The sequence below is a fragment of the Pseudomonas sp. MF6755 genome (assembly GCF_016405635.1).
In the GTDB taxonomy this organism is placed as follows: Bacteria; Pseudomonadota; Gammaproteobacteria; order Pseudomonadales; family Pseudomonadaceae; genus Aquipseudomonas; species Aquipseudomonas haemolytica.
Window position 1 is genome coordinate 57,672 of record NZ_JAEKDA010000014.1, and the last position, 166,551, is coordinate 224,222.

The 166,551-nt window shown below is 58.3% G+C and carries 156 protein-coding genes, 9 tRNA genes, 1 pseudogene and 1 riboswitch (1 of these 167 cut by a window edge); of the genes and pseudogenes, 106 read left to right on the forward strand and 60 right to left on the reverse strand.

Translation table 11 applies throughout. The features are described from left to right. The 4 genes from JFT66_RS19150 to JFT66_RS19165 all read left to right on the forward strand — a co-directional run. Positions 1–15 carry the final stretch of a tetratricopeptide repeat protein gene (locus tag JFT66_RS19150; protein WP_153871020.1) on the forward strand. It extends 972 nt beyond the left edge of the window, so the window shows 15 of its 987 coding nt (coding positions 973–987); its start codon lies off the left edge, out of view; the stop codon is at positions 13–15. A 73-nt stretch (positions 16–88) separates the two neighbouring features. Continuing rightward, a complete protein-coding gene (locus tag JFT66_RS19155; protein ID WP_198859945.1) occupies positions 89–1,345 on the forward strand; it encodes an HlyD family secretion protein in 1,257 nt (418 codons plus the stop codon). Positions 1,346–1,357: 12 nt separating this feature from the next. Next, a complete protein-coding gene (locus JFT66_RS19160) occupies positions 1,358–3,532 on the forward strand; it encodes a peptidase domain-containing ABC transporter (protein WP_080752896.1) in 2,175 nt (724 codons plus the stop codon). Further along, on the forward strand, positions 3,529–4,944 hold the full coding sequence (locus tag JFT66_RS19165; protein WP_153838052.1) for a TolC family protein: 1,416 nt from the start codon (positions 3,529–3,531) through the stop codon (positions 4,942–4,944). Before JFT66_RS19160 ends, JFT66_RS19165 begins: the two co-directional genes overlap by 4 nt. Positions 4,945–5,175: 231 nt before the next feature. Here the strand turns inward: JFT66_RS19165 and JFT66_RS19170 are convergent, their stop codons facing one another. Both JFT66_RS19170 and JFT66_RS19175 read right to left on the reverse strand, forming a co-directional pair. Next, complete coding sequence (locus JFT66_RS19170; protein ID WP_198859882.1) at positions 5,176–5,781, reverse strand: hypothetical protein; 606 nt, start codon at positions 5,779–5,781, stop codon at positions 5,176–5,178. 416 nt (positions 5,782–6,197) lie between these two features. Further along, positions 6,198–6,470 carry a hypothetical protein gene (locus JFT66_RS19175; protein WP_198859883.1) on the reverse strand — a complete coding sequence of 91 codons (273 nt, stop codon included), beginning with the start codon at positions 6,468–6,470 and terminating at the stop codon, positions 6,198–6,200. 290 nt (positions 6,471–6,760) lie between these two features. Between JFT66_RS19175 and JFT66_RS19180 the strand changes: the two genes are divergently transcribed. Both JFT66_RS19180 and JFT66_RS19185 read left to right on the forward strand, forming a co-directional pair. Further along, positions 6,761–7,435 (forward strand): response regulator transcription factor, encoded by a 675-nt coding sequence (locus JFT66_RS19180; RefSeq protein ID WP_198859884.1) that lies wholly within the window; start codon positions 6,761–6,763, stop codon positions 7,433–7,435. Continuing rightward, positions 7,428–8,738, forward strand: a complete 1,311-nt coding sequence (locus JFT66_RS19185) for a sensor histidine kinase (protein ID WP_153838049.1) — start codon at positions 7,428–7,430, stop codon at positions 8,736–8,738. The genes JFT66_RS19180 and JFT66_RS19185 overlap by 8 nt, the downstream gene beginning before the upstream one ends. Before the next feature lie 25 nt (positions 8,739–8,763). On the opposite strand, the gene JFT66_RS19190 is transcribed toward JFT66_RS19185, so the two are convergent. Next, entirely contained in the window at positions 8,764–9,420 is a 657-nt protein-coding gene (locus JFT66_RS19190) for a TetR/AcrR family transcriptional regulator (RefSeq protein WP_198859885.1), read from the reverse strand. Between the two features lie 120 nt (positions 9,421–9,540). On the opposite strand from JFT66_RS19190, the gene JFT66_RS19195 reads away from it, so the two are divergent. The 3 genes from JFT66_RS19195 to JFT66_RS19205 all read left to right on the forward strand — a co-directional run bounded on the left by JFT66_RS19195 (position 9,541) and on the right by JFT66_RS19205 (position 12,610). Then, the gene (locus JFT66_RS19195; RefSeq protein ID WP_198859886.1) at positions 9,541–10,758 is read left to right on the forward strand and encodes an MFS transporter; all 1,218 of its coding nucleotides are present in this window, start codon (positions 9,541–9,543) and stop codon (positions 10,756–10,758) included. A 108-nt stretch (positions 10,759–10,866) separates the two neighbouring features. Continuing rightward, positions 10,867–12,078 (forward strand): YeeE/YedE family protein, encoded by a 1,212-nt coding sequence (locus JFT66_RS19200; protein WP_198859887.1) that lies wholly within the window; start codon positions 10,867–10,869, stop codon positions 12,076–12,078. Beyond that, a complete protein-coding gene (locus JFT66_RS19205; protein ID WP_198859888.1) occupies positions 12,068–12,610 on the forward strand; it encodes a GNAT family N-acetyltransferase in 543 nt (180 codons plus the stop codon). The genes JFT66_RS19200 and JFT66_RS19205 overlap by 11 nt, the downstream gene beginning before the upstream one ends. Before the next feature lie 17 nt (positions 12,611–12,627). Here the strand turns inward: JFT66_RS19205 and JFT66_RS19210 are convergent, their stop codons facing one another. From JFT66_RS19210 to JFT66_RS19235, 6 genes are read right to left on the reverse strand one after another with little or no spacing between them, the layout of a single operon-like run. Continuing rightward, the gene (locus tag JFT66_RS19210) at positions 12,628–12,795 is read right to left on the reverse strand and encodes a DUF2986 domain-containing protein (protein WP_153871010.1); all 168 of its coding nucleotides are present in this window, start codon (positions 12,793–12,795) and stop codon (positions 12,628–12,630) included. Positions 12,796–12,831: 36 nt separating this feature from the next. After that, on the reverse strand, positions 12,832–14,451 hold the full coding sequence (locus JFT66_RS19215; RefSeq protein WP_198859889.1) for a GMC family oxidoreductase: 1,620 nt from the start codon (positions 14,449–14,451) through the stop codon (positions 12,832–12,834). Positions 14,452–14,480: 29 nt separating this feature from the next. Next, a complete protein-coding gene (locus JFT66_RS19220) occupies positions 14,481–15,749 on the reverse strand; it encodes a carbohydrate porin (protein WP_198859890.1) in 1,269 nt (422 codons plus the stop codon). A 42-nt stretch (positions 15,750–15,791) separates the two neighbouring features. Continuing rightward, complete coding sequence (locus tag JFT66_RS19225) at positions 15,792–16,856, reverse strand: 2,3-butanediol dehydrogenase (protein ID WP_034116920.1); 1,065 nt, start codon at positions 16,854–16,856, stop codon at positions 15,792–15,794. Next, entirely contained in the window at positions 16,853–18,103 is a 1,251-nt protein-coding gene (locus JFT66_RS19230) for an MFS transporter (RefSeq protein WP_198859891.1), read from the reverse strand. The genes JFT66_RS19225 and JFT66_RS19230 overlap by 4 nt, the downstream gene beginning before the upstream one ends. Before the next feature lie 23 nt (positions 18,104–18,126). Further along, positions 18,127–18,660 carry a 2,4'-dihydroxyacetophenone dioxygenase family protein gene (locus JFT66_RS19235; RefSeq protein ID WP_198859892.1) on the reverse strand — a complete coding sequence of 178 codons (534 nt, stop codon included), beginning with the start codon at positions 18,658–18,660 and terminating at the stop codon, positions 18,127–18,129. Between the two features lie 245 nt (positions 18,661–18,905). Between JFT66_RS19235 and JFT66_RS19240 the strand changes: the two genes are divergently transcribed. Together JFT66_RS19240 and panB are read left to right on the forward strand one after the other, a co-directional pair. Further along, a complete protein-coding gene (locus tag JFT66_RS19240) occupies positions 18,906–19,877 on the forward strand; it encodes a helix-turn-helix domain-containing protein (RefSeq protein WP_034116917.1) in 972 nt (323 codons plus the stop codon). A 111-nt stretch (positions 19,878–19,988) separates the two neighbouring features. Next, positions 19,989–20,804 (forward strand): 3-methyl-2-oxobutanoate hydroxymethyltransferase, encoded by an 816-nt coding sequence (panB, locus tag JFT66_RS19245; RefSeq protein WP_198859893.1) that lies wholly within the window; start codon positions 19,989–19,991, stop codon positions 20,802–20,804. On the opposite strand, the gene JFT66_RS19250 is transcribed toward panB, so the two are convergent. After that, a complete protein-coding gene (locus JFT66_RS19250; RefSeq protein ID WP_198859894.1) occupies positions 20,792–22,186 on the reverse strand; it encodes an aminotransferase-like domain-containing protein in 1,395 nt (464 codons plus the stop codon). The two genes, panB and JFT66_RS19250, sit on opposite strands and share 13 nt — an antisense overlap. 24 nt (positions 22,187–22,210) lie before the next feature. After that, complete coding sequence (locus tag JFT66_RS19255) at positions 22,211–22,351, reverse strand: hypothetical protein (RefSeq protein ID WP_233097140.1); 141 nt, start codon at positions 22,349–22,351, stop codon at positions 22,211–22,213. A 317-nt stretch (positions 22,352–22,668) separates the two neighbouring features. On the opposite strand from JFT66_RS19255, the gene JFT66_RS19260 reads away from it, so the two are divergent. Next, entirely contained in the window at positions 22,669–24,033 is a 1,365-nt protein-coding gene (locus JFT66_RS19260) for a hypothetical protein (protein WP_152612294.1), read from the forward strand. A gap of 90 nt (positions 24,034–24,123) precedes the next feature. Here the strand turns inward: JFT66_RS19260 and JFT66_RS19265 are convergent, their stop codons facing one another. Further along, the gene (locus tag JFT66_RS19265) at positions 24,124–24,465 is read right to left on the reverse strand and encodes a DUF6124 family protein (protein ID WP_034116914.1); all 342 of its coding nucleotides are present in this window, start codon (positions 24,463–24,465) and stop codon (positions 24,124–24,126) included. Positions 24,466–24,970: 505 nt separating this feature from the next. On the opposite strand from JFT66_RS19265, the gene JFT66_RS19270 reads away from it, so the two are divergent. The 3 genes and pseudogenes from JFT66_RS19270 to JFT66_RS19280 all read left to right on the forward strand — a co-directional run. Continuing rightward, positions 24,971–25,315: an addiction module antidote protein gene (locus JFT66_RS19270; RefSeq protein WP_198859946.1), complete on the forward strand. Its 345-nt coding sequence runs from the start codon at positions 24,971–24,973 to the stop codon at positions 25,313–25,315. A 319-nt stretch (positions 25,316–25,634) separates the two neighbouring features. After that, positions 25,635–26,270, forward strand: coding sequence for a lytic polysaccharide monooxygenase auxiliary activity family 9 protein (locus tag JFT66_RS19275; RefSeq protein WP_034116912.1), 636 nt, complete (start codon positions 25,635–25,637; stop codon positions 26,268–26,270). Between the two features lie 40 nt (positions 26,271–26,310). Beyond that, positions 26,311–27,348, forward strand: a pseudogene (locus JFT66_RS19280) (chitinase); the annotation flags it as partial. A 177-nt stretch (positions 27,349–27,525) separates the two neighbouring features. On the opposite strand, the gene gudD reads toward JFT66_RS19280, so the two are convergent. Next, the gene (gudD, locus tag JFT66_RS19285) at positions 27,526–28,851 is read right to left on the reverse strand and encodes a glucarate dehydratase (RefSeq protein WP_153838035.1); all 1,326 of its coding nucleotides are present in this window, start codon (positions 28,849–28,851) and stop codon (positions 27,526–27,528) included. Between the two features lie 19 nt (positions 28,852–28,870). After that, a complete protein-coding gene (locus tag JFT66_RS19290) occupies positions 28,871–30,235 on the reverse strand; it encodes an MFS transporter (protein WP_233097141.1) in 1,365 nt (454 codons plus the stop codon). Positions 30,236–30,549: 314 nt separating this feature from the next. On the opposite strand from JFT66_RS19290, the gene JFT66_RS19295 reads away from it, so the two are divergent. The 3 genes from JFT66_RS19295 to JFT66_RS19305 all read left to right on the forward strand — a co-directional run bounded on the left by JFT66_RS19295 (position 30,550) and on the right by JFT66_RS19305 (position 32,817). Continuing rightward, entirely contained in the window at positions 30,550–31,263 is a 714-nt protein-coding gene (locus tag JFT66_RS19295) for a FadR/GntR family transcriptional regulator (RefSeq protein ID WP_034116909.1), read from the forward strand. Positions 31,264–31,273: 10 nt separating this feature from the next. Next, positions 31,274–31,969, forward strand: a complete 696-nt coding sequence (locus JFT66_RS19300) for a tRNA (adenine(22)-N(1))-methyltransferase (protein ID WP_198859895.1) — start codon at positions 31,274–31,276, stop codon at positions 31,967–31,969. 221 nt (positions 31,970–32,190) lie between these two features. Beyond that, the gene (locus JFT66_RS19305; RefSeq protein ID WP_034116907.1) at positions 32,191–32,817 is read left to right on the forward strand and encodes a glutathione S-transferase family protein; all 627 of its coding nucleotides are present in this window, start codon (positions 32,191–32,193) and stop codon (positions 32,815–32,817) included. Between the two features lie 236 nt (positions 32,818–33,053). Here the strand turns inward: JFT66_RS19305 and JFT66_RS19310 are convergent, their stop codons facing one another. The 8 genes from JFT66_RS19310 to JFT66_RS19345 all read right to left on the reverse strand — a co-directional run bounded on the left by JFT66_RS19310 (position 33,054) and on the right by JFT66_RS19345 (position 39,994). Next, positions 33,054–35,891: a TonB-dependent receptor gene (locus JFT66_RS19310; RefSeq protein WP_198859896.1), complete on the reverse strand. Its 2,838-nt coding sequence runs from the start codon at positions 35,889–35,891 to the stop codon at positions 33,054–33,056. Between the two features lie 98 nt (positions 35,892–35,989). Then, complete coding sequence (locus JFT66_RS19315; RefSeq protein ID WP_198859897.1) at positions 35,990–36,952, reverse strand: FecR domain-containing protein; 963 nt, start codon at positions 36,950–36,952, stop codon at positions 35,990–35,992. Beyond that, positions 36,949–37,455, reverse strand: coding sequence for a sigma-70 family RNA polymerase sigma factor (locus JFT66_RS19320; RefSeq protein WP_034116904.1), 507 nt, complete (start codon positions 37,453–37,455; stop codon positions 36,949–36,951). Before JFT66_RS19320 ends, JFT66_RS19315 begins: the two co-directional genes overlap by 4 nt. 141 nt (positions 37,456–37,596) lie before the next feature. Further along, positions 37,597–37,953, reverse strand: a complete 357-nt coding sequence (locus JFT66_RS19325; RefSeq protein ID WP_198859898.1) for a hypothetical protein — start codon at positions 37,951–37,953, stop codon at positions 37,597–37,599. 26 nt (positions 37,954–37,979) lie between these two features. Continuing rightward, complete coding sequence (locus JFT66_RS19330; RefSeq protein WP_198859899.1) at positions 37,980–38,606, reverse strand: LysE family translocator; 627 nt, start codon at positions 38,604–38,606, stop codon at positions 37,980–37,982. Positions 38,607–38,819: 213 nt separating this feature from the next. After that, a complete protein-coding gene (locus JFT66_RS19335; protein ID WP_034117887.1) occupies positions 38,820–39,119 on the reverse strand; it encodes a hypothetical protein in 300 nt (99 codons plus the stop codon). 46 nt (positions 39,120–39,165) lie between these two features. Further along, a complete protein-coding gene (locus tag JFT66_RS19340) occupies positions 39,166–39,420 on the reverse strand; it encodes a hypothetical protein (RefSeq protein WP_198859900.1) in 255 nt (84 codons plus the stop codon). 31 nt (positions 39,421–39,451) lie between these two features. Further along, positions 39,452–39,994: a GNAT family N-acetyltransferase gene (locus JFT66_RS19345; protein WP_034116900.1), complete on the reverse strand. Its 543-nt coding sequence runs from the start codon at positions 39,992–39,994 to the stop codon at positions 39,452–39,454. Between the two features lie 161 nt (positions 39,995–40,155). Here JFT66_RS19345 and JFT66_RS19350 point away from each other — a divergent pair, with 161 nt between their 5' ends. From JFT66_RS19350 to JFT66_RS19360, 3 genes are all read left to right on the forward strand, one after another. Continuing rightward, positions 40,156–40,389, forward strand: coding sequence for a hypothetical protein (locus tag JFT66_RS19350; protein ID WP_020302473.1), 234 nt, complete (start codon positions 40,156–40,158; stop codon positions 40,387–40,389). Between the two features lie 191 nt (positions 40,390–40,580). Beyond that, a complete protein-coding gene (locus JFT66_RS19355) occupies positions 40,581–41,048 on the forward strand; it encodes a hypothetical protein (RefSeq protein ID WP_198859901.1) in 468 nt (155 codons plus the stop codon). Next, complete coding sequence (locus JFT66_RS19360) at positions 41,045–41,440, forward strand: DUF6678 family protein (protein WP_198859902.1); 396 nt, start codon at positions 41,045–41,047, stop codon at positions 41,438–41,440. The genes JFT66_RS19355 and JFT66_RS19360 overlap by 4 nt, the downstream gene beginning before the upstream one ends. 42 nt (positions 41,441–41,482) lie before the next feature. Here JFT66_RS19360 and JFT66_RS19365 read toward each other — a convergent pair whose 3' ends face one another. The 4 genes from JFT66_RS19365 to JFT66_RS19380 all read right to left on the reverse strand — a co-directional run bounded on the left by JFT66_RS19365 (position 41,483) and on the right by JFT66_RS19380 (position 44,595). Continuing rightward, complete coding sequence (locus tag JFT66_RS19365) at positions 41,483–42,298, reverse strand: hypothetical protein (protein ID WP_198859903.1); 816 nt, start codon at positions 42,296–42,298, stop codon at positions 41,483–41,485. Between the two features lie 69 nt (positions 42,299–42,367). Then, positions 42,368–42,790, reverse strand: coding sequence for a hypothetical protein (locus JFT66_RS19370; RefSeq protein ID WP_198859904.1), 423 nt, complete (start codon positions 42,788–42,790; stop codon positions 42,368–42,370). Positions 42,791–43,260: 470 nt separating this feature from the next. Continuing rightward, complete coding sequence (locus tag JFT66_RS19375) at positions 43,261–43,743, reverse strand: GNAT family N-acetyltransferase (protein ID WP_198859905.1); 483 nt, start codon at positions 43,741–43,743, stop codon at positions 43,261–43,263. 150 nt (positions 43,744–43,893) lie between these two features. Next, on the reverse strand, positions 43,894–44,595 hold the full coding sequence (locus JFT66_RS19380; RefSeq protein ID WP_198859906.1) for a hypothetical protein: 702 nt from the start codon (positions 44,593–44,595) through the stop codon (positions 43,894–43,896). Positions 44,596–44,838: 243 nt separating this feature from the next. Here JFT66_RS19380 and JFT66_RS19385 point away from each other — a divergent pair, with 243 nt between their 5' ends. Continuing rightward, positions 44,839–45,138: a hypothetical protein gene (locus JFT66_RS19385; protein ID WP_034116894.1), complete on the forward strand. Its 300-nt coding sequence runs from the start codon at positions 44,839–44,841 to the stop codon at positions 45,136–45,138. On the opposite strand, the gene JFT66_RS19390 is transcribed toward JFT66_RS19385, so the two are convergent. Beyond that, complete coding sequence (locus JFT66_RS19390; RefSeq protein WP_198859907.1) at positions 45,131–45,532, reverse strand: GFA family protein; 402 nt, start codon at positions 45,530–45,532, stop codon at positions 45,131–45,133. The genes JFT66_RS19385 and JFT66_RS19390 overlap by 8 nt on opposite strands. Positions 45,533–45,733: 201 nt before the next feature. Further along, positions 45,734–45,967, reverse strand: coding sequence for a DUF6124 family protein (locus tag JFT66_RS19395; protein ID WP_034136022.1), 234 nt, complete (start codon positions 45,965–45,967; stop codon positions 45,734–45,736). Positions 45,968–46,586: 619 nt separating this feature from the next. On the opposite strand from JFT66_RS19395, the gene JFT66_RS19400 reads away from it, so the two are divergent. The 6 genes from JFT66_RS19400 (at position 46,587) to JFT66_RS19425 (ending at position 50,358) form a co-directional block, all read left to right on the forward strand. Next, a complete protein-coding gene (locus JFT66_RS19400; protein WP_332875121.1) occupies positions 46,587–47,060 on the forward strand; it encodes a hypothetical protein in 474 nt (157 codons plus the stop codon). A gap of 65 nt (positions 47,061–47,125) precedes the next feature. Further along, a complete protein-coding gene (locus JFT66_RS19405; protein WP_153870993.1) occupies positions 47,126–47,647 on the forward strand; it encodes a DUF2846 domain-containing protein in 522 nt (173 codons plus the stop codon). Between the two features lie 227 nt (positions 47,648–47,874). Then, entirely contained in the window at positions 47,875–48,450 is a 576-nt protein-coding gene (locus JFT66_RS19410; protein WP_034116890.1) for a nucleotidyltransferase family protein, read from the forward strand. Positions 48,451–48,507: 57 nt separating this feature from the next. Then, the gene (gene tspO / locus JFT66_RS19415) at positions 48,508–48,948 is read left to right on the forward strand and encodes a tryptophan-rich sensory protein TspO (protein WP_034116889.1); all 441 of its coding nucleotides are present in this window, start codon (positions 48,508–48,510) and stop codon (positions 48,946–48,948) included. Further along, the gene (locus tag JFT66_RS19420; protein ID WP_034116888.1) at positions 48,948–49,877 is read left to right on the forward strand and encodes an alpha/beta hydrolase; all 930 of its coding nucleotides are present in this window, start codon (positions 48,948–48,950) and stop codon (positions 49,875–49,877) included. Before tspO ends, JFT66_RS19420 begins: the two co-directional genes overlap by 1 nt. Next, the gene (locus JFT66_RS19425; protein ID WP_034116887.1) at positions 49,867–50,358 is read left to right on the forward strand and encodes a GNAT family N-acetyltransferase; all 492 of its coding nucleotides are present in this window, start codon (positions 49,867–49,869) and stop codon (positions 50,356–50,358) included. Before JFT66_RS19420 ends, JFT66_RS19425 begins: the two co-directional genes overlap by 11 nt. Before the next feature lie 10 nt (positions 50,359–50,368). Here the strand turns inward: JFT66_RS19425 and JFT66_RS19430 are convergent, their stop codons facing one another. The 4 genes from JFT66_RS19430 to JFT66_RS19445 form a co-directional block, all read right to left on the reverse strand. Beyond that, complete coding sequence (locus JFT66_RS19430) at positions 50,369–51,133, reverse strand: ABC transporter ATP-binding protein (protein ID WP_198859909.1); 765 nt, start codon at positions 51,131–51,133, stop codon at positions 50,369–50,371. Further along, positions 51,130–52,134, reverse strand: coding sequence for a FecCD family ABC transporter permease (locus JFT66_RS19435; RefSeq protein ID WP_198859910.1), 1,005 nt, complete (start codon positions 52,132–52,134; stop codon positions 51,130–51,132). Before JFT66_RS19435 ends, JFT66_RS19430 begins: the two co-directional genes overlap by 4 nt. Next, positions 52,131–53,141 (reverse strand): ABC transporter substrate-binding protein, encoded by a 1,011-nt coding sequence (locus tag JFT66_RS19440; RefSeq protein WP_198859911.1) that lies wholly within the window; start codon positions 53,139–53,141, stop codon positions 52,131–52,133. The genes JFT66_RS19435 and JFT66_RS19440 overlap by 4 nt, the downstream gene beginning before the upstream one ends. A gap of 114 nt (positions 53,142–53,255) precedes the next feature. Beyond that, positions 53,256–53,447, reverse strand: a riboswitch (cobalamin riboswitch). Between the two features lie 70 nt (positions 53,448–53,517). Beyond that, entirely contained in the window at positions 53,518–54,909 is a 1,392-nt protein-coding gene (locus JFT66_RS19445; RefSeq protein WP_198859912.1) for an aldehyde dehydrogenase family protein, read from the reverse strand. Positions 54,910–55,012: 103 nt separating this feature from the next. Here JFT66_RS19445 and ptrR point away from each other — a divergent pair, with 103 nt between their 5' ends. Then, on the forward strand, positions 55,013–55,891 hold the full coding sequence (gene ptrR / locus JFT66_RS19450; RefSeq protein ID WP_034116882.1) for a putrescine utilization regulator PtrR: 879 nt from the start codon (positions 55,013–55,015) through the stop codon (positions 55,889–55,891). Between the two features lie 40 nt (positions 55,892–55,931). Here the strand turns inward: ptrR and JFT66_RS19455 are convergent, their stop codons facing one another. Both JFT66_RS19455 and JFT66_RS19460 read right to left on the reverse strand, forming a co-directional pair. Further along, positions 55,932–56,141 carry a hypothetical protein gene (locus JFT66_RS19455; protein ID WP_017138724.1) on the reverse strand — a complete coding sequence of 70 codons (210 nt, stop codon included), beginning with the start codon at positions 56,139–56,141 and terminating at the stop codon, positions 55,932–55,934. Between the two features lie 101 nt (positions 56,142–56,242). Beyond that, positions 56,243–57,439, reverse strand: coding sequence for an amino acid aminotransferase (locus JFT66_RS19460; protein WP_034116881.1), 1,197 nt, complete (start codon positions 57,437–57,439; stop codon positions 56,243–56,245). A 343-nt stretch (positions 57,440–57,782) separates the two neighbouring features. On the opposite strand from JFT66_RS19460, the gene uvrB reads away from it, so the two are divergent. The 11 genes from uvrB to JFT66_RS29845 all read left to right on the forward strand — a co-directional run bounded on the left by uvrB (position 57,783) and on the right by JFT66_RS29845 (position 66,615). Beyond that, positions 57,783–59,798 (forward strand): excinuclease ABC subunit UvrB, encoded by a 2,016-nt coding sequence (gene uvrB / locus JFT66_RS19465; RefSeq protein WP_034116880.1) that lies wholly within the window; start codon positions 57,783–57,785, stop codon positions 59,796–59,798. A gap of 104 nt (positions 59,799–59,902) precedes the next feature. Beyond that, positions 59,903–61,384, forward strand: a complete 1,482-nt coding sequence (gene gltX / locus JFT66_RS19470) for a glutamate--tRNA ligase (protein ID WP_019820852.1) — start codon at positions 59,903–59,905, stop codon at positions 61,382–61,384. Between the two features lie 147 nt (positions 61,385–61,531). Beyond that, positions 61,532–61,607 (forward strand) — tRNA-Ala (locus JFT66_RS19475). Between the two features lie 78 nt (positions 61,608–61,685). Further along, positions 61,686–61,761 (forward strand) — tRNA-Glu (locus tag JFT66_RS19480). A 50-nt stretch (positions 61,762–61,811) separates the two neighbouring features. After that, positions 61,812–61,887, forward strand: a tRNA-Ala gene (locus JFT66_RS19485). Between the two features lie 77 nt (positions 61,888–61,964). Next, positions 61,965–62,040, forward strand: a tRNA-Glu gene (locus tag JFT66_RS19490). 182 nt (positions 62,041–62,222) lie between these two features. Beyond that, positions 62,223–62,762, forward strand: a complete 540-nt coding sequence (locus JFT66_RS19495; RefSeq protein ID WP_198859913.1) for a TetR/AcrR family transcriptional regulator — start codon at positions 62,223–62,225, stop codon at positions 62,760–62,762. A 15-nt stretch (positions 62,763–62,777) separates the two neighbouring features. Beyond that, positions 62,778–63,611 (forward strand): alpha/beta hydrolase, encoded by an 834-nt coding sequence (locus tag JFT66_RS19500; RefSeq protein ID WP_034117886.1) that lies wholly within the window; start codon positions 62,778–62,780, stop codon positions 63,609–63,611. A 38-nt stretch (positions 63,612–63,649) separates the two neighbouring features. Next, the gene (locus tag JFT66_RS19505) at positions 63,650–64,084 is read left to right on the forward strand and encodes an acyl-CoA thioesterase (RefSeq protein ID WP_034116878.1); all 435 of its coding nucleotides are present in this window, start codon (positions 63,650–63,652) and stop codon (positions 64,082–64,084) included. A 55-nt stretch (positions 64,085–64,139) separates the two neighbouring features. Next, positions 64,140–65,102 carry a tRNA dihydrouridine synthase gene (locus JFT66_RS19510; RefSeq protein ID WP_034116877.1) on the forward strand — a complete coding sequence of 321 codons (963 nt, stop codon included), beginning with the start codon at positions 64,140–64,142 and terminating at the stop codon, positions 65,100–65,102. Between the two features lie 574 nt (positions 65,103–65,676). After that, the gene (locus JFT66_RS29845) at positions 65,677–66,615 is read left to right on the forward strand and encodes a hypothetical protein (protein ID WP_233097142.1); all 939 of its coding nucleotides are present in this window, start codon (positions 65,677–65,679) and stop codon (positions 66,613–66,615) included. A gap of 3 nt (positions 66,616–66,618) precedes the next feature. On the opposite strand, the gene JFT66_RS19520 is transcribed toward JFT66_RS29845, so the two are convergent. Continuing rightward, entirely contained in the window at positions 66,619–69,897 is a 3,279-nt protein-coding gene (locus JFT66_RS19520; protein WP_198859914.1) for an EAL domain-containing protein, read from the reverse strand. 65 nt (positions 69,898–69,962) lie between these two features. Next, complete coding sequence (locus JFT66_RS19525; protein WP_198859915.1) at positions 69,963–70,853, reverse strand: LysR family transcriptional regulator; 891 nt, start codon at positions 70,851–70,853, stop codon at positions 69,963–69,965. A 140-nt stretch (positions 70,854–70,993) separates the two neighbouring features. On the opposite strand from JFT66_RS19525, the gene leuC reads away from it, so the two are divergent. From leuC to JFT66_RS19635, 22 genes are all read left to right on the forward strand, one after another. Next, positions 70,994–72,412: a 3-isopropylmalate dehydratase large subunit gene (gene leuC, locus JFT66_RS19530; protein ID WP_034116874.1), complete on the forward strand. Its 1,419-nt coding sequence runs from the start codon at positions 70,994–70,996 to the stop codon at positions 72,410–72,412. Positions 72,413–72,422: 10 nt separating this feature from the next. Next, positions 72,423–73,067 (forward strand): 3-isopropylmalate dehydratase small subunit, encoded by a 645-nt coding sequence (leuD, locus tag JFT66_RS19535; protein WP_034116873.1) that lies wholly within the window; start codon positions 72,423–72,425, stop codon positions 73,065–73,067. 150 nt (positions 73,068–73,217) lie between these two features. Further along, a complete protein-coding gene (locus JFT66_RS19540; protein ID WP_198859916.1) occupies positions 73,218–73,982 on the forward strand; it encodes a class I SAM-dependent methyltransferase in 765 nt (254 codons plus the stop codon). Positions 73,983–74,035: 53 nt separating this feature from the next. Continuing rightward, on the forward strand, positions 74,036–75,118 hold the full coding sequence (leuB, locus tag JFT66_RS19545; protein ID WP_034116871.1) for a 3-isopropylmalate dehydrogenase: 1,083 nt from the start codon (positions 74,036–74,038) through the stop codon (positions 75,116–75,118). Between the two features lie 64 nt (positions 75,119–75,182). Then, entirely contained in the window at positions 75,183–76,295 is a 1,113-nt protein-coding gene (gene asd / locus JFT66_RS19550) for an aspartate-semialdehyde dehydrogenase (protein ID WP_005789767.1), read from the forward strand. A gap of 251 nt (positions 76,296–76,546) precedes the next feature. After that, complete coding sequence (locus JFT66_RS19555; RefSeq protein WP_034116870.1) at positions 76,547–77,557, forward strand: aspartate-semialdehyde dehydrogenase; 1,011 nt, start codon at positions 76,547–76,549, stop codon at positions 77,555–77,557. A 161-nt stretch (positions 77,558–77,718) separates the two neighbouring features. Further along, positions 77,719–80,232, forward strand: a complete 2,514-nt coding sequence (locus tag JFT66_RS19560; protein WP_198859917.1) for a FimV family protein — start codon at positions 77,719–77,721, stop codon at positions 80,230–80,232. Positions 80,233–80,379: 147 nt separating this feature from the next. Continuing rightward, positions 80,380–81,204: a tRNA pseudouridine(38-40) synthase TruA gene (truA, locus tag JFT66_RS19565; RefSeq protein ID WP_153838231.1), complete on the forward strand. Its 825-nt coding sequence runs from the start codon at positions 80,380–80,382 to the stop codon at positions 81,202–81,204. A gap of 63 nt (positions 81,205–81,267) precedes the next feature. Then, complete coding sequence (locus JFT66_RS19570) at positions 81,268–81,900, forward strand: phosphoribosylanthranilate isomerase (RefSeq protein WP_198859918.1); 633 nt, start codon at positions 81,268–81,270, stop codon at positions 81,898–81,900. Between the two features lie 244 nt (positions 81,901–82,144). Next, the gene (gene accD, locus JFT66_RS19575) at positions 82,145–83,065 is read left to right on the forward strand and encodes an acetyl-CoA carboxylase, carboxyltransferase subunit beta (RefSeq protein WP_034116866.1); all 921 of its coding nucleotides are present in this window, start codon (positions 82,145–82,147) and stop codon (positions 83,063–83,065) included. Further along, positions 83,062–84,369: a bifunctional tetrahydrofolate synthase/dihydrofolate synthase gene (gene folC / locus JFT66_RS19580; protein WP_198859919.1), complete on the forward strand. Its 1,308-nt coding sequence runs from the start codon at positions 83,062–83,064 to the stop codon at positions 84,367–84,369. The genes accD and folC overlap by 4 nt, the downstream gene beginning before the upstream one ends. Continuing rightward, complete coding sequence (locus JFT66_RS19585) at positions 84,353–85,015, forward strand: SPOR domain-containing protein (RefSeq protein WP_034116864.1); 663 nt, start codon at positions 84,353–84,355, stop codon at positions 85,013–85,015. The genes folC and JFT66_RS19585 overlap by 17 nt, the downstream gene beginning before the upstream one ends. Positions 85,016–85,262: 247 nt before the next feature. Beyond that, positions 85,263–85,820, forward strand: coding sequence for a CvpA family protein (locus JFT66_RS19590; RefSeq protein WP_005789751.1), 558 nt, complete (start codon positions 85,263–85,265; stop codon positions 85,818–85,820). 41 nt (positions 85,821–85,861) lie between these two features. Further along, on the forward strand, positions 85,862–87,367 hold the full coding sequence (gene purF, locus JFT66_RS19595) for an amidophosphoribosyltransferase (RefSeq protein ID WP_015884965.1): 1,506 nt from the start codon (positions 85,862–85,864) through the stop codon (positions 87,365–87,367). Between the two features lie 65 nt (positions 87,368–87,432). After that, positions 87,433–88,644, forward strand: a complete 1,212-nt coding sequence (locus JFT66_RS19600) for an O-succinylhomoserine sulfhydrylase (protein WP_198859920.1) — start codon at positions 87,433–87,435, stop codon at positions 88,642–88,644. Between the two features lie 11 nt (positions 88,645–88,655). Continuing rightward, entirely contained in the window at positions 88,656–89,420 is a 765-nt protein-coding gene (locus tag JFT66_RS19605) for an SDR family oxidoreductase (protein ID WP_034116861.1), read from the forward strand. Between the two features lie 107 nt (positions 89,421–89,527). Next, positions 89,528–89,603, forward strand: a tRNA-Val gene (locus JFT66_RS19610). A 55-nt stretch (positions 89,604–89,658) separates the two neighbouring features. After that, a tRNA-Asp gene (locus tag JFT66_RS19615) sits at positions 89,659–89,735 on the forward strand. Between the two features lie 105 nt (positions 89,736–89,840). Further along, positions 89,841–89,917 (forward strand) — tRNA-Asp (locus JFT66_RS19620). A gap of 428 nt (positions 89,918–90,345) precedes the next feature. Next, the gene (locus JFT66_RS19625; protein WP_198859921.1) at positions 90,346–93,177 is read left to right on the forward strand and encodes a xanthine dehydrogenase family protein molybdopterin-binding subunit; all 2,832 of its coding nucleotides are present in this window, start codon (positions 90,346–90,348) and stop codon (positions 93,175–93,177) included. After that, a complete protein-coding gene (locus JFT66_RS19630; protein WP_038369461.1) occupies positions 93,170–93,709 on the forward strand; it encodes a (2Fe-2S)-binding protein in 540 nt (179 codons plus the stop codon). Before JFT66_RS19625 ends, JFT66_RS19630 begins: the two co-directional genes overlap by 8 nt. Before the next feature lie 2 nt (positions 93,710–93,711). Continuing rightward, a complete protein-coding gene (locus tag JFT66_RS19635; protein ID WP_198859922.1) occupies positions 93,712–94,947 on the forward strand; it encodes a c-type cytochrome in 1,236 nt (411 codons plus the stop codon). 70 nt (positions 94,948–95,017) lie between these two features. On the opposite strand, the gene JFT66_RS19640 is transcribed toward JFT66_RS19635, so the two are convergent. Then, on the reverse strand, positions 95,018–96,301 hold the full coding sequence (locus JFT66_RS19640; RefSeq protein ID WP_034117586.1) for an NAD(P)/FAD-dependent oxidoreductase: 1,284 nt from the start codon (positions 96,299–96,301) through the stop codon (positions 95,018–95,020). 184 nt (positions 96,302–96,485) lie between these two features. Between JFT66_RS19640 and JFT66_RS19645 the strand changes: the two genes are divergently transcribed. The 6 genes from JFT66_RS19645 to JFT66_RS19670 all read left to right on the forward strand — a co-directional run bounded on the left by JFT66_RS19645 (position 96,486) and on the right by JFT66_RS19670 (position 100,829). Further along, a tRNA-Val gene (locus tag JFT66_RS19645) sits at positions 96,486–96,562 on the forward strand. 637 nt (positions 96,563–97,199) lie between these two features. Next, the gene (locus tag JFT66_RS19650) at positions 97,200–97,916 is read left to right on the forward strand and encodes a DUF969 domain-containing protein (RefSeq protein ID WP_034117587.1); all 717 of its coding nucleotides are present in this window, start codon (positions 97,200–97,202) and stop codon (positions 97,914–97,916) included. Beyond that, positions 97,913–98,863 (forward strand): DUF979 domain-containing protein, encoded by a 951-nt coding sequence (locus JFT66_RS19655; protein WP_198859923.1) that lies wholly within the window; start codon positions 97,913–97,915, stop codon positions 98,861–98,863. Before JFT66_RS19650 ends, JFT66_RS19655 begins: the two co-directional genes overlap by 4 nt. A 7-nt stretch (positions 98,864–98,870) precedes the next feature. Further along, positions 98,871–99,485, forward strand: a complete 615-nt coding sequence (gene pcp / locus JFT66_RS19660; RefSeq protein ID WP_034117589.1) for a pyroglutamyl-peptidase I — start codon at positions 98,871–98,873, stop codon at positions 99,483–99,485. Between the two features lie 78 nt (positions 99,486–99,563). Continuing rightward, entirely contained in the window at positions 99,564–100,007 is a 444-nt protein-coding gene (locus tag JFT66_RS19665; RefSeq protein ID WP_198859924.1) for an anti-virulence regulator CigR family protein, read from the forward strand. 144 nt (positions 100,008–100,151) lie between these two features. Continuing rightward, entirely contained in the window at positions 100,152–100,829 is a 678-nt protein-coding gene (locus tag JFT66_RS19670; RefSeq protein WP_198859925.1) for an HAD-IA family hydrolase, read from the forward strand. A 20-nt stretch (positions 100,830–100,849) separates the two neighbouring features. Here the strand turns inward: JFT66_RS19670 and JFT66_RS19675 are convergent, their stop codons facing one another. The 3 genes from JFT66_RS19675 to csrA all read right to left on the reverse strand — a co-directional run bounded on the left by JFT66_RS19675 (position 100,850) and on the right by csrA (position 101,903). Continuing rightward, complete coding sequence (locus tag JFT66_RS19675) at positions 100,850–101,146, reverse strand: hypothetical protein (protein ID WP_198859926.1); 297 nt, start codon at positions 101,144–101,146, stop codon at positions 100,850–100,852. Positions 101,147–101,239: 93 nt separating this feature from the next. Beyond that, positions 101,240–101,500 (reverse strand): hypothetical protein, encoded by a 261-nt coding sequence (locus JFT66_RS19680; RefSeq protein ID WP_198859927.1) that lies wholly within the window; start codon positions 101,498–101,500, stop codon positions 101,240–101,242. A gap of 208 nt (positions 101,501–101,708) precedes the next feature. After that, positions 101,709–101,903: a carbon storage regulator CsrA gene (gene csrA / locus JFT66_RS19685; RefSeq protein ID WP_003192511.1), complete on the reverse strand. Its 195-nt coding sequence runs from the start codon at positions 101,901–101,903 to the stop codon at positions 101,709–101,711. A 261-nt stretch (positions 101,904–102,164) separates the two neighbouring features. Here csrA and JFT66_RS19690 point away from each other — a divergent pair, with 261 nt between their 5' ends. Continuing rightward, the gene (locus JFT66_RS19690) at positions 102,165–102,530 is read left to right on the forward strand and encodes an SPOR domain-containing protein (protein WP_153838226.1); all 366 of its coding nucleotides are present in this window, start codon (positions 102,165–102,167) and stop codon (positions 102,528–102,530) included. Positions 102,531–102,561: 31 nt separating this feature from the next. Here JFT66_RS19690 and JFT66_RS19695 read toward each other — a convergent pair whose 3' ends face one another. The 3 genes from JFT66_RS19695 to JFT66_RS19705 form a co-directional block, all read right to left on the reverse strand. After that, on the reverse strand, positions 102,562–103,251 hold the full coding sequence (locus tag JFT66_RS19695; protein ID WP_198859928.1) for an endonuclease: 690 nt from the start codon (positions 103,249–103,251) through the stop codon (positions 102,562–102,564). Positions 103,252–103,255: 4 nt separating this feature from the next. Beyond that, on the reverse strand, positions 103,256–103,507 hold the full coding sequence (locus JFT66_RS19700; RefSeq protein WP_034117596.1) for a DUF1654 domain-containing protein: 252 nt from the start codon (positions 103,505–103,507) through the stop codon (positions 103,256–103,258). Positions 103,508–103,680: 173 nt separating this feature from the next. Continuing rightward, positions 103,681–104,769, reverse strand: coding sequence for an asparaginase (locus JFT66_RS19705; RefSeq protein WP_034117597.1), 1,089 nt, complete (start codon positions 104,767–104,769; stop codon positions 103,681–103,683). Positions 104,770–105,332: 563 nt separating this feature from the next. Between JFT66_RS19705 and JFT66_RS19710 the strand changes: the two genes are divergently transcribed. Genes JFT66_RS19710 through JFT66_RS19740 form a run of 7 tightly spaced genes read left to right on the forward strand, consistent with a single transcriptional unit; the run spans position 105,333 to position 112,300 of the window. Next, positions 105,333–106,292 (forward strand): sugar ABC transporter substrate-binding protein, encoded by a 960-nt coding sequence (locus tag JFT66_RS19710; RefSeq protein WP_034117598.1) that lies wholly within the window; start codon positions 105,333–105,335, stop codon positions 106,290–106,292. A 57-nt stretch (positions 106,293–106,349) separates the two neighbouring features. Beyond that, the gene (locus tag JFT66_RS19715; protein ID WP_198859929.1) at positions 106,350–107,903 is read left to right on the forward strand and encodes a sugar ABC transporter ATP-binding protein; all 1,554 of its coding nucleotides are present in this window, start codon (positions 106,350–106,352) and stop codon (positions 107,901–107,903) included. Next, positions 107,900–108,877 (forward strand): ABC transporter permease, encoded by a 978-nt coding sequence (locus JFT66_RS19720; RefSeq protein ID WP_153837980.1) that lies wholly within the window; start codon positions 107,900–107,902, stop codon positions 108,875–108,877. The genes JFT66_RS19715 and JFT66_RS19720 overlap by 4 nt, the downstream gene beginning before the upstream one ends. 3 nt (positions 108,878–108,880) lie before the next feature. Beyond that, positions 108,881–109,903, forward strand: coding sequence for a LacI family DNA-binding transcriptional regulator (locus tag JFT66_RS19725; RefSeq protein WP_034117601.1), 1,023 nt, complete (start codon positions 108,881–108,883; stop codon positions 109,901–109,903). Positions 109,904–109,926: 23 nt separating this feature from the next. Then, the gene (rbsK, locus tag JFT66_RS19730) at positions 109,927–110,844 is read left to right on the forward strand and encodes a ribokinase (protein ID WP_034117602.1); all 918 of its coding nucleotides are present in this window, start codon (positions 109,927–109,929) and stop codon (positions 110,842–110,844) included. Beyond that, positions 110,841–111,245 carry a D-ribose pyranase gene (gene rbsD / locus JFT66_RS19735; protein ID WP_034117603.1) on the forward strand — a complete coding sequence of 135 codons (405 nt, stop codon included), beginning with the start codon at positions 110,841–110,843 and terminating at the stop codon, positions 111,243–111,245. The genes rbsK and rbsD overlap by 4 nt, the downstream gene beginning before the upstream one ends. A 26-nt stretch (positions 111,246–111,271) precedes the next feature. Further along, positions 111,272–112,300, forward strand: coding sequence for a nucleoside hydrolase (locus JFT66_RS19740; RefSeq protein ID WP_198859930.1), 1,029 nt, complete (start codon positions 111,272–111,274; stop codon positions 112,298–112,300). A 32-nt stretch (positions 112,301–112,332) separates the two neighbouring features. Here the strand turns inward: JFT66_RS19740 and JFT66_RS19745 are convergent, their stop codons facing one another. After that, on the reverse strand, positions 112,333–112,539 hold the full coding sequence (locus tag JFT66_RS19745) for a hypothetical protein (protein ID WP_034117605.1): 207 nt from the start codon (positions 112,537–112,539) through the stop codon (positions 112,333–112,335). A gap of 154 nt (positions 112,540–112,693) precedes the next feature. On the opposite strand from JFT66_RS19745, the gene JFT66_RS19750 reads away from it, so the two are divergent. Continuing rightward, a complete protein-coding gene (locus tag JFT66_RS19750) occupies positions 112,694–112,999 on the forward strand; it encodes a hypothetical protein (RefSeq protein ID WP_034117913.1) in 306 nt (101 codons plus the stop codon). Positions 113,000–113,144: 145 nt separating this feature from the next. Further along, positions 113,145–113,465: an I78 family peptidase inhibitor gene (locus JFT66_RS19755; protein WP_034117606.1), complete on the forward strand. Its 321-nt coding sequence runs from the start codon at positions 113,145–113,147 to the stop codon at positions 113,463–113,465. 73 nt (positions 113,466–113,538) lie between these two features. Here JFT66_RS19755 and JFT66_RS19760 read toward each other — a convergent pair whose 3' ends face one another. Further along, entirely contained in the window at positions 113,539–113,751 is a 213-nt protein-coding gene (locus tag JFT66_RS19760; protein WP_003234260.1) for a cold-shock protein, read from the reverse strand. 289 nt (positions 113,752–114,040) lie between these two features. Next, entirely contained in the window at positions 114,041–114,355 is a 315-nt protein-coding gene (locus tag JFT66_RS19765) for a hypothetical protein (RefSeq protein WP_019820908.1), read from the reverse strand. A gap of 364 nt (positions 114,356–114,719) precedes the next feature. Between JFT66_RS19765 and thrS the strand changes: the two genes are divergently transcribed. The 9 genes from thrS (at position 114,720) to JFT66_RS19810 (ending at position 122,176) form a co-directional block, all read left to right on the forward strand. Then, positions 114,720–116,642, forward strand: coding sequence for a threonine--tRNA ligase (gene thrS / locus JFT66_RS19770; RefSeq protein ID WP_025857830.1), 1,923 nt, complete (start codon positions 114,720–114,722; stop codon positions 116,640–116,642). After that, a complete protein-coding gene (gene infC, locus JFT66_RS19775) occupies positions 116,642–117,193 on the forward strand; it encodes a translation initiation factor IF-3 (RefSeq protein ID WP_170827566.1) in 552 nt (183 codons plus the stop codon). The genes thrS and infC overlap by 1 nt, the downstream gene beginning before the upstream one ends. Positions 117,194–117,253: 60 nt before the next feature. Beyond that, positions 117,254–117,448 (forward strand): 50S ribosomal protein L35, encoded by a 195-nt coding sequence (gene rpmI / locus JFT66_RS19780; RefSeq protein WP_002553160.1) that lies wholly within the window; start codon positions 117,254–117,256, stop codon positions 117,446–117,448. A gap of 30 nt (positions 117,449–117,478) precedes the next feature. Further along, on the forward strand, positions 117,479–117,835 hold the full coding sequence (rplT, locus tag JFT66_RS19785) for a 50S ribosomal protein L20 (protein WP_002553161.1): 357 nt from the start codon (positions 117,479–117,481) through the stop codon (positions 117,833–117,835). A 109-nt stretch (positions 117,836–117,944) separates the two neighbouring features. Then, positions 117,945–118,961 (forward strand): phenylalanine--tRNA ligase subunit alpha, encoded by a 1,017-nt coding sequence (pheS, locus tag JFT66_RS19790; RefSeq protein ID WP_034117607.1) that lies wholly within the window; start codon positions 117,945–117,947, stop codon positions 118,959–118,961. Between the two features lie 26 nt (positions 118,962–118,987). Next, complete coding sequence (gene pheT, locus JFT66_RS19795) at positions 118,988–121,366, forward strand: phenylalanine--tRNA ligase subunit beta (protein ID WP_198859931.1); 2,379 nt, start codon at positions 118,988–118,990, stop codon at positions 121,364–121,366. 3 nt (positions 121,367–121,369) lie between these two features. Next, a complete protein-coding gene (gene ihfA / locus JFT66_RS19800) occupies positions 121,370–121,672 on the forward strand; it encodes an integration host factor subunit alpha (RefSeq protein WP_002553164.1) in 303 nt (100 codons plus the stop codon). Next, positions 121,653–122,009 carry a MerR family transcriptional regulator gene (locus JFT66_RS19805; RefSeq protein WP_003174972.1) on the forward strand — a complete coding sequence of 119 codons (357 nt, stop codon included), beginning with the start codon at positions 121,653–121,655 and terminating at the stop codon, positions 122,007–122,009. Before ihfA ends, JFT66_RS19805 begins: the two co-directional genes overlap by 20 nt. A gap of 90 nt (positions 122,010–122,099) precedes the next feature. Continuing rightward, a tRNA-Pro gene (locus JFT66_RS19810) sits at positions 122,100–122,176 on the forward strand. A 664-nt stretch (positions 122,177–122,840) separates the two neighbouring features. On the opposite strand, the gene JFT66_RS19815 is transcribed toward JFT66_RS19810, so the two are convergent. The 4 genes from JFT66_RS19815 to JFT66_RS19830 form a co-directional block, all read right to left on the reverse strand. Then, complete coding sequence (locus tag JFT66_RS19815) at positions 122,841–123,170, reverse strand: hypothetical protein (protein WP_170037952.1); 330 nt, start codon at positions 123,168–123,170, stop codon at positions 122,841–122,843. Between the two features lie 201 nt (positions 123,171–123,371). After that, entirely contained in the window at positions 123,372–125,645 is a 2,274-nt protein-coding gene (locus JFT66_RS19820; protein WP_198859932.1) for a GmrSD restriction endonuclease domain-containing protein, read from the reverse strand. Further along, positions 125,642–127,444: a DUF262 domain-containing protein gene (locus JFT66_RS19825; RefSeq protein ID WP_233097143.1), complete on the reverse strand. Its 1,803-nt coding sequence runs from the start codon at positions 127,442–127,444 to the stop codon at positions 125,642–125,644. Before JFT66_RS19825 ends, JFT66_RS19820 begins: the two co-directional genes overlap by 4 nt. A gap of 241 nt (positions 127,445–127,685) precedes the next feature. Continuing rightward, the gene (locus JFT66_RS19830; RefSeq protein WP_032902043.1) at positions 127,686–128,759 is read right to left on the reverse strand and encodes a helix-turn-helix transcriptional regulator; all 1,074 of its coding nucleotides are present in this window, start codon (positions 128,757–128,759) and stop codon (positions 127,686–127,688) included. 100 nt (positions 128,760–128,859) lie between these two features. On the opposite strand from JFT66_RS19830, the gene JFT66_RS19835 reads away from it, so the two are divergent. The 3 genes from JFT66_RS19835 (at position 128,860) to JFT66_RS19845 (ending at position 131,236) form a co-directional block, all read left to right on the forward strand. Continuing rightward, positions 128,860–129,741 carry a hypothetical protein gene (locus JFT66_RS19835; protein WP_198859934.1) on the forward strand — a complete coding sequence of 294 codons (882 nt, stop codon included), beginning with the start codon at positions 128,860–128,862 and terminating at the stop codon, positions 129,739–129,741. A gap of 74 nt (positions 129,742–129,815) precedes the next feature. Further along, a complete protein-coding gene (locus tag JFT66_RS19840; protein WP_233097144.1) occupies positions 129,816–130,178 on the forward strand; it encodes a hypothetical protein in 363 nt (120 codons plus the stop codon). Positions 130,179–130,258: 80 nt separating this feature from the next. After that, complete coding sequence (locus tag JFT66_RS19845) at positions 130,259–131,236, forward strand: hypothetical protein (RefSeq protein ID WP_198859935.1); 978 nt, start codon at positions 130,259–130,261, stop codon at positions 131,234–131,236. Between the two features lie 338 nt (positions 131,237–131,574). Here JFT66_RS19845 and JFT66_RS19850 read toward each other — a convergent pair whose 3' ends face one another. The 5 genes from JFT66_RS19850 to JFT66_RS19870 form a co-directional block, all read right to left on the reverse strand. Beyond that, complete coding sequence (locus JFT66_RS19850; protein WP_198859936.1) at positions 131,575–131,880, reverse strand: hypothetical protein; 306 nt, start codon at positions 131,878–131,880, stop codon at positions 131,575–131,577. A gap of 85 nt (positions 131,881–131,965) precedes the next feature. Continuing rightward, positions 131,966–135,151, reverse strand: a complete 3,186-nt coding sequence (locus JFT66_RS19855; RefSeq protein ID WP_198859937.1) for a UvrD-helicase domain-containing protein — start codon at positions 135,149–135,151, stop codon at positions 131,966–131,968. Between the two features lie 2 nt (positions 135,152–135,153). Continuing rightward, positions 135,154–137,769, reverse strand: a complete 2,616-nt coding sequence (locus JFT66_RS19860) for a PD-(D/E)XK nuclease family protein (protein ID WP_233097152.1) — start codon at positions 137,767–137,769, stop codon at positions 135,154–135,156. 107 nt (positions 137,770–137,876) lie between these two features. Next, positions 137,877–138,965 (reverse strand): helix-turn-helix transcriptional regulator, encoded by a 1,089-nt coding sequence (locus JFT66_RS19865; RefSeq protein WP_169864273.1) that lies wholly within the window; start codon positions 138,963–138,965, stop codon positions 137,877–137,879. 30 nt (positions 138,966–138,995) lie between these two features. Then, complete coding sequence (locus JFT66_RS19870) at positions 138,996–139,646, reverse strand: HEPN domain-containing protein (RefSeq protein ID WP_169864274.1); 651 nt, start codon at positions 139,644–139,646, stop codon at positions 138,996–138,998. A 310-nt stretch (positions 139,647–139,956) separates the two neighbouring features. On the opposite strand from JFT66_RS19870, the gene JFT66_RS19875 reads away from it, so the two are divergent. The 6 genes from JFT66_RS19875 (at position 139,957) to JFT66_RS19895 (ending at position 146,624) form a co-directional block, all read left to right on the forward strand. Continuing rightward, positions 139,957–141,234 carry a DUF445 domain-containing protein gene (locus JFT66_RS19875; protein WP_198859939.1) on the forward strand — a complete coding sequence of 426 codons (1,278 nt, stop codon included), beginning with the start codon at positions 139,957–139,959 and terminating at the stop codon, positions 141,232–141,234. A 243-nt stretch (positions 141,235–141,477) separates the two neighbouring features. After that, complete coding sequence (locus JFT66_RS30035) at positions 141,478–141,606, forward strand: hypothetical protein (RefSeq protein WP_255141968.1); 129 nt, start codon at positions 141,478–141,480, stop codon at positions 141,604–141,606. Positions 141,607–141,811: 205 nt separating this feature from the next. Beyond that, positions 141,812–142,678 (forward strand): GTPase, encoded by an 867-nt coding sequence (locus tag JFT66_RS19880; RefSeq protein ID WP_169864276.1) that lies wholly within the window; start codon positions 141,812–141,814, stop codon positions 142,676–142,678. Between the two features lie 12 nt (positions 142,679–142,690). Then, positions 142,691–143,143 carry a hypothetical protein gene (locus JFT66_RS19885; RefSeq protein WP_198859940.1) on the forward strand — a complete coding sequence of 151 codons (453 nt, stop codon included), beginning with the start codon at positions 142,691–142,693 and terminating at the stop codon, positions 143,141–143,143. Between the two features lie 6 nt (positions 143,144–143,149). Next, positions 143,150–145,009: a hypothetical protein gene (locus tag JFT66_RS19890; protein ID WP_198859941.1), complete on the forward strand. Its 1,860-nt coding sequence runs from the start codon at positions 143,150–143,152 to the stop codon at positions 145,007–145,009. Next, positions 144,996–146,624, forward strand: a complete 1,629-nt coding sequence (locus JFT66_RS19895) for a GTPase (protein WP_198859942.1) — start codon at positions 144,996–144,998, stop codon at positions 146,622–146,624. Before JFT66_RS19890 ends, JFT66_RS19895 begins: the two co-directional genes overlap by 14 nt. 155 nt (positions 146,625–146,779) lie before the next feature. Here the strand turns inward: JFT66_RS19895 and JFT66_RS19900 are convergent, their stop codons facing one another. Further along, positions 146,780–147,652 carry a WYL domain-containing protein gene (locus JFT66_RS19900; RefSeq protein WP_170037966.1) on the reverse strand — a complete coding sequence of 291 codons (873 nt, stop codon included), beginning with the start codon at positions 147,650–147,652 and terminating at the stop codon, positions 146,780–146,782. A gap of 119 nt (positions 147,653–147,771) precedes the next feature. Between JFT66_RS19900 and JFT66_RS19905 the strand changes: the two genes are divergently transcribed. The 10 genes from JFT66_RS19905 to brxL all read left to right on the forward strand — a co-directional run bounded on the left by JFT66_RS19905 (position 147,772) and on the right by brxL (position 162,746). Then, positions 147,772–148,029, forward strand: a complete 258-nt coding sequence (locus JFT66_RS19905; protein WP_169885060.1) for a hypothetical protein — start codon at positions 147,772–147,774, stop codon at positions 148,027–148,029. An 11-nt stretch (positions 148,030–148,040) separates the two neighbouring features. Then, positions 148,041–149,090 carry an ADP-ribosylglycohydrolase family protein gene (locus JFT66_RS19910; protein WP_170037968.1) on the forward strand — a complete coding sequence of 350 codons (1,050 nt, stop codon included), beginning with the start codon at positions 148,041–148,043 and terminating at the stop codon, positions 149,088–149,090. A gap of 207 nt (positions 149,091–149,297) precedes the next feature. Beyond that, positions 149,298–149,501, forward strand: coding sequence for a helix-turn-helix domain-containing protein (locus tag JFT66_RS19915; protein ID WP_010463602.1), 204 nt, complete (start codon positions 149,298–149,300; stop codon positions 149,499–149,501). Further along, on the forward strand, positions 149,494–150,105 hold the full coding sequence (locus JFT66_RS19920) for a DUF1819 family protein (protein ID WP_169885065.1): 612 nt from the start codon (positions 149,494–149,496) through the stop codon (positions 150,103–150,105). The genes JFT66_RS19915 and JFT66_RS19920 overlap by 8 nt, the downstream gene beginning before the upstream one ends. Next, entirely contained in the window at positions 150,102–150,758 is a 657-nt protein-coding gene (locus JFT66_RS19925) for a DUF1788 domain-containing protein (protein ID WP_169885067.1), read from the forward strand. Before JFT66_RS19920 ends, JFT66_RS19925 begins: the two co-directional genes overlap by 4 nt. 11 nt (positions 150,759–150,769) lie before the next feature. Then, entirely contained in the window at positions 150,770–154,327 is a 3,558-nt protein-coding gene (gene brxC / locus JFT66_RS19930) for a BREX system P-loop protein BrxC (protein ID WP_170037970.1), read from the forward strand. A gap of 71 nt (positions 154,328–154,398) precedes the next feature. Then, complete coding sequence (gene pglX / locus JFT66_RS19935; RefSeq protein ID WP_170037972.1) at positions 154,399–157,926, forward strand: BREX-1 system adenine-specific DNA-methyltransferase PglX; 3,528 nt, start codon at positions 154,399–154,401, stop codon at positions 157,924–157,926. Between the two features lie 22 nt (positions 157,927–157,948). After that, positions 157,949–158,131, forward strand: coding sequence for an AAA family ATPase (locus JFT66_RS19940; RefSeq protein WP_198832883.1), 183 nt, complete (start codon positions 157,949–157,951; stop codon positions 158,129–158,131). Then, positions 158,124–160,631 (forward strand): BREX-1 system phosphatase PglZ type A, encoded by a 2,508-nt coding sequence (gene pglZ / locus JFT66_RS19945; RefSeq protein ID WP_170037974.1) that lies wholly within the window; start codon positions 158,124–158,126, stop codon positions 160,629–160,631. The genes JFT66_RS19940 and pglZ overlap by 8 nt, the downstream gene beginning before the upstream one ends. Before the next feature lie 12 nt (positions 160,632–160,643). After that, complete coding sequence (gene brxL, locus JFT66_RS19950) at positions 160,644–162,746, forward strand: BREX system Lon protease-like protein BrxL (RefSeq protein WP_170037976.1); 2,103 nt, start codon at positions 160,644–160,646, stop codon at positions 162,744–162,746. A gap of 231 nt (positions 162,747–162,977) precedes the next feature. Here the strand turns inward: brxL and radC are convergent, their stop codons facing one another. The 4 genes from radC to JFT66_RS19970 all read right to left on the reverse strand — a co-directional run. Next, entirely contained in the window at positions 162,978–163,475 is a 498-nt protein-coding gene (gene radC, locus JFT66_RS19955) for a RadC family protein (RefSeq protein WP_172312784.1), read from the reverse strand. Positions 163,476–163,526: 51 nt separating this feature from the next. Beyond that, positions 163,527–164,447, reverse strand: coding sequence for a recombination directionality factor (locus tag JFT66_RS19960; RefSeq protein WP_038443645.1), 921 nt, complete (start codon positions 164,445–164,447; stop codon positions 163,527–163,529). Between the two features lie 77 nt (positions 164,448–164,524). After that, entirely contained in the window at positions 164,525–165,529 is a 1,005-nt protein-coding gene (locus JFT66_RS19965) for a YqaJ viral recombinase family nuclease (RefSeq protein ID WP_032902034.1), read from the reverse strand. Positions 165,530–165,610: 81 nt separating this feature from the next. After that, the coding region (locus JFT66_RS19970; RefSeq protein ID WP_198859943.1) for a DUF932 domain-containing protein at positions 165,611–166,551 on the reverse strand (941 nt) is incomplete at its 5' end.

The window sequence follows — 166,551 nt, forward strand, 5'->3', positions numbered from 1 at the left end:
ATGATCAATAAGTGAAAACAACCGTGAACGGATGCTGCGCAAAGCATCCGGCGTGCAGGGGTGTCAGGAGTGATTTGTGGGCGACAGGATATTTCGCAGGGCCGCGTCTGAAGCGCAGCGCGTCAAATGGCTGGGGGAGATTGTGCTGATCCGGCCGACATCCTTCACTTTTCTCACCACGTTCGCCTTGGGAATGCTGGTCTTGGTAGGCAGCTTTTTTATCTGGGGCTCTTACACCAAGCGCAGCACGGTGAGTGGCCAACTGGTTCCAGCCAATGGCCAGATAAATGTCCGTACGCCGCAAACCGGAGTGGTGCTGCAAAAGTTTGTCGTCGAAGGACAGTCCGTTGTCATGGGCGAGCCTCTGCTGACTATTTCCAGTGAACGTTATGATGCCGGCGCCGACCCGGTGCAGGCACGCGTGAGTTATCAGCTCAAGCAACGCAAGGAGTCACTGGAGCAAGAACTCGATAAAACCCGGCAACTGCAACAGGCTGAGCGCGACAGTTTGACCAGTAAGGTGAGCACACTGCGTAATGAGCAAGCCAACCTGGCTGCGCAATTGGTCAGCCAGCGCGAGCGCGTGGCGCTGGCGGGGGATGCGTCGAATCGCTATCAGGGATTGATGCAAAAGGGCTACATCTCTATGGACCAGTTCCAGCAGCGGCAAGCCGAGCTTTTGGGGCAGCGTCAAGCCCTGCAGGGCCTGGATCGCGAGCGCAGTTCAATCATCCAACAACTCACCGAGCGCAACAACGAGTTGGCGGGGCTTGAAACACGCCAAGCCAATGCACTGGCGCCGATACATCGGCAACTGTCGGGTATCGAACAAGAGCTGGCAGAGAGTGAAGCCAAGCGTACTGTATTGATCACTGCTCCAGGAAACGGTGTGGCAACGGCAGTTCTGACGGAAGTCGGCCAGACAGTGGACCCGTCGCGTACGTTGTTGAGCATCCTGCCCCATGACGCCCAACTGCAGGCTGAGCTCTACGCCCCGAGCAAAGCCGTCGGGTTTATCAAACCGGGGGACGCTGTGCTGATCCGCTATCAGGCCTATCCCTATCAGAAGTTCGGCCAATATCACGCTCAAGTGGTGTCCATATCGCGCACTGCCGTGCCCTCTGCGGATCTTGCCATTATGACGGGTGAGGTGCCGGGGCTGTCGCGTAACGGCGAACAGCTCTACCGTCTGCGTGTACAGCTCGACGAGCAGACCGTTATGGCCTATGGCAAGCCTCAGTTGCTGCAAAGCGGAATGCTGTTGGATGCCGACATCCTGCAGGAAAGCCGCCGCCTTTATGAATGGGTGCTGGAGCCTCTCTACAGCCTCACCGGCAAATTCTAGGAACCCCCTCCCATGACTTTTCTTGACGCCATAGCCTTGCGTCCCGGGCGTCGTCTGCCCGTGGTATTGCAGACCGAAGCGACTGAATGCGGCCTGGCTTGCCTGGCGATGATTGCTGGATACCACGGGCATCGGGTCGATATGCTGGATTTGCGCCGCCGTTGCAGCGTCTCCCTCAAAGGAATTGCCCTCAAACAACTGATCAATAGTGCTCAGCAACTGCAACTGGGTGCTCGTGCTGTCACGTTGGATGTGGGCGGCCTCGGCCAGCTCAAGCTACCTTGTATCCTGCACTGGAACTTCAACCACTTTGTCGTACTCAAGGCGGTCGATCGGCAAGGCGTGGTTGTACATGATCCTGCGCGTGGGCTGCGCCGGATCAATCATGAAGGTTTATCTCAAAGCTTCACCGGTGTCGCACTGGAACTGTGGCCGAACAGCGGTTTCGAGCTGCAAGAAGACAAACCAAGAATCAAACTCCTGAACATGATGGGGCGCATTAGCGGGCTGTACCGCTCTTTGGTGCAAGTACTGCTGCTGGCACTGACGCTCGAGGTCTTTTCCCTGATCACCCCGTTCTTGCTTCAGTGGACGATCGACAACGTCATTATCAGCGCCGACCACGATCTGCTCAGTACATTGGTACTGGGCTTTACCTTGTTATTGTTGATGCAACAAGCGGTCAGCGGCGTGCGTGCCTGGGTCATGATGCATTTGAGTACGCTGCTTTCCGTGCAGTGGCGTGCGAATGTCTTCAGCCACTTGTTACGGTTGCCCAGCCAATACTTCGAGAAGCGCTACTTGGGAGATGTGGTGTCGCGTTTCGGCGCGGTAGACACTATTCAGCAAACGCTGACGGCGGCGTTCCTATCGGCGATTCTCGACGGTCTTATGTCCGTCGCGACCCTTGCAATGATGCTGCTCTACAGTCCAGCCCTGGCCGCTATCGCGATCGCCACTATGCTGCTGTATGCCGTTGGTCGCTGCCTTTGGTATCGACCGCTGCGCAATGCGACCGAAGAGCAAATCATCCATGCCGCACGCCAGCAAAGCCATTTTCTGGAAACAGTGCGTGGCATTCGCCCCTTGAAACTGTTTCAGCGCCAGGAAGAGCGTCGTTCAGCCTGGCTTGGCTTGTTGGTGGAGCAGATCAACGCTGGATTGCGCACGCAAAAGCTGCGGTTGCTCTATCAACAATTAAATGGGTTGCTGTTTGGTATTGAGAACCTGTTGGTGATCTGGTTTGGCGCAAGCATGGTGATAGATGGCCAGTTCAGTGTCGGGCTGTTGATCGCGTTTATCGCCTATAAAACGCAGTTTGATACCCGAGTAGGTAACTTGATCGACAAGTTTTTCGAGCTGCGTATGTTGCAACTGCAGGGCGAACGGCTGGCAGATATTGTTCTGCACCCACCGGAAACAACCGTTTCCAGTGTCGACCTGCAGACACTCATGGATTGTGATGCGAGCATTGAAATCCAGGGACTGCACTACCGCTATGCCGAGCAGGAGCCCTGGGTGCTGGACAACCTTGACCTGCACATTGCTGCGGGTGAGTCGGTGGCTATCGTTGGCCCGTCCGGTTGCGGCAAAAGCACGCTGATGAACGTCATGCTCGGTATCCTGCCGGCCACTCGGGGGCAGATTCGTATCGCCGGTATCGAAATGGCGCAACTGGGCCTGGATGGTCTGCGGCAACTGGTAGGTACTGTGACTCAGGACGATGTGCTGTTTGCGGGATCTTTGCGCGATAACATCAGTTTCTTCGACCTCAACGTGGATCAGTCCTGGTTGATCGAATGTGCCCGGATCGCGTCGATTCACAGTGACATCCTAGCCATGCCGATGGGTTACAACACGTTGGTGGGGGACATGGGCACGGTGCTCTCCGGGGGGCAAAAGCAGCGCGTGCTGCTGGCCAGGGCACTGTATAAGAAACCACGAATACTCTTCCTGGACGAGGCCACTAGTCACTTGGATGTCGCATGTGAACAGCGCGTGAATCAGGCCATTCAGGGGTTGCGAATTACGCGCATCATGGTTGCCCACCGCCCTGAAACCATTGCCTCTGCGGACCGTGTCATCCGGATTCTGGCCGGTAGGGTGGTGCATGACGATGCTGACGGACCAACGAATAGCGCACATACCGCGAACACTTCGCCAGCGATGAAACAGGGCCAGGCATGAAGCGATTATCCTCGGTCTTGATGATGGCCTTGCTGTGTTGTTCACGTTCTGCATGGGCCTTTGAGCCAGACGTTTTTGACACTGCACGCAACGTTTCCCGGCAAGCGGTGTATGACGATGCACGTGGCGAGCTGCCGTGTAGTTTTGGCCGGTTACCTGAACGTTTGCCGTTAGCGCAAGTGGTCGAACGGATTCTGTGCCACGACCCACAGACGCGTCTCAGTTGGGCCAACGCCAAGGCTCAGGCTGCCCAGGTTGGGCTCAGCCAGGCGGCGTATCTGCCGCGCCTGGATGGGCGCGTTAGCAGTAGTCGCGGCAATGGTCGGGTTGACTACGATGAGCCGGCCTTGCGTTCTGGTGAAGGGCACCGGCGGCGTGACAGCGCCAGTCTTGAGCTCAGTTGGGTGTTGGTGGACTTCGGTCGACGCGGGGCCGCCTTGCGCAATGCCCGTCAGTTGCTGGTGGCTGCCAACGCTACCCAGGACGCCATGTTGCAGCGTACTTTTGTTGAGGCGGCGCAGGCTTATTACGATGCCTTGTCAGCTCAGCGCAGCTTGGCCGCATCGGTGCAAATCACCGAATTGGCGGCTCGCAATCTGGAAGCGGCGGATGCCAAATACAAAGCCGGTGCGGCCGCACTTTCTGATCGCTTGCAGGCCCAAACAGCGTTTTCCCAGGCTAATTTGCGCCAGATCCGCGACCGTGGAGCATTGCATAACGCTTTGGGCGTGATTGCCTTGCGCATGGGGCTATCACCCCAAACGACTCTGCAGTTGGCGGGTGACCTCACGCCACTGCCGGACACTCAGTTCCTGCAGGCGGTCGATGAGTTGTTGACCCAGGCGCGTCAGGATCACCCGGCAGTACTCGCCGCACACGCTAGGCTCAGGGCCGCTCAGGCCGCCGTTGATGAGCGGCGCGCTGCCAACTTTCCGAGCCTGGCACTGACCGCCGACCTGACGTACGCGCGTAGCCAGCAATCGAAGATATTCAATGGCGATGAGCGTGAGCGGGACCGCAGTATTGGTTTGCAGTTGAGCATCCCGATCTTTGAGGGTTTTGGCCGGACCTACCAGATCCGCCAAGCACAAGCCCGTGTAGACGCGGGCCGAGCAGAACTGGCTGAGGTCGAGCAAGAGGTCGCGCTAGACCTGTGGGCCAGCTACCAGACGTTGAATGTTGAGACCCAGAGTCTGCAGCGCACCAGCGAATTGGTCGATCAATCGCGCCAGTCGCTGGAGGTTGTCCAGGGCCGTTATCACTCCGGGGTGGGTAGCATGATCGAGTTGCTCAATGCCTTGACCGCGTATTCCGGTGCTGAGCAAGAGCATATTCAAACTCTCAGCCGCTGGCAGACATCACGCCTCAGGCTGGCGGCCAGCCTTGGTCGACTGGGATTCTGGGCGTTGTAATGCTCGCTGCCTGGGTCGATTCGGCGTCAACGCCAACAATTCGGGGCTTGGTCATCCCCATATTTTTCTATTCGAGTCCAGGTCGTGGAGCCAGATAGAGAAAAGCCTGCAGAGATGCAGGCTTTTTTACTTGGGATTTGACCCGGTTATCCAAACGCGTAGCGCAATTCCCATGGAAAAAACCAGGCAGTCACCTTGAATTGAAAGCGGCTGCGCGCTTCAGGCCAAGACTTAGGGTGCGGCTGAGCGATTCTTTCCCTGCGTACACGGATTAAAAATCTGACTAATGCTCTCGCTGGTCCCTACATAGGCGTGGGTCCCTGGTACCGCCACAGCCGAGTAATTTTTGCGATCGGTGACCTGGATAAAATTTCCTTGCGCAGCTGTAAAGCTTTCAGTGTTTGGCGGCACTAGCACTTTCAGGAACTGGTTTTTTTTGTCGAGGGCCAAGGCACCTCCGACGGTAACTGGCGCCAGCATGGCGGCCCAACGGTCACTGAACAGGTAGAAGGGATCGGCTGCGGCCCTGCCACTTTGCAGGTGGGCACACTGCACATCGCTGGCGTTGATGACTTTTGCTTGTTGGTAGATGCCGCCTTTATAGACGGCCAGCACCAGCTTGGTCTTGGTTAGCACACCCAGGCCTTGCGTGGCTCGGCACACTTGCAAATCACCATAGGGAAATAAGCACCAGTTGGTTTCGGTGATGGTGACGATTTCGTCTGCGCTGAGCTTCAGATCGCGTTCAATATTGGCGCGCGCTTCCGGGGTTTCGTAGGGAATGGCGCATGCGCTTAATAGTGCTGCGAGGGTGAGGGCGAATAGCGGAGTTCTCATCAAGCGTCCTTTGCTGTTGGAAGGTACATGTAAATGAAGAATGATTTTTTTTCATATCTGATACTGACGGAATGTTCATTCTGTGTTGGTGGTCAGTCCTTTGAGGTGGAGGCGGGCAATCGCACCACTCAAAGGCAAGCACTGAGCAGAGAGGCAATTGCTTTTTTTAAGACCTTGCCTATTCGACCGTCAGTGCTAAAGAGGTCGTCCCAACAGCACGAACATTCCTGAGTTCTTTCGCAACAACAGCAGAGCTCAGTTAGCGCAATCGGTCGCCAAACGCTGCTAAATGGGGAGCCCCCGAAGCATTCATTAAATCACAAAAGTCGTTGTGAGCAATTTTGGAAAAGTCGCACTGAATCGATGCCAGGCAGTATGCATTCAAGCCATTGAGCACCACGCGAGCCTGGTAGAGCCTAAGGCTCGTCCGCGTCTGTCGCTTCATCTTCATCGGCTGTGTAGCAGCTGTCACCGCTGCGCCTGCCATCAGGGTAGACAATAAACCCCCCGCGGCCTTTGTGACATTCGTGCAGATACACCGGCGAGAGCTCTCGTTGCTTATCAACGTGCGCATTCAAACGAGCGATATAAATACCCACCGAAACCGACACGCAAACAATCAGCGCCATACAGGCTACCAACTGGTTGGTATAGCTGGCACCGACGTCATCAGGAGGTGCTGGCGACATAACACGACCCTGTCTGCTCAACGTTCTGGCCAACCAGAAACCAGCTGCTGCCTCCCAGGCGTGTCCGTTGAGCTTGCGGCGGCAGTATAGCGACCATCAGCGCGAGGAAAATCAAGGCTAACAGGGCGCCTTTGATCATCGAAGGCAGGTTCATGGCAGTGACGAGCTCTGGATAAGAAGAGCCTCAGCTTAAGCAGCAGCGGGTTAACGTCAGGTAAACATCCATAGAAATTGCTCAACCTCCGTTATGCTTCAACCCTCTGTGCAATACCTGTCCGAGGCATTTCCCCGTGCATATTCACCTGCTGCTGGTCGAGGACAACCTTGATCTGGCCACCACCGTCATCGAGTACCTGGAAATCAGCAGCATCGTCTGCGATCACGCCAGTAATGGCCAAACCGGGCTTAACCTGGCACTTGCCCAGCACTACGACGTGATTCTCCTGGACATCATGCTGCCCCGGCTGGACGGTCAGCAGCTATGCGAGCGTTTACGCCAGCAAGGCATCCAGACGCCCATCCTGATGCTGACCTCGTTGGACGCGTTGTCCGATAAGCTCGCCAGCTTTGCTGTTGGGGCCGAGGACTATCTGGTCAAGCCGTTCGAACTGGCCGAGTTGGTGGCCAGGATTCGCGCCCTGAGCCTGCGGCGCAGCGGCCAAACCAATCGTCTGCAAGTCGACGACCTGGTAATGGAGCTCACCACCCGCAAGGTCAGCCGCGCCGGGCAAGAGCTGCATTTGTCACCCATCTGCTGGAGCTTGTTGGAGCACCTGATGCGCGCCAGTCCTGAACCTGTGCCCCGAGAACGCCTGGAAGCAAAAGTCTGGGGCGATGAGCCACCCGACAGCAATACGCTCAAAGTACACATGCATCGGCTGCGCAAGGCGGTAGACAAGCCCTTCGGCCGGCCGTTGATCCATACCCTGCCGGGTGTCGGCATTCAGGTAAAACCCCATGCGTAATGGCCTGAGCTTGAAATGGGTGATCAGCGGCAGTTTCCTGTTTCTGATTGCGGTGGTGCTGGTGATCTACAGCAGGCTGCTGCCTGAATTTACCGTGCGTGGCCTGTTCTATACCGCCAGCGCGATGATGGAAGAGGAAGCCCAGTACTTCGTCAGGCACTACAAGCAGGACCCGACCACGCCGACTCCGCACAATTACTTCTATACCAGCGTCATCGGAAAGGAGGCGTTGCCGCAGAACATCCGCCAGATGCTTGATGTACCGCCGAGCCTGTCCTTCGGCGCGGTGCATATCTTCGGCGATCTGTACTCCGATGATGACGACGCGCCGGTCCAGATAATCCTCGAACAGCCCCTGGGTGATGGCAAAACCCTTTATATGTATGACATCGACCATGATCAGGAAGTAGGAGGTGAGGTCGAGACCCCGCTGTCCGACGCCTATTTTGATCAGGTCATACAGAGCGTCACATTCATCAGCCTGGCGGTATTCGTACCGGCGTTGATCATCATCGCCTTGCTGGTGTGGTGGTTGGTCCGCCCGCTGGGACGTTTGGTCCAATGGTCCGGGACGCTGAAAAACCCTGAAGCCCTGGCCAGCGAACGACCAGGTTTCAGCTTCAAGGAGTTCAATATGCTGGCCGACGCCCTGGCCAAAAGTGTCGAGCAGGTGCAGGCCGCCAGCCAGCGTGAAGGCCGCCTGTTGCGCTACACCAGCCATGAACTGCGAACGCCACTGGCAGTGCTCAAGGCCAATATCGAACTGTTGGCCCTGCAGTCCGGCGGTGTCCTGCCATCCTCCTTGCAGCGTATCGAGCGTTCCGTGCTGAATATGCAGCTTATCGCCGAGACATTGCTGTGGATGAGCCGCGAGCGTCCCGAACCGTTGCCCGAGGAAGACATTGACCTGAGCGAGTTGGTGGGCGAACTGATTGAGAAACACCGCTACCTGATCGGTAACCGGGACATCGAGCTGAGCATCGACATCCACAATGAACCTTGCCGATTACCCCCCACCGCGTGTCGCATCGTGATCGGCAACTTCCTGCGTAATGCGCTGCAATACGCGGAAGAGGGCAAAGTAGAAATCAGCTTCAAATACCCTCGGCTGCTTATTACCAACCACATTCAGGAGGCTAAGCCGCAAGAGGAATCCAGCGATTTTGGCTACGGTCTCGGGTTGCAGTTGATGCATCAGTTATGCGCAAAACTGGGCTGGCATATTGAGGTGATACGCGAGCAACAACGTTTCACCGTCGTTCTCGATGTCACCAGCTTGCGGGCCGTCGAGTCAGCCCGTTAACGGCTGACTGCGAGGGTGTTCGCCGCTATTGTTGGAACTGGGCTGGCGTGCCGTGACGAACGGGGGCTGCCGTAGAGGCGGCGATGTCCCAGGTCAGCAGCAGGTGGTTGATCGCCGCATTGATCTGATCATGGGGCGTGTTATCCCGTGCCTGGATCGACACGCCTTGCAGGAAGCAATCAAACACGGTCGCCATCGCCTCTGCATTCAGCGTGTCCGGTAACTGACCGGCACGAATCGCCCGCTGCACACACGCAACAATCCCCGCCCGGGTTCGCGCCCGTGACTGGGTCAGCGCATCCACCACCCGCGCATGTTCCGGGCTCGGCGCGCTCATCACCCCCAGCGTCACCATGCAGCCCTTGGGGTGGGCGTTGTCGCACTGCATGCGCGCTGACTGGCGCAATGCGGTTTCGACGGCCTGACGTGGCGGCAGGCTTTCATCCCACAGGCATTCGGTGACCTGGGCGTAGGTCGCCAGGTAGCGCTGTACGCATTCATCGAACAGCGCTTCCTTGGAGCCGAACGCCGCATAGAAACTCGGCGCGGAAATACCGCCGCCCAGGCCAGCCTTGAGCTGCGCGAGGGAAGTGGCGTCGTAGCCGTGTTGCCAGAACAGGTGCATGGCCTGTTCCACCGCGTGGTCGCGGTCGAAGTTACGGGGGCGGCCCATTTGTGCCATGGCGAAAGTCCTCTGGGGTAACGAGATAAATACTAGTCGATACATAAGTCGTTGACAACGCGGTGTTGTGCCGCGCAACATTTGTATCGATCAGTATTAAAGTCAGCCAAGGAGTTTCCCGTGACACCTTCACTCAGCTTATCCGCGTCGTCTGAACGCCTGCCCATCGGTGCCTTGCTCGCCTTGGCCATGACCGGCTTCATCTGCATCGTCACCGAAACCCTGCCCGCTGGGCTGTTGCCATTGATCAGCGCTGGCCTGGAGATTTCGCCGTCCATGGCCGGGCAGATGGTCACCGCTTATGCGCTGGGCTCGGTGCTGGCGGTGATCCCTATGACCATCGCCACCCGTGGCTGGCGCCGGCGCAATGTGCTGCTGCTGACCATCGTCGGGTTCCTGCTGTTCAACTCCATCACTGCGTGGTCGTCCCACTATGGCGTGACCCTGGTGGCGCGCTTCTTTGCGGGTGTTGCGGCGGGGCTGGCCTGGAGCCTGCTGGCGGGTTACGCGCGGCGTATGGTTGCGCCTCATCAACAGGGCAAGGCGCTGGCGTTGGCGATGGTCGGCACGCCGATTGCGCTGTCACTGGGCGTGCCGCTGGGCACCTGGCTCGGAGGCTTGGTGGGCTGGCGTAGCACGTTCGGCCTGATGTCGGCGCTGACCCTGGGGCTGATCGTGTGGGTGCTGGTGAAGGTCCCGGACTACCCACCGCAGCCCGCGCACCAGCGCCTGTCCTTGGGTAAAGTGCTGACCACACCCGGTGTGCGCCCGGTGCTGGCGGTGGTGATCAGCTGGATGCTGGCGCACAACATGCTGTACACCTACATTGCCCCGTTCGTTGCACCGGCGGGTTTGGCGGACCGGGTCGACCTGGTGCTGCTGGTGTTCGGCGTTGCCGCGTTGGCAGGCATCTGGCTGACGGCTCGTTTGGTCGAGCCGCTGTTGCGCAAGACTGTGTTGGTGAGCCTCGGGGCATTCGCGGCGATCTGCGTGGTGTTCGGTCTTCTCGGCAGGCAGCCAGAAGTGCTCTACCTCGGCGTGGCGGTATGGGGCTTGAGCTTTGGCGGTGCGGCCACCTTGCTGCAAACCGCCCTGGCCGATGCCGCAGGTGACGGTGCGGATGTGGCGTTGTCGCTGAACGTGGTGGCGTGGAACAGTGCGATTGCCGGCAGTGGTGTCGTCGGCGGGGTGCTGCTGGATCGTTGGGGCGTAGCCGCATTTCCGTGGGCGATGCTGATGTTGGCCATCGTCGCGCTGCTGATCGCCTGGTCGGCGCATGCCCATGGTTTCAAGCCGGGACGGCGGTCTGCCAATGGGCCTGGGGCGGTGGGGCACTGAAGGGCCCAGTGCGTAAGCGTGAGCGGTTTGCAAAAGGGCTGCACCGAACCGTTGGGGGTATACTTGCTGCCTCGCGATCGATCCAACCTAAACCCACTGAGATACCTCATGAGCGTCACTCTTCCCATGACCCCCGAACGCAAGCCTGTCGCGCCACTGATAGCTTTTATCATCTTGGTGGCGGGCGCCCTGTTCCTGCAAAACACGGTCGGGGCGCACCAGGTGCTGTTGCTGGTGGTCGGCGCCGCACTGGGTCTGACCCTGTACCACGCCGCCTTCGGTTTTACTTCGGCCTGGCGCGTGTTTATCAATGATCGGCGTGGCGCTGGCTTGCGTGCGCAGATGGTGATGCTGGCGGTGGCGGTGCTGCTGTTTTTCCCGGCATTGGGCGCGGGCACCTTGTTCGGCCAGCCGGTGGTCGGGCTGGTAGCGCCGGCCGGTGTGTCGGTGGTGTTCGGGGCGTTTATCTTCGGGATCGGCATGCAGCTGGGCGGCGGGTGTGCATCAGGCACCTTGTTCACCGTGGGCGGCGGTAATGCGCGCATGGTGGTGACGCTGCTGTTCTTTATCTGTGGCTCGTTGATCGCCACCCACCACGTTGACTGGTGGTTTGCACTGCCGTCGTTTCCGGCGGTTTCCATCGTTAAGAGTTTTGGTGTGCTGCCGGCGTTGGTCCTGAGCCTGGCGGTATTCGCGCTGATTGCAGTGGTCACAGTGCGTCTGGAAAAGCGTCGCCACGGCCAGCTTGAACAAGGCGTGCAAAGCGAGCACCAAGGGCTGCGCCGCTTCCTGCGTGGGCCTTGGCCGTTGGTGTGGGGCGCGGTTGGCCTGGCGCTGCTCAACTACGCCACCCTGGCTCTGGCCGGGCGGCCGTGGGGCATTACCTCCGCGTTCGCGCTGTGGGGCGCCAAGGTCGCAAGTGGGTTGGGTGTGGATGTGGCGAGCTGGGCCTTCTGGCAGATGCCGGGCAATGCCAAGGCCCTGGCCGCACCGGTGTGGGAAGACATCACCAGCGTCATGGATATCGGCATTGTCCTCGGCGCGCTGCTGGCCGCAGGCCTGGCCGGGCGTTTCGCGCCCAGCCTGAATATTCCGGCGCGCTCGTTGATCGCGGCGGTGATCGGCGGTCTGCTGCTTGGCTACGGTTCGCGCCTGGCCTACGGCTGCAACATCGGCGCTTATTTCAGCGGTATCGCTTCGGGCAGCCTGCATGGCTGGGTGTGGCTGGTGGCGGCATTTATCGGCAACACCGTGGGCGTGCGCTTGCGGCCCTTCTTCTTTGCGGGCGAACGACCCCAGGTGGCCTTGAGTGGTTGCTGAGCAGCTCGGCCGTATTCGCCTGGCGCGAGCGGAGGATGCCGTGTTATTGCCCGGCATTGAGCGCTCTGCTGCCCAGGCATTCCGGATGATCGGTCGGCTGGATTGGCTGGCGGATGCCGAGCCGATCAGCTTCGATCGTCATCGGCAGTGGATCGCGCTATCGACCTGTTGGGTTGTTGTCGACGCGCACGCCCAGCCTCAAGGTTTTCTCAGCGCAGAGCGTATGGGTGACGACCTTCATATCCATGAGGTATCGGTGGCTTTGCCGCTGCAAGGCCAGGGGTGGGGGCGAAAACTGATTGAGACGGCGATGGATCATGCGCGCGCCCATCACCTGCGTGCGGTGACGCTGACCACCTTTGAGCACGTGCCGTGGAATGCGCCGTTCTATCGGCGCCTAGGCTTTCAAACCCACCAGGATCAGCGCTTGGCCAACATCCTGGCGCAGGAGTATGCCCTAGGCTTTGAACCGGGGAGTCGATGCGCAATGGCCTGGCACCCGGGGCTATGTCCGCAGCCGTCCACTCGGTGAGCTCGCAGGCTAGCGCTTCAGCTGGGCGTTTCAGCACCGGTCGTTGACTCTGGATTGGCCTGCGCTTCCAGCTTCGCGCGGTCCGCTTTACTGATGTATTTCTCTTTGCTTTTCGGCGCCAATTTAGCGCTGGCCTTTTTGGCTTTGGCCTTGAATAGCTGTTGCAGTTTTTTCTGGCGGTTCATGTCTTTTTTGCCTGATGGATAAAGGCTTGGATGATATCAGTTTAAAAACCGCACCAAGTCGGCCGCTTTCTCGCCGATCATGATCGCGGCGGCATTGGTGTTGCCGGTAACCAGCGTCGGCATGATCGACGCATCGGCGACCCGCAAGCCTTGCAGGCCGTGAACCCGCAATTGATCGTCGACCACGGCCATGGGGTCATTGCCCATTTTGCAGGTACCCACCGGGTGAAACACGGTCCCCAGGTTTTCCCTGATCCACTGCTCGATCTGCGCTGTGCTGCTGACGTTCGGCCCAGGCACTAATTCACCCTGCAGGCGTTTGGTAAAGGCTGGGGTTGCCGCCAACCGACGTACCAGGCGAAAACCTTCGACCAAGGTGTGCAAATCATCCGGATGGCTGAGGAAGTTGCCCTCGATCAGCGGCCTGTCCTGTGGGTCGGCTGAGCGCAGGCGCACGCGACCACGGCTTTTGGGATGCATCACCGCGACATGCAAGCTGATGCCATGGCCTACGGGAATCAGGCGTTGGGGCTGGTTCTTCAAGGCCGGAGCCACGATCAAGCCCAACTGCGGGGCGGCGTCGGCGGGGTGGAGGCGTAAAAAAGCACCGGATTCGACGGTGTTCGACGTCAATGGCCCGCGACGCGCTGCCAGGTATTGAAACGGTGCGGCCGCCAGCGGCAACACCCCACGTAGCGACAGCCCGTATCCCAGATCACTGTCGCTGCGGTACATCAAGACAATGTCTTGATGATCCTGAAGGTTTTGCCCGACGCCCGGCAGTTCGTGGCGCTGGGTAATTGCGTGGCGTGCCAGTTCTTCGGCGGGTCCGATACCGGACAGCAACAACAGTTGCGGCGAGTTGATGCTGCCAGCGCAGAGGATTACTTCACGCCGGGCCTTGAGTGTGAACGTGCGGTCTCCCTGGCTGACTTCAACACCCTCGGCGCGAGAGCCATCGAGTAATACGCGATGGGTGAGGGTTTCGCTGAACACGGTCAGGTTGGTTCGCGGCAGCGCCGGGTAGAGAAATGCCCGAGCGGCACTGCAGCGTTCACCGTTGATCTGGGTGACGTGAAACGCGCCATAGCCTTCCTGTTCCGCACCATTGAAGTCGTCGTTGTAGTGCCAGCCCATCTGCGCGCCTGCCTCATGAAACACGGCGTTGACCGGCGCCAGGCTGCGTTGTCGGGCGACATTCAGTCCGCCTTTCTGCCCATGCCAGGGTGAAGGGCCGGGCTCGAAATGCTCGGAGCGCTGAAAGTACGGCAACAGCGCGTCGTAGCCCCAGCCGCGGTTTCCAGCGGCTTCCCATTGGTCGTAATCGCTGCGGTGCCCGCGCACATAGATCATGCCGTTGATTGCACTCGAACCGCCCCAGACTCGCCCGCGAGGGCAGGGGATCGGTTTGTCAGCGCTGCTCGGTTGGGGTTCGAACTGATGCATCCAGTTCCATCGCGGGTTGGCGATCAAGCGGATAATACCCGCCGGCGTGCGAATGTAAGCGCCCGGAAAAAGCTTGCGATCACTGGGCCCAGCCTCCACCAGGCACACAGAAACTCCAGGCTCGGTGGACAGTCGGTTAGCCAGCACACAGCCGGCTGAACCTGCGCCGACTACGATGTAGTCGAACGTGTGCGCAGGGGATTGGGTCATGACAATTACCTCGTTGACGATAAAAAACTTCACAGCCCCAGCAGGGAGCCGACATCCAGCATCACTTGCAGCCCCACCACAAAACCATTGCCGCTCAGTTCCCGCGCGCCGGGGTTGTAGAAATTGTCTGGATTGATCAGGTATTGCACGCTCGGCTCAATGGACAGGTTGCGGCTCAGCGCAACGTGCGCGTTGGCTTCCAGGGCGTAGACGTCCCGTTCGCCCAGGCGCGGGTTGCCGTTGTTGTCGGTCCGTAGCCGCTGTTGGAAAGCCAATTGGTGAGGGTTGACCCGCAGGTAGCTGGCCTTGACGTTGAGCTTGTCCTGGGGCCGGTCGAAGGGCGCGAGGTAGGTCAGCCCGGCTTCGGCAAAATGGCTGAAGGGCTGCTTGTCATCGGCGGCCGCCGACAGCGAACCGAACACCTGCAAACCTTGCAGGTTGGCGCGCCACAGCGTCTGGCGGAGTTTGAAGAAGGCCCCGGCAGTGCCGTGGTCGCTGGCTGCGGTCAACGGGTCGACCTGCCTGGCGGTATTGAAGTAAGCGTTGAGCTCGTATTGCGTGGTGTCATCCCCCGGCTTGCTGCCGAGCCCCAGCAGGACGCTGGTGCCGCTGGCGTCTTCGGTGCTGAAATCCAGGCCGTTGCGTTTTTTCAGGTAGTCCATCGGGTTGGATTCGAACACCCCCGCGTGCACGTACAGGCTGGGGTTTACCTGGTATTTCAGGTAGCCGCCCCAGGCGCCATACGGCGGTGGCAGCACGCCGGTGGACGCGTCGATGATCGGGTCGTTGCAGGTGACCACGGTGTCGCAGTTGTAGATATAGAAATAGCGCCGGGCGTTGGTGCGGCCCACGTGCAGGTCGAGTCGGCCGTCGAGCCATTGGTGTTCGACGGTCAGCAGGCTCAGTTGGTTGCTGGTGATGTCGTTGTGAATCGGCGCCCCGGCAAAGTAGCTGCCGGCAGCGCCTTGCCAGTTGCGTGACGTCGGTTGCCCGGTGCCCTGGTCGAGAATGAACAGGGTTTCTTCGATATGAATGGCGGAACTGTCCAGGCCGGCGAGGGGGCCGAGGTTGATGTCGGCGCCGATGAACAGGTCGCCACTGTTGCCGAAACTGTGGGGCCGCGGGCCGGTATCGAGGTTCTTCATCGACAGGCTCCAGAACTGCACATGGGGCTGGATGCCGTAGCCGGCCAGTTGTTCGCCAAGGTCAGCCAGCGGGCCTTCGGGGGTTTGCGCCCACGCCTGGGGAAGCAGGGATACGGCGAGCAAACAAATGCACAAACGCAGTGGAGTGTTCATGGTCAGGGACTCTTTTTATTGTTGTTGTGACGAGCGGGTGTTTCATTGATGGGCCAGGGACGGCGTGGGGTTGACCAGCACCTTGATCTGGCTCTTGTCGGCAGACAGGCCCTCGAAACCGTGTTCGACGGCATGCTCCAGTGCCACGCTGCGGGTGACGATGCGGGCCAGGTCCAGGCGCCCGCTGGCCAGCAACGCGATCAGTGCCGGGTAGGCATGGCGATAACCGACGCTGCCCAGCAGCCGCAACTCGTGGTTGACCAGATGGAAGGCGTCGATCTGCACCTCACCCATCAATCCCACCAGCACTGCTTCGCCGCCTTTGCGCAGGCAGTGCAGGGCATGGGTCAAGGTCTGTTGGCTGCCGGCGGCCTCGAACGCGGTGTTGATACCGCCGTCGCTCAGGTCGCGCAGGCGCTGCTGCAGGTCAGGGTCGCGGCCATCGAGCGCTTCTCTGGCCCCGAGTTCACGGGCCAGCTGCAAGCGCTGGGGGTTGATGTCCACCGCGTAAACCCGCGCTACACCGCGCAGCCGGGCAAGCATGATCAACAGCAGGCCGATGGGCCCCAGGCCGAACACCACGCAACTGTCGCCGGCTTGCAAACTGCTTTGATTCAGCGCATGGAAGGCCACGGCGGCGGGCTCCAACACGGCGGCTTGCTTGAAGCTCACCACGTCGGGCAATGGATGGAGCATGTAGACCGGCACCACCACCCGCTCGGCAAAACCGCCGTGACCCATCAGCCCGATGAAGCCCATGGACTGGCACAGGTTGTAGCTGCCCTCCAGGCAATACGCGCACGTGCCGCAGCGGTACTCTGGCTCGACCGCCACACGGCTGCCGAGGTGCACGTGGTGGACGCCGTCGCCAAGGGCAACCACCTGGCCGCAGAATTCGTGGCCCAGGGTCATCGGTGCACGGCAACCCGAAAGGGGATGGGGCGTGTGTTGGGGAATCGAGTGCGGGCCGTCCTGGTATTCGTGCAGGTCGCTGCCGCAAATCCCGCAGTAGGCCACTTGCACCAGCACTTCGCCAGGCCCGGGGGAGGGTTCGGGTAGGTCGGTCAGGCGCAAGTCTTTGGCGGCATGCCAACGCAATGCTTTCATGGTTGGTTTCCTTGCAGGATTGGGGTGGCGGGCAATCGACGGCGCAGTACCGCGGGGGCGGTTTCCTTGAGGAACAAGGCCAGCACGGCGGCCAGCAACGCACCGCCACAGGACATCCACATCACGATGGACAGGCCGAATCGATCGGCAGCAAAACCGGCCACGGTCGGCGCGACAAAGCCCCCCACCAGCTCACCAACGCCCATGATCATGCCCAAGGCGGTGGCCATCACTTCGCGGGGAACGGTCTCGGCGGGAATGGTCGCCATAAACAACGTGAAGCAGCCAAGCCCGGTGTAGGTCAGTACCATCAGTACGCCGAGCATCAACGGCGACGGCGCAAACAGCAGGGCCAGCGGGCAGCACGCGGCAACCAGTGAAAACAGCACCAGCGTCGGGCGGCGGCCGATGCGGTCGGAAATCGCCGGTACCCCAAACCCCCACAGCACCCAGGCGGCGCCCAGGCAACTCATGATCGCGCCCATGCTCGAGGGGCTATAGCCGCGAACGCTGACCAGAAACGTGGGGGTGAAGGAGATCAGGATGATGAACCAGGTCAGGAACACGCAGCTGATCAGGGTGCAGAGCACGATATTGCGGCTTCTCAGCAAGGCCAGGCGGTTGCCGGCTGGCTGGTCGCTGACCCTTGGCGCCTGGCGCGGTTCGTCGTTGCGCACATAGCGCCAGATCAGCCAGGCAATCAGCAGCCCTGGCACCAGCGACACAATGAATGCATGGCGCCAACCGTAGGCTTCAGCCAGGGCGATCAACACCGGTGGCCCGATCACAGCGCCCAAAAGCCCCGCCGCCGAACCCTGCAACAACCCCATGTTCAGGCCCCGTCGATGGGGCGACGAGGCTTCGACCATCAACGACTGAGACAGCGGCAGAATCGGCCCTTCGGCCAGGCCCATGATCCCGCGAAACAGCAGCAGGCTGAGAAACCCAGTGACCAGCCCCGACAGCGCTGAGCACAGGGAAAACAGAATGACCGCGATGATCAGCAGCGGCTTGCGCACACCACGGCGGTCTGACCAGGCCCCCACCAACGCGCCGGACAGCGCCCAGGCCAAGGCGAGTACTGAGGACAGCATGCCCAAGTGGCTATTGCTCAGTTGCAGTTCGTTGGCCATGAACGAAAACAGAAACGCGAGGGCCAAACGGTCGAAAAACACGAAGCCAAAAGTGAGGAACAGTACGCACAGCAAGGTGTTTTCGTAACCGGCTTTATTATTGTTGTCAGCCATGTTGGTTCTCCGAAACAACGGGTTTAGCGGAACAGGCGGTCCACCGCGTCAGCGCCCAGGCCTACCTTGTCGTAGTGTTTGCGGCACAGGTCGATGTAGGAGTGCACATCGAAATAGCCGTTGGGCTCACCGGCTTCGTCGAGCCAGATCAGCGGGCCCTTGACGATGAAAAACACGCGCATTGGCTCCGGGTGGTCATAGGCCACCAGCGTGTGGCCTTCGCCCGGGGTCTCGTAGACAAAATCGCCTGCGGTGGCGGTCCAGTCGTGCTCCAGATAGCCCCACTTGCCCGAAAGGGTGTAGGCGAACACTTCGTGGGGGTGGTAGTGCCGATTGACCAGGCCCGCGTGGCTGGACATTAAAATGTCGCACCAGCGGTTTTCGCTGGGGGAAATCCACAGTGGGCGTGAAGATACGGTTTCGGTGAACGGCACATACAGCCGCAAGTCGTCGCTGGCGGCGTTAGGCAGGTACACCTCGGGCTTGGCGTCGGGCTTGAAGCAGTTGGCGATTGGCTGCAGGTCTTTCCAAAATTCGGTACTGGCTGATTCGGGCATGTTCGGCCTCTGCTTGTGGGGGATGCAGGGCCACTTTAGGGCGCTAAGGCGTGGGCAGTTTGATCGCAACCGACCGGATGCTTGCCTGTATCGGACGCGGCTTCGGCCGGGTGTCCGGTGGTCGTTTACGCCGGGGCAATGAGTTGACACTCCGGGTTGTTCAGATATTAATGAGTTCTATGCAAACCCCGAATTTGGCCCTGCCTGGGCCAGGGCAACTTCCCGCTGCCATGAGAAGAATAAAAATGACTCCATGCGCCATGCTCGACACTCGGCGAGCCAGTACCGACAGCATCCCCCTCGACCAGCGCCTGGCCTTTTGGGAGCAATACAACGCGTCCACGCTGGTGGGCCTCAAATGTTCGTCGTACAGCGATGCCGGGTTTACCGCGACCCAGGACAACCTGAGCCTGGACAGCATGCGCCTGGCACATATCGTCGGGAATGAACACGTGGTAGAGCGCGATGGCTCGATGATTCGCGCAGTGCCCAAGGCTTCGATTTTCGTGTCGTTGGTGACGGGCAGCGGTTCGTTTTTCTTTCAGAACGGCCACTGCCAGTTACTGGAGCCCGGCGAGTTGATGGTCTATCGCACCGACAAGCCTTACTTGTTCGGATTTTCCGGGCCGATGCGCCAGTTCATTTTCGATGTGCCCCAGGACGTCTTTGCCAGTCGCTGTTTGAGCCGTTTTGACCATGCGTTGAAAATCAGCGCCCACACGGGCGTGCAGCGCTTGTTGCTGCGCACCCTCGGCGAACGCACCCGCAGCTTTTTCCAACACCCCTTGAGCCAGGATGCGGGGAGCTATCAGGACGACGCATTCGAGTTATTGGGAAACATCATCGCCGGGCAGGTGGGGCACCGCCGGATCAACGCCTTGAGCGCTTCCTACCTGCTGGCCGCCAAACAATGCATTCGGGATCAATTGGCCGACCCGACCTTGAGCTGTGAGCGGGTTGCGGTCCAGACCGGGATCTCTGCCCGGCACCTGGCACGGCTGTTTGCCTTGGAGGACACGCAGCCCCGACGTTTCATCCAGGAAAAACGCTTGCAACTGGCTCACGCATTGTTAAGCAGCCAACAGGTCAGGGGGCTGGATGTGGGCGAGGTTGCCTACCGCCACGGGTTTACTAGCCAGGCGCATTTCTCCCGGGCGTTCAAGGCGCGTTACGGGCAGACCCCCAGTGAAGTGCGTGCGGCCACCTTGGGTAGTTAGCGCGCGACCAAGCGGTGGGCTGGGTCGCTTTTTTGCGGCAATCTGTGCATTGAACGGTGTAGCGTTTTGCCAATAATCAGGCCGGGTACTCAGCACAAACGGAAGACCCCGATGAGCATCCACACCCGCACTAAACGCACCACCGTCCCGCAACTGGTCGCAATGAAAGGCCAGCAGAAAATCGTCTCCCTCACCGCGTACACCAGCGCTATCGCCAAGCTGATTGACCCGATTGTCGACTTCATTCTGGTCGGTGACTCCACGGCCATGGTCGGCTATGGCCGTGCCTCGACGTTGAGCATGCAGCTCGAAGAAATCATCGGCCACACCCGGGCGGTGGTCGACAGCACGCGCTTGGCCTGCGTGATCGCCGACATGCCGTTTGGCAGTTACCAGGAGTCCAACGAGCAGGCCTTTCGCAACTGCGCCCAGGTGCTGGCGCGCACGGGGTGCGATGCCGTCAAGTTGGAAGCCAACCAGGCGTTGGCGGGCACGGTTGAGTTTCTGGTGGCGCGCGGTATTCCAGTGATGGCCCATGTGGGGCTGATGCCGCAGTTCGTCAATGTGATGGGCGGGTTCAAGGCCCAGGGGCTCACCGCCGAAACCGGCGCAGTGATTGCCGCAGATGCCCGCGCCAACCTGGAGGCGGGTGCTTTCAGCCTGTTGTTGGAAGGCGTGGCTGAGGGCGTGGCGCGGCAGATCACCCTGGACTCAAGTAAACCCACGATCGGTATCGGGGCATCGCCGGCGTGCGACGGCCAGGTGTTGGTCACCGAGGATGTATTGGGTTTGGGCGGCGGGTCGATGCCGCGCTTCGTCAAACAGTACGCGGATGTTGGTACGGTGATCCGCGATGCCTGCGAGCGGTTTGCCGATGATGTGCGCCATGGCCGTTTCCCCGAAGACCGGCATTGCTATGGACTTTGACGCAGCGCCTGGGCCAGTTGCTTGACGGCCTGGGCAATGTCTTTGCTCCAGTCGAGGGTGTAGCTCAGGCGCAGGTGATGGGGCCAGGCGCCATGTTGGCTGAACAGTTCGCCGGGGGCGATGACGATGCGCTGGTTCAGCAAGTGCTCGAACACCTGGCGCATCTCGACCGGGCGCGTGGCCTCAAGCCAAAAGCTTGCGCCACCGTGGGGTTCAACCACTCGCCAAAGGTCATCGCCGTGGGTGTGCAGCAAGGCTTTGAGCTGCATCATGCGTTCCAGCAGCAAAGCCCGCAACGCCTTCAGATGAGTGTCGATGCGCTTGGACGTGAACAGCTTGGCAATGGCTTTCTGGCGGATCGGCGAGAGGCGAAAGCCGCGCTCCAGAAACAGCCGCTGCAACTGTGCCCCGGCGCCGCGACACAGCACATAGCCATAGGGCGCCTCCGAGCCGATGACTTTGTCGAAGGTCGAGAACACCAGCAGTTTCTGCGGGTCGGCATAATCGCGATAACGTGCTGGTTGTGGGCCAAAGTACAGCTCGCCGTAGGTGTCGTTTTCGAACAGCCAGATCCCGCGCTGGGTTAATTGCGTGCAGATCTGCTGTTTATCCTGCGCCGGCATTATTCCGCCCTGGGGGCTGTTCACGGTCGATGACAGCACCGCCAGCCGAATGGGCTCACGCTGCAGCAACGCGCTGAGCGCAGCCAGATCGAAACGCCCCTCCACATTGAGCGGCAGCTCGATCACGCGGATGTTCGCCGCCTGCAATTGCCGCAGGATCGCCCACGAACACGGTGACTCCACCAGCGCGAGCGTGCCCGCCAGGTCCAGGGCATTGAGCGCAACCTCGAGCACACTGTGCAGGTCCGAGCCGATATACACCTGGTCGGCCTGCCAGTAGTGCTCGGTGGAACGGCTGTAGCGTTCGGCCAAGGCGGCGCGCAATTCGGGCTCGCCCAATGGCAGATACAGCGGTGCCAGTGAGCGCGGGTATTGTCGGGCCAGTTCACGCTCCAGCATCAACAACGGCTGCTCCAGCGACAGCAGCATCGCCGGGGCATCGCTGCTCAGGGCCAGCGTGCCGGGCTGGCGTGCGTTGGCGAAGACCTGATCGAGCAAAGGTGATGAGGCTTGGGTGAGGGCGGGAGCCGCGCTCGGCGTGATGAAATACCCGAGCTTGGGTTTGGACTGGATCCGTCCTTCGTCTTCGAGCAACGCATACGCGTACTTGGTGGTCGACACCGACACGCCCAGGCGCTGGGCCAGTTGGCGCAGGGACGGCAATTTGCGTGCGCCATCGGCAGGGCTGGCCTCGATCAATTCGATGAGGTAGCGGTACACCGCTTGATAGGCGAAGGTGGTTTTTTTGCCGCTATTCATCGCCGTGGTCCTGGATTGATAGGCTCAGCGTGCCAGGAACTCGCTGATCAGCGTGATCGCCTGTTGCTGGATCACCGGCCGTGGCCGCTGGGACATAAAGCTGAAGTGGTTGGCGTCGCGGATCTCCACGTACTGCGTCGAGGCGTTTGGCAACGGGCGCAGCATGACTTGAAACGGGCGGTTAAGGTAGAGGGGAAGCGGGACTACGAAGTGGCTGACGGAGTCCTACTGCTCGGTATTACAGATGGGGACTTCGTGTTTTTAGGAAGCGGCCGGCTTACTTGAAGCTGTAAATCATGCAGTGTTGAGGCGTGAATCCTACTGATGTATCGACACTGACCTTTAATTTAAGGGTGAAAATCATGAGTGCGTCACTTGGTTCGAAGCCGATGTATGGTCTGTCTGTGCGTAGTTATTTAGTCTTTTTATTAATTGGAATGACTTTGTTTCCCTAGCGTTATTAATCGATCGCGGGTGCACTCATGGTAAATATAAATGTTGATAGGTCGTTAACGAGTAACCGCCTGGGAAGCACTGTTGCCCGTGACTCAACCCCAGCCTCGGTATCGTCTGTTCAAGACAATGGCGACGCGCCCACCGTTGTTAAAGTTGAAGCCGATTCCGTCAGCACCTTATCGATACTGGCGAGGCAATTAAGTGACGCTGCTAGCCGTGACGCCCGCCTCCGCCAAGTAGACCCAGGACACAACCTCTCCAATCCGCTCGACGCGATCAGCGACGAAAGATATTTCACTGACAAGACTCAGCATGATGCTGAAGTTCCCGATACTCACGTTCTGGCATTACTTGAGCGCGCTAAACGAGCCACCGCCTTCGCCAACGGTTTTGCCAGTAACCCTTTCAAAGGCCTTACGGTCGATCAATTGACTCTGATTGCTCGCGACGAAAGCGGTGTGTTCACCGTCAACGAACGGCGTGCAGCCTGGCAAGAGGTTCGCCTTAATGAACAACGGGTCAGCGCTGCTTCAGGTTCCGTCATCGGGCGCGAACTCATGATTTCTCGGCTCTTTCTGGGACATGAACCGGCGGTGGCTGAAGGCACCCTGACCCTTCGCAACATGGCCCAAAGCAATTACGACTTCCTTACTCGTGATGATCGCAGTCTGCTGTCAGAAATGTACGCTTATGCGCAGGAGCAAGGTGCCGACCTGGCGTATGTCGATATGCTGGCCTACGACCTCGGCAACTATCGTCATCACGATAACGGTCGCCAGCTTTTGAGCGGTAACAATGGCTACAATCAGGAGGGGCGCCGGGTGACGTTCAACTTCAAGGAGCATGACGTCGCTACGGCATCACGCATTCTGAACGGCTCGGCAATTGACTCTACCCGCCTCGAACAGGGTTTTTTGCGTCATGTCCTGAACCCGGACTTCGGCGCGCTGAGCAACATGGGTAGCATTGCCTTCCTCGAACAAATGGTACTGAAATTTTCCACTGGAGGTACCACGCAAGCTTCTCTGGGCAGGGAGTTCGCTACTTACACGCCGATAAGTGTCAATGACAATATGGTGGTCACAGTGGCCGAAGAGGTAACGCTCACATTCGATGAACCCGTGCTTATCAACACGGATGGCATCTGGACCATCACCAAAAAAGGCAAGGCAGCGGGTTACATGATGGACCCGGCGACCGGAAAGCCGCGTCGGGCCGTGGCGCCTTCAGTTGAAGACAGGCAGTCGCGCAGTGTCATCGTGGAGGCCGCAACCGACCCCTTGAAGACGCGCTCTCTGGTAGACACCCTGGCAGATAGCATTGATCGGCCCACCGCGCGATGGCGCTGGCCTGGGCATTTACTGAAACTGATGAAAAATCAAAAAACCTGATTAAGGGGGGGGATTTTCAAGGCCAAGGAAAATCGCCGAGTCGTCTTGAAGGAGTATGAAGGCTCGGCGATCTTTTGACGTAATGGACGTTTAGCTACCCGCTACAGCAACCTCCCGTTCCATCAACTTATCCACCAGCAACATCCCCAGCTCACTCAATTGATGAATCGCCAGCGCTACATCTCGCTGTTTTCCCGTCAGCTCATCCGACAGGTCAAGCAGCAACGCGGTGACCGAAGAAAAAGTTTCATAGCTATTGGCAATCAGCATTTCAGGGTTGGCATCGTCGGCAACGCAGAACAGCGTGGTCGAGGGTGGAGGAGGTTGGGGCGGTTCGGCGTCGGCGTTGAGGTAGTGATCAATCGCACGGTGTGCCGCCTGATTAAGTTTCAGGTCGGGATCGTTTGGAGGGTTAGGCGTAACTTTGAACATGTGTGTTGTACCTGTTTAGGGGCCAACACCTCATCGCTACTAAACGAAAGGGTGGCGGCTGTACGCAGGTTAGTAGACCGGGGAAACACACAAAGCCGGCGCGCCCGAAGGCGCCCTGCGCACAGCCACCATCAAGCACAGACAAGAACATCTGATCGATGAGGCTCATGCACTTTATGTTGTCACTCGGGCTACTAAACCCGATCACTGAGATGTCAGCGACCGAGCCACCTTAGAGACGCCCACTCAAGCGCACAAGCCGGCGGATTCTGACGCAACTGTAGGCAAGGGAGCAAGGCGCTATGGCTCCTTGTAGGAATTGTCCTCGCAGGTGTATGAGCGGGCGCTGGATAGGATTTTTTCGTGCAGCCCTCACCGGAGTTAAGAATTTGCTGGAAACTATAAAAAAGTAGCCAATAGGCTACAGGCGACGAAAATAATCGGCAGGAGCCCTGAGTCCTGCGAGGTACATAAAGTGAGTGAATCAACATTCAAACCCGAGGACATGCCGATCCTCGAGCTGGACACAGCCGGCACCAGCGCCTATGAGGCTTCACGCTTCCTCGATAGCCCAGAAACCATCAGTGCTTATCTTGCGCAAAGCATGGCATCTCACGACCCGCAGGTCCTTATGAAGGCGCTTGCCGAGGTAGCCAAGGCCCAGGGCGTAAACAAGGTTGCCGAGGCAGCGGGGGTTAATCGGGAGAGCTTGTATAAAACCCTGAAAGGCGGCTCAAAGACGCGTTATGAGACGATCCAGAAGCTGATGTTGGCATTAGGTGTGGAACTGACGGTGCAACCGATTGCCGCGACCACAATTAAAAAAAAGTCCGTCATCGGCAAACCCTGATGGACCAAAAAGGGGACGGTTCTATTGGATTGAAAATAGATACGTCCCCTTTGTCGTCCTTTTTTCCCTTACGAACGTGATAAGGCGATTCACGAGAGAAGCTGTGTTCATTTGCGCCTGGTCTTGTAGGAAGTCGACCACTGGTAGCGTAGGTTATTTCCATAATACTGGTTTTATATCCAGTGTTTTCAGGATTGTTTCCTCATGAAGCGAAAACGAGTGAGAAATGGGCCTGTGGCAAAAAAAAGCAACTCCGTTAGTTTGAGGTCCTCTCCTTCAAGAAAGGAGAGTTCTTAATCACTAGCAATGGAGTTACAAAATGAACAAACCACAAACCCAGACACCTCTTCGCCATGGTCGTGTCACATCCCCCTCCAGCCGTGGCGCGGTCGCCGTGGAACTCGGCCTGCTGGCTACCTGGCAGGTCAATGAAATGGAAGGCGGCAAGAACTTCCCGGCACTGGTGGCCGGTCCGTTCCCGGCGCCTTATCAAACCGACAGTGACAGCGTCACCCCACCCGCCGACGGCTTCATCCTCAGCGGCGGCAAGACCGATGCCCGTGACTGCATCAACTTCACCAACGAGGAAATGGCCAAGAAACTCAACCGCGCCTTCACCTGGCCATTGCTCAATGTCGAGCCGGGCCAGACCTTCAAGGTCACCTGGGAATACACCGCGCCGCACACCACCCGTGGCTATCGCTGGCTGATCACCAAGGATGGCTGGGATCCGAAACAGCGCATCACCCGCGCACAACTGGAAACCCAGCCATTCGCCGAAGACTTCTATACCCAGGTGCCGTACTTCAGCCATGCAGGCGAACTGAAGGCCAAGGTCAATCATGAAGTGAAACTGCCGGCCAACAAAAAGGGCCAGCATGTGATTGTATTGATGTGGATCGTCGCCAACACCGGCAACGCTTTCTATCAAGCCTTCGACGTGGACTTCAAATAAGCCCGCGCCGTTAAACCCACACGTTCTGAAGGATTAGAACATGTCAAATATTGACTTTACCTTACTGAAATCACCGCTGAACGATGCCGCTTCGCTGATGCCGAGCATTGCCGGCAAAAAAATCCTCATGGGCTTCTGGCACAACTGGCCTGCCGGCCCGAGCGACGGCTACCAGCGTGGCCAGTTCGCCAATATGAGCCTGGCGGACGTACCAAGGGATTACAACGTGGTGGCCGTGGCCTTCATGAAGGGCAACGGGATCCCGACCTTCAAGCCGTACAACCTGTCCGACGCCGAGTTCCGCCGCCAGGTCGGCGTGCTGAACAGCCAGGGCAGGGCGGTGCTGATTTCCCTTGGCGGCGCCGATGCGCACATCGAGCTGCATAAAGGCAACGAACAGCCACTGGCCAACGAGATTATCCGCCTGGTGGAAACCTATGGCTTTGATGGCCTGGACATAGATCTTGAACAGAGCGCGATTGATTTCGCCGACAACAAGACTGTCCTGCCCGCCGCGTTGAAACTGGTCAAGGACCACTACGCCGGTCAAGGCAAACACTTCATTATCAGCATGGCGCCGGAGTTTCCGTATCTGACCACCGCCGGCAAATACGTCGGTTACATCCAAGCGCTGGAAGGCTATTACGACTTCATCGCCCCGCAGTATTACAACCAGGGTGGCGACGGGATCTGGGTGCAGGAGGTCAACAACGGCAGCGGTGCCTGGATTGCCCAGAACAACGACGCGATGAAAGAGGACTTCCTGTTTTACCTGACCGAAAGTCTGGTGAGCGGAACGCGCGGGTTTACCAGAATCCCGGCAGACAAGTTCGTCATTGGCCTCCCCGCGAACGTCGACGCGGCCGCCACCGGTTATGTGATCAACCCCACAGCCGTGACCAATGCATTCAAGCGTTTGGACGACAAAGGATTGTCGATCAAGGGCCTGATGACCTGGTCGGTGAATTGGGACAACGGGATCAGCAAAGACCACGTGCCCTACAACTGGGAATTCAGCCGCCGTTATGGGCCGATGATCAATGGCACTGATCTCTCTGGCCTCGAGCAGGAAGCGGCGGATCTCGAAGTCGCCAATCGGCAGTAGCGCAAAGAGGCCTCTGGCAGACGTGCCGGATGTCAGACAGCCAGGCTTCTGACCTGACTGTTGGCTTTATGAAATAAAAATCCGATGCCTGTCTGGGCATCGGATTTTTTGCGTCACGCTCAAATCGCGGTGGGCATTCAAAAAGCCGATTTACCGCACCAAACAAGGCTGCTTGTTGTTAAAGGTCCAACCCGGAATCAAAAACTGCATCGCCACACTGTCATTCCGCGCCCCAAGGCCCATGCCTTTGTACAGCTCATGGGCCTTGGCCACGGCGTCCATGTCGATATCCACACCCAGGCCTGGCTTGGCCGGCACCTTCACGTAACCTCCTTCGATCTTCAGCGGTTCCCGGGTCAGGCGCTGGCCGTCCTGCCAGATCCAGTGGGTGTCGATGGCGGTGATCTCACCGGGCGCGGCAGCCGCCACTTGGGTGAACATCGCCAGGGAAATATCGAAGTGGTTGTTGGAGTGCGAGCCCCAGGTCAGGCCCCAGTCGTTGCACATCTGCGCGACGCGCACCGAGCCCTGCATCGTCCAGAAGTGCGGGTCGGCGAGGGGGATGTCCACCGATTGCAGCTGGATGGCGTGGCCCATTTCACGCCAGTCGGTGGCGATCATGTTGGTCGCGGTCTTCAGGCCCGTGGCGCGGCGGAATTCGGCCATGACTTCACGGCCCGAGTAACCGTTTTCCGCGCCACAAGGGTCTTCGGCGTAGGCCAGCACGTGATGTTGGTCACGACACAGGCGGATGGCTTCTTTCAATGACCACGCGCCATTTGGGTCGAGGGTGATGCGCGCATCGGGAAAGCGTTCAGCCAGCGCGGTGACCGCTTCGATTTCAGCATCGCCACTCAATACGCCGCCCTTGAGCTTGAAGTCGTTGAAACCGTATTTGGCTTTGGCGGCTTCGGCCAGGCGTACCACGGCGTCGGCGGTCAGGGCTGTTTCATGGCGCAGGCGGAACCACGCGTCGTCGCTGTCGGCCTCATTGCGGTAAGCCAGGTCGGTGGCGCTACGGTCGCCGACGTAGAACAGGTAGCCGAGCATTTTCACCGCATCACGCTGCTGCCCCTCGCCGAGCAGGGCGGCCACCGGCACTTCGAGGAACTGGCCCAGCAGGTCGAGCAGCGCGGCTTCCATGGCGGTGACGGCATGAATGGTGATGCGCAGGTCAAAGGTTTGCAGGCCGCGACCCGCGCAATCCCTCGACGCAAAGGTGCTGCGCATCTGGTTGAGTACGCGCTGGTACTGGCCAATCGGCTGGTCGATCACCAGGCTGCGCGCGTCTTCCAGGGTTTCGCGGATGCGCTCGCCACCGGGCACTTCACCCACGCCGGTGTTGCCCGAGCTGTCCTTGAGAACCACGATATTGCGCGTAAAGAACGGCCCATGGGCGCCGCTCAGGTTGAGCAGCATGCTGTCGTGGCCGGCCACGGGGATGACTTGGAAATGGGTGACGACGGGCGTATTCATGGCAAGTTCCTAAGGAGGCTCAAAGCGGTTTGCTGAGGGCGGCGCTCGTTGGCACCGCGTGTGGCGAAGTCAATGCGGCAGAGGGGGCGGTCTTGGCAAAGAACACCAGGACTGCGGCGAGCACCGAGGTGCCGGCCAAACCGTAGAGGCCGCCCTGGATCGAGCCGGTGGTCTGCTCCAGAAAGCCGAAGGTAGTCGGTGCGACGAAGCCGCCCAGGTTGCCGATGGAGTTGATCAGTGCGATCACGGCAGCGGCGATGCGCGCATCCAGGTAGCCCTGGGGGATCGGCCAGAACAGCGACGACGCGGATTTGAAACCGATCGCCGCAAAGCAGATCGCTACGAAGGCGAAAATCGGCCCGCCGGTGGTGGACATGAACATGCCCGCCGCTGCTATTAGCAACGCCGCGGCGACCCAGGCTTGCTGGAATTTGAATTTGCCGGACAGCGAGGCAAAGGCATACATGGCAATAATCGATATCAGCCAGGGGATCGAGTTGAAAAAGCCGACCTGCACATCACTCAGGTCACCCATCTTCTTGATGATGCTCGGCAGCCAGAAGGTGGCGGCATAGATCGTCAATTGAATGCAGAAGTACAGGGCGCAAAACAGCAGGATCTGGCGGTCCTTGAGCAGCTTGCCAATGGTTGGCTTGACCGTGGTCAGGGCTTCACGCTCGCGCTGTTCCTGGTCGATGGCCTCTACCAGCGCATCCTGCTCTTCTCGGGTCAGCCACTTGGCATCATGGGGCTGGGAATCCAGCCAGAACCACACAAAGAAACCCAGCGCCACTGAGGCCAGGCCCTCGATGGCAAACATCCATTGCCAGCCGTGCAAGCCAAACCCTTCGATCTGCAACAACGCGCCCGACAACGGCCCGGAGATCAACGACGCCACTGCCGAGCCACTGAGGAAGATGGCGATGGCCTTGCCGCGTTCCACACCCGGCAGCCAGCGGGTGAAGTAATAGATCACCCCGGGAAAGAAGCCGGCTTCCGCCACGCCCAGTAAGAAACGCAGGATGTAGAAGTGGGTTTCGTTCTGGATAAACGCCATCAGCGTGGCGACGATGCCCCAGGTGAACATGATGCGGGTCAGCCAGATACGCGCGCCGACTTTTTGCAGCAGCATATTGGACGGCACTTCGAACAGCGCGTAACCGATAAAGAACAACCCGGCCCCGAAGCCGTAGGCCGCTGCGCCGATGCCCAGGTCATGCTCCATGTGGGTGCGCACGAAGCCGATATTGACCCGGTCGATGTAGTTGAGGATGAACATGATCACGAACAGTGGGAGCACATGGCCCTTCACTTTGCTCACGGTGCGGGCGAGCACCGAGTCGCGTTCGGGCGCGGCAGATGCTGGACTTTGATGGCTCACCATTTAAAAACTTCCCCTGATTGTTTTTATGCGGGTTTAGATGTTTTGTTGCCAGACATCATACAAGTGGTTTTCTGAGGATCGCAATGCACTGGTCGGTAATTTTGTTTCATAAGCACAGCTTTCGATCCGTTATTTTGGTTATTTAGCTGTTTTAGAGGGTTGGGAAGATGCGGTTCTCGCTCAGGCGCTAAGCCGAGAGGTATGGAGGGTTTCGATATGTTGTCATACAAGCTTGGGGGTTTTTGAATCAAACGCTCACCGCTTCCGAACGGGGTGGTAAGCTCCCTTCTGCCTAACCCCGTGGACCTGTAGCGATGCCCATTGAAAGCCCAGCGCCTGTGCGCAAACGCTCCACCAACCTGGCCCAGGGTGTGGTCGAAGTGCTGACCCAGCGCATCCTGCTCGGGCAACTCAAGCCTGGCGAAAAACTGCCGTCCGAATCCACCATCGTGCTCGAGCACGGGGTGAGCCGCACCGTGGTGCGTGAGGCGCTGTCCAAGCTGCAGGCATCTGGGCTGGTCGAGACGCGTCACGGCATCGGCACCTTTGTGCTGGAGCAGCACACCCAGCCCGGTTTGCGCCTGCATGTGGACACGGTCGCCAGTGTGCGCAACATGCTCGAATTGCGCCTGGGCCTGGAAGTGCAGGCCGTGGCCCTGGCCGCGCTGCGCAGGAGCGACGCGCAACTGGCCCACATGCGCCAGGCGCTGGACGACTATCAAGCCTCGCTGGCCAACAACGACAGCTGTGTGGAGGAGGACAAGCGCTTTCACCAACTGATCGCCGAAGCCACCGGCAATACGTTCTTCACCGACATCATGCTGCACCTGGGCAGTGGGATGATCCCGCGTACCCAGGTCAAGGGCGCCGAGCGTGGCGGCGCGGATTTTGCCAAGCTGGGGCAATTGGCGAACCTGGAGCATGAGGCGATCTACAATGCGATCAAGCGCCAGGACCCGGACGCCGCACGGGCAGCCATGGTGCTGCACTTGACCAACAGCCGGGATCGTTTTTCCGGCCAATCATAAGGAACCACCGTTGAACGAACACACCTTGTCCATGCGCCTGGAGCGCGTGGCGACGCATGTGCCGGCTGGCGCACGCCTGGCCGATATCGGCTCGGACCACGCCTACCTGCCGGTGGCATTGATGCGCCGTGGCGTGATTGCGGCGGCCGTGGCGGGGGAGGTGGCTACCACACCGTTTCACGCCGCCCGCCGCACTGTGGACGATAACGGCCTGGCCCAGCACATCACAGTGCGCCTGGCCGATGGTTTGGCGGCCATCGAGGTGGCCGATGAAATCAGCGCCATCAGCCTGTGCGGCATGGGTGGCGAAACCATCCGCGGCATCCTCGACTGCGGCAAGGCGCACCTGAACGGCGGCGAACGGCTGATCCTGCAACCCAACGGCGGCGAGCAGCCGCTGCGCCAATGGCTGATGGAAAACGACTACCAGATCCTGCACGAGGAGCTGCTGCGAGAAAACCGCTTCTACTACGAAATCATCGTTGCCGAACGCGCCGAGGCCGTGACCTACAGCGCCGAACAGCTGTACTTCGGCCCATTGCAAATGCAGGCCCGCAGCCCGGATTTTCTGGCGAAGTGGCAACGTATGTTGCGTCAGAAACGCAAGACGTTGGCCAGCCTCGAACAAGCTCGGCAGGCGGTGCCTACGCAGAAAGTGCAGGAGATTGTGCAGCAGGTGACGTGGATCGAACAGTTGCTCGCGTGAGCGCCACCAATCCAGTGTGGGAGATGTCGAGCTTTAGCGAGGCTTCGAAGGCGGCGGCACTCGCGACATAAACGTTGCCTGATACGCCGCTATCGAAGCCTCGCTAAAGCTCGACATCTCCCACATTTGACCGTGCAGGCCGCAGCACTCATGAGCCACATTCGCGGCACTTCAGCGCTCCCCTGTAGTCTTCTCCTAAATCCCCCAAGGTGCTGCCCGCTATGATCACTGTCCACCACCTCAACAATTCCCGCTCACAACGCATCCTGTGGCTGCTTGAAGAGCTGGGCCTGCCCTATGAAATCAAGCGCTACCAGCGCGATCCGAAAACCAACCTTGCGCCACCTGAACTGAAGGCTGTTCACCCCCTGGGTAAATCCCCGGTGATCGAAGACGGCTCCCTGGTGCTGATCGAATCCGCCGCCATCATCGACTACCTGATCCGCCGCCACGGCAACGGCCAACTGCAGCCAGACCCGGCCACTGCCACCTATGACCGCTACGTGCAATGGCTGCACTTCGCCGAAGGCTCGGCCATGCTGCCGCTGATGCTCAACCTCTACGTCGGCCGCCTGGGTGAAGCGGGCGCACCGCTGCATCCACGGATTGAGTCGGAGCTGGCCAACTATCTCGGCTACCTGAACGATGTGCTGGGGCATGACCCGTATCTGGTGGGCGACGAACTCAGCGGTGCGGATATCCAGATGAGCTTTATCGGCGAAATTGCCCAGGCTCAGGGCAAATTGCAGGCGTACCCGAACCTGGCGGCGTGGGTGCAAAAATTCCAGGCACGGCCGGCTTACCGCAGGGCGGTGGAACGGGGCGGAGAGTATGCATTTGCCAAATAGCCAGGCTTGAAGAGGACGCTGTGGGAGAGGGCTTGCCCTAATGCCAGTCAGTTAAGTGAACGAAATCCTCAAAGCAGCGAAGATCAAATGTGGGGCTTGTTCGCGAAGGCGTCGGCCCAGCAAACCCGTGCCGGGGGCAATGCCTCCCACTGCGATCTGTTCGGGGCGTTGATACGCAGCGTGGCGCAGTAGGCACAGCCGTCAGTCAAGGACGAGGGCTGTGCCTGTGGCCTCCATCAGAACTTGGTTTGCATACTCACTCGCATCGTCCGGCCCGGTGCCGGCATGAAGCTCTGCGCCAGTGGGTCGAGGTAGTAGCGGTCGGTGAGGTTTTGCAGCGAGACGTTCAACTGAGTGTGGTCCTGCACTTTGTAATTGAGGAACAGGTCCACCAGCGCCACTTCGCGGTAGACCAATTGCGGCGTGGTGGCGCCGGTCTGCCAGGGTTTGTCGGCGGTGACGGTTGGCCCGGAGGTGTAGGTGATGCGCGTGCCGACGGTCAGCGCCTGGTCGAAAAAGCGCAGGCCGGTGGTCAGGTTGGTGGCGAAGCGCGGTGGGTTTTGAGTGTTGGTGTAGGAGCCCATGAAACTGCCGGGCGTGCAGTTCGGCGTCTGGCTGGTCTGCTGGTAACGGTTGCTGCTCGCCCGCAAGCGCGCGGCGAACACTGAATCGCAGGTTTCGGTCTTCAGGTAGTAGGTGGATGACAGGTCGGCGAACACGCGGCCGGCGTCGTAATGGGACTGCAATTCCAGGCCACTGGTCTTGAAACTGTCGGTGTTGCTGAACTGCATCAGGCCCATCAAGCCGGGGCTGGGGTCGTAGTAGCGGGTAATGTAGTTCTTGATAGTGTTGTTGAAGTACGCCAGCTTGATCGCCGCCTGGTCGTCATCCACCAGCAGGCCCTTGTGCATCGTGCTGGCGCCGATTTCCCAGTTGCTCGAGCGCTCGGGCTTCAAGCCTTTGCCCGGCAGGGTTTGCAACACGCCCTGGCTGGTTTCAAACAGCGACGGCATACGCAGGCCCTGGGTGTAGGAGGCGTAGACAAAGGTGTCGGGCGCCACTTCAACATTGATACCGAACGCTGGCGCAAAGGCGCCGCCGCTGTTGCGCTCTTTTCCAGAGTAGTCATAACCACTGACCACTTCGCCTACCTGGGGCGCATACACCGTGGTATCTGTAGCGCCGAATTCGTTGTAGCGCACGCCTTCAAATGGGAAGTTGGAATTATTGAAGACGATGCCGTTGTTCAAGCGCGGGTCGGTGGCGTCGGTGTAGTGCCCGCTCGCGTCCGGGAACCAGAGCATGTTGCCGTAGTTGTTGGCGTTCATCGCCGACACGTAGCGCAATGGGCGCTCCTCCCAGCGTGCCGTCGAGTGCGGTACGTGGTCCTGGGTGCGGTAGTAGGTGTAGCGGCCGCCGCCCCACAGGGTCAGTTGGTCGACCGGCTGGTACTCCAACTTGCCGTTGAGGTTGAATTCCTGCCGGGAGCCGTCGCGCAAACTGCGGTTGGCATTGATGTCGTGCTGGGTGGTGACCACACCTTTTTGCGGACGCAGATCTTCCACTTGGAAGCCGCCGCCCAGGTCCAGCTTGAAGTCACCGTAGTCGCTGACAAACCGCGAGGTGTTGGCCAGGTCGCCGCCGATGCGCCGGTTAGCCTGGCGGCTCCAGTTGCGGTCCGAACGATAGGCCTGGGAAGCCGGCGCCAGCACCGAGGTCAGTTGGCTGGTCTGGGCATCGGTCATCCACAGGTTGGCCGTAAGGTCCACCAGCGGGTGGTTGGCGGGCAGGTAGTGATAGCGTGCGGTGTAGGTGTCAATCTCGGTGTGGCCGAGCGGGTACTGATAGATACCACCGGTGCCGAAGCGGAAAATATCCGACGGCATGATCTCGCCGATGTGCCCGTTGTAACGGCGGTAACCGAGGTCGAAGGTGTGCTCGTCGGTGGGGCGGATGGTGGTCTTTAGCAGCCACGATTCGGTCTCGGCCGACGAGTTGAGCACCTCTTCGCCGGCGTTGTAGGTGCTGGCCACCGTGCTCTCTTCGCGGCCATAACGGTCGTAGGTGCGGTAGCGATCCTGGCCCTTTTTACCGGCGAAATAATTGCCCTGGTTTCGATGGGCATAGGCTGCCACTACATCGAAAAAGTCATGGGTATAGGCAAATGCGGCACTGCCCGACTCTGCCTTCGAACCGAACAGCCCGCCGCGGCTTTGATGAGGCTCGGCGTACAGGCTGCCAGTGGACGCGTGGCCGTCGCGATACGCCGGGGCAACGCCGTTATTCCATACGTCGCCTTTAAGGCGCAGGCCGATGGTTTGCCCGTCACGCAAAATATCCTCGACGCCCAGGGTGCGCATTTTCACCGTGCCACCGATGGCGCTGGAGGTAACGCTGGGGCCTTTGTCGATGGTCACGTCGCTGATCAGGTCGGGGTCGATATAGCTGCGCTGCTGGGTGCCGGCGTAGCCGCGATAGACATCCAGTGCCTGCTGCGAGCCATCCACCGTTACCGCCACGCGGCTCTGGCCCTGGATGCCGCGGATGTTCACATCCAGGCCGCCGCCATTGCGGCTGTCGCCCACCTGCACGCCGGGCTGGCCTTTGAGCAGGTCGCCGGCGGAGATCACACCATAGCGCTGCATCTCGTCACCGGAGATGTAGACCGACGAACGCGGTGCCGAATACACCTGTTGTTTCTGCGGGTCTTCGCCCGTGATTTTCTGCGTGGGGAGCGCCAGGGCCGTGCCGCCCTGGTACAGCTCATAGCTGCCATCTGCGCGGCGCTGGTAACTCAAGCGTGTACCGTCCAATAGCCGTGTCAGCGCGGCCTCGGTGGTGAAATCGCCGTTGAGCCCTTGGCTGTTTTTGCCGGCGGTCAGCGTGGCACTCCCCGCCATGCTGATGCCCGCCTGCACGCCGAAGCGTGAGAGCACCTGGTCCAGGGAACCGGCGTCGATGTTGAAGTGCTGGCGCTCCTCGGCGGCGAACACAGTCGCGCCGCACAGCGGTTGCAAGCCGAGAAACAGCAGGCCGACCAGGCGGCTGCGCAGAACAAGGGTGGGGGAGGTCATGCAGGGCTCCTGAGGGTGAAAGGCCCATCTGTTTCGATGGGTTGTTCCCATAGGCCAAGCGACTTCGAAAAAACTGCGCGGCTGCACGAAAAATAATTTCAGGCCGGTACCACGGTGACCCAATAACGCGTGCGCCGCTCAATGCGCACCGGCAGCGCCTGGGCGAGCAGGGCCAATGCGGCGTCGGTGTCGTCGAGCTGGAAACTGCCGGTGACGCGCAAGCCTGCAACGGTATCGCTACAGCGTAAAACCCCCGGGCGGTAGCGCGAAAGTTCGGCCAGCAGCGTATCCAGGCGCATACGTTCGGCCGGCAACAAGCCGCGCATCCAGGCCTGGGCGAGAAAGCCATCGACAGGGGCGAGTGCGGCGATGCCGTGGTTATTCACCTGGGTGCGCCAACCCGCGTCCAGCCGCACCGGCAATTGATGGCCTCGCGAATGCACTTGCACCCGCCCGCGTAGTACCGTGACTTCGGTGCCCTGGCGGTCATGGCGCACCAGCAGATGAGCGCCTTGGCTGCGCAGCATCGCGTCGGGCGTGAGCAGTTGCAGCGCCCGTGATTCGACGGGAGCATCCAGGGCTATCTCACCTTCGACCAACTGCACACTGCGCTGCGCGGCATTGAGGTCCAGGTTCACCGCGCTGGCGGTGTTCAGCCACAGCGTGCTGCCGTCTGCCAACCGCCACTGCTGCCGCTCACCGATGCCGGTCCGGTAGGTGGCCAGGGCCGAGCGCACCACGCGGGTCTGCGCACCTTGCCACGACAGCCCGCCCAACAGGCTGACGGCCAACAGGGCCTTGAGCACCTGGCGCCGTTGTTGTGGATCATTCCCCGCCGACTCCAGCGCCCGTCGCGTGGTGGCATCCGCCAACAACGTCGCCCCGGGCTGTAGCAACAACGGCAAGCTGCTGACGCGCTGCCAGGCATACTCATGCTCGGTATTGGCTTGGCGCCATCGTTGCAAGGCCAGGCAGTCGGCGGCACTCATCAGCCCGGATTGGCTCTTCACCAGCCAGTCGATAGCGCTGTCGCGTACTTGCGGATCAACCGGCAGGCTCATTCAAAACGGCTCGCGTAACACACGCTGAACGCCTTGCCCATGGCCCGCTGCACTTGCGCCACGCTGAGGTTCAACTGCGCGGCGATCTGCGGGTAGGTCAAACCATCGAGCTGGGACAAGAAGAAAATCCGCCGCACCGGCATCGACAGGCCCACCAGCAACGAGTCGAGTTGCAGCAGGGTCTCGATGGTCAGCAGACGGTCTTCCGGCGAGGGCTCCAGCGCTTCGGGCCGAGCGGCCAAGGCCTCCAGATACGCCCGTTCGATGGCCTGGCGCCGCCAGCGGTTGATCAACAGGTCATTGGCAATCTTGGCGAGAAACGCCATGGGCTGACGCAGCTCGCGCACATCCTGGCGGGAACACAACACGCGCACGAAGGTGTCGTGGGCCAGGTCCTCGGCATCGGCGCGGTGCCCCAGCCGCCGATGCAACCAACCCCGCAACCAACTGCGATGACGGGTATACAGCTGCTCGACCGACGAGGCTGTGCTGTCGTTGTGCATGTGAGATTCACTTGGTTTTAAATGATAACTGTTCTCATCTTATTGTTTTTGCTTGGGTGTTGTACAGCGCTATGCGGTAACGCTGCGGGTTTCAAATCCATTGATCATTCACCGTAGCACCCGCAGACCCCACCCGAAACGTCAGTGCCGGGCCAGCCGTACGTGCCAGTCGCCACCGTGCTGGCGTTGGCAGTCTTCTTCGCAGTCAAAATGCACATAGCGGTTGATAGGTAAGGGCGCAATGTCGGCTTCGTGCAGCGCAGCCGCGGTCAGCTCACGCATGCGTTGGTCGGCGCCTGTTGAGAGGGCAGCGTCCTTGCTCGCGCGGGTGTCGAACACCCAGGTTACGCGCAGGCTCTGGGGGAAGGCGGTGTAGTCGACGGTGTGGGTCAGCCAGGCGAAACCGTTGATTTCGCACTTGGCGGTCTCGCAGGCCTCAGTCAGGCGGGCGATCAGGCGGCGCTCAATGCGTGCGTGGTCGCGTTTGGATGAAGTCATCAGTGGCTCCAGTGGGGGGCGGATTTCTAGCGCTGCTGAAAGGCTATTTTCAACCCAAGGCCCATAAACAACGTGCCGATGATTTTCCCTTCCCAGCGCCGCAGCCTGGAAAGCCCCTTGATCCCTCGGCCCAAGGGGCGGATCGCGAGGGCCAGCAAGCTGGTGTAGACCGCGCTGAGCCCAGAGAAAATCAAGCCCAGTACCGCGAACTGCACCAGCGACGAGCCGGATTCCGGGTGGACGAATTGCGGCAGGAACGCCAGGAAAAAGATCGCGGTCTTCGGGTTCAGCACCTCGGCGCCCACCGCCTGGAAAAACGCCTGTCGCGGCGTGACCGCAGGCAATTCAAGCCGCCCGGATGTGCCTGCCTTGGCCATGAACGCGCGTACGCCCAGGTAGATCAGGTAAGCGGCACCGGCCCACTTCACGGCGTTGAACGCCGCTGCCGAAGTCATCAGGATCGCCGACAAACCTAGCGCTGCGCACAACGTATGCACCAGATCACCGCACGCCACACCCAGCCCGGTAGCGACGCCGGCTTTACGGCCACCTTGAATGGTGCGGGTGATCACCAGCAACACGGAAGGGCCAGGGATCAGAAATAGACCGATCACCACGGCGACGTAGGTGACGAGGGAGGCGAGTTCAAACATAAGGGCCGTCTCAGAGTAAGGCACGGCCCACAGTTAATCCTTAAGTGAGGGGCGAATGCAACGGCCCCTAGTCGCTCAGGGGTGGCATTGCTCTTCGGAGTCGAAACTGACGCAACGGGCCATGTGCGTGATCTGCACGTCAGCGTCATTCAATGTGGCGGCAGTCAGCTCGCGCATGCCCCGATGGCAGGTGGCATAAGGGCGCCGACGGGCTTATTGCGGGTTGCCCTCGCAAATGGCTTTCAGACCCAGGACGGTAGTAGGGGTCGGGCCCAGATGAGAAGTAGTGCTCACCAGCATATTGGCGCCGGTGTCACCTTCCAAGCGATAAGGCTTGCCGTTGCAGACCTTTGCGGCTTTCTGGTTGATATTTTCCAGCAAGCCTTCCCTGGAGTTGAAGATGCTGCCATGGCTGCTGATCATGTATTCACCCGGGGCAACTTCATTGGCGCCGGTGAATGTGCAGCCGGTCAAGGCCAAGGTGATGCATCCAAGCGAGAGTAATTTTTTCAAGTCCATGAATCCTGGGAGTGGGTTGGGGCGTCAGGCGATAGGCTGATCAGAGCGGGGGGTGTTGAAGCGAGGGGCGCAACCGTTGCCACTCATTCCAGCAATCCTCGGCAACGATATCCGGATAACCCCGCTCTTGTTCCATCGCTAGCGCGGTGTAGAAGGTTACCGCAATGCAAGTGGCTTGGTCGCGGATTTCGCAGACTTCGACTTCGTTGAGTGGGGTGCCTTTTTTGCACTCGGCGGCTGCCAGCACGGCGGCAAGGGCGGGGATGAAAACCAGGCAGAGGGGCTCGGTGGGCATTAACTGAATGCCTCAGTGGAGTGGACGGCGTTTATTGTTCCGGGTTGATCAACGATCTCAACGTATGGTCCTCCCAAGCGCCAGCAATTTTCAGATAGGCTCGCGCATGTCCTTCCTTTTCAAACCCCAGCGACTCCAGAAGACGTTCACTTCGCACATTGCGGGGTAAATGATTGGCCATGATTCGGTGAAGACCCATCTGCTCAAAACAGTGACGGTTAGTGACCTGAAGTGTTTTTTTCATCAAGCCGCGGCCTTGGGCAGATTCCGCTAACGAGAAGCCGAGGTGACAGGCCTGAAAAACGCCCTTCACGATGTTCGTGTAGTTGCATCGCCCTAGAACCTCTGCGCTCTCGGGTTCAAGCAAGAGGAAAAAAATAGCGTCTCCAGCTTGCATACTGTTTACCTGCTGCTCGACCCTGGCCTTGGCGCTGCCCGTGGTGAAATATTCCTCGTCCCTGAGCGGCTCCCAGGGTTGCAGATGCCTGCGGTTGACGCGCTCGTAACGGCTGATCCTCTCGAAATCGTCATGTGACAATGGCCGAAGGCAGTAGCCCTCAACGCAATACTCCATAAACCCCTCCAGATTTATCAATGCCCCAACACTGACTGCGTAACCGCGAAGAATAGCGCCGCTGCGCGTAAAGCGACCCCTTTCACGGCAAACAGGTCTACCATACCTGCCCCGGCAGTGGTTCCACTCGCTCCCGAACTCAATTTTTCAAGGTAGCGATAATGTCCATCGACCAGATCTCCCTCCCCAAAGGCGTTGGCCCTCACGCCGCCAAGCTTCTCGACGCCATTACTGGCGCCTCCACCCATGAAGAACTCAACCGTGCTGGCGGTAAAGCTGAGGGTTTCGTGTTGGGGCTGGAGGCCACCAAGGCGATCAAAAGCCAGATTGCAGAGTCGCTGTATGTGGCGTATGACGACGCGGCGAGCAATCGGGCCAGTGAGTTGAAGGGTTAGTACACGTCAGTGAAAATCGGGGCCAGACCACAATTTTACAACCGTGGTCTGCCCCCGATCTCTCTGCGAGATTGGCCCGACGCTTCTGGAAAATAACGGCTGCTCAAAACCAAATTATTGCTACCCATGAGCGCATTTAAAATAGGCACAATAGCTCGCTAGGCTTGCTCTATTAACAGACGGATTCGTTCATGCATCACCGCATCCATGCCGCTTACCATCAAGCGGCCTTCTCCCGCAGCACTTGCGCGTGGTTGACCATTGACGATGTGGCCATCGAGCAATGGTTGGCCTCCCACCTGAATGACGCCAGTGTCGCCCTGCTTGGGCTATCCTTAATGTGGTTAATGGATGAGGAAGAAGATGCCCTCGCCAGGCGTCGCTTCATTCCCGGCGAGGACGGCAGCTCCTCCCTTGTACCACTGCTGGTGTGCAGCGATGATATGGACTTCGACTGCACCGTGCTGATGGTCGAACAGGTTATCGACGGCGACACCGTGCATTGGCGGCGTTTCGGCTGGAGCGCTTCCGGCAAGCTGGAAGTGGGGATTTCTACTCGCTGGAACGCGGAAAACCAGCCGGTAAGCTTTTCCCTGGAGGAGTTCCGCGCAGCGCTGGAGACGTTCGACAAACTGCAGAAGGAACCGCCGAGTCAATGAGGGGCACGAATTTTAAGCAGCAACTTCCCGAGCCCGACGATGCTGCTAAAGTGAAGCTTCGCAAGCTGTTGGCTGCCGGCACAATTTTGTCAGTGATGAATAAGACCAAATGGGCCGAGCTGATCGAGGCAATGCTTCGCTCACCGCAAATGCAACCAGAATTCAGACTGCACAGTGTTTTAGCGCCGAGCGGCTATTGCACAGACTGGGATGGCGATTGGCATTACCACATCCATCCGGTAGCGGAAATCGAGTGGATTGAACTCAGAGCGGTTTCGCTCGATTGGTTGCTGTCCACACTAAGAAAACACAACCTTGCGTTTTCGATCGAAGGCGAAACGCCTCGTGTATGGGGCTATACCAGACTTGGCATGCAGCCTGTTTGGTGCTGAATTCAAGCGTTTTAAACGACGGCTTTCGGCCCAGGAGAGACCTCAGGCCGTCGAAAGAGCAATCGCTTTTTCTAAGACTGCCTGCAACATCTGCTCCGGTGATTGTGCCTTGTTGAAGACGCTCGGTGACAATTTATCAGAGTCGTTTTCAGTCGGTTGCCTGAGAAGGGCGAGCGGCCCCGATTGTTCTAACTGCTCTTGGTAAAGAATTTTTATACTGTCCCTAAAGCCATCAGGGTATGCCGCTTTCTCGACCGCTGGAAGATCATCGAAATAGTCCATGATGCCTTTGAAGACTTCACTGTTGTCACCGCCGTTCGTTATATTGGCGTACAACTTGGAAAAATAGGTTTCATCCTGCTTACTAAGCTCCCCATAAGCGGAATATCGTTCTGCATCCGTATAGGTTCCTGAAACATCATAAACAATATTGCTTAGCCCGTTTCGGGCCATACCTTCAAATGGGTTTGGAAGTTTTTCCGGGGGGAGTTTAGAAAGCCCAATTGCGTAATCCAGTGACTGCTGACCTAACGCCAAACGGGCAGGGTCATCTGTTCTGGGAAGTAGATCCGCATTATTAAGGTTCCCCCCAGCAATCCGCTGCCCGAAATTGTACATATCGCTCTGACCTTTTGCATATTGTCCTTTTAAATCCCTATTGGACATAGAGGCTTGTTTATCATCAGCGCTACTTAATGCGTACAGTGCCCGTGCAGAATCGGAGATTGTGACGGTCTCCGTCGTCTTGAGGGCAGCATCCCCTGAAGGTAAATTTACAGGGTTGGACGAAGCAGGCTTCTCTTGTGTAAAAACCTTTGCCTGTGTGCTTGCTTGATAAGATTTAATCGAAATATCCATGGTGATACTCCATACGCTGGCGATAGATCAAGAGCTAGCTCCAGCTAGAGGGCCTATACAAATGTCGGATTATTTGATTTCAAATTCGACAGTGTAGTTATAGGGAGGCGCCGATTGAATTGCTGTGATATTGGCGTTGCAAGTAGCCTTATCGGAACCAGTGCTAGTGCCCATTTTAGTCCAGCTAGGGGTTTTAGTCGTTGGATTGACTTGGTGGCTTGCTGCAAAACGACATTTCTTATTACCTGACGTATAGACGAACCGCATTCCTGAAACCGTATCCGCGACACTGGTCAGGGCAAATGTTGTCGTTGCAGACGGCAGAATCGTACTGGGGGAGGGGGCTACACTCCCTGAAAAGTACTCGAAAGTGTAGGCGGCTGGACCGGTCGTAGAGTTCTTCACCTTCACGGTGACGATTATGCCTGCCTGGGCAGATGCAATCATAGAGGCGAATAGAGTTGCTGCCCCGAACAGTTTAACGAATCTCATAAATATCCCTTTAATTTGATAATCACTATGACTCTTGTCCTTGCTCGTCGTCTTGTATAGAAAAGACAGCAAGACTCAACCTCTATAGCGGCAGGTAACCAGAATTCTTTAAGCCAAGGGTTGCTGTTTTTGACCCATCGGATGAATAACGATTTCACAACCTGAAGGAACTAACACATATCCAGCCTGCAACCCTTCAATTTCAATAGCTTGCGCAGTGGTCCTGGTTGCCGCTACCGGCTATCACCCTAGCGGCGAGGAACTGCGCAGCGAGAGTCCTTACCACTGCCGCTAACCCTGGCAGCAAACCTTCCGCTTCACCCCAAAGGCGGTCCAAGACTATGAACAGATTCTGTTGGACGGTGGCCGGTGCCTGGTCGCGTTGTAGCGCTTGAACCCGGCTGGCCAAGCTGAAAACGAGCCTGTTGAAAAGGCAGAGCTTTGCGTACGTCGAGGTGCATCATATCCAGCTAGCAGGCTGGGCCAATCGCCGGAACATTCTGACGAACATAATAATTGTCGAATTCACTGCTTTCGATGAACTGGAAGCCATGGCGGGTATAAAAGCGATTCGAAGCGCTTTCTTTGAGAGCACCCACTTTAAGAGGAAGCGCCGCCACATCCGCCTCTTTGAAAATCTGCGTGAGAACAGCAGACCCTACCCCTGACCCTTGCGCGCTCGGCCTTACATACAAGTGGTCGAGCAAGAGTTCATTGTGGTGATGTTTGACCACTACGAAACCCACCCTCTCTCCAGATGCCTCGATGTAGCGCGTGTTGCGAGCTTCAAAGCCGCTAAGAAACCGCTCGCGCGCACGGACCGGATCAAATCGCCCAACACGCTCCAGACTTTCGCGCATGGCCTCGATTCGAATGGCTACAAGATTATCCAAGTCGCTTTGTTGAGCTGGAACCAAAATGATGGGGGAATTTTGATTGGGTGTGACGGGCATATTTTGTGCTCCAACTACCATCCTGGGGGCCCAGTATAGAGAGCCCGATACTGATGAAGCGACCGGCATGGTATTTCCACGGGATAGACCCAAAGCGACCACTCGCGACGGAACAAACAGCGTACATCGGAGCCAGTAACACGCGGGAGGTTACTGACGATCCCCCATGCGTCTTTTCACGCCGTAACAGTCATTAATATCGAGAGCCTTTTGATAATATTCCGAGCGTTGTGCGCGGTTACTGTTCCCCTGTAGCCGGTAAATTTCCGCTTGGAAGTCACGGCTGCTGCCCCACTGCATGGCAAGGCCCTCAGGTTGTTCCCGCTTGCACTCAAGCCTCACAACAGGCTGTGGAAAGTATTTCTCATAGATTGGCATGCTGGTCTCTGTGGCCTGCAATGCTGTTTGGTACAGGGGTGTGCCGCTGTACGCCACACACCAGGATGAAATCTCAAGTGCCGGTGGAGCTAAGCCATGAGCAAGGCTTTTTTCAAACAAGGGGCAAGCTTTCTCTTTTATGACTTCGCTCGGATACAGCATCACGTAGATCAGTCCGAGACGGTATTGGGCTACGGGATGATCAAGGGCGGCTGCCTGCTCAAGCAGCGTGATCGCTGGCTTTAACAGTTCGCCAGCTTCATCGATCAGGGCCCAAGAGCGCTTCTTCTCCTCTGCGCTCGCCGTAGGGGTGTTAGCCGGGACTGCTTCGAGCTTGCTATTCGCCTGTTGTAGATACGGGACAGCCTGCTGATAAAAGCTCTCACCGCGAGGATCAATATGAAGCGTGCTGGCCATGCACAACTGAGATAGTAGGCACCCTGCCAGGGTGTAGCTCCAGCGATTAAGAAACATAGTTTGCCTCCTTGCGGCACATTATTTTAGAGCAGCGTAGCGTACTGATGATTTCCCCTAAAAACAGCGGAAAGGGGGCTTATGACGACGCGGCGAGCAATCGGGCGGGTGAGTTGAAAGGCTGATCATCTGGGCTGTCGGTTTGAGCTTCGGCGGTTGCCGCCAGCTCGTTTGCGTTTCTTGAGACAGCTTGTGCGCGGATCTTTAGACTGTGGGCTTTATCTTTCTCAGGATGAGGCTGTCATGTTTAAAGTTGTCATCGCGTCACTGTTGTTGAGCTGCACCTTCTGGGCTTCGGCGGCTACGAGTGTTGATGTCTCGAAGATTTACGGCAACATCCAGTTCGTCGATAGCTTCCCGGACTATAAGGTCAAGGTGGTGGACAGCTATCCTGACCTCAAGGTACAGCGGGTAGATCACTATCCAGACTCAGCCGGCAAATGGAAAACGGTCGATCACTACCCCGACTACAAGATTCAGATTGTCGATCACTACCCCGATTTCACCATTCAGTACGTGGATCACTACCCGGGGGCTAATTGAAGGCAGAGGGAAAAGGGGATGGCGTATACCAATGAACTGCGGATTCGACATAAACGTGTTTTTGCTTCTCAGGTATGAAGGGCGTGTCGAGCGTGCCCAGGGCTATCGAAACCCAGTCGGCAAACCCCCCTTGAGACCGTGACCAGAACAATGTCGAGCCACAGTGCGTGCAAAATTCGCGTAACACCGCCTCTGAGGATGCATAGGTTTTGATGCTGGTGGCGCCGGAAAGTATGCGTAGTGCGTTACGGGGAACACTGCCGTAAGAAGCGAATGCGGCCCCGTGAGCTTTGCGGCACTGGCTGCAATGGCAATGGCTCACTGCTTTCGGCGTGGCGGATAGCTCGTAAGTGACGGCTGCGCACAAGCAGCTTCCTTGGTACACCATTGTCATACGCTTTGCCCGTCGTGCGAAAAACGTCAGCGTAACCGTCCCGCTCTAGTCAGTCGACCTACAGCTGCTGGTCAGGAGCAGACGTGGCTGTCGTCATCCGACCCACCCAGCACACGCCCAGCACGCCGACTCGCCGAGTCGTTGAACGTGGCTTACGACGACGCGGCGAGTTATCGAGCTATTGAGTCGAAGGGTTAACCATCACCCAGGGCAGGGCGCTTCGCGGTCGAGGAGTCTGGCGGTGAGGAGCACGCCCAGTTCGCTCAACTGGTGGATGGCCAGGGCGATGTCGCGGTGTTTGCCGTTGAGGTCTTCGGACAGGTCGAGCAGCAGGGTGCTGACGCTGGTGAAGGTTTCGTAGCTGTTGGTGATGAGGGTTTCGTTGCTGGCGTTGGGGGCAACGTTGAAAAGGGCGCTTGAATCTGATTTGAGCATGTTTGAATTCCTGTTTAGGGCCACCATCCTTTAGCTACTAAACATAAGGGTGGCGGCTGTGCGCAGGTTAGTAGACCGGGGAATCCAAACAAAGCCGGCGCACCCGAAGGTGCCCTGCGCACAGCCACCATCAAACACAGACGCAATGTCTGATCGATGAAGCTTGTGCACATTGTTTGGATAAACCCTCAGGCTACTAAACCCGATCACTGAACAATTCAGCGACCGAGCCACCTTAGAGACGGCCTCACCAGCGCACAAGCCGGCGGATTCTGACGCACGCGTAGGCAATGGAGCAAGCCGCGACGAGGGAATCGGATTTTGCCTTCAGGCGCTGCGCAGTGATTGGTCAACAGTGGGTTGTTATCAAGGTGCGGGTAGCTGGACAATAGGTCCGGACGAGCCAACAACGAAGGACCCGGTGTGCGAACTCCCGGTTCGCACGGCTGGGCTCTACAAACTGCAAAATTACTGATCGGAAAAAAGACCAATGCTAGGGAAAGTCAGCAGTAAACATCTTGTCTGGGCCGCGGTCGCACTTTGCGCGACCCTTCTGTCCGGGTGCGCTACCTCACGCTACGACGGCAAGCACGCACCGGACCCGAGTAAGGCGATTATCGTGGGTTCGATTGGTGAGAGCTTTCCGATGATGCAGCCGCACGGGCTGGTGGTTGAGATCAAGCAACAGGGAGCACCCGGCACCGCATTACGGCTGACGACGTTGGGCAATGAAGATGATCAGCCATCACCCTCTGTGCTGGGTCATTACTTCATGTATGAAGTGCCGCCTGGTGAGTATGAGTACACGCAGTGGCATTACGTGCATTACGCGGGAAGGTCGATGCCGCGCCCTGTGCCTGCGGTTTTCTCGGTGAAGGCCGGGGAAACCCTCTATATCGGCGATCTGCGCGTCGATGCTCTGCGCTTTTGCCTGTCCAACGTGAACAATGCCGAGAGCACTGTGCAGGAGCTGAAGCGCAAGTACCCGATGCTCAAGGACCGGAACATCGTGAATCTGACGGCAAAGAGTGGTTTTGCGCCTTGGCCGAGTTCTGATGCCACTGACTTCGGTAAAGGGCTGTGCACGATCTGAATCCGGTAACGGTGACAGTCATCGAACCCGACGCCCATTGATCCACGTTCAAGGAATTTCATGCCATGAAGCGCTGTACGCTACTCTGGGCCGGCCTGTTCGCAGCCCTGGCCTCACTGACCGGCTGCATCAGCGGTCCGGACCTGACAGGCCAACCGTTCTTCACGTCACCGGCACAACCCCGTGCGGATGAGGCCACGGTGTACTTCTATCGCACGTCGGCTAGCATCGGTAACGGGGTCGCCCCGACTATTCAGGTCGATGGCCGCGCCATCGGCAGCTTGCCCTCCGGTAGCTTTTTCAAGGCCGGCATTCCCGCTGGTAAGCACAGCGTCGCATCCACCTCGCCACCCATCATCAGCGGTATGGTTAACCAGCGTTTCGATATCACTGTCGAGAATGGAAAGGTGTATTACATCGCCGACCAACTCAGCACCTCTGCCTACACGGATGGGCAGACCTTGGGTGAAGTCGACGGCCGTCGTTTCGGTGGAACAATGTTTTACTCGCGCTACGCGCTGGTGCCTGCCGAGGAAGCGTTGCGTTCTATCAAGTGGTGCCAGGAGCTGCCGGCAACCGCACGGTAGCCATGCGTCCCGCTTCATCAACAGCCAACTCGCCGAGTCGTCGTATGTGGCTTAGAACGACGCGGCGAGTGGCCGAGCTATTGAGTTAAGGGGTAATCATCAGCCAGGGCCGGGCGCTTCGTGGTCCAGGAGCCTGGCGTACCGTTTGCGTTTTCACGAGCAAACTCGCGCCTACAGAAGTGCCATGTTCGGGTGTTATGGTTGGCGCTGACCAGGGAGGATTGAACATGACATTGACCGTCGATACGTTGCTCGAGTTGGCCATGACTAACCCGATCAATGCTCAGATCACGGCGCGCCTGCCGGATCTGGGCGTGCAACAGTGCCTGCTCACGGCGGGTTGCCTGTTCCAGGCAGTGTGGAACCATCAGGCGAATCTGCCGGCCGCTCAGGGCGTGAAGGACTACGACGTTTTCTACTTCGACGAAGATGTGTCCTACGAAGCGGAGGACGCGGTGATTCGGGCGGCAAACTTGCTATTCCAGGACCTGGGCGTGAATGTGGAGGTCAAGAATCAGGCGCGGGTGCATCTTTGGTACGGTCAGCGGTTTGGCCGGCCCTATCCGCCGTTGCACTCGGCCAGGCAGGGGGTTGATCGTTACCTGGTGGCGGGTACTTGTATTGCGCTGGATATTGCCTCGGGCGAGGTCTATGCGCCTTATGGTTTGGACGATGTGGAGCAGGGTGTGTTGCGCATCAACCCGCTGCACGCAGAGCCGGAGCTGTTCATGCACAAGGCCAGAAGTTATCAGGCGCGCTGGCCCTGGCTCAGGATCGTGGAGCCCACACTTGATCGCAGGTGAACTTTTACCGGTATGTCATGCGTCCAAGGTTGTAACCATTCCAGCCAAGGACCGACGATGACCTTCTTTATCTTCCTGCTCGCCTGCGCCGCGGCCGCCAGCACCGGTGTGATCTTCAAACCCGGCGCCTGGTATGAGTCGCTGATCAAGCCCAGCTTCACCCCGCCCAATTGGCTGTTCCCGGTGGCGTGGACGATCATCTATCTGCTGCTGGCCTGGGCCGGTTACCGCCTCAGCCAGATCCCCGGCAGCGAAACGGTGTTGGCCCTGTGGGCGGCGCAGATTGCCTTGAACACGCTGTGGACGCCGGTGTTCTTCGGCGCCCATCGCATTCTCGCCGGTATGGTGGTTATCGTGCTGCTGTGGCTTACCGTTGCGGCGATGGTGGTATTGGCCGTACGCCTGGACCTGATTACCGGGTTGATCCTGTTCCCTTACCTGGCGTGGCTGTGCGTGGCGGCCGCCTTGAACTTCTCGATCCTGCGAAATAACCGCTGATGGCCTACACACCATGGCCCGCCAGCGAGACTGAATTGGCCCAGATGCGCCGCTTCAATCAGAAGCTTGCGTGGATGCCGCGCTTTAAAATCCGCAACCGCATCACGCCGCGCCTGATCCAGGCACTGTTGCGCGTCAGTCAAACCCTGAAGAAGGCGCCCGTGGCAGAGCGAAAAATGCTGGGCTCGGTGCCCGTGCGTATCCTGCGGCCGAGTGGCAAGCCTAAAGGCGTGGTGCTGGATATCCACGGCGGCGGTTGGGTGATCGGCAATGCGCAGATGGATGACGACCTCAACCTCGGCATGGTCAACGCGTGCGACGTGGCGGTGGTGTCGGTGGATTATCGGCTGGCGGTGGATACGCCGATTGAAGGGCTGCTGGAAGACTGCCTGGCCGCCGCCCGCTGGCTCTTGGGCGATTGCCCCGAGTTTGCCGACTTGCCGGTGATTGTCGTCGGTGAGTCGGCCGGTGGGCACTTGGCGGCAGCCACGTTGCTGGCGCTCAAGCAATGGCCCGAGTTGCTCGAGCGGGTAAGCGGCGCGGTGTTGTATTACGGCGTCTACGACTTGACCGGCACGCCGAGCGTGCGCACGGCGGGGCCGGATACCTTATTGCTGGACGGGCCGGGCATGGTCGAGGCGCTACGCATGCTGACGCCGGGCATAACGGATGAGGCGCGCCGGCAGCCACCGCTGTCACCTCTCTATGGGGACTTTGCAGGCATGCCACCCGCGCTGATGTTTGTGGGCGAGTTGGACCCGCTCAAGGACGACACGCTGCTGATCGCCGAGCGCTGGGGCGGGGTCGAGGCGCATCTGCTGCCGGAAGCGGCCCATGGGTTCATTCATTTTCCGGTGGCGATGGCCGCTAGCGTGCTGGCTTACAGCCGCAAGTGGATAGCGAGTCGAATCCTTGGCTATGAGCGCTAGCATCCAGGCCGTGACGGCCGCTGACATTCCCGAAGTGTTGCGCTTCGTTTTGCAGGCTCGTGATGAGATTTTTCCAAAACTCAAGGCGACCGGGTTACCGGATGACCTGGCGCAGTTCGAAGCCATCTACCTCAAGGGCGACGGTCAGTTTCTGATTGCTCGTGCCGAAGGCCGGATCGTTGCGGCGGTGGGTTACCTGCCGTATGACGGCCGCTTTGCACAGTTGAACTACCAGGGCTGCAAGACAGTGGAAGTGGTGCGCCTGTACGTACTTCCGGCCTTCCGGCGCTTTGGCCTGGCGGGTGAGCTATACCGTTCGCTGGAAGCGTTGGCGCGGGCGGATGGGGTGGAGATGGTTTACCTGCATACCCACCCATTTCTGCCCGGCGCGATTGATTTCTGGATCCGGCAGGGGTTCGAGGTGGTGGACGTGGAAGCTGACCCGGTATGGCAGACCACCCATATGCACCGACCTCTGTAGATCAAATGTGTCAGGTAGAGCGCAGGCGTAGGATTTGCGCGCCATCAAACGGGTCCGTCAGGTAATGCCCCTGCACCCCGAATGTCTCTTGCAGGCGCTCTGGCGTCAGCACCTCCAGTGGTGTGCCCAGTGCCACCAGCCGCCCGCGATCCAGAACGGCCAGGCGATCGCAGGTCAGCGCCTGGTTCAGGTCATGCAGGGCGATCAAGGTGGTTACCGGCAAGCCTTGCACACCTTTTAATATCGCCAGTTGATGCTGGATATCCAGGTGATTGGTCGGTTCATCCAGCAACAGAATCTGCGGCCGCTGTGCGAGGGCGCGGGCGATGTGCACGCGTTGGCGTTCGCCGCCCGAGAGGCTGCGCCAGGCGCGTTGGCTCAGGTGGGTGGCGTCCACGTCGTGCAACGCTTGGCGCACGATGGCGTCGTCTTCGCGAGACCACGGGCTCAGTGCCGACAGCCACGGCGTGCGGCCCAACGCCACGGCGTCGAACACGCGAATGGCGTCATCGGTATCGGCTTGCTGTTCCACCACCGCCAGCTGTTGCGCGATGGTGCGGCGCGATAACTCATCCAGGCGCTTGCTGCCCAAGCGTACTTCACCGCTGCCCGGTGCACGCAAGCCGGCGAGCAATTTGAGCAGGGTGGATTTGCCCGAACCGTTCGGCCCGACGATGCCAAGGGTTTCACCCAGCTCTACGTCCAGGTCAATACCGCGCAGCAACTGCGCCTCACGCACCTTGAAGCCCAGGCCGCTGCAGCTCAGTACACTCATCGCGCATTCCTCCGGCCAATCAGGATCAACGCAAATACCGGAGCACCCACCAAGGCAGTGACCACGCCCACGGGAATCACCTGGCCCTTGATCAAGGTGCGCGAGAGTACATCAGCCGCGATCAAGAACAGTGCGCCGCCAAGGGCGCTGGCTGGCAGCAACCGCGAATGTCCGGTGCCGAGCAACAGGCGCATGGCATGGGGAATCACCAGGCCCACAAAGCCGATGGAACCCACGATGGACACCATCACCGCCGTCACCAACGCGGCGCAGGCCACCAGCACAAATTGTACACGGCGCACCGGGATACCGAGGGAGGCCGCCGAGTCGCTGCCGAAGGTGAAGGCGTCCAGTGCGCGGCGGTGCCACAGGCAAACTGCCAGCCCGGCGACCGCCACCGGCACCGCCAGCCACACCGACGGCCAGCGCACGCCGCTGAGGTTGCCCAGCAGCCAGAACATAATGCCGCGGGCCTGTTCGGAGCTGGCGGACTTGGTGATCAGGAATGCGGTCAGGGCATTGAACAACTGCGAGCCGGCGATGCCCGCGAGGATGATCTGCCCGGTGCCACTGGACGAACCGCTCGCCCGTGCCAGCAGAATCACCAGCGCAAACGCCGCCATCGCTCCCGCAAACGCACCCGCCGACAGTGACACCAGGCCGCCACCCACACCGATCAAGGCAACGAGGACCGCGCCGGTCGACGCGCCGGCGCTGATACCCAACAGGTACGGATCCGCCAGCGGGTTACGCAGCAGCGATTGCAGGATTACCCCACAGGTCGCCAGCCCCGCGCCACAGGCAGCGGCGACCAAGGCGCGGGTGAGGCGGTAGTTCCACACCACGCCTTCATCGATGGGGTCCAGCACGAAGCCTGCGGCCCAGAGTTTATTGGCGAGCACCTGCAACACCACCTGCGGCTCGATGGCGGTTTCGCCGATAGCGACACCAGCGAGCAGTGCGATTAGGAGCAGTGCCAGGGCAAGTAGGGTGCGCATCATTTGCCCAGGTCGTAGCCGTCGATGGCCGCGGCCAGTTGTTCCAGGCCGTCGAAGGTGCGCAGGCTGGCCTGCAACGCCAGGGCGTCGAGGATGATGATGCGGTTGTTTTTCACCGCGTCCATGTTGCGGGTCACGGGGTCGTTGCGCAGGAAGGCGAGTTTCTTTTCGTGGTCGTCGGCGGGGTAGCGGCGACGGTCCATGCGTGCGATCACCAGGAACGTGGGGTTGGCCTTGGCGATGGTTTCCCAGCCGACGGCGGGCCATTCTTCGTCGGACTGCACCACGTTGCGCAGGCCAAGGGTTTGCAGCATGAACTCAGGGATGCCCTTGTGCCCGGCCACGTACGGGTCGCTGGCCATTTCGGCGCTGGAGAACCATACCAGCGCGCTTGCCTGCTTCAAGCCTTTGCCCTGCGCAGTCGCGATGGATTTGGCCAGGCGCGCCTTAAGCTCATCGTTCAACCTCTGGCCGCGTTCCTGTACGTCGAAAATCTGTGCCAGTTGGCTGATGCTTTTGTAAATCGTCTCGATGCGAAACGGCTCCAGCCGCGTGCCATCGGCACCGACCAGGTTGTCCTTGCCTTCGCAGTCGGAGGGCAGCAGGTAGGTGGGGATCTTCAGTTCATGGAATTGCTCGCGGGTGCCGACCACGCCTTGCGGGCCCACCACCCATTCCAGCTCGGCGGCTACCAGTTGCGGGCGCTTGGCGATCACCGCTTCGAAGCTCGGCTCATTGTTGGCCAGGCGCTCAATGCTGTCGTCCTGCGCCTTGTACTGCGCCAGTACGTTGTTGAACCACAACGAGGTACCGACCACTTTATTGCCCACGCCCAAGGCGTAGAGCATCTCGGTGGCGGCCTGGCCGATGGTTACGCTGCGCAGGGGGGCTTGCAGGAAGGTGAGGGTGCTGCCGCAGTTTTCCATGGTCAGCGGGTAGTGGGTGGGCGTGGCCTGGGCCAGGGCACAGGCACCCAAGCCTGCGATCAGGGCGGTAACGCGTGGCAGCATGGGGTGATCTCCGTGTGAACCGAGGTGCGGCAGGGGAGGTACGGCTCGGAAACACGCCCATGGAGGCTGCAGGAGTGCAGGGCCAGGATGTCCTTCCCGGACACCCCGCCGGTTAGTCATAGTGCTGGGCCGGCAGGTCTCCTGACTGATGCGTCATCGCCACGCCCCAGCCTTCCCGGACGTGGTCCAGTGGCATTCAGGGGCAGGCTCAGCACCTACAGTTGCGGGGGCAGTTTCGACTTACGCGTGGGGGCGTTTCGAATTCCCTATTAGTCCCATGTGGGAACCGGCGGCGGTATGGTAGTCGATCGCGAGGCTTAACGGGAGCTACGCTGGCGGCAGGCGTGAAGTTGCTTGCCACAGGTGATCAACTGGATTATTTGCGATCCAGCCACACTGTTTTGGCATTGCAGAACTCGCGTACGCCGAAATGCGACAACTCACGGCCAAACCCGCTTTTCTTCACGCCGCCAAACGCTACCCGAGGGTCTGACACGCTGAACGCGTTGACGAAGACCCCGCCGGTTTCCAGTTGGTTGGCGATGTCCCGGGCTTTCGCCGCGTCGGTAGTAAAGATACTGGCGGTGAGGCCAAACTCGCTGTCGTTGGCCAGGGCCACAGCATGCTCGGCATCGCGGGCGGTGATGATCGACGCCACGGGGCCAAACAATTCCTGCTTGAACGAGGTCATCTGATCGGTGACGTCGGCCAGCACGGTCGGTTCGTAGTAATTGCCCGCGCCTGGGACTTTGTTGCCGCCCAGCAGCAGGGTCGCGCCTTCTTCCAGGGTCGCCTGGACCTGGCCGTGCAGTTCGTCGCGCAGGTCGAAGCGGGCCATGGGGCCGATATAGGTAGTGGTCGATGTCGGGTCGCCCAACGCCAGGGCGCGGCTGGCTTCTAGGAATCTGGCGGTGAAGGCTTCAACCACACCGGCTTCGATGATCAGGCGCTTGGCTGCGGCGCAGACTTGGCCGCTGTTCTGGAATCGGCCGATCACGGCCGCTTGCACGGCGGCGTCGAGGTCGGCGTCGTTGAGCACGATGAACGGGTCGGAGCCGCCCAGTTCCAGCACGCATTTCTTCAGTGCTGCGCCGGCCTGGGAGCCAATGGCGATACCGGCGCGCACGCTGCCGGTGAGGGTCACGGCGGCGATGCGCGGGTCGGCGATGGCGCTGGACACGCCGTCCTGGGTCGCGTTGATCACTTCGAACAGGCCGTCGGCGAAACCCGCTTTATGGAACGCTTGTTGGATCAGGTAGGCGCTGCCCATCACGTTCGGCGCGTGTTTAAGCACATAGGTGTTGCCGGCGAGCAGGGTTGGCACGGCGCCGCGCAGCACCTGCCAAACCGGGAAGTTCCACGGCATCACGGCAAGGATCGGGCCCAGCGGGCGGTATTCGATCCGGGCGCTGCCGTTGTCCACCAGCGTTGGTTCAGGGGCGAGCATGGCCGGGCCGTGGGCGGCGTACCACTCGCTGAGTTGGGCGCACTTTTCGATCTCGGCGCGGGCCTGGGCGATGGGTTTGCCCATTTCCAGGGTGATCATTTGCGCCATGTCTTCGGCTTGCTCGCGCAGGGCGCAGGCCAAGGCCTGCAGCAATTCGGCGCGCTGGCTGACCGGCTGCCGGCGCCACGTGCGGAAGGTATTGGTTGAGCGGGTGAGGGCGGCGTCCAGCTGTGCCGGGGTTTCATAAGGGTAGCTGCCGACTGTCTCGCCGTTGGCGGGGTTGATCGACAAGGCGTGGGTCTGGTGGGAAATAGCGTTCATGGCACCGTCCGGCTGAATAAGTGGAATGGGGTCAGCGTACGGGGCTGTATCTTTTCTGGAAACTGAATAATATTAAGCGATACGTTCACGATTGGAGAATGGCTTGGATCTGGTGCAGCTGGAAATCTTCAAGGCCGTTGCCGAGCAAGGCAGCATCAGCGCCGCCGCGCAGTTGATTCATCGGGTGCCTTCAAACCTGACCACGCGCATCAAGCAACTGGAGCAGGATTTGGGCGTGGAGTTGTTTATCCGCGAGAAAAGCCGCCTGCGCCTATCGCCGGCCGGCTGGAATTTCCTCGGCTATACGCGGCGTATTCTCGACCTGGTACAAGAAGCTCGTGCCACGGTAGCGGGGGAGGAACCCCAAGGTGCCTTTGCCCTGGGCTCCCTGGAAAGCACGGCGGCAGTGCGTATCCCCGGCTTGCTCGCGGCGTATAACCAGAAATACACCAAGGTCGAGCTGGACCTGAGCACCGGCCCGTCGGGCACCATGATTGAGGGTGTGCTGTCAGGGCGGCTGACGGCGGCCTTTGTCGACGGGCCGGTGCTGCATTCCACTCTGGAAGGCGTGGCAGTGTTCGAAGAGGAGATGGTGGTGATCGCGCCGCTGCATCACGCGCCTGTCACTCGCGGGCGGGATGTGAATGGCGAGAATATCTATACGTTTCGCTCGAATTGCTCGTACCGGCATCACTTCGAGCGCTGGTTCTCACAGGATGGCGCGATGCCGGGCAAGATCTTCGAGATCGAGTCCTACCACGGCATGCTCGCCTGCGTCAGCGCCGGGGCGGGGTTGGCACTGATGCCGCGCAGCATGCTTGAGAGCATGCCGGGGTGTGCGGCGGTGAGTGTGTGGCCGTTGAGCGACACATTCCGCATCCTCAATACCTGGCTGATCTGGCGTAGAGGCACGGTGTCGCAGAGTTTGAACAGTTTCGTGAAACTGCTGGAGGAACGTGATCTGGTAGCAGCGCAGATCTAATGTGGGAGCGAGCAAGCCCGCTCCCACATTTTGACTGTCATCAGCCGCCAAATTGCAGGGTGCCCATGGCCAATTTCGCCATGATTGCCGTCGCACCCAGTTGCACCAGCCACAACGCCAAACCACCTAGGAATACTCCCAGCGCCACCTGCAGCACCAAGCTCTTCTGGCGCTTGGCTTGCGGTGCTCGTGGGGTGTAGTCATGCAGTTCGTCACGGTCGGCGCGCAGGTCCAGGTCGTCGTTTCTCATAGGGCTCTCACAGCAAAGGGGCAGTCGGGGTTCAGTCTAGTGTGTTCGCCAATAAAAAGGGGGAAGCCAATGGCTTCCCCCTTCGTATAACGCTTGCCGGCTTACAGCACCTGGACAATCGCTTTGGTCACAGCACCAATGTTCGATTGGTTCAGCGCCGCCACACAGATACGGCCGGTATCCAGTGCGTAGATGCCAAACTCGGTGCGCAGGCGGGTGACTTGCTCAACGGTCAGGCCGGAGTAGGAGAACATCCCGCGCTGGCGACCGACGAAGCTGAAGTCATGGCCTGGAGCAGCCTTGGCCAGCTCAGCCACCATCTGCTCGCGCATGCCACGGATGCGCAGGCGCATTTCGGCCAGTTCGGCTTCCCACTGGGCGCGCAGCTCGGGGTTGTTCAGCACCGCGGCAACGATGGCTGCACCGTGGGTCGGCGGGTTGGAGTAGTTGGTGCGGATCACGCGCTTGACCTGGGAGAGGATGCGCGCGCTTTCTTCCTTGGACTCGCTGACAATCGACAGCGCGCCTACACGTTCGCCGTACAGGGAGAACGACTTGGAGAACGAGCTGGACACAAAGAAGGTCAGGCCCGATTCAGCAAACAGGCGCACGGCGGCGGCGTCTTCGTGGATGCCATCGCCAAAGCCCTGGTAGGCCATGTCGAGGAACGGCACCAGGTTCTTGGCCTTGACCACGTCCAGCACGTTTTGCCAGTCGGCCGGGCTCAAGTCCACGCCGGTCGGGTTATGGCAGCAGGCGTGCAGCACCACGATGGATTGCGGCGGCAGGGCGTTGAGGTCTTCGAGCAGGCCGGCACGGTTGACGTCGTGGGTGGCGGCGTCGTAGTAGCGGTAGGTCTGCACCGGGAAACCGGCTTTTTCGAACAGCGCCTGGTGGTTTTCCCAGCTTGGGTCACTGATGGCGACCACGGCATTGGGCAGCAGTTGCTTGAGGAAGTCGGCACCGATTTTCAGCGCGCCGGTACCACCGACGGCTTGCGCGGTGATCACACGGCCAGCGCTCAGCAGCGGTGATTCAGCACCGAACAACAGCTTTTGCACGGCCTGGTCGTAGGCCACGATGCCGTCGATCGGCAAGTAGCCACGGGCCGCGTGTTGCGCCACGCGAATGGCTTCCGCTTCGGCAACGGCACGCAAGAGTGGAATTTTCCCCTCCTCGTTGCAGTAAACGCCCACGCCAAGGTTGACCTTGGTGGTTCGTGTATCGGCGTTAAATGCTTCGTTGAGGCCCAGGATTGGATCGCGTGGTGCCATTTCGACAGCGGAAAACAGGCTCATTTTTGCGGCAGCTCTATGGGGGAAGGGAGGGACGTGTCGCGCTCCAGCCGAAGGCACTAGAGCGGTGCACAAACGGGGAGCTAGTATAGAGGCCATCACGGCTGAGGGCGACAACCGAAACGGCTTTTCGGCCATGTTTTTCGGTTTATTTGTTGACCGTTAGTCTTATTGCAACATTGATCCCGGACGGCAGGTAGGACGGTTGCCTTGAAACCCGTCACATTCGCCACCACTTCTACAGCTATCATGGTTTTTTCCTGCAACCTGCGATGAATATTCGCGGGTTGCTGAGCTATTTCGTCCCTGGCGGTGTCGAGTCTGGGGTGACTTCACGAGGTACGTTATGTCGGATTTCCAGCTCGTTACCCGTTTTGAACCCGCCGGCGATCAACCGGAAGCCATCCGCCAGATGGTCGAAGGCATTGAAGCCGGCCTGGCGCACCAGACTCTGCTTGGGGTGACCGGTTCGGGCAAGACCTTCAGCATCGCCAACGTGATCGCCCAGACGAACCGCCCGACCTTGGTGCTGGCGCCGAACAAGACCCTGGCCGCGCAGCTCTACGGTGAGTTCAAGGCGTTCTTCCCGAACAACGCGGTGGAGTACTTCGTTTCCTACTACGATTACTACCAGCCTGAAGCTTACGTGCCATCCTCCGATACCTTTATCGAGAAAGATGCATCGATCAACGACCATATCGAGCAGATGCGTCTGTCGGCGACCAAGGCGTTGCTGGAGCGCAAGGATGCGATCATCGTCACCACGGTCTCGTGCATCTACGGTCTGGGCAGCCCGGAGACTTATCTGAAGATGGTGCTGCACGTCGACCGCGGCGACAAGCTCGACCAGCGTGAGCTGTTGCGTCGCCTGACGAGCTTGCAATACACCCGCAACGACATGGACTTCGCCCGTGCCACCTTCCGGGTGCGCGGCGATGTGATCGACATCTACCCGGCGGAATCCGACCTGGAGGCGATCCGCATCGAGCTGTTCGACGATGAAGTCGAAAGCCTGTCGGCCTTCGACCCATTGACCGGCGAGGTGATCCGCAAGCTGCCGCGCTTCACCTTCTACCCGAAAAGCCACTATGTGACCCCGCGCGAAACCCTGATGGGCGCCATCGAGGGCATCAAGGCCGAATTGGTGGAGCGCCTGGAATACCTGCGCTCCAACAACAAACTGGTGGAGGCGCAGCGCCTGGAGCAGCGCACCCGTTTCGACCTGGAAATGATCCTGGAGCTGGGCTACTGCAACGGCATCGAAAACTACTCGCGCTACCTTTCCGGCCGCGAATCCGGGCAGGCGCCGCCCACCCTGTTTGATTACTTGCCGGACGACGCCTTGCTGGTGATCGACGAGTCCCACGTCAGCGTGCCGCAGGTCGGCGCGATGTACAAAGGTGACCGCTCGCGTAAAGAAACGTTGGTGGAATACGGTTTCCGCTTGCCGTCGGCACTGGATAACCGGCCGATGCGCTTCGACGAGTTTGAAAGCATCAGCCCACAGACGATCTTCGTCTCGGCCACGCCGGGTAACTACGAAGCCGAACATGCGGGCCGCGTGATCGAGCAACTGGTGCGCCCGACCGGTCTTGTGGACCCGCAAATCGAAATCCGCCCGGCGCTGACCCAGGTCGATGACCTGCTTTCGGAGATCACCAAGCGCGTCGCACTGGAAGAGCGGGTGCTGGTCACCACGCTGACCAAGCGTATGTCCGAAGACCTGACCGACTACCTCGCCGACCACGGCGTGCGTGTGCGTTATTTGCACTCGGACATCGACACCGTGGAGCGCGTCGAGATTATCCGCGACCTGCGCTTGGGCACCTTTGATGTGCTGGTGGGGATCAACCTGCTGCGCGAAGGGTTGGATATGCCGGAAGTATCGCTGGTGGCGATCCTGGATGCCGACAAGGAAGGCTTTCTGCGTTCCGAGCGCTCGCTGATCCAGACCATCGGCCGCGCGGCGCGTAACCTCAATGGGCGGGCGATTCTGTACGCGGACCGTATCACCGGCTCCATGGAGCGGGCGATTGGCGAGACCGAGCGCCGCCGTGACAAGCAGATTGCCTACAACCTAGAGAATGGCATCACCCCCAAAGGCGTGTTCAAGGACGTCGCCGACATCATGGAAGGCGCCACCGTCCCCGGCTCGCGCAGCAAGAAGCGCAAGGGCATGGCCAAGGCCGCCGAGGAGAGCGCCAAGTACGAGAACGAACTGCGCTCGCCGAGTGAGATCACCAAGCGTATTCGTCAGTTGGAAGAGAAGATGTACCAGTTGGCGCGGGACCTGGAGTTTGAGGCGGCGGCGCAGACGCGCGATGAGATCGGCAAGTTGCGCGAGCGGTTGTTGGCTGTTTGATTGGCAGTGATGGCGGCACCGCGGTCTGCCAGAATCACCCAAGCTGGTGTTACCATTCGCCCCTTGTTTCAATTTTCAGTTTTATCGCCCATTCGAGACCTGCCATGACCACCGTCCGCACGCGCATCGCGCCATCGCCTACTGGGGATCCCCACGTCGGTACTGCCTACATCGCCTTGTTCAACTACTGCTTTGCCAAGCAGCATGGCGGTGAATTCATCCTGCGGATCGAAGATACCGATCAACTGCGTTCGACCCGTGAGTCGGAACAGCAGATTTTCGATGCCTTGCGCTGGTTGGGCATTACCTGGGCTGAAGGCCCGGACGTCGGCGGCCCCCACGGCCCGTATCGCCAGAGCGAGCGCAGCGATATCTACAAGCAGTACACCCAGCAACTGGTCGACATGGGCCACGCCTTCCCGTGCTTCTGCACCGCCGAAGAGCTGGACCAGATGCGCGCCGAGCAACAGGCTCGTGGCGAGACCCCGCGTTACGACGGCCGTGCGCTGTTGCTGTCCAAAGAAGAAGTGGCTGCGCGCCTCGCGGCTGGCGAACCTCACGTCATCCGTATGAAAGTGCCGAGTGAAGGCGTGTGCGTGGTGCCGGACATGCTGCGCGGTGACGTCGAGATCCCGTGGGACCGCATGGACATGCAGGTGCTGATGAAGACCGACGGCCTGCCGACGTACTTCCTGGCCAACGTGGTCGACGATCACCTGATGGGCATCACCCACGTGCTTCGCGGTGAAGAATGGCTGCCGTCGGCGCCCAAGCTGATCCTGCTGTACGAGTACTTTGGCTGGGAACAGCCGCAGTTGTGCTACATGCCGCTGCTGCGTAACCCGGACAAGAGCAAGCTGTCCAAGCGCAAGAACCCGACCTCGGTGACGTTCTACGAGCGCATGGGCTTTATGCCTGAGGCGATGCTCAACTACCTGGGCCGTATGGGCTGGTCGATGCCGGACGAGCGCGAGAAGTTTTCGCTGCAGGAAATGGTCGACAACTTCGACCTGTCCCGCGTCTCCCTGGGCGGGCCAATCTTCGATATCGAGAAGCTGTCGTGGCTCAACGGCCAGTGGCTGCGTGACCTGCCGGTGGAAGAGTTCGCCAGCCGTGTGCAGCAGTGGGCGTTGAACCCCGAGTACATGATGAAGATCGCGCCATTGGTGCAGGGCAGGGTGGAGACCTTCAGCCAGGTCGCGCCGTTGGCCAGCTTCTTCTTTGCCGGTGGCGTTAATCCGGACCCTAAGCTGTTCGAATCCAAGAAGCTTTCGGGTGACCAGGTCCGCCAGTTGATGCAGTTGATCCTGTGGAAGCTGGAAAGCCTGCGCCAGTGGGAGAAGGACGCGATCACCGCGACGATCCAGGCGGTGGTGGAGTCCCTGGAATTGAAATTGCGCGATGCGATGCCGCTGATGTTTGCCGCAATTACCGGGCAGGCGAGTTCGGTGTCGGTGCTCGATGCGATGGAAATCCTCGGTCCGGACCTGACCCGTTTCCGCCTGCGCCAAGCCCTTGATTTGCTTGGTGGTGTGTCGAAGAAAGAAAACAAGGAGTGGGAAAAGCTGCTGGGCGCGATTGCCTGAGCTAGCTGTTGCAACGGTCAAACCCCGGTTTTCCGGGGTTTGATCGGTAAGTGATTGTTATCCCGGCAAAAAACTTTGGAAAATGTTGAAAATAAATTTGACACGTTTCCAAACCGCCATTAAGATTCGCCCCGTCCTCACCGATGAGGGGCTATAGCTCAGCTGGGAGAGCGCTTGCATGGCATGCAAGAGGTCAACGGTTCGATCCCGTTTAGCTCCACCAATTTACAGGTTCAAGGTCTGGCCACACCGTCCTTGAATTGATCAGGTCTCAGCTCTGATCAGATGTACAGAAGGTTTTGTCCCCTTCGTCTAGTGGCCTAGGACACCGCCCTTTCACGGCGGTAACAGGGGTTCGAGTCCCCTAGGGGACGCCAGTTTCAACAAGCAGTTCGAAAGGCCTGCAGCGTCGCGAGACGAAAAATCCGGGGCTATAGCTCAGCTGGGAGAGCGCTTGCATGGCATGCAAGAGGTCAACGGTTCGATCCCGTTTAGCTCCACCAATTTACAGGTTCAAGGTCTGGCCACACCGTCCTTGAATCGACCGGACTCAGCCCGGTCTGTTGTATAGAAGGTTTGTGTCCCCTTCGTCTAGTGGCCTAGGACACCGCCCTTTCACGGCGGTAACAGGGGTTCGAGTCCCCTAGGGGACGCCACGTTTACCCGCTTTGCGGGATTTTAAAGGGTCATTCAATTATTGAATGGCCCTTTTGTTTGTCTGGCGTTTGGCCAATTCCCTCCTCAATTCCACTCTTTCGTTCTGACCGATGGTCATGTCTGTCGCTTGCCAAATATTATTATGGTAATAATATTCAACCCATGAGAAACGGAGGCAAGCATGAGCGATAAAAAAGCGCAAACCCGCGAACGTATTTTGCAGGCTGCCAGCGCGGCGTTGATCCAGCGTGGCCCGGCTGAGCCGAGTGTGGGCGAAGTCATGGGCGCGGCGGGGCTGACAGTGGGTGGTTTTTACGCGCACTTTGAAAGCAAGGACGCCTTGATGCTCGAGGCATTCACCCAATTGTTGGCCAAGCGTCGCGCGTCTATCGACGACATGGATTCACAACTGACCGGTGAAGAACGCAGAGGGCTGGTGGCGGCTTTTTACCTGTCGCGCAAGCACCGCGACTCCACGGCCCAGGCTTGCCCGATCCCGGCGACGGTGGGCGAGATGAGTCGCCTGCCCGACGAATTCCGCCAGGCGCTGAATGAGCACTGTGAACTGATGGCTGCGCAGTTGGCTGCCACTCCTGAGGACACTGACAAGGTCCTGGCGGACATGGCCCTGATGATTGGTGGCCTGGCCTTGGCCCGCGCCCTTGGCCCGGGTGAGTTGTCTGACCGTGTGCTGCGTGCTGCTAAATCGGCCGTGCGCTAGAAGAGGGCTTGCATGATGGGCACGTTAACCTGGATTCGTCGCGTCAACGGCACCCTGGGGCACCTGGCGCCGCAAACCGTAGCCAACAAGATGCGACGTGCTTTCATGACGCCGCGCGATCTGCCGCCCCGTGACTGGGAACTGCCACTGTTGGCGCAATCGGAGCGCATCACGTTGCGCTTTGGCTTGTCTGCCCTGCGTTGGGGCCAGGGCCCTGCGGTGTTGTTGATGCATGGCTGGGAAGGTCGTCCCACCCAGTTCGCCAGCCTGATCACTGCGTTGGTGGATAACGGTTATTCGGTGATTGCCCTGGACGGTCCCGCACATGGCCGCTCGCCGGGGCGCGAAGCCCATGTGTTGCTCTTTGCCCGCGCCATGCTCGAGGCTGCGGCCGAGTTGCCGCCGCTGCACGCGGTGATCGGCCATTCCATGGGTGGCGCCAGTGCGATGCTGGCGGTGCAGCTGGGGTTGCGTGCCGGGGCGTTGGTGAGTATTGCCGCGCCGTCGCGTTTTCTGGATGTGCTGCGCGGCTTCACCCAAATGGTCGGTTTGCCGGCGCGAGCACGCGCCGCGTTTATCCACGAGGTGGAACTGACGTTCGGTATGCCGCTCAAGCACTTGGATGTGGCCCACTACCACATGAATATCCCGGGCCTGATCGTGCATGCCGAAGACGATACTTTCGTCCCGGTCAAGGCGTCGCAAGCCATTCACGAGGCCTGGTTCGACAGCCGTCTGTTGCGCCTGGAAGCCGGCGGGCATCAGAAAGTGCTGGCCGACCCACGGGTGATCGAAGGTGTCCTGGCCCTGTTGGCCGGCTGCCGCCTACAGGCGCGGCAAACCGCCTGATACACTGCCCCGCCGACATCAATCGACTGGAGCAAGGCATGGGCTGGGATATGGCAACGCCGTTTATCATCGATCTGCAGGTCGCGCCTGACGACATCGACGGCCTGGGGCACGCCAATAACGCGGTGTACGTGTCTTGGCTGGAGCGTTGTGCCTGGCGCCATTCCCAGCGCCTGGGGCTGGACCTCGCCGAGTACCGGCGCCTGGATCGTGCCATGGCCGTGGTGCGCCATGAGATCGACTACTTGGCAGCAGGTTATGAGGGCGACGACTTGCAACTAGCCACCTGGATCGTCGACTGGGACCAGCGCTTGAAAATGACCCGTCGTTTCCAACTGATACGCCCCCGCGATGGCGCGACCCTGCTGCGCGCGCAGACCACCTTTGTGTGCATCGAGCTGTCCAGCGGCAAGCCCAAGCGTATGCCCGCTGAGTTTATTGAAGGTTACGGCCCCGCCCTGACAGGGGGTTAACGGTTGCCGTAGGAAACCCAGTAAACTGCGCCACGATTTTTGTTGAGTGTTTTCCATGCAAATTGCTTTGGCGCCCATGGAGGGGTTGGTCGACAACATCCTGCGGGACGTGTTGACGCGCGTGGGCGGTATCGATTGGTGCGTGACCGAGTTCATTCGCGTCAACGACCGCCTGCTCACTCCGGCCTATTTTCACAAGCTCGCTCCGGAACTGCTGCACGGTGCCCACACCGCGGCGGGCGTGCCGTTGCGTGTGCAACTGCTCGGCTCCGACCCGGTGTGCCTGGCGGAGAACGCCGCCCTGGCCTGCGAGCTGGGTTCTGAAGTCATCGACCTGAATTTCGGTTGCCCGGCCAAGACCGTGAACAAGTCCCGTGGTGGTGCGGTTCTGCTCAAGGAACCGGAGCTGCTCAACCGGATCGTCGAACATGTACGCCGTGCGGTGCCGGCGCATATCCCGGTAACTGCCAAGATGCGCCTGGGCTTCGACAGCCCGGACGGCGCTCTGGTGTGCGCCACGGCCCTGGCCGAAGGCGGCGCTGCGCATATCGTGGTGCATGCGCGCACCAAGGTCGATGGCTACAAGCCGCCGGCCCATTGGGAGTGGATCCCGCGGGTGCAGGACGTGGTCAAGGTGCCGGTGTTTGCCAATGGCGATATCTGGAGCGTCGAAGACTGGAAGCGTTGTCGCGAGATCAGCGGCGCCGAAGACATTATGCTCGGCCGTGGCCTGGTGGCGCGTCCGGACCTGGCGCGACAGATCATGGCAGCGAAGGCGGGCGAGGAGGTGGTCGAAATGACCTGGGCCCAGATGCAGCCCATGCTTCAGGAGTTCTGGCGCCAATCGGTGGCGCAGCTGACTGAAAAGCAGGCGCCCGGACGCTTGAAGCAATGGCTGGCGATGCTGACACGTAACTACCCGCAGGCGGTAGAGTTGTTCACGGCCCTGCGCCGTGAGACGGATTTGCAGCAGGTCAGTCGCCTGTTGGGTATGCGGCACCCAGTTCCGTTGGATTGAGTCGTTAAGTAAGTTTTTACATTTACCTGAGAGGGCTTCACTGGAGCCCTTTTTTTCGCGTGCGCGAAATAACATAAAAACTCAACTTGAAGGCGCATGAATATTATCTGTTATTTACAGGTCGTCGGTGTATTAGCGCATGTAAGCCTGGGTGGAAGTTCAATGCAGCTGAATGCAAGAGTTCAACGCGAATAAACAAGGATGGATGTCCACCAGTGCGTGTTGGTTTCCTTATATGAGCAACGGTTTCGGGAACTCGATAGGCGGATTCTCCACGAATATATGGACTGTGTGACTCTGTTGTTTCCAGTTCATAAAAATCATCGCCTGAATTCTCAATGGGCGGGTCGAGTCGAATAGGAGTATCGCTAATGTCTCTGTTAATTAATCTTCTGCAGTGTGTGAGGTTAACCTGTTTTTCCTGGGTCGAAACACCATTCAATACCCGCACTAGACAGTTCAGGGGCTGACCAGCGCCCGAGGCTGGGTGGTAGCGGGTTTGGTTAAAATTTCAAGAAAAACAGGCACGTTTGGCGAAGTAAGTATTCGCGGATGCCTGTGTGTGGAGATGTACATGTCTATTCATTCAATTAACAATATTGCGCGTATTGTAGATGTCAGTAGGTTTGGTGGTCTGGTAGAGGCGAGTAATGAATTAAGGCCTGAACTACGGCGTGCCCGTGAAGATGTTAAGCGCGGTATAAGTGTTCCTGTCAGCGACGTGTCGGAAAGCAAAATCGAAACAGACAAACTGCCGGAAGTTCTTACTTCCCTGCGTTCACTTTTTACTCAGTTACAGGTTTTGTTATCGGATGGCCGAGGTCAGGTGCTTCCTGATGCGCCTGCCCCTTCCGTCAAGGTTACTCCGAAAGTGGCGCCAGAACCTGTCGCTCCCAAGCCAGGCACGGCGCTGGAAATACCCGGGCTTTCCAGCAAGCGAAATGGCGCGAAGCCAGACAACATCTGGAGCGGGTTTCGCCAGGGCCCCGATGGCAACTGTGTGACGGTATCGGCCATCAAGGCGGCGATGTATCGATTTGGCCAAAGCCCCACGGATGTTTTCAAGGAAGTGACCAGAACCAATGACGGCTACCAAGTGGTGATGCGTGATGACTTCAAGCTCACCCTGACCGACCGTGAACTCGTCGAAGGGGCACGGGGTGCGCGGTTTGTCGGGGCGGATAAAGGGATGCTCAAGGATGCTCAATTCCTGTTCGCGGTCAGTGCCAAGCGTGCGCAGATGGAAAACAACGATCGTACGGCGGGTCGAAGCTTCCAGGCCGCGATCCGCAGCTTGAACAATGGAGAGGACGAGACCGGGCCGGGGGAGGGGTTCCTGCGGCTGGGATTGAAGAGCCACATGAAGAGGGTGAATGTACGCGACCTCGCCAACGGGCAACTGGGTATGTGCAACCGGACCGGGCATTCGGTGGCGGTCATTAACGGCCGCGAAGAGTTATGGGGGCGCCAGGGCAAGGCGCCCACTAAAGGCCACGCCGTAGCGCTGATGTGATCGTTATTCCAGCAACCGCCTGAACCCTTCGATCGGCAACGGCCGGCTGTGCAAATAACCCTGGAATAAATGGCAACCCAGCTTTTGCAGGAACGCCAGTTGTTCTGGGGTTTCCACGCCCTCGGCAATCACTTCCAGGTTCAGGCTGCGTGCCATGGCCACTATGGCGCGGATGATTTCCGCATCATTCGGGTCGTGGGTTGCATCACGCACGAACGATTGGTCGATTTTCAGTGCATCCACCGGCAGACGCTTGAGGTAGGTCAGGGATGAGTAGCCGGTGCCGAAATCGTCCATCGCGAAACTCACGCCGAGTTTTTTCAGGCGACGCATCTTCACCACGGTGTCGTCCAGGTTCTGGATCACAATCCCTTCAGTGATTTCCAGTTTGAGCAGGCTGAACGGCAGTTGGTGCTGCCTGAGGCTGTGTTCAACCCGCTCCACAAAATCGTTCTGGCGAAACTGCCGGGGGCTGATATTCACACACAGGCTGAAATTGAGCGGGTCCACCAGGCCGTCGGCAATCAACTGGGCAAAGGCGCTACAGGCTTCATCGAGAATCCAGGTGCCGACTTCCAGGATCAGGCCGCTGTCTTCCAGCACCTTGATGAATTCTGCCGGCGACTGCGCGCCCAGTTGTGGATGTTGCCAGCGCACCAAGGCCTCGGCACCGACAATCTTGTTGCCCCGCGCATCGACCTGAGGTTGGTAATGCACGCTGAATTCGCCGCGTGACAGCGCCAGGCGCAAATCGGTTTCCATGCGCAGGCGCTCGCTGGCGGTTTTTTGCATGCTGTTGTGGAACATCTGCGTGGTATTGCGCCCTGAATCCTTGGCGCGGTACAGGGCGATATCGGCGCGTTTGAGCAAGTCGGCGGGTGTAGTGCCATGGTCGGGAATCAGCGCCACGCCGATGCTGGGCGTGACCTGCAGCCGATGGCCGTCGAGGAACATCGGCTCCGAGAGCAGTTCACGCAGGGCATCGGCCAGTTTTTGCACCTGGCCGCTGACGTCCTGGCGCGTACCCTCCAGGCCGCTGAGCAGCACCACAAACTCATCGCCGCCCAGGCGTGCCACGGTATCCTCCATGCGTACGCTGGCTTCCAGGCGTGCGGTGACGATTTTCAGCACGGTGTCGCCCACCGGGTGGCCGAGGGAGTCGTTGATGTGCTTGAAGTGGTCGAGGTCGAGAAACAGCAGGGCGCCACGCAGGTTGTGGCGCTTGAGCAAAGCGATCTGCTGGCTCAGGCGGTCCATCAGCAGTGCACGGTTGGGCAGGTTGGTGAGCGGGTCGTGATAGGCCAGGTGACGGATCTGTGCCTGGGCGTTTTTCAACAGGCTGACGTCCCGGGCGGTCAGCAGCAGGCATGGGGTTTCATTCAAGGTGATCGGCTCGACCGAGACCTCCACCGCCAACACCTCGCCACGTTTGTTATGCCAGAGCATTTCCAGATGATGGATACGCCCCTTGATCTGCAGCTCGGCCAACAGCGCGGCACGCTGGTTTTCATCGGCCCAGATGCCGATCTGGTACAGGGTCAGGCCGATGGCCTCTTCGGTACGGTAGCCGGTCAGGCGGCAAAAACCGTCATTGACCTCCACATAACGGCCGGTGTCGCGCTCGGTGATGGAAATCGCGTCCGGGCTGGAGTGGAACGCCTTCGCGAACTTCTCTTCACTGGCCTTGAGTGCAGCCTCCGAGCGTTGCTGCTGGGTGATATCGCGTAGCGTGGTAACGATGCATGGCTGGTCACTGACCTTGATCAAGCGGCTGGAGATCACACAGGTAAGGCTTTGGCCGTCCTTGTGATGCACCACGATGGCCACGTTGTTCAGGGCCTGCTCGCGAATCACTTGCTCGATGCGTTGCAGGCGTTTGCTGGGCTCGTCCCACAGGCCGATCTGTTCGGCGCTTTTGTCTATCACCTCGGCGGCGGTAAAGCCAAAGGTCTGGGTAAACGCCGGGTTGATCTCCATAAAGGCGCCGCTATCCAGGCAAGTGACGCAGATCGGGTCGGGGCTGGCCTGGAACAGGCTGGCGAACTTTTCCTCGGAGGCGGTGAGCCGCTGCTCGCGTTCCACCTGGTCGGTGATATCCAGCAAGGTCCCGGCCATGCGCAAGGGCTTGCCTGATTCGTCGCGATACAGGCGTGCACGGCTTTCCAGGTAGCGTGGGCTGCCATCCTCCATCTGCACGCGATAGGTCAACTGGTAATTGCCGTCCGGGCCTTCGCGCAAGCTGCGGTAGGCGTTGCGCATGCCCTCGCGATCCTCATCGGACATACCGTCAAAAAACGCATCGAAGGATTCATGGAACGGCATGGGTTCCAGCCCGTGCAACTGGGCGGCACGCGCCGAGCCGTAGAGCATGCCGCTGGGAATGTGCCAATCCCAGGTGCCCAGTTGTGCCGAGTCCAGGGCCAGGTCCAGGCGTTCCTGGCTGTCCTTGAGCGCTTGCTCGGCGTTTTTGCGTTCGGTGGTGTCGAGGAACGTGCTGACCAGGTAAGCCTCGCCGTCCAGTTCAACCTTCTGGGCGCTGAGCGTGCCATCGTGGATCTGGCCGTTGCTGGCGCAGAACTGCACCTCCATGGTGATGGGTTCGCCCTTGCGCTGGGTGGCCTTGACCAGCAGTGCGCGTTGTTCCGGGTGGCGCCACAAACCTAGCTCCAGGGTGGTGCGGCCAATGGCGTCGGCCACCGGCCAGCCGAACAGCATTTCGAAGTACTGGTTGGCTTCGCTGATCAAACCGTCGGCTTGGCGCGTCAGCAGCACCATGTTCGGGCATAAATGGAACAAGGTGGCGAAGCGCTTTTCCGAGTGGCTCAGGGCGTGTTCGCGCTCGCGCTGGTGGGTGATCTCGCGGATCACCCCAATCATGCGACGACGCCCAGTCTTGTCTGGCGCCAGGCTGCCACTGATTTCCAGCCAGTGCAGGCTGCCATCGGGCCACTGGATGCGGTGGTGCATGGCGCGTTCGAATGGCTCGCCGGCAAGTACCGCGTGGAAACCGCGCACCACGCGCGCGCTGTCTTGGGGTGCCAGCAGGTCGAGGTAATCGAGGTCCTTGGGCAATGGTTGGCGCGGGTCAAAGCCAAATAATGCCTGGGTGCCCCGTGACCAACTGATTCTTCCAGTGTCGATTTCCCAGCACCAGGCGCCCAGCCGGGCGGCATTGAGTGCCGCCAGCAGTTGCGGGGCGCTGTCCCAACTTTGCTCCGCCGCTTGAGGGTCCAGGGCGTAAATGCGGGGCAGGGGAGGTACTGAGTCGACAGGATTGCGCATTATCAAAGGGCCTTGGCTCGATGGGAAAACAGCGCGGTTTACTTATAGCCCGAGGCCGCACGGCGTCATGCCGGTAACCCTGGCAGATCGACCTGTGCATCCAATAGGCTCATGAAAGCCCGCGCAGCGTTCGACAGCGTCCTTTCGGTGTGCACGATATAGCCTAGCTGGCGACTGAGCTGTATGCCCGGCAAAGCGATACTTGCCACTTGATCATCGAGCATGGTGCGCGGCAGCACGCTCCAGGCCAGGCCGATGGAGACCATCATCTTGATGGTTTCCAGGTAGTTAGTGCTCATCGCGATATTGGGCGTCAGGCCCTGGGCCTCGAACAGGCGGCTGACGATATGGTGGGTAAAGGTGTTGCCGCCTGGAAACACCGCCGGGTGCCTGGCGATATCGGCCAGACTGATGACGCCGTTGCTGGTCAGGCTGTGTTCCGGTGCGACCACAAAGTCCAGCAGGTCATCCCACACGGGTGTGGCGCGCATCAGGTGGTGGGGCTCGGGCGCCAGGGTGATCACCGCCACTTCGGCGCGGCCGTGGAGGATTTCTTCGTAGGCCACTTCCGAATCGAGAAACTGAATATCCAGCGCCACGTTCGGGTATTGCCGGGTGAAGGTGCGCAGGATCGGTGGCAGGCGGTGCAGGCCGATGTGGTGGCTAGTGGCCAGGGTGAGGCGCCCGCTGACTTCGCCGGTAAGGTTGGTCAGGGCGCGACGGGTGTCGTCCAGCACGTTGAGAATTTGATAAGCGCGTGGCAGCAAAGCCCGCCCGGCTTCGGTCAAGCCGACTTCACGACCCAGGCGATCGAATAGCCGCACCTTCAATTGTTGCTCCAGGCCAGCGATGCGTTTGCTGATGGCCGGTTGGGTCAGGTGCAGACGGTCACCGGCGCCGGAGAAGCTACCGGTCTCGGCGATGGCAATAAAGGCATTGAGGTTGGCCAGATCCATGGTGGTATTCCAGTTGGTAATCCAAAGCATAAAAAATATGAATTTGAGTTATTTAATGTAGCGCCATACCATCAGCCTCACAAGCCAAAGGGTTATTGAAAAGCCCGGCGTATAGAAGCACCGCTGATGAGGACCGACTGATGGCCGGCAAAACGCTTTACGACAAGCTTTGGGATTCCCATGAAGTGAAACGTCGCGATGATGGATCGTCGCTGATCTATATCGACCGTCACATCATCCATGAAGTGACCTCGCCCCAAGCGTTCGAAGGCCTGCGACTGGCCGGGCGCAAGCCCTGGCGTGTCGACTCCATCATCGCCACCCCGGACCACAACGTGCCGACCACCCCTGAGCGCAAGGGCGGTATCGAAGCCATTGCCGACCAGGTCTCGCGCCTTCAGGTGCAGACTCTCGACGACTACTGCGACGAATATGGCATCACCGAATTCAAGATGAATGACGTGCGTCAAGGCATCGTGCACGTGATCGGCCCGGAGCAGGGCGCAACCTTGCCGGGCATGACCGTGGTCTGCGGCGACTCCCACACCTCCACCCACGGTGCGTTCGGCGCCCTGGCCCATGGCATTGGCACCTCCGAGGTGGAGCATGTGTTCGCCACCCAGTGCCTGGTGGCCAAAAAAATGAAGAACATGTTGGTTAAAGTCGAAGGCAAGTTGCCCTTCGGCGTGACGGCCAAGGACATCGTGCTCGCCGTGATCGGCAAGATCGGCACCGCCGGCGGTAACGGCCATGCCATCGAGTTTGCCGGCAGCGCGATTCGCGACCTGTCCATCGAAGGCCGTATGACTATCTGCAACATGTCCATTGAAGCCGGTGCCCGTGTGGGCATGGTGGCGGCGGACGAGAAAACCGTCGAATACGTCAAAGGCCGCCCGTTCGCCCCGCAAGGCGCGGATTGGAACGCCGCCGTCGAAGCCTGGAAAGACTTGGTGTCCGACGCCGATGCCGTGTTCGACACCGTGGTCGAGCTCGACGCCGCGCAGATCAAGCCGCAAGTCAGTTGGGGCACCTCGCCGGAAATGGTCCTGGCCGTTGATCAAAACGTGCCGGACCCGGCTCAGGAAGCCGATCTGGTCAAGCGCGGCTCCATCGAACGCGCCTTGAAGTACATGGGCTTGAAAGCCAACCAGGCGATTACCGACATCCAGTTGGATCGCGTGTTTATCGGTTCCTGCACCAACTCGCGGATCGAAGACCTGCGCGCCGCGGCGGTGATCGCCAAGGGCCGCAAAGTCGCCTCGACCATCAAGCAAGCCATCGTGGTGCCAGGTTCCGGTCTGGTCAAAGCCCAGGCTGAAGCCGAGGGCCTGGACAAGATCTTCCTCGAGGCCGGCTTTGAATGGCGCGAGCCGGGCTGCTCGATGTGCCTGGCGATGAACCCGGACCGCCTGGAGTCGGGCGAGCATTGCGCCTCGACCTCCAACCGTAACTTCGAAGGGCGTCAGGGCGCCGGTGGCCGTACCCACCTGGTGAGCCCGGCCATGGCTGCTGCGGCGGCCGTCAACGGTCGTTTCATCGACGTTCGCGAATTGATCTGAGGAAAACCCGATGAGAGCTTTTACCCAACACACAGGTCTTGTCGCGCCGTTGGACCGTGCCAACGTGGACACCGACCAGATCATCCCCAAGCAGTTCTTGAAGTCGATCAAGCGCACCGGTTTCGGCCCTAACCTGTTCGACGAGTGGCGTTACCTGGACGTGGGCTATGCCTATCAGGACAACTCCAAGCGCCCATTGAACAAGGACTTTGTGCTCAATGCCGAGCGTTACCAGGGCGCCAGCGTGCTGCTGGCCCGGGAAAACTTCGGTTGTGGCTCCAGCCGTGAGCACGCGCCGTGGGCCCTGGAAGAATATGGCTTTCGCAGCATCATTGCGCCGAGCTATGCCGACATCTTCTTCAACAACAGCTTCAAGAACGGCTTGTTGCCGATCATCTTGAGCGATGCCGAAGTGGATGAGTTGTTCCAGCAAGTGGAAGTCAATGTGGGCTACCAGTTGACGGTGGACCTGGCCGCGCAGACCGTGACCCGTCCGGACGGCAAGGTGTATCACTTTGAAGTGGATGCGTTTCGTAAGCACTGCCTGATCAACGGCCTGGACGATATCGGCCTGACCTTGCAGGACGGCGATGCGATTGCGGCGTTTGAAGCCAAGCACCGGGCGAGCCAGCCCTGGTTGTTTCGCGATGCGTAGATTGATGTAGGCAGGTCCGCCGTCATCGGGAGCAAGCCCCCTCCCACATTTGACCCAGTTCCTTCAGTTGAAATGCGATCAAATGTGGGAGGGGGCTTGCTCCCGATAGGGCCAGAGCAAACACCACAAGAGTTCGTTAAGGAAACTCCCATGACCAACACCGCCCACACCCAAGTCGTGCAAAAACAATTCGGCGAGCAAGCCTCGGCCTACCTGAGCAGTGCCGTGCACGCCCAAGGCACCGAATTCGCGCTGCTGCAGGCCGAACTGGCCGGGGCCGGCGCTGCGCGCCTGCTGGACCTGGGCTGCGGCGCCGGTCATGTGAGCTTCCACATGGCGCCTTTGGTTAACGCAGTGGTGGCCTACGACCTGTCCCAGCAGATGCTCGATGTGGTTGCAGCGGCTGCGGTTGATCGCGGCCTGGACAATATCCGCACCGTGCACGGCGCCGCCGAACGCCTGCCATTTGCCGACGGCGAGTTCGAATTCGTGTTCAGCCGCTATTCGGCCCACCACTGGAGCGACCTCGGCCTGGCCTTGCGTGAAGTGCGCCGGGTACTCAAACCGGGCGGCGTGGCGGCCTTTGTGGATGTCTTGTCACCGGGCAGCCCGCTGTTGGACACTTACCTGCAAACCGTCGAAGTGCTGCGCGACACCAGCCACGTGCGTGATTACTGCGCCGCCGAGTGGATGCAGCAGCTCAGCGAGTCCGGTCTGCATGTGCGCAATAGCCTGCGTCAGCGCCTGCGCCTGGAGTACACCTCGTGGGTCGAGCGCATGCGCACGCCTGAAGTATTACGCGCGGCAATCCTTGAGCTGCAGAAGGCGATGGGTCAGGAAGTGCGCGATTACTACGAAGTTGAGGCCGACGGCACTTTCAGCACCGACGTGCTGGTGGTCTTCGCCGAACGCTGATTGATTTTTCCCGACCTGCCCACGGGCGGGTCGCTTGATGAAATGAGGAACGCATGAGCAAGCAGATTCTGATTCTCCCTGGCGACGGCATCGGTCCGGAAATCATGGCCGAAGCGGTCAAGGTGCTGGAATTGGCCAACAGCAAGTACAGCCTGGGTTTTGAGCTGAGCCACGACGTGATCGGCGGCGCGGCCATCGACAAGCACGGCGTGCCGCTGGCCGACGAAACCCTGGACCGTGCCCGTGCGGCCGACGCCGTGTTGCTCGGCGCCGTGGGCGGCCCGAAATGGGACAAGATCGAGCGTGACATTCGCCCTGAGCGCGGCCTGCTGAAAATCCGCGCGCAACTGGGCCTGTTTGGCAACCTGCGCCCGGCGATCCTCTATCCGCAACTGGCCGATGCCTCGAGCCTCAAGCCCGAAGTGGTGGCGGGCCTGGATATCCTGATCGTGCGTGAGCTGACCGGCGGTATCTATTTCGGTTCGCCACGTGGCGTGCGCGAACTGGAAAATGGCGAGCGCCAGGCCTACGACACCCTGCCGTACAGCGAAAGTGAAATCCGCCGTATCGCCCGGGTCGGTTTCGACATGGCCCGCGTGCGCGGCAAGAAGGTCTGCTCGGTGGATAAAGCCAACGTTCTGGCGTCCAGCCAACTGTGGCGTGAAATCGTCGAAGAAGTCGCCAAGGACTACCCGGACGTCGAGCTGAGCCACATGTACGTCGACAACGCTGCCATGCAACTGGTGCGGGCGCCCAAGCAGTTCGACGTGATCGTTACCGACAACCTGTTCGGTGACATCTTGTCCGACCAGGCTTCGATGCTCACCGGTTCCATCGGCATGCTGCCTTCGGCGTCCCTGGACACCAACAACAAGGGCATGTACGAGCCGTGCCACGGGTCGGCGCCGGACATCGCCGGCCAAGGCATTGCCAACCCATTGGCGACCATCCTGTCGGTGTCGATGATGCTGCGCTACAGCTTCAACCTGGCTGATGCAGCGGATGCGATCGAGAGGGCTGTGAGCCTGGTGCTGGACCAGGGCCTGCGTACCGGCGACATCTGGTCCCAGGGTTGCACCAAGGTCGGTACGCAAGAAATGGGCGACGCAGTAGTCGCCGCGCTGCGGAATCTGTAATCTCTCGGGCCCGCTTGCAGTTGTTGCTGCAAGGCGGCCCACTTTTTAACAAGGTGTAGTTGCGATGAAACGTGTAGGTCTGATCGGTTGGCGCGGTATGGTCGGTTCCGTGCTCATGCAGCGGATGCTGGAAGAGCAGGATTTCGATCTTATTGAGCCGGTGTTTTTCACCACTTCGAACGTAGGTGGCCAAGGGCCGTCCGTGGGCAAGGATATCGCCCCGCTCAAGGACGCCTACAGCATTGAAGAGTTGAAGACCCTCGACGTGATCCTGACCTGCCAGGGTGGCGACTACACCAGCGAAGTCTTCCCCAAGCTGCGTGAAGCCGGCTGGCAGGGTTACTGGATCGACGCCGCCTCGAGCCTGCGCATGCAGGACGACGCGGTGATCATCCTCGACCCGGTCAACCGCAAGGTCATCGACCAGCAACTGGACGCCGGCACCAAGAACTACGTGGGCGGCAACTGTACTGTCAGCTTGATGCTGATGGGCCTGGGTGGCTTGTTCGAAGCCGGCCTGGTCGAGTGGATGAGCGCCATGACCTATCAGGCGGCGTCCGGCGCCGGCGCGCAGAACATGCGCGAACTGATCAAGCAGATGGGCGCGACCCACGCCGCTGTCGCTGACCAACTGGCCGACCCGGCCAGCGCGATCCTCGACATCGACCGCCGTGTGGCCGAAGCCATGCGCAGCGACGCCTACCCAACCGAGAACTTCGGCGTGCCATTGGCCGGCAGCCTGATCCCGTGGATCGACAAGGAACTGCCCAACGGCCAGAGCCGCGAAGAGTGGAAGGCCCAGGCCGAAACCAACAAGATCCTCGGTCGCTTCAAGAACCCGATCCCGGTGGACGGCATTTGCGTGCGCATCGGCGCCATGCGTTGCCACAGCCAGGCGCTGACCATCAAGCTGAACAAAGACGTGCCGATTGCCGATATCGAAGGGCTGATCAGCCAGCACAACCCTTGGGTCAAGCTGGTGCCGAACAACCGTGATATCAGCATGCAGGAGCTGAGCCCGACCAAGGTCACCGGCACCCTGAATGTACCGGTGGGCCGCCTGCGCAAGCTGAACATGGGCAGCCAGTTCCTCGGCGCGTTTACTGTTGGCGACCAACTGCTGTGGGGCGCGGCTGAACCGCTGCGTCGCATGCTGCGGATTTTGCTGGAGCGTTGATCGCTTCCTTGCATTGAAGAACCCCGTGCTCTGGTGACAGGCGCGGGGTTTTTTATTGTTCTGTCGGGCCTCTTCGCGAGCAAGCCCGCTCCCACATTCGACCGAATTTCTTCAGTTGAAATGCAATCAAATGTGGGAGCGGGCTTGCTCGCGAAGGCGTCATCAGCCACACCAGCAAGCTTGGGTTAATTGCCTCACCCCCAACCACCCGGTAAAGTGCCGCTCCCCCCGCAATGCCCGAGGCAGCCCCCATGACCCAGACCTTTGAAATCGCCGTGATCGGCGCTACCGGCACCGTTGGTGAAACCCTGGTGCAGATCCTCGAAGAACTGGATTTCCCGGTGGGCACCCTGTACCTGCTGGCGGGGAGCAATTCTGCGGGGGCTTCGGTGCCGTTTCGTGGCAAGAACGTGCGGGTAAAAGAGGTCGACGAGTTCGATTTCAGCAAGGCGCAGTTGGCCTTCTTCGCGGCAGGCCCGGCGGTAACCCGCAGTTTTGCCCCGCGTGCCACCGCCGCCGGCTGTTCGGTGATCGACTTGTCGGGCGCATTGCCGGCTGAGCAGGCGCCCCAAGTGGTACCTCAGGCCAACGCCCAGGTGTTGGACGGTTTGAAAAAGCCGTTCCAGCTCGGCAGCCCAAGCCCTTGCGCTACCTATCTTGCAGTGGTGCTGGCGCCATTACGTGGTCTATTGGACATCCAGCGCATCAACGTCACTGCCAACCTGGCCGTCTCCGCTCAGGGGCGCGAGGCCGTCAGCGAGTTGGCTCGGCAGACCGCCGAGTTGTTGAACGTGCGCCCGCTGGAGCCAAAGTTCTTCGATCGGCAAATGGCTTTCAACCTGCTGGCACAAGTCGGCACCCCAGACGCCCAAGGTCATACAGACCTGGAGAAGCGTCTCGTACACGAGTTGCGTGCGGTACTGGAAACTCCTTTGCTAAAGATTTCTGCAACCTGCGTTCAAGCCCCGGTGTTTTTTGGCGATAGCCTGACTGTGTCGTTGCAGTTGGCTGCGCCGGTCGATCTGGCGGCGGTCAATCGCGCACTCGACGCGGCGCCGGGTATCGAGTTGGTCGAGGAGGGCGATTACCCAACAGCTGTAGGCGATGCCGTGGGCCAGGACGTCGTTTACGTAGGACGAGTTCGCGCAGGTGTCGACGACCCGGCGGAACTAAATCTGTGGCTGACGTCAGATAACGTACGCAAGGGCTCGGCCCTGAACGCTGTGGAGCTGGCGCAGTTGTTGATAAAAGGCCTTGTGTAAAAGATACTTGGCGGCAATTTGTAGATTGATTCTAGCCAGGCGCTATGCTTGGCCCAAAGCGGAGCACAAGCGCGTCGGTAACCTATCGGCTCGCCATGCCTAATGGCAGCGGTTACCACCCTTCTCGCTGGTCGGGGAGTGTTCAAACAAAGGATGAGGCTATGGTTCAAGTTCGCAAACTGGTGTTAGCAATAGCGGCCGCCTCGGCGCTGTCCTCCGGTATGGCGCAGGCGCTGCAACTTGGGGAGATGACCCTCAAGTCGAAGTTGAACCAGCCGCTGTCGGTGGAAATCGAATTGCGCGACGTGGGCGGCCTCACGGCGTCCGAGATCACACCGAGCCTGGCTTCGAGCCAGGCGTTTGTGGATGCGGGTGTCGACCGCCAGGCGTTTCTTGATGACCTGACGTTTACCCCGGTGATCAACCCCGAAGGCCGTAGCGTGGTGCGGGTGACTTCCAGCAAGCCGCTGCCCGATTCCTATGTGCGTTTCCTGTTGCAGGTGCAATGGCCCAATGGCCGGTTGATGCGTGACTACAGCGTGCTGCTCGACCCGGCCAAGTTCGACCAGCCGGCGCCAACGGCGAATGCGCCGGCCAGCACCGCGCCTGCTGTCAGCAAGCCAGCCCAGCACACCACTACTTCCCGCGATACCTTGTGGGAAATTGCCGCGAAGAATCGCAATGGGGCCTCGATTCAGCAGGCGATGCTCGCCATCCAGGCGCTTAACCCTGATGCCTTTGTCGATGGCAATATCAATCGCCTGAAAACCGGCCAGGTTCTGCGTCTGCCGGATGTCACGCAAAGTACTGCGTTGGCGCAACCGCAAGCGATTGCCGAAGTGAGCGCGCAGAACACCGCCTGGCGCCAGGGCCGCCGTAGCCCTCAGAGTCAAGTGGCTGGCAAGGCGCAGTTGGATGCCACCAGGCGCACTCAGGCCGGTAAAGCGCCTTCGAGCACCAATGCCAAGGATAACTTGAGCCTGGTCTCGGCTGAGTCCGCCAAGCAAGGTGTGAAGGGTAAGGCCGGTGACAGCCGCGCCCTGAGCGACAAACTGGCGATGACCCAGGAAGAGCTGGACACTGCACGCCGTGATAACGAAGAACTGAAAAGCCGTGCCGCCGACTTGCAGAGCCAGTTGGACAAGCTGCAAAAGCTGATTCAACTGAAGAATGATCAACTGGCCCGATTGCAGGCGGACAAAGGTGAGCCGGCAACAGCCGCGATGCCCGCGCAATTGGCGGGTGAGCCCGAGGCGGCGCCCGCCACGGCTGTGGCTCCCGTTGCGGCACCTGCTCCTGAGCCGGTCAAGCCCGCTGCGGCGCCTGCCAGCACCGAAGGCAAGTTCAATGACTTGCTGACCAACCCGATTGTCCTCGGCATCATTGGCGGTGCAGCCATCCTGGTGGTGCTGTTGCTTCTGCTGCTGTGGGCGCGTCATCGCAATGCCCGCCGCGAAGAAGAAAAACACCTGCGTATGGCGCGGGCGTTGGCTGAAGAGCCCGAGTTCGTTTCGAATATTGACCAGGACCTGCCGCCTGACAGCTTCGAGGGCCTTGAAGTGCCGCCGCCGAGCGTCAAGCTGGCGCCCGCTGCAGCGCCTGCCCCAGTAGTTGATCCTGTCGTCGCGCCAACTGTCGCCTCCGTGCTCGCGCCGCTGGCTGTCGCCGTAGCCCAGGAGAATTCCAGCGATGCGTTGGCCCAAGCCCAGTCCCATATCGACCGTGGCCACCTGAACCAAGCGGCTGATGTGCTCGAGCAAGCCATCAAGCACGAACCCAAGCGCAGCGACCTGCGCTTGAAGCTGATGGAAGTCTACGGTTTGCAAAGCGACAAGGACGGCTTCGTCACTCAGGAGCGTCAACTGGTGGCCAACGGTGAGAACCATGCCCAGGTCGAGCAGCTCAAGGCGCGCTTCCCGGCCATGGCTGTGTTGGCGGCGGGTGTCAGTGCTGCAGTGGCCGCGGCGGCCCTGGATGCGCAGTACGTCAAGGACCTGCTCGACGATAAGCCGGCTTCGACGCCGCAGGCAGATGCGGAAGCGTTCGACACTGATTTTGATCTGAGCCTGGACGACCTGGAAGCCGCTTCACCGGCCGAGATCGCCCAAGACCAGCAAACCTTTGAAGCGCTGTTGAAGCAACAGACTGAGGCCAAGGCCGATGCGCAGGACCTGTCGGACTTTGATCTGGATCTGCAACTGGAGCCGCCAGCGTCGCAGTCCGATAACGACTTCCTTTCAGGTCTCGAAGGGCAGATGAAGGATGTGCCGCCGGTCGAGCCGCCTACCCTGACGCCTGCCGCACTGGATGAATTCGAACTGCCCGAAGACTTTGATCTGTCCCTGGCTGATGAGCCGAGTGCCCCGACAGCCAAGCCCGATGCCTTTGCCTCGGAACTGGACGACGTCAATGCCGAGCTGGACCGCTTGTCCCAGAGCCTTGAGCATCCGCCGATCGAACCTTCCTTCACCGCTGAAGATGCCGCGTTGGGTGGTGATGAGCCGGAATTCGATTTCCTCTCGGGCACCAATGAGGTCGCCACCAAGCTGGACCTGGCCCAGGCTTATATCGACATGGGTGATGCGGACGGCGCCAAGGATATCCTTTCTGAGGTGCTGACCGAAGGTGATGAAGGTCAGCGCAGCGAAGCCAAGGAAATGCTCGGCAAAATCTAACGGTCGCCGAAGATTGAATGTGGGGCTCGCCACGGCAAGCCCCACATTAAAAGCCCCCGCATGCATCCCGACCCCTTATAATGCCCGCCTTTGCGCAACTCATCAGGCTCTCAGTTCTTGGCAAATATAGATAACGCGGCCGCCGAAATGGCGGCCGCAGGCTTTTACCGTATCGCCCTGGGCGTGGAATACAAAGGCTCGCGCTATCGCGGTTGGCAGCGCCAGGCCTCCGGCGTGCTGACGGTGCAGGAAACCCTGGAAAACGCCCTGTCCAAAGTCGCTGACTCGCCGGTGTCGCTGATGTGCGCCGGGCGTACTGACGCGGGTGTCCACGCCTGTGGCCAGGTGGTGCACTTCGATACCCAGGCCGAGCGTTCGATGAAAGCATGGGTGATGGGCGCTAACATCAATTTGCCCCATGACGTCAGTGTGAGCTGGGCCAAGGTCATGCCGGCGCATTTTCATGCGCGCTTCAAGGCCATCGCCCGACGTTACCGCTACGTGATCTACAACGATCAGATCCGCCCGGCGCACCTCAATCAAGAAATCACCTGGAACCACCGCCCGCTGGATGCCGAGCGCATGGCCGAGGCCGCGCAGCATTTGGTGGGCGTGCATGACTTCAGTGCCTTCCGTGCCGGCCAGTGCCAGGCCAAGTCGCCGATCAAGGAAGTCCACCACCTGCGGGTCACCCGGCACGGCAAGATGATCGTGCTGGATATACGCGCCGGGGCGTTCCTGCATCACATGGTGCGCAACATTGCTGGCGTGCTGATGACCATCGGCACTGGCGAGCGCCCGGTGGAGTGGGCCAAGGAAGTGCTGGAAAGCCGGATTCGCCGTACTGGCGGTGTCACGGCGCATCCGTTTGGCCTGTATTTGGTGGATGTGGAGTACCGCGACGAGTTCCAATTGCCGGAGCGCTTTATCGGGCCACACTTCCTCACAGGTTTCAGCGAACTTGGCGGCTGACGCCCGGAAAAGCTTTTGTTACCATCCGGGACTTTCTCGGTCCTACCCTGAGGTTCCTACGACATGTCAGCCGTTCGCAGCAAGATTTGTGGGATTACCCGCATAGAAGACGCGCTGGCGGCAGTCGAGGCCGGGGCTGATGCCATCGGTCTGGTGTTTTATGCCAAGAGCCCGCGGGCGGTGAATGTGCTACAGGCACGGGCGATCATCGCCGCTTTGCCGCCGTTCGTCACCACCGTGGGCTTGTTCGTCAACGCCAGCCGCTGCGAGCTTAACGAAACCCTGGATGCTGTGCCGCTGGACATGCTGCAGTTCCACGGCGATGAAACGCCTGATGAGTGTGAAAGCTATCAGCGCCCCTACATCAAGGCGCTGCGGGTCAAGGCGGGGGACGATATCGCCGCTGCGTGTGCCGCCTATACCGGCGCTCGCGGGATCCTGCTGGACACTTATGTCGAAGGCGTGCCGGGCGGCACGGGCGAAGCGTTCGATTGGTCGCTGATTCCCGAGGGCCTGAGCAAGCCGATCATCCTGGCCGGTGGGCTCAACCCCGCCAATGTCGGGGCGGCCATCGAGCAGGTGCGGCCGTATGCCGTGGATGTCAGCGGTGGGGTGGAGCAGGGCAAGGGCATCAAGGATCACAGCAAGATTCGCGCATTCATGCAGGCCGTGCGCAACAGCAGGGGCGGGATGTGACGGCTGGCAGTCTGCCGCCGTCCATAACTACCACTGTGTAAAACAGCCCGGCGCCGCCTGTGGGTGGCCCGGAAATGAAGTGGCAACCCTGCGCTGGCAGGTTGTCTGGAAGGCTGAGGATGCAGGCAGGAAATGGCAGGTCGAACGTCTGACCCCGTCCCGCAGGCATCATCGCCACATATGAATTTAGCTCAAGGGCATACGCGGGGCTGTGTTCAAGCCACCGGTACTGGAGAAAGAAAGCATGAGCAACTGGTTAGTAGACAAACTGATCCCTTCGATCATGCGTTCCGAGGTGAAGAAAAGCTCGGTTCCTGAAGGTCTGTGGCACAAGTGCCCATCCTGCGACGCGGTGCTGTACCGCCCGGAGCTGGAAAAGACCCTGGACGTTTGCCCCAAGTGCAACCACCACATGCGTATCGGCGCGCGCGCGCGCATCGACATCTTCCTTGATGCCGACGGCCGTAACGAGTTGGGCGCTGACCTGGAGCCGGTCGACCGTCTCAAGTTCCGCGATGGCAAGAAGTACAAGGACCGCCTGACCGCTGCGCAGAAGCAGACCGGCGAGAAAGACGCGCTGATCTCGGTCAGTGGCAAGCTGCTGGGCATGCCGGTGGTGGTCTCGGCCTTTGAATTCTCCTTCATGGGTGGCTCCATGGGGGCCATCGTCGGCGAGCGTTTTGTGCGCGCCGCCAACTACGCCCTGGAAAACCGCTGCCCGATGATCTGCTTCGCCGCCTCCGGTGGTGCGCGTATGCAGGAAGCCCTGATCTCGCTGATGCAAATGGCCAAGACCTCGGCAGTACTGGCGCGTCTGCGCGAAGAAGGTATCCCGTTCATCTCCGTGCTGACCGACCCGGTCTACGGCGGCGTTTCCGCCAGCCTGGCGATGTTGGGCGACGTGATCGTCGGCGAACCCAAGGCACTGATCGGTTTTGCCGGCCCGCGAGTGATCGAGCAAACCGTACGGGAAAAACTGCCGGAAGGCTTCCAGCGCAGCGAGTTCCTGCTGGAGCACGGCGCGATCGACCTGATTATTCCGCGTGGCGAACTGCGCCCACGGCTGGGCAACCTGCTGGCGCAAATGATGGGCCTGCCGACGCCTGTGTACATCGCACCTAAAGTCGAGCCGATCGTCGTGCCACCGGTGCCTGCAAACCTATGACCCAACGTACCCTGGGCGAATGGCTCGCCTACCTTGAGCAGTTGCATCCGTCCGCCATCGACATGGGCCTGGAGCGCTCGCAACAGGTAGCAGCCCGCCTTGGGTTGGGCCAGCCGGCACCGCGTGTGATCACGGTGACCGGCACCAACGGCAAGGGCTCCACCTGTGCCTTTGTCGCCGCGCTGTTGCAGGCCCAGGGCCTGAACGTCGGCGTGTACAGCTCGCCGCACCTGCTGCGCTACAACGAGCGGGTACAGCTCAATGGTGTCGAAGCCACGGACGAGCAGTTGTGCGAAGCCTTCGCTGCCCTGGATGCCGGGCGTGGCGATATTTCCCTGACCTATTTCGAGATGGGCACCCTGGCGGCGTTCTGGCTGTTCGAGCGTGCGCAACTGGATGTGGTGGTGCTGGAGGTCGGTCTCGGCGGGCGTCTGGATACGGTCAACGTAGTGGATGCCGACCTGGCGCTGGTCACCAGCATTGGTGTTGACCACGCTGACTACCTGGGCGATACCCGTGAGTCGGTGTCCTATGAAAAGGCCGGGATCTTTCGCCAGGGCAGGCCGGCGTTGTGTGGTGACCTGGATCCGCCGCAACCCTTGCTGGACAAGGTGCGCGAACTGGATTGCCCGTTCTACCTGCGCGGCCGCGAATTCAATCTTGAAATCGGTGCTACCCATTGGCAATGGCGCGGGCGCGATGCGCGTGACCAGGTTGTAGAGCTGCTTGATCTGCCGCTGCTGAACCTGCCGATGGAAAACGCCGCGCTCGCGTTGCAAGCCTATTTGCTCCTGGACCTGCCTTGGGATGCCGCGCAGATTGCCGCGACGTTGCTGGCGACGAAAGTGGTCGGGCGTCTGGATCGCCGCGCCTTCGACTGGGAAGGCAAGCGCTTGAACCTGTTGTTGGATGTGGGTCATAACCCGCATGCTGCCCACTACCTGGCGCAGCGCCTGTCGCGCACGCCACCGGTGGGGCGTCGCCTGGCAGTGTTCGGCTTGTTGGCCGACAAGGATCTCGATGGCGTGGTTGCGCCGTTGCTGGGCAGCGTCCAGTCTTGGGCTGTTGCGCCGCTGTATACACCGCGTAGTCGCCCGGCGGTTGAGTTGCAAATCGCTTTGCAGAACCTTGGTGCGCCGGCGGCGTCGTATGCAAGCGTCACCGCCGCCCTCGAGGCGCAGTGTGCGGTGGCTACGGCCGAGGACGAAATACTGTTGTTCGGATCATTTTATTGTGTCGCCGAGGCGCTCGAGTGGTTGGCCCGGCGCTCCACGGAGGAAGCTGCACATGGCATTACTGGATAGCGCATACAAGCAGCGAATGGTCGGAGCCTTGGTGTTGGTGGCGTTGGCGGTGATCTTTCTGCCGATGCTGTTTTCCCGTCAGGACGAACAGCGCCAGGTAGTGGTTGAAGCGCCCGCTGCGCCTCAGGCGCCGGTGGTGCCCCAGGTTCAGGTCGAGCCGGTGGTGGTGCCTGAGCCTCAGGCATTGCCGGAAGAACCTGTGCCCACTGACGAGGAGGTTGCCGCGCAACAGGCGCCTTCGATGCCAGTGCAGCCAAGTGTCCCAGTGGTCAAGTCGACGCCGGCACCGACAGTCGCCGCCAAGCCGGCTGCACCAGCACCAGCACCAGCGCCTAAGCCGGTAGCGCCGCAGCCTGCTGCACCGGGTAAACCGGACGTAGGCCAAAGCCGCATCGACCCTAATGGCCTGCCGATCAGTTGGTCGATCCAGCTCGCCAGCCTGGCCAATCGCGAAAGTGCCGACGCCTTGCAGAAAAAGCTGCGCGCCCAGGGCTATAACGCTTATATCCGCAGTGCCGATGGCAAGAATCGTGTGTTTGTCGGGCCGCTGATCGAGCGTGCCGAGGCTGACCGCTTGCGGGACTTGTTGGGGCGCCAGCAGAATCTCAATGGTTTTGTGGTGCGGTTCCAGCCAGAGCGCGGCTGATCAACCGGTAATAATGCGGTCTAAATGTGGGAGGGGGCTTGCTCCCGATGGCAGTGGGTCAGTCAGCACATCTGATACTGACACACTGCAATCGGGAGCAAGCCCCCTCCCACATTGGTTTTTAGCGCTATTGAAACAGTGTTTGCACTGCCCAATCTATTGATTTGCAAGGCACTGACAATCACAGCTTACCCATAGCCCGGCGCTCTGCTAAAATGCGCCGCCTTATCCGTACGTAGGCTGCACTGTGCCATTTACCTGGGTTGATTGGGCGATCGTTGCAATCGTCGCCATCTCCGCTTTGATCAGTCTGAGCCGCGGCTTCGTAAAAGAAGCACTGTCGTTGCTGACCTGGATCATTGCAGGAGTCGTAGCCTGGATGTTCGGTGGTTCACTGTCGGTCTACCTGGCCGGATACATCGAGACACCTTCGGCTCGCGTCATCGCGGGCTGCGCCATCATGTTCATCGCCACGCTGCTGGTGGGGGCAATGGTCAATTATCTTATTGGCGAATTGATACGTGTCACCGGCCTCTCCGGGACCGATCGATTTCTCGGCATGGCCTTCGGCGCTGCGCGTGGCGCGTTGCTGGTGGTCGTGGCGGTCGGGCTGTTGAGCCTGGGGCCGGTACAGCAGGATTCGTGGTGGCAGGAGTCGGTACTCGTGCCAAAATTTCTATTGGTTGCAGATTGGTCCAAGAACCTCATCCTGGGGTGGAGCAGTCAGTGGCTGGCCAGCGGAATCAGCGTACCCGCTGATCTTCCGTTCAAGGAACACCTCTTGCCGGCGCAAACGCCTCAGTAAGCTGTGTTCAGTCAAGATTCATTAAGTAGGGGTTGCGTCGCATGTGTGGCATCGTCGGTATCGTCGGTAAGTCGAACGTCAATCAGGCGCTGTATGACGCGCTAACCGTCCTCCAGCACCGCGGCCAGGACGCTGCCGGTATTGTGACCAGCCACGACGGCCGGTTATTCCTGCGCAAGGACAATGGCCTGGTGCGTGACGTGTTCCATCAGCGTCACATGCAGCGCCTCGTCGGGCACATGGGCATTGGCCATGTGCGCTACCCGACTGCCGGTAGTTCGACCTCGGCCGAAGCTCAACCGTTCTACGTCAACTCGCCTTACGGCATTACCCTGGCGCACAACGGTAACCTGACCAACGTCGAACAGCTGGCCAAGGAGATTTACGAATCTGACCTGCGCCACGTCAACACCAGTTCCGACTCGGAAGTGCTGCTCAACGTGTTCGCCCACGAGCTGGCGCAACGCGGCAAGCTGCAGCCCACCGAAGAAGACGTGTTCGCCGCCGTGACTGACGTGCACAACCGTTGCGTCGGTGGTTATGCCGTAGTGGCCATGGTCACCGGTTATGGCATCGTCGGTTTCCGCGACCCTCACGGCATCCGCCCGATCGTATTCGGCCAGCGTCACACCGACGAAGGCGTCGAGTACATGATCGCGTCCGAAAGCGTGTCCCTGGATGTGCTGGGCTTCACCCTGATCCGCGACCTGGCGCCGGGCGAGGCTGTCTACATCACTGAAGACGGCAAGTTGCACACCCGCCAGTGCGCCGTCGCGCCGAAACTCACCCCGTGCATCTTCGAGCACGTCTACCTGGCGCGTCCGGATTCGATCATTGACGGCGTCTCGGTGTACAAGGCGCGCCTGCGCATGGGCGAGAAGCTCGCCGAGAAGATCCTTCGCGAGCGTCCCGAGCACGATATCGACGTAGTTATCCCGATTCCGGACACCAGCCGTACCGCTGCGCTGGAGCTGGCCAACCATTTGGGCGTCAAGTTCCGCGAAGGCTTCGTCAAGAACCGCTACATCGGCCGTACCTTCATCATGCCCGGCCAGGCGGCGCGCAAGAAGTCGGTACGCCAGAAGCTCAACGCCATCGAGCTGGAATTTCGCGGCAAGAACGTGATGCTGGTGGATGACTCCATCGTGCGCGGCACCACCTGCAAGCAGATCATCCAGATGGCCCGCGAAGCCGGGGCGAAGAATGTTTACTTCTGCTCCGCCGCGCCTGCGGTGCGTTACCCGAACGTGTACGGTATCGACATGCCGAGCGCCCATGAGCTGATCGCTCATAATCGTTCGACCCAGGACGTGGCCGACCTGATCGGCGCTGACTGGCTGATCTACCAGGACCTGCCGGACCTGATCGAAGCGGTCGGCGGTGGCAAGATCAAGATCGATCAGTTCGACTGCGCCGTGTTCGACGGCAAGTACGTCACCGGAGATGTCGACGAGGCATACCTGAACAAGATCGAGCAGGCGCGCAATGACTCGTCGAAGATCAAGACCCAGGCGGTCAGTGCGATCATCGACCTGTATAACAACTGAGTGACAACCGGCCCTGAGGGGCCGGTTTTGTATCTTAAATAAAGAATTGAGTAAGGAGTCGCAGCATGAGTCAGGAATGGGATGCCGGTCGCTTGGACAGCGACCTCGATGGCGTAGCTTTCGATACCCTGGCTGTGCGCGCCGGCCAGCACCGCACCCCGGAAGGTGAGCACGGTGACCCGATGTTCTTCACCTCCAGCTATGTTTTCCGTACTGCCGCCGACGCCGCTGCGCGTTTTGCCGGCGAAGTGCCGGGCAACGTGTATTCGCGCTACACCAACCCGACCGTGCGTGCGTTCGAAGAGCGCATCGCGGCCCTGGAAGGCGCTGAGCAGGCCGTGGCGACCGCCACTGGCATGGCGGCCATCCTGGCGGTGGTGATGAGCCTGTGCAGTGCTGGCGACCATGTGCTGGTATCGCGCAGCGTATTCGGCTCCACCATCAGCCTGTTCGAAAAGTACTTCAAGCGTTTCGGTATCGAGGTGGATTACGTGCCCCTGGCGGATCTGTCCGGCTGGGACGCAGCAATCAAGGCCAACACCAAGCTGTTGTTCGTCGAATCGCCCTCCAACCCGCTGGCTGAACTGGTGGATATCACTGCGCTGTCCGAAGTCGCGCACGCCAAGGGCGCGATGCTGGTAGTGGACAACTGCTTCTGCACCCCGGCCTTGCAGCAACCGCTGAAGCTGGGGGCGGACATCGTGGTGCACTCGGCCACCAAGTTCATCGACGGCCAGGGCCGTTGCATGGGCGGCGTGGTCGCTGGCCGCAGTGAGCAGATGAAGGAAGTGGTGGGCTTTTTGCGCACTGCCGGCCCGACCCTGAGCCCGTTCAACGCCTGGATCTTCCTCAAGGGCCTGGAAACCCTCAGCCTGCGCATGAAAGCCCATTGCGCCAACGCCCAGGCGCTGGCCGAGTGGCTGGAGCAGCAGGACGGTATCGAGAAGGTGCACTACGCCGGCCTCAAGAGCCATCCGCAACACGCATTGGCCCAGCGCCAGCAGCGTGGGTTTGGCGCGGTGGTGAGCTTTGAAGTCAAGGGCGGCAAAGAGGGTGCCTGGCGCTTTATCGATGCGACGCGCTTGATCTCCATCACCGCCAACCTGGGTGACAGCAAGACCACCATTACTCACCCGAGCACCACCTCCCACGGGCGCCTGGCGCCGCAGGAGCGTGAAGCGGCCGGCATTCGTGACAGCCTGATCCGCATCGCGGTAGGCCTTGAAGATGTCGCTGACTTGCAGGCAGACCTGGCCCGCGGGCTGGCTGCCTTGTGATCGAGTGGTCCATGGAGGCCGCAGCGGCCAGTAATGGGCGCGTTGCGTTGGTGACGGGCGCGGCGCGGGGCATTGGCCTCGGTATTGCGGCGTGGCTGATCAGCGAAGGCTGGCAGGTGGTGTTGACCGACCTGGACCGCGAGCGCGGTTCCAGGGTGTCCAAGGTGCTGGGCGAGAATGCCTGGTTCATCACCATGGACGTGGCCGACGAGAAGCAAGTCGCCCAGGGGGTTGCCGAAGTGCTTGGGCAGTTCGGGCGCCTGGATGCGTTGGTGTGCAATGCGGCGGTGGCCGATCCGCGCAATATCACCCTGGAAAGCCTTGATCTGGCTTACTGGAATCGCGTGTTGGCGGTGAACCTCAGCGGGCCGATGTTGCTGGCCAAACACTGTGCGCCCTACCTGCGCGCCCATGGCGGTGCCATCGTCAACCTGGCGTCGACCCGGGCCCGTCAATCGGAGCCGGACACCGAAGCCTATGCGGCGAGTAAAGGTGGCTTGCTGGCCCTGACCCACGCCTTGGCCATGAGCCTGGGGCCGGAAGTACGGGTCAATGCGGTCAGCCCTGGCTGGATCGATGCGCGTGATCCTGCTGCGCGCCGTGCCGAGCCGCTCACCGATGCCGATCATGCCCAGCACCCAGCGGGCAGGGTGGGTACGGTGGAGGACGTGGCGGCGATGGTGGCCTGGTTGCTGTCGCGTCAGGCCGGGTTCGTCACCGGGCAAGAGTTTGTGGTGGATGGTGGCATGAGCAAGAAGATGATTTACAGCGAGTAGGGCGGGTAGCTGTCTTGAAGTGATTTTGTCTTTTTCAGAAAAACTTCAAGCAGGCTATTGACTTAGGTCCGCTACCTGCGTAAATTTCGCGGCCTCAACGAAGCAAAGGGTGATTAGCTCAGCTGGGAGAGCATCTGCCTTACAAGCAGAGGGTCGGCGGTTCGATCCCGTCATCACCCACCACTTCTTGAGAGTTTTGCTTTAGGGCAAGACGCAACGTTAAAGGTTGCACCGACGCGCAGCGGTAGTTCAGTCGGTTAGAATACCGGCCTGTCACGCCGGGGGTCGCGGGTTCGAGTCCCGTCCGCTGCGCCATATTTTCCAGGTTCGATTTGTCGGGCTTGAGATTGAGAAGCCAAGGCTGATCGATCAGATGTTTAAAGGTGGTTGAGGGTTTACGCTCAATCAGCCAAGCGATACGCAGCGGTAGTTCAGTCGGTTAGAATACCGGCCTGTCACGCCGGGGGTCGCGGGTTCGAGTCCCGTCCGCTGCGCCATATCTGCCTCAAGGCCCGCTGAACGCCTTGAAGCACGAGGAAAGCCACTGGCTTTCTTTGATCCGATAGCAAAGACCCTGGTCGAAAGACCGGGGTTTTTTGTGTCTGGCGTTTGTAAGTCCCAGCCTCTTGTTCGCTGCGGCGAACGGCCAATCTCTTCAGCTACACCAAAACACTCGCCAACACCGCCCATTGATAGGCAAGCGGCCGACAGATCGTATCGATCTTGTCGGCCGTTTTGCGTAGTTGTGTCAAAAAATTTCAATGTGGTTATTTGCCGCAGGCACATAAACCTTTAAAGTTAACCCTTCGGTCAACTTTGCACTGTCATCATGGCCTTTTGATTCATCCCTAAAGGCTGCTGCAAGTCTCGAGCATCGGTGTACTTAACCATAAGGGCGGATTTATAACCGCTCAGAGGATGATCCATGTCCAACCGTGAAATAACCCGGCGCTCGTTCCTTCAGGGCGGGCTGGTAGCGGGTGTGAGCGTCACGCTTACGCCGCTCAGCAACCAGGCGCTGGCTGCCTTGATGGAAAACAGCGTCACCGTGCCGTCCGAAAAATGGCTGGGCAATAACGGCAAGGCGCGCCAGCGTAACGATGCCTTGTCGAAAGTGTGCGGCAGCAAAGTGTTCGCCCGCGATATCCGTTCCAAAGACATGCCAGGTTGGCCTGAGCAGCAAGGCCACGCCATGCTGCTCAAGACCATCAAGGCCGACCATATTTATGCGGGCTACGACCTGTCGTGGCTCGGCGCCGATCTGCAGCCGGATCGTATTGTTACCGCGGCCGACCTGGACAAGGACGGTATTGTCTTCCCGGAAGAACATGCTCCGGATCCGCTGCTGCCTGAAGGCAAAGTGCCGATGTTCATCGGTCACCCGGTGGCGATCCTGATCTGGAACGACTTCGAGCGTTTCCGTCAGGCCAAGAACGCACTCAAATTCAATGACAAAGCAATTCGGTATGGCGCCAAAGTGCCGTATTACGAAGGCGACCCTTACGGTAGCTTCCGCTATGTGCGCGTGGGTGGACCGACCTCGGCCGATGAAGACGAATTCGCCAGTCTCAAGGATTCGATCCTGTTCCCGATGTTGAAAAACCGTCGCCCGGTGTGGAATTCCCAGCCGAACCTGCACGGCAACCTGACCGAGCGCGGCCTGTTCTACGCCGACCGCATGAAGGGCCAGATCAACACGCCGCCGGATGACTGGCTGGTGTTCGACGAGCGCTACAAAACCCCGTCGATCGAACCGGCCGCCATGGAGCCGGACAACGGCAACGGTTGGTACGATCCGCACACCAAGACCCTGCATTTTGTGGTGGCCACCCAATGCCCGTTGGAAGTTGCGACCGAGACCGCAAAAATGATCTCGCCATCGCGCTTCGGCCTGGCCAGCCTGAACATGCACCCCGGTTACACCGTGGGGTACGGTTCCAAAGACCACAACATCTTTGTCTACTACGCCGCCCTCGCTGCGTTGTATGGCGGCGGCGTGCCGGTACGTCTGGCCAATGACCGTTACGAGCAGTTCCAGAGCGGCATCAAGCGTCACTCTTTCGACATCCGCTACCAATTGGCGGTAGACAAGAACGACCACACCTTCAAAATCTTCCTCGCTGACATGAGCGTCGACGGCGGTGGCAGGATCAACTACAGCCCCTCGGTAGCGGCAGTAGGCGCCACGGCCGCACAATCGATCTACTACATGCCGCAGAACGACCTGCAAGTCACCGCGTATCACTCGCGTGGCGTGGAAGCCGGTTCGATGCGTGGGTATGGCACCCTGCAAAGCATGGCGGCCACGGAAATGATGGTCGACGAAATTGCCGGCCGCCTCGGTGTGGATGCAATCGAACTGCGCCGCAAGAACGCACTGCGCTCGGGCATGAAAAACACCCAGGGCGCGATTCCTGCCGGTGCCTTGCGCCTGCACGAAATTCTCGACAAGGCCGCTGTGCACGACGTCTGGAAAAACCGCGACGCGATCAAGCAACAACGCGAAGCCGCCGACCCGGATAACTGGTACGGCATTGGTTTCGCCATCTGCCAGAAAGACTTCGGCACCGGTTCCGAAGCGCCGATGGCCAGTGTCGAATTCACCGCTGACGGCCGCATCAGCCTGCGCCACATCGGTATCGAAATCGGCACCGGCATGTCTACCTCTCAATCGCTGGTGGTGGCCGATTTCCTCGGCAGTCCGGCACACGACGTCAAGACCGGCGAAACAGAATGGAAGGAAATGCAGCTGATCACCAGCGGCAACCCTTACATCATGAGCCAGGCCGAGCAGGACAACTTGCTGCGCAACCCGCGTTGGGTTGGCAAGCTCGCTTCGGCGTCTTCCGCGACCAACTCGGCGTACTACTTCAGCCACGCGACCCGTGAAGCGGCGCGCGTGCTGTTCAACCACGGTCTGTGGCCCGCGGCGCTGGAGATCTGGCGCCAAGGCCCATTTGGCGGCCAGGCCAACCCTTATGTGGTGCGCCGTGAAGATGCGCATTGGGTCGACGGCAAACTCACCGCCAACGGCATGCAGCCGTTGAGCTTTGAAACGCTGGCCAAGCGCGCTCACGAGCGTGGCCTGGTCACCGCTGCCACTGTCCACGGTTTCAACCGCTGGAGCTGGGCAGAGGCTGAGTACAGCATCGACGGCGTGCGCGAGCGTCTGCCGCTCGACGGTCTGGCCGTGAAGTACGGCGACGGTGCACCGAAGGCCAAGCAAGCGCTGATGAGCACTGCCGGTTTCCACTTGCTGGATCGCCAGAACATCAGCTACCCGGCGACGCAGTTGAACAATGCTGCGGTGACTTACTACAGCCCGGTCGCCACGCTGGTTGAGCTGAAGGTCAACAAGGGCTCGGCGCAGGTCGATGTACTCAATCACCATTCGTGGGTCGAGTGCGGTCGTGTGTTGGTTGAGCAATTGGTTAAAGGCCAGCTCGAAGGCGGTGTCGCCATGGGCATCGGTCACGCGTTGATGGAAGAGATGCCGCTGTATGAAGGCGGGCCGGGGGAGGGGGACTGGAACTTCAACCGTTACCGTCTGCCGATGGCGCGTCACGTAGCCGTGTGGAAACATACGTCGGAGATTCTGCCGGCGCTGTCGCCAAGCGATCCGTCCAAAGGTATCGCTGAAGTGGTGATGATTCCGATCGTCGGGGCCATCGGTAACGCCGTGGCGCATGCCATCGGTAAACGTGTTCGCGACCTGCCAATCACTGCTGCGCGCATCAAGGAGGCCCTCAATGGCTAACCGTCCGCTTCAACTGACCCTCAATGGTCAATCCGTCGGCCCGGTGGACATCCCTGATGACCTGCCGATGATCGATTACCTGCACGAATACAAAAACCTTACCGGCTCGCGTCTTGGCTGCGGCCAAGGCATTTGCCACGCTTGCGTAGTGATCGTCGACAACCCGGACGGCACGAGCGAAGAAGTGCGCACTTGCATCACGGGCGCGCATTACTTCGAAGGCAAGAAAGTGCGCACCATCGAATCGCACGCCAAGCGCGACGAGTCGGGCCAGGTCACTGAGCTGAACCCGATCCAGCAGCGCTTCGTGGATGAGTTCGCGTTCCAGTGCAGCTACTGCGCGCCGGGCTTCGTCAACGCGGCGACGGTGCTGGTGGAAAAGCTGCAACGCCAGCCGACCGTGCAAAGCAAGCTGGAGCAAGTCATCGAGGACAGCCTGGGCCATCATGTCTGCCGTTGCACCGGGTACGTGCGTTACTACAACGCCACCCGCAACGTGCTGACCGATCTCGGCCTGGTCAAGGAGGGTTAAGCATGAAGGTTTTTCTGACCCGCCTGACCCTGGCGGTCGGCCTGGCTGCGCCGGTGTTGCTTGCCCATGCCGATGATCAGGTCAAGCGCGGCGAATACCTCGCCCGTGCGGCTGATTGCATGGCATGCCACACTGCGCCGGGCGGAGCGCCGTTTGCGGGCGGCCTCCCGATCGTCTCGCCGTTCGGCACGATCTTCGGTACCAATATCACGCCGAGCAAGGACCACGGCATCGGTTTGTACAACGATGACGAGTTCTTCGCTGCGCTGACGGAAGGCAAGCGTCGCGACGGTGCGAATTTGTATCCGGCGATGCCGTACACCTCGTACCACCTGATGCCGCGCGAAGATTCGGACGCGATTCATGCGTACCTGAAAACCATCGAGCCAATCGAGCGCGCAGCACCGGTGACCAGCCTGAGCTTTCCGTTCAACGTGCGTCTGGGCCTGATGGGCTGGAACGTACTCTACGGCAAAGCCCTCAAACTGGAGCCGGCCGAAGGCAAAAGCGCAGCCTGGAAACGCGGCCAGTACATGGTCGAGGTTCTCGGGCACTGCGGCGAATGCCATACGCCCCGCGGCCTGCCGGGCGCGATGGAGTTGGACAAGCGCCTGAGCGGCGGCGTCCTCAATGGTTATCTGGCGCCCAGCCTGCTTGCCACTGACCTGGCCGCTCGCGGCTGGAACGAGCAGGATCTGGGCACGTTCCTCAAGCACGGCATGAGCGCGCAAGGCACGATGTTCAACGAGATGTTCCCGTTGTTCCACAACAGCACCCAGGGCCTGAGCGATTCGGATCTGGCTGCGATGGCGACGTTCCTGCTCGGCGATAAACCACCGCCGGCTCAAGCGCTGGTCGAAGTGCCGGTGGATAAACTCAGCCCAAGCGCTCAGCGCGGTCATCAGGAATACCTGAACGTCTGCGCCGGTTGCCACGCCGCGGGTGGCGAAGGCAAGCCGCACATCGCGGTGGCCATGCGCGGCAACACCACGCTGCGCCTGCAAGACCCGCGCAACCTGCTGCGTGTGATCGAGGACGGTATCGGTGAGCAGAAATTTTCCGGGTTCGAGCGCATGCAACCGATGCCGGGTTTCGCCGGAAAACTCAGCTCGCAGCAACTGACCGATCTGCTCAACTATCTGCGTCAAGGCTGGGGCGGGCAATCGGCTGAGCTGGCGGTGAACCAAGTGCAGAAGCTGCAAGCTGAGGCACCGGCCATCGAGCATAAGGCGCAATGACGGCAGCGTAGCGCTAGGCTGAAGCGCACAACAATTGTGGGAGCGATCAAGCCGCTCCCACATTGTGTGCTTACATTCCGAATTTATCCCGCAACCCGTAGTACCAAGCCCCCAACGCCGCAAATGGCGTGCGCAACATCTGCCCGCCCGGGAACGGGTAATGCGGTAAATCCGCAAACGCATCAAAACGTTCTGCCTGGCCTCTTAGCGCCTCTGCCAGTACCTTGCCTGCCAGGTGCGTGTACGTCACGCCATGGCCGCTGCAGCCCTGTGAGTAATAGATGTTATCGCCAAGGCGGCCGACCTGCGGCAAGCGCGACAGGGTCAACAGGAAGTTGCCGGTCCAGGCGTAGTCGATCTTTACGTCTTTCAACTGCGGGAATGCCTTGAGCATTTTCGGTCGGATGATCGCTTCGATATTCGCCGGGTCCCGCGCGCCATACACCACGCCGCCGCCGAAGATCAGGCGCTTGTCGCTGGTGAGGCGGTAGTAATCGAGTAGATAGTTGCAGTCCTCGACGCAGTAATCCTGCGGCAGCAAAGTTCTGGCCAATTCATCGCCCAATGGCGCAGTAGTGATGACTTGGGTGCCGCACGGCATCGACTTGGCCGCCAGCTCCGGCACCAGGTTCCCAAGGTAGGCATTGCCCGCGACGATGATGAATTTGGCTCTGACCTTGCCTTCGGCAGTGTGAACCACAGGATTGGCGCCGCGCTCGATACGCACCGCAGCCGAATGCTCATAGATCGTGCCGCCCAGGGACTCCACTGCCGCCGCTTCACCCAGGGCCAGGTTGAGCGGGTGGATATGCCCGCCACTCATGTCGAGCAGGCCGCCGACATAGTTGTCACAGGCCACCACTTCGCGGATGCGGCGCTCATCCAGCAACTCCAGTTGCGTATGGCCGTAGCGCTCCCACAGGCGCTTCTGCGACTCCAGGTGGCCCATATGCTTGCTGTTGAGTGCGGCGAACACGCCGCCATCCTTCAAGTCGCACTGGATCTGGTACTTGGCCACGCGCTCACGGATGATCTTGCCGCCTTCAAAGGCCATATCCCCCAATAGTTGTGCTTGCTTGGGGCCGACACTGCGCTCGATCACATCGATATCGCGGCTGTAACTGTTGACGATCTGCCCACCGTTACGACCCGAGGCACCAAAACCCACCTTGGCGGCTTCCAGTACTGTTACGCGAAAACCGTTCTCCAGCAGAAACAGCGCGCTGGAAAGCCCGGTATAGCCGGCACCGATCACGCACACATCGGTTTCGACTTCACCTTGCAGTACGGGGCGGGGTGGAACTGCATTCGCAGAAGCGGCGTAATACGACTGGGGGTAGGGGGTGTTCGCCATCCTGGAACCTCTGTTTTATATTTTTTACGAGTGCGGCGATCCTACCTGAGTTGAAAATTGCCTGCCAGCCACCCGAAAATCACAGGCGTGTGCGTCGCAAATAAAAAATTCGCATATTCATAGGCTTAGGTGCAAAAAAGATGTTGACACCCCTTCGGAATTCCGTAGAATGCCGCCTCACAGCAGGCACGTAGCTCAGTTGGTTAGAGCACCACCTTGACATGGTGGGGGTCGTTGGTTCGAGTCCAATCGCGCCTACCAAACAAAATCCGCTCTGCTGGGCGGTCTAGAAGGGCTCACCGAAAGGTGGGCCCTTTTTTGTTGCCTGTGATTTGGGCCACAGTCGCCCATAGACGCCTCGCGGCGTACTTTCAGGTTTCGGATGTCCGGTCAGCAGAACAGCGTAGCCACCGACAGCAGGCAAATGACCTGGGCGACCATCTGGCAGCGTATCTCGCCAATCGTTGTCGCCATATTGCTTATTTGTCCGGCATACATAGCGGAACCCTCATTGTCGGCATAGCACCGTGAACCAACTGCAGGTACACACAGCTGCATCATGGAGTATAGGTTCTGATTGGGAATCTTCACGGCTGAAACGATTGTGAATTCGCCATCGAGCTGCCCGCACTACTTTTTTCAAAAGAGCCTCGTCTGAATCCCTCATGACGCCCGACTACCTGGCGCCATCCCCCACAAAATTTATTGGTTTGCAGCAACAATTTTTCTTGTTGGACACCCCCGTCCCCCAGGCAGCAAAGTTGCCGCCACTGACGCTCGACCTTCCAGGTCAACAATAAAAAAACCGAGCCGACTGCACGCCACTTTCATGCTGTGAGCCCTTTGCCCACATCCTGCTGTAATGGCGCCGCAGCGCGCACTAAAGGACCTTCCCGCCATGCAAACAGTTGTGAATTTATGGCCGTTGATCGGCGTACTTGTCATCGTGGTCGGCTTTGTATTGCGCTTCAATCCGCTGTTGGTGGTCACTGCCGCCGCTATCGTCACCGGGCTCGCCGCCCAGTTCCCCCTTGAAAAAATTCTCGCCACCATGGGCGATGGCTTCCTTCAGACCCGGGCCCTGCAATTGATTCTGTTATTACCCCTGGCGGTTATCGGCCTGCTGGAGCGCCATGGCTTGCGCCTGCATGCGCAGAACTGGATCGCTCGCTTCGAGCGCGCTACTGTCGGGCGCTTGCTGATCATCTACCTGTTTGTGCGTGAGTCCACGGCCGCCATGGGGCTGACCAGCCTGGGTGGGCATCCGCAAATGGTGCGGCCGCTGTTGGCGCCGATGGCCGAAGGTGCAGCGGAAAAACGCTACGGCAAGCTGCCGGACAAGCTGCGTCACAAAGTCTTGGCCATGTGCGCGGCCACCGATAACGTCGGTTTGTTTTTTGGCGAGGACATCTTTGTCGCCTTCGGTGCAATTGCCTTGATGCACACCTTCCTGCTGGGCTCGGGGATTGATGTGGAGCCACTGCATATTGCGGTGTGGGGCATCCCGACCGCGATCTGTGCCTTCATCATTCACGCTATCCGGCTGCATCGCTTTGATCGACGACTGACCCGTGAGATGAGTCCTGCTGCCACTTCGGTGGAGGCTGCCCAATGATCATTTCCATTCAATACCTGTATTGGTTGGCGGGGGTTTTGCTGCTGATCACCGCGGGCATGATCCTGCTCGACCGTACCCACCCCAAACGCTGGTCGAGCGCACTGTTCTGGTTATTGTTCGCCATTCCGTTTTTGGTAGGCGAGCGTCTGCCATCGGTGGTCATTGGCGTGGGGGTAGTGGTGATGGCCTTGATTGCGGGCATGGGCGGCGTTGGCCGTGGTCAGCACGCCGAATTGCACGACAAGGCTTCTCGCGCCAGTGCTGGGCGGCTGGGCCACAAGTTGTTTATCCCGGCGTTGGCGATTCCCCTGACCACGGTGATTGGCTCGGTATTGCTCAAGCACACCGAAATCGGCGGCGTACCGCTGCTGGATCCCAAGAACACCACTTTTGTGTCCCTCGGCATCGGTTGCCTGATTGCCCTGGGCCTGGCCTGCTGGCTGACCCGCGACACGCCGGTGCAAGCCTTGCGCGAATCCCGCCGCCTGACCGAGGCGCTGGGCTGGGCCATGGTGCTGCCGCAGATGCTGGCGATGCTCGGGTTGCTGTTCAATGAGGCCGGGGTGGGCACTGCGGTTGCCCACGTCACTACCACTTACATCAACCTGGATTACAAGTTGGTGGCGGTGATGGTTTATGTGTTGGGCATGGCTTTGTTCACTGTGATCATGGGCAATGGCTTTGCGGCCTTCCCGGTGATGACCGGTGGCGTCGGCGTGCCCGTGCTGGTGGGGATTTACGGCGGCAACCCCGCTGTGATGGCGGCTATCGGTATGTTTTCCGGTTACTGCGGGACGCTGATGACGCCGATGGCGGCCAATTTCAATATCGTCCCGGCTGCATTGCTGGAGTTGCCCGATAAAAACGCGGTGATCAAGGCGCAGATACCCACAGCGTTGATGATGCTGGTGGTCAATATCGTGCTGCTTTATCTGTTGATGTGAGGCCACTATGCAAACCGTACTGCTGACGGGCTTCGAGCCCTTTGATAACGACTTGGTAAACCCCTCGTGGGAGGCGGCGCGAGAGCTGGATGGCGTGCAAGTGAGCGAGGGAGTGCAGATTGTTGCGCGTTGCTTGCCTTGCGCATTTGCCACCGCGGGTGAATACCTGGCCCAACTGATAAGCGAGTTGAAGCCGGCGATGGTGATTGCCACTGGCCTGGCACCTGGGCGCAGCGAGATCTCCATCGAGCGGGTGGCGATCAATATCAACGACGCACGTATCCCCGACAACCTCGGGCAACAACCGATTGATACGGCTGTGGTGGTCGATGGCCCGGCTGCATACTTCTCGACGTTGCCGATCAAGGCCATCGTCAAAGCGCTGCGTGATGCAGGGTTTGCGGCTGCGGTTTCGCAAACGGCGGGGACCTTCGTGTGTAACCAGGTGTTTTATCTTTTGCAGCATCGGCTGGCCGGGGCCGGAGTTCGCAGTGGGTTCATCCATGTGCCGAGTTCGCCGCCAGCCGGCCAGCCTTCTCTGGTTGATGGTTTGCGGCTTGGGGTTTCCACGGCCTGGTTGACCCAGGCGGACGTGGTGGAGACAGGCGGCCAGGTGAGCTGATGACTGGGATACGAATTCAGTACTTTATGGGGTAGCGTCGACTACAGTACAAAAACGTATCCGCCTCGGACAATCATTATGCCCAAGTCCCCAAAGTTCTTATCTGTTGTGTTAACACTCGCGCTGTTTGCAGGTAGCGGTCTTGGTCTGGCTGAACCCGGCAACGGAAAGGGCCAGGGTAATGGCAAAGGGAATGGCCAGGGCGGGCATGGCCAGGACCATTCCAAAGGCAAGGGAGGGGCGGGTCATGGCCCCAGTGTCGATCGAGCAAGCGTACTGAGTGTGTTGGGAGGTTCCCGCGATTACTGGAGCCCAAGGTCCGCATTGCCGCCGGGAATCCAGAAGAACCTGGCGCGTGGCAAACCGCTGCCACCCGGCATCGCCAAGAAGCTCGATGGTCGCTTGGCAGGGCGGTTGCCGCACTACGACGGATATGAGTGGCAGCAAGCCGGAACCGACTTGATATTGGTGGCCATTGCCAGCGGTATCATCTACGAAGTCCTCAACGGGGCCTTTGATTGAAAGACGAAAAGCAGAGCCGCCGGCCTTGTCATGGGCTTGCGGCGTATCGAGGATCATGCCGGCTGTTTCGCCAGGAGGGTGTGCGTTTACAAGCATCAAGGCGACCCGTAGATTGCATGGGGCCGCTCATGAGGAAACCGCGCAGTGTCCATCCGAAATCCAGCCGTATTCAGTCGGCGTTACCGTGCCTTCCTGTTCGATATGGACGGGACCCTGCTTAACTCCATTGCTGCCGCAGAGCGTGTGTGGAGCATTTGGGCCGAACGCCACGGCCTGGATGTAGAGGCTTTCCTGGCCACCATTCATGGCGTACGGGCGATTGATACGATCACTCGCCAGGCGTTGCCGGGTGTTGATCCAGAGGTGGAAGCTCGGTGGATTACCGAGGCTGAGCTGAACGATGTCGAAGATGTGGTGGCGATTCCAGGCGCAGTAGAGTTCTTGACGCGCTTGCCCCCCGATCAATGGGCGTTGGTCACGTCCGCGCCCAAGGCATTGGCGTTGCGCCGGCTGCAGGCGGCGGGTATTCCCGTGCCGACGGTGTTAGTGACGGCTGAAGATGTAGCGAGTGGCAAACCCGATCCGGCCTGTTATGTGTTGGGCGCGCAGCGCTTGGGCGTGCCGGTGCAAGACTGCCTGGTGTTCGAGGACGCCACGGTGGGCATCCGAGCGGGCGAAGCAGCAGGGGCAGATATCATGGTTGTAACCTCGACACACTGGGTACCCATGATGACGACGCATGCTTGCATCGACGGGTACGGCGCGTTGCACGCCCTGCGCGATGTTGATGGCTTGCTGTCGTTGCGAAAGCGGGAGCCATGATGCGCAGAGGGCCAAGCCCGTTATCGGTCTGGGCCTACTGCGCAGGTGACTTGATCAGATAATGCCTGCAATCGGCTGTTTTTCATCCCTTGGCGCGACATCACCATTTCCCTGAGTATTTCAGTGGCGAGGCGGCTAATGGCTGCTTTACCGTGATAGTGCGCGCGTACGATGCCAGTAATTGCAAAGTGATCGGTTTCCGGGCCACTGAGGACGGCTGAAAGGGTACCGTCAGCATGCAGTGTGCACATAACCCTGTAGCTGGGCAGGCGCTCTGCCAAGGCTTTTTCGATTTCAGATTTGCTGAGGGTATCCATCTGGTTTTGCACCTTTCACTGACTGCGCAAGCCCAAGCATAGGTCGTGTTGCAGGGCTGTAAATACCGACGATCCGATAGCGGTTTGAGGCGCTCAGCGTGCGGTTTTTTGATGGGCGCGATGCGCTGCACGCTGGCACAACTTGCGCAAAATAGCCTGTTGGATGGGCTTGAGGCAGAACACAAGCAGGTAGCCGCAGAGAAGGAGGGCCAAATCCGCCCAGGATTGGGCGTCGGGATCTGCCATTTCAACTTCCACTCTTACGCCATACCCAAGCGCCAAGAAGGCCAGCCCTATCAGCAGGGCGATTATCCAGGATCTGGAAACAAGGGGTTGTGTCGCGGCAGGCCTCATCGACGTGCTCCTGAACGCACTCGGATGGCAGGATATTGTGTCAGAAATTGGGCTGCGAATAGTTCAACAAGTTCCAGATACCCTGACAGTTTCATCTTGCAGCGAAGGGCATGCTCAAGGCGCGCCGGTCACGCTGTAGAACGCGAACAGGTCAATTGGGTTTTCGCCAGCCATTACAGTGAACGAAAAGGCTGGCTACTGAGGCGTTTCAAGGCGTCTGGTTTTTGTCGGGTGCAGTCAGGCCAGCCTGGATGCGCTGGTAAATCTCCTCGCGATGCACGGCAACGTCCTTGGGTGCGTTGATGCCGATTCTTACTTGCTGGCCGCTAACGCCCAGAATGGTGATCGTAATGTCATCACCGATGTTTATGCTTTCACCGACTTTGCGGGTGAGTATAAGCATGGAGTTCTCCTTGATTACTTTTAAGGACACATGTTTCAGACAGGGCAGGTGTCGGATGTGTGTAGCTTACTGCGAAGCGCTTCCCTGTGACTGCCTCTTTTAGGACGCATAGAGGCGACATTAATTCCCATGGCGGCATCATACAGGTCGCAGTACATCATTCGCATTGTTTAAGCCAACGTTTATGACGGCCAGAATAGACAGTGAATGGTAAAGTCGCCTCTTTATCCTCAAAGGAGCAGGGCAGTGCGTAAAGTAGCGATGGCAATTGTGGTGTTGGCATTGGCCGGATGCGGTGAAGGTAAATCGGTCGATGCCCCCAAGGCCAAGCCTGCCGTGGCCGAAAGCCTGCCACAAGCCGGTGCGATTGCCGCTCAGGAGTGGGATATCTGGGTCGGCCCGCCGGACCACAAGCTGCAGGCGATCACCGACCTCACCGCCTGGTTGCTGGAACATGGTTTCACTTTTTACATCGTGAAGGTCGATGGCAAAGATGAAGTGCTGCTGGGACCGTTCGCCACCAAAGCGGAGGCCGAAGCCAGGCAGGCGTTGCTTAACGAAAAGATGGCGCGGGCCAAGAAAACCGACACCGTGTCGGAGATCATCGAACACAAGGTCGCGCAGTAAGAGCCTGAGTGGGCGGGAACCCCGCCCATATTCAACCGCAGGCCTTCAGGTTCACCGGGCCGACAAACTCATTACCACGCCCCATCACGCAGGCCACGGTCTGGTTGCGCTGGCGCTCCCAGGTTTGTACCGGATAGCTCTTGTTCCAGGCTTCATACAGTTGTCGGTCCTGCTTGGACAGGCGCAGGCCGTATTGTTTGCTCATATAAAAGTACGTGCGTGCGATCATTCCGCGAATAGACGGGCGCGGCATGACCTTCTTGGCCTTGAAGTCCACCTGGGTCAGGCATGAGCCGTACTGCCCGCTTTGCACTGGCAGCCAACCAAAATTGAAGTTGTTACGATCGCCATTCACTTCGCCGATGCTCGGCACCAGGTTGTGCAGGTCAGCCTCGGCGCGCTTGAACACATCGTCGTGGCGCGTGCAGTTTTTTCGCCCGCCACTTTGCCAGCACTGGCGCTGATGCCCGATTTGCCAGGCCGGCACGATGTGTTCCCACTCGATGCGCGCGGCGCGGTTGGCATTTTTGCGCGGGATGTAGCCACAGGCTTTCAGGTTCACACGGTTACCCGTGTATTTGCAGCCGCAGTAGAACTCGGTGGATTGCGGAGCGTAAAGCTTCCAGGCAATTTTCTTGGCTTCGCTGAAGGTTCGAGGAGCTTGGGCGTTGGCGGTGACGGTAAAAACCAGACAGCACAGAGCAATAAAACGGGCACTCATTCAATCAATCTTCCTTCGGCACAACCCAGAAAATCTGCACACCACCGTCATCCCGATAGGCGAGGGTGACGTTGTCGTTTTCTGCAATTTCTTCCAGCAACCGTTGCCACTCGTCCTCCGGTTCATCGGGTAAACGGAAGATCAAGGCTGCCTTGGCTTTTTGGGCGTTAGTCGAATTGATGATTTTTTGCACGCGAATGGCAAGGCGCTGGTAGGCGTCAGGCGAAGTAGGTGCTGCGGAAGAGGGCTTTGCCACGGAGAATTCCTTAATAGGCTGTACGCACATACAGTATTTAACTGTAGGCAATTTCGCAACTGCTTAAATTTCAAGAAGTTCGTCTGACAGCGCTTCAGGGAGTTTGTTGAACTGTGCGGGGAGGGGGAGGGGCTGTAGGAGCGAGCTCGCTCCTACAGGTAGATCACCAGGAATCAGTATTCCCAGAACATCCGTTGCAGTTCCTTGCTGTCCTGGGTCTTGGTCAGGGCAACCATTGCTAGGATGCGGGCCTTCTGCGGGTTCAGGTCATGGGCGGCAACCCAGTCATATTTGTCGTCAGGCTGTTCTGCGTTGCGCAGGACGAAACCGCCGGCATTCACGTGGGAAGAACGAATGATCTGCACGCCTTGCTTGCGCAGTTCCTGCAGGGCCGGGACCACTTTGGACGATACCGAGCCATTGCCGGTACCGGCGTGGATGATGGCCTTGGCACCAGCCTGGGCCAGGGCCTTGGCGGCGGTGTCGCTCACGTTGCCGTAGCCGTAGGCAATTTCCACATCAGGCAGGCTCTTGATGGTCTTGATATCGAATTCAGAATCCATGGTATGACGCTTGGCCGGCAGGCGGAACCAGTAGGATTTGCCTTCAACGACCATGCCCAGTGGGCCCCACGGGCTCTTGAAGGCCTCAGTCTTGATGTTGATCATCTTGCTGACGTCGCGACCCGATTGGATCTCGTCGTTCATGGTAACCAGCACGCCTTTGCCTCGTGCATCCTTGCTGCCTGCGACGGCAACGGCGTTGTACAGGTTGAGCATGCCGTCTGCCGACATGGCGGTGCCTGGGCGCATGGAACCGACCACAACGATAGGCTTGTCGGTTTTTTCTACCAGGTTCAGGAAGTAAGCGGTTTCTTCAAGGGTGTCAGTGCCATGGGTAATGACGATGCCATCCACGTCCTTGCTGTCGGCCAGTTCGGCCACGCGACGACCCAGTTGCAGCAGGTTTTCATTGTTGATGCTTTCCGAAGCAATTTGCATCACTTGCTCGCCGCGTACATTGGCGATCTGGCTAAGCTCAGGAACACCGGCGATCAGTTGTTCGATGCCGACTTTGGCTGCCTGGTAGGTGGCACTGTTGGCCGCGCTGGCGCCAGCGCCAGCAATGGTACCGCCCGTGGCGAGGATGACCACGTTGGACAGCTTGGTCTTGCTCTCAACTTCTTTTGCCTGGGCGGCAACAGGGAATAGCAGCAGAAGGGCGAGGGCGCCCGGGACGAAGTTCTTCAATGCAGATTTCATTATTTTTCTCTCTGGTTTTTGATGAGTGCGGTAGCAGGTTCATCTAGAACACCCGGGCGGTTCTGAACGCCTCGAGGTGCAGGGAAAGAGCACGATTTGTACCAGTCTGAGCGTGTTCGCATTTATAAATTAACGTGTTGATTTAAAACAACTTATATTGATTTTAAGGTTTGCTTGAGCCAAGTGTTGTCCGGCTTTCCGAACGGATGGGGTGATCGCGTTCGGTTGTCCGAAAGCTATCACGGTATGTCCTTGTACCCTGAGTGACATTGGCACCATACCTGTCGTTTCAGAGGGCGTTTGAGCGCGCAGGGTGCTTAAACGTATCAGTGGCAAAAGTAAGAAGGATCGGCATGGAGGGGAGGAATCAAAGGCTGGTTTCTCCCGTTGACAAATCTCGACAAGGTTCTCATAGTTTGAACAACGCAAACGTTTGCGAGATGTTTCGCGGTGCACTCCTTGAGTATCGTGATCGCTCGTATCAGCCGCCCGGGTGGGAGGGCTGCCGAAGGGGTCTTCGGTGCAAGCGTTGCTCACAATAATCATAAGATCGGAGTGAACCCATGAAGCTGCCATTTGCTGGACGTCTTCTTGCTGTCGCTGTGCTTGCTGCCGCATCCGCCGCCTTGCCTCTCTCTTCTGCATTTGCCGATGACGCCGCCGCCAAACCCAAGGTCGGCCTGGTGATGAAATCCCTCGCCAATGAATTCTTCGTCACGATGCAGGATGGCGCCAAGCAGTACCAGAAAGACCACGCCGCTGACTTCGACATGATCACCAACGGGATCAAGAACGAAACCGATACCAGCGCGCAGATCGATATCGTCAAGCAGATGATCCTGTCCAAGGTGAATGCCATCGTTATCGCGCCTGCTGATTCCAAGGCCCTGGTAAAGGTGCTGGAGGATGCCTCTAAAGCCGGTATCAAGATCGTCAACATCGACAATCGCCTGGACCCGGGTGTTCTGAAAAGCAAAAACCTCGATATCCCCTTCGTCGGCCCTGACAACCGCAAAGGCGCCAAGCTTGTGGGCGATTACCTGGCCAAGCAATTGGCCTCGGGTGACAAGGTCGGCATTATTGAAGGCGTACCCACCACAACCAATGCCCAGCAGCGCACGGCCGGCTTCAAGGACGCGATGGACGCTGCCGGCCTGAAGATCGTCTCCACTCAATCAGGCAACTGGGAAATTGACGAAGGTCGTAAAGTGGCTTCCGCCATGCTGAGCGAATACCCGGACCTCAAGGCCCTGTTGGCCGGTAACGACAATATGGCCCTGGGCGCAGTCTCTGCCGTACGTGCAGCGGGCAAGGCCGGCAAGGTTCTGGTCGTAGGCTACGACAACATCGAAGCCATCAAGCCGATGCTGCAGGACGGCCGCGTTCTCGCGACGGCCGACCAGGCGGCCGCCCAGCAAGCCGTGTTCGGTATCCAGAACGCGCTGAAGCTGGTCAAGGGTGAGAAAGTCGAGGCCAACGATGGCGTGATCGAAACCCCGGTTGAACTCGTCCTCAAGAAGTAATCCTGGCAGTACCCAACAGCGCTCGCTCGTCCTGGGCGGGCGCCTGGAGATTTTCCTATGTCATCTTCCGCCCCGAACGCTGTCCTCTCGGTCAGCGGTATCGGCAAGACCTATGCCCAGCCGGTGCTGTCCGACATCACCCTGACGCTCAATCGCGGGGAAGTGCTGGCGCTGACCGGTGAGAACGGCGCAGGTAAAAGCACCTTGTCGAAGATCATCGGCGGCCTGGTCACACCCACCACCGGGCACATGCAGTTCAACGGTCAGGATTACCGCCCCGCCAGTCGCACTCAGGCCGAAGCCTTGGGCGTGCGCATGGTCATGCAGGAACTCAACCTGCTGCCGACGCTGACGGTGGCTGAAAACCTGTTCCTGGATAACCTGCCGAGTCGCTGTGGCTGGATCAGCCGCAAGCAACTGCGCAAAGCTGCAATTGAAGCCATGGCCCAGGTCGGCCTGGACGCGATCGACCCGGATACGCTGGTTGGCAGCCTGGGCATTGGCCACCAGCAAATGGTCGAGATTGCCCGCAACCTCATCGGCGACTGCCATGTGCTGATCCTCGACGAACCCACCGCCATGCTCACTGCCCGTGAAGTCGAGATGCTGTTTGAACAAATCACCCGCCTGCAGGCCCGGGGCGTGGCGATCATTTATATCTCGCACCGGCTGGAAGAGCTGGCCCGCGTCGCCCAGCGCATTGCGGTATTGCGCGACGGCAAGCTGGTCTGCGTCGAGCCGATGGCCAATTACAACAGTGAGCAACTGGTGACCTTGATGGTCGGCCGCGAGCTGGGCGAGCACATCGACCTCGGCCCGCGCACCATCGGTGGCCCTGCCTTGACGGTGAAGGGTCTGAGCCGTTCGGACAAGGTGCGCGATGTGTCCTTTGAAGTGCGGGCTGGCGAGATCTATGGCATTTCCGGCCTGATCGGCGCCGGTCGCACTGAACTGCTGCGCCTGATCTTCGGCGCCGACCCGGCCGACAGCGGCACCGTGGCCTTGGGTTCGCCCGCCAAGGTGGTCAGTATTCGCTCGCCGGTGGATGCGGTCGGTCATGGTATCGCCCTGATCACCGAAGACCGCAAGGGTGAGGGCCTGTTGCTGACCCAGTCCATCAGCGCCAATATTGCCTTGGGCAACATGCCGGAAATCTCTGCTGGCGGCCTGGTTAATGGTCGTAATGAAACCGCCTTGGGCAAGCGCCAGATCGATGCCATGCGTATCCGCAGTTCCAGCCCGGCGCAATTGGTGTCCGAGCTGTCGGGCGGCAACCAGCAGAAGGTGGTGATTGGCCGTTGGCTGGAGCGCGATTGCGCCGTGATGCTGTTCGATGAGCCAACCCGAGGCATCGACGTCGGTGCCAAGTTCGATATCTACGCCTTGCTCGGTGAACTGACGCGCCAGGGTAAAGCGCTGGTGGTGGTGTCCAGTGACCTGCGTGAGCTGATGCTGATCTGTGACCGCATCGGTGTGTTGTCCGCCGGGCGCCTGATCGAGACCTTCGAGCGTGACAGCTGGACCCAGGACGAATTGCTCGCCGCCGCCTTTGCTGGCTATCAGAAACGTGATGCGCTGCTCAACGAAGCAGCGCCTAGGAATACCCCATGAAAACAAACATTTCCCCCGGTAAAACTGGCGGCAACTTCTACGGCCTGGGTACGTACCTGGGGCTGGCCGGTGCCTTGCTGGCGATGATCGCGCTGTTCTCGGTGCTCAGCGACCACTTCCTGTCCTATGACACCTTCAGCACCCTGGCCAACCAGATTCCGGACCTGATGGTGCTGGCGGTGGGCATGACCTTCATCCTGATCATCGGCGGTATCGACCTGTCGGTAGGTTCGGTGCTGGCATTGGCAGCGTCGGCCGTCAGTGTGGCGATTCTGGGCTGGGGCTGGAGCGTGTTGCCGGCCGCTTTGCTGGGCATGGGTTGCGCCGCATTGGCCGGTACCATTACCGGTTCAATCACCGTGGCCTGGCGCATTCCGTCATTTATTGTATCCCTCGGTGTGCTGGAGATGGCTCGAGGCGTGGCTTACCAAATGACTGGCTCGCGCACCGCGTATATCGGCGACTCGTTTGCCTGGCTGTCCAACCCGGTTGCCTTTGGTATTTCCCCGTCGTTTATCATCGCGCTGCTGGTAATCATCGCGGCCCAACTGGTGTTGACCCGTACCGTATTCGGGCGTTACCTGATCGGTATCGGCACCAACGAAGAGGCGGTGCGCCTGGCTGGCATCAACCCCAAACCCTACAAGATCCTGGTGTTCAGCCTGATGGGCTTGTTGGCCGGTGTGGCTGCCTTGTTCCAGATTTCACGCCTGGAGGCTGCGGACCCGAACGCCGGTTCGGGCCTGGAACTGCAAGTGATCGCTGCCGTGGTGATCGGCGGCACCAGCCTGATGGGCGGGCGTGGCTCGGTGATCAGTACGTTCTTCGGTGTGTTGATTATTTCGGTGCTCGCGGCCGGCCTGGCGCAGATCGGCGCTACGGAACCCACGAAACGCATCATTACCGGTGCCGTGATCGTGATTGCCGTCGTCCTCGATACCTACCGCAGCCAACGCGCCAGTCGGCGGGGCTGAACCATGGCAACGATCAAGGATGTGGCAGCGCTTGCAGGTATTTCCTACACCACGGTGTCCCATGTGGTGAACAAGACGCGCCCGGTCAGCGAGCCGGTACGCATCAAGGTCGAGGCGGCGATCAAGCAACTGGACTATGTGCCTAGCGCCGTAGCACGCTCGCTCAAGGCCAAGACCACTGCCACCATCGGTTTACTGGTACCCAACAGCCTCAACCCGTATTTTGCGGAGCTTGCGCGGGGCATCGAGGATTACTGCGAGCGTAATGGCTACTGCGTGATTCTTTGCAATTCCGACGACGACGCCGAAAAACAGCGCAGTTATTTGCGCGTATTGCTGGAGAAACGCGTCGACGGCTTGATCGTGACATCGGTGGGCGGCGATGACAGTGGCCTTGCCGCCGGCTTGAGTGCGGTGCGCACGCCCATGGTGATTGTCGACCGGGCACTGGATGGCATTGATGTCGATCTGGTACGCATCGATCACGAAGAGGGCGCTTACCTTGCGACCCGGCACTTGCTGGAGTTGGGGCACCGGGACATCGCCTGTATCGGCGGCCCCGGGCATACCCGCGTGGCACAGATGCGTCTGGCGGGTTACCAGCGTGCGTTGAGCGAAGCGGGTGTCGAGGTGTTGGCCAGTCGCACCCTGGAAAGCGATTTCACCAGCACGGGAGGGTATGCCGCAGCCGTGCAGTTGTTAGCGGAGGATCCGCCCAGCGCGATTTTCGCCAGCAACGATATGATCGGTTTTGGCGTGCTGCGCGCTGCCGCCGAGCGCAATATCCGCGTGCCGGGCGAGCTGTCGGTGATCGGTTTCGATGACATTCAGATGGGTCGCTACGTCTACCCGGCGCTGACCACGGTCGGGCAGTCGATCCTGCAACTGGGCGAGACGGCGGCCGAGTTGTTACTGCAACGAATAGCAACACCCCAACTGCCGATCGATCAACGTATCGTGACGCCGAGTATTGTTTTGCGTGAGTCGACGGCACCATTGGCCGGTGTGTTCGCCCAATACCGCTGAACGCAATTGATGAGTACTGATGTATGCCAGCAAAAGTAGTGGTAGTAGGCAGTTTGAACATGGACCTGGTCACCCGCGCCAGTCGCTTGCCGCGTGCCGGCGAAACCCTGGTCGGCCAAAGCTTTTCCACCGTTCCCGGCGGCAAGGGCGCCAACCAGGCAGTCGCGTCGGCGCGGCTGGGGGCCGGCGTCGCGATGATCGGGTGCGTGGGTACTGACGCCTACGGCGGCCAATTGCGCGAGGCGTTGCGGGTGGAAGGGATCGATTGCCAGGCGGTCAGCACCGTGGAAGGTTCCAGCGGTGTGGCGTTGATCGTGGTGGATGACAGCAGTCAGAACGCAATCGTCATTGTGGCGGGCAGCAATGGTGAGCTGACGCCTGCCTCTTTGAAAGCTTGCGACGCTGTGTTGCAAGCGGCTGAAGTGATCATCTGCCAGCTTGAAGTGCCGATGGACACCGTTGGGTACACGCTCAAGCGTGGTCGCGAACTGGGCAAGACAGTCATCCTCAATCCGGCCCCCGCGAGCGGACCTTTGCCGGCGCAGTGGTACGGCTCAATTGATTACCTGATCCCTAATGAAAGCGAGGCCACCGCTCTGAGTGGTGTGACGGTCGACTCGCTCGACAGCGCCAAGGTTGCCGCGACGGTGTTGATCAACGCGGGGGCGGCTAAAGTCATCATCACCCTCGGTGCCCAGGGCGCCCTGTTTGCCGATGGCCACAGCTTCGAACACCTGGCGGCGCCGAAGGTCAAGGCGGTGGATACCACGGCCGCTGGCGATACTTTTGTGGGCGGCTTTGCCGCCGCGCTGGCCGCGGGCAAGAGCGAAACCGAGGCGATCCGTTTTGGCCAGGTGGCGGCTGCGTTGTCAGTGACCCGCGCTGGCGCTCAACCTTCCATTCCTACGCTGCAAGACGTACAAGGTTTTGTGCCCTCATGAAAAAGACACCTTTGCTCAATATCGCCCTGTCACGCGTGATCGCGTCCCTGGGGCACGGTGACATCCTGGTCATCGGCGATGCCGGTCTGCCGGTGCCTCCCGGCGTCGAGTTGATCGACCTGGCGCTGACCCAGGGTATTCCGGATTTCATCAGCACCCTGCGCATCGTGCTTAGCGAAATGCAGGTGGAGAGCCACGTGTTGGCGGAAGAAATTCTGCTTAGACAACCGCCTGCGCTGACCGAGCTCAATACGCTCACAGAGCAAGCGGCGCTGGGTGAGCGGCGCCTGGTCAGCCATGACCAGTTCAAGCAACTGAGCCGCACCGCCCGCGCGGTTGTGCGCACCGGCGAGTGCCAGCCTTACTGCAATATCGCGCTGGTATCCGGCGTAACGTTCTAGTGTCCCCCTACGACAAGGAGTGCTTTATGCAACGTGGTCTACCTACCCTGAAAAACCTGTTCCGGAGTGTTCTGCTTTTGTCCGCGCTCACTGCTGCAAGCGCCCAAGCGGCGGAAAAAATCGACCTGATCATCGACACCGACCCAGGTGCCGATGATGTGGTGGCGTTGTTGTTCGCCATGGCCTCGCCGGAGGAGTTGAGCATTCGCGCACTGACCACCGTCGCCGGTAACGTGCGCCTGGACAAGACCTCCCGCAATGCGCGCCTGGCGCGCGAGTGGGCAGGGCGCGAGGACATTCCGGTGTATGCAGGCGCGCCAAAACCGCTGCTGCGCACGCCGATCTACGCAGAGAATATTCACGGCAAGGAAGGCATTTCCGGCGTTACCGTGCACGAACCTAAAAAAGGCCTGGCCGACGGCAATGCCGTTGACTACCTGATCAAGACCTTGAACACCGCCAAGCCCCACAGCATCACCATCGCCATGCTCGGCCCACAGACCAACCTGGCACTGGCACTGACCCAGGCGCCTGAAATCACCCAGGGCATCAAGGAAGTGGTGGTCATGGGTGGGGCGCATTTCAATGGCGGCAATATCACTCCAGTGGCCGAGTTCAACCTGTTCGCCGACCCGGCTGCGGTTGAGATCGTGCTGAAAAGTGGTGTGAAGTTGACCTACCTGCCGTTGGACGTGACCCACAAGGTTCTCACCAGTGACGCCCGTCTTAAAAAGATTGCTGACCTGAACAACAATGCGAGCAAAGTCGTCAGCAGTATTCTGAATGAGTACGTCAAAGGCGATATGGAGCATTACGGCATCCCCGGTGGCCCGGTCCACGATGCCACCGTGGTTGCCTACCTGCTCAAGCCTTCACTGTTCAGCGGTCGTCAGGCCAACATGGTCGTAGACAGTCGCGAAGGCCCGACCTTTGGCCAGACCATCGTCGATTGGTACGACGGCCTCAAGCAGGAGAAGAACGTGTTCTGGGTTGAGAACGGCGATGCCCAGGGCTTCTTCGATCTACTGACCGAGCGCCTGGCGCGTCTGAAGTAAGACGTTCACCGGTCGGCGTTCGTCGGCCGTTCTTATTCGCGCTCTTGGGCGCCCATGTGGTCGGCGGGGTATTTCTCGAATACCTGGCCGATGAACGCTTGTGCCGCCTGGGTGCCCAGTTCCTTGACCAGCAGGTCGATACCAATGATCGCCAGTTCTTCCGGACTTCCGGGGCTGTAGGAGCTTTGCCCTTGGGGCCACTTGGCTTTGATGTCGGCTTGGATCGTTACGGTGGTCATGGAAGTCTCACGGGCTGAAAATACTGGGCAATGCGCTGGAACGCGGTTCCAGCGCGCGCAGTTAACCATTTTGTACGACATTTGGCACTGCTACTTAGGCATCAAGGAGGGGCTGTGCGACACTGTCGCCCTGATTAATGGCCGGGAATACCGTGTGCAAATCGATTTGAACAAGTCCGATAACCTCACGCTGGAAGCCGTGCGCCAACTGCTTGGCAGCGCCAGTGACGATGAACATACCCAGCTGCGGGTAAGCAAGGCTGGCATTGCCTACATTTCTTCAGGCGTAGTAGGGGGCGCTGATATCGGTGGCCTGTTGTTTCGCCTGGAGACCTGGGCCAAGGGCTCCGGTTATGTCGGTATCGTGGCGGCCAGCGACGAAGTCTGGGTCATGCAGATTTTTAACGCGTTGAAGCAGAATTGGCCTACACCCTCTTCTGACTACATTGATATCTACTAGGTGCGTTCATATCTAGTCACGATTGACAGGGCGCTTGACTGCTGTGAGTGAGGCAGACTTGCGCGCAGGCGTTTAAACGTCTTGAAACCAATCGCTTTGACTGCTGTCGCACGATCTCTGTCCATTTTTTATCATAGGAGGCTTCATGCCTTGGAAGCTCGCATCATTCGGTACTTTGTTGGCAGCACTCGCATTGGCGGGTTGCACCACCCCGGGTGCCTCTGAGCCAGGCAAAGACGCCGCCGTGGCCGACGCCGGTCATAGCCGCTGTGAGTCGAAGGCTGCTGAGTTCGCGATCGGCCAGAAAGCCTCGCCGCAGTTGCTGGAGCAAGCACGTACACGTGCGGGGGCGCAGAATGCACGCATCCTCAAGCCCAACGATATGATCACGCTGGAGTATCGCTCCGACCGCTTGAACCTGAACACCGACAATAATCTGGTGATCAATCGGGTCAATTGCGGCTGATTGCCTTCCGGCTTTTGCCTCACCCATAAAAAACCCCGTCACATGGACGGGGTTTTTTTAGCTCAGCGGGGAATTACTCGCCGCGAACTTGTGCAGCTTGCATACCCTTTTGGCCTTTCTCAGCCACGAAGGAAACGGTTTGGCCTTCTTTCAGGCTTTTGAAACCGTCGCTTTCGATAGCTTTGAAGTGTACGAACAGGTCGTCACCGCCACCTTGAGGAGTGATGAAGCCGAAGCCTTTTTCATCGTTGAACCATTTAACGGTGCCGGTTTGGCGATTAGACATGGTGTATCTCCAAGAAACATATATTTTCAGTAGTGCTGTGCTGCTCAGGCCAACTGGGCACACTGGGCTATCATAGTCGAAATGTTCGACTTGGGAGCCCCCCCGAGGCACTGTTTGCAGATCAATCGCGTTGCATTTGATCATTGATCCGACTGAAAGCCCCGAAATACGGGGCTTTGCGACGAAATATCAGCTGTTAAAAAAAGCCGTAAAACCTGCGTAATTTGTGCGAAAAGGCAGTTTTCAGGCTGTTTTTTCAACGAAATGGCCGTCTGATCGGTGGTCAATCTTACTTTTTCTTCACGACTTTGCAGGACGAAATAGCCGCGACCGCTTTGTTTTTCAGCTCCGGGCTGGCGTTCTGATTGGTCATCAGTTCCTTGATTTCGGCAGTGCTCAATTCGGCATTGATCTTGTCAGCGCCACATTCGCAGTGGGCTTTGGCAGTTTTGACGTCTACGTTCTGACTGGCGGCAGCGCTGCAGTCGTTGACGAAGGCGTCACGGGCGCCGGCTGGCCAGTTGGAGGGGGCTGCAGCCTGCGCGCCGAGGGAAAGGAGGCTCAGGGTAGCGGCGACAGCGAGGGTAGAGGTAAAACGCATCATGGGATGCTCCTTTGGGTCGAGGACGAACGGCGATTCTCAGTGGGTTTGAGGCTCGACGTACAGCCCAAGTTCACTTTTGCAGCTATAAAGCCATGAATTGCTCTTTACCCAAAGCTTCGCCGGCGCGATGACCGTTCATCTGTGCTAGCATCCTCGCCTGGCTATTTCCCGGCGCGCCATTTGCCGCCTCGCCACGTTCTTTTTGTTCACTCCAGTCACTCTGGTTCGATTATCGGTTGGCCGAAAGGCTCCTGCCGCTGTAAGGCAGGCGTTCATTACTGAACGGCCTGATATTGGATCTTGTACTGGCTCATCCCAACCCACGTGACCTTTGGTAGGGGTCACCACTAGGAGAGGAGGCGCCATGCCAACTATTACTCTTCCCGATGGCAGTCAACGTTCATTCGATCATTCGGTTTCCGTAGCCGAGGTCGCCGCATCCATTGGTGCCGGCCTGGCCAAGGCCACCGTGGCCGGCAAGGTCGACGGCAAGCTGGTTGACGCCAGCGACCTGATCACCAGCGACGCCAGCCTGCAAATCATCACGCCCAAGGATCAAGAGGGGCTGGAGATCATTCGCCACTCTTGCGCGCACCTGATTGGCCATGCGGTCAAGCAGCTGTACCCAACTGCGAAGATGGTGATCGGCCCGGTTATCGAAGAAGGCTTCTATTACGATATCGCCTATGAGCGTCCCTTTACTCCGGACGACCTGGCGGCCATCGAACAGCGCATGCACGCGCTGATCGAAAAAGATTATGACGTCATCAAGAAAGTCACCCCGCGTGCCGAAGTGATCGACGTGTTTACCGCTCGTGGCGAGGACTACAAGCTGCGCTTGGTGGAAGACATGCCTGATGAGCAGGCCATGGGCCTGTACTACCACGAAGAATACGTCGACATGTGCCGCGGCCCGCATGTGCCGAATACGCGCTTCCTCAAATCGTTCAAGTTGACCAAGCTGTCCGGTGCCTACTGGCGCGGCGATGCTAAGAACGAACAACTGCAACGGATCTACGGCACGGCCTGGGCTGACAAGAAACAGCTGGCCGCCTATATCCAGCGCATCGAAGAAGCTGAAAAACGCGACCACCGCAAGATCGGCAAGCGCCTGAACCTGTTCCACCTCCAGGAAGAAGCGCCGGGCATGGTGTTCTGGCACCCGAACGGCTGGACCCTGTACCAGGTGCTCGAGCAGTACATGCGCAAGGTTCAGCGCGAAAACGGTTACCTGGAGATCAAGACCCCGCAGGTTGTTGATCGCAGCCTGTGGGAGAAATCCGGGCACTGGGCCAACTACGCCGACAACATGTTCACCACCCAGTCGGAAAACCGCGACTACGCCATCAAGCCGATGAACTGCCCCTGCCACGTGCAGGTGTTCAACCAGGGCTTGAAGAGCTACCGCGAGTTGCCGATGCGCCTGGCCGAGTTCGGTGCTTGCCACCGTAACGAGCCTTCGGGTGCGCTGCACGGCATCATGCGTGTGCGTGGCTTTACCCAGGACGACGCCCACATCTTCTGCACAGAAGAGCAGATGCAGGCCGAATCCGCTGCGTTCATCAAGCTGACCATGGACGTTTATCGCGATTTCGGCTTTACCGAAGTCGAGATGAAGCTGTCCACTCGTCCGGAAAAACGCGTCGGCTCCGATGAGCTGTGGGATCGCGCCGAAGCGGCACTGGCCGCTGCACTCGACAGTGCGGGGCTTGCGTACGACCTGCAGCCGGGTGAGGGTGCGTTCTACGGTCCGAAGATCGAGTTCTCGCTGAAAGATTGCCTTGGTCGCGTCTGGCAGTGTGGTACCCTGCAGCTCGATTTTAACCTGCCGATCCGTCTGGGAGCCGAATACGTCTCCGAAGACAACAGCCGTAAACACCCGGTTATGCTGCACCGGGCGATCCTCGGCTCGTTCGAACGGTTCGTCGGGATCCTGATCGAGCACTACGAGGGCGCGTTCCCTGCGTGGCTGGCTCCGACCCAGGCAGTGATCATGAATATCACTGATAAACAGGCCGATTTTGCCGCTGAAGTTGAAAAAACTCTCAATGAAAGCGGGTTTCGTGCCAAGTCCGACTTGAGAAATGAAAAGATCGGCTTTAAAATCCGCGAGCATACTTTGCTCAAGGTTCCCTATCTTTTGGTTATCGGAGATCGGGAAGTCGAGATGCAGACTGTCGCTGTGCGTACTCGTGAAGGTGCTGACCTGGGCTCGATGCCCGTCGCCCAGTTCGCTGAGTTCCTCGCGCAAGCGGTTTCCCGGCGTGGTCGCCCAGATTCGGAGTAATTACTATTAAGCGTGAAATGAGACAAGATAAACGAGCTGCACCGAAAGCCCCGATCAACGAGAATATCTCGGCACGCGAGGTTCGGTTAATTGGGGCTGAGGGTGAGCAGCTTGGGATTGTGTCAATTGAAGACGCGCTTCTTAAGGCTGAAGAAGCCAAGCTCGATTTGGTGGAAATTTCCGCCGATGCTGTACCGCCTGTCTGCAAGCTGATGGACTACGGCAAATCGATCTTCGAGAAGAAGAAGCAGGTTGCCGCAGCCAAGAAAAACCAGAAGCAGATCCAGGTTAAAGAAATCAAGTTTCGTCCAGGGACGGAGGAAGGGGATTACCAGGTAAAACTGCGCAACCTGGTACGTTTCCTGAGTGATGGGGACAGGGCCAAGGTATCCTTGCGATTCCGCGGCCGTGAGATGGCCCACCAGGAGCTGGGGATGGAACTCCTCAAGCGGGTTGAAGCTGACCTGCTCGAGTACGGTTCGGTCGAACAGCATCCTAAGATGGAAGGACGCCAGCTGATCATGGTCATCGCCCCGAAAAAGAAGAAGTAATCAACAGGGCACGGCAGGCCTTCTGATTATGTTTATCAACTGAATGCGGAGTATCCGAACATGCCAAAGATGAAGACTAAAAGTGGTGCTGCTAAGCGGTTTCTGAAAACTGCTAACGGTATCAAGCACAAGCACGCTTTCAAGAGCCACATCCTGACCAAAATGTCGACCAAGCGTAAGCGTCAACTGCGCGGTAGCAGCTTGCTGCATCCGTCTGACGTGGCAAAAGTCGAGCGCATGCTGCGCCTTCGTTAATTTTTGGATCAAGAATAGAGGAAGTAACTCATGGCTCGTGTAAAGCGTGGCGTCATTGCCCGTAAACGTCACAAAAAAATTCTGAAACTTGCTAAAGGCTACTACGGCGCACGCTCACGCGTATTCCGTGTTGCCAAGCAAGCGGTAATCAAGGCAGGCCAATACGCCTACCGTGACCGTCGTCAGAAAAAACGTCAGTTCCGCGCTCTGTGGATCGCTCGTATCAACGCTGGTGCACGTGTTAACGGTCTGTCCTACAGCCGTTTCATCGCTGGCCTGAAAAAAGCGTCCATCGAGATCGACCGTAAGGTTCTGGCTGATCTGGCAGTGAACGAAAAAGCGGCGTTTGCTGCGATTGTCGAGAAAGCTAAAGCCACCTTGGCTTAAGTACCCCCGACAGTCACCCTGGGCTACTCCTGTAGCCCTGGGTGTTAAACGTCATAAATAGGGGAAGAGCCTTAAAGCTCTTCCCCTATTTTGTATCTGGAGTCTGTACATGGAAAACCTGGACGCGCTCGTCGCCCAAGCCCTTGAGGCTGTGCATAGCGCTGAAGATGTAAATGCCCTGGAGCAAATCCGGGTTCACTACCTTGGCAAAAAGGGTGAATTGACTCAGGTGATGAAGACCCTGGGGAATTTGCCGGCTGAAGAGCGCCCGCAAGTCGGTGCGCTGATCAACGTCGCCAAGGAGCGTGTCACAGAGGTTCTCAATGCGCGCAAGGCGTCGCTCGAGGAGGCCGATCTTGCGGCCAAGCTCGCCGCCGAGTCCATTGACGTTACCTTGCCTGGCCGTGGCCAGGCCTCGGGCGGTCTGCATCCGATCACCCGGACTCTGGAACGTATCGAACAGTTCTTCACTCACATCGGCTACGGCATTGCCGAAGGCCCTGAGGTCGAAGACGATTATCACAACTTCGAGGCGCTCAACATCCCTGGCCATCACCCGGCCCGGTCGATGCATGACACCTTCTATTTCAACGCCAACATGCTGTTGCGCACCCATACCTCGCCGGTACAGGTCCGCACCATGGAAGCGAACAAGCCGCCGATCCGCATCGTCTGCCCAGGCCGTGTGTACCGTAGCGACTCGGATATCACCCACTCGCCGATGTTCCACCAGGTCGAAGGCCTGCTGGTTGATCGCGACATCAACTTCGCCGACCTCAAGGGCACTATCGAAGAATTCCTGCGGGTGTTCTTCGAGAAGGAACTGGCGGTGCGTTTCCGTCCGTCGTTCTTCCCGTTCACCGAGCCATCCGCTGAAGTCGACATGGAATGCGTGATGTGCAGCGGTAAAGGCTGCCGTGTCTGCAAGCAGACCGGCTGGCTGGAAGTGATGGGCTGCGGCATGGTCCACCCTAACGTGCTGCGCATGTCCGGGATCGACCCGGAAGAGTTCTCGGGCTTTGCCTTCGGCATGGGCGTTGAGCGTCTGGCCATGCTGCGTTACGGCGTGAACGACTTGCGTCTGTTCTTCGACAACGACTTGCGGTTCCTCGCGCAATTTCGCTAGTCGTAACGAATCTTTAGGAGAGCAGGATGAAATTCAGTGAACAATGGCTGCGTGGCTGGGTAAGCCCGCAGGTAGAGCGCGACGAGCTGGTTGCGCGTCTGTCGATGGCCGGTCTTGAGGTCGATAGCGTTACGCCGGCCGCCGGTGTTTTCAGCGGTGTGGTGGTGGGCGAGGTGCTGAGCACCGAGCAACACCCGGATGCCGACAAATTGCGTGTGTGCCAGGTCAGCAACGGCACAGAAACCTTCCAGGTCGTGTGCGGAGCGCCCAACGTGCGCCCGGGCCTGAAGATCCCGTTTGCCATGATCGGTGCCGAACTGCCGGGCGACTTCAAGATCAAGAAAGCCAAGCTGCGTGGCGTTGAATCCAACGGCATGCTGTGCTCCCAGGCGGAGTTGCAGGTAGGCGAAGGCAACGATGGCCTGATGGAACTGCCGGCTGACGCACCCGTGGGCCAGGACATTCGTGTTTACCTGGAGCTGGAAGACGCCAGCATCGAGGTCGACCTGACCCCGAACCGTGGCGACTGCCTGTCCCTGGCTGGCCTGGCCCGTGAAGTGGGCGCGCTGTACAACGCTCCCGTCACCCGTCCAGTGGTCGCTGCAGTGCCGGCAGTGCACGACGAAGTACGCTCGATTGAAGTGCTGGCGCCAAACGCCTGCCCACGTTACCTGGGGCGTGTGGTCCGTAACGTCGACCTGTCCAAGCCAACCCCGCTGTGGATGGTTGAGCGTCTGCGTCGCGCTGATGTGCGCAGCATCGACGCCGCGGTCGATATCACCAACTACGTAATGCTGGAGTTGGGCCAGCCGTTGCACGCGTTCGATCTCGCCGAAATCAATGGCGGCATCCGCGTGCGTATGGCCGAAGAAGGCGAGAAGCTGGTATTGCTCGATGGTCAGGAAGTCAGCCTGCGTGCCGACACCTTGGTCATCGCCGACCATTCCCGCGCCCTGGCGATTGCCGGCGTGATGGGTGGCGAGCACAGCGGTGTGTCCACGACCACCCGTGACGTATTCCTTGAAAGCGCGTTCTTCGACCAGATCGCCATCGCTGGCAAGGCCCGTTCCTATGGCCTGCATACCGATGCGTCGCACCGCTACGAGCGTGGTGTGGACTGGAAGCTCGCCCGTGAAGCCATGGAGCGCGCCACCGGCCTGCTGCTGGAAATCACTGGCGGCGAAGCCGGCCCGATCACCGAAACCGTCAGCGAACAGTACCTGCCGTCGATTGCGCCGATCACCCTGCGTGCCAAAAGCGTTGAGCAGATGCTCGGCCTGGTTATTGAGCCGGCAGAAATCGAGCAGCTGTTGACCGCCCTCGGCCTGGGTATTTCTGCGGGTGGGGAAGGGCAGTGGCAGGTTGCAGTACCGAGCCATCGCTTCGACATCAGCCTGGAAGTTGACCTGATCGAAGAACTGGCGCGCCTGTATGGTTACAACCGCTTGCCAGTTCGTTACCCGCAAGCGCGCCTGGCGCCGCAACCCAAAGCTGAAGCGCGTGCGCACTTGCCTGAGTTGCGTCGTCTGTTGGTGGCCCGTGGTTACCAAGAGGCCGTGACCTACAGCTTCATCGATCCAAAACAGTTCGAGCTGTTCAACCCTGGTGTCGAGCCGCTATTGCTGGCTAACCCGATCTCCAACGACATGGCCGCCATGCGTTCGTCGCTGTGGCCGGGTCTGGTGAAAGCGCTTTCCCACAACCTGAACCGCCAACAAGACCGCGTGCGCCTGTTCGAAAGTGGCCTGCGTTTCGTTGGTCAGCTCGATGGCTTGAAGCAAGAGCCGATGCTGGCTGGCGTTGTCTGCGGCAGCCGCCTTCCGGAAGGCTGGGCGCAGGGCCGCGAGGTCGTGGACTTCTTCGACGTCAAGGCTGACGTCGAAGCGGTACTGGGCTTTGCCGGTGCGCTGGATGCCTTCATTTTTGCGCCGGGCAGCCACCCTGCGCTGCACCCTGGCCAGACGGCGCGTATCGAGCGCGAAGGTCGCCTGGTAGGCTTCGTGGGCGCTATTCACCCAGAACTGTCGAAAACCCTGGGGCTGGACCGTCCAGTCTTTGTTTTTGAGCTAGTCTTGGCTGAAGTTGCGTCGGGCAAGATGCCTAAATTCAGTGAGTTGTCGCGCTTCCCTGAAGTGCGTCGCGACCTGGCCCTGATCGCCGACCGTGAAGTCGCCGCCACTGCCGTTCTGGATGTAATCCGTGAAAATGCAGGGGAATGGCTGACAGACCTCAGGCTATTTGACGTCTATCAGGGTAAAGGCATTGATCCGCATAGAAAAAGCCTTGCAGTTGGCTTGACCTGGCAGCATCCATCGCGCACTCTTAATGACGATGAGGTGAATACTACGACGCAAAATATCCTCACCTCGCTCGAACAAAGGTTGAACGCCACGTTAAGGAAGTGACGTATGGGGGCTTTGACGAAAGCTGAGATGGCGGAACGTCTGTACGAAGAGTTGGGTCTGAACAAGCGCGAGGCCAAGGAATTGGTCGAGCTGTTTTTCGAAGAGATCAGGCACGCTCTGGAAGACAACGAACAGGTCAAATTGTCCGGTTTCGGCAATTTCGACCTGCGGGACAAACGCCAGCGGCCTGGCCGCAATCCAAAAACGGGAGAAGAAATCCCGATCACGGCTCGCCGTGTGGTCACCTTTCGTCCAGGGCAGAAGTTGAAGGCCCGAGTTGAGGCTTATGCTGGAACCAAGTCATAACGACGAACTACCCGTCATCCCAGGCAAGCGCTACTTCACCATCGGTGAAGTCAGCGAGCTCTGTGCGGTAAAACCGCACGTGCTGCGCTATTGGGAGCAGGAGTTTCCTCAACTCAACCCCGTCAAACGCACCGGGAACCGTCGGTATTATCAGCGCCAGGATGTACTGATGATCCGACAGATCCGTGCGTTGCTGTACGATCAGGGGTTCACCATCAGCGGCGCACGCCAGCGTATGTCCGGTGATGAAGCCAAAGACGACACCACCCAATACAAGCAACTGATCCGCCAGATGATCTCCGAGCTCGAAGATGTGTTGGTGGTTTTGAAGAAATGATTCAAGCTTTTAAAATACTTCCACATTTCAAAAGCTTGCGGTATATTCCTGATCGCTTCGTTGCGAAGCGAACCCAGTAACACGCCTAGTCGGGGCGTAGCGCAGTCCGGTAGCGCACTAGCATGGGGTGCTAGGGGTCGAGTGTTCGAATCACTCCGTCCCGACCATATTATTCAATGACTTAGCCCGGTTCGGAAACGACCGGGCTTTGTTGTTTCTGGGATTTGATCATTTTGGTCACCGTTGGGTCACCGTTAGCAAAAAGCTCTTAAAGGGCCATTCGGGGCTTCGTCGCGTTGAAACCTGTCAAGTCTGATCAGTTCTGATTGTATTGGCTGCGATCTTTTCCTTTTCGCGAATTTTCTATTGGGGGGGCTAGCTGACATCGACACGACTAGCTGTCTTCAGATTTTTTCTGATCACCACCAGAAGGATATGACAAATTAGGGCGAGGCCGATCACCGACTGCTTACGGTGGATGTTTTCGTCCTGCAGCTGGCAGAGTTCCCGTGCCTGTCGCAGCAGTGAGGGCGGGCGGAGCCAGTCAGATGGTCTCAGGAGGCAGGGCAAGCGTGAACCCATCACGTCGCATTGCTTGAGCTGAGATCGTCGCATGATAAGCGTTGTGGGAGGTCGATTTTTCTGGTGTTCGGAGGCAGGCCCGAACCGGGTAGTCAGGCAAAGCTCGAAGCGACTGGCAAAGTAAGCTTTCTCGAGGCTCGTCACATTGAATAGATTCGATGTAGATGTGCGCCCATCCATCGTTAGTGCATGTAATGGCTGAGGCTATGGGCGCTTAAAGTAAAGCGCCCGGTGAAAACTTCCTTTTAACTACTCATTTTCATCTACGGCTACACTGAAGCTGAGGTCTTTTATCATTAGCGCGCCTGGAGTTACACATTCAGTGGCGTTAATAAATAGCTTGCCAGTGCTGAAGTGTTGGGTGTACTCCACCCTCCATGTGAAGAGCTGCTTTTCTTCGGTGTTTTCACCCCGCGATATAGCGAAGAACGAAGTTTCGAATTCGACGTCGTCCTCATCATAGGCTTGTTGACTTGTCTGAACAGTATCACCTTGCTTCAAGGTGTCGGAGTCAACTCGAAACTCCTCATTTTGAAGGCTAATCACGGCCTCACCCACACTTTCGATGTAAAACGCCATCCGATTTCACTCCTTGGTTAGAGTGGAATTGTAATGGTGAATCAATGGATCAAGCCAGTATTTCGAAAACTGGTACTCAAGCCGGTCTGTCCCTGATCAGTCGGGGGCAAATGTCGGCTTTTGGCAAAGCCGACATTTGGACAACCATCGTCAACAGTCTTACTAATCAGAAACCGGCTAACCCTTGAGCCGATCCTGCCGCTAGAGACCGAGCTCATCCATTGCAAGGAGCAACTTGGCACCCTGTATGATCCGGTCAGTAGCATCTATGCCGTTTTCCTGTGGCACTCGATATATCTGGTCACTGCCGATGTTGAAGCTTGCACGTAAGTCCTCCATATTCCGTGCGAGTTCAGGGTCGTCAGGTAAGTTTTCGAGTTTCCATCCGTCGTCGACACTTTCGATGGTGACAGTACCACCCGTTCGTTCCAGCCCGCGACGCAGGGTTTCGTATCCATAAAACCAGAGGTTGTTGTCTGGAACCTTCAAGCCGCTCGTGGTCGCCACCGCCGAGAGATAGGGGTCGCGGTAGTAACTGCGCATGACTGTCTTGTCCAGCATGCAAATGCTGTAGCCACGTTGGCTGATGGCATAGCGGCCCGAGTTACCTTCACGCATGCGCGGGTACTTGACCAGGTAATAACGCCAGTCCAGCACGTGGTCGCGTTCGCACGCGGTGAGGAACGCCTGCTGAATCTCTTTGAGTACGGCGAGATCGTTACCGCTTTGCGCGACCTGATCGAGTAGTTCGGTAAGGGGTTGTACCAACTCGGGACTCTTTCTGCTCGCAAGCAGATCCCGCCAGACTGCTTCACTGCGCGGCGAGCCGAAATCGAAAAATCGGTAGCTGCCATAACGATCCTGCTTGCGCGAATAATCGCCCAGCGAGAGCAGTGCGCCGGTCAACTGTGGCCAACAGTGAGCATCTTCGAACAAGGTAAGAAACGCTAAGGCACGTTGGGCAAAAATTGCAGGGTCCAGAGCTGGGTCGAGGTCGAACACGGCCAGTGCGCCGTGCAGCACGCTGTTGTCTTCCAGTTGGTAGACCGCTTTTCGCAGCGACGGGTGGGCGGCAAGTAGGTTGATCTTGTCCTTTTCGTTCGCGATCTGCTTCTGATTGAAGGTCGATACGCCGTCCAGGGTTCCGTCGACTATGACACGGCGTACATCTTCCAATAAGGCGGGCATGTTCTGGGCGCGCATCTCACCGCCACCGGACGCTTCGATCAGGTTGCGCACGATACGTAACTGTTCAGGGAAATCAGCGGTGTTGTGCATGCGATGCAGCAGCACTGCGTAGAGCAGAAGGCTATGAGCCTGACTCCACTCGGAATCCCCGTAATGCCGGCAGCAACCACCGAAGAGGTCGATGCGGCTCTGGCCGGGCTGGGTGCGCAGAGGATTGAACAGCAGCAGGGCCGATGGGGATCGAGCGTCGGCTGCACGCAGCCAGGTGTTGAAGGCATCACTCGTGTCCAGGTCGACCCAGATATCGAAGGCTGCAAACAGGTAGTTCAGGTGCTCGACCGCCTTCGCTTGGTCGCTGGCAAACAGGCTTTGTGCCAACTGATCGAGGCTGGCCTTGCTGTCGGCGCGATTACCCTCGCGCCAGGCGCAAAGGTCAAACACAAAACGGAAGTAGCGCATGAATTGATCATCAATAAGCTGATCAGCGTCCTTGTAAGCCCAGATGACGTCCGTCCACACGGTATCAACCCTGTGTGCGAAATCGTCGGCTTGTGCAGGACAGGCGCTTTTGAGCAACGTCTCGAAATGCGCTTTGAAGTTTTCGAACGGCGTCAGCGGCTTGCCGCGAGAGTTCATCTTGATATAGAGATCGTCATTGAGCTTGTTCTTCACCACCGGCAGCAGGTGGAAGCTGATTGCCGGATGGTCGGTCGCGGCAAGACGTTCCCAGGCAGCAGCGAATGCTTCGCTGCTGGCGCTGGCAAAACGCTGTTCCAGCGCCTGCAGCATGACCAGCATGGCACGGATACTGGAGTCATGTTGCCACCCGTGAAAATACCAGGGCTGATCGACAATCCAACCCTTCAAATCGGTCTCGCCGGCGGGTGGTCGATAGTTGGCCAATGCCTCGCAGAACTGTCGGGCACTGGCGCGGGTGGCGTAGGTGAAGTTGCGCCATGCTTGCCCTTCGATGGGCTCGCCGGCCTGCCAGCTCAGGTACCAGTGCAGCAGGAACAGCGTGGTCAGGCGTTGTTGGCCATCCAGGGGATAGAGGGTGCCGTCCACGACATCGCCATAGATGAAATCCAGGCTGATGGGACGGTCGTCATGCATGACGGCATCATGCAAGGCGTCGACGAAGTCCTTGCGGATTCGCTCCACCGATGCGCCATGACGGCCTTGTGCATAGTCGCGCTGGATCAGCGGGATTTCGATTCTTTGGATTCGATGAGTCGCCTGCAAGTTTTTGTCGAAGAGTGAAATGTACGACGTGAGTGTGTGGTTCATGCCATTTTCTCTTCGTTCAGGAAATAGGGCTTGGCGATCTCGAGGATTGTATCGAGGTAATGATTGCGATCCTGAGGGCCCCAGAAATGGTTCTGGTGCGCGTTCGCCGGGGTGTAGTACTTGAGGAATACATTGCGCGTGCACACCGGTATGTAGCCTCCCTTTCGGTCTACATCCAGAAGCATTTGCCGCTTGGCCTCGAACACCGCGTTGCTCAGCAGGCTGTTGTCCGACCTCGACAGCAGGACTAGGTTGGCGATGGAGTGCAGGCCATGAGCAGAGGCAGTCTGCTCGTCGGGCGCATTGAAAGCGGCGACGACACGACTGGCCAGGTCTTGAAAGGTGTTGCCAAAGTTCTGCGCCGTGCCGACTTGCTCAAGCGCTGTCTTCAGTTCCTCAAACAGCTGCGACTGTTGCGGGACGGTATCGGGCGCCAGCTCACTGAGCGCGGTCAAATGCAGCCTTAACCAGGTTTGCCATTGTTCGGCCTTGGTCAGGTTCTCGGCATCCTGCGCATGGATGTGCTCCAGCGACCATGCCGTATCGGTGTGCATGTGGAAGGGGAAGCGTTGGTTGGCGTGTGGCACCCGGCGCATGGTTTCGACATTCACCAGCAACAGCAGGTTCAGCAACTTGTCGTAGTGCTTTCGGTCGTCATAGCTGAGCGCTTCCACGTCCGAAGCTTTGAGGCTCAGTGACTCTTGGATGCGGTGATCCAGGTCCTGTTCGAATTGACGTTTGCTCTGGTTTGCGGACAAACGAGCCAGTTCTCCGAAGTCCGTCCCTGTGAGTACCAGATAACCCACCTTATGAAACAGGTTGCGGTTGTTGAACCAGCCAAGCATCAGGTCATGCAGGTTGAGAACCTGCAGCCAGAATGCCAGTGGGTCTGTTTCGATATCCGGCCGCAGAGACTCGAAGGTATGGTAGCGGGTCGACTTGCGTGACTGGCTGCCGGATACCAGCGAATCGAGCAAAAGGCTGATCCTGGTCGGGTAGCGGTCGGTAACCTTCGGCGAATTGCCACAGATGAAACCCCACAGCTCGGGGGCATGGAGATCGCGCTCGATGATGTCCCATTGGCTGGCGACCTCGGCGGCTCGATCGGCATGCTCGACCTTGATCCTGGACAGCAGCAACGCTTTGACCAACTCCGCATCCGTCAGCGGTATCCGGCCGACGTTCAATCGAGTGAACAGGGCCGTGGCATCCATGTCTTCGGGGGCCTGATACCAGATCACCGCGACTTTCTCGAACAGCGCTTCGTAGAATTTGTTGGCCGCGAATTGAGTGCGAGCACCGTGTTTATCGAACCACTGGCCAATACAGCGATAAGCCCTGTGCAAATGGAAGTAATCGATGTTGCTGTCGTAGTCTTCCAGCTCCTCATCACCGAGCCTTTCGAGAAATGTTGCGCTCCCTGGGCGGGTTTCGTAGTGCAGTGAATAGGGCAGCGGGGCCTTGTTCAAACCCGTTTTATGCATGTAGAGCAGTATCAGGTAGATCGTGGTCAAGCGCTGCTGCCCATCGACCAATTCCCATTGACATGTTTGCGCCGTAGAGCCTCGTGAATGCTGTTTGACCACAATGGGCTGTAGATTATAGGGCTGGTCCAGTTCTGCGGTTTTCAACGCCTGCCAGATGTCGTTCAGCAGGCGGTCCACATCCGTAGTGTCCCAACGGTAGCCACGTTGGTATCCAGGCACCCTGAAAACACCAGAAATATCGCCTACGAATTTGCTAGCCAGCGTTGCTGCAGTCAAATCGACACTGTGTGAGTCCAAGCAAAGTTCTTCCATGATTTACGATCTCGAATCGGGTGCTGGGTAGGCATGGGATGTTTGGCGCTTCGCGTGGATTCAATCACCCAGTGCGGCTCATTGCCATCATTTTGACTGGCGGATGGGCAAAATCCATGAAACTCAGCCTTCCAGGCGTCCACCCGACATCCCGAATGCCTATGTCTGGTCAGTGGCAGCACGTTTGGGTAGCCATGTCCAAAGCACTTACGCAATTGCATCGGATCTGCGGTCCGGGCAATTAATCGCCCGCGTATACACTCGCTGCTCGACGAAGCGTTTCGCGCACGTGTGCTCGTATTACTGGAGGGGCGAGCACTTCAATGTCGCCAGCATTGCTGAGCAGGAACAGGCGCAAGCCTTGGGTGTCGTGGAGGGTGCAGCTCAAGTCCCATCGGTCGTCGGCGTATTGCACTACAACCTGGTCTTCAGCCAGCGGGTTCTCGGTAAGCCGATTGTGCAGGTTGGGGCTAAGACGTAGTTTGAGTTGGATGGGACTTTCGCCGTGTATCGTCATGAGGTGCTTTTGGACCTCAAAGGAGTTGACGTCGTAGCTGGCCGGGCCAGGTATTTTCTGCCAACTCGTCTTGACCTCTACCATTCGATGCAGCATGAGGGCGCACATCGACTTGGGGCCGTTACTGCTGTACTTGCCGCGGTAGGTGTCTGACGCGGGTGGATCCGACTGCGGCCACTGCTCCTCGAGCACGTAGGCAGACAGATAGACGTTTGAATCCTGATAGGAAAGTGCCAAGGGTTTAAGTAGGTAAATGCACTCAACGCCTCCGGCGTCTCTTGGAAGGTAGGTCACCTCAAGCGAAGCATCGTCCAGAATCGCCCCTTGGATAAGGTCGAGATGCGCAGGGTCATATTTACCGGGTTTGAGCAGCGTAAAACGGGTCCCCGAAGTGATTTGCTGCGTCCAGGCGACAGTCCGCTTGGAGTGCTTGGTTATTTCCGTGGTTGCGTATTCGCGTAGCTTGGTCAGTTGTTCCGTATGTGGTGGGAAGCCGAAGCGCTCTGCGTGGTCGAAAATAGCGGCCAACGTCATTGCCTCTGTGGGAGAGAGCGTCAAGTCGAAGCTGCCCCGACCGGTTTTCCAATATTTTGATTTCTTATCTGAGCCGGTTTCACCCTGAGTTACCAACTCGGCTTCGGTCAGAGCTTCGAGGTCTCGCAGTGTGGTTTTTACATGGAGGCTGAAATCATTGAACCACCGACATAGTTCAGTGTGGATATCCGCCGTCGACAGGGACTTGCCTTCGCGTTGAAGAATTTTGCGCAAAGCGGTACGGCGTCGGTGATGATTTATCATTGCTGAAGCTCAGGGACAAAAAGTGGGTTTATCTGCTGGGACTATGTACTGGCTGACAAGCAATCCTGCGACTACATGTGTCAGCCCACAGGAGCATTTCATGAACGACCAAACCTATCTAGCCCTTCCTGACGTTTCTGGGTTCATCAGCTGGCTGGCCACTGAGCTCGATTCACAAGTGCACTTTAATCATCAATATGTCAATCGCAAGACTGATGAGAAATGGTCATGTAGCAGCCTGTACAACGCCTTCGAAAACTACCGTTGGAACCATCCGGATAATGCCCGCTTAGGCTTCAATCGAGGGTTTTGCTCCAGCAGCAACGGTATCGCTTTGTCTGCCCTGCGTCAGGACTTGGTGAATGCTTGTGGGAGCGACTCGCGCACTCTAGATGCAGCCGTCGACGTGATGCGCTGGGGCGGTGTAACTGCCCACAATGTGGATTGGCTGAAGAAGAATGAGCTCGGGCTTGGCCGCATGTTGCAAGACGTACAAGCTGCGATAGTCGCCGGCGACAGCCATGCACCTGTCTTGCGTTCGAAAAACCTTCGTTTCAACTCTGGGATGACCAAGGTGTACTCCTTGCTCTGCAAAGACTTCATCATCTACGACAGCCGCGTTGCCGCAAGTCTGGGCTGGATGGTCGTAAAGTTTTGCCTTGCATACGGATTGTCTAAGGTTCCTGAAGGGCTGTGCTTCCCTTGGGCCGCTGCCAAGGAAGGAGAGAATACGCTCGCTCCCAAGCGCCGCGACCCTGGTACCGGCGGGCTCAAGTTCAAGGTCTTGCGCTCAGGCCATCATCACGCAATGTGGAATATGCGCGCCAGTTGGGTGCTGAGTGCGGTCCTGGCGCATCCAAGCGCCGCCGGCAGCCGCTTCCATTTGGTGCCCACTCCGAATGACCCGCTGCGTGCCCTGGAGGCTGCACTCTTCATGATTGGCTACGACCTGGGTGATCAGCGTCTAGCTTTAGCGGCTTAAGACCTGATCGACAACTTCCTTTCGTTGCTTGACGGGGAGGTCATTCTAAATGAGTGAGGTGCAGGATGCGCGACATGAATCCGTTGCAGGCTTTGATTATGCAGCTCGCCGCTGACGGCATCAGCGCTGGTGACTTGAGAAAGGCCGTGATGCAGGCATGCCCAAATCTTTGTGATGCGAAGTATCAATCCACGCTATTTGGCCTGCAGGAGGCCGATAGCCTTATGGGCCAGGAAGTGGGCGGCGAGTGGTGCTTCACAGCAATCGATAAAGCTGCCCCGGGCTACCCTCACCCGGAGTACAGCGCTGAATTTGCCGAGAAGATCTTGGCCGCATCATGCGGGGAGTTTGTCGAGATCAGCGCAGACGATTTGCTGGCTCAGCTGGACGAGATGCTGGCAAAGGCTCGCGCCAAGAACCCGAACACAGGAACGTAAACACCCGGCAGTCCAGTGATCATTAAGGATGCGGTGTTTAACGAACATCAACTGTGTATCAGTCAGAAAGGGGGGGCTTGATGGACATCAAGTCCGATTTTGTGTCCGTCGAACGGGATGAGTTCGATGGCCTCACCACGATTGAGCACCTGCGCCACTGCCGGCATCGCTCCGGCATGTATGAGATTACCTTCTCATGGCGCCGCAATATCCGTCCTGCTTCAGACCGCATGATTCTTGATGTGGAGATCAAGACCACTCGCTCAGGCAGCTGGTTACCATCTCAATTGACCCTATTGGTCGACCGTCAACGGTTTGACTTGAAGTACCAGACAAACAGAAGCAGCGAATATCGCGGGGGTAGCTTCTACGAAATCGGCATGTTTTTCATCGAGCCATCTCAAAAGATTCTTCGCTGCCTGTGTGATGCCAAAGTACTGAAGCTCAAGCTTCAATCTGACGAGAAAAATGAGCATACGGTTCTTCCGGACGAATTTTGTGCCCAGCTACAGTTGCAGGCTCAGCAGTTCTATAACAACGCTTTCGATGGTGACGAGTATTTGTCAGCCGTCAGTGGCGTAGCTGTACGGACAGAAGACACAACGTTCGCTGAACAGATTGCCAGACGAGAGTCGCGCTATCGGCAATTGTGCAGGTATCGACTGCTCTGGGCTGTACTCTGGGGCAGTTTTTTTGGTGAGCTGTGCGTGCTTGGCGCGTTCGAGATCATCACGTTCTCGGCCAAGTCGGCGGACCAGTTGATCATCGCTGGAGTGCTCAGCGCCTCAAGCTGGCTAATTCCCCATCTTCAGATCCTTTGGATCGAACACCAGAAAAACAAAGAGTGCCCCAGTTGTCACCATAGAGCGATAAAGATGGTCCGCTCTCATGAGGCGGTTTATCAAGTCCGATCCGTGGAGCATCTTGTCATCGAAAGATTGACAGGGCAGCGCAAGTCGCGGCAGGTGACCGTGACAGACCATGAGGTGAGTCAGGATTTCGAGTGCAAGGACTGCCGGCATCTATGGACGCGAGGCTATATTGTTCGAGGTTTCTAAGACATCCTGTCAATGAACGGCATCGCTAGGCTCGGATCTGATTTCGGCTAACGACTCATCTTGTCGCAACACGCTGTAGTCTGGAATAAGTGCCAACAGATTGAGGGGTTTCTATGGTCAGGCCAGTGCGTCCTTTCACCATGCGTTGCAAAGATTGTGGCTGGAGCCAAACGGTTATCCCGCTCAGTGATGTCTTGCGATTCGAAGACTGTCCTGAGGTTTGCCCGCGTTGTAAAAGTCGGGATGTAAATATGGAACAAGCCACGGCCCTGGAAGTGGCCGTGGCGAAAGTAAAGCGATTATTTGGTTAGCCCTGAGCCTGAAACTTTGCCTGGCGGCTATAGCGGACCATTCAGTTCTTTTACTTTGTATACGCCAGGCTTGACTCGCAGGTACTTTGCTTTGGCACCCTGTTCGACATTGTAGCCGCCGGCTCCCGTCTGCTCGTCCTGCGCGTAGTTGGCGATGGTCGTCCCGATCGTCGATTCCATAAAGAACTCGAATCCGATACGATATTTTTCAACCAGCTTCTGCTCTATAGAGCACATGACCCGACGACGTTCGCTAGTCAGTTCTTGCACTTCAAAGGGTTCGCTCAGCGCACCGTTGCGCACTTCCAGCAGGATTGATTCATACAGCGTCATGCTTTTTTCCTTGTGATGTCAGCGGCCGAGATCAACCCGACCGCCGTGATTGGTCGTTTACGCGAATGTGGAATCACGTCGGCGGCTAAAAAACCTGAATCGCTCCCGCGGCCACCGGCAGAAAGAGCCATGCGGCGATGACAGGCCGACCCGATGCCGCCTCAATCGCTTGGGCGTAAGCATCAAGCTGACCAGCATGTTCCTCGGCCAATCGCTCCCACTGGGCTTCGGGCGCCGGGTTGGATTTGTGGTCAATGAGCACCCAGCCATCTTTTGTGTCCAGCAGAAGATCGATCCGACCATTGAGCACCTGACCCGAGCGCAGCAACTGTTGCACCGGGTACTCAGCCATGGCTTTGGCCTCTGGCCAGCGGGATTCGATCCAGGCGTGCAAGGCCAATTGCTGTGCGATGACCTGACTGGCATTCACGTGCTCGTGCACTGCGTGGCTCTGCAACAGGTCCTGCACTTCGTCTAAGGTGAGGGGGCAGTTGGGGTCAGTGAATGAAAGGCACAAACTGGCATGAATGGCCGTTCCCAATACACTCATTTCCGGGCTGCCTTGGAAGGCGATGCGAGTGCCGATCCGGCAAGTATTGCGGGCTGCGGTGCTGGTGCGAGCGCCACCGCTGGACGGTTGGAAGCCCAGTGGCAAACGAGGCTGGATCGCTTGTACCGGGGCAAACCAGTGCAGATTCTGTTCAATCACCGCCACGGGCACAGGTGAATCACTGGCAGTGAGCGTTTGGCAATCGGCGCGCAGTTCTTTTCCATTCGGCAGCTTCAAAGTCGACAGCCCGGGAGGCGTCATCAACCAGGGTGCCTGGACAGTGTCGAGCCACTCTCCTGTGATCTTTCTACTCGAACGGGCAATGACCAGCAGGTCTCGGGCGCGGGTCATGCTCACGTAGAGCAGGCGCTTTGCTTCTTCAACGGCTTCAGCCCGGCACGCCAGGCCCATGGCGGTCTGTTCGAACGTTTCGCTCAACGGAACCGCTTTCTGTTTGCCCAGCGGCCATGGCCAGTAGCGGATAAAGCGGTCATGCAATGGTTTATGTGGATCGAATGCGCTATTGGACTGAGCCGAGACTGACCATAACCGGTCGCTGATATCGCGTGCCAGATCCATCAAAATCACGACCGGCCATTCCAGACCTTTGCTGGCGTGATGAGTCATCACTTGAACGGCATCCAGCGCAGGAGTGGCCAGTGCATCATTTTTGGCGTTGGCGATTTCGTCCAGCCACAACAACAGCCCGGAGATGGATGCCGCCCCTAATCCATTTCGACAGAGATCCTCATACTGCTGCGCCAGATCGATCAATGCATCAAGGTTGGCCAAGCGCTTTTGCGCCAGCGCTGTCGAGGTTGACCAGCCGGTAACACGCGAGGGTAAATCGCACTCGGCGATCAGGCGTTGCAACGCCTCTACTGGTGTCAGCACTGGCAGATCTGTGCGCAGTTGTGCAACGGCCGCCACAAGCGGGTGTTGCAAAAACTCGCCGAGGCTCAGTTCACGCCACTGCGCTTTGGGGTGTCCTGCATTGAGGTAGCGCAGGCGCTCGGCAACCCAGCTTTCCGGCCCTTCGGTTTCGGTTAACGAGATAATCTGTGCCGTTGCCAGGGTATCGGCCGGGTCGTTCAATCGGCGCAAACACGCCAGTGCCAGAGTTGCCTCTGCGGTTGCTAGCAGCCCTGGTTGTGCTGTGGAGCAGGGGATGCCCAGAGTAGCGAGGGCTGCTGCTACTTTCGCAACGTTACTGTGGGAGTAGCAAAGCACAGTGATATCGCCCAAGCGTACCGCTCGGGCTTCCTGGCGGGGTTTATCGAATACCTGATAACGGCTAGCCAGTAGTTGGCCAATCCCCTCGGCCAATGCGTTGACTTGCAATTCGGCATTTTTGCCGTCCAGTACCCAATTGGCGAAGGCTGGGCCGGGTAGTTGATCCGTGCGGGTCGGTATCAGCTCAACGTCCTTTGTTTCCAGGCTGTTGGCGAAGGCTTTGTTGAATACATCGTTCGCCAGTTCGACCAGCTCGGTACGTGAGCGCCAAGAGTTAGGCAATACCTGTTTCTTGCCACCCATATCGGGCAATGCCTTGAGGATGGCTTGCATCAGCGCACAGTCGCTGCCCCGAAAACCATAGATCGCCTGCTTGATATCCCCGACCCAGTAAACCTTTTTGGCAAAGCGTGAAAGCTTGAGGAATATCGCCAGCTGCATCGGGCTGGTGTCCTGGAACTCGTCGACCATGATCAGATCGAGCTCATCCTCGAGCACCTGCGCCACGGCTGGGTTGTCCAGCAACTTGAGCAAGGCATGTTCCTGGTCGGCAAAGTCCAGTACGCCAAACTCACGTTTGTTGTGTTCGTACACGTTCAATACATCAATGGCCAGGCCGAAAACCTGTTCGAGGTAGGCGCGGATGTCGCCATGTAGATCCGGGTGTTCGGCGTAGCGGCCAATGGTTTCAGAGAGGGTTGTTACCAATGGCTTGAGCTTTGCCTCAGGAGCTTCCTTCGCCAGTTTTGCCCAATCACTCCAGCGCGCGTTGCCTTGCTGCAGTTCATAGTGGAAGCGGGTAAGCAACGTTATGTAGGCTTCAGTGTTCTTTTTATCGCTGCCAGCTGCCTGTAACAGATCCAGTGCCTTAGGAATGCTGTGCAACAACTCGCCGTTCAAGTCGGCTGTGGTCGGTTTGGGGAAATGCTTCAGCATGTCGTTGGCATTTCGGTCAGCAAAACTACGGGACAGTTCAAGATCAATGTCGTTGGTGCGCAACTGACTCAAAAGCTTGCGCAACTCATCGCGCCAGTTGGTATTAGCAAAGTCGCCTTGTTGATTGGTGTCTTCAAGGCCCAGACGTCGGGCGACGGCGAGTAGATTATCCAGGCGTTCACAATCAAGCACCCGGTCAACCGCTTTGTTCAGTAGCAGGGCTGCCTGGTTTTCTTCCAACACACGTTGCTCGGGTGGCATGCCTGCTTCGAATGCAAAACGCTCAAGCAATTGCCCGCAAATACTGTTGATGGTCCCGATACGGGCTTGGCCCATGGCTGTGGCTAGGTTGATTTGGCCCTGCTTGAGAAGGTGGCTACGGACCCGCTCGCGCAGCTCGGCAGCGGCTTTTCGGGTAAAGGTCGTGGCAATCACACCCGAAGGCTGGACCTGCTGATCAAGCAACTCCTGGTGCAGTATTTCAGTAAGCCGGTGAGTTTTGCCGCTGCCGGCGCCAGCACTGATAAATGTGATGTGTGCGGTGGTCGACATTGTCATTGCTCCCATCCGGCCAAGGCCAGGTAGTCGTTGTAGGCTTCGTTAAGGTATTCCATCAGCATCGCCTGATCGGGAGGGATCGAGTCCTCATCCTCTTCAATACCTTGCAGCGCAACTTCAAACCGCCCCTCTGCCTGTTGCGCCTTCCGCCACTTCCAGGCCTCGGTAAAACTGAGCCACAGCTGAGGCATTGTGCTTGGCGGATTGGCCGGCACTTGCTCTGAATCTCTGAAGGTTTGGTCATCCGGGGTTAGCAGGCGCGCGGACTCAAGGATGAAATAGGCTACGGAAGGCCATGAACCGCTGTCCTGACGAAGCAACTCGGCATAAATCGCCAACTGCAGATGGCGGTTTGCCTTGAGCTGCTCCGGGTATTTCTTGCCCCCCGACCACTTCATGTCGACGATGGCTCGATGTCCTAGCGCAGTGGTCAATACCAGGTCAGCAGAGCCGCCCAATGCGCCACCCTCGAAACGACCAGCCAGCGCCTGCTCAGACGTTACGACCGTGATGCCAGCATTGAGAAAGTGCGATCGCAGTCGAGTCAAAGCACGCAGCGCACGATGGCGCAGTGTTGCCAGGTCGGCACCGCGTCCCTCCATCAGCAACACCGCGCCTTCTTCACGTACCACACGGGGGAAGTGGGTCGAGAACCAGCTGTTAAAATCTGTGGTGCTCATGCTCAGCGCGTCCGGCCGAGTGAAAAAGTGCTCAGCCAAGCGATGGGTCAACGAACCATAGAGCAAAAAACCGTCGCTCAGGCTCTGGCTTTTGGACGCCTGAATCTTGGCTCCGTATTGCAGCAACCATTGATAAGGGTTGAACAGCAACAGGTTGAGGCTCGAGAAAGACGCTTTCTCAGGCGTCTCGAGCGGGATGTCGGGTGGCAGGCGCCACCAGCGTTTGCGCAGTGGCAGTGGCGCCGATGCTTGGACTTGGCAAAGCGGGCCGGGGTTATGCAGAAGCTCCTCGAGAATATGCACCTTTGGCTGCTGCACAACGGCTTCGATCATTTGCCAGAGCGGGTGGCTTTCCTCCCGTGGTGGCGCGAGTACCAGTATCAGCCGGCAGTTTGCTGCCAGGACTGGTCGCAGCCAGTCACGGGCTGCTTGAGTCAGTAGTGTGGCACCGTCCGGTAGCGCCACCCCGGCATCGGCCAATTGAATGCGTTCGGCCTTGGACCAGGGCGACAGGGGCGGTAACACCGGCATGCTCAGGTGCCACCAGATCACTGTGTCGGCTTGCTCAATGGCCGCACCTGGACGCGAGACGCTCAAGTGGGCGCCGACTTGTGCGGCCAGCAATGGATTATCCACGCCGCTGGCTGTGGCTTGCTCGATGACCTGCTGCAACTGCCGCGGTTTTAACCGCTCCACACCTTGAAGATGCAAGGTCTTGAGGGAGTCTAGTGCTGCTTCACACTGAGCGTAACCTGCCTGAGCCGCGAATCTATGCGCGGGCTCTTGGTGCCCCAGGCGTGCTTTAAAAAACTTCAGCAACCGTTCGACACGTACCAGCACCTCACTGGGCGCCACGCCGTCGTCAGTCGTAAAAGTGGGCATATTCAGCCACTCGTCAATCGAGGCAAGTACGTCGGGCGCATCTGCAGCGTAATGCGCTGCGATTTCCTCCAGTGCATCCTCCCACTTGCTCCCGACGAGGCCGGGTGAGCTTGCTATTTTGGTTGCCAAGCGCCGACGTGCAAACAAACGAATCGGGCATATCGAGTGGGTCAAAAACTGCAGGAGTGCCGGGTAGTTGGCTGGTGCCCAAAGCAGCTCCATGGCCAGTGACAATACCTGCAGGGCAGGGCGTAGATTGCTGCTACCATTGAGGCCATGGCGAGCCTGGCCGGCACCAATAAAATGACCATCAAGACAACCACCCTCGTCACCCGTCACCAGCAAGGTGGGGGTGCCCTGGCCCAGTGAGCGGCTCAGCCAGCTGGCGGCCAATGCTCGAGTTTGCGCTTGAACAACTTGCACTGTGCCATCTTCTTGCCATTGAATGGGCGTGACCTCTACACCGGCAATGCTCTGGCGCAATTGCATTTGCAACTGCCCCAGAAAACCTTGCGCCTTACCCTCCGGTATCTCCAGGCGCTCGTTAGGCAGGAGATTCAGCACCATTTGCCAGGCCAGTGGATAAAGCTCGAAAGCGTCAGCCAACAGCACGGTCTTGATCGGGGGGCGACGAGAGCCCAGCGCCTTGGCAACATTTTGCAAGCGCTGTCCCATGGAAGGGGCGACCTGCACGCGAGCTTGAGTCTCGATCTCGGCAAGGTCTTTCAAACGTTGGCTGGCGTCGGCACCGACGCGCCCATCCCAACCGTGCAAATACAAATCATCCCGCCAGGCCAGCAATGCAGCAGCCACCCCCAATTCATCGGAGGAAAAACTGGCATGATAGAAGCGCAGTGGGTTATTGCAGTGCGCCAGGCAATCGCGGTACGTGGCTGTACGTTGTGCCGCACAAGGCTGACGTGCCACTAGGCCCAGCTGGGTCTCCAGAATATCCAGCAGTCCCTGTGGCCCGACGGTCAACGCCCCTAATCGATTACTGGCTCGTGTTGCCCGCTGACCATCGAGTTGCATGCCGAACGTGATAAGCATTTCTGACACGTTGACGCTCCTTGTGAACGCTGGTGGTTCAACGCACCGTGATTGGCACGTTGTTGCATAAGGAAAAATAGACTGCTGATCAGCGACGTGGCGCTACCCTACGAACCTGGTGCGACGGTTTGTGTCGCGCCTGCCAGGTTTTGTAGCGAAACCACGGTACCTATTGCATCCGCCACTGAATCCAGTGGCCGGTAGGCTGCCGCCGCACGATGCAGTGTTTTGCCAATCTGAGCCCGCAGCTCGGGCGGCTGCTCCACCACCATTGAGTCGCCCAGGGACAAAATCCACCAGTGCAACTGCCAGGTGTTGCTCAGTGTCGAGCGTACTCGAAAGCCATTCTCCAACGGCTCCAGTGTCATATCCGCACTCAATGGTGTCTCACGAATCAGCCGCGTCTGATGGTCACTAACCCAAGCTTGAAACTGAATCTTTTCGGGGGTGCCGAACTGCAAGGCGTCACTGGCCAGGTACTCACACAAGTCAAATGCCTGTAATCCCTCTACGGGTTTATCGAGCTGATCGACATTGCGAAAACGATGCACCGCAAACTGGCGCACATCGGTATACGGATGCGCTGTGGCGATCAAATAGGTCACCAACCCACGCTGTACCATGGCTAATGGATTGAGTGTCAGTTCACTGAGTTTGTCGTTGTGTGCCGAGTAATACTGACATTGCACTTGACGCTCATTAATCAGCGCCCTCTGCAATGTTTCCAGCAACAGTGGGTCGATATCCGGCGCCTGCAGGTTTAGGTCCGGTCGCACGCTGGCGACCTTGTCCAGCCAGCGGGCAGCCGCGTTATCGTCCTCCAGTCCCTTGAGTTTCTGCCGCGCATGCACAAAGCGCGGTTCAAGCACGCTGAGCATGCTGGCGGGTAACAATGGGCGGATGGTGTCGGCAACCAGGGTCAGGCTCAAGGCTTCGCTCAGCGTAATGCCTTGCAGCTCCACATTCACGCCAGGCGTCCAGTACCAGGCTTGTGGCGTGCCTTCGCTACACTGCAACGGGAACACCAGCGACAGATCAATCAAGTCACGTTCGACGGTGCGCCGGCTGATGTTGAAACCGGAGGACTCAAGACGCGCCAGTAACTCCGTCACGGTGATACCGGACTCACGCTTTGGCAGGTGCTTGAGCAACTCCCATTGGCGGCTGACAGTGGAATGCGATTTGGCGGACGGCATGGGCTTTTCCTTGCGCAAGCGAGAGGTGGGTTACGACTTGACCACCGGGTAACAGGCGTCGCCCCACAATGTTTTCGGGTTGTCGAGCATCAGAAGGATCACCAGGGGGACAAGCTTTGCCAGCAGGTTTGAGCAGTCACGCAATTGTGTGCGATTGACGCTGCCGTCCCAGGTGGCTCCGCCATGAATCATTTGGTTGCGAAGGGTATAGATGCGGTTAAACATCACCCCCAGCACCTTGGCTGTATCGCGATCGGCCAGTGCTGCATGAGCGCTACGTTTGCCGTTACGCAAGCGTTCCTCCCACATGGCTTCATTGATCTTGCCGTTCTGGAAATCCCAGAAGCTTTGGAAAACATAAGGGTTGTCCAGCAGTGCACGTATGCTCCCGGAAAACTCTGACCAAACCAGTTTTTCGATCAGGTGCTCGGTGTCCAGCGTACAAAGTTTTTGCAGGAAAGCCTTGAATGCCTCCTGTTCGGACAATCGATGCTGCTCATCAATATCGGTGGCATAGGCAGCGTTGAAAGCGATCCAGAGGAAGATGAAGCGCCCGTCAACGTCCTCTGCCTGTTCCGCACGATTGAGCCAGCTCAGGGCTCGGTGAACCCGTAGCGCAAGGTTTGGGTGGTGCGCGTCGCGTTCGTTACGGTGGCGTGTCTTGAGTGATTGGTAATCCATTCCAGGTGCTTCCTTTGGCTGAGGGGATCCGCGGGACCTTGAGGATCATGGTTTTATCGGCGGATGAGGGGCGGGATTGAGCATTCAATGAGCCCTGCGACACATTATGACGCGATATGGCGTTAAGCTATCACGTAATAAAGTTCTGTATCTATTCACTGATACGTTATAGGGCAGGTGTTTTGGATGACGCATTGAGTGTCCATCCAGCGCAGGCTCATATCTAGGCCCCAGACAAAAAATTGAGGCCAATGGTCGCGGAAGCGGGTGACGACGACCTCCATTGCGTACTTACATTTAAGGTTTTTTGATGTTGAAACTCGATTCACCGTTGGCGCGGATGAAGGCAATAGCGTCCGGGTTGTTCTTGTTGGCGGCAGCGCTCTATGTCGCAGCCTTGATGTTGATCCACTCCCATCCCGTGTTGGGGGGGGACATGAAAGCCTTCTCCGAGGCTGCGATGGTTGGCGCTATCGCCGACTGGTTTGCCGTTACTGCCCTGTTCCGACGCCCCTTGGGATTGCCTATTCCTCACACGGCTATCATCCCGCGCAACAAGGCGCGTATTGGCGCCAACTTGGGGGACTTTATTTGTACTCACTTTCTTTCACGTGAGCAGGTACTTCAGAAGGTCAGCGAATTTGATACTGCCAGGCGGTTGGCGCAATGGCTGTCGAAGGAAGACAACGCCGCAGTCTTGTCGGGTTTAGCCGTCAAGCTGGCTGGGCATGGTATTGGCGCCCTGCGTGACGAGCGTGTGCGCCAGTTTGTACGCAGCACTGCTCTGGCGCGCCTGGAAGAAGTTGATTTGGCAAAAATGAGTGGTCAGTTGCTGGAAGTGCTCACCGATGATGGGAGGGCACAGGAGGTACTCGACGCCGTATTGAATCAAGTCGATGTTTCACTGCAAGGCGAAGCGACAAAAAAACGCATCGCCGACGTTCTGGCCACGGAGTTCGAGTTCTTGCGGTTCAACGTTTTCGGCAAGGAACTGCCTCTGCACAACGTTGCCGGCAACTGGTCATCGGCAAAGTTGGTCGAGCGAATCTCTGACGTGATCAGCGAGGTCAACCACGACACTGAACACCCGTTGCGCAAACATTTCAACCAGCAGTTGGGAGCCTTGGTGCATAAGCTCAAGGAGGAGCCAGCTTTTCGTTTGCGTGCGGCACAACTGCGCGCTCAACTCGTTCAACACCCGGCCCTGCACAGCTACCTGACTGACATGGTCGACGATGTAGTGACCTGGTTTGAGGAAGACATTACTCGAAGCGATTCCACAACGCGCCAGCGCTTGGAGGAGGGTACTCGCAAGCTTGGTGACGCATTGAGCGAAGACGCTTTGATGCAGGCCTGGATAAACGACCAGATTCTGGCAATGGCGGGCCCATTGGTTGAGCGCTATCGCTCAGAGATCGGCCGCTACATCGCTGAACGCATCGAAGCCTGGAACGAGAAGGAACTGGTGGAGCAACTGGAGTCACACGTGGGCAAAGACCTTCAGTTTATTCGTATCAACGGAACATTGGTGGGAGGGCTGGTGGGGGTGATCATTCATCTTGGGACTGAGTTTGCATTACAGATGTGAGAAGCACTTTGAATCGTGGTCCTCAGGAGAGTGTAAATCCCCAGTGAGCTTGCCGCTTAAAGATTTCCAGGCGAAGGCCGACAAAACAAAAGGCTGAGGCGACCAACGACTGAACCTTCAATGGAGTTATCAGCCTGTCCGTCACAGCGGGGTCGGCGATTTAAAATGGATTTTCTCGGGGCGACGCAATTTGTCGCGAGGCATGGTTATGCTCAAACCAGCCAATAAACAGGAGTATGGATCATGCTGAAAAACTTTCTCGCCGCAGTTGGCCTCGTCGTTATCGCCAAGAAAGGGTACGAGGTGTATCGGTCTTACAAGTCAATGGAGGCGGAAAACGAGTTTTTGCGAAAGGGGCAGGGGCCGGTTTAGTGTCCATCCCATCGCCTTATTGCTGCTTGTAGATCTGCGTTTGATTGACAGGTTACTAAGGCATGGCAAAGTGATATCGCGTGGAGGATGATCCGGGTTGCAGGTGTTCAGGCGCTAGGGTGCGCGCTGAACGTTATGACTTGGGGGCAACTTGTGTTTGATCCCGGATGCGCCAGCGCTTCCGACACTGCAATAAGGACATTTCATGCCAGCTGAAAATTGGCTGATTCAGCTCAATCGCGAGTCAGCTGAATTCGCGCGTTTGTATCAGGAGCGTCAAGAGGGAAAGACCGTCGACCGGACTTTGCGTATAGCGGTCTGTGGCCTGATGAACGCTGGCAAGAGCGCACTGCTCAATGCATTGACCGGCCATCTTGAAAACGAATTCTTCGAAACCAAAGCAGTGCGCTCGACTAAGACGGTGCAAACCTTAACCCATGGAGGGATTACTTACGTAGACACTCCGGGTATTGACGCCAATAACGAGGATGACCAGCACGCCTGGCGTGGCTTGGCGACGGCCGACATTATCCTGTTCGCCCACAACCTGGGCACGGGCACTCTGGAAACCGTAGAAATCAACTTCCTTAATGAGTTGAAACACCGGCGTCCTGATATCGAAGACAGCTTACTGGTCGTTCTGACCCATGCCGAAAGTGCGTCGGAGCAAAGGCAGGATCGCCTGGACGCAATCAGTGCCATTCTCTCGGCGTTGTTCAAGGCACCTCGCACGTTGATCCCGGCCTCGTTCACGACATACCGCAAAGGCGTGTTGGAGCAAAAGCCCGCCCTTATCGAACATAGCGGCATCAACGTGCTGCACCACCATTTGAAGACACTTGTCGAGCGCGCCGAAAGCGAGTTGCATGCCGTGCGCCGTGCGCGAGATAAGCAGCGTTTGAGTAAGTTGGAGGCCATTGTCGATAAGGCCATCGCCAAGCGGGAACGCACACTGGCTGCCGTCGAAGCCAAACAATCACAGGCGTTTCTGGTGCTTAGTCAGAGTGTGAACCAGTTGGTCAGCACGACCCGAGAACGCATCAGCCGCTGCGAAACCCTTGAATCCGATTGAGAGAACATTGCTATGTGGTGGTTATTGGTACCCTTAATCGGCGCTGTGGTTGCTGCCGTCGCCAGCTCCGACGATGAAGAAAAAGAAGCGGCCGAACGCAGGGCACGCATTCAGACTCGTGAGGCCGAGGCACAGGCCATTGCTCGTCGCAAACAGGCAAACCTCGAGAAACGTAAGGCTCAACTGGTTGCCGACGTTGATGGCCAACTGAAAGATTTATTTGCGACGCACCCTGCGGTACTCGATCGAACTAACCAGGGCGCGCTGCACGTCAGTTTTGACAGCCTTAGTGCCTTTGTAATCAAAAAGGTGCCGAACAAACCAAAAGCTATGTTGAGACACTTGGATACAATTGCCCCCGGTGCAGCCTTCAGCCCGATCTGGGTGAAGCAAGCTGTCCAGGCGCACGCACTTCAGAAAGAAATCACGGGCCTTCAGCGCCTGAAAGAAGAATTGCTGGGATAAGTCACGATGACCGACCGCCACGCCAACCGAAATGATTTGTTAAATGTCTTCGCCGGGATTGCCGGTGAGTTCGATCAGGTCAAACGCCAGATCGATCGCCGGGAAAGTGTCCTCAACGCTCAGCTGAGGAAGCTTAATGACGCACGCAAGACTTCGCCTTGGCGTGAAAGCCCGCTTGAGCAGCGTCACCCGTTGCAGGACATGGCTGAGCGCTGTCAGCAGGGGCTCGACAGTCAGCTTGATGCCTGGATCAGGAACGTCGAAAACTATGAGCGCAATACTTCGTTTCGCAAGGATTTCGATGACTCGCTACTGATCTTTGTCTACGGCAAGGTCAAAGCTGGAAAATCCTCCCTGGGGAATTATCTCGCCTACGGGAACTCTGCTCCAGACGCGGCCTTGATCGACAGCGCTTCCCCTCGCCCCGAGTTTTTCTGGCGCGAAAGTACCGGGACTGCGGAAACCATGTCGGCAGAGTTGATGAGCAAGCAGCGATGCTTTGGCGTCGACGTGGTGGAAGCGACCAGCTCAATCCAGGGTTTCAGGTTGCCGGGTATGACCTGGGTCGATTCCCCTGGGGTTCACTCGGTCAACAGCGTCAACGGCCAGTTGGCCGACGACTATGTCGCGTGTGCCGACCTGATCGTATTCCTGAGCAACTCCAGCAGTCCTGGCCGGCACTCCGATATGAATGAGGTCGTCGGGCTGCTCCAGAAAAAGAAAAACCTCATGGTGCTTATCACTGGCAGCGATGTGATTGAGGAGGATGTTGATGACTTGGGTAACTTGGTTAACCAACGGGTAATGAAGGCGCGATCCGATCGTGATGACCAGATTGGTTACGTCGGGTCGGAGTTGGCCAAGATTGACCCATCAGCACAATCGCTCCTGAATCAAATCAATATTCACTCGATTTCGGTGCGTTATGCCGAGGAAGGTGGCCCCCAGGAGCAGGCGCAACGCTGGCAGGACAGTGGGCTGGCCGACTTCGCCGCAGATATTGGCAACATAGCCCGTTCCAGTGGGCTCGCCCTCAAGCGCCAGACACCCTTGAAGAATCTGCAGGCGTTCTGCATCAAGCTGGCCGAATCGACGGATCAGCTGGAAAAAGAGCTGGTTGATATCAGAACAGGGCTGAGCGCCGCGCGTAAGGACCTGAAACTGAGCGTCGATCATATTCTGAGCCAGCTCAGAAAAGAATTACCGGGTCAGATCGAAAAGTATGCCGATCAATATGCGATGAACGATCAGGCTTTTTCTGAAGCCTGCCGTAAATTGCTCGATCATGCTTTCCAGCATTACGCCAGCGAACTGTGTGATTCGATTGGCCAGAAATTCGAAAATATTGAAATTCACGACCAGGCGGTTGGACCTGTCGCCCGAGAGGCCCCTCAGTTTTCAGAGCGCGTTGAAAAGATCAAATTCGACTCCCGCCGCAATGAGTCATTCGGCAGGGCCGGCGGGGCAGGGTTCGGTGCCTGGGGGGGCGCTGAAGGTGGGGCAGCTCTAGGCACTTTGATTATGCCAGGTGTGGGAACGGTCATCGGTGGCCTGATCGGTGGCGCACTTGGAGCCTGGGCGGGAAACAAGGCTGGGGGCGCAGCGGGCGAATACTTCAATACCACTGAAGAAATCGAAGTGGCTGTGGGCGACAACCGCGACGAAGTTTCACTGGGGACCCGTGAACAGTTGCTTGAGCTTGCCGAGAACCGGCTGAATGTCCTGTATGAGCAACTGGACCAATTGTGCTTTATCGACATTGCCGACTGGTTGAAAAACTTCCACAGCGCATTAAAAGAGATGCGCCAGCACACGCTTACTCAAATTCAGGAAATCGAAAAGGAGCTGTCTCATGGCATTGCCTGACTTCGCACGGGTTATCCACACCTATGAACGGGTCAGCACCCCGCTGGGCCGTTGGCTGTCCGAACAACAACGTGATGAGCTGGGAGCCCGGTTGCAGACCAAGGCTGAGCAGTTACACCCTCGAATCATGGTCTACGGCAACTACAACGCTGGCAAAAGTACCCTGCTCAATGCCTTGATGGGGCGGGCAGATGCCAAGATGGCGGATCGACCGGAAACGGCCGCGATAACTGAGTACCGCTGGGGCAATTACACGCTGCTCGACACACCTGGCATCGACGCACCGATTGAGCATGAAGAGGTGGCTGAGAACCAACTGCACAATAGCGAAGTGGTGTTGTTCGTGGTCGCTGCAGGCGGTGCCACCGACGAAGCGAAAACCTGGGAGCGGTTGGTCGATATCGTCGCCTCAGAGCGCCGGGTAATGCTCATCGTCAACAACAAGGCAGGCATTACGGTCGGCGATCGCGATTATGTCGGCATCACCGATCGCCTGCGTATTCATCTGCAACGTGCGGCGAGTGAGCGCGGTATTGAAAACATTCTGGACAAGGTCCCGGTGCAATGGGTCAATGCCAGAAGCGCCCTCAAAGGACGACTCGAGGACAAGGCGCCGCTGATAGGCGCCAGCGGCATTCTTGACCTGGAGGAGGCGCTGGGCGACTTCCTGGAGCAAAGCGACACCGGGACAATCTTCGCGGCTTGTCGCAAAGACCTGGTGGTTGCGATCGAACAAGCCAATTTGCGGTTGGTACAGGCCGGCAATGACCGTCAGGCTGAAGCGCTGACGAAAGCCAAACTGCAGATTGAAAACGAGCGCAGCCGTCTGACTGCATGCCTGAACGATCACTTGGATCGCGATTGTCGTAGCGCAAAGCAGGCAATTGTCAATCTGATTACTTCAGTAGCAGAAGGACAAGTCAGGGGTGACACCAACCAGGCGATGGAAGAGGGGGCGGCAGAAGTTGTCCAGTCTCTGGGCGACAAACTGATGCGCACGCTGGAGTACGAGCTGCCCAAGACTCAGCAGAGCCTCGGTGAAATCGGTGAGAAATTGGCCGAGTCCACTCTCCGACACGCTGACGCCATGCTGAATGCGGATCTGGATGCGCCGCAGGATGCTGGTGAAAGCATCCTGTCGCCAGCCATCAAGGATGCCTTGAAGAAAGTCCCCATGGGTAATGTCAAGGACATGACTGAACAGGGAGTGAAAGCGGCACTGGAGCTAGGAAAAGAGTTTCTGCCCAAACTGTTCAAAGGTATTGGCCCCAAGACCATGGGACGCTGGGCCAGTACAGCGGGTCGCTGGGCGGGGCCTTTGGTACAGGTCGGCGTGGCGTTGTACGACATCTACCAGGCTATTCGTACAGAGAATGCGGAGAAGGCAGCGCAAGCTCGTCGTACCAAAGCCATCGACGACTCTGCCAGTTCGTTTGTCCACGATTTGCGTCAGGCCTACCAGTTCCAAATCACTCTGGTGGTTGAGCAGGTGTTCAAACCTATGGATGAGTGGATCGACGCGCAAAGCCAGGCTCTGGTGCAACAAGACAAGGCCGCAGAGAACGATAGAATTCTGTTCGAACAGGCACTGATTGAACTGCGCCCGCAAGACTGATCTGGTCCTTAACGCATCTCATCTCAACATTCGCTCCGGACATAGGACGGGGCGAATGCTTCCAGAGAGCCCAGAGTCACGCCTATTATTCTTCCCTCTCGGAGGTTCAATTAATTCGTGATGCAGTGCGTCACGAATTAAAATGCCGGGTTGAGTCACTCATAAAGCCAAGGCTTCAACTCATCCAGATTCCTCACCACGATCTGCTGCGCCGCCGCTTTGGGGTCGAGCTTTTTCGGATCGATTTGAAAACGCTGCAACACATACTTGACCAAGGCGCGGCGTGTCGGAATGATCAGCACGCCATCCTCCATGCCGAAATCGGCTTCGATGATTGCCTTCTGTTCTGGTTTGAGCCTTGAGTCGGGTTCTATGATCACGGCTACCTTGGTGTTCCAGTCTTCATCCTCGTCGATGAGGTTCTCGGTCTTGCGTTCGTACTCAGGTTTGCCGCGCAGGCGACTCAGCACAAAATCTCGGTATTCACGATTCTTCTCGCAATACGCCCGCACATGCCAACGCATACCGGTGTAAATCAGTGTGTGTGGTGCAATCAAGCGAGTTTCTGGAACCGGGTTAGCGAGTGAAACGTACTCGACTTCAATAACCTCGCTGTCGCGGCATGCCTTAAGCAATGGGCGCAACACTTCAGGTCGAATTGTCCGGTCAGGCACCTCCAGCACCATGGTGTGGGCATACGCCAAGGCCAACCCTTCCACATGCGGCGCACGGGAATGGGTCTGGTTCAGCAGGTGCAGATAAGCGCTGGCGCTGTCGTCGATGAACAGTGGTTTGAACTGTTTGCTGGGGACATAGCCCTTCAGCTGCTTGTCATATGTAAGGTTTTTAGGCGCATGTTCGGTGATGTAAGTGTTGATGTCTTTAGACGCCTGCTGACGACTGATCCCGAAGCTCTGGATCAGATGCACCGTGGTCAGCCGGCCTTCCCACCAGGCGACGGTCTCGATCAAGCGATAACGAAGTGCCAAATCCCAACGAACCTGCTTGATGTCTTGATTGCGTTTCATGACAGCTCCATATGCGTGAATACTTTACCTGTATAAGTCTACATTCTATACCTGTCGTAAAACACTACATATCCTTGATCTGTCTTCGAGCTCAATCGAACTCACTAAAGGATGTGGACATGACAATGTCGGATGCTGTTTCGACAGGTGCATTGGTGATGATGGGAGCAATCCTGCTGACGCTTGTGCTGCAGTGCCTGAGGTTGCGGGAGCTCTGGAAAATGGCTCTTGGCTGTCAAAAGGGCACGCGCTGGGCACGGATTTTGGATATGGAAAACTGGGAGCTGCGCTCGGCGCTGCGCGCTGAGAAAGCGCACATCGAGCAGCTGCAAAGAAAGCTGGTGATTTTGCAGGAATTGATCCCAGCAGAGGGATAAGGGCGAAGGATATGAACAGACTTGAACGGATCAAAGGTTGCCTACTGGGCGGTGCAGTCGGCGATGCGTTGGGCGCCACGGTGGAGTTCCTCGAATGGCCTGCAATCGAAGCTAAATTCGGTTCGCAGGGTATCGTTGATTTTGCCCCTACTTTCGGTATCTCCGGTGTCATCACCGACAACACGCAGATGATGCTATTCACGGCCGAAGGCTTGCTGCGGGCTTATGTGAGAAGTAGTTCACGAGGGATTTGCCATGTTCCCAGCATTATCCACCATGCGTTGCTGCGCTGGCTGATGACCCAGAATTACCCTCCTGCGATACTAGTCAGCAGGGACGGGTGGTTGATCGAACAGCGAGAACTCTGGTCTTGTCGCGCCCCTGGCACCACATGTCTCACGGCCCTCAAGGCCACCCAGCGGCTTGGTGCTGTCGCCGAGAACAACAGCAAGGGCTGCGGCGCCTTGATGCGCGTTGCTCCCTGTGCATTCTTTGCTAACGCCTTTGACTACGCTGCCCAGTCAGGGCGCCTTACTCACGGGCACCCTACAGGCTACCTGACGGCAGGGCTGTTCGCTGACATCCTCCAGCGGATGGTCAGGGAGGACAGTCTCGAACATGCAGTTAGCGAAAGCCTGGCCAAATATGGGCAAAAGCCCGGCATGGAAGAAGCTCGCAGCCTTATCGAGCGTGTGCTGTTTTTCTTCTATGAAGGCTACAAGCCCACCCCGCAACGCATCGGCGAACTCGGTGGCGGTTGGGTCGCTGAAGAAGCGCTGGCAATTGGCCTCTGGTGTGCCCTGACGGCGAGCTCGTTCGAGGATGGCGTCATAACAGCGGTGAATCACGGTGGCAACAGCGACGGTTCCGGACTGATCACTGGACACATACTTGGTGTTCAGTATGGCGCTGCGGCGATTCCTGCTCGGTGGTATGGACAATTGGAACTGCGCGAAGTGATTGCGCAGATTGCCGAGGATATTGAGCGCGTTCCGCGTGATTACTGTGGGTATGGCGGAGAGTTCGATCAGCTGATCGAGCAGATGTATCCCGGCGGGTGAGGGAACTGATGGCGACGCATTTTCATTTCGCCACTGAGCTATTCGCAGCGTAGGCTTACCAAAGCAAACTCGCTAGGCTGCCCTTTGAAGCCATTTTGAAGTGGCGCAGGCATTTGTCAGGCATTAATCCTGAGAAACAGCTTTAACCTTATTAAAACCGACAAAAACGGCTAATATCAGCACGTTTTTTTATCGGCAGATTTAGCTATGACTGATCGTTGGCACAGTGTTGATGAAATTGCCGAACACCTCGGCGTCAGCAAGGACACCGTTTATGCATGGATTGCCAAACGCAGCATGCCAGCCCACAAGGTCGGTCGGTTGTGGAAGTTCCAGAAGGTTGAGGTGGATACCTGGGTCAAAGCTGGCGGAGCCAGTGACGAATCGCAGCAGGCGCGAAGTGATGGCTGAGCGTTATCGTCTTTCTTTCACCACGGGTGGCCTGTTTTTGCAGGAAGCACCGCTGGTTGTGGAGCGCTATCTAACGCTGCGTGATTGGAAGCAAACACGGGAGCAGGTGCGTGGTGAGAACCTGTTGCAAGTTCGTACAGCGGCTGCTGCGACACGTATCAGTAAGGAGTTGATCGCGCGTCTGGAGCTTTTGGATCCAGAGGAGCTGGAGTTTTTGGTGGATGGCAGCCTGCGGGAGCAAGGCTACCTTCTGTGGGCTGCAACTTGCCGGCGCTATGCGTTCATCCGCGACTTCGCTCGCGAAGTTCTGCGCGAGCATTACCTGCTTATGCGCCGCCAACTCACGACAAGCGATTACGATGCCTTCTGCAATGCCAAAGCTTTGTGGCATGCCGAGCTGGATGAACTGGCTGCGTCCACGCATAGCAAATTGCGACAAAACCTGTTCCGCATGTTGCGGGATGCCGACTTGATCAGCGCACAGCACCAGATTCAGCCTGTGTTGATAACTCCAGCGCTGGCCCATTTACTGGTTCGCCACGATAACGAGCAATTGCTGATATTCCCGGCAACTGACCATGAACTTAAAAGGTGGCTGCAATGAGCCAAAAAATCAGTCAGCAGCCGCTGGCAGCCCGCTTTGAACACCTATTGAACGTCATGAGCGGTCAACGCTTTCTGGAAATGAAAGGGCTGAATAATGATCTGCCGTTCTACATCTGCGAATTCAAGGCGGCTGAAGCCTTTGAGATACAACGCATGCAGCGGCAACTGGTCAACACGTTGGCCGGTCTGCGTATCGATTGTTTGCAGGGGCGTGGTGTAAAGGTATTGGAAGTCAGCCTGTACGACCTGACCATCGACTTGCTAAAGGCTCGTGAGGGCAGTGACGAAGGTGTCAGCTTGTGGGAACAGATCCGGGCGGTTGAGCCCGATGTGGAAAAAGAAGGTCTGCTGGAACTTTTGCAGGGTGTATTGGATATCAAGGAACACCTGGTCCCGGCTATTGGCGAACGTATTGCTCAGGCGGATTACGACGTGCTTTTCCTCTCCGGCATCGGTGAAGTGTTCCCCTATATTCGCTCGCACAACGTACTCAACAATCTGCAAAGCACGGCCAAGGACAAACCCACGGTGATGTTCTTCCCCGGTGAGTATCGGCATTCGCTGGAACAAGGCGCGTCACTGGAGCTGTTCGGTCTGCTGCACGATGACAAGTACTACCGTGCATTCAATATTTTCGAGTCTCAGGTGTAAGGAAGCAGTCGATGAAACTCAACGGAATTTTCAAGAGCCCAGTCAGTCGCCCGATTGAGGGCGTCATCAAGGCCGACGACGAAGCTAGCTTGTTCAACGAGCTCAGTGAATACGTCCTGACTGACGAAGTCGCCAAGCGTCTGGAGCACTTCCTCGATGCCTATACCGACTACCACCATGCCAATGGCGTCTGGGTCTCCGGCTTCTTCGGCTCGGGTAAGTCGCACCTGCTGAAAATGCTCGCCCTGCTGCTGGAAAATCGCCAGGTCGACGGCAGTACTGCATTGGACATCTTCCTACCCAAGATCAAGGATGACGACGAGCTGTTGCGCGCCCAGCTCAAGAAAGCTGTCGCCATCCCCTCGAAAAGCATCCTGTTCAACATCGACCAGAAGGCCGACATCATCAGCAAGACCCAGGTCGACGCCTTGCTTTCTGTGTTCGTCAAAGTCTTCAACGAGATGTGTGGTTATTACGGCAAGCAGGGCTACATTGCCCAGTTTGAACGCGACCTGGACAGTCGGGAACTGTTCCAACCGTTCAAGGAAGCCTACCAGAGCATCGCCAATAAGCCCTGGGAGCGTGGTCGCGAGCAGGCGCTGCTGGAGACAGGCAACATCGCCAAGGCCTACGCCCAGATCACCGACGAAGACCTGGCGCTGGCCAAGGGCATCCTCGATAAATACCGCGCTCAACACAGCGTTTCCATTGAAGACTTCGGCAATCAGGTCAAGGAGTGGCTGGACAAACAGCCGCCCAACTTCCGCCTGAATTTCTTTGTCGATGAGGTCGGTCAGTACATTGCCGACAACACCAAGCTCATGACCAACCTGCAAACCGTGGCTGAAAGTTTGGCCACCAAGTGCCAGGGCCGGGCATGGGTATTTGTCACCGCACAGGAGGATATGGACTCTGTGATGGGCGACATGAGCAAGCAACAAAGCAACGACTTCACCAAGATCCAGGCGCGCTTTGCCAACCGTCTCAAGCTCACCAGCGCCGACGTGGCCGAGGTGATCCAGAAACGCTTGCTGACCAAGAACGATTCCGGTGCCGAGCTGCTGAAAACCGTCTACAACCAGCAGCTCAACAACTTCAAAACTCTGTTCGACTTTGCCGACGGTGGACAGCACTACCAGAACTTCCGCGATCTGGAGCACTTCACCTACTGCTACCCCTTCGTGCCCTACCAGTTCCCGCTTTTCCAGTCGGCCATTCGTGGCATATCCATGCACAACGGCTTTGAGGGCAAGGCCAACTCGGTGGGCGAACGCTCCATGCTCGGTGTATTCCGCGAAGTGGCCATGGCTATCGACAGCGAGCCAGTGGGCCAGCTGGCCACCTTCGATCGGATGTTCGAAGGCATTCGCGGCGCGCTGAAAAGCGCTATTCAAAGCGCTATCAACAATGCCGAGCGGCACCTTGGCGACCCATACGCGGTGCGCGTGCTCAAAGCATTGTTCTTGGTCAAGTACGTCAAGGAGTTCAAGGCCACTCTGCGCAATCTCAATGTACTGATGCTAGAGCGTTTTGGCGAAGACATTCCAGCCCAACGCAAGAAGCTGGAAGCGGCACTCAACTTGCTGGAGCAGCAAACCTACATCCAACGCAATGGCGAGCTCTACGAGTACCTGACCGACGAAGAGAAGGACATCGAAGAAGAGATCAAAAACACAGAGATCGAAACTGCCGATGTCATCAAGGAGCTGGAAACCCTGCTGTTTGATGGTGTGGTCAAGCAGCGCAAGGTCCGCTATGAAAACGGCCAGGACTACGCCTATACGCGCAAAATGGACGACCGTTCGCTCAGTCGTGAGTTTGAGTTGGCCATCCACATTGTCACTCCGCTTAGTGACAACTTCGATAACCTCACGGTGCAGCGTATGCAGAGTATGGGACGTGATGAGCTGCGCGTGGTGCTGCCGGCTGATGCCCGGTTCATGCAGGATCTCACCCTGCACAAGCGCACTGAGAAATACATCCGACAGAACAGCAGCACCCAGCAGGAAGCGGTCAAACGCATCATCGACGCCAAGGGTTTCCAGAACAACGAACGTCTGGCCGAGCTGCAGGATCGTGCCAAGGAGCTGCTCGGCAAAGCGCACTTGATAATTAACGCCGCCGACGTGGAGGCCACCAGCAGCGACGGTCAGGCCCGTATTCTCAAAGGCTTCTACCAGCTGATTGAAACTACTTATCCGAACCTGCGCATGCTGCGCGATGTGCCGTTCAACGAGAATGACATCGGCAAATACTTGCGCCAGGCCCAGGACGGTCTACTCGGCAACGACGCTACTAGCCTGACCGAGCCCGAGCAGGAACTACTGGCCTATATCCAGAGCAATGCTCGCAGCGGTGTGCGCACCACGGTCAAAACCCTATTGGAGCGCTTCGAGCGCAAGAACTACGGTTGGTACTACGCGGCCATCCTCTGCAACCTCGCGCTGCTTTGCGCACGCGGCAAAGCGGAGGTGCGGCAAGACAGCAACCTGCTGGAAGGCGACAACCTAGAGCGCAGCTTGCGCAACACCAACGCTCACACCACCTTGGTGCTGGAGCCGCAAATCGAGTTCAGCGCCTCCCAGGTTCGCCATCTCAAAGAGTTCTTTGCCGACTTTTTCGACCGTCCCGCCAGCTGCAACGAAGCCCGCGCTCTGGCACGTGAAACCATCGACGCCATCAAAGAACTGGAGATTGATTTAGCCGACCTGCATGGGCAAAAAGCCTTGTATGGCTTCCTCAGCGTGCTGGATGGCGTGATGGCTACTCTCAAGGAAATCGCCGGCAAAAACGCCAGCTGGTTCCTTACCGAACTGTCCCGCGCCTCCGATGCCATGCTCGACACCAAAGAGCAGATCATTGAGCCGCTACGTCGCTTCATGGGTAGTCCGCAAAAAGCTATTTACGATCAGGCTCGCCAACTGGTGCAGGAGCAGGAAGACAATTTCGCCTATGTTGCCACGGGGGAGGTTGAAGCCATCAAGGCATTACTCACCGAGAATAAACCTTGGCAAGGCAACCGCCTGCAGCAGGCCAAACCGCAACTGGAGGCCCTGCAACAAGCCATTGCTAACCAGCTAACCAGCGAGAAGGCTACCGCAGTCAGCCGGCTTGCCGAGTTGGAGCAGCGTCTGCAGGGGAGCAACGAGTACGGCAGTCTTAAGCCTGAGCAGCAGGCTCAGCTCGCTGTGCCGTTTGTTGAAGCTCAGCAGTCAATGCAAGGGCAGAAGCGTATCGCCATGATCCGCGATCAGTTGCGTGCCTTCGAGGACAACCAATACGCACAGTTACTGCTCAAATTAGAGCGACTGGCTCGTCCGCAACCGGTACCAGATCCAATCCCACCCTTTTCTCCGCCACCAGCGGGAAATCAGGACATCGATTATCCGCCGCCACCAAGCACAGAACCACCCAAAGTGGCCGAACCGCGCTTGGTGCCCGCACGATCTATTACGGTGGGTTACAGCAAGCCTTGGCTGGCCAGTGAATCCGAGTTGGATGATTACTTACGACAGCTGCGCGAAGCTTGGCTGAAGGAAATCCAAGCAGGCAACCGCGTACAGATTTGAAACGGACAAGTGCCCCGATCATTTTCGTGAAACCACACAAATGATCGAGCAGGCCCATAAAGAGAAGAATGATGGAAACCACCAAACTCAAGAAGTTCGCCCAGCACACACGTCGCCTGCTCTTGGAGCAAGTGGGCGCCAAGCTCTCCCTAGTGCTATATGCAAGCAGTGCTGCCCGCCGTGAAAGTCCGCAAGCCGTTGCCCAGCTGGAAAAACAAATCGCCGCGAACGGCCGTGAGCAGCTCATCGACAAGGTCGCCTACACCTGGTTCAACCGCTTCTGCGCCCTTCGCTTTATGGATGTAAACGGTTACACCCGTATCCGCGTGGTATCGCCCGCTGATGAAGGCCAGTTCCAGCCTGAAATACTGGCTGAAGCCAAAGCGGGACATATCGACGATGAGCGCGTGCCCGAGAAAGTCCGCCAGCAGATCCAGGCTCTGCTTAGCGGTAACGCCCCTAGCCACGATCCGCAGCAGGAAGCCTATCGTCTGCTGGTAGTGGCCGAGTGCAACGCCTTCCACAGCGCCATGCCTTACCTGTTCGAGCGCATTGCCGACTACACCGAATTGCTGATGCCGGATGACCTGCTCTCGGGCAACTCCATCCTGGCCTACACCCGCGAAGCCATGACCCCTGATACCTGCCAGGACGTGGAAGTCATCGGCTGGCTGTACCAATTCTACATCTCCGAGAAAAAGGACTCGGTTTTTGAGGGTCTGAAGAAAAATCAGAAGATCACGGCAGAAGATATTCCCGCAGCTACCCAGCTGTTCACCCCGCACTGGATCGTGCGCTACCTGGTGGAAAACTCTCTCGGCCGTCTGTGGATGCTCAACCATCCTAACTCGGCACTTGCCAGGCAGATGGATTACTACATCAAGCCCGAGGCTGCAGAAACCGACTTCCTCAAGATCGATTGCCCCGAAGACATCAAGGTCTGCGATCCGGCCTGCGGCTCCGGTCACATGCTCACCTATGCCTTCGATCTGCTCTATGCCATTTACGAAGAGATGGGCACTGACCCTAGCGAAATCCCGGAAAAAATTCTTACCCACAACCTCTACGGCATCGAGTTGGATGAGCGCGCAGGGGAGCTAGCCGCTTTTGCACTGACCATGAAAGCCCGCGCCAAGCAGCGCCGCTTTTTCAACAAGGCCATCGAGCCAAATATCTGCGTGATGGAAAAAGTGGTGTTCAGCCATGACGAGCTGGATGAATACATCACGGCCGTAGGGCGTGACCTGTTCACTCTTGACCTGCGTGAAACCCTCAAGCAGTTTGAGGAGGCCGATAACTTTGGCTCGCTGATCCGTCCCAAACTCAGCAGCGTGCAAAACGTGTTGCCCGTGCTGGAGGCCAAGGACATGGCAGGCAGTCTGTTCCTTGCTGGCACCCACGCTAAAGTGCTGCAGGTGCTACGAATGACCGACTACCTGAGCCCGCGTTATGCGGTGGTAGTTGCCAACCCTCCGTACAAGAAAAAGGCAGATCTAAATGAGTCATTGCAAAGCTGGCTCGATGTTGAATACGTCGAGGGTAAATACGACCTTTATCAGGCGTTTATCCTAAGAAGTCTGAAGCTGGTTTTAGCAAAGTCATATGTTGGCATGATCACGATGCAGGGTTGGATGTTCGCGCCTAGATATGAGGCGGTTAGATCTGTGATTTTATCTAGGTCAACAATCTGCACGATGGCCCAGCTTGGAGAGCGCGCATTTGACTCTATTGGTGGGGAGGTCGTTTCGACTACTGCATTCGTCTTGAGTAGCGCGGCCAATGAAGACTTCAAAGGAGAGTTTATAAAGCTGACTGAAGGCCAGTCTGAGGCCGAAAAGGATGCTGATCTTTTGAAGGCGATTCAAGTCCCTCAAAGCAAAATACGCTATCGGGTTTCGTCGGAGCAATTTGAAAAAATCCCAGGATGTCCGATAGTTTTTTGGGCATCTGAAAGGATGAGGAATTTATTCACAAGCTATCCTTCGATTTCCAAGGAGATCATCACGAGGGAAGGGCTCGCGACTGGTAGTAATGCCACGTTCTTACGGGAGTGGCATGAGGCGAGCGTGATGAATGTCGGTTTTAACATTAAAAGTGACGCCGAGGCTAAAACATCTGAAAAAAGATGGTTTCCTTATGTGAAGGGTGGTGGCTCTAGGCGTTGGTATGGTAATTCAGAGCATTTTGTAAATTGGTTTGATGATGGCCGTGAGCTTAAAAATTTCAAGGATGAAAAGACAGGGCGTATCCGCTCTCATAACTACAACGGTGAGTATGGCTTTCGTGAGGGGTTCACTTGGTCTGGCATTTCGAGCAGCGACTTTGCTGTTCGTGTGGTTCCGTGTGGTTTTATGTTTGATGCCAAAGGGCCAATGGGTTTCGTCAGTCAGTCAAGTAAAACGGAGGCCGTAGAGGCATTTCTGAATAGTCGTGTATGCAGCTTCCTACTAAGAATGCTTGCTCCTACGCTTGATTTTAAACTCACCCACGTGCTTAGTTTACCGTTCAAAAAGCCAGACGATGAGCAGTTGAATGATCGGGTTCGGCGCAGTGTGCTAGCCGCAAAGTCCGACTGGGACTCCTACGAAACCTCCTGGGACTTCACAGTTCTGCCATTGCTACACCCCGGCCACCGGCAGTCCACCCTACAAGCCGCTTATCAACAACTCCACTCTCACTGGCGCGAGATGATGCTAGAAATGCAGCGCCTCGAAGAAGAAAACAACCGTATCTTTATCGAGGCTTATAGTCTGCAGGATGAACTGACACCCGAGGTGTCGCTCAAGGAAGTCACCCTCACATGCAACCCACACTACCGCTACGGTGGTGACAAGTCAGGGGAGGAGCTGGGTGCGCAGCTGTTGGCCGATACGATGCGCGAGTTTTTGTCCTACGCCGTGGGCTGTATGTTTGGCCGCTACAGCCTGGACAATCCAGGGCTGGTGCTGGCCAACCAGGGCGACACACTGGCTGAGTATTTGCGCCAGATCCCCGAGCCGAGTTTTATGCCGGACGAAGACAACGTGATCCCGCTGCTGGATGGCGAGTGGTTTGCTGACGATGTGACCGAGCGTTTCCGCACCTTTTTACGCGTTACCTTCGGCGTGGAGCACTACGAGGACAACCTAGCCTTTATTGAGGCATCGCTGGGCAAGGACGTGCGCAAGTACTTTATCAAGGACTTCTACGCCGACCATGTGAAACGCTACAAGAAGCGCCCGATCTACTGGTTGTTCGCCAGCCCTAAAGGCACCTTCAGTGCGCTGATCTACCTGCATCGCTACCGCACCGACACAGCGAGTGTGGTGCTGCAATACCTGCGCGACTTCCGCAAAAAACTGGCTGCACGGCTGGACCACCTCCAACAAATCGGCATCAGCACCAGCGCCAGCCAAGGTGAAAAGACCCGCGCCCTCAAGGAAATTGAACCGCTCAAAAAGCAACTACTGGAGCTGGACGACTACGAGCGTGACACCCTCTACCCGCTGGCTACTAAACAAGTGCCGCTGAATCTGGATGACGGCGTCAAAGTAAACTACCTCAAGCTCGGCTCGGCGCTGAAAAAGATCGTCGGGCTAGATGCCAAGGGGGATGAATGAAGCATAACAAGGAGCAGATACAATGCTGATTCAGTCCATCCAACTGAACAATTTTTTGAGCTTCGGCGCGTTCTCTACCGTCATCCCGCTGGGGCCGTTGAATGTCATCATTGGGCCTAATGGTTCGGGTAAGTCCAACCAGCTCGAGTCAATCGAATTGTCGAAACGCTGCAGGCTCGGATTGGGAATGCATAAACATGAGTAACCCCAAAATCACCCAGGCCCTGAGTAACCTGTTCGACAAGCAGCGCATAGTGTTCTGGTATGACACGCGCCTGGAGTTTCGCGCTGATTTCGAGACGCTGGAGTTGCCGGATGTCGAGAAAGTCGAGCTGGCTAACAATGAGTTTGGCGTGAAATACCGCCTCCTGCGAGAGCAACCGGAACAGAAGTTTCTGATCTACCGTGAAGGTACTGAGCCTTCGCATTTGCACAATTGGCTGTTGGATGTGCAGCTTGCCAGTGGCAATTGCTTCCGTACCGATCAGGTTGCCTTGTGGCTGGCTGAGCTGGAGTTGGGACCGGACTGCTACCCACTTTTGGAAGCCCATGTGGCGTTTTTCGAATCCGCCAAGCGCCGTGAGGCCCTTAGCAAGTTACTTGAGCCGGGTGATTCGCAGAACCTGCTGCAACGCAAGATGCTCGCCGTGTGTGCCGGCAACGAGCCGCGCTTGGATGTGATTCTGGAAAGCCTGCTGGGTGATCTGGCCGCTGGCAAAGATGTGCGGATCAAGTTAATCGAAAGCAGCGGCTTGAATACCTATCTGTGGGAGCAGGTGAAGCGCGCCTATGGCTATAGCTCCGAGCAACCAGGGTTGCACGATTTCGTTATCGAGCTGTTTAAGGCTTGTTTCATGCTTGGGATCGACCCGGCTTACAAGGCGCGACTGTCCGCTGAGGCGCTGGTGTTCCTCAAACGCTGGAAGGACAGTCGTTCGCATGAGCAGAGTTTCGAGACACTGTCTGAGCAGTGCGCGGCGGTGCTGCAGATTGACGACAAGCTGCAAACTCTGGACTGGCGCAGCCTGCTGGAGCTGGATTATTTCGAGCTGATCGACCGCAAGATCCTCAGTGAGCTGGTACGTGCCGTGGTGGCCAGTACAGTCACCGCTGTGGAGGTTGAGCAGTGGGTACGCCAGCGCCGCCAGAGCCACTGGTTTGAGCGCTTCAAGGATGTGTACCTGGCGCTGGAGCATGCGGCGCAGTTCATCCAGGTGCTGGACATAACGCAGCTGCAAATGGAATCGCTGACTGATGGCGTGAAAAAGTACGCCAGCCAGTGGTTCAGGCTGGATCAGCGTTACCGCAAGTTCGTCTATCACCTGCGTGAATCCGGTCAGGCTTCGCTGCTGGGTGAGTTGGCTATGCAGGTCGAGAATCTGTACGGCAACAACTACCTGAGCCGTCTTAACGACCGCTGGCAGCAGCACGTGGATGCGGCGCAGCAGTGGGAGGCCGCGCCCGTAGTGCTGCAGCGCAATTTCTTCAGCCGCTATGTGCAGCCCTTTGTGGAGCGCAGAACTAAGGTGTGTGTGCTGATTTCCGATGCGTTCCGCTATGAGGTAGGCGAGGAGCTGCAAAGCCTGATTCGTCAGGAAGATCGCTTCGAGGCTGATCTGGAACCGATGCTGTCGATGCTGCCGAGTTATACCCAGCTGGGCATGGCGGCACTGCTACCCAACAGCAGCCTGCAACTGGCCGACAACGACAGTGGCGATGCCATAGTGGATGGTCAGAGCGCTCAAGGCTCGGTCAACCGGGGCAAGATTCTGGCGACCAGGGTGCCAGCATCTCAGGTGGTACGAGCCAAGGATCTACTGGCGATGAACCAGGCCGACTCTCGTGCCTTGCTGCGCGACAATGAGGTGGTTTACGTTTATCACAACCTGATCGACAAGACCGGCGACACCCGTGATACCGAAGAACGAGTGTTTGCGGCGGCCGAGGAAACGCTCAGTGAGCTAATCCGTCTGGTGAAGAAGCTGACCAACGCCAATGCCAGTAACCTGCTGATCACTGCCGATCATGGCTTCATCTATCAGAATCATCCGCTGCAGGAGAGCGATTTCCTCAGCGGTGAGCCAGAGGGCGATGAGGTCCTCTACCGCGACCGGCGTTTTGTACTGGGTCGTAGCTTGCGCGAAGGAGCCAGTTTTAAAACCTTCAACCCGGTGCAGCTAGGCCTGACGGGGACGCTTATGGTGCAGATTCCCAAATCCATCAACCGTCTGCGGCTGAAAGGCTCTGGTAGTCGCTTTGTGCACGGTGGTGCCACCCTGCAAGAGGTGGTGATCCCGGTCATCCGTATTAACAAGAAGCGCCAGAGCGATGTGGGTCGGGTGGGTGTGGAGTTCATCGGTGTCGGTGGTAAGACCATCACCACCGGGCAGTTGGCGGTGGTGCTCTATCAAACCGAGGCAGTGACCGAGAAACTGCAGTCGCGCCGGTTGCGTGCAGGTTTGTTCACGCTGGACGGTGAGCTGGTATCCGATCAGCATGAGCTGTTGTTCGACTTCAGCTCTGCTAACCCGCGTGAGCGGGAGTTGCCGGTACGCTTCATTCTCAGCCGCAAGGCCGATGAGGCGAACAATCAGCAGGTGGAGCTGCTCCTTGAAGAGACCGTGGAAGGCACTTCACACTTCACACGGTACAAAGCCGCGCGTTACTCCATTCGCCGCTCGTTCAGCAGCGAATTCGATTTTTAAGCAGGAGCTCCAATGAGTCAGCTCGACGACAAGATCAACCAGTACTTTGCCGGCCTGGTGGTGCGCAAAGACCTGGTCAAAGCGGTGAAGGGCAACGCCATTGTGCCGTCGTATGTGCTGGAGTACTTGCTGGGCCAATACTGCGCGACCAATGACGAGGCGACGATCCAGACCGGTATCGAGACGGTCAAGGAGATTCTGCGCAAGCACTATGTCCACCGAAACGAAGCAGGGCTGGTACGCTCGACCATCAAGGAGAAGGGGCGGCACAAGGTTATTGACCGTATTAGCGTCTCATTAAACGACAAGGATGACGTGTACGAGGCTGAGTTCGCCAACCTGGGCATCAAGAAGGTGCTGATCGACTCCAACACCGTCAAGGCCCACCAGAAGCTGCTGGTAGGTGGTGTTTGGTGCATTGCGGATGTGGAGTATGAATACACCGAGGATAAGTCTGCCTCACCTTGGATTCTGGCCTCGCTAAAGCCAATTCAGATTTCCCGCTTTGATTTCGACGGCTATCTGGAGGCGCGTAAGCAGTTCACCACTGATGAGTGGATTGACCTGCTGATACAGAGTGTAGGCTTCAATCCGCAGATGTTCGGCAAGCGCAATAAGCTCGCCCAGCTTATCCGCCTTATCCCGTTCTGCGAGCGCAATTACAACCTGATAGAGCTGGGGCCGAAGGGCACTGGCAAGTCGCACGTTTATTCCGAGTTCTCGCCCCACGGCATTCTTATCTCCGGTGGCGAAGTTACGGTTCCCAAGCTGTTCGTCCATAACGGCACAGGTAAGCTCGGCCTGGTGGGTTACTGGGATGTAGTGGCTTTCGATGAATTCGCCGGCAAGCAAAAGCGAGTGGACAAGGCTCTGGTGGACATCATGAAGAACTATATGGCCAACAAGTCGTTCTCACGGGGAGTGGAAACCTTGGGAGCAGAGGCCAGCATGGTGTTTGTGGGTAATACCGATCACACCGTGCCGTACATGCTTAAGCACACGGACCTGTTCGACCCGCTGCCGGAAAAGTTCCACGATTCAGCCTTTCTCGACCGCATTCACAGCTACATCCCCGGATGGGAAGTGGATGTCATCCGTGGCGAGATGTTCTCCAGTGGTTATGGCTTCGTGGTGGACTACCTGGCCGAGATCCTGCGCTCGCTTCGTAGTCATGACTACTCAGATCGCTACAAGGGACAGTTCACGCTATCCGACGATATTTCGACGCGCGACCGCGATGGCATCAACAAAACTTTTTCTGGTTTGATGAAGATCCTGTACCCGCATGACGAGGCGACAGACGCCGAAGTGGAAGACGTATTGCGCACAGCAATTGAAGGGCGCAAGCGGGTGAAGGATCAGTTGCTACGCATTGACGCGACCTATCCAGCAGTTCGCTTTGCCTACCAGGGTGCTGATGCTCAGGAGCGATTGGTGCGCACACTGGAAGAGGATGAGTACCCTAACCAGTACCATCGTCGGGGAGCGACTGAAGTTTCTGCTATCGATTTACCCCACGTCGGCACTGACCATTTGGCGCTTATCGAGGCAGCGCCAGCCAAGCAAAGGCCAATTTCACGCCCTATCAATCCAGTGTCTGTGGAGCCTGTGCTGAAAGAGCAGCATTTGGTCTTCCACGAAAATCAGCGAGGCCTGAGTTTTGACAAGTTGTTCAGTCCCTATCTGGTAGGTGCCAAGCGCATCATCATCACAGACCCCTATCTTCGTATGTTCCATCAGTTGCGCAATTTGATGGAACTGATGGAGACCATTAGCAAGCTGCAAGGTCCGGAAGATGAGGTGGTTGTTCATGTGGTGACCGTTGAAGATGATACAAATGGTGATCGCCAGACCGAAAGCCTGCAGAAGATCTCTGATGCTTGTACCGGTGTTGGCATCCAGTTCAGTTGGGCCTACGACACCAGCGGCACCAAGCATGATCGAGATATCACAACCGACACGGGTTGGAAGATAGTGCTTGGACGTGGCTTGGATGTTTTTCAACGCTTTGAGCTGAATGATGCCTTCAGCTTTGCGAATCGGCTCCAGCAGCATCGGCAGTGCAAAGAATTCAGTGTGACCTTTGTGCGGGTTGACCCGGCAGCTTGCTCGTAGGTTTACGGCGATTAGGCAGAGGCACTCTGATTGGTGTTCGCGGTACGAATAAAGAAAAAAGTTAGGTCAACTGTGGACGCCCTTAGGCGTGGGGAAGTCATAGTGTCGGCTGCAGCAGGAGCTGAGTACAACCGCTGGATTACGACAAAAAATAAGTGAGGGGAGTTTCCCTGCCGATGACTGCCCTAGCATCAGCCAAGGGCAGTCTATCGGGCAGTGTGAGCCTAGGCGTTATAGGTAACCTCGTTCAGCCAACGATACGCAGCCTTCGTGGCCTACAACGATATGATCCAGCGTCTTTGTGCCAATCATGTTGAGGGCGTTCTTGAGGGTGGTGGTCAGCGTGCGATCGGCCTGGCTGGGTTCGGGATCTCCAGAAGGATGGTTATGCACCAGTACCACGGCTGCTGCGTTGTGCTCTAGGGCGATCTTGACCACTTCCCTTGGGTAAACGCTGGCCCCGTCCAGCGTGCCGCGAAACAGCTCCTGAAATCCGATAATCCGGTGCTTGGTGTCGAGCAGCAGAAGAGCAAAGACTTCGTGCTCATGGTACTGCAGCAGTGTTTGCAGGTGGCTGAAGACCTGCTTCGGCTCTGTCAGTGCCCGGCCTTTAGACAGGCGACTCATTGCCAGTTGTTGCGCCATACGTAGGATGTCAGCTTCGGTGACAGGGGAGTCCATGACATAGGTGCCGGTCGTTTCACCGGCTTGGAGTTTGTGATATTTCATTTGGGTCTTCCTATACGAGTGCGTGAGAACGAAGGGTTCTGAGAAACCCTGTTACTGGACGGTGGGCTTGCCGTTGTGTCGCGTGGCTTGCGACTCCAATTTTTGGGCGAGTGAGGGTTTGGCAGGCGCTGCCGGTTGGGCTTTTGGCTCTAAAGGGCTGGGCTGATCTTCAATGCTGGGGAAGAACTCCTCGACGATGGCCCCGGTGTCCTCCTCACTGTCTTCAAAGGCCCCATTGTTAAAGCCCTGCCGGGCCGCGTGATCCAAGGCGCTCTGGTCAAAACCCGCGGCTTGTCGGGTTTCCTCCAGCTGCTGGGCTTCCAGTAAGGCGTCTTCTAAGCTCAGGCCGCTGCGCACCGTGATATCGACGTAGAAGATCGGTGTGCCGTGGCTCTGCCGAGTGGACTTACCCCGCAGACGCAGCTCCAGCGGCAGACAGGCCAGGCGATTGCCGGAGATTGCGCTGAAGTACTGCAGGCGTGCCGCCAGGGTACGTATGCTGTTGAACCCAGTGGTACGGAAGACGAAACTGCCCAGCGGATCGTCATCGCCAATTACCACGTTCAGCCGGCCGTAAGGCTTGCAGGCATTGCCTTGAGCCAGTGAACAGCCATCCGGTGAAGGACAGGGCAACGACTGGATGCCGTCCTTGGTCAAACGCTTGCAAGTCTCGCCGTTGCCTACACACAGCGGCCGGCCGCTGTTACGGTCAAATAGGCTGTAGTCCGCCCGAAAGTTCAGGTCAGGCTCGTTGAACAGCAGCCGGATCGGAATACTGCGTAGCTTGCCGTCCTGGCCATTGCGCAGCTCCTCATTGAGTGGATGCAGCAGCCAGCCGTCGCGGCTCTGTACTTGGGAGGTAAGGGTGAATTGATCGTCCTTTTCCGGTAGACGCTTGCCGTTTTTCTCGACGACCTTGCCGATGGAAATGCGCCCGAGTACCGGAGGGGTAATGGCTAAACCTTTGAGCATGGCGGTTCTCCTTAATCCGGAAATAAAAAAGCCACCGGGACCTAAACGGTCCGGGTGGCGTGGGTGAGTGGGATGATTCAGCCGATCAGGAAGCGGCGACTGCCTGTTTTGATCTTGGGGTAGCGGGCCTGCAGGTAGGGTTTGTCCTTGAGCATCTGTTCGACATCCAGACCAAGGCTGTCTTTGGACTTCTTCCAGCTGATGTAGCCTTCCGCAAACTCTGCACGGGTGGCTTCACCCATGGCCTGCTGCAGGACCTGCTTGAGCTGCGCCTCACGCGTCTCTTGCTGAGCAATGCGCTGGCGAACAGCCTTGAGCTCTAGGTAGGTGCTGGCCAACTCCGTTTGTTGGCTGAAGTCCAGGGTCTGCCCGTTATCCTCGGGGTAGAGGCAGCGCAATGCCGCGTCTGCTGAGGCCGTGCCATCGGCCTGTGGTGGGGTGTCACTGACCACGTAATCCCAGAACAACCGCTCCAGGTCGATCAGCCGAGCAATCATCGATTCGTCCCGTTCGATGCGATGGACCTCCAGGTGCTGGCCACCGAGCAGTACCGCCACATCCGCCGCCTGCTTGCCGGTGACGGCGAGCTGATGCATGACCTGCAACTGCACATACTCCGGTACACCTTCTTTCCAGAGGCGAGCCCCGTTGATACCGGCCGTTTTACATTCGAGGATCTGCACCTCTGGCGCGCCGATCACCTCTCGGTCGATGTTGGCCAGCATCCAGGCCAGTTTTGGATCAGGATGCTGCAGCACCGCATTGATGCGGCGGACCCGATGACCGCTGCGCCGGCTGTAATGCGTCGCCACGATAGGCTCCAAAATGTTGCCCCAGTAAGCTGGGCTGTCTTCATCCTGTGGATCGAGTTTGGGCAGTGAGGTGTCACGCCCAGTTTTCTCCAGCCACAGCTCCAACTGGGATTTATATGGGTTAAGTCCGACGGCTGCTGCGGCATCCGAACTGCCGATACCTTGTTTGCGAACTGCCAACCAGTCCTCACGCGGCAGTTGTTTGGTCCCCACCAGGCGTAAGGCGGGACGGGGTTTGTTACTGGGGTGTTGCAGAGTTTGTGTGTGCATGATGTTTTCCTGTGCGGCATAAAAAACGCCCAGCCAGCAGAAGCTGACCAGGCGTTTTAATAGTTGATTAAGTGAGTGGAGCTAGGCGGCGAGTTGCAATGCGGCTTGCAGGGCGCGTTGTTTGATGAGAGCCCCTTGGCCAAACCAAGCCGAGTCCATGCGGTATTCAGTACTTCGGGCACGTCGCTCGTGATCAACGTACTCGGTCACCGCATTGAGCAAGCCCCACGCAGTTCCTTGGGCCGATTCCAGCGTGGCGCCGCGACCTCCGCCTTCGTATAGGCTTTGAACCTTGCGCAATGCGCGCTCGTTCGGCAGGACTTCGGGCAGTTTGCTATTGGGGGGGACGTCACACACAACGCTCATGAAAAAGCCCATCGCTTCATGCCACTGCACCTTGCGTTCAGACAGAGTGCGCATTCGATGCATGAAGGTGTCCCACTGTGAAACGGCGATGCCTAACTGCTTTTTCACCGCCTGCGGATCGAAGCGGGTGTTGTGCGGTACCTTGATCGCGCGGGTGGTGCCATCCAGAGCGATGGTCAGGGTGTTGTTGCAGACCACGCGCACGGTGGTCGGGGTCGCTGTGGTGGCCAGAGTGCCATCACAGGAGGTGGCCAGCAGTAGGTAGCCATTCACCTGGTCGTTACCACGGAGCGTCGTGCCTTGCCCAGTACGGGCCAGCGCCCAGAACTTGCGACCGCCTTTGAGCACTCCAGCGGTTTCCAGTTCGTAGCCCGAGACTTCAGTCAGATCCCGGTAGAACTCCAGCACTTCACGTGGCTGCACCACCTGGTAGCGCTGAGAAACCACCGACAGAGGGGCCTTGGTGTCGGAGCGATACAGCACCTTCTGCTCAGGGAAGGTATGAATTGAGCCCAGGTGCCCGATGGCGTCAGACTTAAAATGGACCGGGCTTTCCTGAATCTGCCAGTCCATACCCGCTTCACGCTGCCAGACTTCGAGCGGTTGTTTGGGGGAGAGGCGACTGCCCAGACCATGCCAGGGCGTGGCACCAACGT

Coding starts and splice junctions, on each gene's coding strand:
- JFT66_RS19695 (WP_198859928.1), bottom strand. CDS start 103,251: ATGAGTGCCCGTTTTATTGCTCTGTGCTGTCTGGTTTTTACCGTCACC.
- JFT66_RS19760 (WP_003234260.1), bottom strand. CDS start 113,751: ATGTCTAATCGCCAAACCGGCACCGTTAAATGGTTCAACGATGAAAAA.
- JFT66_RS19355 (WP_198859901.1), top strand. CDS start 40,581: ATGCATCACCGCATCCATGCCGCTTACCATCAAGCGGCCTTCTCCCGC.
- JFT66_RS19160 (WP_080752896.1), top strand. CDS start 1,358: ATGACTTTTCTTGACGCCATAGCCTTGCGTCCCGGGCGTCGTCTGCCC.
- JFT66_RS19725 (WP_034117601.1), top strand. CDS start 108,881: ATGGCAACGATCAAGGATGTGGCAGCGCTTGCAGGTATTTCCTACACC.
- JFT66_RS19275 (WP_034116912.1), top strand. CDS start 25,635: ATGAACAAACCACAAACCCAGACACCTCTTCGCCATGGTCGTGTCACA.
- leuC (WP_034116874.1), top strand. CDS start 70,994: ATGGCCGGCAAAACGCTTTACGACAAGCTTTGGGATTCCCATGAAGTG.
- pglZ (WP_170037974.1), top strand. CDS start 158,124: ATGAGTAACCCCAAAATCACCCAGGCCCTGAGTAACCTGTTCGACAAG.
- truA (WP_153838231.1), top strand. CDS start 80,380: ATGGCGGCCGCAGGCTTTTACCGTATCGCCCTGGGCGTGGAATACAAA.
- JFT66_RS19755 (WP_034117606.1), top strand. CDS start 113,145: ATGCCTTGGAAGCTCGCATCATTCGGTACTTTGTTGGCAGCACTCGCA.
- JFT66_RS19630 (WP_038369461.1), top strand. CDS start 93,170: ATGGCTAACCGTCCGCTTCAACTGACCCTCAATGGTCAATCCGTCGGC.
- JFT66_RS19250 (WP_198859894.1), bottom strand. CDS start 22,186: ATGAATAGCGGCAAAAAAACCACCTTCGCCTATCAAGCGGTGTACCGC.
- JFT66_RS19340 (WP_198859900.1), bottom strand. CDS start 39,420: ATGCCCACCGAGCCCCTCTGCCTGGTTTTCATCCCCGCCCTTGCCGCC.
- JFT66_RS19170 (WP_198859882.1), bottom strand. CDS start 5,781: ATGAGAACTCCGCTATTCGCCCTCACCCTCGCAGCACTATTAAGCGCA.
- JFT66_RS19745 (WP_034117605.1), bottom strand. CDS start 112,539: ATGACCACCGTAACGATCCAAGCCGACATCAAAGCCAAGTGGCCCCAA.
- JFT66_RS19255 (WP_233097140.1), bottom strand. CDS start 22,351: ATGCTGCGCCCGTTGCCAAACGCCTCGACGCAGTACGTGGAGATCCGC.
- JFT66_RS19830 (WP_032902043.1), bottom strand. CDS start 128,759: ATGATAAATCATCACCGACGCCGTACCGCTTTGCGCAAAATTCTTCAA.
- JFT66_RS19865 (WP_169864273.1), bottom strand. CDS start 138,965: ATGCCGTCCGCCAAATCGCATTCCACTGTCAGCCGCCAATGGGAGTTG.
- JFT66_RS19210 (WP_153871010.1), bottom strand. CDS start 12,795: ATGAACCGCCAGAAAAAACTGCAACAGCTATTCAAGGCCAAAGCCAAA.
- JFT66_RS19640 (WP_034117586.1), bottom strand. CDS start 96,301: ATGGCGAACACCCCCTACCCCCAGTCGTATTACGCCGCTTCTGCGAAT.
- JFT66_RS19540 (WP_198859916.1), top strand. CDS start 73,218: ATGACCAACACCGCCCACACCCAAGTCGTGCAAAAACAATTCGGCGAG.
- JFT66_RS19690 (WP_153838226.1), top strand. CDS start 102,165: ATGGCAATTGTGGTGTTGGCATTGGCCGGATGCGGTGAAGGTAAATCG.
- leuD (WP_034116873.1), top strand. CDS start 72,423: ATGAGAGCTTTTACCCAACACACAGGTCTTGTCGCGCCGTTGGACCGT.
- JFT66_RS19200 (WP_198859887.1), top strand. CDS start 10,867: ATGAGCGTCACTCTTCCCATGACCCCCGAACGCAAGCCTGTCGCGCCA.
- JFT66_RS19860 (WP_233097152.1), bottom strand. CDS start 137,769: ATGCTTATCACGTTCGGCATGCAACTCGATGGTCAGCGGGCAACACGA.
- JFT66_RS19185 (WP_153838049.1), top strand. CDS start 7,428: ATGCGTAATGGCCTGAGCTTGAAATGGGTGATCAGCGGCAGTTTCCTG.
- asd (WP_005789767.1), top strand. CDS start 75,183: ATGAAACGTGTAGGTCTGATCGGTTGGCGCGGTATGGTCGGTTCCGTG.
- JFT66_RS19635 (WP_198859922.1), top strand. CDS start 93,712: ATGAAGGTTTTTCTGACCCGCCTGACCCTGGCGGTCGGCCTGGCTGCG.
- panB (WP_198859893.1), top strand. CDS start 19,989: ATGAGCATCCACACCCGCACTAAACGCACCACCGTCCCGCAACTGGTC.
- JFT66_RS19925 (WP_169885067.1), top strand. CDS start 150,102: ATGAGCCAAAAAATCAGTCAGCAGCCGCTGGCAGCCCGCTTTGAACAC.
- JFT66_RS19890 (WP_198859941.1), top strand. CDS start 143,150: ATGACCGACCGCCACGCCAACCGAAATGATTTGTTAAATGTCTTCGCC.
- JFT66_RS19345 (WP_034116900.1), bottom strand. CDS start 39,994: ATGGAGTATTGCGTTGAGGGCTACTGCCTTCGGCCATTGTCACATGAC.
- JFT66_RS19440 (WP_198859911.1), bottom strand. CDS start 53,141: ATGCTGCCACGCGTTACCGCCCTGATCGCAGGCTTGGGTGCCTGTGCC.
- JFT66_RS19885 (WP_198859940.1), top strand. CDS start 142,691: ATGTGGTGGTTATTGGTACCCTTAATCGGCGCTGTGGTTGCTGCCGTC.
- JFT66_RS29845 (WP_233097142.1), top strand. CDS start 65,677: ATGTCTATTCATTCAATTAACAATATTGCGCGTATTGTAGATGTCAGT.
- JFT66_RS19320 (WP_034116904.1), bottom strand. CDS start 37,455: ATGCACAACGACAGCACAGCCTCGTCGGTCGAGCAGCTGTATACCCGT.
- JFT66_RS19265 (WP_034116914.1), bottom strand. CDS start 24,465: ATGTTCAAAGTTACGCCTAACCCTCCAAACGATCCCGACCTGAAACTT.
- JFT66_RS19720 (WP_153837980.1), top strand. CDS start 107,900: ATGAAAACAAACATTTCCCCCGGTAAAACTGGCGGCAACTTCTACGGC.
- JFT66_RS19840 (WP_233097144.1), top strand. CDS start 129,816: ATGAATCCGTTGCAGGCTTTGATTATGCAGCTCGCCGCTGACGGCATC.
- JFT66_RS19225 (WP_034116920.1), bottom strand. CDS start 16,856: ATGAAAGCATTGCGTTGGCATGCCGCCAAAGACTTGCGCCTGACCGAC.
- rplT (WP_002553161.1), top strand. CDS start 117,479: ATGGCTCGTGTAAAGCGTGGCGTCATTGCCCGTAAACGTCACAAAAAA.
- JFT66_RS19520 (WP_198859914.1), bottom strand. CDS start 69,897: ATGCGCAATCCTGTCGACTCAGTACCTCCCCTGCCCCGCATTTACGCC.
- JFT66_RS19165 (WP_153838052.1), top strand. CDS start 3,529: ATGAAGCGATTATCCTCGGTCTTGATGATGGCCTTGCTGTGTTGTTCA.
- JFT66_RS19505 (WP_034116878.1), top strand. CDS start 63,650: ATGGGCTGGGATATGGCAACGCCGTTTATCATCGATCTGCAGGTCGCG.
- JFT66_RS19425 (WP_034116887.1), top strand. CDS start 49,867: ATGAGCGCTAGCATCCAGGCCGTGACGGCCGCTGACATTCCCGAAGTG.
- JFT66_RS19190 (WP_198859885.1), bottom strand. CDS start 9,420: ATGGCACAAATGGGCCGCCCCCGTAACTTCGACCGCGACCACGCGGTG.
- JFT66_RS19395 (WP_034136022.1), bottom strand. CDS start 45,967: ATGCTCAAATCAGATTCAAGCGCCCTTTTCAACGTTGCCCCCAACGCC.
- JFT66_RS19305 (WP_034116907.1), top strand. CDS start 32,191: ATGATCACTGTCCACCACCTCAACAATTCCCGCTCACAACGCATCCTG.
- JFT66_RS19910 (WP_170037968.1), top strand. CDS start 148,041: ATGAACAGACTTGAACGGATCAAAGGTTGCCTACTGGGCGGTGCAGTC.
- JFT66_RS19835 (WP_198859934.1), top strand. CDS start 128,860: ATGAACGACCAAACCTATCTAGCCCTTCCTGACGTTTCTGGGTTCATC.
- JFT66_RS19555 (WP_034116870.1), top strand. CDS start 76,547: ATGACCCAGACCTTTGAAATCGCCGTGATCGGCGCTACCGGCACCGTT.
- JFT66_RS19855 (WP_198859937.1), bottom strand. CDS start 135,151: ATGTCGACCACCGCACACATCACATTTATCAGTGCTGGCGCCGGCAGC.
- JFT66_RS19390 (WP_198859907.1), bottom strand. CDS start 45,532: ATGACAATGGTGTACCAAGGAAGCTGCTTGTGCGCAGCCGTCACTTAC.
- tspO (WP_034116889.1), top strand. CDS start 48,508: ATGACCTTCTTTATCTTCCTGCTCGCCTGCGCCGCGGCCGCCAGCACC.
- JFT66_RS19665 (WP_198859924.1), top strand. CDS start 99,564: ATGCCCAAGTCCCCAAAGTTCTTATCTGTTGTGTTAACACTCGCGCTG.
- JFT66_RS19560 (WP_198859917.1), top strand. CDS start 77,719: ATGGTTCAAGTTCGCAAACTGGTGTTAGCAATAGCGGCCGCCTCGGCG.
- JFT66_RS19705 (WP_034117597.1), bottom strand. CDS start 104,769: ATGAAATCTGCATTGAAGAACTTCGTCCCGGGCGCCCTCGCCCTTCTG.
- JFT66_RS19410 (WP_034116890.1), top strand. CDS start 47,875: ATGACATTGACCGTCGATACGTTGCTCGAGTTGGCCATGACTAACCCG.
- JFT66_RS19500 (WP_034117886.1), top strand. CDS start 62,778: ATGGGCACGTTAACCTGGATTCGTCGCGTCAACGGCACCCTGGGGCAC.
- JFT66_RS19915 (WP_010463602.1), top strand. CDS start 149,298: ATGACTGATCGTTGGCACAGTGTTGATGAAATTGCCGAACACCTCGGC.
- JFT66_RS19215 (WP_198859889.1), bottom strand. CDS start 14,451: ATGACCCAATCCCCTGCGCACACGTTCGACTACATCGTAGTCGGCGCA.
- JFT66_RS19445 (WP_198859912.1), bottom strand. CDS start 54,909: ATGAACGCTATTTCCCACCAGACCCACGCCTTGTCGATCAACCCCGCC.
- JFT66_RS19290 (WP_233097141.1), bottom strand. CDS start 30,235: ATGGTGAGCCATCAAAGTCCAGCATCTGCCGCGCCCGAACGCGACTCG.
- JFT66_RS19315 (WP_198859897.1), bottom strand. CDS start 36,952: ATGAGCCTGCCGGTTGATCCGCAAGTACGCGACAGCGCTATCGACTGG.
- JFT66_RS19675 (WP_198859926.1), bottom strand. CDS start 101,146: ATGGATACCCTCAGCAAATCTGAAATCGAAAAAGCCTTGGCAGAGCGC.
- JFT66_RS19870 (WP_169864274.1), bottom strand. CDS start 139,646: ATGGATTACCAATCACTCAAGACACGCCACCGTAACGAACGCGACGCG.
- JFT66_RS19965 (WP_032902034.1), bottom strand. CDS start 165,529: ATGCACACACAAACTCTGCAACACCCCAGTAACAAACCCCGTCCCGCC.
- JFT66_RS19715 (WP_198859929.1), top strand. CDS start 106,350: ATGTCATCTTCCGCCCCGAACGCTGTCCTCTCGGTCAGCGGTATCGGC.
- radC (WP_172312784.1), bottom strand. CDS start 163,475: ATGAAATATCACAAACTCCAAGCCGGTGAAACGACCGGCACCTATGTC.
- JFT66_RS19430 (WP_198859909.1), bottom strand. CDS start 51,133: ATGAGTGTACTGAGCTGCAGCGGCCTGGGCTTCAAGGTGCGTGAGGCG.
- JFT66_RS19365 (WP_198859903.1), bottom strand. CDS start 42,298: ATGGATATTTCGATTAAATCTTATCAAGCAAGCACACAGGCAAAGGTT.
- JFT66_RS19350 (WP_020302473.1), top strand. CDS start 40,156: ATGTCCATCGACCAGATCTCCCTCCCCAAAGGCGTTGGCCCTCACGCC.
- JFT66_RS19175 (WP_198859883.1), bottom strand. CDS start 6,470: ATGTCGCCAGCACCTCCTGATGACGTCGGTGCCAGCTATACCAACCAG.
- JFT66_RS19875 (WP_198859939.1), top strand. CDS start 139,957: ATGTTGAAACTCGATTCACCGTTGGCGCGGATGAAGGCAATAGCGTCC.
- JFT66_RS19920 (WP_169885065.1), top strand. CDS start 149,494: ATGGCTGAGCGTTATCGTCTTTCTTTCACCACGGGTGGCCTGTTTTTG.
- brxC (WP_170037970.1), top strand. CDS start 150,770: ATGAAACTCAACGGAATTTTCAAGAGCCCAGTCAGTCGCCCGATTGAG.
- JFT66_RS19900 (WP_170037966.1), bottom strand. CDS start 147,652: ATGAAACGCAATCAAGACATCAAGCAGGTTCGTTGGGATTTGGCACTT.
- JFT66_RS19435 (WP_198859910.1), bottom strand. CDS start 52,134: ATGATGCGCACCCTACTTGCCCTGGCACTGCTCCTAATCGCACTGCTC.
- JFT66_RS19380 (WP_198859906.1), bottom strand. CDS start 44,595: ATGTTTCTTAATCGCTGGAGCTACACCCTGGCAGGGTGCCTACTATCT.
- JFT66_RS19845 (WP_198859935.1), top strand. CDS start 130,259: ATGGACATCAAGTCCGATTTTGTGTCCGTCGAACGGGATGAGTTCGAT.
- brxL (WP_170037976.1), top strand. CDS start 160,644: ATGAGTCAGCTCGACGACAAGATCAACCAGTACTTTGCCGGCCTGGTG.
- leuB (WP_034116871.1), top strand. CDS start 74,036: ATGAGCAAGCAGATTCTGATTCTCCCTGGCGACGGCATCGGTCCGGAA.
- JFT66_RS19240 (WP_034116917.1), top strand. CDS start 18,906: ATGACTCCATGCGCCATGCTCGACACTCGGCGAGCCAGTACCGACAGC.
- JFT66_RS19310 (WP_198859896.1), bottom strand. CDS start 35,891: ATGACCTCCCCCACCCTTGTTCTGCGCAGCCGCCTGGTCGGCCTGCTG.
- JFT66_RS19420 (WP_034116888.1), top strand. CDS start 48,948: ATGGCCTACACACCATGGCCCGCCAGCGAGACTGAATTGGCCCAGATG.
- JFT66_RS19510 (WP_034116877.1), top strand. CDS start 64,140: ATGCAAATTGCTTTGGCGCCCATGGAGGGGTTGGTCGACAACATCCTG.
- pglX (WP_170037972.1), top strand. CDS start 154,399: ATGGAAACCACCAAACTCAAGAAGTTCGCCCAGCACACACGTCGCCTG.
- JFT66_RS19270 (WP_198859946.1), top strand. CDS start 24,971: ATGCCGATCCTCGAGCTGGACACAGCCGGCACCAGCGCCTATGAGGCT.
- JFT66_RS19220 (WP_198859890.1), bottom strand. CDS start 15,749: ATGAACACTCCACTGCGTTTGTGCATTTGTTTGCTCGCCGTATCCCTG.
- gudD (WP_153838035.1), bottom strand. CDS start 28,851: ATGAATACGCCCGTCGTCACCCATTTCCAAGTCATCCCCGTGGCCGGC.
- JFT66_RS19895 (WP_198859942.1), top strand. CDS start 144,996: ATGGCATTGCCTGACTTCGCACGGGTTATCCACACCTATGAACGGGTC.
- JFT66_RS19375 (WP_198859905.1), bottom strand. CDS start 43,743: ATGCCCGTCACACCCAATCAAAATTCCCCCATCATTTTGGTTCCAGCT.
- JFT66_RS19405 (WP_153870993.1), top strand. CDS start 47,126: ATGAAGCGCTGTACGCTACTCTGGGCCGGCCTGTTCGCAGCCCTGGCC.
- JFT66_RS19710 (WP_034117598.1), top strand. CDS start 105,333: ATGAAGCTGCCATTTGCTGGACGTCTTCTTGCTGTCGCTGTGCTTGCT.
- JFT66_RS19905 (WP_169885060.1), top strand. CDS start 147,772: ATGACAATGTCGGATGCTGTTTCGACAGGTGCATTGGTGATGATGGGA.
- JFT66_RS19330 (WP_198859899.1), bottom strand. CDS start 38,606: ATGTTTGAACTCGCCTCCCTCGTCACCTACGTCGCCGTGGTGATCGGT.
- JFT66_RS19680 (WP_198859927.1), bottom strand. CDS start 101,500: ATGAGGCCTGCCGCGACACAACCCCTTGTTTCCAGATCCTGGATAATC.
- JFT66_RS19815 (WP_170037952.1), bottom strand. CDS start 123,170: ATGGCGTTTTACATCGAAAGTGTGGGTGAGGCCGTGATTAGCCTTCAA.
- JFT66_RS19850 (WP_198859936.1), bottom strand. CDS start 131,880: ATGACGCTGTATGAATCAATCCTGCTGGAAGTGCGCAACGGTGCGCTG.
- JFT66_RS19585 (WP_034116864.1), top strand. CDS start 84,353: ATGGCATTACTGGATAGCGCATACAAGCAGCGAATGGTCGGAGCCTTG.
- JFT66_RS19295 (WP_034116909.1), top strand. CDS start 30,550: ATGCCCATTGAAAGCCCAGCGCCTGTGCGCAAACGCTCCACCAACCTG.
- gltX (WP_019820852.1), top strand. CDS start 59,903: ATGACCACCGTCCGCACGCGCATCGCGCCATCGCCTACTGGGGATCCC.
- ihfA (WP_002553164.1), top strand. CDS start 121,370: ATGGGGGCTTTGACGAAAGCTGAGATGGCGGAACGTCTGTACGAAGAG.
- JFT66_RS19525 (WP_198859915.1), bottom strand. CDS start 70,853: ATGGATCTGGCCAACCTCAATGCCTTTATTGCCATCGCCGAGACCGGT.
- JFT66_RS19235 (WP_198859892.1), bottom strand. CDS start 18,660: ATGCCCGAATCAGCCAGTACCGAATTTTGGAAAGACCTGCAGCCAATC.
- JFT66_RS19605 (WP_034116861.1), top strand. CDS start 88,656: ATGGAGGCCGCAGCGGCCAGTAATGGGCGCGTTGCGTTGGTGACGGGC.
- JFT66_RS19655 (WP_198859923.1), top strand. CDS start 97,913: ATGATCATTTCCATTCAATACCTGTATTGGTTGGCGGGGGTTTTGCTG.
- uvrB (WP_034116880.1), top strand. CDS start 57,783: ATGTCGGATTTCCAGCTCGTTACCCGTTTTGAACCCGCCGGCGATCAA.
- JFT66_RS19805 (WP_003174972.1), top strand. CDS start 121,653: ATGCTGGAACCAAGTCATAACGACGAACTACCCGTCATCCCAGGCAAG.
- folC (WP_198859919.1), top strand. CDS start 83,062: ATGACCCAACGTACCCTGGGCGAATGGCTCGCCTACCTTGAGCAGTTG.
- JFT66_RS19880 (WP_169864276.1), top strand. CDS start 141,812: ATGCCAGCTGAAAATTGGCTGATTCAGCTCAATCGCGAGTCAGCTGAA.
- rbsK (WP_034117602.1), top strand. CDS start 109,927: ATGCCAGCAAAAGTAGTGGTAGTAGGCAGTTTGAACATGGACCTGGTC.
- JFT66_RS19940 (WP_198832883.1), top strand. CDS start 157,949: ATGCTGATTCAGTCCATCCAACTGAACAATTTTTTGAGCTTCGGCGCG.
- purF (WP_015884965.1), top strand. CDS start 85,862: ATGTGTGGCATCGTCGGTATCGTCGGTAAGTCGAACGTCAATCAGGCG.
- accD (WP_034116866.1), top strand. CDS start 82,145: ATGAGCAACTGGTTAGTAGACAAACTGATCCCTTCGATCATGCGTTCC.
- JFT66_RS19765 (WP_019820908.1), bottom strand. CDS start 114,355: ATGATGCGTTTTACCTCTACCCTCGCTGTCGCCGCTACCCTGAGCCTC.
- JFT66_RS19740 (WP_198859930.1), top strand. CDS start 111,272: ATGCAACGTGGTCTACCTACCCTGAAAAACCTGTTCCGGAGTGTTCTG.
- rpmI (WP_002553160.1), top strand. CDS start 117,254: ATGCCAAAGATGAAGACTAAAAGTGGTGCTGCTAAGCGGTTTCTGAAA.
- JFT66_RS19825 (WP_233097143.1), bottom strand. CDS start 127,444: ATGGAAGAACTTTGCTTGGACTCACACAGTGTCGATTTGACTGCAGCA.
- JFT66_RS19360 (WP_198859902.1), top strand. CDS start 41,045: ATGAGGGGCACGAATTTTAAGCAGCAACTTCCCGAGCCCGACGATGCT.
- JFT66_RS19495 (WP_198859913.1), top strand. CDS start 62,223: ATGAGCGATAAAAAAGCGCAAACCCGCGAACGTATTTTGCAGGCTGCC.
- JFT66_RS19385 (WP_034116894.1), top strand. CDS start 44,839: ATGTTTAAAGTTGTCATCGCGTCACTGTTGTTGAGCTGCACCTTCTGG.
- JFT66_RS19650 (WP_034117587.1), top strand. CDS start 97,200: ATGCAAACAGTTGTGAATTTATGGCCGTTGATCGGCGTACTTGTCATC.
- rbsD (WP_034117603.1), top strand. CDS start 110,841: ATGAAAAAGACACCTTTGCTCAATATCGCCCTGTCACGCGTGATCGCG.
- JFT66_RS19960 (WP_038443645.1), bottom strand. CDS start 164,447: ATGCTCAAAGGTTTAGCCATTACCCCTCCGGTACTCGGGCGCATTTCC.
- JFT66_RS19230 (WP_198859891.1), bottom strand. CDS start 18,103: ATGGCTGACAACAATAATAAAGCCGGTTACGAAAACACCTTGCTGTGC.
- pheS (WP_034117607.1), top strand. CDS start 117,945: ATGGAAAACCTGGACGCGCTCGTCGCCCAAGCCCTTGAGGCTGTGCAT.
- JFT66_RS19600 (WP_198859920.1), top strand. CDS start 87,433: ATGAGTCAGGAATGGGATGCCGGTCGCTTGGACAGCGACCTCGATGGC.
- JFT66_RS19260 (WP_152612294.1), top strand. CDS start 22,669: ATGGTAAATATAAATGTTGATAGGTCGTTAACGAGTAACCGCCTGGGA.
- pcp (WP_034117589.1), top strand. CDS start 98,871: ATGCAAACCGTACTGCTGACGGGCTTCGAGCCCTTTGATAACGACTTG.
- csrA (WP_003192511.1), bottom strand. CDS start 101,903: ATGCTTATACTCACCCGCAAAGTCGGTGAAAGCATAAACATCGGTGAT.
- JFT66_RS19460 (WP_034116881.1), bottom strand. CDS start 57,439: ATGAGCCTGTTTTCCGCTGTCGAAATGGCACCACGCGATCCAATCCTG.
- pheT (WP_198859931.1), top strand. CDS start 118,988: ATGAAATTCAGTGAACAATGGCTGCGTGGCTGGGTAAGCCCGCAGGTA.
- JFT66_RS19370 (WP_198859904.1), bottom strand. CDS start 42,790: ATGAGATTCGTTAAACTGTTCGGGGCAGCAACTCTATTCGCCTCTATG.
- JFT66_RS19625 (WP_198859921.1), top strand. CDS start 90,346: ATGTCCAACCGTGAAATAACCCGGCGCTCGTTCCTTCAGGGCGGGCTG.
- thrS (WP_025857830.1), top strand. CDS start 114,720: ATGCCAACTATTACTCTTCCCGATGGCAGTCAACGTTCATTCGATCAT.
- JFT66_RS30035 (WP_255141968.1), top strand. CDS start 141,478: ATGCTGAAAAACTTTCTCGCCGCAGTTGGCCTCGTCGTTATCGCCAAG.
- JFT66_RS19570 (WP_198859918.1), top strand. CDS start 81,268: ATGTCAGCCGTTCGCAGCAAGATTTGTGGGATTACCCGCATAGAAGAC.
- JFT66_RS19455 (WP_017138724.1), bottom strand. CDS start 56,141: ATGAGAAACGACGACCTGGACCTGCGCGCCGACCGTGACGAACTGCAT.
- JFT66_RS19820 (WP_198859932.1), bottom strand. CDS start 125,645: ATGAACCACACACTCACGTCGTACATTTCACTCTTCGACAAAAACTTG.
- JFT66_RS19325 (WP_198859898.1), bottom strand. CDS start 37,953: ATGACTTCATCCAAACGCGACCACGCACGCATTGAGCGCCGCCTGATC.